The organism is Caballeronia sp. SL1002, from assembly GCF_057814995.1.
Genome location: NZ_JBYMUW010000003.1, coordinates 171500 through 402185 on the forward strand (window position 1 = coordinate 171500; position 230686 = coordinate 402185).

Consider the following 230686-nt stretch of genomic DNA (forward strand, 5'->3'; position numbering starts at 1 on the left):
GCGCTCGGTGTGTTGATTTCGTTCGTCGATCGCACCAGCATATCTTCGACGCTCGCGGACGCTGCTTTCGTCCGGCATTTTGCGCTGACGAACGTAGATCGAGGCTGGATCAATGCGGCCTTCTTCTGGTCGTATGGCGTGTTCCAGGTGCCGATGGGCTGGGTAGCGGACCGCTACGGCGTGAAGTGGCCGTATGCGATCAGCTTTGCGCTGTGGTGCATCGCTACAGCGCTCATGGGAGCGGTGACGGCGCTGGCGAGTCTGGTTGTGTTGCGTCTCGTGATCGGCATCGCTGAAGCCATCGTGATTCCGGCGAGTTACCGGTGGATCCGCAACAACTTCGACGAAAGCCAGAACGGTCTTGCTGTCGGCATTCTGGCGATGGGCAACAAGTTCGGTCCCGCGCTCGGTGCGCCGGTCGCAGCGTGGTTCATCGTCAACTATTCGTGGCAGGTCATGTTCACCGTCACTGGTCTGACGGGCCTCCTCTGGCTGCTACCGTGGTTGCTGCTGGTCCGCAGCGATCTGCCGAGCCGCACGGAACTCGCGGCAGTCAACCGCAGCGCACGCACGGTCGGGCTGGGCAGCATTCTTTCCAGCCCCGTCGTCTGGGGAGGAATGATCACCAACTTCTGCTACGGCTACTTCACGTTCTTCTGCATGACATGGATGCCGGCCTATCTGGTCGAGCAGCGCGGCCTGTCGATTTCGCGATCTGGACTTTTTACTTTCTTCAGCTTCGCCGGAATTGCAATAGTCGCGGCGGTCGCGGGCTGGGCAGCGGACAGGATCATCGCGCGAGGCGGCAACCCGATTCTGGTACGCAAGGCTTTCACCATTGCGGGATTCGCGGGCGGCTGCACGGTTTTGCTGGGCGCTTACGCCAGTACCCTCGAAATGGCCTTGTTCTGGAACGTACTTTCACTGTCGCTGCTCGGCCTGGCTACGGCCAATAACCTGGTGCTGTCCCGGTTGACGCTGATTCCCAAACAGGTCATTGGCCTTGTCACCGGCGTGCAGCAGGTCGCCACGAGTCTCGCGGGCGGTGTGGCGGCGAGCCTGTCGGGCTGGCTGCTCCACGTCAGCGGCAACTTCAACCTGCCGATGCTCGTGATCCTCGTTTTCCTGGTGATCGGCGCAGTGACCACGATGATCATGTTCCGCCCCGAATGGGCCCCGAAGGTCGCTGAAACCCAGGGTTCGCTGCGGCGAGCCTAGAAATTACGACGAGCAGGCTAAGTCGCTTTGTCGAACACGTTAATTTACTGAGAAACAAGAAATGGCAAAGATCGTATTCGGGATGGCCGTGCCGCATAGCGGGATGCTCGGTCAAGCGCCGGAGGACTGGCTGAAGAACGGCGAGCGTGATCGCAACAATCCGGAATTGTGGTTTCGCAACCGGACGTGGACTTACCCCGAGCTCGAAGCGCATCGCGAAGCCGCCTTCGAGCAATTCCTGACCATTGAAGAACGTACCGCGCGCGCCGCGCGCTGCCGTACGGCGCTCGATCAAATGGCCGCCGCCTACCGCGAAGCCAACGTCGATGTCGCGATCATTCTGGGCAAGGACCAGAAGGAGATCTTCACCGACTTCTCGCCGTCGATCGCCATCTATAGCGGTGAGGAAGTCCACAACGGCCCGCCCCAGCGTCCCGTCTATGCACCGGACCACCACGTTACTCACCGGTGCCATCCGAAGCTCGCGAAGTACCTCATCGAGCACTTCCAGCGCGAGAATTTCGACCTGACCGATCTGTTCGCATGGCCCGACAACGTCTGGATGAAACCGTTGCCGGATTATCCGGTCGTGCCGCACGCCTATAGCTTTGTGTATCACCAGATCATGGGCGACAACCCGCCCCCGCATGTGCCGGTCATCATGAACTGCTTCTATCCACCGACCCAGCCGTCCATGTCGCGTTGTATCGAGTTCGGCCGTGTCTTGCGCGATGCGATCAATGCATGGCCTGACGACGTGCGCGTCGGCATCTTTGCGTCGGGTGGTCTGTCCCACTTCGTCAACGACGAGGAATTCGACCAAAGCATCATGAAAATGTTGTCCGCGTACGACTACGACGGCCTCGCAGCGGTGGACGACCGGTCATATCAGTCGGGGACTTCCGAAATCAAACTCTACGTCAGCGTGATGAAGGCCGTGCAGGAAACGGGCGCCGAAATGACGCTGGTGGACTACGTTCCCTGCTGGCGGACAGCCGCCGGGACCGGCGAAGGCATGGGCTTCATGTACTGGAAAGCGGCCGACTGACCCGGCCTTGCACATCCGATCGACGAGAGAGAAAGACTATGAGCGATACCCGCCTCAACAGCATCATCCGCGCGTTTGAATCCGGCAAGACCGCTTACACCGCGTTCTCCAAACTGGACAAGCAGAACGCCATCGAGATGAGCGACGCGCCGTACGACGGCATCGTGTTCGAAATGGAACACAACCCTTACGACGTCTCGGCGCTTGGCGATGCACTGCAATACATGCTGAGCCGCAAGCAGATCGCCGACGCGGGCTCCGTTGCACCCCGGGTAACTCCGATCGCACGTATCCCCGCTAACGGCGCGGAGATGAACCAGGCGTTCGCCAAGCAGGTGCTCGATCGCGGGGCGTACGGCGTGGTGTGGCCTCACGTGGCGACCGTGGAGCAGGCGTACAACGCGGTGGCGTCGTGTCGTTACGCGCGCCCCAGGAACGCGCCGCTGTACGAGCCGAAGGGCGCGCGGGGCGACGGACCCGCGACCGCCGCGCGCTACTGGGGCTTGAGCATGGCCGACTACTACAAAAAGGCGGATGTGTGGCCGCTCGCACCGGATGGCGAAATTCTGGTCGGCCTGATGTGCGAGAGCACGGAGGCGATCGAGAATCTCGACGACATCCTGTCGAATGTCCCCGGCGTCGGTTTGATCTTGATTGGCGAAGGCGACTTGAGCCAGCAACTCGGCCTGCCGCGCCAGTACGACCATCCCGAGGTGCTCGACGCGATGCGCCAGATCGTCGAGACGTGTCACAAGCACAACGTGGTCGTCGGCAATCCGCACACCACGGCGAAAAACCACGATCGACTGGTGAAGGAAGGTTATCGCTTTCTGATGTCCGCGCCGCAGCGCAGCTACGGCGTGGTCGGTGCGGCACGCGAGATGGCGGGGTATTAAATGAACGGCGCGGAAAGCCTGGTTCAGACGCTCACGGAGCAGGGCGTCGATATTTGTTTCGCGAATCCTGGCACTTCGGAGATGCACTTCCTGAAGGCGCTGGAAAATCCGAAGATGCGTAGCGTGCTGTGCCTTTTCGAAGGCGTATGCACCGGCGCGGCCGACGGCTATTACCGGATGAAGGGCACGCCCGCGTCCACGCTGCTGCACCTCGGGCCGGGACTCGCGAACGGGCTGGCCAATATCCACAATGCGAAGCGCGCATCGTCGGGCATGGTCAATATCGTCGGCGAGCATTCGGCCGCGCATCTGAAATACGATCCGCCGCTCACGTCCGATATCGAGGGACTCGCACGGCCTTTGAGTCATTGGGTGCGGCGTGTCGAGTCATCGCGCGCGGTGGCGTGGGACGTGGCGACGGCAATCGAAAAAGCCAGCGAGCACGTCGGCCAGATTGCGACGTTGATCCTGCCGGGTGATGCGTCGTGGCAGGAAGCGGGTGCAGCCGTCGTGCCGCCGCGTGCGGCGAACACGCCCAAAGCGCCGAGCGGCGCGCGCGTGGAACATATCGCGAAGGTGTTGAAGTCAGGCGAGCCGACGCTCATCGTGCTCGCGGGCCACTCGACACGTGGGCGCGCCATCGAACTGGCAGGCAAGCTCAAGGTGGCAACCGGCTGCCGCATCGCGACGCAGTTTTTCAGCGCGCGGATCGAACGCGGCGCGGGCCGGGTCACGCTTGAGCGCATTCCGTATGCGGTTGACCAGGCCATCGAGTATCTGAAGGAATTCAAACACATCGTGACGGTGGAGACCACCGAGCCTATCGCTTTCTTCAGCTATCCGGACAAGCCGAGCCTTCTCAAGTCACCCGGCACGAGCGTGCATGAGTTGGTGGAACTCGGCGAGGACGGCGAGGCCGGGCTCGAAATGCTGCTCGAAGCGGTGGGTGCAACGGGCACGTCCGCAGTCCTGCAGGCGAGGGGGGATGCAACGCCGCCCACTGGCGCGCTGAATCCTGCGAGCATTGCCCAGGCGCTGGCTGCCGCGTTGCCGGAAAACTGCATTCTCGTCGACGAATCGCTCACTACCGGCCGCGAGACGATGGGGCTGACGGTGGGCGCCGCGCCCCACGATCTGATCAACAACATGGGTGGATCGATCGGCTATGGCACGCCGGTCGCAACGGGTGCAGCGCTCGCGTGCCCTGAGCGGCGCGTTTTCTGTATGGTCGGCGACGGCAGCGCCATGTACACGATCCAGTCGCTGTGGACGCAGGCCCGCGAGAACCTGAACGTCACGACGATCATCTTCGCCAACAACAGCTACGCGATCCTGAAGGCCGAATACGCGAACATGGGCGCGGGCGCACCAGGCGAGCGAGCGCTTGCGATGATCGATATCGACCGGCCGCGAATCGACTGGCTGGCGATGGCGAAAGGCATGGGCGTGCCCGCTGTGGCAGTCGATACCGCGCAGGGTTTTTACAAGGCCATGGCCGACTCGGTAAAGGAGTCGGGGCCGAGTCTCATCGAGGTGAGGCTGTAACTCAATTCAGGCATACAGGAAGAACACAATGACCACGACCCTCACCGGTGCGCCGACGCTGCGCACCAACCTGGCCGATTACGCGGTCACAAAAGCGATGAAGGACGGACGCGTGACGTCGGACATCGTCAAACTCGACTTTTGCGGCCCGACGCCCGCACACAATGGCTTCAAGGCGATGGTGCGCGAGAACAGATTCGACGCGGGCGAACTCGCGATCGTTACGTTCTTGCAGGCAAAAGCATACGGCAAGCCCTACGTATTGCTGCCCACGCCGATCTCGGGACGTTTTCAGCATCACTGCGCGGGCTACAACATCGACTTCGGTCATCTCGACCCGAAAGATATCGAGGGAAAAAAGGTCGGCGTTCGGACCTACACGCAGACCACGGCGCTATGGATTCGCGGGATTTTGCGCCACGAATACGGCGTCGATCTGGACCAAGTGCAGTGGATGACGCTGGGCGACGGTCACCTGGCCGAATACAAGGACCCGAAAAACTGCGAGCGGCTGCCGGCCGGTTCGTCGATTCCGCAGATGATGCTCGACGGGGAACTGGCTGCGGCGCTGCTCGGTGAAGATATGCCGAAAGACGAGCGCGTGCGCACGCTGGTGCCTGACGCGCAGGCCGCGGCAAAGGACTGGTTCGCGCGCGAGAACGTGGTGCCGATCAATCACATGTTCGTGGTGCACGAGGATATTTCGAAGCAGCGTCCGGACGTGGTGCGTGAGTTGTACCGGATGATCTTGCAAAGCCGTGAAATGGCCGAAGGGGTACCGGCGGTGTTTCCGCCGATCGGCGTCGAAGCGAATCGCAAAGGCTTGCAGTTGGCAATCGACTGGGCGCTCGACCAGAAGATCATTCCGCATCGTCTGTCGGTCGATGAGCTCTTCGATGACGTTACCGGGGCGTTGGGCTAAGCGGAAAGGGACGTGCTGATACGCAGCGGTCGCCGCGATGGAAATTCGCGGCAACCCTGGATGAGAGTTGCGCCGCAGTAAGCACTTGATCGAGGCTGAACCGCTTGAGCAAGCATAATAAACGGAGGCATTTCGCTGTGCATTTCACATCGTTTTCAAGGAAGTTCCTGGCTTATTCGGTCGTAGGGAGCACCTGGATTTTTATATCATCCGGGACGCACGCGGCGACGGAAGGAACTGCGCTGCTCAATCGCGTTGGCCCGGTGACTTCCGAACTGTACGTGGCGAACGCGGACGGGACGGGCGAGCACAAGTTGCTGCCCACGCCGGGTTTCGATTATCACGCGTCGTTCTCGAAAGACGGCAGGTGGATCGTCTTCACTTCGGAGCGTGACGGACTCGGTGAATCGAATCTTTATCGAGTCAAAGTGGACGGCACGGATCTGAAGAAGCTGACGACGCACATCGCCGTCGATGATGCCGCTGTTTTTTCACCGACCGACCCTGATCTCATTGCTTTCGTCTCTTCACGCCGCGGCGCGAGTGAATTCGGCACGACCAATATCTGGACGCTCAACATCGCGACGGGCGCGTTGAAGAACGTCACCGGCGATCTCAAATTCGACGCCGACAAACCGCACAGCTACTTTCGGCCGTCATGGTCGCCGGACGGGAAGTGGCTGGCCGTGTCTTCGGACAGCGGCTCGGAATGGCGCGGTCACAATCTGCCGGTCGGCTGGGAGCGCACCCAGGAAAGCAGCATCTATATCGTCAAGCCGGACGGGTCAGGTTGGAAGAAAGTCGCCAGCAATGCGGGCTTCGACGAAGGTTCTCCCTCGTGGTCGCCGGACGGAAAGCGGGTGGTCTTTTACGAAACGCCCGTGGAGTCGACCTGGGGCGCGCACCGTCCCGAAGGGATCAATAGCGTCAGCTCGCAACTCGTATCGGTGGATCTCTCCGATCTTTCCAGAACCGCCTTGACGTCGACGCCCGGTTTCAAAGTGTTCCCCCAGTATCTGTCGGACAGCAACGTGGCCTATCACGTGAAGGGCGGACAGACCGAAGGTCTCTACACGACGGCGGGCGCTTTCCGCGCAACTGCGAATACGGGTATCCGCTCGCCCCGTTATTCATGGGACGGCACCCAGATGGTCTATGAGAAGATCACGATGCGCCCCGCCCACACGAACGGCACGCCGCTCTTCAGCTTCGATCCCAACTGGAATTACCGGTACATCGATGTGTTTGCGCAACTCTCGGCGGATCGCAAGCAGTTGGTGTACACGGAAAAAGCGGTCAACTCTTCCATTGCGCTTATCAACCCGGACTTTTCGGGCTACAGGCGCATCTACGATCCGATCAATAGCGGCCTGGATCCAGACATGATCAAGAAGGGCCTGGCCGGTGCATTCCAGCCCACGTGGTCGCCGGATCGCCAGTGGGTAGCGTTTGGCGTCGGCGATTGGTTCTTTACTCGCGGCGCCGGTCCCGGCCGGATTGCGCGCATCAAGACTGACGGCAGTATGGACAACAAGGCGGAATTCCTGACCGACGGATCGATCAACGCGGGTTTTCCGAGCTACTCGCCGGACGGCAAGAAGATCGTGTATCGCGTATGGAGCCCGAAGGTGCAGGGCTTGCGAATTCTGGATGTCGATACGCATCAGACAACGGTCCTGACGACCGAGCCGGACAACCTTCCCGGCTGGTCGCCAGACGGCAGCAAGATCGTGTTCACGCGCAAGGAAGTCAACCCAACCGATCCGAACAAATTTCACTACGACGTCTACACGATCAAACCGGACGGCACGAACGTGACGCGCCTGACGACCCCCGGCGCCAACCAGGGACATGCCGTATGGACTTATGATGGCCGCATCGCGTACAGCTCAGGCGTGTATGGTTTCAGGGACGAACTCGCGCTGTACGACAACAGCTTCCAGCCTGACGGTCAGAACTGGGTAATGAATGCCGACGGCAGCGAGCAGCACGCGATCACGGATACGCTGTGGGAGGAAGCCATGCCGTTGTACGTTCCGAATCCTTAGCCTTCGCTCCGAGAAATTCACGGAGCGAACGAGAACAGCCGCGCATAGACCGGCTGTTCTCTTCTTCGTTGCAATGACGGTGCGTTACGCGCACGACGGCTGTTCCCGATCGTGCGAACCTATACGTTGACTTTCGGCGCCCATTTGCGCTGAAGCAGAACGAGCGTGCTCGCCGCACCGATCAACAGGAAAACGAAGATGGCCATCATCGGCCACTCGTAACTTCCGCCGACGTGGAGCAGCCAGCCGGAGAGACTGGACTATACCCCGCCCGCTAGACTGGCCGCCACCTGCTGCAGTCCGGTGTTCAATCCGACCGCCTGTTTGGGGATCAGGGTCAGTTTGCAAAGCGCCAATGTGTTTGCAGTGACAAGTCCGAGCAGCGAGAGCGATAGAACATTCCAGAATAGAGCCATTTGAAGCGAAGGCGCGTAAGCACCAAGCAGGACGGTCGTGCCACCCATGAAACCAGCAACAATGAAGCACTTGCGCACCACAACAGCATCGTTGCCGCGAGCGATAATCCGGTCCGCGCCCCAACCGGCGAGCACCGCAATCAACGCGATGCCGACGAAGCTGAAGAACGTATAGAGTCCAGACTTCTCAAGAGACAGGCCACGCTGTTCGACCAGATAAGCTGGCATCCATGTCATGCAATAAAAAGCGAAATAGCTGTAGCAGAAATTGTTGATCAGGCCGCCCCATACCACCGGGCTAACGAGAAGATTTTTCAGTGGCACTGAGGAGGCGCGGTGGACCGCAGTTGCCAGTTCCCCTTTTGACGGATAGTCGTTCTTGACCATCGTCAACCAGGGCACCAGCCAGATCAGGCCGATCAGGCCCGTCGCGATGAACATCGCTTTCCATGAGTAGTTGACGATCATCCAGGCCGCGACCGGTGCGCCGAGTGCGGGTCCCATCTTGCCGCCAATCGAGAAGATGCCGAGCGCAGTCCCTTTTTGCGTCTCCTTGAAGTTGTTCGCGAGGTAGCGGTAGGTCGCCGGAACCGCGACCGATTCGGCCACCCCAATCAAGAGACGCATGATGACGAGCGCCGGCAGCGTCGTCACCATTCCGGTCGCGGCCGCTGCCAGACACCAGAGCACAAAGCAGATCGTGTAAGGCCATTTCACGCCATAGCGATCCACTAACCAGCCCATCGGCATTTGAACCAGGCCATAGGACCAGAAGACCGCTGAGTTGAGCCAGCCGCGCTCGATAGTCGTTAGGGAAAATTCGTGAACGAAATGCTTGTCGGCTAGTGCCGACGACAGGCTCGTGCGGTCGACAAAGGAAATCAGCAGCCCGACCGCGAGAAGCACCAGAATGCTCCAGGGGTTCTCGCCGCCTGACCTGATCGGTCGATTGGATGTCATTGAATCCTCTCAAGATGGGACGATTTGCTGGCGATATCCGACGTTCCCGACAAGCGAGTCCGGGATGTCGAGGCAGCGACGCGGGGTGTTTGGAAGTGCAGCGAGGCGAAGGAGAATTGCACCGTGTCGTTGATAGAAGTCACGGCAACATCAGGGGATACACGATTGAGGAGGACATGACCACCTATCTGCGTCGCGCGAATCGGCTGGCTGCAATGCTCATGGCAATCCGAGGAGTTGCCATGAGACGAGTTGCAGCGTCAGTGAGATCGATCAGAAATGGATCTCGGCTACCACCATGGGTACTGACGTTATCGTTCCGACCGCCGCATGGGTCGGCGTACCGTACATGTGATACCAGTACTCGTAACCCAAGCCGGCATACACGGTCCGCGGATGATTGATGAACGAACCAAGGTCGGCTAGTAGCGACGCGCGGGCAAGGAATTCCGTTGTCGTATCGACGCCGAATCCGTCTTTGCCTTTCGGCCCGGTCACGCTAGCGAACCCACGGAATACCAGCGGAAGCGGGCCTACCCGGAACGGAAAGAGCCACGAGCTTTCGAAGTGCCACGCGGTATGAAAATGCACATCCACACCGGAAATGCCGTTATGGTTGCTCTCGGTGCGAAGGCCGGCCGTGAGGTTCCAGAACCCTCGCGGCAACGCGAACTCGATCGTCGGACCGAGCACCAGCATCCGGGCGCGTTCGGCATACGCATCATTCTTGACCCCGAATTCGTAGCCGCCGGTCAAGCCGAAATCGCGAATGAAGCCGATGCCGACCTGATGCCCGAGAATCTTTTCGGCGCTCAGTTCGACCCGGCCGACGCTATAGACCTCTTGCGCGCCACCGGACGACGGGCCGCCCGCTTCGGGATTGGCCGAGTTCGAGACGAGGTAATCGACGTTGAACGCGTAGGTGCCCCACTTGAAACCCCCGATCGTCGTGAGATAGCCAATGTTCTGCGCGACCTTATCGGGGATACCCGGGTAGTGAAAGTCGCTGCCGTAGCGATAGCCGATATAAGTGTCGTTCCACGAAACGGGCTGCGCACCAATCTGTTCCCCTGACTTCAAGTCCGGCGCCGTGAGAGGCGCGATTTTGTTCGAAGGTGTCGCCGGCGCCTGCTGGAGTTGCTTGCTGGGCGGGCTTGGCTGATTCTGAGTTTGCTGCGCAACGGAGGTGCTCGGGTCGGTCAGCGCATCTGCGCAAGCAAACTCGCTCAGGCAGCAAATCAGGCCTACTCCGAGAAGGGGCGCACGCAGGGCCTTAAAAAATTTTCTCATGTCTCCATCCATATAGATTTCTGTAGTTATGCCTGCAGGAACTAAAAGCGCGGGAAAGTCTGACTTTGGGACAGTGGCCTCTTGGTCTGTGCTTCGTTTTTCTTGGTCTTCGATGCCGCTTCATCGGCGGACGATCGATGCGCGCCTTCCAGCCCAGCGCAACGCGTCGGCGCTATATCGTGCTGGTTGGGAAATCCTATTGGATGCCCGCGAATCTGCCTTTACACAAAAGTTAGATTCGCCGGGATTTTTTGCGTCGATTGACTCGATTGACTCGATTGACGCGACGGCTGGTATCTCAACATTGTGCTGGCGAGTACGGAAGCAGACGCGCTTCTTCACCGTGCCTATAGCCGCTACTCACGACATGATCGAGGGTACGAAACAGTGGCTAGAAACATGGATGACGGCACCATCGCATCCTCTTTTCCTTAAGCTCGTTTCGCCACATGCGAATGCGCCGGAGAACTGCTCTCCCGCGCACCGCTAGCGGGAACGCCCCTCGTATACCCGATGAAACAGCGCGTAAAAAAATGCCATCCAATGTAAGTTTTTTGCATGGACCCATCGTTCCTTGAACGATTAACCTTTCCAAATGATGTCGATAATGCATTCGGCGCCATCTGAGAAAACCGGTTCATCTGGGAGTCGGGAGGGACTCTTGCAGCATCGGCCGGATCGTTCGCTTCACAACACAACCGAGTAATTAGTTATACCAAGTTAGTAAATATCTATAAGAGCACCGGAAGTCCGATGCCAATAAAAATGGAGATCCCGAATGAAAAGGTTTTTCACCGTCGCGTCCGGCGCAGTCTTGTCGTGCGCGTCCGCTGCTCCAGTGTTCGCGCAGTCGTCGGTGACACTCTATGGCGTGCTCGACAATGGCTTGGTGTATCAGAGCTCGGGCGGCAACAATTCGTCGGCGGTCCGCGCGGTACCCGGCGGACTCTTCGCGACACGCTACGGCTTCAAGGGCAGCGAGGATATCGGCGGCGGCTTGCACGTCAATTTCCAGTTGGAGCAAGCCTTCTCCGGCCAGACGGGGGCAGCGACAGACCCAACCAAAGCTTTTAATCGACTAGCGTACGTCGGTATGTCCGGTGGTTTCGGCGAAGTACGCTTCGGCTTGCAAAATTCGCCGCAATACGACGTGCTCCAGGCAGCAATGGACCCGTCCTGGGTTAAGAGCATTGCTTCGCCGATGAATAATTTCAACGGCCTGATCATCCGTGAAAGCAATGGGATTTCCTACTACACGCCGACGTTTGGAGGCCTGAATGCCAAATTCATGATTGCATTGCGCGATCCGGCGACGTCTGGCAATGGCATCGGGTTCTACAATGCGGTCGTCCAGTACATCAATGGTCCGCTGAATGTGGCGGCAGGCTACGAGCGAGGGGACGAGCCGGCCGCCGGAGCGGGCGGGAGCTACGCGTTAGCGGGCGGTGCTTCGGCAGGCCCAGGCGCGATATTCACTGTGTTCAACGCGGGCGCTTCGTATGCGATCGGGGCCAATCGCGTCTGGCTGGCCTATCACACGGAAAGACTGACGAACTCGCCGAATTATATGCAGCACGACGTCTATCAGATATCCGATTCGTACCAGTTCGGGCCGGCTGCTTTGCTCTCGCTGATGTACGGTTATCTACACGACCGTACGGGCAAGGGCAACAATGCGCAGCAACTGGGCGTCCTGTTTGAGTACTCTCTGTCCAAGACGACTGAGCTCTATACGGCTGCTGGTTTTATCCAGAACCGGAGCCAGGCGAAATACACGCTCTCCGGCACCGCTTATTCGGGCCTTGCAGTCAATCCCGGCGTCGATACGCGTGGCATCGGAGTTGGCCTGGTGCACAAGTTTTGAGGTCGCGGCACGACCTCGGACCGAGCTCGTCAAGCAGCGTCTATCGGGTGTAGATAATGTCCTTCAGCGCGAAAGGACTAAAAGCGTAAAGGGTGAAATCTTCAGCCGCGTGACCGGGCCGCGAATCGCCGGATGCCGGATTCGGAACCGGCTTTGAACGCGGGTTTTCAAAAAGTCGCCGTCTGGCACGAACGTACGCATCGGCCGCCTGGCATCGATGGATGCCCGAACTTCTGGTTGAAGTGTGCGCGACGCTCGATTGAACCGTCTGCGGACGTGGAAACGGGGCTTCGCGATGTGGACGAAAAGCGGCGAGCCGCGATCGTCAACGCGATGCAACAATAACGACGGATCGCCACGTTCTGGCAGCGTTGGCTGGTTTCTGAACGACCACGCGGTCGCGAGCGCTCCGTAGCGCCGCTAATGGCATCGGTGCTTCAAGCCGCCGAATATCGGGATTTTTGATGACGCAGCTCGTTGCTCGTCAGCGCTCACAGCCAAGTCGGGTCGACATGCGTCCGACGCAATCGGCATTGTGCGGGCAACGAAGACTCGTTCGTCGTGACTGCCACTTAGACACTCGCGCGACGTTCTGCTCGTCAACGGTCCTTCGAATACCGATGACGTACACCGTCGCTGGTTGACACTAGAGATGTTAAGGCGTCGCTTGGTGGGACGATTTTTCAGGTTGCTTCCGCATCGTCGTGAACGAGATTTTCAAATCAACGTGTCGATGAACACCCGCACACACAGCCGAAGGACGTCCCCACTCATCGCGTCGATCCGACCAACGGCACGTTGCATACGCATCGTGTACCAATCCATTACGGCGTTGGTGAGCAACGCCAGCGATAACACGCCGATCAAATTGTTCTGGGATGGTCTCAGAGCGAACTGATCTACCATCTGCGGTTCGCTACGCGCAAGCAAGCCAAAACTCGCCATCATCGAATACATCGAAATGTTTTACAGCCAGCAGCGCACTCAGTTTTAATCTCGCTATCTGCCATTCGCCGCATTTATGCCGCGCTTCTCCAAGGATCGGTCTGCGGCTTAACGCGTTGGCCTCCACCGATCCCGACCGACCTCAGTTTCGGCGGACGTCCAACCGTGAGATGGTACTCGCAAGGCGCGTGCGACCGATGGTCGTCCTTTGCGATGTCGCGCGGGTTTCCCCGGGGCTGCTACCGGTTGACGGCGGCCTGCCGCTGCTCTAACTTCACGCGGTGACCCGCCGATCCCGTTTCCATGTTACCGGTAGCATGACGGCGGGAGCGAAGCGAGGTTAATTAGGATGCAGCGTTTCCTGCCGTGGCATATTCAATGAGAGAGAGGGTTATCCGTGAACGATATCGAAGCTCGCACGATCAGGAAGGTAATGACGCGTCTGGTGCCGTTTCTCATGCTTTGCTATTTCGTCGCGTATCTGGACCGCGTCAATGTCGGTTTCGCGAAACTGCAGATGAATACCGCGCTGGGACTAAGCGATACCGTCTATGCGTTCGGCGCTGGCCTCTTTTTCATCGCTTATTTCTTTCTCGAAGTACCGTCAAATCTCGCCCTTCACCGATTCGGCGCGAGGCTGTGGATCGCACGGATTATGCTTTCGTGGGGCGTTATCTCGCTGCTGTTCGCGTTCATTCAGCCGATCTCGAGCGCCATCGGCGTCTCCAATCTGACGACTTTCTACACGCTTCGTTTCTTGCTCGGTGCATGCGAGGCAGGCTTTTATCCGGGCGTCATCTTTTATCTGACGCTGTGGTTTCCTGCGGTGTATCGAGCGCGGGTGGTATCTCTCTTCATGCTGGCGATTCCGTTTTCGTCGGTGGTCGGAGCGCCTGTCTCCGGCGCGTTGCTTAACGTTTCCGCGGCGGGTCTGCACGGCTGGCAGTGGCTGTTCATCCTAGAGGCGTTGCCTTCGATTTTGCTTGCGCTGGTCGTCGTGTTTTATCTGACGGACCGTCCCGCACAAGCCACCTGGCTCAAGAAGGATGAGACGGCTTGGCTCGAGAACCGCATCGCGCAGGAGAATCAAAGCAAGCTCTCGGCAGGGCACGGGCACATGGGAATCAGACAGTTCATCAGCGATCCGCGGATGCTCATTTGCTCGTTCGTCTACTTCTGCCTGAACGCGGCCAATTACGGTGTGGCGTTCTTTCTACCGACGATCGTGAAGGGTTTCGGCGCGAGCAACTTCCAGACCGGTGTGCTGGCCGCCGTGCCGTTCGTGTTCGGGGCGACGGGCATGGTGCTGCTCTGCCGCAACTCCGACCGCACGCTCAAGCGCCGCGAGCATGTTGCGTTCGCGCTGCTGCTTGCCGGACTCGGCGTCGGTGGTGCCGGGCTCGTCAGTGCGCCGGTTTTGGTGCTTGCGCTGTTGTGCCTGGGGCAGATCGGCTGCTCGGCCATGCCGCCTCTGCTCTGGCCGATTCCCACGGCTTTTCTAACTGGCGCATCGGCGGCGGGCGGTATCGCTGCGATCAATTCGGTCGGCAATCTCTCGGGCTTCGTTGGGCCTTACGTGATGGGCTATCTTAAGGACATGACCGGGAACTTCACTGCCGGGCTGCTGGTGCTCGGAGGCTGCGCGCTCGTCGGTGCGGTCGTCACGTTGTCAATAAGGCAGGCGCCAGCGGTTGAATCGACGGAGCCGGCGCAGCCTGAATCGAGTCGCTGAGGAGTTTGGTCGGTAGCGTGGGTTATCGCTGCTCTGAACAAGCAGCCATGGCTTGCGGTATTCGTAGGCACTGCCGCCGCGTTCAGCCGGCCGAGCCCCCTTCGGCACGATCAAGACCTGGATGGGAGCGACTCAATTTCACGCTTCCTTTCTCGAAAGCGCCCGAAGCCGCTTTTCCTGGTGGTGCTGGTGGCGCTAGATTTCAGTCGAGGTTGCGCAGTTCAAGATTCGTGACGGCTTCCCCGTTGCACTGCGGTTGGAGCGAGCGGTGCCGTCCATACTCGATACCGATTACCGGTGTGTTCTGCATCAACTGGTAACCCAAGGCGTCGAACCGGCGCAGCGGACAGTTCTCACCCGTCATCGGCATGTGCATCCGAACATCGCGTCGGAGTGGATTTGTAGAGCGCTGGTGGACAGGTCGAGATGAAGGACGACTCTTGGACCGCCTGTCATGCAGCGCTCTTATTGCGATGGATATCGGGAATTCTGACAACATTCAGCTAGAAGATCAGGGCGCCTTGAAGAGTGCTCGGGCGTGCTGTGCGACGTCGCCGCAGGTCGATGAGCGTTGTAGTGTTCATTGAATTTTTGTATCCGCAAACAATTGAGGTCGTCACTGTCAACGGAAGAGCAGCGGGCGCGATTTGTGTATGGCGTTCAGCCCGGTTCGAATGGACCCGCTTTTCGTCGGCGGGTTGAACCGGCTCATTGGCCAGATGCTCAAGTCTAAGTCGAAACGATCGGGGCTCTGAGCCCGAGCGGCCGCTACGCGGTGAGGCGCCTCTACCTTCGCGCATCTCGTTCGCGCTACGGGGAGGTTGGCGAAAATCCCGCCCCGTATGTCGGACGTGAGGCATCCGGTTTGCTAAGGAACTTAAAAGACCATCGACATCGAACCATGAAATCAACAATTTGGGGTCATACTGTACTTCCCGAAGGTCATGAGGAGGTTCATCGCTTCGCATTCGAACTGCATGATGGAAGCGTATCGCCCTCAGTGCGGGAATCTGTTTCTTTGCGTACTGCAAGAGTTGTGGTGGCCCATCTGCAAGATGGCAACGCATTAATTCAGATGTTCAGAGCGATAGTCAACTGCGATCCGAAGCGTTACGACGAGTTGATCGGCCAAAGCTTCGAGGACGACTTCGTCGAGAATGGGCCGAGCGATCGCGTCAGTGACTCGCCGAGCTGGCTGAACGCCGAGCATTGACTGTCTGAGTTTGGGGGTGACACGGTTGTCGGCTCGCAGCGACGCGGAGCGACTGCACGCGACGCAGATCCCCGGCCGGTGTGCCTTGCGCCATCGATTGCAGAGGTCAGCCGCGCTGTTACATGTTGTGGCAGAACGAAGCGCTTCGAAGGCGTTGCTCGACGAATGTTGCATTTACGTCAGGCAAAAATGGTCCACCGTCGCACGGAGAAAGCGATCGGGGAGACTCCATGCCGGCCCGTGAGGTCGTGATGGGAGTCGACGGGACAGCGTCCGGCGCAGGCAACTGGCTGTCGCGGGTCCCGTTTGTATTCGCCTAACCGCCAGGCCATGTTCACGGTGCAATCCCACGGGCAATCGAACCAGCGCCTCCGCGCGCCCGACGTCGCCGCGGCGCTGCAAAATTTACTCGAACTACCCGCTTGCTCAGGGTCAGGCATCGTCATTTGCCGGTATCTAAGCTCCTGCGCGCGACCTTGGCGTGAGCAATTTCACAACAGCCTCCAGCCATCGCCTGGCCGGCGCACCAAACCTAGCCCGCCGCCGGTGTCCACAGCACATCGGTGGTCCACGTAATCTCGACATGCGGCTGTGTATTCGGGATGGCGGAGGTGTCACGAAGCCCTCCCCGGCAGCGCGTCGCCAAAGGCGACGAACTTGGCTTCTTTCGGTATGGCGGCTCGACGTGCTGTCTGATTCGAGTCGGACGCGATCGGAGGCTTCATTCCCACGACACCGTTCGACGATAACGGTGCTCCGGTGAAAGTGAACGCGCAGATCGCCCGGGCGCGATAACCGCTCGCTCTGCGCCGCACCTCGGATCTCAACGAATGGCCCCATTCAACAGATTCAAGGTACGCGGATTGCACGGGGATGATCGTATGCGCTGAAATTCGGACCTGAACGGCGGTCCGATGGACTTTCCTTGGAGGTTTTATGCGAGCACTTCGTTGGCACGGCAAGCACGACATTCGGTGCGACACAGTTGCGGATCCCGAAATCGAGGATGGTCGCGACGCGATTATCAAAGTCAGTTCATGTGCGATTTGCGGATCCGACCTCCATCTCTTCGACGGCTTCATGCCGACCATGAAAAGCGGCGACATCATGGGCCATGAGTTTATGGGCGAAGTCGTCGAAGTGGGCAAGGACAACAAAGCGCTGAAAGTGGGCGACCGCGTGGTTGTTCCTTTCACGATCTTCTGTGGCGAGTGCGATCAATGCAAGCGGGGCAATTTTTCCGTCTGCGAGCGGAGCAATAGAAACAAGGAAGAAGCCGACAAGATGTTCGGCCACGCGACAGCCGGTCTTTTCGGTTACTCGCATCTGACAGGCGGCTATGCGGGCGGGCAGGCCGAATACGTGCGCGTGCCTTTTGCGGATACCACGCATGTGAAAATTCCCTCCGGGCTGACCGATGAGCAGGTTCTTTTTCTCGGCGATATCTTTCCGACGGGTTGGCAGGCGGCGGTGAATTGCGAAATCGAGCCCACCGACACAGTCGCGATCTGGGGCGCGGGACCCGTCGGGCAGATGGCGATTCGCAGTGCCGTGCTGCTCGGCGCGAAACAGGTCGTGGTGATCGACCGGGTTCCAGAGCGGCTTGCGATGGCCCGCGAAGGCGGCGCGATCACAATCAACTTCGACGAAGAGAGCGTGCTCGACCGGCTGCAAGAATTGACGAACGGGAAGGGCCCGGAAAAATGTATCGATGCAGTAGGGATGGAGTCGCACGCGACGCGTTCGTTTGACGCCATCTACGATCGCGTGAAACAGGCGGTCATGCTCGAATCCGACCGGCCGCATGTGCTTCGCGAAATGATCTACGTCTGCCGACCCGCTGGAATCCTCTCGGTGCCAGGCGTCTATGGTGGCCTGATCGACAAGTTGCCCTTCGGGATCTCAATGAATAAAGGTCTGACGTGGAAGATGGGTCAAACGCACGTGAATCGATGGACCGACGATCTGCTCAACCGCATTCAGGAAGGGCAGATCGACCCTTCATTCGTCATCACGCATACGGTCGGACTCGAAGAGGGTCCGGGCATGTACAAGACGTTCCGTGACAAGGAAGACGGCTGCATCAAGGTCGTCTTGAAGCCCTGACATGCGATTGAGTTGACGGGGTGGGGCATTAACTCGTTAAGCATTTTTGACATGCTTCAGGATATGGAGGGTTGACGAATGTAAGATTCCAAACGTCAAGTGATCGCAGCAAACTTAAAGTTCGATCTTTTGAGGGCGCGCACAAGGCGCTTTCTGGCTATTCGGCGGTACATAACGCAAGTCGCTTGCCTGCAGCGGTGCGGTTTCGTGCCGACTGTAATTTGTAATGGGCGCTGCCGAACTGTATAGAGCAGCCGCGAAAGGTGTGAATCCTCGTCGGACTTGCAGGCCTTTATCTGTTGCTTCGCGCGTTTTCCCTGCCCGCGAACACGGACTGGCCGATCATCGAAGCTAAGTGTGCGTTGACGCCATGCTGCTCAGCGCGCGATCAGCACTTGTAATGGTTGAAACCGCAGAGAGGGCGCAATGAACAAGGATCAAAAGGACGGAATCAAAGATCAATTGAAAGGATGGGGGAATACGGTGATCGGGACAATCACAGGAAATGAGGACCAGAAGGTGCAGGGCGATGTCCAAATCACGAACGGCGCCAATCAGAAGGACTATGGCGATCAAAAGGACAACATCGAGAAAGGCATCGACGACCCGGGCAATCCTTCCAATGAATGACGGGCCCGGCTCCCCGGGCAAGTTGGGGTACCGGCCCAGCCTGCACTTCCGCCACGTAAAAAGAGCGGAACGCGGCCCTTGTCCTTAGTTAGAACAAGTGCCGCGGCAAGAGCGCCTGTCCGAGAGAGCTCGCCGCGGGTAAAGCTCTCGATCGACTTAGGCCGGCGGATTCGCGTCGCCCATCGGTGGGCGGCGAACGTCAGCGCCCGTTCACGTGTCGTAGGCGCCCACGGCGACTTCCGGGAGTTTCCTGAAACCGGGTTTCGCGAAGAAATACCCCTGCATCAACGTCACACCCTGCGTAGCAAAGAAATCTCGCTCCGCGCGCGTTTCGATGCCTTCGGCGACAACTTTTACCCCAAGGTCGCGGCACATCGAAAGCACGCCGATGACGATTCGCTGCCGCACCCGGTCCTGATCGACGCCGCGAACAAGTTCCATATCCAACTTGATAATGTCAGGCTGGAAGTCTGCGAGCAGCGTCAGGCCGGAATAGCCCGCGCCGAAGTCGTCAATGGCAGTCTGAAACCCAAACTCTTTGTATGCCCGAAAGATACTGACAAGATGGGGCCGATCAATAATGCTCTCGCCCTCGATCGTCTCGAAGATGATCCGATTGAGCGGGAAGTTATAACGTTCTGCCGCCTCAAAGGTGCTGCGGATACACGCCTCTGGCTTGTATACCGCATTCGGCATGAAGTTAATTGAGAGAAAACTCGCGATTCCGAGCTCTGCAGCTTGAGCGATTGCCGTCGTGCGGCAACGCTGATCGAAAAGATAGCGATTTTCATCGTCCACCTGCGCGAGCACAGAGCCGGCTGATTCGCCGCTGGGACCTCGTACGAGAGCTTCGAAGGCAAATGGCTTGCGCGAAACGGTATCGACGATAGGTTGAAAAGCAAATGCGAGATCAACTTGCGGCGCGCCGTCCTGGCGGCACCCTTGGCACCCGTGACCGGGAGCGATGTCGGTTTTAACCTTCAGGCTTGATTTGATACTCATCATGGTCCATCAGTTTGGATTTGCGCTTTGCCGCTACGCCCCGCAGCTAAGCTCTTACGCATACTACCCAGATTACGGCCAAGTATCGCCAAACTTTAACGGCAGTTGTCTTAAAGAAATGCGGGTCGGAAAGCGGGCGCTGTTGGAAACGAGCGCTCCCGACTTCCATCTCCGGCTACAGTGCGGATCCGGGTTGGCTATCACGTTCATGAGCCGGCACCTTCCTTCCATCAAACGTCCTCACTGGGCGCATGGTGGCTGGAGTTGCAATTGTTGAGCTGCGGCGAAAAGCGGTATCCATCGCGAATCAAGGCTAATCCGACATGACCTTTTTCATGTAGCACGCTTCGGAACTCCGCTTGAGTTTCGAGCGGAAGCACTTGCGAGAAGCGGCCGGAATATAGCCGTCGGGACGCATCCCGAGGCTCGAACCGCCCCTTATCCCGATAAGGGTGCGGAAAGCGTTGAGCAAACTAGCAAGTGCGCGGATCCCAGGTCGTAAGAGCATAGACTAGGTCGAGTAAATGATGCAGGGGCTGCCCTTTCTGGCAGTACCCATCGAACTGATGTTGAGTCGCACGTGTCCTTACTTCCCCTTCATCAAATGCGGTAAAAGCAATTATTGCCACGTTCGCGGTAGCATTAAACTGCCGAAGTCGCATAGCAGCTTCGAACCCGTTGCACTCGGGCATTGAAATGTCCATTAGAACAACGTGGGGCACCCACACCGTTCCCATCTCAACCGCCTGCAATCCGTCAAAAACGGCGTGGCAATCAAAACCCTCGAGCGAAAGGTAGGTGGCGAGCGCTTCAGCCGCGACGCAATTGTCGTCGACAATGAGGACGCGAGTCGTTGAGTCGCTGGAGACGACTTTCCTGTCAGTCCATAACCCAGGAATCCGATTGATTAGGAAAGGTGTCATTGGCAAAAAAACTCCGAGATGCAAATTGCCTAGCATTGTCTATTCCTCGGACAGCTACTAGTATCGCCCCGCTCGCTGTATCGTGAACTCGCGTATCGCGTGGACGCGCCACTGGTGGGCTAGTTTGGAACGCTAACGGTGCGCCATCGCGCATTCCAAGTGGAAGGCACCGGGCGCACTAGGGCTACGCGGCGAGCGCACGCGGCAGTTCCCGGTATGGTGCTGGGCTGGCGCCCATGTCTATCGCGAGCAGGCCGCTGAATCATGAGCCCGACGCCTTCACCATTCCACACCTGATGTGAACGAGATTGCCCACCCCGCGATGTGGCGGACTTGATCGCGCGGGATGAGGCCGGAAAAGTAACGCGTTCCAACAGTAGCCAATAAGGCCGTCAATACGGCACTGGCCGCCCTCGGCCGGCGATGCCAGGGGCGATGGTCATCGGCACGAAGACTAGGCCAGCGCGGCTAGTCCTCGTGCCCACACCGTCGAAAGTTAGGCTTTCGACACCTGACCTGCTCCCAGGTCCGCTCCTGTCGTTGGATCGGCCGACGTGTCCGACGCGGTTCGGGCAGCCATCGCGCTAAGGACCTCGATATCGTCGGCCGACACATTCACAATGGCAAGGCCGTCGCCGCCATCGACTGCCGGTTGCGGATCGTCGATATATTGCCAGTCGCCGCCTTCGTTCCACGGACCGCGGACGTCCCCACCCTTCGACATATTGAAGTAGACGCTAGTGAACTCGGGTACGCCAGGCAGCTTGCCTTGAGGGAAGTTCGGCTGGATCGAATGAAGCGCTTTTTCAAAAGACTTCTGATGGGCGATTTCGCGCGTCATGAGGAAACCAAGTGCATCCTTGATTCCCGGATCGTCGGTCACGTTGATCAGACGCTCGTAGACGATCTTGGCGCGCGCTTCCGCAGCGATGTTAGAGCGGAGATCCGCAGTCGGCTCACCGATCGTATCAATGTAGGCAGCGGTCCACGGAACGCCGGCCGAATTCGTCAGCGGCGCACCGCCGCCGTACAGCAACTGCGTCAGATGCGAATCGTTACCTGCACCGGTCAGCGAACGGTAGAGGGCGGCTTCCTTTTCGACACCCTCGGCGAGCTGACCCTTCGCGCCTTTGTTAAGCATCGCAACGATGGAGCCGATGATCTCCAGATGACTCAATTCTTCCGTCGCAATATCGAACAGCAAATCTTTTCGACCCGGATCGTCTTCGGCGACCGCCTGCGTGAAGTAGCGGCAAGCCGCCGCAAGCTCGCCCTGCGGACCGCCAAACTGTTCTAGTAAGAGATTTGCCAAACCCGGATTCGGTTCAGCGACGCGAACCGTGTATTGCAGACGCTTGTTGTGAACGAACATAGCTGCTCTCCTTGTTGTGGGAACTAACGGGCCTTGAATGAGTTCGGCCGCGAGTGAATTAGCAGTGCGTATTCCTGGGAGGGCGCCTCGCGTTTGATTTTTTCAATTGTTGCGATAGCAATTGCCACGCCGTGCGGAAGACAACCTCGCGCTAAGCGAATAGCACTTGGCGATTAGATCGGGCGTGTGCATCGATTTGCGTAACCGTCGGAGAGAGTACGCAAGGCCGGCGGTCGTTAGAAATCGTGAACGAGGTAGCGAGAGGCCGCCGCGGCACATCGGCGGCGGCTTCGATCGGTGCTAGGGCTTATGTTGAGGGTCAGCCTCCGCCGAACGACGATTGCACGAGCAGACCCCGTCATCCTAAGCCTGGTTTATCAAGGTATCGTCCTGCGCGATTTGTGGCTCCGACCCTCACCTCTTTGACGGTGTTACGCCCGTAATGAAGAGCGGTGACGTCATGGGACGCGGATGCGTGGGCGAGGTCGTCGAAGTCGGCAACGAAAACAAGGTGCTCGAGGCAGGCTCGAATTGTGGTTCCTTTTACGATCTTCTGCGGCGACTGTGACAGTGCAAGGGCGGCAATTTTCGGTCTGCGAGCGCAGCAATCGGAACAAGGATGAGGCGGACAAGGTGCTCGGTCATGCCTCGCCGAACTGATCGGCAGCAGCGAAAATGCTCAATCGTGCGGCTTAAAGATTGAGTTTTTCCAAGCCCTCGTAAATCTCGCGCGCCGCGTAGAGCAACCCATATGCCACCCCGATATTGCTCTCGCTTTAACCATCCGCGAATCCTATTGAGGGCGGAACCCGGCGATTGTCGGAGCTTTGCCGTAGCGATCGAACCGAGGGTTGGCACAGCGCATGCTGACCGCGATTTAGACGTGAAGTTGGACCGTTATACTACGACTGCTAACTCAACTAACCGCTCATTCCCGTGTCTGAAGATATCAGTAAAGATTTTGTTCCGGCCTCCACGCTTTGGTCGGCGCGAGACGCGCTAAACGGCGACCCTTCGCAGGAATTTGAGACCCGGGCTCGATACGCGCTCATCGAATTGAATGAGCGATTACTTAGTTTGGAAGATCCAGCGGACCTTTCATTCGCAGCCGCCGAGCTTGCTGCGAAAGCACTGCGTGTCAGCCGTGCCGGATATGGCACTGTCGATACCGTTGCGGAAACGATCACAATCGAACGCGATTGGAACGCGCCAGGCATTCGATCCCTTCGGGGCATACTGCATTTCCGGGACTACGGATCGTATATCGAGGACTTGAAACGGGGTGACACCGTTGTCTTTGCCGATGCAGAACGGGATGCGCGGACAGTGGCGTCCGCCGACGCCCTCAAAAGTATAAGTGCCCAAGCAGTCGTGAACATGCCAGTGTCGGAGCATGGAGGACTAGTCGCACTTTTCTATCTGAACCATGCAGTCGCCCGTGAGTGGACCGAGGACGAACTGCGGTTCATACGCGATGTCGCCGCTCGGACCCGGAGCGCGGTCGAACGGAGAAGGGCCGAACAAGCACTCCGGGAGCTCGCGACCTCCCTCGAATCAAAAGTGGTGGCCCGTACCGCTGAGTTGTACGCGAGCGAAGCGCGAATGCGAGCGGTTTTTGAAACGACCTATCAGGTGCAGGGCCTGCTCGCACCCGATGGCACGGTGCTCGACCTCAATCGTACGGCAATGGCCTACATCGATGGTTCGCCCGACAATCTTATCGGTCGCCCATTTTGGGGTATTCCACTTTTTTCGGCTACGAACGGCATGCCGGAGAAAATCCGAGCGGCGCTCCGATCGGTCTGTAGCGGACAGGATTTTCGCGGAGAAGTCTCACTCAACCTGGCTGCAGGCATCCGCACGTTCGACCTGTCCATCAGGCCCTCAAGAGATCGAGATGGAAAGATTGTTGCACTGGTTCCGGAAGCCGTCGACATCACCGATCGCCGCCTGACCGAGGAGGCGTTGCGCCAGGCCCAGAAAATGGAAGCAGTGGGACAGCTCACAGGTGGCCTCGCGCACGACTTTAATAATCTGCTAACTGGAATCACGGGCAGCCTTGAGCTGTTGTTAATACGGCTGGCACAAGGTCGTGTGGACGATCTCGAGCGGTACGTCACCGCTGCAAAGTCCGCAGCAAAGCGGGCGTCCGCGCTAACGCACCGCCTGCTAGCATTTTCACGCCAACAAACCCTTTCCCCGCGGCAGACCGACGTGAACACACTCGTCTCGGGAATGTCCGAGTTACTTAGACGGACGGTTGGACCTGAGATCATGGTCGAGACAGTCGGGGCGGCAGGGCTGTGGGCGACACTGATCGATCCGCATCAACTAGAAAACGCCTTGCTTAATTTGTGCATAAACGCTCGAGACGCGATGCCTGAGGGCGGGCGCCTCATGATTGAGACGGGGAACAAATGGCTTGATGAGCGCGCTGCCGTCGACCGGGATCTACCGCCAGGGCAATATGTAGCACTTTGTGTGAGTGACACTGGTTCGGGGATGACGCCCGAGGTCGCGCGTCGCGCCTTTGATCCGTTCTTCACGACCAAGCCGATTGGCGAGGGAACAGGCTTGGGCTTATCCATGGTCTATGGCTTCGTGCGACAGTCAGGCGGGCAAGCACGGATCTACAGCGAGCCGGGGCAGGGAACCATGATTTGCCTCTATCTGCCGCGCTATGCGGGTGCCGCCGACCCGGAAGAGGAGATAGCTGGCGAAGAGGTAATGGCCAAAGCGCAACAAGGCGAAACAATCCTCGTCGTCGATGATGAGCCAACGATTCGCATGCTTGCAAGCGAAGTGCTTACGGACTTGGGCTACTTCGTGATTGAGGCCGGTGACGGCGCGGAAGCGATGAAAATCGTGACATCGCCTGCGCGAATAGACCTTCTCATTACGGACGTCGGTTTGCCGGGCGGAATGAACGGGCGTCAAGTTGCAGAGGCAGTCCGGGTAGAAAGACCAGGACTGAAGGTTTTGTTCATCACGGGATATGCGGAAAACGCGGTACTGAGTCACGGCCACCTCGATGTGGGCATGCACGTATTGACCAAACCGTTCGCGTTGCAATCGTTAGCTGATCGCGTGAAAACCTTGATAGATGGCGGCTGAATTCGTTTTCATTAGCGCCGCCACCAAGCTGTTTTTTTAGGCTCGGAAATACCGGGTGGCGGCGCCGCTGCAAGTGCAGATACGGCTGGGTCAATTCGGCATTTAAGCCGCCTGTCATTCCGTTCGCGCACGTATTGCAGTTGACAGCTTGCAAGCAGATCAGATCGAATATGCGCCTCCGAAGAGTTTTGCTGCGTCCAGGCGAAGGGATGCAATGCATCTGTATTCAAAGGGCGCCTCAGCGGTTCTGTCTTGAGTCCGCGATTTCCGGGGCAACGGACCCGTGGTTTATGATTGCGACCAACGAGATCCCGCCGAGCATGTTTCCGAGCAAAGTCGGCACGAAGAACTCAGTGAGATAACTTTTCGCGCTAGCTGCACCAATCATTACGCTATAGCTCGCTTCCGCCGATCCAGCGATCACATGGGACAACTTGCTGATCGCAACCACGTAGGTGACCAGTAGCACGGTCGATAGACGTGCGGATCGCGCACTGGGAAGAATCCAAACCATCAGTGCGATGAGCCAACCGGCGAATAGCGCGCGCACGAGGGTTACGCCAAAACTCCCGGAAAAGGGCTGTTTGGATAGTTCGGCGAACGCTCTGACGACCTCGTCCGAGAATACCCCCGGAATCTGGAGCAGACCTGAAAACAATATCGTGCCGGCGATATTTGCCGCGAGGACAAGGCCCCACAGACGCGCAGTCTTCGCGACAGTTGCTAGATTGCGGCGAGTTAGCACGGGAAGGACTGCAGTCAATGTACTCTCGGTGAAGAGTTGTTGTTTTCCAAGGATAACGATGACGAATCCGACTGTGTAACCGAGGGAGGTTAGAAGCGGGCGCCAAGGAGTGTCGGGCAATGAACTTTGAATTACCGCCTGCACTAAAAAGGAAAACCCCATCGACAAGCCTGCGGCGAACGCGGACATAATGAGCGCGCCCGCCGTTCGCTCCATAGCAACTTCACCTTCCTCCCTGACGACCTCGTGAATTACAAGCGCGCGCGGAGAGGCGTGATTTGCAGCCTGTTCTTGTTCACTCTCGTCGAGGTGAGGGGAGTTCGAGCCAGCATCCGGTCCGGCCATATGCGATCCTTAAACGGTTGCCCTGCATTGAGTTTTCTAATTCGCTTAAGTGGCGCGCCTGCACTTGACTATGGGTCCAACCGTATTGCTTCAACCTGCTTTCGGTCGGGATCCGTAGCGCCCACATTCCACCTTTCGACGGCCACCGGCCCTGTTCCGCATGTCGTACCTTAAGATCGAAGAGTGCGCGACAAATCTGTCTCCAACTTCCTTTGTCGACGGATACGATACGCGTCGGGACCCGTCTGGACGCTCGCGCTGAGAGCGTCAACTTCGCAACTACCGCGTGAGGGTCCGCTAGAAAACGATCACCCTCCACATAATTGCGGTGCTGTAGCGCGGCGAGCGGTATCGACCGCGCGTTCGAGCCGCGACACAATTGTTGATCGTTCCCGCTAACTCGCCCCGCACTGAGGCGGGTTTGCGCCCGTCGATGTCTGCGTTGTCGGGGAGCGGAAGCGCGAATGCGGCTGTCGAATCAGCGCGCCGTCGCGACTTCTGTGAGCCGGGTCTGGAGCGCATCCTTGCGCTCGACGATCGCCTTTCCGAGGGCGGCCAGATCGAGTTGCGTCTTACGAAGTTGAGGGAAGATTTCGCTTTCCTCTTCTTGGACGTGATGGCTGACGCTTTCGGCGAGCACTTTGAAGGTGGCGTCGAAGCCGTCGGCGCCTGCCTTCAATTCCGCGAACTTCTCGATAAGCGTCTTCACCAGGAAATGCTCGACCCGCGCTTCATCGACCTCGTCGTGGCCAACATCACCGAGGACTTCCCTCGCCGCCGGGTATAGAAGTTCCTCTTCGACGATCGCATGAATTGAAAGCAATTCACACGCGCGCTGAACGAGCGTGGACTTCCGTTCAAGGTCGTCTCGATCCGCGCGTTCAAATGCCGCAAACAACTGTTCTACCGCGCGGTGATCCGCTTCAAGCGCAGCGAGCGCGTCGTACTCAGCCATAAAAACTCCCAGCGAAAAAAGGGTGGACATGCAGAGCTACTCTGCAAGCGGTGTGCCCAGTGTTTGCTATTCCGCGTCTGCTCGTCGGGAATGATCCGAGGCGCAAGGAGGTCGCATTGCGTGTGGTACGACGGTCCGAGGGAGGGCAGGGTTTCCAGTGCTCGCCTACGACCGGGAAGCGAGCAGGGCGAGTCTTGCGGATGGCGCGCGTGAGTCGCGGCGCGTCTCCAATAACGTCTCGGGGACAGGGGGGCTTAGCTCAAACGGGTCAAATCATCTACGTGGACAATTCCTTTCTGACTGGTGAACGCAAGTGAGTTTCCTTGGCTTTGGTCCTGCGAGACGCCGGCAATTTCGTGCTCACCGCTGTCATAGGTTCGAACGCTACCCTGCTGTTTGATCAACAGCCGATGCTTTTCGCGAAAGAACGCATAGTGCGCGTCATTTTGCGACCCACTTGACGACGCGTCTCGGAAATCGTCGGGCCACCACTTTTCTCGCGCGGGAATGGTTTTCAACGCTTCAATTCTTTCCATCGGCTTCATTGGTTCCATCTTGTGTCCTCTAGGCAGATCGCAGTCGTTGTCCAAATTAGACGCGGCGCCGCTTCCGGCCCAGCGCATCTGGTCCTTCGGTCGAAGCGCGTCCGCTCATAACCGGTGCAATCGGCGTACCACGAAGCGGAGCGGACGAGCCGACTCAGAACGGCGCTATCTTTAGGGTTCCGCTGCGGCGAGTGGGTGACGGGGACCGCCCGTTTCTGGCTCATTGACTGGCTGCTAGCTGCTACGGACTCTCGCTCATGATTGGATTTCGAGAATCGACCGATATGAAGCGCGCCAGTTTTTCCGCTGGCGTGGAGACCGCGCTCACTTCGAATCCACCCCCTCCACATTGGGTCGATCGCGAGTGGCATACTGTTTGCGTCCGGCCGTTTGCCCTTGTTGGTAGCCCAGACGACCATGAACTCGAATTACGGCAGGAAGCCTAAACTGAAACTGTTTGCGGCGGCACGGAAAGTCATGCCAGCCTCACGTGGCAACACGCGCGACGATTTCGTGATTTACGCGTCGTATCGAATAGGAGCCGGTGGCAGGTACATTGGGACGTTGAAAGTCGTTCGGCGGACCGACAGCCGCTTGTTATTTCCCTTCGAGGGTGCCGAGTTGATCGGACCGTATGAGTCTAAAGAAGCGGCTGTCCGAGCAGCGGAGGAAGTCGGAGCGCGAATCGTCGAGGCAGACCTTCGCACTCCAGAGGGGTAGCATTTGTAAAATTGAAAACGCGTTGGAAGAAGTGCATTATTCGCGCGTTGGTATTAGCGGCACTAGGACACGTCTTGTCGCTGAAGGCAGAGAATGATTAACGTCAGAGCGGAAGACATGATTCGTCGGCGCGCCTAGATGCGGGAGCGGGACGGAAGCCCGGAGGGACGCGCGAAAGACTTCTGGGAACAGCTAAAGGCAAGCTTGGCTCGCGATACCGACGGCGGAGATATCTCCCGACGGGGACGAGCCTCAAGCGCAATCGCCGTACCTGAGCGCCGGCAAGGCGTTGCCGCCTAAGAAGGAGATAGACGTAGCGCTGAGGAGCGTCGAAGTTTGGTCAGGCGCCCGTTAGATAGATCACTCCGAGGATCCACAGACTCCCAGTTTTCTACGTCAGGTGACGAAAACGGCGTTCGGCACGCACTCAATGGTTGAACCTCTTTCACGTTGGACGGCGCCCGCCGCGCCGTCCAACAGCCATGCAAATTTAGCCGACCGTCACCTCGATGCGTCGCGGCCGAGCTTCTTCGCGTCGCGGCACAGTCAATCTGAGCACTCCGTCCTTCAGGTTAGCGTCAATCCTGGTGGTGTCGAAGTCACTGCTCAAAGCGAACGCGCGGGCAAATCGCGGCTGCGAGACCTCCGCATGCTGCAGCCGCATTTCGGCGGAGGTGGGAACAACGGCCTCCGCCTCGATGAAAAGATTGGTGCCTTCAACTCGGACATCAAGCTTGTCCCTCGAGACCCCGGGCAGATCGGCCCAGAGCGTCACACCGTGGCTGTCTTCGACTACGTCCACAGCAGGCAATATCGGCGCGGTTCGCGTTGACTTTGAACCATCCTGCGCGAGCGCGCTGTTGTCACGCCGGGTCAACTGAGTTTTGTCGTTCATGGCTAGCTCCGTGTAATTGTTCGCAAGTGTTAAGGAATGCCTTACTCAATGGCGATCGCACGCGGCTTTGAAGACTCTCGCTTCCCGACACTAATGGTCAAGCAACCATTCGCATAACGCGCTTGCACCTTCTCGGGATCTGCATCGCGGGGCAACTCGATCGCGCGCCGGAAGGAGCCGCTAAATCGCTCCTGTGCGTAGATGCGGGCTTGGTCCGAAGGCTCGCCGCGCGAGATTTGCCGTTCACCGCTGATCATCAGCAGGCCCTTGTCAATCGTCACTTCAAGCTTCGACGGATCAACGCCCGGCGCAAACGCGACGATCTCCACGGACTCGTCCGTAGTGCCCATATTAATCTGGGGAAACGTCCCGATGCGTCCGGCACGGATGCTGGACGGCGAGCCGTTGAAGAAGTTGGCCATTTGCTTTTGCAAGCGATCGAAATCTTCGAAAAGGCTCGTTCCAAAGAAGAGGTCACTCATGGTCAGGTTCTCCTGGTAGGTAGGGCAAGGAGACGACCCGGTAACGCGCTCCGGTTCATCTGCCTCACCAACGACAAATAAGACGAAACACGCAGCGTTGCAAATGCGGCTGCTAAAAACGACGAAACGAAAATTAGGCCTTCGGCGCAGATTTTTCAAGAGGCCGGGTAAAAAAATTTACTCGGGTTTTTTGGATCGCAACGTGCGCGAATTTTGCCCTTGAAAGGCGCGACTGCGACCATATTCTGAGGCCGGAGAATTTCCACAGGAGATCATGATGAGCTTCAATTCAGAATGGGTGACCCTCGGAAAACACCGCACCCGCCTGCGTGCCACGCGCGGCTTTCCTACCTCGACGCTGCGCACGCTGGCAGATCTTGCACGGATCGGGATTGAGAACACGATGAGCGCGCGAGCACGTCTAGTCGAAGTAACGTTTCGGGATGAGGACGCAGCATACGAAGTTAGCGTAGGGACGACGGTCGCGCAGGACAAGGCCTGCGCCGCGCCGCTGGAGTTGGCGCTCTCTACGCTATTGGGGCTGCCGCCCGACCACGTGACAGTGACCGTGGAGGTCATGAACGACTCCGAGGTCGACCTGCGGTTTGGTGTCTACGAGCGGTTGCTTGCTCAAAAAATCGGCGCCGTGATCCCGATTCAATAGCACGTTCTGGACGGGCGCCTAACGCCCCGGTCGCGCCCGAGCCGTGGAACGACGTTTGCGTTAGCCCCACAGAAATCAACTATTGGAGTGGCCATGAAACTTACCAAAATTGTCGCATCAACCATGCTCGTATTCGCAGTCCCCATGACTGCGTTCGCGCAGACGCAGGCAGCGAGCACAACGATGGCGAACAACCTTCCCAGCCCGGACAAAGAGTTCGTCCAGGTCGCCAGCATGTCGAGCTCGACCGAAATAGATGCGAGCAAGCTCGCGTCGAAGCAATCACAAGACAAGGACGTGAAAGCTTTTGCGCACAAGATGATGTTGGATCATACGAAGCTCACGTTAGAGCTGAAGATGGCGGCGCCCCATGGCATCGCTGTTCCGAAGGACAACTCCGATACGGCGGTGCTGGACTCGTTGAAGGGGCTGCAGGGTGCGGAGTTCGACAAGGCGTATATCCAAAAGGTCGGCGTTGAAGGGCACCAGAAAGCGGTCGATGCTTTCCAGAAAGAAGTCGACGCCGGTCAGAACCCTGACTTAAGGAAGGCGGCGACAAAAGCGCTGCCGACCATTCAGGAACACCTGAAGATGGCGCAGGCTCTCGCGGCAAGAAAAGGCGCGCAATAGGCATTAGGAAGAATTTCCGGCGCTGCCAAATCGATTTTTCAAACGGAGGCTAATCATGGCTGTCAAAACTTTGAATGACCTTTTTATTCACGCACTTTCGGATGTCTACAGTGCAGAGAAGCAATTGACGCGCGCGCTTCCAAAACTGGCGCGTGCGGCGAGTAACCCGGACCTCAAAGCGGCGTTCGAAACGCACCTCGAGGAAACTCACGGTCAGATTGAGCGGATCGACAAGGCGGTTGAGTCTGCCGGCATTAAGCTTAAGCGCATTAAGTGCGCGGCAATGGAAGGGCTCGTCGAGGAGGGACAGGAGCAAATCGAAGAGATTGAAAAGGGCCCGGTCTTGGACGCTGCGCTCATTGGCGCCGCGCAAAAGGTAGAGCACTACGAAATCGCCACCTACGGCACGCTTTGCGCACTGGCAAAGAAGCTCGGGTATTCCGATGCTGCCGCCTTATTGCTCGAAACGCTAGAGGAGGAAAAAGCGACCGATCAAAAGCTGACATTGCTCGCTGAGCAGGAAGTGTCGGAGGAGATCGCTGGGACTTGATTGCTTCGGTTTTCGCAGAGAGGAGCGTTGAACGATGCACACGCGAATCCCGCCTCTACGGCGGGATTCGCTTTGTAATGCCGACGTACGGTAGCGGCTTGCCAGTCAGCCTCGTGTTTGCCAGTAATGCGCCGGTTACGGCGAGGAAGTTTCCGTTCTGTGCGGTGGCTAGCGAGCGCGCTCAACCCTTTGGCTACATAAGACGCGACTGCCTTGTGGCAATCCACGCGCTCCGCGCAAAAAACAAACTAGCCCTCGTCGCTAATTTGCCGCTTGGATATTTTGCCGCCGCGTTCGGTAAGTTGGGGCAATCGCCTCTTGTGAAGTCTTGTAAGCCATTTCCAACGGCTTACACCGTCCAGATCACCGGCGTTTCGACGATGAATGGTCATGCGGCCTAGTCGCTTTCCGGCATCTTCGACGAATGATGGCTCGTAATCAGCCATTTATGGCCATTCCATACGTATGTGAAGGTATATCGCGCTTTGACTGAAGAGCCGTCTCCGAACCTGAACGTGTAGATACCCGCATCGATCGCAGTGTTGCATTCGATCAGGATGCTGCGGAAGTCAATAGTGCCGACGGGTTTGTTTTCAAGAAAACGCTTGAAATAGTCTAATTTATCCTCGACCGACAGCCTCGGTTTGTTCGACACAGTCGGCAACAGAATGGAGCGCGGCGCATAATTTGCCACGACCTTCTGAGGATCGCCCGTCTTCAGCGAATCGTTCCATCGATCGAAGAGCGCGGCAATCTGCTTGTCGGAAGCCGGCCGGCATGTTTCGGTCCGCGCGAGCGTGGCGCTGCTGAAGCCGGCGAGCACTACGGCGACTGCGATGCTTTTTGGTAGGTGGTTCAAAATCAAAACCCCCTTTGTCATCGAACGCTGGCGGTATGTCGCACGCCACTGATCCTGCCAAATTGTTTATAGCTGAAAATTCGCCACACACCAACAGAATCGCGTCTGGTTACTTCATCGGACGAAACGACGCCTCGGCGTTGCTCGCCAACCCGACTGTGAACAAGAAACAGACGATGCGCGGCGAGGCGGCCTCATTTGTTCGAACGCGGACGGGACAGTTCACGCTGAAACGACGTCTATCGTTGCCGCAACCGAGCCAGGCGTCGCGGAATGGCTGTTGCAGCGAAACACGCTGGCCTTATCGCTGTAGAGCGCCACCGGCTTGCCGTGCTGTTCGAGATAGCGACGCGTCGCCTCGAAGTAGCTGAAAGTCGACTCAGTCTGCGTGAAGTGCAGTGTCATCAGCCGGCCCGTGGCGTCATCGATGAACACCAGCAGCGTGCAGGCCGGCGCACGATCCTCGAACCAGCGATGGTCGCTGCCATCGATTTGCACCAGTTCGCCCGCCACGCGCGCCGGTTCCTCGGCTGGTGGATCTTGGGTGGAGGTTGTCGGCGCGGCGTCCACAAACCTGCGTCGATCATCAAGCGCCTGACCGTCTCCTTGGCCAGCCTCAGGCCGTGGCATTCGCGTAGTTTCTCGCAGGCGAGCGTCGGGCCAAAATCCGCATACCGCTCCTTGATGATTGCCACGGCTCGCACCGCCAATCCATCATCAATCCGGTGATTACTCGGCTTGGCGCACCGACCCGAAATCAACCCACGCGGTCCTTGCTCACGCAGGCGTGCCGCGAGGCGTCGAACCTGGCGCGTCGTCAACGACAGCCGCTCAGCGGCACGCCACGGCTTCAACAGACCGTCGACGACGGACTGAATCACCTTGAACCGGTCCAACTCGCGCATCGTCATGGTAATGCCATCCGTCGCAGCCATTGCAGCCTCCGGCGCCGAAGGATCGACGCCGGGTAAGCTTAAGCCGCCCGAAAGCGGACATTTGAATCTGGCTCAAAGCGGACATTACAACTTAGCTGCTACAACAAAAACGTTGATAATTTGTGTTATGTAAACCAAATGACAATCGAAAGCTGGCACGCTGATCCAGTCATCCTTGCCAAGACCGTGTGAACGACTCTCGCATCCTTGTCCCAGCTGCCCGTTCATCGCGTGCGATCACCGCGCCGAGCTCGCAAGCGCTCCTCGCATACGGCTCCACGCGTGTACTTTCTCTAGCGGACCCAGGCGCCTCAACCGTGCGGGGTACCCGTGCCGTCGTTGTCGCAGGTCTTTGCAGGTTTTAACAGCTCAGCACAAAGATTTGCACGCCAGAGTTTGATACTTTGAACCGCTCCGTCGGCCACGGTTGCTTGCTCACACGACAACAGCCTGACTGTGCAGAAGACAGAGGCACCCCGCTCGGACAGCAAGAGCTCATTTCAAAGCCATGCCTCCTGAGCATGGGAACCGATCCCGAAAGTCTTTTTCCTTTTCCGAATAAACCACTAGATTGGGGCTTGTGAGTACAGCGGACCGTCGCGGATTAAGGGCTCACAAAGGCAATCGAAGGGTTTGGCTGAACGCCGAGAAGTTAATTCGAATCGCACGCGATCATCGGCATGATCGCGTGAATTGAGTGAGGACATAACATGACCACCGAGACTGTTGTACTTATCACTGGTGCGCTAACCGGCATCGGCCGCGCCACGGCGTTCGCATTCGCTCGCGACAAGGCCACGGTCGTCGTGTCGGGGCGCCGCGCTGAACAAGGCCGCCAATTGGCCGACGAACTACGCGCGACCGGCGCGCAAGCCGAGTTTGTGCTGTCGGACGTGCGTTTCGAAGACGACTTGCGCAACCTGATTGACAGCATCGTCGCGCGCTTCGGTCGGCTCGACATCGCGGTGAACGCTGCCGGGACGGAAGGCGAATCGGGTCCTGTGATGGAACAAACCCCTGAGCGCTATTCCGCCGTATTCGATACCAATGTGCTCGGTACGCTCCTCGCGATGAAACACGAACTGCGGGTCATGTCGGGGCAAGGCAGCGGCAGCATCGTCAATATCTCCTCGACTATGGGTTTGCGTGGTGCGGCGAGCGCGTCGCTATACGTCGCCAGCAAACACGCGGTAGAAGGACTGACCAAGTCGGCGGCGCTTGAAGCTGCACCTTTCGGAGTTCGCGTTAATGCGGTCGCCCCGGGTCCCGTCGAGACCGAGATGCTGAACCGGCTCACGGCGACAGCGGAACGCAAGGCTGGGATGCTATCCACTGTTCCCCTCAAACGCGCGGGCACGCCGGATGAAATCGCTGAAGCTATCGTCTTCGTCGCGTCGGCGCGCTTCATGACGGGCGAAATACTCCGGATCAATGGCGGAAGAACCGCCTCGTAAAATAAGTATTCAGAGGCCTCACATCATTCGAAGGTTTCGCTATAACCCCTTCTATTTAGCTATCCGTTCTATTGGTCGGAGTTTCAATCATGACGACGCTATTCACTCAAACCCGGATCGGACCCTACGAACCGTCCCATCGCCTCGTGCTCGCACCGCTCACCCGTATGCGCGCCGGCCTGAACGACATCCCCGGCGACCTGATGGTCGAGTACTACAGCCAACGCGCAACCGACAGCGGCCTGGTGATTGCCGAGGCGACGCCGGTGTCGATTCGCGGCAACGGATATCAAGGCGCCCCGGGCATCTATGCCGACGAGCAAATTGCCGGCTGGAAACGCGTCACCGACGCGGTGCACGCAAAAAATGGCCGGATCTTCCTTCAGCTTTTTCACTCGGGACGTCAGTCTCATCGCGACCTTCAACCCGGCGGGGATGCCCCGCTCGCCCCATCGGCAGTAGCGTTCGAGGGGATGGCACACACGCGGCAAGGCTGGCTGCCCGCCTCGTCCCCGCGCGAAATGAGCCTCGATGAAATCAGGGTTGCAATCGACGAGTTCCGCCACGGTGCAGAACGTGCGCTAGCGGCGGGATTTGACGGCGTAGAAATCCACGGTGCGAACGGATACCTGGTCGATCAGTTCATTCAGGACGGTTCCAACCACCGCACCGATCTCTACGGCGGCTCGATCGCCAATCGCGTACGCTTCCTGCTCGAAGTGACTGAGGCCGCAGCTTCGGTATTTGGCGCGAATCGCGTGGGCGTTCGTCTGTCACCGTCGGGCTCGTTTGGCGGCATGTCCGATAGCGATCCGGTCGCCACCTTCAGTTACGCCGCCGCACAGTTGAACGCGCTTGGCCTGGCTTATCTGCACGTCATCGAACCGCGGGTCGTCGGCAGCCAGACGGTCGACGAAGGTGCGGCACCCGTTGCATCGCGAATGATGCGCAAGGTCTTTAGCGGCCCCATCATCGCTGCGGGAGGTTTCGATGCCGTCTCGGCGACAGCCGCCATTCAAGATAGCGACGCCGATCTGGTTGCCTTCGGTCGTCACTTTATTGCCAATCCCGACCTGCCGCATCGCGTGCGCCATAACCTGCCGCTCAATGAGTACAACCGCGACACGTTCTACGGCGGCGATCAACGCGGCTATACCGACTATCCCTTCGCGGAGAACGCGGCCACCGCCGTCTGATCGACATCCCTTGCCGGCCTCCGGCGGTGCTGCTTCGAGGCCTCCCGACGCCTGGCAGAAACCTCTGATGTGCTAACCAGCGCGGACTCATCCAAGCCGCCTCGCCACGCTGATGTGCCCACTGTGTACCACCGAGGCAAGGCCGAACCGCGACGTCATGTCCTCGACCGGTCCAACATATAGTCGTCTCGACGCTTCGGGCGAGGAAGGTGCGGCAGCGCTAGCGCTAACAGCTAATGCCTTCGTCGCGCCGAAACCCGGCGACCAGATGCTCGACGACTGCGCGGGCAGCGGCACGCGTCGCCCTTCCCATCGGAAAATAGGCGTGGACAGGGATGTCCGCGAGCTTCCAGTGGGCCAATAAGCGCACGAGCGCGCCGTCCATCAGTTCGCGTCGGCACGCCCACTCGCTCGTCGACGTAATCCCAAGACCGGCCGTCGCGGCGGCCACAGCGCCTTCGTTTTCGGTGGTCGTGAAATGGGCTCCAAGTTCGACGGCAACTTCATGCTGGCCGCCCGTGAAGCGCCACGCGGTTGGAACGACCGAGGCGGGGCCTGCGACGATGCGATGCTGCTTCAAATTCTCAGGACGATCGGGCACGCCATATAAATCGAGGTACGCGGGCGCTGCAACGATAACGCGAGGAACAGTCGCGATAAGCCGGGCCGTCGCGGTGGAATCAACCATCCGGCCGAGCCGGATGGCGACATCCACCGCGTCGCGAACCAGATCTTGCGGCTGATCGCCCAGCATCACCTCGACGCGCAGCTCCGGATGCGTTGCCATAAAAGCTGCGAGTGCCGGAATGACCTTGCGTGTCGCGACACTGCTTGGCATGCTCATCCGCAACATGCCGCGCAAGTCGCTCCCCTCGCGGACGCTCTGCTCCGCTTCGTCCAGAGCGACGAGAATCGGATCGATACGCGACAGGAATTGCGCCCCTGCGTCAGTCGGCACGACGGCGCGGGTCGTACGGTTCAGCAGGCGCGCACCAAGCTCGCTCTCCAGATCCGCGATCACCCGTGACGCCTGCGACTGCGACAGCCCGAATTCCCGCGCCGCTGCGGAAAAACTTCCGAGCCGCGCGACCCGGGTGTACAGGCGGAGGGAAAAAATGTCCTTCACGAAGTGGGCCCAAGGGCAAGTCCGTGGAGGACTCGCTAACCGATCCGCTCTTAGCGTCGCCTCGAACATCGGCGAGCACGTGGTCGAATTCATGAACGAGCGTTTCCTGCGGCGCGACCAATACGCCCTCGTCGCGGAGGGCGATCGGAGTGCCAACAGCGCGTTAGGGCCGGGTGTTCAAAAACAGCAGTGCATGCTGCACGAACAGTTCCGGGTATTGATAAAACGATCCATGATTCGAGTCCGGATACAGGATGAGCTGCGCATCGGGAATGTACTGCTGCATCGTGTAGGAATTGATCGTCGGCGCGATGACATCGTTATGCCCTTGCACGATCAGAGTCGGTTGACGGATGTCCTTAAGGTAATCAAGAACGCCGTCGAACTGCACTCCGTACTTTCCAAGCGCTTCGATCTGAGCCGGGCCGACCTTGTCGTTGACTTCGGGGTCCCGTCCGTCCTGACGCAAATGCTTGCGCTTCAGAAATTCGAGTCCCGCCGCCTGACTGGCCGCGGACGGGGTGAAGTGGACCGCAAGCCAGAGATGTTCAGCCGGCTCATAGCTTGCACTGAAAATTGCCGCTGCCGCCTCGGTCATCGGCGCAATGCCTTCTCCGCCGCGAGGGCCCGTACCAACCAATATCAGGCGGCGCACGAGCCCGGGAGCTTGCAGCGCAATCTCCTGCGCGACCATCCCGCCGATCGAGAAGCCCAATACGTCCACTTTGGTCAGATCGAGCGCCTGGATAAATGCGATGGCGTTAGCGCCCATTTCCTGAATCGTGGTGGGCACTTCGCCGGAACTGCTCGAGACACCCGCATTGTTGAACAGGATCACTTCCCGAGATGCCGCGAGACCGTCGATTACGGCGGGGTCCCAGTAATCCATTGTCCCGGTGTAATGCTGGTTGAAAACGAGAGGAAGGCCGCTGCCGGATTTTCCAAACCGCCGGTAGGCAAATCGGATGCCGTTGGTCTCAACGTACTGAGTGGGAGCGGTGTGGTGGGTATGAGTGGTCACAGTGTTCGTTCCATATTAGGGATGCACTAAGGATCGACGACGCCGGTTCCATACCGTGGCCGTCTTTGCCGCCTGGTAATTCAGAAACCGTTGTCGGGCAATTCAATGTACGCATTCCGGCGCGCGAATCGAAGGCGTGGAACCGCATATGGTTCATTCCAGATCCGAATCAATCCGATGCCTCTCCACCGCGCTGGGGTCCAGCGACTCACCGACGGAGCTGGATAGATGAATCGTCGCTGGTGACATTCTAGGAAGCGCGATGCGCCGGTTCCAGGCCTCTAGACGGTTTCTCAGCTTTTCTCAGGTGGCATCAGATTCGACCAAGGACCGGCTTTGTGGCGATCGCTAATTTAATCGGTACGGTCAATCTCCGCGGCCCGACAAGCGGTCCCATTCCATCTACCGGCGCGATTCCAGGTTGCGAAGTAGCAGCCTGTGCTTTTGGCCGACCTCGAAAAAGGATCTGAAAAATGGACCTGGTTGAGACTCAACTTCAGAGCAACCACCCTCTCCCAATGCCGCGCGCGCGCAGCTTCGGACCGAAGAGGATCGGCCGCTTTCGGTATCCGGGTGAGGACAAGGAATCCCTCGGTGATTTGGCGACAAAATCGCCGTCGACGGTTGCTCGCGCGCGGAACCCGGGCGCTATCCCTAATCTTGAAGACCCGTGGACGAGGATCGTTTCCGGGCTGTTGGCAACCAAAGGGTCCGCATCGGCCGCGAGGCGCGCCAGTGCGCTTACGCAGCGGCCGTGCCGTGCGGCGTCCGGATTGGGATCGGCGGCCCCGGCCGACCGCGATCATGACTTGCCATTGCCTCAGCAAAACGTACGGGTCAGTTTTGTCGAGCGATTTGGAGCCACGACAGTTTCGCTGACGTGGCACGACTCGACGCAGGCATGTTACGGCGAACAACGGTGGATAAGAAAGATCGCCAGATCGTCAGGACGCTGCGCCCTGACCGGCATGGCGGTCAATCGCGGCGACACCGTCTATAGCCCGGCAAGTCGCCCGGCGAATCGTCCCCTGAATTCAACACAGATGATCTTGTCGTCCACGCTCGAAGGCCTGGAGATCGAAAGCGTCGCTTCGTGTCCGGCCGACTTAGGCTGAGGCCCGGGCGTCGGCCATTAACCTGAACTCGCCGCTTCTGCGCTGACCGTCCGGCGATCTTCCTGACAAGCGAAGGCTAAGTCACGCGATCTCGTGATCTTCGACTCCGCACAAACTGCTTGTCTTCCTATGAGCGCAATTGCTGCGGGCCACAGCAGAGCGATTCGTTTCGACTCGCATTAACAATTCACCGAACGCCTTTATTGATCCCCGTTTGGAATGATTTATATCCCGGTTTCATGGCTTCTCGCAGCGACGCGAAATCGATAAATTGCGTTTTAACGAATCGGCATCTGCTGAACGTCTCGACTCTCACTTCACTTGAAAGGATAGATCATGGCTCACTTGTTCACGCCCAAAAAAGTCGGTGCATACACTCTGTCTCACCGCGTGGTCCTGGCACCGATGACGCGCCTGCGGACCATCCAGCCGGGCGACATTCCGAGTCCGATGATGGCCGATTTCTACGGCCAACGCGCCTCAGAAGGCGGTCTGGAGATTGTCGAAGGCGTCAGCATTTCGATCCCGGCACGCTCCTATCTCGGTGCCGCCAGCTTCTATCACGATGACCAGGTGGAAGGGTGGAAAGCGATCGCCGACGCCGCACATGCAAAAGGTGGCCGCATCTTCATGCAGTTGATTCATGGCGGACGTCAAAGCCACGTCGAAATGACGGGCGGCGTCGATCCGATCGCTCCGTCGGTGGTGCCGTTCGAAGGCGTCGCGCTCACGAAAGACGGGTTCGTGCCGGCGTCGCCGCATCGGGCCGTGGATATCGAAGAAATTCCGGGCATTGTCGAGGAGTTCCGGCTCGCCGCACAACGTGCACTGGATGCCGGATTTGACGGCGTCGAGTTGCACGGTGCGAATGGTTACCTCGTGGATCAGTTTATTCAGGACGGCACGAACAAGCGTACAGATGCTTATGGTGGATCGATCGAAAATCGCGTCCGGTTTCTGCGCGAGGCGGTCGAAGCGCTGATCTCGGTCTGGGGTGCGGACCGTGTCGGCGTGCGGATTTCTCCCTCGGGCGAATGGGGCGGTATTTCGGATAGCAACCCCGAAGCCACCTTTAGCTACGTCGCCAAAGTGCTGGACGAATACAAGATCGCATACCTGCACGTGATCGAACCGCGGATCAAGGGCGATGACACCTTGCATGAGGGACATCCGCCCGTTGCCGTCGCGTACCTTCGGCCTCACTTCAGCGGTCCCATCATTGCCGCCGGCGGTTTCGATGGCGCCAGCGCAGAAGCGATCGTCGCGTCGGGCAACGCGGATCTCGTAGCGTTCGGCCGGCACTTTTCGTCGAACCCGGACCTTCCGTACCGCCTGAAGCACGCCCTGCCGCTCACGCCTTACGTGCGCGCCGCGTTTTGGGGCGGCGACGAAAAGAACTACTCCGATTTCCCGGCATGGTCGGAGGTTGCGGAGACGGCGGCTACTGAATGAGTCGAGGGTTGCCGCTCCTCTTGACGCCTGCGTCAATCCCTTCCGGATTGCCGCAGGCGTCGATGCTTTTCTCGCGCACGCCACGACGTTACAACGCATCAAGTACGCCGCCAAAAAGTCTTCGCTCCTTGCGGCCGCAGGCGGACGCGAAGAACCAAACTGCGTGGCGCCGGTCGCACTGCCACCGCTCTCAGCTTTTCTCAGATCGCATCAGTCCCGCTCAAGGAAGTATGAGCCGTCGTTCGATAGTCTGACCTCTCCACATCTGCCCCGAAGACGATCGCCGGTCTGGCCGCTTCGCAAACGCAGCACTTCTTCTGCGTCCGCGAAGGGAATAGCGAATTCGCCACGCGATCCGGCGGTACCGATCAAACATCGACCGAACAACAGAACCGACCGAGGCCTGGGATGAACACTCGTACCACGCGCATGACAAGCGGCGTCATCCTCCTGCTTCTGGCGTGTGGTCTCGGCTGGATGGGCACGGCTCGTCTGAGATACGCCACACCGCTCTCGCCCGCCGAAGCCGCGGTGGAAAAAGCCCCTTCCGTGGAAGTCGATATCGCGACGGTGATCGCGCGGACGATCACCGACTACCAGGACTATTCAGGACGGCTCGCCGCGATCAGCAAGGTCGATATTCGCCCGCTCGTCTCGGGGACCATTGTTGCAGTCACCTTTCATGACGGTGACCTGGTCAAGAAAGGCGATCCTCTTTTTACGATCGACCCCCGTCCCTACGCGGCGGCAGTCGATCAGGCCACCGCACAACTCGCCGTCGCGCAAGCTCACGAGGGCTACACCGCGACAGACGCCGCCCGTGCTACACGTCTGCTGTCCGACAATGCCATCGCGAGGCGCGACTACGACCTTGCGCAGAATGCATCGCGCGAATCCCTCGCGGGCGTAAAGGCTGCACAGGCGGCGCTCGAGACGGCCCGCATCAATCTTTCCTATGCTCATATCGTCGCGCCGGTAAGCGGCCGCGTGTCCCGTGCTGAACTGACTATCGGCAACGTCGTATCGACCGGGGCAAACGCGCCTCTGCTCACGACACTCGTTTCCGTGTCGCCGATCTATGCCGAGTTCGATGCCGACGAACAAACCTATCTCCGCTATCTCGCCCATGACTCGAAAGGGAACGTGCCGGTGTTGCTCGGGCTTGCAAACGATGACGGATTTCCGCGCAAAGGTGTCATCTACTCCATCGACAACCGGCTGGACACGACGACCGGGACAATTCGGGTCCGCGCGCGTTTCGAAAACGACGACGGCGCCCTCGTTCCGGGGCTCTATGCGCGGGTTCAGGTCGGAGGCGGTGCGCCGCATCCGGCGATTCTGATCGACGATGCGGCAATCGGCACGGATCAGGACAAGAAGTTCGTCCTGATAGTCGATGCGAACAGCCGCGTCCATTACCGCGAAGTCGTGCTCGGCGAGCAACACGATGGTCTGCGCGTGATACGCACAGGGCTCGGCCCGGGCGACCGGATCGTGGTGAATGGCCTGCAACGCGTCCATCCCGAGGACGTCGTCAGCCTGAAGGTGGTGCCCATGTCGCAAGCAACACCAACTGCATCTCCTGCGCGAACCGCGTCCTAAGTTGCTCCGTCCCGGGCGTACTCCATGAACCTGTCCAAGTTTTTTATCGATCGCCCGATATTCGCGGGCGTATTGTCCATGCTCATCCTTCTCGGTGGGTTGATTTCGATATTCAAGCTACCCGTATCCGAATACCCCGAAGTCGTGCCGCCGTCGGTTGTAGTGCGCGCTCAGTATCCCGGCGCGAATCCGAAAGTCATCGCGGCCACCGTTGCCTCGCCACTCGAGGAACAGATCAACGGTGTCGAGAACATGCTGTACATGCAGTCGCAAGCAAACAGCGACGGCAACCTGACACTCACGATCACGTTCAAGCTCGGTACGGATGTCAACCTCGCGCAGCAGCTCGTGGAAAACCGCGTGTCGCAGGCGTTACCCCGATTGCCGGAAGAAGTGCAAAGGCTTGGCGTTACGACGATCAAGTCGTCGCCGACGCTCACGATGGTCGTCCATCTCGTATCGCCTAACGCCCGGTACGACATGAAGTATCTGCGCAACTACTCGGTCATCAACGTCAAGGATCGGCTCGAGCGCGTTCCTGGCGTCGGTGAAGTGGTTCTGAAGGGCTCCGGCGATTACTCGATGCGGATCTGGCTCGATCCGCAAAAAGTGGCCCAGCGAAACATGACGGCAACCGACGTCATCAATGCCATCCGCGAACAGAACGTACAGGTATCGGCCGGGCTGGTCGGGTCCTCGCCTTCTCTACCCGACGTTCCGTTGCAGTTAAGCGTGAATGCTCAGGGCCGGCTGCAAACGGTGGAGGAATTCCAGGACATCGTTCTTAAGGCCTCGCCGGATGGCGGCGTCACACACCTGCGCGATGTCGCTCGCGTCGAACTGGACGCAGCGGAGTATGCCGAGCGATCGCTGCTGGATAACAAGCAAGCCGTGGCAATGTGGATCTTCCAGCAGCCGGGCGCCAATTCCCTGCAGATTTCGGAAGCCGTGCGCAAGACGATGGACGAGTTGCGTCCCGACTTCCCTCCGGGTCTCGAAGATCACATCATCTACGATCCGACGCAGTTCGTACGCGCAAGCATTCACGCCGTCATTCATACGCTTCTTGAGGCCATTGCGCTGGTCGTCGTGGTCGTCATCATATTTCTCCAGACATGGCGTGCGTCGATCATTCCGCTCGTGGCCGTTCCTGTCTCGATCGTGGGCACGTTCACGTTTCTTCTCGCATTCGGCTTTTCGATCAACGCACTGTCCCTCTTCGGCATGGTGCTCGCAATCGGTATCGTGGTTGACGACGCGATCGTGGTCGTGGAAAACGTCGAGCGGAATATCGCGAGCGGGCTGTCGTCCAAAGAGGCCACCTATGAGGCGATGCGCGAGGTCAGTGGCCCGATCGTCGCAATCGCGTTGACGCTGGCTGCTGTGTTCGTCCCGCTCGCCTTCATGAGCGGCCTGACCGGTCAGTTCTACAAGCAGTTCGCCGTCACGATCGCGATCTCAACCATCATTTCCGCGTTCAACTCGCTGACCTTGTCTCCCGCGCTGGCCGCGCTCTTGTTGAAAGCGCACGACGACCCGAAAGACTGGCTCACGCGTGCCATGGATCGCGCCTTTGGCGGCTTCTTCAAACGCTTCAATTCGGTGTTTCATCGCGGATCGGTGGGATACAGCACGGGCGTCAAGAAAGTCCTCAAACGCAAGTCGCTCGTGATGGGACTTTACGTCGTGCTGCTGTGCTGCGCGGTCTTGATGATACGTGCCGTCCCAGGGGGATTCGTACCGGCACAGGACAAGGAATATCTGATTACGTTCGCGCAACTGCCCAATGGCGCATCGCTCGACCGGACTGAGCAGGTCATCCGCCAGATGGCGGATATTGCGCTCGCGACGCCGGGTGTCGAGGCTGCGGTTCAACACCCCGGTCTCTCGGTGAACGGTTTCACGAACTCGTCCAGTGCCGGCATCATGTTCCTGACACTAAAGCCTTTCGAAGAACGCGGCAGCAAGAGCCTGTCCGCGCATGAGATCGCAGGCCAGCTGGTTAAGAAATATAGCGCGATAAAAGGGGCCTACATCGGCGTGTTTCCTCCTCCGCCCGTGCTGGGTCTTGGGACGCTGGGCGGCTTCAAGATGCAGCTGGAAGACCGCGGCGCGCTGGGCTATGCAGCACTGGATGCAGCGACACAGGCCTTCATCAAGGCGGCATCGAAGACGCCCGAACTGGGCCCGACCTTTTCCAGCTATCAGATCAACGTGCCGCAACTGAACGTCGCACTCGATCGGGTCAAGGCCAAGCAACTGGGCGTCGCGGTCACCGACGTATTCCAGACCATGCAGATCTATCTTGGCTCGCTGTACGTCAACGATTTCAACCGCTTCGGGCGTGTCTATCAGGTGCGGGTTCAGGCCGATGCCCCTTTCCGCGCGCATGCCGCGGATATTGGTTTGCTGAAGACCCGGAACGCTGCCGGCGAAATGGTTCCGCTTTCATCGCTTGTCACTGTGACGCCCACTTATGGGCCGGACATGGTGGTCCGCTACAACGGTTACACGTCGGCGGACATCAACGGCGGCCCTGCACCGGGTTATTCGACCGACGAGGCGCAAGCCGCCGCCGAACGCATCGCAACGCAGGTCCTTCCGCGCGGTATCAAGTTCGAATGGACCGACATGACCTATCAGCAGATCCTCGCAGGCAACTCCGCTGTGCTGGTCTTTCCGGTTAGCGTCCTGCTCGTGTTTCTCGTGCTGTCCGCTCTGTATGAAAGTTTGGCTCTCCCGCTCGCGGTCATCATGATCGTGCCGATGAGCATTCTCTGCGCGCTGGTGGGCGTCTGGCTCACGGACGGCGACAACAATATCTTTACCCAGATCGGATTAATGGTGCTGGTCGGGCTGTCCGCCAAAAACGCAATTTTGATTGTGGAGTTCGCCCGCGAACTCGAACTGCAGGGATTTACGGTCGTCTGCGCGGCAATCGAAGCTAGCCGCCTGCGGCTGCGGCCGATCCTGATGACCTCTATCGCTTTCATCATGGGCGTGGTGCCTCTCATCACGTCCTTCGGAGCCGGCGCAGAGATGCGGCATGCAATGGGCGTGGCGGTATTTTTCGGCATGCTCGGTGTGACGCTTTTCGGATTGCTGCTGACGCCCGTGTTCTACGTGCTGCTGCGCATGCTGGCCGGCGGTCATCATCTCGTCGACAAGCACGGACACGTGCCCCAGATGCGCGGCGTCGACCGTGCTGCCGATCTGTGAGATTTGCCATGCCCACACGCTTCCCGTACAGGACGAACGTCATCCGGCGATCGCTCGCCTCGGTGTTGCTTTTGACCGCAGTCGTCGCCGTTGCCGGCTGCTCGCTTGCTCCTGCTTATGTGCGCCCCACACTGGACGTGCCGGTTGCGTTTAAGGAAGAGAACACACCGGACAAGACTGGTTCGTGGAAAATCGCGCAGCCCGCCGAACAGGCGCCGCGTGGCGCCTGGTGGAAAGTATTCTCCGACTCGACGCTCGACGATCTCGAACAGCAAGCCGCCGATGCCAATCAGGATCTCAAGTCGGCGGCGGCTCGGGTCCAGGAAGCGCGCGCGCTCAATCTGACAACCCGCTCTCAACGATTTCCGACCCTCGGCGCGGGATTCGGACCGACCTTGCAACGGCAATCACCCGCCTCCCAATTTCTACCCGACGATCGGGACGTTCCGCGACAGACGCTCTGGCGCGCTCAGGCTACCGCATCGTATGAAGTCGATTTGTTTGGTCGGGTTTCCGACTCAGTGCAGGCTTCCAACGCCAATACGGCGCAAAGCGAAGCGCTCTTTTCGTCGATGCGTCTCGCTTTACAAGCCGACGTTGCCGAAAACTACTTCAAACTCCGGGAACTGGACGCGGAGATGTCGGTGTACCAGGACACGGTTCGTTTACGGGAACAGACGCTCGATCTCGTTCAGCACCGTTACGAGGAAGGCGACATCAGTGAACTGGACGTAGCACGGGCAAAATCCGAACTTGCCACTGCCCGCTCGGACGAAATGACAGTCGAACGCCTGCGGGCTTCGTCTGAGCACGCGCTCGCCGTGTTGCTGGGGAAAACGCCCGCCGGGTTTTCGATGCAGGCTAACCCGCTCATACCGCTAACGGTCGATATACCGCCCGGGCTGCCCTCCTCGTTGCTCGAACGCAGGCCGGACGTTGCCGCAGCGGAGTATGCAATGCAGGCGGCCAACGCGCGCATCGGTGTCGCCAAATCCGCCTACTTCCCTTCTCTCCTGCTGACAGGCACGGCCGGATTCGAATCCGCGACGATCGGCGATCTCTTCAACTGGTCGACCCGCGCGTTTCTCCTTGGGCCGCTCGCCGGAACCGCGCTTACGATCCCGCTATTCGATGGAGGACGGCGCGAAGGAAATCTGAACAACGCACGCGCGGCTTACGATGAAAGTGTGTCCACGTACCGGCAGAAAGTATTGACAGCGTTTCGTGAGGTCGAGGACAGCCTCGCCGACCTGCGCATTCTCAAGGGACAAACCGGCACTCAGGCGGACGCCGTTCGCGCCTCGACTCGCGCCGCGCAACTCTCAAGGGTGCAATACTCGGACGGTGCGATCAATTATCTGGACGTGATCGATTCGCAGAGGACAGTCCTGCGCTCGCAGCTATCTCAAACGCAACTCTACGGTGTCCAGATCGTGGCGACCGTGCAGTTGATTCGCGCGTTGGGTGGCGGCTGGGGCGATCCCGCCGCGTTAAGCCAGACGCCGGAGTGATCTGACAAACCTGAAGAGCCAGCGTGCGCTCACGCTGCGCGTTGACGAGAATCGCTTCCGAGCAACTCGGGCGCGAACTCCGGCGCCAGACATTCTTCGACGAAAGCGGCAAAGTGCCTCGCCTTGCTGCTTGCCATGCGACCGGTCGGATACAGCGCGGACAACGCAATCGTCGGCAGCATCCAGTCGTCCATCACGGACACCACTTCGCCCGAGCGCAGTTCCGGCGAGAACGCCCATTCCGACGCCACGGCAAGCCCCATGTGCGAGAACACAGCAGCCCGGAGACCTTCCGTCGCTGAGATCGAAACCCGGCCTTCGAGCTTCACCGACTGCTCGATCGTGTCCTTGCCGAAAGTCCAGTGATCGCCGCCGCCCAGATCGCGCGTATAGATGACGGCGCGATGCGCAAGCAGCTCCGAGGGCGTCGTGGGCGTGCCGTGACGTGCGAAATAGTCCGGCGTAGCGAGCACCCGGCGCCGCGCCTCACCGATACGTCGCGCCGTCATATTCGAGTCCGCGAGATCACCCATGCGCAGTGCCAGGTCGATCCCCTCGCCCACGAGATCGATATTGCGATCGTCGAGAACGAGTTCGAGATCGAGCTCCGGATGTTTGTCGAGGAATTCCGGCAGGCGCGGCACGATGTGCAGGCGCGCGAAACACACAGCCGCCGAAACGCGAAGTTTGCCCGCCAGACCAGCGGCGGTTCCGCGTGCCGCAATGACCGCTTCGTCCGCCTCTTCGACAGCGCGTTTCGCCCGCACGTAAAAACTTTGCCCAGCTTCTGTCGCGGTCAACGAGCGCGTAGAGCGCAGCAAGAGCTTGACGCCCAGCCATTCCTCCAACTGGGCGACCGCTTTAGAGACGGCGGGTTGCCCGATATCGAAATGCCGTGCCGCCGCCGAGAATGAGCCCGTATCGACGACGCGGATGTAGATTTCAATCGCGGCGAGGCGGTCCATCGAGCTTCTCCCGTGAAATGGCGTTTAAACGCTTGACTGTTTCATCACCCTGCAGCACTTGTCCGAGAGAACACGGTGCCTGAGTGGAGATCTCTGGAGGTTACCTTATGCCGCACATGTCTGCATGTGCGGCGTACCTGTAACGTCAATTTCGTCCATGTTCTTTCGCATGGCGTCAAAGATCGCGGCCAAGCCGCCATTTGCCTGAAGAACTCCTTGCTGACCGCTCGCGCGCGGCGGTGCGCGCCTGCAATGCTTTCAACCCGCCCAGCAGGGCTTCGCTATCGAGATGATGCCGGTAGTCGGCATCGATGTGGGCGAGCACGATCACGCCTTCCTGATCGACGAGATAGGTGGCCGGAATCGGGACAAGAAAACTGTCCGGCCTCCGCGTCTTCGGCGGTACGTAGCCCAGTTCCAGATACCGCGGCCTGAGTTCGACGGGCAACTCGAACACGAGGCCGAACGTGCGCGCGACCAACATGTCGCGGTCGACCAGTTCGGGAATCGGCACCGAACCGCCCGGTTGCGGAATTCGGCCAGGCGGTGCAATCGCGAACGCGGACGCGCCAACGGCCACGATGCTCTCATAGGTCGCGGCCAGTTGCGCCAGACTTTCCTCGCCGAACGCGCACCATGCGCCCCGCAAAAAATTGAGTACCACGGGCCCTCTGCCGAGTGCCTGATCGAGCGAGACCGCGTTACCGTGGGTATCGGGCAGTTCGAACACAGGAACACGTTTGCCGGCGCGAAGGGCGTTCGAAACCGCGCTTGCGGCCGCCGTCATCGCCGTATTTGCTGCGCGATCGACGTCGAACTTCGACCCGGAAGATATTGGGCTCATCTCAACTCCCGAAATGTTACGTTGCCAGCGCCGCCATCGATGAAACTGCCGCGCGTTGCGCAATGGATTCAAATGTAGGGTTTTAAGCAACGCTCAGATAGATACCTTCAGGGATAGGGATCATTCCAAAACTGGATCAGTGCATTCGCGCGGTGCTCCGGCTCACGCGTTGCGAGCGCGGGCGGGAGCGGCAGCAGCAAGAAGGAGCTGATCGCGGCGGTCGATATTTCCGCTGATCCACGTCAACGCGAGCGCAAGGAGCACCACGCTCGCGCCGACCCACGGCGTGTGCGTCAGCCCGAGATGGCTGACCACGATTCCACCGGTCCACGCTCCCCCGGCGACGCCGAGATTGAACGCCGCGATGTTCATCCCCGAAGCGACGTTCACTGAGTGCGGAGCGAAGCGCTCAGCCTGCTTCACGACATACACCTGCAGTGCAGGCACATTGCCGAACGCGACGCCGCCCCATGCGAGAACAACGGCAATCACGAGCACCTTGTTCGTCGCGACAAACCCCAGCAACAGCAGCACGACAGCCAGCACGGCAAAGATCAGCTTGAGCGCCGTCACGGGTCCGTGGGTATCGGCGAGCTTTCCTCCGAACATGTTGCCCGCCGCGACCGACGCGCCGTAAAGCAGAAGCACGATGCCGACCGCCGACGGGCTGAAGCCCGCGGTCTGCTCGAGGATCGGGGCAAGATAAGTGAATGCGATCAGCGATCCGCCGTAGCCTACGATCGTCATGGCGAAGACGAGCAAGAGTCGCGGTTGCAGGAATAACTCCGCCTGTTTTTTGATCGATGCAGGCGCGACGTGCTCGATATTGCGAGGCACGAAGAGAAGCGCGCTCGCCATCGCCACGAGTCCAAAGAGCGAGACGACGAGAAAGGTCACCCGCCAACCGAAATGCTGCCCGACAAAGGTCCCCAATGGGACACCGGTGACGAACGCCACCGTGAGTCCGCTGAACATGGTCGCAATCGCCCGACCCGACTTCTCCTTGGGAACGACGCTCGTCGCGATGATCGAACCCACCGAGAAGAACACGCCATGCGCGAATCCGCTCAGGATGCGGGCAAGCACCAGCGTTCCGTATCCCGGCGCCCACCATGCCAGCAGGTTCGCCGCCGTGAAAAGTGCCATCAGCGACACCAACAGTGTCTTGCGCTTCATGCGGCCTGTCGCCGCTGTCAGAACCGGAGCGCCGATAGCCACGCCCAGCGCATAGAAGCTCACGAGCAGGCCAGCAGAGGGCAACGTGACGCCGAGATCGCCGGCGATCGTCGGAAGCAGCCCGACGATCACGAACTCGGTCGTTCCAATGGCGAATGCGCCGATGGTCAATGCGAGAAGAGCAAGTGGCATGATGCGACTCCAAGGAAATGCGGATGAGCGGGCTCGATGCTCAGACGGCGACCCGGCGGCCTGGCTTGAATGCGTGTGCGCGTGCGTACCACGCAGCAAAGAGCGCTGTGAGCAGCAAGGCGAGAAGAACCCAGGCCATCGGGCCGACACCGGTCGTGTCGAGCAGAATGCCGCCCAGAAGGCCACCACCGGCGATGGCCGCGTTCCACACGGTGACGATCATCGACTGCGCGGTGTCGGCGCCGTCGCCGGCAGAATCTGCGGAAGCGGTTTGCAACAACGTCGCGGCACCGCCGAACGTGAGTCCCCAGATCGCCACGGCGAGATACACGACCACGGGCAAAGTGCCGTCGATACCCAGCGCAGCGGCCGCCGCCGCAAACGCTCCAAGGCTGGCAAGAACCAGTGCCCTCAACCACCGGTCGACCAGAACGCCGGTGATCCAGATCCCCGCAATCGCGGTCAGTCCGAACACGAGCAGGACGAGATCGACGTGCTGGGTCAGATGGGCCAGCGCGAGAAACGGTGCGATATAGGTGTAAAGGATGTTGTGCGCCAGCATCCAGGCAAGGATCACAAAGAGCACCGGGCGCACGCCGGGCGTTGCAAAAACCTTACCGATGCCCGGACCTTCGCCTGCCGGCTGACCCGACAGCCGGGGCGCCTTCCAGACGACCCACACCATGAGAACGACCGTCAGCACCGACATCACGATAAAAGCCGCGCGCCAGTTCAGGAGGTCACCGAGCCACGTCCCCGCAGGCACGCCGAGCGCAAGCGCGACAGGCGTGCCGACGAGTGCGATCGCCATCGCCCGGCCTTGCAGATGCGCGGGCGCCATGCGCCGTGCGTATCCGGGTACGAGCCCCCACGTGATTCCGGCTGCCACACCCGCCATGAAGCGCGCGATCAGTGTCAGCCAGAACCACGGAGAGAACGCAGTGATGGTGTTGAACGCGAGAAAGCCGACAATCGCGATGAGCAATACCGAGCGGCGTGGCCAGCTTCGCGTCGCTGCGGTGACCGGAATGGCCGCTGCAACGGAGCCGAGCGCATAGAGCGTGACGAGTTGCCCCGCCCAGGATTCAGGCACCGAGAGACTATGGCTGATTTGCGGCAACAAGCCCGCGGGCAAGGTCTCGGTTACGATGGCTACGAAGCCCGTCATGGCTAACGCAAGCAAGCCGGCTATGGGCAATGTCGCCGCTTGCGCGGACTGTCCGCGAGACACTGGAACGGAAGACAACTGTGTCGACATGTTCGACTCCTCGAAGCGCTAAAGCGCGTTGCGGTATGCAGCGCGCCGCGTCGAGGTGAACTCTATGCGCCGACCTCTCGTCGAAATAGAGGCGAAACTGGATAGGCTTCATTCCAGAGCAGTGGCAAGAAGTTGAGAAGCAGATGAATATTCGTGCATCGATGTATCGCTCAGTCATCCCGGTTCGGAATAAACCCTATCCCGTCTTCGGCATTTACTTCTGGTCGCGCAAACCATAACCTTGGTTGTCAGGCCCGCTCGCACGAAGCAGAGCGCCAACCACGGCCAGAGGATCATCAAATGGACATGTTCAATCTGTCGGGCAAGGTGGCGCTGGTAAGCGGCGCCACCAAAGGCATGGGACTGGCGATCGCCGAAGCGCTCGGTCACGCGGGAGCGACGCTGGTGATATCAGGGAGGTCCGAACAGAAGGTCGCAGAGGCCGAGGCTCGCCTCTCAGGTCTGGGTTTCCGAACCCGTGGCCTGTTGATGGATCTGAATCGTCACGAAAGCGTCGAGACGTTTGCGCGCGCAGCGAAAGACGCATTTGGCGGTATCGATATTCTGGTCCTGAACGCCGCGGCAAACACACCGAATGGCCCGATGATCGGACGTACCGAAAAAGAGTTCGACGACGTCATGGCAACCAATGTGAAGCGCAACCTCACGTTGATCAACGCCTTGACTCAGGACATGATCGACCGGCGGGACGGATCGATTATCTTCATGTCGAGTCGGGTCGCCAAACGCGGAACCGCGCAACTCGGGCTTTACGCCGTCGCGAAGGCCGCGACTGACCAATATGTGCGGAACCTGGCAATCGAGCTCGGGCCGTTCAATGTGAACGTGAACTCGATTTGCCCGGGGCCTGTGAGAACTGAATTTTCACGCGTATTGTGGGAAGACCCCGCCCGCGAGGCTCGAATTGCAGCGGCTACGCCAATGCAACGGATGGCCGAACCCGGAGATGTCGCGGGACTTGCGCTCCTGCTGGCGTCGTCGGCAGGTCGCTTCATCCACGGACAGAACATCAGCGTTGATGGCGGCATGACAGCGTGAAGGGAGAAGTCCCCTGATCAGGCCTTGCCCCGTTCCATCTGCCGGACTAGCGTCCAGCAGCCAATTCCGATCATTCAAGGAGAGCACTATGTCGACAACCACAGCATCCGGCGCGGGCAAAACTGTGAAGATCCCCGGCCCTGACCATCCGATTTCAATCGAGCGAAATGCCAAACGTGTCGTTGTGACGGTGGCCGGCGAAATCATCGCCGATTCCACTGACGCGTTGACCCTTCGGGAAGCCAATTATCCGCCGGTGTCTTACGTTCCGAGAAAAGACGTCGACATGGCGAAGCTCGAGCGAACCACGCACGCCAGCTACTGCCCTTACAAGGGCGACGCCGCGTACTTCTCCGTTTCCGTGGGCGGAGAACGCGCGGTCAATGCAGTGTGGACTTACGAGTCGCCCTATTCAGCGGTCGCTCAAATCAAGGACCATGTGGCGTTTTATACCGACCGCGTCGATTCGATCGAAGAACGTTCCTGATGTTCGCCGCACGGCACCTGCCGTGCGGCAATAAACCTTCGCTCGCTTGACGCGTAGGACGTCATCACAGCGGGAAGCTGTCTCCAAACATCGGCAACCCACTTATGGATTGAGCCTGTGTTACCTCGTCCTGCAAGACATCCCAGTGCTCGGCGAGTTTCCCATCGGCAAAACGCACGATGTCCGCAGCAATCCAGGCCGCCGGACGCCCGCTCCCAGAAAACCGCCCGTGGGCTATCACGTACTCGCCCTCGGCTACGATCAGTTGATTTTCGTATCGCAACGTTTCAGGCAAGGTCCGGATGAGGTCGAAGAGTCCGTCGCGTCCCGGCGCAATATGAGCACTGTGCTGAATGTAGTCTTCAGACCAGAACGTCTCGGCCGCGGCATAGTCGCGGCGATTGAACAGTGTGTCGAATGCTTCGAGTAGAAGCGCCTTGTTTTGCTCAGGGGTTGTCTTCACGATTCGTCTCCTGTGGCTTTCATCAGAACTGGACGTTTAAAGATCGCCTGTCAGGAACTGCGCACGTCCACGGCCGAAACTCCAGTCTTCGTCGTCGTTCGTTGTGAATGTCACGACGACGTCATCGGAGCTTACGCCACATGTCTCCTGTAGCGCCTCGCAGACGTCCCGATAGAACTCGACCTTCGCCTGCTGCGTGCGCGGTCGCGTGATAACGTGAATGAGCAGGACCTTTTCAGATCGACTTATCCCCAGCCCCGTATCTTCGACAACAAAGTGCGACGGATCACGCTCATGGACGATCTGATACCTGTCACGCACCGGCACTTTGAACGTCGACACCACGACGCGATGAATCGCGTCGAGCGTCTGGCGGATCTCGTCGCCCTCTCGGCCTTTGACCATATAAACATGCACTAACGGCACAGGAAACTCCTTAGAATGCCAGCACCGACGAAGGCAGGTTTATCCTTCATCGTTCGCCGGTCCGTGAATCTGCCAGGAGGCTGAATATCGCGAACTCTCCGCCGGTACTTAGCCAATGTTGTTCCACTGCCCATCCCGACGACCGCGCAAGTTCCGCGAAGGAATGCGGGGTGAATTTGTGCGAGCTTTCCGTATGGATGCTTTCTCCGCATTTGAATGCGAACGCGCGGCCGGCTACCGTCACAATCTGGTCGCGGTGACTGACAAGATGCATTTCGATACGGCTTAGCGCCTCGTTCCATACCGCCGCGTGGTCAAATTCCTCGACCACGAAGTCGCCTCGCAACTCGCGGTTGATCCGTACCAGAAGATTTTTGTTGAAGGCTGCGGTCACGCCCTGCGCATCATCGTACGCGGCGATCAACGCATCCCGGCTCTTGATCAGATCGACGCCGATGATGAAGCGCGAAGCCGCGCCCAACAACTCCCTCGCGGTGTTGAGAAATTGAATCGCCTCCGCGCGTGAGAAGTTGCCGATGGTGGACCCGGGGAAAAATCCCACGCGCGTCCCTTGGGCCTGGGCGACCGGCAGTTTGAACCTCGCGGTAAAGTCGGCGACCACGGGCTCCACGCGCAAGCGTGGATAGGCCGTCGATAACTTCGCAACGGCCTCGTCGAGCGCGGAGCGACTGATGTCCACCGGGACGTAGGTGTCGATCTGCTCTGCCGCGTCCAGCAGGTATCTGGTTTTATCGCTTGCGCCGCTGCCAAACTCGACCAGCACGCGGCTATCGTGGATGGTGTCGGCGATCGCGGTTGCGATACGACGAAGCAACTCATTCTCGACACGGGTCACGTAGTACTCTGGAACGCGACAGATTGCCTCGAAGAGTTGCGAGCCGCGCTCGTCGTAGAAGTATTTTGGCGATGTGTTCTTGCGGCTGTTCGACAGCCCATCGATTACAGATTTGCGAAACGCTTCGCTTTGCTGGCCGGTTTTGTGAAGCGATTGTGTGTCGCGAGCCAGTCTGAGGCCTGAGAAAATCCAGCGCTGCGACGGATAGAAAAAGTTTCGATACGACAACCGGGTGTGATGAGCCGCTGTGACCTGCGCTCCGCCTCTCAACACCATTTGACCGACCATGAACTTACCGTTGTATTCGCCAACCGCATCGTCACTGGCGTGGAATCCTGGGTAGGCCGCGTAAGCGGTCTTGGTCCACTGCCAGACTTCTGTGTCTACTTGAGAGAGGAGCCCCGCGCTTGCGGCGATTTCCCACTCGTGCTCGGTAGGCAGGCGCGCTCCCGCCCAGTTAGCAAACGCTGCTGCTTCGTAATAGCTGATGTGCGCGACCGGCTCGTCCGGATCGATCGTTCGTAATCCGGCTAGCGTCATCGAAAACCACGCGTTGTCGTCGGCGGATCGTTGCCAGTACATCGGGGCTTGCCACTGCTGCTGCTGCGCAAGTGCCCACCCCTCTGAGAACCAGAGATTCGGGCGAGAATAACCGCCGTCCTGCATGAATTCGATCCACTCGCCATTGGTCACGAGTTGGTCGCTGATCTCGAAGGGTTCCAGCCACACCTTATGTCGAGGCCCTTCGTTATCGAATGAGAAATGAGGCCCGGTCACGCCGACTTCTCGTAACCCGCCGGGATGGTGGACGAACCGGACGTCCCGACTGTGCTTGAGCCGGCGCCAATCGGAACGAAACGCCGGCTTCAACGGCGATTGTGCGAACAGATGCAAAACGTCAGTTAGCAATAGCTCCTGGTGCTGCTGCTCGTGCGCGATACCCAGCAGTACGATTGGCGCGATAGCATCGATTGCGTCCGTGGCGAACAGCTTTTCCATCTGGAGATCGATGCTCTTGCGGTAAGCATCGATTTCCCGGCTCGTCGGCCTTGTCAAAAGACCACGCCGGGACCGCGGCTGGCGAGGGCCGACCGCTTCGTAGTAGGAGTTGAAAAGATAGGCGAACTGCTCGTCGTACACGCGATAGTTCTTCGCGTGCGGCACCAGCACAAACGTCTCGAAGAACCAGCTCGTGTGCGCGAGATGCCAGTTTACCGGACTCGCGTCGGGCATCGACTGCACGACCCGGTCCTCCGGCTCAAGAGTTCGAACCAGCGCGTCGGTATGAGCCCGAACGCGCGAATAAGCTGCAGCAAGCGTTTCGCTTGCCTGTTCCCCGAATGCTGGCGGGTGCGTCAGCCATTCAAGAACGGGTTCGTCCTTTGCAATGCTTTGGTAGCTCATGAGCAGATTCCGGATGCTGTGTTTGTTCTTGTTCTCTAGCGAAAATCAGGGCCGCGGCGAATCGCACTCGTGCACGGGGCGGGGCCGGCATGCCCCGTCCCGTCCCGTACCGTCGTGGCTTGAGCGCGCTTCAAACCGTCACGACCACCTTGCCGAACTGCCCGTTGTTTTCCAGATAGCGGTGTACGTCGACCATGTCGTCGAACGCGAACGTACGATCGATCACGGGCTTCAACGCGCCGCTCGCCAGACCCGCGGTGACATATTCGACAGCCGCCTTGCGACGCGTAGCGTCGCCGCTGGTCAGCCAGATGTTGTGGCCTTTGATCGTCGGCATCTTCGCGATCATCGCGAGCACCGGCATGGGTGTTTCGCCTTCTGCTAACGCACCGTATATGTACACGGTGCCCTGAAAAGCCAGCGCGTCGATCAGCTTGGGGAAGCCCGGGCCGCCTATCGGGTCGAAAGCGACTCGCGCGCCGTTTCCTTCGGTAATTCGCATGACCTCGGCGACCATGTCCTGTTCATTCGTCGCGATGACATGGACTGCGCCCGCGGCAAGCAGTTGTTCCTTCTTCGCGGACGTACGGGTCAGTGCAATCGGCGTGGCGCCCGCATATCGTGCAATCTGGATTGCAGCCAACCCCACGCTGCTCGACGCAGCCGGGATGAGAACAAAGTCGCCTTTGCTGACTTTGGCGTCTTCGATCAACGCGCCGTAGGCCGTGATAAACATCATCCAGACGGAAGCGGCCTCTTCATACGAGAGTGTCTTCGGGTGCTTTACCACCGCGAAATCCGGAAGGTTGACGACTTCGCCGTAGGTGAAATACTGGTTCATTGAAAACGACGGAATCACGCTCACGTCGTCGCCTGCGGAAATACCCTTCACGTCGGCACCAACCGCATCGACCACACCGGCTGCTTCATAGCCAAGTCCGGCCGGGAACTTCACCGGCTCGATGTAGATGTCGGTTCGCCACATGGACTCCGCGCGGTTGATTCCGATCGCCTTCACTTTGATCCGGACTTCGTTGGGGCCGGGCTGGCTTTCTGCCGCCTCGACGAATTCGAGGACCTCGGGGCCGCCCGCCTTGGCAAACTGGATATTGCGCGTCATCTGATTCTCCGAAAATTAACCAGCAAAAGGTACGTGCAGTTCACGTTCTCAGTGTTCCGTCGTAGTGGGGGAAATCCGTGTAGAGCTTCTCGTTGCCGCCCCAGAAGCCTGCACGTACGTAGGGAGTGAGCGGCAGGCTGTTCTGAAGCCGGTATGGCAGGTCCGGATTCGACGTAAAGTGACGACCAAAGGCCACGAGATCGGCGTCGCCCGATTCGACGATTGCGTGCGCGCTATCGCCGTTAAACCCGCCTGCCGCGATGATCGGACCACGGAAGTGTGGGCGCAGGTAGCGAGTCGCCACCGGCGGATGCCCGTCGTGAAGCGTGTCGTCCCCCTTAACGCGAGGTTCGATCACGTGCAGATATGCGATGCCGTATTCGTCCAGCACACGCGCCACGCGACCGAACGTAGCCTCCGGGTTGCTGTCCGATATGCCGCCCCACTCGCCCGACGGCGAAATCCTCACGCCCACACGATCGCTTCCCCAAACCGAGATCAACGCCTCAACGGACTCCTTCAGGAACCTCATTCGCCCTTCAAGCGACCCGCCATAGGCGTCGGTACGCTTGTTTGTCCCGTCCTGAATGAATTGATCGACCAGGTATCCATTGGCGCCATGCAACTCGACACCGTCGAAGCCGGTATCCATTGCACGCTGGGCCGCAATCCGGAAGTCCTCGACAATCCCGGGTATCTCCGCGAGGTCGAGGGCTCGATGAGGCGACGCCGGCACGAAGCCGTCCTTCGTCAGGGCAACGCCGTCAAATGGCACGACCGATGGCGCGACCGGGTCAACACCGCCGGTCATCTCGATGTGACTCTGACGCCCGCCATGAATCAACTGCATGAACACTCGGCCGCCCTTCGCGTGGACCGCGTCCGCAATGGCCTTCCAGCCTTCGTTCTGCCCGTCGTGGAAGAAGCTGGCGGCACCGAGGTATGACCTCGCGGTAATCGAAATGCTCACACCTTCAACGATCACCAGACCGCCACTCGAAGCCCGTTGCCCGTAGAAGTCCGCCATCATCGGACTCGGAATATCGCAGGGCTGGATCGTGCGCAGGCGCGTCATCGGCGCCAGGACCACTCGATGAGCAAGCGTGTATGGCCCAACCGTAACGGGTGAAAACAGTTTATCCATGATGGTTTCCGATTGTCTGTGGACATGACGTCGCTATCCAGCCATTCCGATCGCACTCTATCCATTCCCTTGAGCCGGGAAAAGTACGAGCGATTGAATGAGGCTTATTCCATAATTGAATAAGTCAAGACCCGGGGAGCGGTTGAAATAAAGCCACGTGCTGTTTCGCAATCTAACGCTTGAGGATCGAGCAATCCTTGATTTCGCCTGATATGAACTGAGAAGTTCTGAAGCCCCGACGGGGCGGCGCAGCGCGGACGGAAGGCGTGAAGTCTTATAATTTGAACAATACTTTCATATCACCAACAAGCGGCTACCCTCTGTTCGTTTTAATAAAAACAAAGTGTCAATCCGGCCGAAGTTTGTCGGGTTGAAGCCTTCGCTTTCAAAAACTATCTATGCCATACTCGGAATAAATGGCGACCCCGCCTGGAGTGCGTTTGTATAGCTCATCTTTCCGACAAATCGACATGGATATGCAAACTGCGCCGCTAGGCGACTTCTCATTTGGAGCGACCAAGGTTGCCCCTGCGCGAAGAGAGCTTTCGCACAAAGGAGAGAAAGTAGAGGTCGGCGATCGCGCCTTCGACCTCCTTCTTTTTCTCGTCAGGTCGCGTGGAGATATTGCCAGCAAAGATGCAATCATCGCGCACGTATGGCCGCGGCGAATCGTGGAGGAAAACACGGTCGAAGGTCAGATATCGGTTTTGCGACGCGCGCTAGGCTGCGACCGAACAGCGATCCGTACCATCTCCGGCCGAGGCTATCAATTTACGGGCGAGCTTGCCGTATGCGCAGCAGCCGGCGCGCCCTCGGAATACGTCGAGAGGATTGGTGCTTCCGTTCCCGCAGATATCACACCCATCCTCGGACGTTCGGACGCGCTTGAGGACATCTGTCATGCAGCGCTGAATCGCCGATTAGTGACCTTGGCGGGCGCTGGAGGCATTGGAAAGACCCGACTTGCATTGGAAGCCTCAAGGCAACTCGCGCCGAATTTTCCGGATGGCGTGTATGTGGCAGAGCTAGCTGCCACTACCGCAGCCGACTTCTTGCCGGGCACCATCGCGGTGGCATTGGGTTTTCCTCCGGGCGACGGCACCCCTTCTCTCGACCGGATGGCGCTCGCTCTCTCGACCAAGCGTCTGTTGCTCATCCTGGACAACTGCGAACATCTCATCGTCGATGCGGCGCGAATCTGCGAACGGCTGCTCTGTATAGCGCCAGGTGCAACGGTGCTGGCAACGAGCCGCGAGCCGCTTCGCATTTGCGGGGAATATATCTATCGCGTCCCTTCCCTTAGCGTTCCGCCAGACGAGAATGTCCCGAATGCGCGTCAATTCGGCGCGATCCAGTTATTCGAAGAACGAGCCGGCGACCAGAGAGCGGCATCTCACGAAAGCGCTAGCTCGGCGTTGGCCGCAACAATCCGCATCTGCAGGCAACTCGACGGTATCCCGCTCGCCATCGAACTCGCTGCGGCGTGCGCCACGTCGATGCCGCTCGAGGACATAGCTGATCGTCTTAGCGACCGATTCCATCTGCTCACACGGGGTTCACGAACCGCGCTGCCGCGACAGCAGACCTTACGTGCAACGCTTGACTGGAGTTACGCTCTGTTGTCCGCGACCCAGCGAGCGATCCTTAACCGAGTTAGCCTGTTCTCCGGCGCATTTTCAATCGAGTCTGCGCAAGCGCTTGCATCTACCCAGGACATTTCTCCGGACGCCGTATTCAGCGCTGTACTCGAACTGGTCGACAAATCTCTGATCTCCGTTGTGCCGGCGCGCGGCAAGGCCCGTTTCAGGCTCTTGGAAACAACACGCGCGTATGCGCGAGAGAAGCTTCACGCGGAAGGCTCATGGTCTGACTGGCGAGGCCGTCACGCGGCCTATGTGCTTGGAATATTTCAGGAGTCGGAAAGGCAGGCAGCGGCGAAGGTGGATATTGACTGGGACACCCGCTATGTACCGCATCTGGAAGATCTCCGTGCTGCAGTGGAGTGGGAGTTTTCCGCTGAAGGCGATCCGAACATGGCGGTCGACCTCACGATCGCGGGAATTCCTCTTTCGATGCAGCTCGCCCTGCTGGATGAATGCCTGGCGCGCGTGGACCGGGCGCTCTTATGGCTGTCCAACGCCTCGGACGTTGCCGGCGAGCGCGAGATGAAACTGTTTGCCGCGCGCGGTGTGTGCCTCTTATGCTATGAGGTGGGCTCCCGAACAAGCGAGGCTTTCGAAAAGGTAATCGGCATCGCGGGAGATATAGAAAACGTTGCCTATCAGCTACTCGGCATTTGGGGTCGCTGGATGTGCTTTTACCTGAACGGACAATACGCGGAAATGCCTCCCTTGGCGCAGACGTTCGAGCGTGTAGCTTCGCGCTCACAATGGGCCTGCGACAAGCTAGCCGCAGACCGGCTTAGCGGAATGTCGAAACTGTTCGTGGGCGAGCTCAATGTTGCGCTAAAAAAGCTCGATCAAGCCGCTAACTCAGTTGTACAGCTTCCGCGCGCGCAACGCATGCGGTTCCTTTACGACGAAAGAATGCTCTCGCATACTTCACTTTCGCATGCGCTCTGGTTCAAGGGTCACGTCGATCAGGCGAGAACGGCCGCCTTGCAAGCGCTCGATGACGCGCGCGAATTCGATCATCCCGTCTCGATTTGTTATGCGCTTAGCGAGGCAATCTGCACGCTCGCCATCCTTATTGGCGATGATTCGATGCTTGCCCAAGCAACTGACGAACTCGCAATGCAGACACGACGACACAGCATTGCAACATGGCGCGCGCGCGCCGAGATGTGGCAAGGGCTGATCGAACTGAGATCGGGCAACTCGTCTGCATATAGCCAGATAATTTATCCCGCTATGTCGCGAATCGGCTCGAAGCGCTTTTACCTGTCCTTAACGCCGTTCGTCACCGCTACTGCCGAGGCGCTCGCCGGTCACGGAAAGCACGCCCAAGCACTGGAGTTGATCAGGCCTTCGGTGGAACGCGCCATGGTCACCAAAGACGAATGCGCCCTTCCCGAACTGATGCGTTCGGAAGCAGAACTGTTGTGGGCGAGAGAAGGGTTTGTCGATAGCCCTGTAGTCGAATCGCTGCTCAAACAGGCGCTGGCCAATGCCGCGAGGCTAGGATTTCTTTCGTGGCAGCTTCGGTGCGCGACCGGCCTCGCATCTTTTTATAAAGCGCGAAACCAGACTTATTGTGCCGACGATCTTGTTGCGCCCTTGTATAAGCGATTCAACGAAGGCTCGGGAAGCAAAGATCTAAGAGCGGCGAACGCTCTGCTCCGCAAATGAGTCACTAAAGGATTCGTTCAAACAAATCGGATACGACCTAAGACAGCTATGATCGAAACGTTTCCGCGTGCCAAGCGCTCCTCCGGCGCATTAGAGAGTAACTACAACCTTGCCGACGTGTTCACCGGCTTCGATGTAACGGTGCGCTTCAGAGATATCCTCGAACGCGAATGTCCGGGCAATCACCGGGCGCAACGTACCGTCAGCGATTCCTGCGCCAACAAAGGCTTTCATCTCGGCGAGTTCCCGGTCGTCGCGCATTCGGGCGGTCAGCGCGAGACCACGCACAGCGACATCGCGGCTGATCAGGTCAAACGGAGGAATAGCTGTTGCGTCGGGTGCAAGAGCGCCGTAAAGCACAAGCATCCCTTCATTCGCAGTTGCCCGGACAAGCTGAGCAAATCCCGGCCCGCCCACCGGATCAAAGACAAGCTCGGCTCCACGGCCATCCGTGAGGCGCGCGACCTCGGACGCCACATCCTGCGACTCCGAAATTATGATCGACCCAACACCAAGCTCGCTAAGACGCTGCACTTTTTTCACGCCGCGCGTGACGGCGATCGGTCGTGCACCGACCCGATTGGCTATCCGAATTGCGGCCAGACCAACACTGCTTGACGCCGCTGAAATCAGTACGACATGTCCTTCCCGCAGTTGCCCGAGCGAAATCAATCCGCACCACGCTGTGCCAAAGGCGGACCAGGTTGCTGCCGCCTGCACGAAATCGAGGTTGTCGGCGATTTTCACGAGCGAACGCGCCGGTGCGACGGACATCTCGCCATAGAGCGGATACTGAGCCGCATCATAAGCGGGCACAAGCGCAACTCTGTCGCCTGTAGCAAAGCCGGTTACGCCAGGCCCCAGCGCGTCGATAACCCCCGCAGCCTCAAAGCCAATGCTGCTAGGCAGTATCGGCTTGGCAAGCGCGCGGCCGGATCGCAGCGTTAGCTCGGTTCGATTGAGCCCGATTGCACGAATGCGCAGGCGAACCTCGCCTGAAACAGGAACGACATCGGGAACCTCTTCAATACGAAGCACCTCTGGGCCACCGAACTCATGGATGCGTACGGAACGGCTCATCGTCTCTCCCGCTTTTTGATTATCTCCGCGATGAGACACACGATAGTGCCTGGAATGCTTGCCCGGTAGACGTCAGATTTGGTTATCTGTTATGTGTGCAATGCATGAATGAAGGAGCACGCGCTCGTTAAAGCCCTCCCGAATCGCGAATTCTGCTTGTCGGTAACGCGTAACGTCCGACGACCGCGCAAAACGCAACACAAGCCGCCACTAGCAACGAATCAAGCTAGCTCGGGTTATAGATAGCTTAAGCGTCGTCCAACGCCACGTCGACTTAGCGGATGCCTCGCGCAACTATCCCTACATGGAATGACGCCTATGCAAACGAGAGCGTTCCACCACCGCTCCACAAGGCCTATATTCCGACTCATCGGTCGTTCAGGGAATCGAAATCCTGAGTGGATCTAATTCGAGCAGCCCTGTGTGCCACGCCAGAGACCAAGCTCGTCTGATCGGCCAGTCCTCACACCTCGACCAACCCATCACTGTGTCGATCAACCAAACTGACTCCAACGATTTATGAAGGATTGAAATGACGCGCGTTATTGAATTTGCATCCACCGGTGGTCCCGAAGTACTCGAGTTCAAGGATGTCGATGTACCGCAGCCCGGTCCAGGCGAACTACGCATTCGCGTCAGGGCCCTGGGATTAAACCGCGCTGAATCGATGTGGCGGAGCGGCGAATATATCGAAGAGGTCAGGCTTCCCGCAAGGCTCGGCTACGAAGCGGCCGGGATTGTCGAAGCGATCGGTCCCGACGTCACGGCGTTTGCTATCGGCGATGCAGTCAATACCGTACCGGCATTTTCTCAAAACGAGTACGGCATGTACGGCGAATCCGTTCTCGCGCCAGTGTCAGCGGTGGTGACGCATCCGCCCGGTCTGTCGTTTGAGGAAGCTGCATCGATCTGGATGATGTTTATCACCGTCTATGGTGCCTTCATCGAGGCAGCGAAGTTACAGCGAGACGACGTAGTGTTGATTCCTGCGGCATCCAGCAGCGTGGGGCTAGCAGCAATCCAGCTCGCCAACATGGTGGGAGCAATCCCGATCGCCCTGACCCGCACGACGGCCAAGTGTCAACAGTTGCTTGACGCGGGCGCGGCCCACGTGATCGTGACAGACGAACAGGATCTGGTCGCCGAGGTCATGCGACTGACCGATGGTGTCGGCGCCCGGGTCGTATTCGATCCAGTCGGTGGCCCCGGCCTTGCCAAACTGCTGAAGGCGATGAAGACAGGCGGAATACTTCTCGCATATGGTGCGCTAAGCGAAGAGCCTGCGCAGTTCTCTTATCTCGACATGCTGATCAAATTGCCAACTCTTGTCGGCTATACGATCTGGAACACCAGCGGTGACCCGGCGCGCCAAAGGGCCGCAGTCGAGTACATTAGCGCCGGATTAGCGGCGGGTCTACTTAAGCCGATGATAGACCGGATCTTTCCTTTCGATGAAATAGTCGATGCTCACCGCTACCTTGAAGCGAACAATCAGTTCGGGAAGATCGTCGTCTCCGTTTAATTCCTGATGCGCGGATCACTAGGTGCTCGCGATTCGTTAAAGCGGGTAACTTGGATACGCTGGAAGACACGACGCATCGGCCGGCCTTATTTCCACAGCGCGCATCGCGTGTTTGATTTTCGACCAAACGCTGCCTCGCCCGGTATTGTCGCGATGATTTTGTAGTAGTCCCATGGCTCCGTCGATTCGGACGGCTTTTTCACCTGCATCAGATACATGTCGTGGATCATGCTTCCGTCACCGCGAATGTATCCCTTAGCGTAAAAATCGTCGATCCGGGTGTTGTGTAGTTGCTCCATTACCTTGTTGGAGTCGGTCGTGCCGGCCGCTTTTACAGCGTTCAGATACGTCGTTACAGCCGAGTAGTCGGCAGCCTGCAAGCTCGACGGCATCTTATGCATCTTGCGGTAGTAGCGTTCCGCCCACGCGCGCGCCGTCGGGTCCTTGTTCCAGTACCAGCTATCCGTGAGCACGAGGCCTTGGGTAGTTTGCAATCCGAGGCTGTCAATGTCGCCGATGAATACCAGCAAGGCGGCAAGCTTCATTGTTTTCGTAATTCCAAACGCGTTCGCTGCTTTTATCGCGTTTACCGTGTCGCCGCCAGCGTTCGCGAGGCCTAGAACCTGCGCTTTCGACGATTGCGCCTGTAGCAGAAACGACGAGAAGTCCGCGGCCGAAAGCGGGTGACGCACTGAGCCCAGCACCTGGCCACCGTTCGACTTCACCACGTCCGATGTGTTCTTTTCGAGTCCCTTACCAAACGCGTAGTCTGCCGTCAGAAAATACCAGGTCTTTCCGCCCCGCTTCGTCACTTCTGCTCCCGTGCCATTTGCGAGCGCGGTTGTGTCGTACGCGTAGTGCACCGTGTACGGCGTGCACTGCTCGTTAGTGAGTGCATCGACCCCCGAACCGACGTTGAAGTACACGAAGTGCTTCTCGGCCGCAACTCGGTTCATCGAAAGAGCGGTCGCAGAATTGGTGCCCCCAAGCAACATGTTCAAGTCCTTCCGATCGGCCCATTCACGCGCTTGCGATGCCGCGATGTCAGCCGCATTCTCGTGATCGGCGTAGAGCAACTGGATCCGCCTTCCGTTCACTTCTCCACCAAAGTCCGAAATGGCCATCCGGATAGCCTCAAGACCACCCGGGCCGTCGTTGCTCGCGTAAAGCCCAGAGAAGTCGGTAACAAAACCAATAGTGATCTTGTCGTCAACTGCTGGCGTCGCACCAATCGATGGGGTGGCCCGAGTGCCTGCCATCAAGTAGATCAAAGAAGCGCACACGAGACTTGCTTTCTTCATGTCTCCCCCAAGGTAACAAGATCAACAACCGTGCGACCATCGCGACACTGCGATCCCTTCGGAAAGATACACCGACCGATTTTCACTCCGCCCAGTGCACATCGTCCTCGTCGGCGTTCATTGATGCGCCGCCGACGGGGACGGGTGATCATAACCTCCTGGAACCGCCAGGGGCGAGGCAACGTTTCGCCGCCTAGAGGTTTTAGTCATGCTCCCGCATTGCTCTCGGCCAGAAGTCGGCGTGGTGGGTTTGGCATTCAATTTCCGAGTCTGGCTGTAGCGACGCACGCGACCGTCAATGCGCCGCCGGCGTGCGAGCGTCTACCGGTGTCGGTCAAGCGGGGCACTGGCACCTCGTCATCGTGGCGCATATCGGTGCTCCGGCTTTTTGTTGATCTTGTGCGCTCCCCGAGTGCTTCATTTCTGACACAGGAAACACGACCGCGGTCGCGTTTCGTGAAAGCATAGACTGACCGATATCCCATAACACGTTCCAGGACGAGTCGATTCTGCAAGTGTTGCAGAATGCCCTGCCGAGGTTTCCCCGGAGCCTCGTGGCTTCGCGTCAAAGGGAAGATGCACGCGCCTGACTGGTTTAGCGTTCTGATCTGGTCATGTGCGAGTCCTTCGTGCGAAAACTTCGGGACCAGTGAGATCGACTTGTCGCGTTCCCTTGAAGTGCATCATGCGCAGCTCCCGTCGAATGGCGCGGACACGTGGGAGCGTTTTATCCTCAAGCGCTCGGCTGCCAAGTATCGTTTAGTGCCCCGGCACCCCGACCGACAAAAGGTTGTGGACCCCCGACACTCCGTCTACGCTTGCTGCGATCGTGCCGGCCAGCCCAACCTGGCTTTCATCTGGGACGGTGCCGGCAAGGCTGACTTTCCCTTCTCGAGCGACGATTCGCACATTTGTACCGTCTACTTTGCCTTTATAAAGAGCCCCTCTAACATTGTGCTCAAGTTTTAAATTGGCTTTTCGAATGGTTGTTTTGCTGGCGGTCGGCGTCGCCGTAGTCTCTTGTGCACAGGCGCTCGAGGAGATCGTCGATACGGCACAAGCCATAACGACCGACAATGCAGCGGAAGTAATCATGGAACTCATATCTACTCCATTATTCGAGGTTGAGTGTTTACAGCTATTGCCCACCGCCTGTTCGGCGGCGATGGCGATATGATTCCGCCGCTCGCGACCAGGCGGATGAACCGGCAGCGGCGAACCGTCATTGGTGCCTTACTTTTTGAAGCTCAACGCTTCGTGAATTCACGACCGCAAATCTATGAATCCGGCACGCCAACCGTGCTTTCCCGCATTGGATCCGGCTACCGTTGGCGATCGACGTATTGGCGTCGGTAGCTACCCACGGACTACCGGCGAAGGGGACATGCGGAAGCGTGCAATGCGTTTCTTACTTTAACGAGACATGAGATGGAGATCCTTTAAGCAGGCTGATGAAACCTGAATAAAACTGCAGTTCGGCTCGCTGTCTCGGCCCCGCGCTTAAGATGCAAACCCGCATCGAAGCCGGCCGCGACGATGTCGACGAACCGACCGTCGGACACGAGATCGAGTTCGACCGCCGGGTGTTTCGAGAGAAACCGCGGAACGACCTCGCATAGAAGAGTATGCGCGGCACTTTTGTTGAGGTTGATGCGCAAAGTCCCCTTGGGTGCGCCGCGGACCGCGGCCACCGTGTCCAGTGCCGGGTCGAGACCCTGCAACAGTGGCCGGATAACTTCCCGCAATTGCGCGCCCGCTTCAGTCAGCGCAACACTGCTCGATAATCCCGCCCGACCGCGACAGCGTTTGGTTCGAGTGTCGCTATGGCGCCGGCAATCGATGCATAGGCTGAGACACCGGCAGGCAGCGTGAGGCGGATCGTGCTTGAACGGACGTTCGACATCAAGGGCGATGCCTGCCCCACCATTGATGCGTAGATCGCGGCGACCGACGGCGCGAAGCCTCCGTTGTGGACTTAACTATCAGAGTAGAACTCCAGGAACCTCGCGGGTCGTGTTCGCCGCGACCACGTGTTCGGTTGTCCCCCGTGTACATGTAGAGGAAGGAAGCGGAGCAGGAATCGATTCGCGGCGCGTCCCATGCCGAACCAATGGCCACGCACGTTAGGATGCCTGTTGGTTCGGCGAAGACCAAGGCGCAGAGCCGCCCGGTGGTGATCCTGACGACAACTTCGGCTACCTCGCAGGTGGCACCACCCACATCGACGTCGGCGCTACGTAATAGCTTCCTTTGCTCGCGCTGTTGAGCATGCCCGTCACCCCGAGGCGCACGCCCGGTGGTGGAGGCGGCCCGACAAGCTGCAAGCGCGTCACGCCGATTCTTCCCTGCGGGTCGTGAGAAGCCCGCTTGTCGATCACGCACAGCGGCGGATTTAACGACAGGCCTGGTCTACTGGACCGCGTGCCATCGCTCAGCGAAACGTTTTCACGCACCGACTCACCATAAATGGTCAAGGTCGCGCCGACAGGAAAACACGCCGCATCGGCCCACGCGCCACTCGCGCCGAAGCAGAGGATTAAAGCGACGATTCGTTTCATCAAAAATTTCCATGGCCGTTGGTCTGGAAAACTGACGCAGGTCGCTTGTTAAACGCTTTGCATATCACACGCCATATGGCGGCCACCTGAACAATTTATATCAGAGCCTTCAAAGGTATCGACATCTTCTCGCTCAGACGGAGCGCGCTCCGTGTCGGCAAAAATTGCGGCATTGAATTCTGCATTCGCCTAAGAAATCCCGCCACGGCGCAACAGTTTTCTGAACGGTTGCCGTAATTAGAGTTGCATCCAGATTATGCAGGGAAGATGAAATGAAAATGAGAGAGTCATTCGCAGATCAGCGCAAACGTTATCTGTCCGGCCTGTCAGTTGCAGCATTGTTGATCGCGTCTCTGCTTGCGGGTTGTGGCGGCAGCGACAGCTCGCCCGTCGCAGCAAGCGAAGCCATGTTTGATGCTCCCGCAAGTTGCCAGGGAACGCCTAGCGTCGCCAGCGTTAGCAACTACCCTCTTTATTCCATCGACGCTCGAAGCGTTGACATGTGTGCTGTCATCGCGCATTACAACGCCGGCTATGCTGTCGTCTCCGATACGCAACTCGATCCGTGGAATCCGCCCGACACCCCGGCCACGTTTGAATCGCTCGACAGCGTGCAGGGCGTCGATGCGGCGACGGATAGCCTCTATATCAATGCTGAGCCCGCGGCTTCCGCTGTGTCATCGACAGGCGCGCCACTAGCAGCACAGCGCTTCGTCATGGCTCGAGCCTCGGACGACAGCAACGCGCCCATCGAATGTGCGCTTGCCGGAAATGCCGAAGATCTGGAAACACAGGTCGACGCGTGCCTCGCGCCCTTGCGCGGTGCCAACGCCGTTGCTGCCACGGCGAAATTTACCGATCCGCGCGTAGTGGCGAAAGACGCGCAGGTGCCTGGCTTCGCATTTCCGGATTCGAACGCGTGGACCCTGATCGGCTCGAACAAGTCGGCCATTCGTGTGCGTGGACGCAAGAACACACGCTTTTTCGACGAGGTCACGGGAGACGTATCGCTCAATATGAACGTGTATCGTCTCAACGCCGCGACCACTGATGATTACTACCTCGTGCGCGCGGAGTGGAGCGCCACGCCCAGTTTCGCCACCTGTGACAAGACACTGTGCTTCTACTTCAACAACAAGCATAACCTTGCGTTCAGTCTTTCGGCGCTTCGCGACGGCAAGAACGTCGACGGGCTGATCGAAGGTTCGATGCCGCAGACCGTCGTGCGAAACAAGAGCATCTCGCAGAAGATCGGCGGCGGCTTGTCGATCGGCGACAAGGGTCCCGGCGCGAGCGTATCGAGCGATGTAACCGCGGGCTATTCGTACACGGCGGTGAATGTCATCAATCGCTCGGCCGACGGCATATTGCGCTTTACCCTGTCGCACGCCACGTCTATCGGGGTCTTGTTCGGCGGCGATCTGTTCGATGAAGATCCGACCACGGTCGGTGGCATCAGCATGACGGCCTGGGGCCTGTTTCGTGTACCGAGCAACGGCAGCGGAGTGGTCGACGACATTCGCGTCACCGTCAACGACCTGTCGGGCGATTTCGGCAGTTACTTCAACCCGGGCCTGATCAACGTCGGTGGGCCCGCGCTGTTCCCCTATGAGAACAAGACGCCCTACACAATCACCGTTTCGCCGCCCGTATTCACGGTCAAGGTGCGCGACGAACGCGGCGAATTGAAAGCCGTAACGGCCGATGACCCCGCGCCGCTCAAACTCAAGCCGGGCCAGTCGACGACCATCGAGGTACATGCGGGCGACGCCACGACGCCCACCCTGCTCGGCTGGCAGTTAGCGGAGACACCGTCATGGCTCACGATCTCGGCGGGCAAGGGACTCAGGTACACAGGCAATCGGACCATCACGGTCACGGCCAACCCAAATGCCGCGATTGGCTCGATGGACTACATCCGTTTCAACACGATGCCCGCCGCGGCCGCGCCGTCCACGCGTCGCGGTCCGCTTGAAATTCCCGTGAGTATCGTTCAGTAACGCATCGAGGCGTCTGTGAATTGCCCACTCTCCTGTCGGGTGGGCTCACGAGATCGTCACTCCAACCCGTAGAACGACGCTTCACTTCGACATACATCATGATCCAACTCACTCTCTCGCGGGTCGTCTGCGCGATGATGGCGGTCGCCATCGCATTGCTCTCCGCTTGCGGCGGCAACGACCATACCGAGCAAACGCGTCAGACCACCGTGCTCGTCTACATGGTCGGGTCCGATCTCGAATCAGGTAAAGGCTTTCACAAGAACTCCGGTGGTGCGGCCACGCTAAACCTCAACGAAATGCTTCAGGCGCAGCTTCCCGCTGACGCCAATGTCGTAATCGAAACCGGAGGCGCAAACCAGTCGTATCGTGTGAGTCCGGTGCCGGACTGGAAAAGCGTTCGACGTTACGAACTGGGCAACGGCAAGCTCAAGGAGATTGCCAACCTCGGTACGGTGAACATGGCGCAACCAGAGACGCTCGCTAATTTCATCGCATGGGCGAAGACCGCCTATCCGGCGCACAATTATCGTCTGATGCTATGGGACCACGGCGGCGGCTGGACCGGGTACGGTCTGGACGAAAACGCTCACGCCATCTTTTCGCTCGCGTCACTCAAGCAAGCGATTCAAAGCGCCGTTTCGCGCACAGGTATCCACTTCGATGTGATCGGTTTCGACGCGTGCTTGATGGCGACGGTCGAAGTCGCCGACGCGCTGTCGCCCTACGCCGACTATCTCCTGGCTTCGCAGGAAACCGAGCCGGGCTCGGGCTGGAACTGGCAAGCGCTCGTTCAGAACGCGACCGTCGCACCGGAAATGTTCGGGCGAGTGGTCATCGATTCATACCTTGCGAAACAGGCTCAATCCGATCCGGCGCAAGACGAGCGGACAACGCTTTCTCTGGTGAACCTGGCGAAGATCGCGTCCGTCGAGACTGCGCTTTCTGCCCTGGTGAAGCCGACGTCGAACGCCGTTTCGACCGCCGAAGGATGGCTAGCCGTCGCGATGGCGCGCAACAGTTCCATGTCGTTCAGCGGTGCCGATGAGGTCGATCTCGAAAGCATCGCAAATAACCTCGCCGAAAATGGCGTTGCGACACCGGCCGCCACCGCGCTCGCTAAAGCGGTACAGGAATCCGTGGTCTATGCACAGAATGGCGCGGCTTATCCTGATGCGAGCGGCCTTAGTGTTTTCTTCCCGCGTACAGCGCTATCTAACGCGCGACTTGCCAGTTACAAGGAGATTGATTTCCCGTCCGACTACATTTCGCTTGTATCGGCATTCACACAAAACGCGGCCTTGTTTCCCGGTATCCTGGCAATCGACACGACAGGCACGACGAGCGCGACACTTACGGTGCAGATCACGAGCACCTTCGCGGTACGATCGCTGGATCGCTCGCTCCTTTCGGCACCCCAGGCAGACGGCACGCTGCAGATGATCGGAACCATGCCCGTTCCGCTCAGTAGCACCTCGCTGACTTCAGGCGCTTACACGACACCCCTGACGGGAACATGGCTCACGCTGAACGGCCATCCCGTCGTCTTCGCAGACCGTGGCAACAATGGTGCCGACGATCCGTCAGAGATGGTCTATTTCTATGACGTGCCGCTTGAAGTCGATGGTCTGGCAGTGGCGATGCGTGTGTCGGTCGACGCCAAGGGCAACTATCTGCCGCTCGGACTGGTAAACGCCGCGGACGACACCGATCGATTCGAGCCTCTCCCCGACTCGAGTCACTTGATCCGCACGCTAGGCTTTCCTTACGATCCCGCGACGAACGTCCTCAGCAGCACGCTTATCCCTACGTCTACGGCATTCCAAGGCGGAAGTTTCGTTCTGGCTCAGACGGCGCTCCCATCGGGCTATCGCGAAGGTTTGTTCGTTACGGATTATCGCGGCAGCTATAAGCTCTCGGCTGTGTTTCCGCGCTCCTGACAGGCATACAACGATGGTCGGCACGTGTTGAGACCATCGACCCTCGATGGGTGTTGATCCGACTAATGTTTTGATTTGAGAAGAACGATGAAAATCGAAAATTCACGCTTTTGGGCAGTTCGTGGCAAGCAGCGTTGGGCGCTCACGCTGATTGTTTTGGTACTCGCCGGAACCCTGAGTCTTTTGGCGCATGCTGCCATGCCCTCGTTCATTGCAGCCGGCCCGCTTTTGGCGGCTTCGATTTTTATCGAGTTCTCTCTCGGGCTTGCGCCAGCGGCGGCCCTGCTGGCATGTGCACTGGCAACCGCAGAGGCTTTTAGCATCCTTCGCGTCGTGTCGACCAACGGAAGTAGTTCGTCCGAAAGCTTTCTTATCGTCGGCGCTGTGCTCGTCAGCTCTTTCGTGATCTTGCTTATGGAGCAGTTGCAGCGCGCAAGGTATCGAGTAAAACTGGTCGCATCGGTGGCGCGATCCCGATATGAAATTCTGCTGCGCCATGACAACGCACGCTTACTGGCATTTCGCAAAAAGCACGAAGCTGATCTTGCAGTTCAATCCGCGTCCGTCCGATCTGGTTTTGAGCTCAGCATGCATCCCGAGACTCCGAATAATAAGCTGAATCGCTTCGCTTCCAGTTTGAACTTCGAGAGATCTTTTGGCGACACGTCACCGGGTTCGGCCCTGGAGGAATGGCGCCAGCGCACCATCCATCTTGACGGCGACACGCACGCGGTTCTGCTGTTGCATGGATTGGCAAGTTCGCCGCTCGAATTGCGACACCTTGCCCGCTTTCTGAACGCGAAGGGGTTCACGGTTCACGTTCCAGTTTTGCCGGGCTATAGCGATGGACATCCCGAAGCAACGATGGAAACGTGGGTCGAAGCGGCAACACGTGAATTTGACAGGCTTGCGCAACGCTACGAGCATGTGTCCATCAGCGGGCTCTCGATGGGTGCGACCTTAGCGCTGCGGGTTGCACAAGATCGTCCAAGCGCTCGCGCGCTGGCATTGCTTTCCGTCTCCCTCGATTACGATGGCTGGGCAATCCCATGGTATCTCGAATGGGTGAAACTTATGTACTTCACGCCGTTTCGAAACAGCTATCGCTATCGCGAATCCGAGCCATTTGGGCTTCGCAACGAGGCGCTGCGCGCAAAAATAGCGCGTGCTGTAGCTCGCGGTGTTTTGACCGAGATCGGACCGCCGTCGATTTCAGTAAATGCGATTCACGAAGCTTGCCGGCTGATGTCTTCGGCACGCGCGAGAATCGGATCGATCTGTTCTGACACACTCGTGGTTCACGCGATCGATGACGAAACTTCGAGCCCTCGTAACGCTCGATTCGTACTTGATCACGTGAACGCAACGACGACGCGATCGGTATGGCTCGACGATTCTTATCACATCGTCACCTCAGATAACGAACGCGAAATCGTAGCGCAGGAGACGGCGCTTTTTTTACGTGACGCTGAGTTCGCGCACACAACCGGTGGTATGCAACGCCCTGTTGCTTCGAAGGCCTTGGCGCGGTGGAACCGTCGCCAGGTCGAAGCAGCATCCAATACGCGACAAGCTGCGTGAGAAGGAAAAGGACACACGGCCGGCTTGCGAGGCGCTTTTCTATGGCCAGAGAGGTTCATGCTGGCGAGAACTGCAGAAGGATTGGCTTGTCATGGGCTCGAGTTGTTGCACGGTTGTCTATAGCAAAGTCGGATCGATCGTGACTTTGAAAATGCCGTGGATCCATCTTCACTAGCTCGAACACCTACTTGTTGCTCTGGAAACGGTCTAGGCTCGAACGTCTATTCAAGGTTGGACAGGTTGCTGATGGTAAGGAGCGCTTTCGATCCGGAGCGGCCATCGGCACCGGCGCCAGTGTTACGTCCACTTTGAAGGTCTATACGTCAATCGAACACGCGTTAGTCGTTAATCATCCGAGTGTCAGCAGACGGCGTGATCACGCGCGGTCGACATTGATATCGAACTCAGGCCAACGCCCCACAACGAAAAAATAGAATCACTGCAATCAACATCTGCCGGAAATGTGCTGACCCCGTGTGTGTGGCTAAACGGCAGACTTAGCTGCAATCAGCCGCCAAAAACTGTTGGCCTTACACCGTTGAGGAGCCATTGCTTGCTTGCAACATACATTCGGATCACGTCTGGATCTTTCTCTAAGGCGAGTTGAGCATCGATGAAGGCAATGGTTTTCTGCCTGTCAGCCGAGAATTGATAAGAAAGCCACATCGCCTGTACAGCCTGATCAGGTCGATGCTCTCGCGCGAGCGTGGCCGCAAGCGGTGCCCAAAGACGATTCACCTATCCGCGAGCGCTGGACCTCGTTTATTTGGTCGTCGAATTTGGTGGGACGGGGTTCTTATCCTGTGTCGATGCCAGTCCGTTCTCGCTGGACGGATGTCGACTTTCGTCAGTCGCGTCTTCTTCTCTCTCTGCCGCACCCGCCGATTCGACACCAACGCCGCGCTAACGGCCCTTCCACGGGACGAGGTGCCGCTCGAGCGCGCGCATCCCAAGGTCGAATATCCAGGCAATAACGCCGATCAGCACGATGCCCATCACGACCACATCGGTGCGCAAGAAGCTCGATGCGTTAAGCACCAATTGTCCGAGGCCCGCTGTCGCCGCCACCATTTCCGCAGCCACGAGCGTTGTCCATCCGAAACCGATAGCGATTCGCAGACCTGTCAATATTTCGGGCAACGCCGCGGGCAACACCACGTGACAGACGACCTGCAGAAAGTCGCCGCCGAGCGCATAGGCCGCGTGAATCTGCTCGACGGTGGCGCTGCGGGCACCGGCTCTCGCGGCCATCGCGATCGGCGCAAAGCACGCGAGATAGATCACGACGATCTTCGCCGTTTCGTCGATACCGAACCAGATCACGACCAGCGGCAAGTACGCGAGGGGCGGCAACGGCCGATAGAACTCCAGAGGTGGATCGAGCAATCCGCGCGCAATGCGGTTGACGCCCATCAGGATGCCGATCGGAACTGCTGTGACCGCCGCAAGAAAGAACGCGCCGAACACGCGCAGCGCGCTCCACGCGAGATGCTCGGAGAGCGGCAAGCCGCCCTGAATCCGCCCAGCGCATGCGTCGACAAACGCGGCCCACACCGCTTCGGGCGTCGGAAGAAACAGCGGCGGCAGCCAGCGAAAATGCGTGGACATCCACCATAAAGCGGCGAGCGCCACCACCGACACCGCGCTCAACGCGGCAGTCGGTCCTTCACCCGGCATGCGCCATGCGCGTGCGGGCCTGCGCATGGCTTTCGGCGCAGCGTGCGCGCTATCGACGACAGGGGCCGAGACGATCGATCCGGAGCGCGTATTCACGAGATAACCTTTAGGGCCGGAGATTGATGCAGACGGCGGACCAGCCTCTCTCGCCACTCGATAAAATCAGGCGCCGACTTGACTGCCCGCGCGTCGCGCGACGCGACAAAACGCCGTCCAAACGCCACCTCGTGACTCTCGATGATGCGCCCCGGACCCGGCGTCATCACGACAATCCGCGTCGCCAGAAAGAGCGCCTCTTCGACGCTGTGCGTGATGAAGAAAATCGTCTTGTGCGTACGCCCCCAGATGTCGAGGACAAGCTCCTGCATCGACTCGCGGGTCATCGCGTCAAGCGCGCCCATCGGTTCGTCCATCAACAGCACGCGTGGGTCGCTCGCGAGCGCCCGGGCAATTCCCACGCGTTGCTGCATGCCACCGGAGAGCGTATGGACGCGCGCCTCGGCGTGTCGTTCGAGACCGACGAGCGCCAGCGTGCGGCGAGCGATTTCTCGCCGCTCGGCTTTTGCAACACGCTGGAAGCGAAGGCCGAGCGCTACGTTGTCGATCACGTTGAGCCACGGCAGTAACGCGTACTTCTGGAACACCACGCCCCGATCCGCTCCTGGCCCGTCGATCGGTATGCCGTCGAGCAAAACCTCGCCGCGCGCAGGTGAGATAAAGCCGGCGATACAGTTGAGCAAGCTCGTTTTGCCGCAGCCCGACGCACCCAGCGCGACGACGAATTCGCCCGGCTCGATATTCAGATTCACGTCCGCGAGCGCCACATTCGGTGGCGCGCCTTTGACGCCCTCGTATTCGACGCGCAAATCCTGGATCTGCAACCCGCTCATATCGACCTCTGCCTTATTTACGCCGACGGTCAATTCGCCGCCGCGCGCTGCACGAACTGGGGATCGACGCCTGCCGAATAATCCGGCAGCACGGTTTGAATCGTTCCCTGCGTTTTCAGGAAAGCGGCCGTCGCGGCGAGCGATTTCGCCGCGCCCGACTGCGCGCCGCCACCGAGCCACGCATTCGATGCCTGTTGCGCGGGCGTCGGAAATGCGTACAGCACGAGACTTGCAGGCACATCGGATGCGTTCGCGCCCGACTCCTTCGCGACCGCTTCCACTTGCGGCGAACCGGCGGCCCACGACGCCGGGTGATCGCGATAGCTCGCGTCGTTGGCAGCGAGCACTTTGACGAATCGCGCGACGAAGTCGGCGTTATCGCGGGCGAATTTGCGATCGACGACAAAACCATCGAAGGTCGCCTTGCCGGTCTCCTTCGCGACCTGGCCGGATGTCGTCAGGACCTTTCCGTTCTTCTTCACCTTCGCGAGCACCGGGTCCCAGATGTAAGTTGCGTCGATATCGCCGCGCTCCCAGGCCGCTGCGATTTCCGGCGGTCTCAGGTTGAGAATCTTGACATCGGATGGATTGACGCCTGCCGCCTGAAGCGCGACGAGCGCATGAAAATGCGAGGTCGAAACAAACGGCACGCCGATCTTCTTGCCCTTGAGTTGCTGAAGGGACGCGACGCCCGAGCCGTCTCGCGCAACGAGCGCTTCGGCATCGTTGATATTGTCAAGGATCCAGAACAGCGACAGGTCGACACCCTGTGACAGACCCGCCGCGATCGGGCTCGATCCTGCTTCGCCGAGTTGCACCGAACCCGATGCGAGCGCGCGAATGACGTCGGCACCGCTGCCGAGCTTGCGATAGGTAACTTTGTAGCCGGTGGCCTTTTCGACCTCGCCCGTGGCCTGTGCGTAACGCCACGGCACAACCATGTCCTGATACGCGATCACGACTTCTTTAGTGTCGGCGAGCGCGGGCGCTGCAAGCACGGCGGACAGCGCGAGCGCTGAAAGTGCGGTAAGCGCGCTGATCGGACGGAATACCCTGTTCATTGAAATCCCCGTTTATCGTCGTGTAAAGGTTTCCGACTATAGAGATTTCGACGACGGCCGGTTCTAACGAATTAGCAATTGCTAATCACGGCGCTTGAACATAGTTAATGACGTTTGCGTGGACTCAACCGGCGCTATCGCTCGCACGCGCGACGATCATGGACGGACGTTTTCACTCGCACGTCCGTCGAACGCGCCGCCCGTCAAAACCTGATCGCGTAACGTAACCGGCCTCTTACCCGGCAAAAGCGGAAACACCAGTTCCGCGAAACGGATCGACTCTTCCAGATGCGGGTAGCCGGACAGCACGAAGCTGTCCGCGCCCGAGTCCACATATTCCTGAAGCCGCGCGGCCACTGTCTGCGCATCGCCTACCAGCGCCGTTCCCGCGCCGCCGCGCACGAGACCTACTCCGGCCCACAGGTTCGGGCTGATCTCCAGCTTGTCGCGCCGTCCGCCATGCAGCTCGGCCATGCGGCGCTGACCGACCGAATCCATGCGCGCGTAGTTTTCCTGAGCGCGCTGGATATCGTCGTCGTCGAGTTTGCTGATGAGACGCTCGGCCTCGGCCCACGCCTCTTCATTCGTTTCACGCACGATGACATGGAGCCGTACGCCAAGGCGCAACTTGCGGCCGTGGGCGGCGGCTCGCCGCTGCACGTCCGCGAATTTCTCCGCGACGGCGGCGGGTGGTTCGCCCCATGTGAGGTATGCATCGACATGCTTCGCCGCAAGCTCGTGCGCCGCCGGCGACGAACCGCCAAAATACAGCGGCGGATAAGGCCGTTGTACGGGTGGATGAAAATTGCGCGCCTGTTCGATGTGAACGTATTTGCCTTTGAAGTTCACTGTCTCGCCGGTCAGCAGTTCTCGCCATGCGCTCAGGAATTCATCGGCCGCCGCGTAGCGTTCATCATGAGGAAGAAAGACGCCGTCGCCGGCCAGCTCGGTCGCGTCGCCGCCCGGTACGACGTTGAGCAGTAAGCGGCCGTGCAGCGCCTGATCGAGTGTCGCCGCCTGACGTGCCGCGGCCGTCGGACCGGTGATCGACGTGCGCAACGCTACCAGCAACTTGATTCGCTTCGTGACGGGTACCAGACTCGCGGCGGTCACCCAAGGGTCCAGGCAACTGCTGCCCGTGGGAATCAGCAAGCCATCGTAGCCCAGATCCTCGGCTGTCACCGCAATCTGACGCATGTATTCGTTTGTGGCTGGCCGGCCGAAATCGGATTTGCCGAGATAGCGCGTGTCGCCCGAGGTCGGCAGAAACCAAAAGATATCCAGACTCATCAATGCTCCTGCAACAAGCGAAGTAAGGTTTAGTCGTTGTGCTGATGCCGTCTGAGCCGTTAGCCGGATTTTTTCGGAAAGTCGCGCCGGATGCGTCATCCCGGACGAACACGGCTGCCCTGAAACCGGCACCTGCATGGCGACGAATCTTCGCGGGTTCACGCAGCGGCCGCGTTGCACGGAATGTGCATGGAACCACTCGATTCAATGATGCGCGATCGCGCACGCGCACTCTCTCAGACACCGTTAAGCCGCTATTTGACCCGTATCCCCTTCGCCGTGCCTACCATCAAATCCGGGATTGCTTATCACGTTGCAACCTTGGTTTTCGATCGGCCCTTTTAGCTGTCAAGTTGCCGCTCTCAACGCGCTGAAGCTGAAAAGCAAAGCACAAAAAACCGTTTGTCAGCGCAAAGCCCAGCGGCTTCTAATACGAGGCTTGCCTTTGCAAACCACGGTGGTCCGGCGATTGGTGCGCAGCATACGGATCGCGACGAAGCGCTCGTCGCCTAGCCGGAATCTCACTGTCTCTCGCGTCGAAAGAAGTCTGCACATTCGTCGTACGCGATCCATTGCTTCAACGCAGAAGCGGATTTCTCTCATGAATCATATGGAACCGGCATGGCTGACATAACCTCTACTCGCAACAGCTATGTCGCTTCCAAAGCGCTGTCTCTTGCAGGCTCTAAAGGCACGCTTTACATGTGGCTGTCCTGGCTGGTCCCGGCACTTGTCGTAGTGCTTTGGGAGGCTTCATCGCGCTTGGGGCTTGTTGCAAGTCAAGTTCTGCCGCCTCCAAGCAGTGTTCTTGAAACCGCTTTGGGCATGGCCAAAAGCGGCGATCTTTTCATTCACCTCGGCGTCTCGCTGCTGCGCGCGCTTGCGGGCTTCGTGATCGGCGGCGCGATCGGCATCGTGCTCGGCGTGCTGGTCGGCTTTTCGCCTTTGGCGCAAGCGCTTCTCGATCGGTCCGTCCAGATGGTCCGCGCGATTCCCTTCCTTGCGATGCTCCCGCTCGTCATCGTCTGGTTCGGCGTTGGTGAAGTCGCCAAGATATTTCTGGTGGCGCTCGCCGTGCTTTTCCCGATCTATATCAACACGATGCTCGGCATCCGCCAGATCGATCCGAAGCTGATGGAACTCAGTAAAGTTATCGGACTGGATCGCCACGCGACCATCAGACGAATCATCCTGCCGGGAGCGATGCCGTCGATCCTCACCGGCGTGCGTTATGCGCTGGCGCATGCATGGCTCGCGCTGGTGATCGCGGAAACGCTCGCGACGACAAGAGGCATCGGATTCCTTGCGATGGACGCGCGCGAATTCCTTCAAACGAACGTCATTCTGCTGACCATCGTCATCTACGCGATCATTGGCGTCGTGGCGGACGCGCTGGTGCGCTTGCTGGAAGCTCGGTATTTGTCGTGGCACGCTAACTATGCCAAAGGAGCACGCAAGTGACCCAAAGTGCAACGCATTCCTTCGCTTCAGACGACCTGGCGGTCGAGCCGAACCCCGCAAGTTCGTCCTCACTGGCGGTTTCGGTACGCGGACTGCGGCGTCGCTACGGCTCGCGCGTGGTGATCGATGCGCTGAACCTCGATATCCACAAGGGCGAATTCGTCGCGCTGCTGGGTGAAAGCGGATGCGGCAAGACCACGCTGCTGCGCGCGCTTGCCGGTCTCGACGATCCCGACGCGGGCGTGATACGCGCACCCGCGCGCCCGTCCGTGGTCTTCCAGGAGCATCGCCTGTTGCCCTGGGCCACATTATCGGAGAACGTCGCGCTCGGTCATGAAACCACGGTCGGAGCAGCCGGCGCGGCCCGCGCGCTGGCCGAGGTCGGACTCGCCGGACGCGAGAGCGACTGGCCGCGCAACCTGTCGGGCGGTCAGGCGCAACGCGTTGCTCTGGCGCGCGCCCTCGTCTGCGATCCCGTGCTCTTGCTGCTCGACGAACCGTTCGCGGCGCTCGACGCGTTGACCAGAATCAAGATGCACGGACTCGTCAAGACGCTCGTCGCTCACCATCAACCCGGCGTGCTGATCGTGACGCATGACGTCGACGAAGCGCTCACGCTCGCCGACAGAATTCTCGTCATGCGCGCCGGACACATCGCGGCGTCGTTTCGACCCAAGGAACATTCACCGCAGGATCTGCGGGCCGACTTGCTTAAAGAATTGGGTATTCCGCTTCAATAATCGCGTTCGCACTATTTCAAGGATCCGACACGCATGAATGATTCTTCGCTGAGCCGGCGCCAATTGCTGCGCGCGGCAGGCGGCTTGCTCGCTGGCGCCGCTGTTGGCAGTTTTCTCCCCGCGCAGGCCGCAGAGCCGCGCAAGCTGACACGCAATACCGATACGGTTCGAGTCGGCTGGGGATACGGCAGCCTTCCGGACATTGCGAAACAGCGCGGTGTATTTGAAAAAACGCTCGCGGCAAAAGGCATCAAGGTGGAATGGGTCGGGCCGTTCCCGAATCATGCGCCTTCACTGCAGGCCGTCGTCGGCGGCAGCGCGGATTTCGGTTTCTGGGGATCGACGACACCCGCGCTCGCCGCGATGCTCGCCGGCTCCCCGCTCGTGTTCAACGCTTTCGATATCTATTCGCCGCGCTCGACGGCGATCATCGTTAAGAAATCGAGCGGCATCAATTCGGTTACCGATCTGGCCGGCCGCAAGGTCGCCGTCAACCGTTCGGGGCTGGGAGAATTCCTGCTGATCGCGGCGCTGGAGAAAAATCATGTCGACCGCAGCAAGGTCGAATTCGTCTATCTGAATCCGCCCGACGCAGCGCCGGCGTTTGCGCAAGGCAAGGTCGACGCGTGGTCGATGTGGTCGCCCGGCGTGGATATTTCGCGTTTTTCGAACGACGCGAAGGACATTTTCGTCGAGGGACGCGACCTCGATTTCCTGATCGACTACAGCTCGCTCGTCTCGCGCCGCAAATTCACCGAGGAGAACTCCGAGTTGATTCGCGCGGTGATCGACGCGTACTACGTCGAAGGCGCGTGGCAGTCGACGCACGCAGCCGAGTCCGAGCAGCTTGTCCAGCGCCAGGCGAAATATCCGGACCAGGTACGCGACTATTTAACGAGCCTCAAACGTGTGAATCAGTTTCACGAGCCCGACGACGACGCTTTCATCGCACAGTTCCAGCGCGCAGCGGACTGGCTGGCTGAACGAAAGATCATCAACTCGCGGATCAAGGTCGCGGACTATAGCGTCAAGGTTTGATGGCCTATTGCGTGCTCGCATGGCACGCTCGATCAAGCACGGCGTGGAAATCCTGCAACCTTTACGTAGAAGTGGGCGACATGTCTGACATTACAAACCTCAAAGTCGGTGCAACGCGACTCGTCTCGCCGCTATCCGCGGCTCTCGGCTTTTCCAAAGCGATCACCGACATGGCATCGACCGCGGCGGAGCGTGAACGGACGCATCGTCTGCCACACGACGAAATCGCAACGCTTAAGGCGCTGGGCTTCGGCGCGCTGCGCCTGCCCGCAAGCGACGGCGGCCACGGCCTTTCGCTGAGCGAGTTACTCCTGGTCGCACGGGACGTGGCGGCGGCGGATTCGAATATCGCCCACGCCTTTCGCAACCATCTGTGGCAGGTCGAGGCGGCGCTCAGGCAGCGCGATCATCCGTTTCATGCGCACGTGCTTCGCTTGACGACCCAAAAGAAGACGATCGGACTCAGCTTCACAGAAACCGACGCCACCGCAGCAGGCGCGCGTCCGACGCGTGTCCTCAGCCGGCTCGAATGGGACGCGGGCCGGGATGTCTACATCGGCTCCGGCGAAAAGGTCTATGCGACCGGCAATCTCTATAACGACGCATTCATCGGTCTTGCGGTAGAGAGCCGCGCGGGCCGGACCGTGCAATACGTTCTCGATCGAGGCGAAGGCGTCGGCGACGAAGACGACTGGCAAGGATTCGGCCAGCGTCTGACGGGCTCGGGTACGGCGAAGTTTCGCGGCGTGACGATCCCTGCCGCCCATGTCTATCCGACAGACCCGCCGCGTCCCGACGATGCGTCGCCGTGGGGTTTCACGTTTCACCAGGTCTATCTGACCAACTGCATTGCGGGCATTGTGCGGCGCGTATCGCTGGATGCCGTCGAGGTACTTCGCGGACGCGGGCGCAATTTCTATCATGGCGAAGCCGCGCATCCCAGTGAAGAGCCCGTGCTGCAAGCACTATTGGGCCGGATCCGCGCTTATGCCGCGAGTGTCGAGGCAACGGCGGACCGCGCTGTCGACGCGCTGCAACTCGCCTTGCACGAATACGGTACGAGCGACGAGTACGACGCCACGCTCGCGGCAACGCTTTCGGCTACGGAGGCCAAGGTCGTGATCGACGATCTTGCGCCGCAGATTGCGAGTTGGCTGATCGATCTTGGGTCAGGCTCGGTTGTGTCTCGCGTCGGCGCTCTCGACCGGCACTGGCGCAACATCAAGGTCATCGCGTCGCACAATCCCCGGCTCTACAAGGAGCGGTTCCTCGGGCAAAACCTGCTGACCGGACAACTGCCGCCCACGGGCGCATTCTTCTGACGACAATGCAAACGGCCCCGATTTCCATCGGGCCGTTTGCATTTTGGCTTTGCACACGTGCCGGAAACTTCTCGCGCGGATCATTCCGTCAGCAAGCGACGAACGCGCGGAATGACTTCTTCCGCAAACCGCTGCATATCGGCTTCGAACGGCTGAAACTGCAACATGAAGAGTTCGATACCGGCCCGGTGAAACTCGGCGATGCGCTTCGCAACCGTGTTGTAGTCGCCGACCAGTTGAGCGGCCGTCCCGCCATTCGACCCAACACGCGGCGACTGCGCAAACGTCTGAATCATCACCACGTTCGGATCGATATTGGCTTTCTGCTGCTCGCGCAGCGGCTTGTCCAGCTCGGCCAATGCGAAGAGGTGCTCAAGATGAGCCTCGGCTTGCGCCTCGGTTTCGCGTGCGATCACGAAAGCCGACAGCCCGAAGCGCAACGCATCCAAACCGCCGGGCCGCACGCGGCGGGAGACGTCCGCAATCAAACTCGCCACATTGTCTAGCGGCTGACCGTTGATGAACCACACGTCGCCATGTGCCGCCACCAGACCGCGCGCCGGTTCCGATTCGCCGCCGACATAAATGCGCGGACGATTGCGAAATGGATCGCCAGGACGCAGACGGTACTGGTCGATATGAAAATTGTCGCCGTGGTGACTCACGGTTTCGCCGCGCAACAGCGCATCGACTACCGCGATCCACTCGCGCCCGTACGCGTACCGTTCATCGTGTTCGGGAAAGCCGATACCCGCACGTTCCAGCTCCGGACGGTTCCATGCATTCACGAGATTGAGCGCGAACCGCCCGCCGCTAATATGCTCGATCTGCTGAGCCATCTTAGCGAGCACGACCGGGTGATAGAGATAAGGCTTGATGGCCGCGATGATTTCGATGCGCGACGTCAGCGCCGCCAACGCTGCCGATGCCGTCCACGCTTCGAGTTGGTCGAGCGCGGGATCGTGCGGATTGACCGTGTGTTGCGCGACGAGCACGGAGTCATAGCCGAGGCGCTCCGCTTCGAGCACGAGCGCTTTGTTGCGCGCCCATGAGGCATCGTAGGGTTCAGCCGGATCCTGAAGCGCTGCACGGCTGCCATGTACGAGCGCCCAGACACCAAAGCGCGGGGATTTTCCAGACATCGGTTCGATTCGCCAGAGACTGCTATTGAAGGATCCTCATGTTAGCGCCGCGCTGTCACGGGGCCTTCCAATTTCTAACGATAAGAAATCGCTAAAAACGCATAACGTGCTCGCTTTATGCGTAAACAGGTCGAACTGCGCCGGCAACGTGCAGTTCAGGAGATCGCTCAGATCGATACCGTTCTTCGCGCGGGTCATTTGTTCATCCGGCACCGGCGGCCCGTGATTGAGATCGACGAGTTCCTGATTGAGAAGCAGATACGGGCGCATGGGAGTCACGTAAGCCGCGAAGTCATTGCCTATATCGTCGCGATTCCGCAGGATTTCCTGCACCGGTACGAACTCGCCGACCAGCCCGAGACTCGTTCCCTGCCCCGAGAACGGCGAAGGGCAATGCGTGGCATCGCCCGGCAGAACGACGCGGCGACGCGGGCATTCGACCACGACGGCAGGCGAACCGCACAACGCGGGCATTCGTGCAGGACTGCCGCAATTAATTTTTTCGTGTGCGAATCCATCTCGGGCATAACGGCTCCTTTCCTGCAAACGGATGTGAATCGCCTTCTTCTTTCCCGCGCCTGTGACCGATGCCTTGCCGCGCTTTTGAAATTCGACGGCGTTGAAGTCGATCGGGTATTGCAGCAGCTTCGGTCCGGTCCGAACGACGAGTGTGATGCGGTCGAGACGGATCCCTTCAATTCCCGCTCTACGATTCGGTCGAGCAGTAGATCGAGGGCTGATTCAAGCGGCGAGTGATATGCGTGCGCCAAGTCGTCTTGCACACACTGGATGACTGTGGAGACCGTATGCGTCGGCTCTGCGGTGAGCACAACACGCTGTCGTGTAACGCGCGGCTCCCGAGTCGATTCTGGATAAATGATGTCTTCGAAGCTGGCTTTATAGACCATGCCGAACCTCGCCGTTGCGCGCCGAATTGATTTTCGACGCACGACCCAGTCTATTGAGCGGCAGAACAAGCCAAGTCAGCAGAGAGGATAGGCGTCGGGGTCGCATTTCGACCCATTCCGGTCAGATGCCCTTCTCCAAACCGGTCAGTCAGCTGAATTCAGTTTTTGCGAACCGGAGTGCCCATAAGCGGCCGTTAACGACTTCACCCAATCGGCCAGTTGCGGTCACTGGCCCCCACCGCCGCGCACGGACACACGAGCGTCCGTTCTACCCCAGCAACGAACCTTGGCAAGTCGAATGTTGAATGCGTCAACGCACGCTTGTTGTGTCCGAAGACTCGCGTAACCCACCGACGGCGTCTTCCAGATAGCTGAGGCCGTTTCGTAACGGGATCAGCCCGGGATAGTTGAAGCTACCGGACTCAAGGTGGGGCTCTCCCTCGATAACCCGGAAATCCCGTCCCTCCATCGGCAGCCATTCGAGCCCGGCGGCCCACTCAAGCAACCGGCTGAGTGTCGGCGTCGCCCTCACGCCAGCTTCCAGAAGCCATTCAGGCACAACCGGAATGTTCGCATCCGTGCTTCTCGCGCCGCCAAAACCCTCAATCACCGCGACTGCACCAACGGTCCAGGTGTCCACAACAATATCGTCTATCCCGAAGGCGTTATGCAATACCACATCCACCGCCCCGGCCACTGCAGCCGCCTTGCGTCGCACCTGCTGAACCTTCTGTCCGCATGCATCCTTCTTCTCTTGAACTTCGCGAGGATCGGCTGGCGGCAGCATCCAGCGCAACTCAAGCACAGCGACGGTCCTGGTTTCCGGTTCGCAGATAAGGATATCGATCTCTTCCTTACCACCGGGCATCGTAAAGGTTCGGTTTGCGACGCAAAGTCGCCATCGTTCGCGCAAAGTGGTAACTAGCGAATCCGTCATTTGCCTCTCGAAGAGACCACTTTGCCGGTTGAACTCCTTTACCGCGACCCTCGCCTGCAGGCTCAACAGGTTGCGCTCAAGGTTGGATGAGAGCCACCCCAATGGACCGACTCCAAGGCCTTGAGCCCCCATCGGAACAAACGGCTGCAGCGCTTGATCCGGAGACCGACTCTGATTGCCGAAAGTCAGCTGATCCACAAAAGCCCCAATCTTCGCATGTTCCAGTGAACTCATCTCTTCAAGGTCGGAAACCCATGTTTCCCGGCTAAGCACCAAACAAAGGTCGTGCTCGGCTCCTCCTTTAAGACCATGTTTGCCTGCCCCGCAATGCACAGCGATCAAGTGGTATAGCAACCGCACACTCAACGAATTGAGCAGGAGCGTTGTCTCTTGACGTCCACCCCACGGAAACGTCCACTCATCCGGAATAAGCAGAGGCTGTTGAGACATGACTCTGGCCAGCGCGTAGGCGAGGACCGGGTCATACTTGTATATGATCCGACGACCCTGCACGCGGGTTGCCCCAGCGATCTGCCAGACGATCCCGGGGCGCGCCTGCTCATCTCGAATCCATACCCAGAACAGGATGGCGAACGATACGACGGGTTGCTTACTGGATTGACGTAGCACCTCAAGCATTCCGTATCGTTTATCAAGATAGTCCTCCACAATCTCGACTCGATAGCGTCCATCCTTTTCGATAACACAGACACTACCATTGTGCGCAGAACTGCAGATCTGAGAAGCAAGCGAGTAATCAACGCCGGCAAAAAGCAAGGTCTGGGTCCGCACGTAAAGTGGTGGGAGTACCCTCTTTGGCAGTGCCGTGGCAGTCCAGTCCCTAACTTCCTTCCGGACGCGCGCCAGACAGCTACGCAAGGAAAACTTGAACCGATCAAGCGTGTACTCGACCTGCCATTGCGGCGCATGCTCATCACGCAACGCCATCATTACCCGCTGGCTATCTTCAGCTACCGTCAACAGATACCAGTTCGAGACATGACCATTCGGGTGGGGCAAAGGGTGCGCACCAAAGGCCGCATCAACTACAGACTCAAACTGCCTTAGAGCGCTCATGGATACATTAACGGGGTTGACGGAAATTGGGACTTCTAGTCTTTGGCTTAACAGCGTCCATCATAGGCACCGGACTAGTCTATGTCTTCAGGCAAAGTGATCTTGCCTAGGCGGGCATTCCGAATCCTGTCCATCCGCGAATCGGATAGACGCTGGCAAACGCCATTGGCCGACTTTCCAAACCACGAACAAAGATTTGGCGGCCAATAGTACTCCAGCGTCTGGCGGCTATGCTCGGAAAGCAGCCAATTCGGTCTTGAGAAGTTGAACGGCGCTTCCGGGTCGGCCTGAGTCCATCCACGCTTCGAACTCATCGCCCCAAAGCGGTCGTCAGTATTTCGCTTCCCGAAAGCGGCCAGTCGTCAACGCGCACTCCCGACCCTGAAGAGACCTCCCATTCACCAAGAAGCGAACATTCACGGTGCCGGTCCCTCAGGTTCGGCGGGTGTATTGCACGACATGGACCCCACGGCGCTGCGGCGTCCCCTGCCAATGAGACGTTGTCGCGACGGTTGTCATGCTCACGCGTCCTCTAGTCGCTTGAACAGCTCTAGATGCTCAGCGTAGATGGCGGCCATCCGTGACCGATTGTCATCTCGCATATTTCGCTTTGTTCCAGCGGCAGGCATACGGGTCGAATACCACAGCGCCCGCTGCCTCTGAACGAGCTTTATCCGGCCGCGTTGTTTCATGGCGCGGATAAGGCGATAGCGGAAGCGCCCGCGTCGGCCATTGGCGAGGCGATCGACAGCCTGAGGCAATGTCTGGGTCAGGACATCCAGTAGGTGTCGACGAGCCTTCGCTGCTTCAGCCGCCGCCTTCCCCCTCCAGTTTGCCGGGTGTTGAATCCGGTAGCACAGAAACTTTCCGTACAGTTCGAATTCCCAGAGCTGCATGTTGGGAATCCCGACATCCTCCCAATCGCGGCGCCCCACGCAAACACTTCCGACTCCCTTGGTCGGGAAGAATTCACGCCTGGTGGCCGCCGACGCTGACCCGTGAGCGAAGATAACGACGTCTGGCTGAAAGTGATCGAACTGCACATCCAGCAGCTTTTTGGAAAGGCGCTTGATCTCGGGAAAGTGTTCCGAGCCGCTGGGGTCACCTCCGCCAGCATCGATGCAAAACAGGTTGGAGTAGATAAGTCCGCCCGGATCAAACCTATCGGCTAGAGCACGCATGAAGTTGAAGAATGTAGTGCCACCGTCCCCACCTTGATCGAGCCATTTGTCGAAGGACGCGCTATGTTTTGCGAGTGCCTTCGTCACGTACGCGTTCACCCCACCGCCCTCGGGATTTATGTGCCAATGCTTTCCGCCGAACTCCCTGCCAATCACCATGATGCGCCGCGCGACAGGATCTTTGGGACCATTCACGAGAAACGGCGTGGAAAGGCCTCGCGTCTTCGCTACAGCGGGATCTAGGAAGGATGGGCATGTCGTCGCCAGAATCTCGGCGTAGCGCGCCTCAAGCGTTTCGTTCATAGGGATCGTCGTGTATTAGGGAATAGCTGATGTGCGCGTTCTCTTGGTTTTTGTAGAACACCGCCGCGTAATCAAGCGCGGCCTTCACCGAACTGACTAGTCGATTGTCTAAGATTCCTTCACCGGTGTCGAATGACTATATGGCCGGGTTGAGGCAGTGCCACCGGTAATTCGCTCGCCGGAAACCGGCCATTGAGCGAGGGCGGACGAGTCCTTAGCTATTCAAATTGGATGGCGACCTCGACCGGCGGTTCCTGGCCGGTTTCCGAAGCTCGCAGTCCAAGCGCCGACCAACGAGCTGCGACCACGAGGCGAATTTGCTACCCGACCCGTTACGGCCAGTCAGAGTCTCCGGGAAGCAGACGTTAATGCCTGATGGCGCGTTGATGGCCCGCGCGGACCGAGTTCCTTGATCGATGACATAATCCAGCAGTTGTCGTCAAACCGATCGTGGAGCGCCCCATGCGGCGGACATACCGTGGTAGTTGTCATTGCCAGTCGGTGAGGTTTGAAGCCCAAATCGATTTCAGCAAGGGCACAGGGAAATGCAACTGTAGCTTCTGCGGCAAGCTGCGGCTCTGGCTCGTCCAGGTGCGCCGCGAAGAATTCCTTTTACTTTCCGGCGAAAGCACACTCACCCAATACGAAGGGAAAAATCCCGTAGCCCATCATCCGTTTTGCAAACAGTGCGGCGTCCACGTATTTGACCGCGTCGATATGCCAAATGGAACGGGCTATCCGTACATCAACGTGAACATTATGTGCATCGACGACTTCGACGTGAGGGAAGCCCTGAATGCACCGACCTCGTACGCCAATGGTCTGGCGAATGACTGGGGCAATCCCCCTCTGGAAACGCGCCATTTGTGACTGTCCTGGTCGCGTAGTCTCAGGGCGCTCTTCCAGCGTGTTGAGGAATTCCAGGTTCGCGGGCGCCTAGCTGATATCGTTCCGAAGTGAGCTGAGCGAAGTCGGCCCGAAACTGCGAGGGCTCATCGAGCAGGCGGCGCAGGCTCGGGCTGTCCGTCAGGTATGTCACTAATTCCCAGCGTTTGAGGTGGACGGTACATGCTTGGCTCGCGCACTGGAGTCCTGGGAGATGCTCCCACTTGAGCAGAAGCGTGAACAATTCCGCGAGGCGCTCTTTAATCTCGCGGCGTTCCCGTCGCACCATGCTCTCGAGTTCCTCTGCGATTTTTCTCGTGGTCGAGCTCCGCGAGCTTGCCCGCGCGCAGCAGCGCGGCCTGTTCGCTGGCCCATTCGAAGGAGTCTTTCTCGTATGTGGTGCTCATTTGCCCTGCCCGCTTTCCGGTGGTTTCTGCACCCTAATGCACCACTCCCGAAATTCCAAGCCTCACTTGTGCTCCGCGGACGCGGAAGCGCTGAGGAGTACTCCCCTCAGGGTCGAACCGACGCAGACAATCGCCGGTTGGGCAGAACACCCGTCGAATTTTCGTGAAGCTCTTAAAACTCAAGATTCGCGGAAACCTAAGACCGGCTTCGTCCCGGAAAAACGGGCAAACGCCCGCGTTCAACCACTTGATCGACGCAACGACCCCGCCGCCAGCACAAGAAAAATCAGCACGCCGATCCCGACCTGCTGCCAGTAGAAATTCCAGCCAATCAGCAGCAGCCCGTTCGCCGCGAAGCTCAGAATCAGCACGCCGAGCAACGTGCCGGGCACGTTCGCGCGCCGCGTCGACGAAAGCGCCGCGCCGATGAACGTGGCTCCGATCGCGTTGAGCAAATAGCCGTTGCCCGCGAGCGGCACATAGGCTTTCACGTTGGACGAAACAATCAGCCCGACGAGTCCCGACACCGCGGCGCTCAGCGCAAACGCAAGAAAAAGCAGCATCGCGACGGGCAATCCCGAGTGCCGGGCGACCCCGGCCTGCACGCCGAGCACCGTGATGCCCCGGCCATGACGCGTACGCGCGAGCAGCAGATGCAGCGCGACGGCAAGCACAACGGTCAGATACAACGGCGCCGCGATCCCGAACAAGCGGCCGTGTCCGAGCGCCGAGAACGCAGCCGGAAGAACCTGATTCAGCAGATAGATCGGCTGCCCGCCATCGGTTGTGAGCTGCTGGATGCTCTGGCCTATGAAGAGCGTGCCGAGCGTCGCGAGAAACGGCTCGACGCCCAGCAGCGCGATCAGCACGCCGTTGAAGAGGCCGACGCCCAGCGCGGCGAGCAGCGCGGCGGCGATGGCGAGCGGGAGATCGACGTGACGCGCGACGAGCGAGACGAACACGAGGCTCGCCAGATCCACCGCCGTTCCCACCGACAAGTCCACCGCGCCGAGCGACGCCACGACCGTCATCGCGAGCGCGACGATGGCGAGCGGCGCGAACGAGTTGAGCAGCACGCTATCCACATTCGATAGCGTGGCAAAGGTGGGCGCCGCCAACGCGAAGGCCGCGATGGCGAGCGCGAAGGTAGTGCCGAGCGCGTAGCGCGTCCAGAGATCGACTGCCCTGCCGTACGCGAAGGGTTTGATGACGCGCTCATGCATGATTGCTTCTTCCAAAACTGCGACGCCGAAGGAGTGCGGTAAGCGACACAACTAGCAGAATCAGCGCGCCCTCGACGCCGCTGACCCAGTAGCTCGACACGCCGTCGAGCTGAAACCCGTTGGCGATCGCGCTCAGAAAGACCACGCTCAACGCAGTGCCGGCGATGGTCGGTACGAGCCGCCTCGAAAAGACCACACCCAGTAACGCGGCTGCGATGACGGCGAGCAGATTGTCCCCTGCGCCCGGCGCGCTGCCGCTCAGCAACGCAGCGGAGCCCAGCGCCGCGATGCCCGCAGCCAGCCCGCACAGCACGTAGCTCGACGCGACGTATGCGTTCACGCGAAATCCCGCCGCACGGGCTGCGAGCGGATGACTGCCAGCCGCATGGAGACGCAGGCCATAGCGTGTGTAGTGCCCGAGCCAGAGAAACACAAGGCCCACCACGACGAACGCGTACGCGAGGCTCGGCACGCCGAACGGGCCATCGGCGAGCAACGCGTCGAGCAGCGGGTTCGTCGCCGGGACCGCTGAATTTCGCGTGACGACGAGTTCGAGTCCGGCAGCGATGTTCATCGTCGTCAGTGTGGCGAGCAAAGGCAGCATGCGAAGGACCACCACCGCGAACGCGTTCAGCACACCGATGGCCGTACCGGCAGCAAGCGTCAGCGCAACCGCGGCAGTCGCGGTCAGCCCGTCGGCAAGCGCCGTCGAAAAGACGGCCGCACAGAAGCCGAGGTTGGCTGCGATCGAGAGGTCGATACCGCCCGTGATGCCCGCTGTCCCGCCAGCGGTCAGCACCAGTGTCAATCCGAACGCGAGCGTTCCCACGACGGCCGATTGCTGCAAAATATTCGCGATGTTGCCGGGCGTGAGGAACAGCGGCGAGGTCGTGGCGAACACGGCCAGCACGACGACGAACCCGATCAGCGCGCCGCTGCGCAGCCACCATCGCGGCATGCCTTGCTCGCGGAACGAGGCGAAAACGCCGATGCGCGGCGATAAGTTACGGACTTCGCTCATAGGGCCACCGCTTCGTCGTTCGGTTGGCTGGACATTGCCGCGGCCGTCGCCCAGCCGAGAATTTCCTGATGCGTCGTCGTCGTGGAGACCAGCTCCTTGACGAGCGCGCCGCGCGCCATCACGAGAATGCGATCCGTGATGCCCAGCAATTCGATGAGGTCGGTGGAGAACAGCAGCACGGCCGCGCCCTGAGCCGCGAGCCCGTCGAGCACGCGGTAGATTTCCGCCTTCGCACCGATATCGACGCCAACGGAGGGCTCGTCGAGCAGATACAGCGAGGCCTCGGTGCTGAGCCATTTCGCGAGCACGACCTTCTGCTGGTTGCCACCGGAAAGATGCCGCGCGGGCGCTTCGGGGCCGGGCGCGCGCACCTGAAGTTCGTCGATGCGTGACTTGACGAGCGCATCCTCCCGCCCCCTGTCGATCACGAGCCGTCGCACGAGCCGACCGAGGCTTGCGAGCGACAGGTTCTCGCGCACCGAGAGATCGAGCGCAATGCCGTGCGCGCGGCGGTCTTCCGGCACGAACGCGACGCCGCGACGCACGGCGTCCTGCGGTTTGCGCGGCAGAAATGGCGCACCGTCCAGCATGATCGTTCCGTGCACACCGTCTTCGAGACCGAAGAGACTTTGCACGACCGCCTTGCCGCCTGATCCGATCAATCCCGTCACACCGACAATTTCTCCACGCCGCACGTTGAAGCTCACATCGTCGAAGCGGCCCGGCGCGCTCAGCTTGGCGACATCGAGGATCGGCGCGCCCGCAGACCGGGTGGACGCGGGCGCAAGCGTCTGCACCGCGCCGCCGATCATCGCTGCAACGAGTTCCTGCGCCGAGGTTGCTTGAATATCGAAGCGGGCGACGTCGCGGCCGTCGCGCAGCACGGTAACGTTGTCGCAAAGCGCCCGGACTTCGTCGAGATAATGCGAGACATAGAGAATGGCGAGACCGCGTGCGCGCAGCCGACGGATCGCCGAGAAGAGACGCTCCGCCTCGTGGCGCGCAAGCGCGGCGGTAGGTTCGTCGAAGACGAGCACGCGCGGCGAACTCATGAGGGCGCGCGTCATCTGCACGACTTGTTGCTCTGCGACGGTCAGCTCGGCAATGAGCCGCCCCGGATCGATATCGATCCCGAAATGCTCGTTCACCGCCGCGTGCGCGACCTGCCGCATTTTTGCACCGTGCAGGACCGGCAGCAGCCCGAAGGTCCGCTCGTTGCCGATCAGCAGCGCTTCGGCCACCGTCAGCGTCGGTGCGAGAAGACGGTCCTGATGGACGATTTCGATGCCGAGACGGCGGGCATCGTTGGGCGTCGCGATCGATACGGCTTCACCGCGCACTTCGATCTCGCCGGAATCGCAGCGATATATGCCTGCGAGAATTTTGATCAGCGTGGATTTACCCGCGCCGTTCTGACCGATCAATCCCGTGACCTTGCCTGCGCCGAGCGCCAGCGACACATCGCGCAACGCGGGCACCCCGTTGAACTGCTTCGAGATGCCGCGCAGCGCAAGGGCGATCTGGTCACTTGCCATCGGTCTGTCCCAGCGTCTTCTGGATGTCGGCGGCGTTTTCCTTGGTGACGAGAATCGACGGCACGTAGGTGGCCGGCGGCAGCGACCGGTCGCCGGCGAGATAGCGTGCGACGTTATCGACGGCGGTCTTGCCGATGAGATACGGCTGCTGCGCGACAACTGCCGCCGCGCTCGACTGCGGATTCTTCACGAGCGCCACGACGTCGGGGCTGCCATCGACTGCATAGGTCTTGATCTCGTTGCGATGCGCCGCGTCCACTGCCTGCGTGGCGCCGATCTGCGGCACGTCCCACGCGGCCCAGATCGCCTGCACGGTACCCTTCGGATACTTGTTCAGAAGCTGGCTGATTTGCGCGTAAGCGTCCTGCACGGTATTCGGTACGACGTCCCGCAATTCGGGCTGAATGACCTTGATCTTCGGATACCACTTCAGCACGGCATGCAGTTGATCGTAGCGCATCGCGACGACGGGCACGCCGTAGAAACCGTTGAACACGAGAATGTTGCCTTCGCCGTGCAGGTCGTTGACGAGCTTGAGCGCGAGCTGCTCGCCGATAAAAAAGTTATCCGACGTGGTCACGTTGATACTGGAAGGGCTCGCTGTATCGACGGTGAAAAGCGGGATGCCCGCCGCGCGGATTTTCTTCAGCCACGGCTCAAGGACGGAGACGGTGCCGAGCTGCTCGATGATCGCATCGGGCTTCTGCGCGATCAGCGTCTGGATCTGTGCGATTTGCTGCGCGTCCTTGCGGCCGCCATCGAGCGCGATCGGCGTGCCGCCGAGCCGCTTGACTTCATCGATCTGGCCTTGATACGCCTTCAGGTCCCAGTAATGCTCCGTGCCCGCGACCGTGATGCCGATCTTCTTGCCCTTCAGGGAAGGAACATCGTCGGCGGCCGGAGCGGCCAGCGCGGCAACGGCGAACACGCTTGCCAGCAGCGCGACGACGCCTCGGTTGATCGCGTGGCGCGTGTCGTGAGGAATGACGGCGCGCCGGTTCGGCATGTTGTTCGGCATAGCGTATGGGTCTGCATAAGTGGTGGGCGGACCCAGAAACTAGCATGTCGTTCGCTAATCGCTAATTCGATTTTCGGCTAAGAATCGAAGGCTCGCTTTGCTAAGAAAAGCGACCACGCGCTCATCTTCAATGCAGGATTTGTTCGCTTGGCGCGAGCCGGATTTGACGTCCACGCTTGTTAACATGGCGGCGGCGTGCCTGTCGAAAGCGGGCTGTCCTCAACTGAAAGCCTGACGGGACCTTCCATGCAGCGGCTCATTTTCAACGCGTTCGTCATGAACTCGCCCGTCCATCTCTCCCCCGGCTCGTGGCGACGCAGCGGCGATACATCGCATCGCCACACGAGCCTCGCGCACTGGACCGAGCTTGCGGCGCTCCTCGAGCTCGGCCGCTTCGACGCGTTGTTCATCGCCGATACCTTCGGCATGTCCGATGTGTACGGCGGCTCACCGGACGCGGCGCTGCGCGGTGGCATTCAGGTGCCGCTGCACGACCCACTGCTCATCGTGAGCGCGATGGCGCAGGCCACGCGGCATCTCTCGTTCGGCGTGACCTGCTCGACGACCTACGAGGCGCCCTTTGCATTGGCCCGGCGCTTTTCCACGCTCGATCATCTTTCGAACGGGCGCATCGGCTGGAATGTCGTGACGTCGGCGTCGGATAGCGCGGCCCGCAATTTTGGACTCGATCGGCAACTCGACCACGCCAGCCGCTACGCACGCGCCGAGGAATTCCTCGATGTCTGCTACAAGCTCTGGGAGCAAAGCTGGGAAGAGGACGCGCTCATGCGCGATGCGCAACGCGGCGTCTTCGTCGATCCGTCGCGGGTTCATCGTATCGCGCATCGCGGCGAATACTTTTCAGTCGATGGGCCGCATCTGGTCGAGCCGTCGCCGCAGCGAACGCCGGTGCTCTATCAGGCCGGCGCGTCGCGGCAAGGCCGCGCGTTTGCCGCGCGGCACGCGGAATGCGTGTTCGTCGGCGCGCCTTCGAAAGCCGCTTTGAAAGAGACGGTGAGTAAGCTCAGGAGCGCATTCGCCGAGGCCGGCCGCGATCCCGCGAGCATTCCGATCGTCGCGGAACATACGGTCATCACCGGGATCACACGGACGGAAGCCTTCGAAAAGCTCGACGAATACCGGTGCTACGCGTCCGGCGAGGGCGCGCTTGCGTTGATGTCGGGTTGGGCCGGCATCGATTTGTCGAAGGCGCCGCTGGACGCGCCTTTCACGCACCGCGAGACCGAGGCGATTCAGTCCGCGATCGACGCGATGACATCCGCCGATCCCGATCGGGTCTGGACCGTGCGTGAAATCGCGCAGTGGACAGCGATCGGCGGCCTCAGTCCCGTTTCGGTGGGCGATCCGGAGGAGATCGCCGACGCGTTGCAAAGCTGGGCGGCGGAGACCGGCGTCGATGGCTTCAATCTCTCGTATGCAGCGATGGACCAGGGCTTCCGCGATTTTGTCGATCTGGTCGTTCCGGTGTTGCAGACACGCGGCGTATACCAGCGCGACTACGCGCCGGGAACGTTTCGCGACAAGTTGTTCGGGCGCGGACCGCGATTGGGCGGCGGGCATCCAGCGGCGGCGTATCGAGGCCAGCCGGCCGATATCGATCGGTAGTGCGCGGCTTCTGTTCAGGCTGGCGTTTAGCGGACCTTCACAGCACGACATTATCGATGGTCGTCTCGAACCGGGCTGGTGCGAGTTTTTCGCATAGCTGGACCGCGCATATGAATGTGCGGATTTATTCGTGGCCGACCCGGACGCCCATCGAGAGAATGGCGCATTCAGTCCTAAGGAGGGCCGTAGCGATGAGTCGAGACTTGCTTCTTTTGCTCGAAGGCGGATTTACCGATCCCGAGCGCCCCGGCGAAGTGTTCATCTGTCCGGATAGCGCGCCTGTCGAAGGGCTGCTTGCAAGCGATCCGTCGCGCGCGGTGCGCCTCGACATCAAGCGTCTGCCGTTTGCCCGTCCGCGCGAGGCGGTCGTGAAATTGCTAGGCGACCAGAACCAGGGACTGCCCGTGCTGATCTTCGGCGACGAATATCCCGTACCGGACGATGCGCACACGGCTGGCGAGAAGCGCTTCGTGACCGATGGCCGACGCATTCTCGACCTGCTCGCCGAGCGCCATGGTTTTCCGAAGGTTCATTGAAAGATTGGGTCGTCGCGGGTTGCGTGCATTGTGTCGACGGATTCACACCGCGCAAACGCGAGTTTCCAAACATAAGCGTAGCTCATATTATTTCGATTCTTAGGGGCAACGAGGAGAATCGACATGAGCGCACGCGTACTGATCTCCGGTGCCGGTGTCGCCGGTCTGGCGGTGGCTTACTCGCTGGACCGCGCGGGATACGCCACTACGCTGGTCGAACGCGCCCCCGAGATGCGCCGGGGCGGACAGGCCGTGGATATTCGCGGCGTCGCGCCGGACGTGGTCGGCGCGATGGGACTGCTCGACGACGCCCGCGAATTGCGCACGCGGCTCACGGGCATGTCGATGCTCGATGCCGACGGACACGAGCATCTGCTCGGCGGTTTGACGGTCAGTCGCAATTTCTGTTGAATCGCCGGCGACTTGGACGGACCATCCGGCCGCCCCACACTGCCTTGCTGATCATCGCCTTCTGACCTTTAGCGGGTATCTCCGTTTGCCTTATTAAGGGTTCGGCGGTCCGTCAGTTGTATCCGTTTTCTTTGGCCGCTTCGGCGTTTTTGCAGGCTTAGCAACGGTATCGCCCGGACTAGCCTTCGATTTCTCGCCGACCGTCGCTTTCGACGACTTGCGCTCGCGCTGACCTTTCGCCCCGACGCCGGTCGCAACCGCCGATTGCTTCTCGTCGGACTTCGAGGTAGGCGTCTTCTTATTCTTTGGCGCCGAGACTTTGACAGGCGCTTTCTTCTTGGCGCGAGATGGGTCGCGCGGCTTTTGCTTTACCGCGTCCTTCGACGCGGCATTTTGCATCAGCTCCTCGCTCTCCTGTTCGAGTTGGCGCACAGCTTGATGCCAAAAATCATCGTCATGACCATGCGGACGGCCGGCCGCCTCCCATAGCAAGTACGCTCGAAAACGAATGTCTTCTGCGGATGGAACATCCTGCATCGTCGCTCCTGTGCCAAAGTTGGAATGAAAGCGACATTAGCAGGTTGCCGAACAGCGCTCAACTCAGCAAATATTTTGTTGGTGCGTCGCTGAGCCGCGCTGCCCTCGCGAGTACTGCATCTTGAATGCGCCTTCGATTGCGATATCAGGCATGCGGGGTTGCACTACCCGCTGATGCGCAAAGTGCTACTGTCGCCGTTAATTTTGATTCTCAACGTCGTCCGGAGGTGCGGTTGGCACGCTGGCAATGGATATTGCTCCATTTTTTTCGCAAGTTGTGGGTCAGGGCAGCCTTCATCGGCCCGATGACAGCGCCGAGAACGATGTACGCAGCCGCGGCACCGATGCTCATCCTTTGCATCACGATCACTCGCTCAAAAAGCCATATACCGACTTAGCTCCAATCCTTGGCCTATAGGAACGGAAAAGCTGGACATACCGGGAATTACGCGGATTGCTTGGCAGTAGTTTGCGGCGTGCTCACGGTCAGGCGTTATGTTGTCAGCCACGACAATTGCCCCCGCTTCCAGCTTAGGAGCGAACCTCTCTAGACAAGGAACGTACAATTCCTTCCACAGATCAAGGAGTACAAAGTCGATACTCCTATCTAGCTCCTCCAGGATTTGCAGCGCGTTGCCGACCCGAAAATCGACGAATTGGGCGAGCTCGGCTTTTTCAGCCATTCGCTGCGCAAACGCCGATTTGTAGTCGGCGATCTCCATTGTGATGACCTTGCCTCCACTCGAGCGAGCCGCATCCGCAAGCCACATGGTCGAATACCCGTACGACGTTCCGATCTCGACGATCGTAGGGTTATGAAGGCTCCCGGCAAGAAGATTGATCAGTCGACCGGTTTGCGGGCCGACCGCAAGGATCCGTTCGTCTCGCTCGCCTCGTCTCACCATCAGTTCGCCGCTCTCGCGCTTCCTTCGCTCCTCTGCGAGCAACACATCATATTCTTCAAAAACGTCCGCTAATAGTTGGTCCATCCGTACCCCCAAAGTCTTGAGTGGTTATGCAATTCTCCAGTTTCTCTTCGCACGTTGGGTGCAATCGAGTCACCTTCATCAGCAATCGCAGCCTGATGTTTAAGTGACATCTGGCATGCCCGCGCGTTCCATCGCGTCTCCCGCTTCACCATTACTGACGCTTACGCCGTGTTGGATGGCACATGCCGTCTATGCAGGGATGTAGTCCTCTAGCGATCGATGATGCGCGAAGCGCGCGGCCGCCTTGAGCAATGCGAAGCCATCTGAATTCAATGCTTCACGTATCGTTCGGCCAAGCCTGCTCGATCGCGTGTAACGCGCCGATCACGATCGAGCGATTCAACGCTGCGGCCAACATGCTATCGCGCTCCACATAGGCTTCGCACAATCGCTGATGATCCGAGCAGGATCGCTGCAGGCGTCCTGGCAGCGACGTGCTGAGCCGGCGAAGCCGATTGATGCGCAGCCGCATCGAATCGAGTACTTCCTTGAAAATACCATTGCCGCACACGTGCAGTTCCTCGTCTCGAAACGCGACGTTAGCCCAAAAGTAGGCATCAACGTCACCTCGCACTGCGGCCTCCGCCAGGCGGCGATGGGCGTCCCATAAACGTGCGATCTCCTGCGCGGTAGCCCGCTCGACGATCGTGCAAGCGATTTGCGCGTAGAGAATCGCGCGCAGTTGATAAAGCTCGCGCACATCCTCGAGCCTGATTTCGGACACCCTCGGCCGCTTACGAGGCGACCAATCGACCAGTCCCTCCCTACTCAGGACGAACAGCGCCTCCCGTACCGGTGTGCGGCTCACATCGAAGCGCCTGGCAAGCTCGACCGAGTTCAAGTCGCTACCCGGCGCCAGCCGGCCTTCGATGATGCCGCGTGCCACCCAGTCGATGATTTCCTCGACCCGAGACGACTCATCTGCACGCCCGGCAGCGCTTGTGTCGACACTTTTGCTATTCATGAACGTTGAAATGCATGGTATGGTTTATAAAGCAGCGCAAAGCAAGTACTTTAGTCTTGGCTTCGCCCAAAAAGCAATCCAACTGTCGACAGTTGGCATTCAGGAGACGTCTTCATGCCCACGCATCCATTTCGCCGGCGGCGCCGGCTTTTGCAATCGGCAGGCGCGCTCGCCGCGCTGTCACTGAGTGGCACGGGCGTCGCATGGAGCGCTGGCGGACCCGCTAGCGAGACCGACGCCCATGACACCGACGCTCACATCACCGCGCGCCTTGCACACTACATGGTTCAGGCACGCACAATGACCTTGCCCGCTCCCGTCGTGCTCGCCTGCAAGCATCGCATCCTCGACACCTTCGGGGCAATGGTATCGGGCTCGCGCATGCGCCCCGGCATGCTCGCCGCGAAGTACGTCCGTGAACTCGGTGGCGCACCGCAGGCAAGTGTCATCGGCACACGCATCCGGACGAATATCGTCAATGCCGCGCTCGCTAATGCGATGTGCGCCCATTCCGACGAAACCGACGACTTCGAGCCGGTCACCAAGGCGCATCCCGGCAGTTCGGTCGTGCCGTCTGCCTGGGCCATGGCAGAACATCATTCACTAAGCGGTGCCGCAATAATTCGCGCAGTCGCGCTCGGCTACGACCTTGCGTGCCGTTTGCTGATGGCGCTCGGTCCGGACCTAGTGCGCGGTTCACATCGTAGCGCCGAAGGCACGGCATCGACCTTCGGCGCGCTGGGTGCGGCAGCGGCTCTCGCAGGCCTCGATGAGAGCGGCATGCGATACGCGATCTCCTATGCCGCGCAGCAGGTGTCGGGCTTGTGGACTTGGGTGAAGGACAAGGATCACATTGAGAAGGCGTTCGACTTTGCCGGCATGGGCGCGCGCAACGGCCTCATGGCGGTGAGCATGGTGGAATCGGGAATGACCGGCGTTCGCGACGTGCTCGACGGAACGCACAATCTGTTCATCGCACTCTCGACGAAGCCGTCACCGGAAGCGATGCTGGACGAACTCGGCACGCGTTTCTATGTGACCGAGACGGCAATCAAAACTTTCTCGGTCGGCTATCCGATCCAGTCACCACTGGACGCAATGCTCGCGTTGCGCCGGCAGTACGGACTCAAGCCTGAAAACGTGCGCAGCATCACCGTGCGCATTCCGCCGGATGCGGAGGGCATTGTCGGGGATAGCGCCATGCCCGACGTGAACTGCCAACACCTCGTGGCGCTCGCGCTCGTCAAAGGCGCTGTCTCCTTTCGTGATAGCCACGACGTTGCACTGATGCACGATCCGGCCATTCTCCGTGAACGAGCGAAGGTCACCGTGCAGCCCGACCCGGCTCTGCACGATCCCGAAGCGCCGCGCGGCGCGAAGGTCGAAGTCACGCTGACCGATGGCCGCACCGTCGACCATCTCACGCGCTTTCCACCCGGCACGAAAGAGAATCCTCTGTCGAGCGAAGCGGTTGCCGCGAAAGCCCGCGATTTGATGTCGCCGGTGCTAGGCGCCGCCCGGACCCGCGCGCTCATCGAAAAGATCGAAAGGCTGGAAACGCTTGCCGACGTACGCGAGCTTCGGCCGCTCATCACCGCGTGACACCCATTTAAAAACCGGAGGAGACGAACACATGACTGCAATCGACCGGCGCAATTTTCTCAAGACAGGCGCAGTGGGCGCGCTCGCATCGGCGACCACGGGAACCGGTGCGTTTGCGCAAGTCAACGGTACGTCAGCAGCGTCGTCTGCGGCGTCCGCGCCTGCGGCGTCCGCGCCTGCGGGCAAAGCCGACGCGCGTCCGCCGAAAGTCACGCGCATCCTTGCCGAATTCATCCAGAAGACGAGTTATAAGGATTTGCCTGCGAACGTACGGCGGGAAGGCGTGCGTACGCTCATGAACTGGGTGGGCGTCGCGGTCGGCGGCTCGCACGATGAAACGGTGAATCGCGCGGTAAGCGCGCTGACGCCGTTCTCGGGCCCGCCACAGGCGAATCTGCTGGGTCGGACCGAGCGCTTCGACATCATGAACGCGGCGTTCATCAACGGCGTCAGCAGTCACATCTTCGATTACGACGATACCCATCTGAAGACGATCATTCACCCGGCCGGACCGGTCGTTTCCGCCATCCTCGCGTACTCACAGTATCGCCCGGTCTCGGGCGCCGACTTCCTCAATGCGCTGGTGCTCGGCGTCGAGACGGAACTGCGCATCGGCAATGCCGTGTACCCGAACCATTACGACGTCGGTTGGCACATCACGGGGACATGCGGCGTATTCGGCTCGGCGGCCGCCATGGCCAAGCTCATGCATCTGAGCGTGCAGCAAACGGTCTGGGCGCTCGGGCTGGCGGCATCGCAGCCGGTGGGTTTGCGCGAGTCGTTTGGCTCGATGAACAAAAGTTTCAATCCGGGACGGGCGGCCGCGAACGGCATGTTCGCCGCGATCCTCGCGAATCAGGACTACACGAGTTCAGACGGAATGATCGAAGCGAAGCGCGGATGGGCCAACACCATCAGCACGAAACAGGACTACCGTGAGATTACCGATGGTCTCGGCACGCGGTGGGAATCGACGCTCAACACGTACAAGCCCTTCGCATGCGGCATTGTGATTCATCCGGCGCTCGATGCGGCCATCCAACTGCGCGACCAGAACCACCTGAGCGCCGATCAGATCGAACGCATCGATCTGCGCGTGCATCCGCTCGTCATAGAACTGACGGGCAAGAAGACGCCGCAGATCGGACTCGAAGGCAAGTTCAGCATCTATCATGCGGTCGCCATCGCGATCATCGACGGCGCGGCGGGAGAAAAACAGTTCAGCGACGCCAAGGTGCGCGATCCGCAAACGATCGCGTTACGCGAAAAGGTCAACACGATCGTCGATCCGTCGATCAAGCCGGAGCAGGTCGATATGACGATCACGCTCAAAGACGGACGCAAGCTGCACAAGTTCATCCAGCATGCAATTGGCAGCACCGAAGTGCCAATGAGCGATGCGCAATTGGAAAAGAAATTCTCCGATCTCGCCGAAGGCATTCTCCCGCAGAGCCAGACACGCGCGCTAATGGACGAATGCTGGCACGTCGAGCATCTGGACAACGCGGCGGATATCGCTACAGCGGCGGTTCGAGTCTAGTCCTGCTGAGTGAAAGTCTTGGCTGAAGACGAGTCGTCGTCCACAACTCAATCAAAGGACAAGCTTGAACCCTGCGCCATAAACCGACTGGACTATTTCTTCGTCCGTTGAAATGGCGTCCAGTTTGCGTCTGGTCTTGCGCACGTGACTGACGAAGAACCGAAAACGCGCGCCGTCGACTGAACGTCGAGCGGCGGCGCGCCGGATCGATCTCCCTGCCGTATGCGTCGTGAAGGGATCGTGAGCAAACGCCCGGATGCATCGTGCACACACACGGCAAGCCCTACGCGGCATCAGTTCGGCGTGCCCACGCGGTTGCAGGAACCGCTGTCGTACTGATACACCATGCGGTAACCTGCGGTCGCCGTCGCGTCGGAATGCTTTGAGGCAAACGTGTACACATTCGACGAAGGCGTACCGATCTGCTCGATGACATAGTCGCGCAGAGCGGGATCGGCCTTCGCGGCTTCCGCACCGATGACGCGCCGAACGTTCGACAGGCTCTGCTGATACCAGCCGATGAACGGCCGGTAGGCGGGTCCGGCGTAATGGCTGTCGATGATCATCCAAGGGTCGTTCCCAGGCGTGCCGGGGTTGGCGGACCCGGCCGGAAAGTACGAATAGAAGTCGCCGCCAAGCCGCGAATCCGGCTGACCGATACGGTCGAGGTCGTAGCGTGCGCCGTCCGGTCCCGCCTGCAACTCGCTGAGATGCTTGCCGGTCCAGGTGACCACGTGAGACAAACCGAAGCTCGGTTCGCTCGAAGTCGAATTTGCGCTCGCTGTATCCGCGAGGATGTAGAGCAAATCGCCGGGCCGCAACAGATTCGCCATCGCGCTCCAGTTGCTCGCGTTGATGTCGAGCAGCACGCCCGGCTGAATCACGTCCTGCGTCCCTTCCTTGAGGATCGAACACGCCTGCGTGCCGATCGCGCTCTGTATGTGGTTCGCCGCGATGCCGGAGAAGTTGTACACCCACGAAGTGAAATCCGAGCAATCCACGCCGTGCCAGTTCACATCGGCATCCGCGAACGGCCCGGTCTTGCGGGTCGCCTGCGCGCCGTTTGCATTACGCATCGCGGTGCACGTCATGCCATTGGTCTTGCCGCCGGAGGTGCTGCCCGACGACGCGTTGCGGTATTTCTCGGGCGGCAACCAGCCCGGTACGTGGTGGTGGCAGTAGTTCACGTTCTGGTCCACCCAGTAGTTCTCCGCCGCCATCACGAATTCGCGCTGGAAGGTTTCTGTGTCCGTGCACGACGACGGCACGTCGATCGCACCATACGCCGTTGGATGCGGACCCCATGACCCCTTCGTTGCGATATTGGCCCAGTTGGTGCGCGTGACGCCGTTGCCGAGCGCGGCCTGAACCGCGTCCTGGCGGCCCGCAAACAACGCGCGATTCTGTTCGAGCAACGCGATACGATCGGGACAGGCCGCCGCGCTTGCCGTGGCCGTTTGAGTCTCGCCTTGCGTGTACGGCTCGATCATCGCGAGCGAGACGATGCCCGAGCGGTTGAGCGTGTTCTTCGCATAGCTTTTCGCGCCCGCCGTGATTGCGCAGTTCGACACGGGCGCGGCGAGCGTTCCGTCGTCGGCAATCTTGCCGCCGCCCACGTTGCACGTGCCGAGCGTGTCGCCGTTGGCCGCCTGCGCGACGATGTTGGCCGTGCTCGCCTGTACGTCGATATTGCTCACGGTGCGGCTTGCCGACTCGGCGCCGAGTCCGAACGCCATCTTCGCACCGTCGGTCACGGCGCCGGTCGCGCCCGCGCTGACGAACGCGGGGACGGTCTGCTGCGGGTCGATATCGCCGAGAAACGCGGAGACCCGCGCAATCGCGTCGTTCACATTGCTTGCGGTGAGGCCGCCTGCCGCTTTCGCATCTGTCACGACCGCGTTCGAGTACGGCGACACGATCATTTGCGAGGGCGCTGACAAATAGATGGCGTCGAGCGCGTCGAGTTTGGCGGCCGCGCCGTTCGCCTCTTCCGAGTAGACGCCGTGGATCACGTGCACCAGCACGGGAAAATGCTCGATGCGCGGCAGCGTGAACGTGCCGTCGCTCGATGTCGTGGCCGTCGCGCGCGCGGCCGTGGAAATCGTGCCGTCGGCGGAAACATCGTACACGGCGACCGACGCGTTCGCGACCGGTCCCATGTACACCGCGCCTGACTGACTCTTCGACGAAGATCCGCCGCACGCGGCGAGAAAAAAGCACAAGGCCGCGCTGAGCGCGCCGGCCGACCGTTTCTTATTCACATCCCTTCCTTGTTCACCGTGGGCGCGCGACTCGGGGCCGCAGCGCAATAACAGCCACCAGCATAAGGAACGAGCGCTTCGGACGAATGGTCGAAAACCGCGTCTTTTATAAGGCTTTTCGAGGCTTTCAGACGCTCAAGTTCGCCGGGCCGGTGCCGTGCGCCCGGCGCTTTACGAGGCGGCGCGCGCTCGGAACCTGTCGACCTGCCCGATCACGATGCGCTCGCCGCGCTGCGCGCTTGGTACGCGGGCGTGCCGACGCGCGAGACCGTGGTGTGTTATCTCCCGAATTCCCTCACCGGAGGCGGCTCCGCGCGACGGGTGATCGGCGAAATTCGTTGCCAGCTCGTCCGGTGCGCGCGCCCGTCACCGTAATGAACTCGCAGCGCCTTTTAGCCACCCTGCCGCGGAACGGGCAAAGCAGGCACGAGCGATCACGCAAGCGATCGAGACGCTCCGCAGCGCCACGGTCGCGACACCCGCAAAATCAATGACCAGGCAGGAGATGTGTCACATCGATTTGAGGGGTTCCTTTGAACTGGACCGGTGAATTCCTGACTCGCTTTACGTCGTGGATAGGGCAACCGCCTGCATACCCCACGCGTTGTCGCTAAAACATCGGCATTTGCCGGCACGGCTGTTCAAGTATCGAAGCGTTACCGAGCTTTCTAAGAAAAATCGAACTTCATTGATTCAGTTGTTGCTAATGTGGTCCACGATCTCGGAAAGGGACTCTGTTTCGACAGGTTCGATGATGGCAAAGAGACTGGTATCTGATCGTGCATGGCGTTCAAATAAGGCTAGAAGTTCAGGGCGCAATCCATCGCCCCGTTGAGTTGCGAGCGCGTGAAGCGAGAGAAACGGCAACATGGTGAACTCCTTTCAATGAGAAAAATCGACCCGCGCCGATGACGGAATCGGCGGCCCGCGCGCCCGTAAAGATGCCCGCGGCTCGGGCGCATCGCCCTTCGCGCCGCTTCCGTTTACTGTGCGATCTCATCGACAGGTTATGGCTGCAAGTTGATTTAAGCACCCCGGTTCTTGCTGTCTATTTCAAATCGCCGCGTGTACCGACGGCGGTGTTTGCGAACGACGGAACGGGTCACGAGGATCGGCTGACGCGGCGAGAACGTTTCCAACGTTGCGCATCCCAATGCGCCTCGCCTGCACGCTCCCAACGCCCTCCGCAACCACATCGTCATGCGCCCGCAAATGCACGTTCGCGGTCCCGCCTCGCACCGATAGCGCGCAGTCCTTGCCCCAAAGCTGCGTGCGCCCCGCTTCGACGCGCCGGATCATGGCAACCTCGCGTTGGCCGTTTTTTCCGCTTTAAACCAATCCGGCCACCTACCCCAACAGATCCCGCCAATTACGGCATCGACTCAGACAGTGGCATGAATGCGGCCCGGAAGTCGCTAAAGAACGTCCACCTTCGGTTGGCCCGGCGCGAAAGCCATCGCGGCCCGGCGCTCCCGACGACAGCTCAGGACACCCTTCATGCGACTCGGAAAAATACCCGTCACGGTCATCACCGGTTTTCTCGGCGCGGGCAAAACCACGCTCGTCAATCACATCCTGGACGCGACGCGGCCGATGCAGATCGGCATCATCGTGAACGAATTCGGTGAAGTGGGCATCGACGGTCAGTTGATCGTCGCCGACGAAGAAGCCGTGATCGAAATCAATAATGGTTGCGTGTGCTGCACGGTGCGCACCGATCTGGTGGCTGGCGTGCGCGATCTGCTGACGCGCTACGGCGACCGCCTTGAGCGGCTGATTGTGGAGACCTCGGGCCTCGCCGACCCCGCGCCCGTGCTACAGACTTTCCTCGCCGACCCAGACGTGCGCGATCGCGTCGAGCTTGAGGCCGTGGTGGCCGTGGTGGACGCGTGTCACGTGCATACGCAACTGCACGACGACATCGCGCGCGAGCAGATCGTGTTCGCCGATCGCATCGTGATCAACAAGACCGACGCCGCGACGCCTGTCCAACGCGAGACGCTGGCAGCCACGATCGCCGCGCTCAATCCAACGGCGAAGCTCGAATTCACGCATCACTCGGCCATCGACGTGAACGCCCTCCTCGGCGTGCGCAGTTTCTCCCTCGACAACCTCCTTTCGATCGAGCCGGACTTCCTGGATGACGGCGCACACGACCACGAGCATGACAACTCCATCGCATCGTGCGCATTCGTCATGCCGGGCGAAGTGGACGCCAGCCGGTTCAACCGCTGGATCAATCAGCTCGTGCAAACGCACGGACAACAACTCCTGCGCGTGAAGGGCGTGCTCAACATGCGCGGCGAAGGACGCCGGTTGTACTTCCACAGCGTACACATGCTGATGGACACGCGCTTCGGCCGGGCCTGGGCGCGCGACGAAACACGCGAAAGCCGCTTCGTCATGATCGGCCGCGGCATCGATGCAGCCGCCATGCACGAAGGCCTGCTCGCTTGCATCGACGAAGCCGTGCACAACTAAGCCTCACCTTGACTCATGCGTTTCCCTCAATTTCTTTACCCAGGAGCACGTCGATGAAAAAGCCGGAAGCATACACATTGAGCATCGGAGTCTTGGCGGTGGCCGACACCTGGCTCACGGGGACCATTTTCCCCGTGCCGGTGTGGGTCACGTTCATCGCGTGGGCTTCGTTTTTCGTGCTGGGCGGCGGGACGGCCGGATTCGTCAAGAGCGTGGCGTCGAATCTGACCGGCCTCGTAATCAGTTCGCTCACGCTCCTCGGCATCGCCACGACGACCAGCACGCCGTTCGGTGCGGCGGTGGCGGTGGGTATAGGCAGCGCGCTCATGGTGCAGGCCTCGAAGGTCAAGATACTCGACGTGCTGCCGGCCATCGTGTGGGGCTTTGCTTCCACCGTCGGCACGACCGTCGCGACCGGCCATCCGATCACCACGAGCGGCCTCGGTAATCCGGCGCTCATCGCCGCCGCGGCGCTCGTTACGGGTGCGCTGTTCGGCTTCGTGTCGGAGCGCCTCGGCGACGCACTGTCGTTCAAGCGCGCCCATCAGTTGAGCTGAAACCTTTCGTTCATCGTTTTACGGAGTGCATTGTGAAACTACAACACCACCTTGGCGGCATCGAAAATCTCGGGCCCGTCAGTACGGAAACGCGTGTGTTCGTCGAACTGTGGGAGAAGCGCATCTTCGGCATTCACACGGTGATGATGGCCGAAAGCGCGCACCTGTCGGATGCCCTTCACGCGTATCCCGTGAAAGACTTGCCCACCTCGTTCAAGGACGACTGGACCTGGGCGTCGCTGCGAACGGGGGCCGAGGACATGCAGCCGTTCGAGTACTTCAAGTACCGCTATTACGAAAAATGGCTGGGCGGCATCTCGCAGTTCTTCGTGGATCGCGGCTACATCAGCGCGGACGAGCTTGCTGAGAAAACCGCTTATTTTCAGGCCAATCCGGATGCAGCCCTGCCTGAAAAACCGAGCGAGGCGATCAGCGCACAGATCGACGCGTACCTCGAAAAAGGCGATTCCGGCGCGCATGCGCTCGACACCCAAGCGCGCTTCAAGGCGGGCGATACCGTGCGTATCGCCGATCCGGACGCGGTCGATCACACGCGCCTGCCCGGCTATTTGCGCAACAGGACCGGCGTGATCGATCTGGTGTATCCGGGTGCGTTCTCGTATTTCGTATCGACCGGGCCCGATGGTATCGGCGCGCCGATGCCGGTGTATCGCGTGGCTTTCGACGCCGCCGGCATCTGGGGCGCGGGCAAGAGCGAAGCGCAAACCACGATCTACGCCGACCTCTATGAAGCCTACGTCCTGCCTTCGAACTGAAGCGCGCACTTCGTCACCTGTCAGCACAACTAGAGAGAAAGTCATGACCAACCTGTTCCAGTTTTCCGAAGATCGGGAAGCGTCGAGCGCCGCCAAGGTGCGCGCGCTCGAAGCGCTGCTGATCGAAAAAGGCGTGCTCGCGAGCGACTCCGTCGACGCGGTTCTTCAACACTTCGAGACGATGGCCGGGCCGTTCAACGGCGCGAAGATCGTCGCGCGCGCCTGGGTCGATCCCGAGTTCAAGAAGCGCCTCGTCGCCGATGCGCCCGCGGCGATCGCCGAACTCGACTTGCCGAAGGGCATGACCGGTGCGGAAGGCGAGCACATGGCGGCCGTCGCCAACGACGGAGCGGTGCACAACCTCATCATCTGTACGCTGTGTTCGTGTTATCCGTGGCCGGTGCTCGGACTTCCGCCGTACTGGTACAAGGACCCGGTGTTTCGCGCGCGCGGCGTGCGCGAGCCGCGTGCGGTGCTGAAGGAATTCGGCGTCGACGTGCCTGCGGGCAAGGACGTGAAGGTGTGGGACAGCAGCGCGCAGATCCGCTGGTTCGTGGTGCCGGAGCGCCCGGCGAACACCGATCAGTTGAGCGAAGCCGAACTCGCGGCGCTCGTCACGCCGGAGTCGATGATGGGTGTCGCGCTGGTCGCCTCGCCCGCGGCCGCTTGAAAGGAGCACGCGATGTTCACACGCTTCGAGGAATACGCCGCGGCTTCCATGCTCGGCGCCACTGATTCGCCGCCCCGGCTCGACGGCAAGCTGCTTTTCACCAACCGCTGGGAACGCGATGTCTTCGGTCTCGCGTTGTCGCTTTCAAAAGCGGGCTGCTTCGAGTGGGAGGATTTTCGACAGAGCCTGATCGCGGCCATCGCGCGCTGGGAAAACGCGCCCGCCGACTGCGAGAACCCGCCGCACTGGGACTACTACGAGCGTTTTCTCGAAGCTCTGCTCCACGTGGTCGAAGCGAGCGGCGTGCTGTCCCGTGCCGAGCTCACGGCCATCATGATCGCGCGCCGCCCTGTTGCGCTCGCTTGACCTGCGAGTCTGCGTTGAACTATTCAACCGTCTGCCCTACCCGACACTTACAACGAAGGATGCCTGCCATGAACGAAGCCGTTCTCCAACCCGCTGCCGAACTCACTCCGATCCCGCTACGCGACCTCCTGCCGTGGGCGCTGTTCGGCGGTCTTTTGATGCTGCTTGCGCTCTACTTCGTGGGCGCCGAGGAAGGCGCCACGTCGCTTGTTCCCGGCATGGTCGTGCATGAGTTCGTGCACGACGGCCGCCATTTGCTCGGCTTTCCCTGCCACTAATCGCGAGGTCGTCATGGTCAGACAATTATTGGTGCGCGGAATGCTGGCGGGTGTCGTCGCCGGACTCGTGACGTTCGGTTTTGCGAAGATCGCCGGCGAGCCGCGCGTGGATCAGGCCATTTCTTTCGAAGAGCACGCGGCGGCCCAGCGCGGGGAAGCGCCGGAGCCGGAACTCGTCAGCCGCGAAACGCAGGCGGGGCTCGGCCTCCTGACGGGCGTGGTGACCTACGGCGCGGCGTTCGGCGGCCTGTTCGCGCTGACCTTCGCCTATGCTTACGGACGCGCCGGAAAGAGTGGCGCGCGCACGCTGTCGGCGGTCATTGCGGTGGCCGCGTTCATCACGCTCTCCGTCGCGCCGGGCCTGATATATCCGGCGAACCCCCCATCGGTCGGCGACCCCGACACGATCGGGCTACGCACCGGGCTGTACTTCCTGATGATCGCGGTGTCTATTGCCGCGTTCGTGATGTCGCTACAGGTGCGGCGTTTCCTGCTCGCGCGGCTCGGTGCGTGGAATGCGTCGATCGCGGCGGGTGCGGTGTTCGTCGCGGTGGTCGCGGCCGTGGAGTGCGCGTTGCCGGTCATCAACGAAGTGCCTTCGACATTTCCAGCCACGCTGCTCTGGCAATTCCGCATCGCGGCGCTGGGCATGCAGGCCATCATGTGGACCGTCATCGGCCTGCTGTTCGGAGCGCTGGCCGAACGCTGCCTGCCGCTTGCGCGCGGTGAGGCGCAGCATGCGCAAGCGGCCGCCTTTATGGCCGATGGCCGGCTGTGACGATTCTGGATAGACTGAGTTCACGCACGGCCTCGCCCGGCGACGCGGTGCGCGAAAATCCACGGCATGCCCGGCGGGCTGCCTGCGGCTCGCGCATTCCCAAGCTGTCCGTCCTGACGGAGATGGGACCATGAATGGAGCCACGAACGGCGCCGTGAAGCGCATCAAAGTCGGCATGGTGGTGTTTCCGGGCTTCCAGTTGCTGGACATTGCCGGCCCGAAAGACGCCTTCGCCGAGGTCAAGATCTTGAGCCAGGGCGCATGCGAGTATGAAATGCTGACGGTCGGCACCACGCGCGGCAGTCTGCAGTCGTCGAGCGGACTAACCACGGTGCCTGACCGCACTATTTTCGATATCTGCCCCGAATTCGACACGATCATCGTGCCGGGCGGTCTCGGCATCTTCGAAGCATTCGACGATCCCGCGCTCAGCGGCTGGCTCAAGGATCAATACAAGCGTTGCCGGCGGATGTCGGCCATTTGCAATGGGCTGTTCGCGCTCGGCTCGGCGGGGCTGCTCGACAATCGGGTTGTCACGACACACTGGATGGACGTGCCGCGCCTCGCCGCCACCTTTCCGAAGGCGCGCATCGAACCGGACCACATCTACGTGCAGGACGGCAGCATCTTCACGACAGCGGGCGTCACCGCCGGCATCGACCTTTCGCTCGCCATGATCGAAGACGACTTCGGCCGGCAGATGGCGCTCGATGTCGCCAAGTATCTGGTGGTCTACCTTCGCCGCGCGGGCGGGCAGTCGCAGTTCAGTCCGCTACTGGAAGTGCAGGCGTCGCCTTCGTCGCAGACCGTCTCGTTGCAGCAGTACATGCTCGATCACCTGCACGTGGACCATACGGTGAGCTCGCTCGCCGAGCGCGCACACATGAGCGCGCGCAATCTGTCGCGCACCTTCATAAAGGAATGCGGCGTGACGCCCATGACCTTCCTGAACCACGCGCGTATCGACGCCGCGCGTCACTATCTCGAAGCCACCGCCCTGCCGCTGCGCGACATTGCGCGCCGCTGCGGCTTCGACAATACCGAAGGTTTCCGGCGCATCTTCCAGCGACGCCTGCAGATCAATCCCGCCGACTATCGCGAGCGCTTCCGCTCGAGCAACGGATCGCCGGACGCAGGCGCGAGTCAAAAGTTGGTTGCTCTGCGCCAGGAAACAGACCGGGCGGACGGAAGTGAAAGTGCGCTTCACGATGGCGCCGCCGCCCGGACGCAAGATGTCGCGACCGTAGGCGACCCGCACCCCATGCCGACGTCGAACCCGATCCACCGCAATTTCGGCGGAAGCCGATAAGGGCATCCGCGTCCCGCTAAGTCCGTGTGATCCGCCATTGTCGCGGACGTTAGCGGTCGAACTCCTTCGTCTGTTCCGCCTCTTCGAACATCTTGCCAAAGCCGGTGGGAACGAGGTGGGAAGCTGAGGCTTTTCTGCGCCGGGCGGAGAATTAAGAGTCATCGTTGCTCGGCGGGCGGCGCTTCTGCATTCGAGCTGCTCGATTGCGGATTAGAGGGCCCGTCGTTCACCGCGGGCGCGAACGATGGGAACGCCAGCGGGACGAATGGCGCTCTGATGTTGCGGACACCCGCTTTCGCGAGCTTATCTCTTTCCCGCCACGTCCATTCATGCAGCGCAACGATTGAATTAGCCCACTCGGCAGCAATATCATCACTGGCGTGATGGATCGGAACGCAAAGGGGTATCCTAATTCCTCGGCTTCCGAGTTTAGCCTAGTCAGCCCCCGCGATGCGCTGCAGATGGCCAACCGTTCGGGGTTCAAGGTATCCGATATAGCGCTCGAGCGTTTGCGCTACCCCTTCCCTGATATCCTCGGTCCACTTCTTATCATCATTGATGAACGAGTATCTTAGCGCGTCGTGGAGAAGGTGCCGCCACCCGTAGAGACTGGCAAGGCGTGGGTCGCAGTTCTTTACCATCGAAAGCATCGGCCTCATCATCGCCGTTTTGGACAGGACGCAGACGTGGTAGTAGATGGCTGTGCGGATCGGCAAGTTGAGCCGTTCCTGGCGCCGACGAAGGATAACGTCGAACCCGAAAACGGTGACAGCCGAACCGAGGAATCCCGCTAGCAAATTCGGGCCGAGAGCGTAGAGATACCCCTGTGGATCGGTCCATTTCAACGCAAAGCTCGCGAGAGACAACGCGAAAAGGATTCCGCCGAGGATTGTGTACTCGCGGTTGTCGTTCTTTCCCTAAAAATATCCGAATTCAAGGTCAATCCCTCTCCATGTATCGCGGCTCAACAAATTTTTGAGGATGCCCATGGTGGGAGACCTGTAAAGGCGAATAGAGACGTGAACTCGTCGCTGTCGGCGGTCTGCGTGTATGAAAACGAGTGCGCGAGACTTGAACCGCCCCGGGAATCGTGGAGGCTGGTTGGTTTAAGTTGATGCCGGCACAGCGATGGTATTGCTCAATTGCTGGTAGTAGTGTGCCTCCGCTTCTGCGGGCGGTATATAGCCGAGCGGTTCCATCAGCCGATGGTGATTGAACCAGGCCACCCATTCCAGCGTTGCCAACTCGACGGAATCGCGTGTTTTCCAGGTGCGGCGATGAATCAGTTCAGCCTTGTACAAGCCGTTGGTCGTTCCGGCGAGGGCATTATCGTAGTTGTCGCCCCGACTGCCGACCGACGGGTCGATGCCTGCTTCGGCGAGCCGCTCGCTATAGCGAATGCTGACGTATTGGGCACTATCGGCACACGAAACTGTGTCGGCATCGCAATTGTTAACGTGAGCTCCTACTGAACCTGGGCGCCGGTGGTCCCAACTACTTGCCGTCAAGCCACGCCGCGCTATCTGCGCCATTGCTGATCGAGCTTATTTCGGAGGCCGCGACCATGCCGGAAAGCGGCGTGCCGTTGCCAGGAGATTCGAGGAGAGGATCGCAAATGCTACAACTCACTTCCGCCGAGAAGCAATCGATTGATTTGCATTGCGCGGTGTCATCCAGGGTGACTCGGCCGTGCCCCTCTCTGCGGAATTTCGTTCGCATCGGGAAACGACCCCCGACTCCGTCCAGCCTTGCGGCGCTCAGTTGTCGGACGCGTCGCCCCTCGCGCACTTTTGGCTAACGCACCATTACATCGCTCAGTAATTTAATAACGCCACGTCAAATTCACACTACCGTTCAGCGGCGCCCCATAGGTCCCGTAGCTGTATTCCATAGTGGACCAGTATTTCTTGTTGAAGGCGTTGTTCAACGTTCCAGTGACGGTGAAGTGTCGGTTCACATCGTAGCGGGCCATGAAGTCGACGACCGTGTACGCGCCCTGAGTCGCCGTACCCACGCCGTCCTCGACGTAGCTCGTTGCGCTCTGCCAGCGAAGGCTGCTGCCCACAGTCAGCTTGTGGTCAAGATAAGGAAGGCGGTAAGTCGTGGTCAAATGCGCGGATTTCCGTGGGACAAAGAGCTGTGTCGACTGTCCATTGTCATCGATCACGCGCAGAATCGTCGCGCCCGCGCTAATGTTCCAGTCGTTCGCGATTTGCCCCGAAACCTCGGCTTCGACACCTTGCGAGGTGGCGTCACCCCCGGAGTAAAAGTAGTTTCCCGTGCTCGCGTTGAATCCCGCCGATGCGGCGATATTCGACTGATGCACGCGATACACCGTGAGCGAGGTGTTCAGGCGGTTATCGAAAAATGCACCCTTGATCCCTGCTTCGGAGCTGTGTCCACGCGCGGGTCCGAGCAACTGGTTGTCGATGTTGAGTTGGTACTGCGGATTGAAGATTTTGGTAAAGCTCGCGTACGCAGTGATCTGGTTGGTCAGATCGTACGTGAGCCCGACGTATGGCGCCGATCCAGACGATTGCTGATCGTATGGACTTCCATCGGCGCTTCCACTGCTCGCCGCTTGCGTGTAATTGATGCCCAGAAGCAGATGCGCGCGGTCCGTCAAACTCCACCGCGACGAGGCATAGAGCGAGCGCCTGACATCGAGATAATTGATGTGGGAAGTGGCATCCCCAAACGCCGGTTCCGGGTAGCTACCCGCCAGCAAATCGGCATAGCTGACGGGCGTTCCGTCGCCATCGCCTTCGACAGACGGATTCGAAAACTGCGAACGCGAAAAATTGGCGCCGAAAGCAAGGTCATGCGTGCGGCCAAACAGATCGATCTTGCCGGTCACGCTCGAGTCGAGCACTACCTGATGGTTCGACGAGACATACGACGATGTATACGAATTGACCCCCGACCCATCTGCGTTCAGCGAACCGTAGGGGTAGAAAAACTTCGCGTCGTTGTAGATGTCGTTGTAGTTGACCGACGTTTTCCACGACCACCGCTGGCCTAGCTGCTGCGTCAGTTCCGCAAAAGCGCGCTGCTCCTGGGTGTTGAAGTAGGCCCATTTCGGCGCCATGCTTGCGCCTACGCTGTAACCGAGCTGGTTGCCCGATGCGTCGAGGAAGGGCAAGCCGCCCCAACTCGCGCCTTTTAGCTTGTTGTACTCGTAGCTGAAACCCAGGGTTGCCAGTGTGGTCGGGGTCACGTTAATGTCCACCACACCGTAGACGAGATCCTTGCTGGGCTGCAGACGGTCGGTATAGGAATCGCCCTCCTGGTGAACAGCGACCAAGCGCCCCGCCACAGTTCCCGCCCTGTTCAGCGGTCCGGAGATATCGACATCGATCCGTTTCGTGTCCCACGACCCGTACGAAATGTTGGCGGACGCCTGAAACTGATAGGTCGGACGCTTACGGATGAAATTCACTGTAGCCGATGGGTTGCCTGTCTCGGCATTCAGTCCGTCGGCGCCGCGTAGCACCTCCACTCGGTCGAACAGCGCCATGTCGAGGTCGCCATATTGGGCTGTATAAATCAGCGGAATGCCGACCCCATCGAACTGGAGGTTGGTAATGTGAAATCCACGGGACGTGTAATCGGTGGCGTAGGAATCGTACGATTCGACGGTCACGCCCGTCACCTGCCTCAGCGCGTCGTTGATGCTGTTCAGCTGAAAATCATCCATCTGTTGTCGCGTGAGCACTGAAACAGATTGCGGCGTTTCTTTGGGCGACAGCGCGATCTTGCTGCCTGCCGTGGTCGACTGAATGGTGTACGCGTGCGTCATCTCTGTCGGAGCCTGTTCACTTTCGCCGCTCGCCTGAATTTTGACGACTGGCAACTGCGCATCTTCAGTCGTTTCCGCCACTGTCCTCGCATTTGTACCGGGTGCGGGTACGGTCTCGTTCGTCAAAGCGCCGGTGCGGACGCTGCTGCCCGTGGCGGTCACCTCCGGACTCGTCTGAGCCCGGACGATTATTGGCGTCATGCCTGCGATTGCCAGCATGAGCGCGGCAGGCCGAAAAGCGCCGCGCTTTGGCCGGCTGCCAAGAGTTGCCGTGGACGCGCGCGGCTGACGTCGCGCTAAGGAAAGACCAACCATAGAATGATTCCTAAAAATGGCCTCATTCTAAATGAGACGGATTCGCATTCGCAACTAAGGAAAGCGCAATTTACGGCCGGGGTCCTGCAAAGACCTCTCGTGGAAACCCGCGTCGGGTTCCGCCCCGACCATTTATCCATTACATTTCCCGCTAACCAACGCCTCGGAACGCGTATGCAAAAAGCTCGATCGATTCGCGGCCCTCTATCGATACCGCTTCTGGTTGGCGGCCTACTTGCGTTTCCGTCCGCGGCGTATGCACAAGAATTTTCAGTTCTCGCCGGTCCGCTCGTGAGCGACAGCGCGAATTCCTATTCATGGGATGCGACTTACCGCGAAGGTCTCGGGCGCTACGCGGTGTGGAGCTTTTCGTGGATAAACGAGGGGCATATACCTGACCACCATCGCGACGGCCCGGCCCTCCAAGTCTGGGCAAGACTGCCGGCGTTGAACGATCGGCTGGAGCTTTCGGCCGGAGTCGGTCCTTATCGATATTTCGACACGACTGCGGCAGGTGCCGGTCGAGACTATTCGAATACTCACGGTTGGGGCGCGTTGTGGAGCGCGCGTGCAGCGTGGTACTTCGACAGACGCTGGATTGCCCAGATTCAACTGAATCACGCCCAGGTCTTTGGCGGGCTCGATACGACTGCGTTGCTGTTCGGCGTAGGCTACGAACTGGAAGGAAACGACGAGCCGGGTCCACGAGAGCGCCCCATCTCGCGCACAACGAGCGCCACCAAAAACGAAATCACTGCGATGATTGGCGCGACGATCCTAAACGGCAATGGTTCTGAATCGGCCCTAGCCGGCGGCCTGGAATACAGGCGGGGCATATGGCGGTACGTCGATGCAACCGCTTCGTATATTCACGAGGGCGGCCATGTTCAGTCGCGCCGCGACGGTGTCGCAGCGCAACTGTGGGCCACGCGCGCCTTCTTCGATGACCGTTTAGCCCTGTCTGCCGGCATCGGGCCTTACGTCGCGATCACGCAAAACGACGACCTACCCGAAAACCGGACCGGCGATGGCCGCATCTCGGGGCTCCTCTCGGTATCGGCCAGCTACCGGCTTGGCCAACGATGGTTGACGCGTTTGACCTGGAACCGCGTCGTTACACGTTACGATCGCGATACCGATGTGATTGAAGCCGGAATTGGCATGCGTTTTTGAGAGAGATTTTTTGGCGGTTAGATGATGCGGATATGATCGCCTTCGAAACACAGCGATGAGCGATTTTGTCCAAGTTGCCCGAATTCGCATCTTCGTCAACTTCCCGCGGTGCACGGAGGATGCACCGGTCTCAGTGGCCGAGGTGACCCCATTCATAGCAAAGCACTGTCAAATCCTCGACAAACCGATGAATTGACCCGGCGCCAAGTAAAACACCCGATTTCGCCCGCCTATGAAGATTTTTCCCCAAATAACGGGTCTTACAGAAAAAACTATCGTCTATCCACGGTACTGCAACCAAAAGCTCGGGCTTCTGTTAGCTCAGGTCACTTGTCTACGTCAAAGATGCGGAGGATAATCCACATGAAATTCAACATGGATAATGCACATGGGAAAGGCACTTGAAGTTCGACCGCGCAAGTCTACAAATGTCACGCTGCCGCCTGAAATTTTGGAACGCGCCAAGGCTTTGGGGATCAATCTGTCGCGTGCAAGCGAGCGCGGCGTGCGTGAGGAGATTCAAGAAGCGGAGGCTCGCCGTTGGGCCGACGATAACGCCGAATTGGTAACCGCGTACACCGCAATGGTTGACCGAGACGGGCTGCCGCTTGCCAAACATCGGACCTTCTAAGTGGCGCGTTTTGATCTGTACGCGAACCCCGATGAGGAAATGCAACGACTGGCGCCTTATCTACTGGATATTCAAAGCACCCACGTCGGTGTTTTACCCACGCGTATCGTTATCCCGTTGCGACCCGTTGCGCACCTCGCATTTTCAGGCAGGCCATCTGATTTACTACCTGTCTTCGAGATAAACGGCGAGCGATGTTTCCTTGATACACCCGGCATGAGCGCTGTCCCATTGAACGCGTTAGGCAGACGGATCGGCTCTCTTTCAAATGAGCGCGAAGCCATCCTAGCCGCCCTTGATCGAATTTTCGGTGCCTACTGATCGGGGAAAGCTAACTTGGCGACGGGGTGCTCGTGGCGCGGCAACGCATCGGTGGCCACGGTGATTCTGTGTAATGCCGCGCCTTTCCGTGCGTGATCGCGAGCGTGCGTTTTTGTACGGCACGCTCGCCTACGTGAACTATTAAACTTCGTAATGCAGGCGCCAGCGTTTCGCGATCGCGAAACGATGCGGAAGGCGCTTCTCCGGGCTTTCGAAGCGCTTGTCGTATTGCGCAGCATGCTCCGCAAGAGTCAGCGACCGGCTGACCTGACGTCGGAGCGGACAGCACCTTCAGTCGCGGAACGTCTCTCCTAGCGCCACCACACTCGTCGTCTCTTGCGCCCAGTAACTCGGCAGCGCCTTATTGTTCTGCGTTCGGCGCGGCAGACGCCTGCATCGCCTGACGATCGGCAAACTTGTTTATGCTGCCTACGAAGCGGACTATGCGTCCCCTCGATTACCCGACCGGGCCGCTCAATATGGTGTGCCCTATCTCCTATATTTCGGTCATTTGAGCGACGAGCGTCATGGCGTCGGGTTGCTGATTGTATTTCAGGCCCCGACACCATTTCGCTATCGGAGTCTAAAGAGCGACTCCGCATCGTCGTTCAATATTGCGCCGACCCATTTAAAGGCTCTCGGAAAATGTGCCGTGCAGGAAACCTGTCATGCCTCAGGTTGTTCGAGCACCTTACCCTTCGTCTCGATCCCAAGAAAGTGCACGGCGATCGCCGCGATCATCGGCACAACGGCGAGCGCATAGAAGGCGATGTCTAAATGGCCGCCAACGAGCGTGTTGCCAACCAGCGCTGGCGCAAAGATCGCCGCGACCTTCAGCCACGCGCCGCCGAGACCGCAACCGAACGCCCGAATGCTGGTCGGATAGAGCTCCGGTGTGTATACGTACGCCGTAATGAACCCACACGCCATTAGACCGAGCGCAACTGAGCAGAGCGTTGCCACCACATATACCGACTGCGCGTGAAACAGACCGGCCAGCGCTAGCGACACCGCACACAATGCGAACGACAAGTTGATGACCGGCTTTCGGCCAACTTTGTCGACTACCAGCGCGCAGGTGAGCGAGCCAAGGACGCCCAGCACGGAAGCCGCCACCGCGAGATTGAGCGCGAGTTGCAGCGGTGCGTGATAGACGGTCTTGTAGATCGTCGGCAACCACGTCGAAAGGCCATACTGGATCACGCCGCACGTCATCCACAGCAGAGCGACAGCAATCGTGCGCTTGATGTACGCCGGCCCGATCAGGTCCAGCCGCCGACGCTTCGGATGACGGTTTGCCATCGTTTCGTATTCAGCCAGGTTGGCGATGGCGGGTACCGGGCCCTTCACGCTGGTCTCGAAAGCGTTCAACGCGCGATCCGCCTCCGCCATGCGCTCTCGTTCACTGAGCCAGCGCGGCGATTCCGGCACAAGGCGGCGCAGCAGGTCGATTCTACGACCATGTTTTTCATTTTCCGGCACTTCGAGCGCATGCACTATGCACACGACTTTGGGGCGTCCTCGACGCCGCGCCCATCACCGTTTTGCACGAACCATTGCTGCCGCCGAAAGGCCGAGCGCGAGAGCGCCGTAGATCCAGCCGAAGCGGCTTCGCGGAATGTGAGCTTCAAAACCCGGAGTCACTCGCTGCGGCACGACATGGTAGTCCACTACGTAAGCGACGCCGGCAGTCAGTACCGCGGCGTTGACAATCCGGGCGGGGTCTTCTTCCGCGCCGCGCAGCGCCTCGAAGAGAACTCCCCAAAAGATGCTGCTTCCCCAATGAACCCCTGCGCCAGTTGCCGTGTACCGCACGCTCGGACGTTGCTCGAAGAAGGCAGTCCGCGGCCAGAGACAATGCGTAACGGCATTGAGCGGCGCATATATCGAAGCACCTTCGGAACGCGCAAGGCGCGCCGCGACCAAAGCTGACGAAAACGCGGCGGCACTTCCGGTTAAGGTCGCCCGATGGAGGATCTTCCATAACTTCATGATCGTGTCCGGTCGGTTCTAAAATACGGGAATGGGGTGATCGCCACGCTTCCCGATTTGCCCGCGCACTTGGCGGAACGTCACGGTGTGCCCGAACTTGGCTAAGGCTTCTTGCCCGACCATGCACGCTGATCGACGAGGTCGATCAGCATACCATCACCGTCAAAAATTGCTGCTGTCGTCATATTTTTCACTCCATTTCTACATGCCACTTGAGCGCAGTATGTTTTATGCACGTCCACGCATCGGCGCTAGCTGACCTTTGCCGTAACGGATCTGCTCCCGTCCCGGGTTGCTCCGTTGCTCCCTAGCAAACGAGTGCATCGTCGTCGCTCGTGAAGCGCCTCTCGACGAATTCGGAAGGTCTCGTTTTCCAGACGCCCCCTCGATTTGCCATTCCTTCTATCTCTAGCGGAGCTGACGTAATACGCCGCGCGTGGTGTGGCGACCACCTCACCGGCGCATCAGCCCGAAACTCCATCAAGCACGATTTCGACCGTATTCGCCCGATGAAAGAATCTGCGGCAATCGCACTCGCGCGAAAATTGCCCTCGAGCAATTCTTGCCAAGTGGCTATTGCTCGAACCACCTCCTCTCTCGTGCGAGAGTACGGGTTGGCAATCCTCGCTCTGGATCATCTCTCCTTACGCATACGAGTTTACAAAGCGACTTCAATTAGGCACAATTCGGCGCATCGTAAATGCGAATCAGTCGCATTTCTATGAAATACGTACGAAGAGTCCGAATATGAAACATGCAGCAAACGGGGTGTGCAAGGGGAAATGGCGAGTGCGGCCGCCGCATGTGGGCGTGCTCCTGTTATTCGCGGCGAGCCACGCCGCGATGGGCCAACAGAACGCCGAATCGGTCACCGGCTCGGCCACGACGCAGACCGACGACACAACGTTGCCGGCGGTTTCGGTCTCCGCATCGAACGACAAACTCCAGCATCTGCAACAGGACGTGAGCAGCGGCGCGCTCGGCGCACGTTCGCAACTAGACACGCCCTACTCCACCACCGTCGTCACGAGCGAGGAACTCACGGATCGCCAGGTCAACAAGCTCGGCGATGTGTTTGCGCACGACGCGTCGGTATCGGACAACAGCAATCCGTATAACGCGTGGGCGAGCTACGTCACCGTGCGCGGCATGCAGCTCGACTGGCAGAACGGCTACAAGATCGACGGTCAACCGTTCAATGCTTACGGGATCACAATGCCGTACGAGCAACTGAAGCGTGTCGAACTACTGAAAGGATTGTCCGGCTTCATGTACGGCTTCGGCTCGCCCGGCGGTGTCGTCAACTACGTGACCAAAGCGCCGCCCGTCACCGACAAGCCGATTCGCAGTGTCGACATCGGGTACCGGTCGACGTCGATCTGGACCGAGCATCTCGACGTCGGCGGACGCGCCGGCCCAAGCGACATGTTCGGCTACCGCTTCAACGCGACGCACGAAGAAGGTAAGACGTACAACGACGGCAACGTCCGTCGCGATTCGTTTTCCCTCGCGGCCGACGCCCGCCTGACCCGCGACCTGACCGCGACCTTCGGCGCGCTGTATCAGGAACGCCATTCTTCCGGCATCACGACGGCGCTCTCCACCGCACAATACACGGGCGCGACGCTGCCGCAGCGCATCAGTGGCGGAAGCAGCAATCTGTCGACGCCGGACCAGCATCTGAACACTAATCTGCAGTTGTACACAGCGGGCCTGCACTACAACCTGAATCAGGACTGGACGCTCACCGCGACGTACAGCTTCAGCAAGAGCACGCGCTACCGCAACGAGAGCACGTACTTTCTGCAAACCGAAGCCGGCGACTACAGCGATACACGCTTCGAAGGCAAGGAAGGGCATCAACTGAACGCGTGGCAGGTGATGGCCGAAGGCAATGTGAAGACCGGCCCGCTCGCGCATCAGTTGGTGTTCGGCGCGGCCTATCAGAAACAGACCAACGACTACGGCGCGAACAACTTCTACGATCAGATCGGCGTCGGCAACATCTATCAGCCGAACACGAATCGCTACGACAGCAGCGGCTTCTATACCTATCGCGACAGCGACATCACGCAGAAGTCCCTCTTCGCCAGCGACACGATCGCGTTGACCCAGCGCTGGTCGGTTCTCGGCGGCGTGCGCTACACCAACTACGAACAGCACGGCTACCTCCTGAGCGGCGCGACCAGTTCGACCTATGCGCAGAACGGCGTGGTGACGCCATCCGTCGCCGTGATGTACAAGCTCGCGCGCAATACGACGCTCTACGCGAGCTATGTCGAATCGCTGGAAGCGGGCACTGTCGTCGGCGATACGTACGCCAACGCGGGCGAGCTTCTCAAGCCGCTGCGCAGCAAGCAGTACGAGGTCGGCGTGAAGACGGAGCGGGAGCGCTGGAGCGCGACCGCTGCGCTCTTTCGCATCGAGCGCGGCGCGCAGTACGCGAACAGCGATCAGGTCTACGTGCAGGACGGCGAGTCGGTGTTCCAGGGCGTCGAAGCCGGCGGCGATGTGCGCCTCGGCACGAACTGGACCGTCGGCGGCGACCTGATGTGGATCGCGACGCAGTACAAGAAGGGCTCGGACTACGACGGCAACCGCGTCGCCGGCGCACCCGGCTTCGTCGCGACGGCCCATGCGAACTACGCCGTTCCCTACGTACCGGGATTGAGGGTCGGCGCCAACGCCAAGTTCACAGGCAATACCACGGTGCGCCCTGCCGGCGACCTCAAGGCACCTGGCTACATGCTCGTAGATCTCGGGGCGACCTACGCAACCCGCATCGCGGGCCACAACGTCGCGTTTCGTGCAGCGATCGACAACCTGACGAATCGCCGCTACTGGGAATTCCAGTACGCCGACTACATCGCGCCGGGCGAACCGCGAACGCTGTCGCTGAACGCGCGGTTCGATTTCTGATTGCTCCGGGAAGCCGCCGCCGCGCGGCCAATCGCGGGGCGTGCGCGCTTCGCTGATGCGGCCAGGCAATGACGCCACTCGACGCGCCGAAACTTACGGGTAGAACGTCCGCTCGATGAGGCAAAGTGGTAGCGGGCTATCTCGGACCGACAATCGTTACGCTGGTCACGCCGGGCGCCGAAGCGATGGCGCGCGCCGGGAATGGAAGCCGAGTTCGTGCCTTGCGTTCCTATGACCTCGGACGCGCCGTAACTGAAAGGAAGCAGAGACCTACGTCAACGCGCGCTCGACAAAGAGTACTTTTCGTCGCGCGTCTACGGCAGTCGGTACGCGAAAGGCACTTTCTGCGTCCCCGCGTCCAACTACCTTCAGCTATTTATAGAAAGAATCGCACGGGTGCATTGTGCCGAAGTCCCCAGCACGGCGATTCGGATCAACGATGGGTGACGGAATGCCCAAGAAAGCATGTTGCCTGCTTTCATCCGCGATGCCACGCTGGGCAATTCAGGCTGTGCCGCCGCTGCCCAGCCTGAGCGCGGATAACGCCCAGGCACTCAGTACCGTCCGACTATGGGCCATTCTGAAACGTTTTTTTAAGACCCCGCCGATCTCATTGAGTCCGACAACTAATAAGCGAACGCTCGGTGTGACGAATGCGCCCATAAAATGTCGAATACGATCCGACGGGGCGCCGAACTGCGTGTTGGCGCGCTTGTCGCAAACCGCTTCGTCGCCTCGTCAAAGGTAACGGCGCGAACCCTCGCGTGCACCGCGCCAATCGTGCAAAACGCAAGCGAGACAGCGAGTTGCAGCGCGTTGCTATCACGCGAGCAGACACGCGGCAGCGTCATCGTTCGCGAGCCTGCGCAACTCAGGCACCTGAGTTTTGCACCGCGCTTCCGCCACCGGACATCGCGTATGGAACACACACCCCGAAGGCGGGTTGATCGGGCTCGGGATATCGTTCGACAGAATCTGCACGACCTTCGCGCGCTCGATAACCGGATCCGGCACCGGCACTGCCGAAAGCAGCGCCCGCGTGTACGGATGGCGCGGGTTCGCATAAAGCGCCTGCTTATCGGCCAGTTCCATCACGTGACCAAGGTACATCACCATCACCCGATCCGAGATGTGCTTGACGACCGCCAAATCATGCGCCACAAAGATCAGCGCGAGCTTCATTTCCGCCTGCAACGACTTCAGCAAGTTCACGATCTGGGCCTGAATCGACACATCGAGCGCGGACACCGGCTCGTCACACACCACAAGCTTCGGCTCGACGATCAACGCCCGCGCAATACCGATCCGCTGACATTGCCCGCCAGAGAATTCGTGTGCGTAACGATTGATCATCTGCTCGCGCAAGCCGACCTTGGCCATCATCGCGCGAACGCGCTGCATGATGTCGTCCTTCGGCATGCCCGGCCGATGTTCACGCAACGGCTCCGCGATAATCTGCGCGACCGTCATGCGCGGATCGAGCGATGCGAGCGGATCCTGAAAAATCATCTGCACGTCGCGGCGCACGGCGTGCCACTCTTTGGCCGAAGCACCTGCGAGGCTGGTCCCCATCCACACGATCTCGCCCTGCGTCGGTGGGATGAGATTCAGAATCGCGCGCGACAGCGTGGACTTTCCGCAGCCCGATTCGCCGACGACACCCAGCGTCTCGCCCGCCTTGAGATCGAAGCTCACGCCATCGACCGCTTTCAACGTGCGCGGCGCCGACCACGGCAGGCGGCTCTTGCCTTTCACCTTGAAGTGCACGCGCATGTCGCGCACCGAGAGAATCGTCTGCTCAGACATGGCTCACCTCGTGCCGCGTTGTCACTTGCTCGACCGGCCGATAACACGCACGCAACCATTCGCGGTTCGCGCCGAACGATTCGAGCTGCGGCGGCGCCTCACCACAACCGGGGCTTGCATCGATACACCGCTCCTGAAATGGACAGCCCGTCGGCGGATGCGCCATGTTCGGCGGATTGCCGGGAATGCCGGTCAGCGCCGCATCGTCGCGATCGAGACGCGGCAACGCGCGAAGCAGGCCGATCGTGTATGGATGCGAGGGCCGCGCGAACAGATCGCTCGCGGCGCACTGCTCCATCGTCCGGCCGCCGTACATCACCATGACCTGTTCGCAGAGTCCGGCGACCACGCCGAGATCGTGCGTGATTAAAACAATGGCAGTGCCGAAATCGTGCTGCAAATTGCGCAGCAATTGCAGAATCTGCGCCTGCACGGTCACATCGAGCGCGGTGGTCGGTTCATCGGCGAACAGCACTTGCGGCTCGCACAGCAGCGCCATCGCGATCATTACGCGCTGCCGCATACCACCGGACAGCTCGTGCGGATACTGATCGATACGATGCGCAGCCTCGGGAATACGCACCGCTTCGAGCATGCCGATCGCGCGCGTCTTCGCCGCGCGCCGCGTCAGGTTCTTGTGCAGTTCGAGCACTTCGGTCATCTGCCGCTCAATGGTCAGATACGGATTGAGCGATGTCATCGGATCCTGAAAGATCATCGAGAGACGATTGCCGCGGATCCTGTTCAACTTCTTAGCGGGCATCGTGAGCAGGTTTTCTCCCTGATACAGGGCGCTCCCGCTCGCGCGGCCGTTGCGCGCAAGCAGTCCAAGCATCGCGAGCACGCTCTGGCTTTTGCCCGAACCCGACTCACCGACGATCCCGAGCGTGCTGCCCTCTTCCAGCGCAAAACTCACGCCGTTGACCGCGCGCACGGTGGCGTCGGGCGTCTCGAACGCGACTTCCAGATTGTTCACTTCAAGCAAGGCCATGGCGTTCACCGATCCTTCGGGTCGAGCGCATCGCGCAGCCCGTCGCCGATAAAGTTGATGCAATAGAGCGTGATCGAAAGGAGCGCTGCGGGGAACAGCAGGATCCACGGCGACGTCTCCATGACGCCGACGCCATCCTGAATCAGCACGCCCCAACTGGTCATCGGTTCCTGCACGCCGAGACCGAGGAACGACAGCACGGACTCGGTCAGGATCACGCCCGGCACGGTCACCGTCGTGTAGATCGCAACGATGCCGAGCAGGTTCGGCACGACGTGACGCAACACGATGCCGCTGGTGGACACGCCAATCGCGCGGGCGGCTTCGACGTACTCCTTCGAGCGGATCGCAAGCGTCTGGCCGCGCACGACGCGCGCCATGTCCATCCACGAGAACACGGTGATGGTGAGCACAACCAGATAGAACTCGCGGCCGAGCAGCGTGACCATCAGGATAGCGATGAGGAGATACGGAATCGCGTACATCATGTCCACGAAGCGCATCATCGCGTTATCGACGCGGCCGCCGACGAAGCCCGCGATCGCGCCCCATACGATGCCGAGCGTGACCGACGTGAGCGTGGCGAGCGCGCCGATCATCAGCGAGACGCGTCCGCCCACCATGCAGCGGACCAGCAGGTCGCGGCCGGTTTCGTCGGTGCCGAACAGATGCCAGTTCGCGAACGTCGGCTTCACGCTCATCGCGTTCCAGTCGGCGGAATCGAAGGTATTCGGCGAGAGCCAGGGACCTACGATGCAGGCGAGCGCGATCAGCGCAAGCACGACGAGGCTCGCCACCGCCGCCTTGTTGCGCGCAAACCGCAGACGCGCATCGAGCCACGGACTGCGGCCTTCGGTCGGCAGCGACGACGCAGCGCGTTCGAGTGCGGGTGTCAAAGAACCTTGTTTCATGGTCAGTAGCGGATCTTGGGATCGAGCCATGCGTACGCAAGATCGACCAGCAGGTTGAGCAGCACGGCCACTACCGTCACCAGCACGACGAGGCCGAGCACGAGGGTGTAGTCGCGATTCGCCGCACCGTTCACGATCAGCTTGCCGATGCCCGGCAGCGAGAACACGGACTCGGTGACGACAGCAGCCGTGATCGACGAGATCGCGAGCGGGCCGATCACTGAGACGACCGGAATCAGCGTCGGGCGCAACGCGTGGCGCATGACGATCGTGCGGCGCGAAAGTCCCTTTGCATAAGCGGTACGAATGTAGTTCGTGTTCATCACTTCGATCAAACTCGCGCGCGTCACGCGGCCGAGCGTCGCGACGTTGATCATGGTGAGCAGGACGATCGGCAGCACCATGTAGCGCACGTGGAAGTTGTCCCAGCCGCCGGCGGGCAGCACTTTCAGCCCGATCGCGAACACGAGGATCAGCACCGGCCCGATCACGAACGAAGGGAATGCACTGCCCGCGTTGCCGATCAGCATCAGCAGGTAATCGGCGGGACTGTTGCGATAAAGCGCCGCGACGATGCCGAGCGCGACGCCGATCACGATGGACAGAATCATCGAGACGCCGCCGATGGTGAGCGACACCGGCAACGCGCGCAGCACGAGTTCGTTCACGCTCCAGTCGGCGTAGCGGAACGACGCACCGAGATCGCCGTGCAGCAGGCTATTCAAATACAGCAAATACTGCTTCCACAAGGGCTCGCCGAGATGGTATTTCGCCTGCAGATTGGCGAGCACTTCAGCGGACACCTTGCGCTCGCCGTCGAACGGACCACCCGGCGTCGCGTGCAACAGCAGATAGCACACGGTGATGACGAGCAAAAGCGTCGGCAGCGTGAGCAGCACGCGCCTTAACGTATAGGACCACATGGAACGTTTCTCCTGACGCTACCCGGCACCCGCGTGACGGGTAGCGTCATCGATACACATTGCCGGTTGAACCGGGCCGGACGAAACCGCGCGTCAGTGCTTGATGATGTACAGGTCGCGACTCCGGTAGTGATCCATCGGGTTCGCAAGCGAATAACCGCCCACGTAGCTCTTCACGAGCCGCACCAGTGTGTATTGCAGCAACGGCAGCATCGGATAGTCTTCCATCGCGAGCTTACCCGCTTCCGTCTGTAATTTCTGGCGGGTCGCCGGATCGTTGGATTCGGATGCCTGATGCATCAACGCATCGGCCTTTTGGTTGCAGGCCTGATTGTCGTTCTGCTCCGAGTTGCACTCGACGAGCGTCAGGAATGTGCTGGCGTCGTTGTAGTCCGCGACCCAGCCGTTGCGCGCGATCTGATAGTCGCCTGCATGGCGCTTCTTGAGCAGCACCTTGAACTCCATTGCCTCGATCTCGGTGTCGAGTCCGAGTTTGGTCTTCCATTCCGAGGCCGCGAAAATAGCCATTTTCTTGTGATATTCGCTTGTGTTCATCGCGAAGTGAAGTTTCGTACCCGGCTGCACGCCGGCTTGCGCGAGCAGCTTCTTCGCCTCTTCCACGCGCTTGGCCATCGGCCAGCTCGCCCAGTCGTAGCTCGACACATCCGCGCCCTTCACGCCCTTGACGATGACACCATAGGCCGGAATCTGCCCGTCGGCGGTCACGCGTTGCGCGAGGATGTCACGATCGATCACCATCGAAAGCGCCTTGCGCACGCGTACGTCCTTGAGCAGCGGGTCCTTGTTGTTGAACGAGTAATAACGCAGGCCGAGCATCGGCGCGCTCCGGATCTCGTTCGGATACTGCTGCTTGAATTTCGGATAGGTGCCCGAGGGCAGCTGATTGACCCAGTCGTCGTCGCCGGACTGGTACATCTTCACGTCGGTGTTTTCGTCCTCGACGGGCAGGTAGGTCACCTTCGTCAACTGCACGTTCGCCGCATCCCAGTACTGCGGATTCTTCGCGAGCACCAGCTTGTTGTTGACCTGCCAGTCCTTCAGCACGAACGCGCCGTTGTTCACGAGATTGCCCGGCTTCGTCCACTCCTTGCCGTACTTGTCGACGGCCGCCTTGTTGACCGGACCAAGGTTCGGGTTCGCCATCAGATCGGGCAGGAACGGGACCGGATACGGCGTCTTGATCTCGACCGTCAGCGGATCGATCGCCTTCACGCCGAGCGAGGACACTGGCGCCTTCCCCGCCACGATCTCCGTGCCGTGCAGCAGAAACATGCCGTACGTGTTCGCATAGGGCGAGGCGGTCTTAGGATCGACCAGACGCTGGCAGCCATACACGAAGTCGTTCGCGGTGACCGCCTCGCCGTTGGACCACTTTGCGTTCTTGCGCAGATGAAACACCCAGGTCGTCGGGTCCTTCTGTTCCCACTTCTCCGCTACGCCCGGCACGACCTTGCCTTCTGCGTTGGTGGCAGTGAGCCCTTCGAAGAGATCGCGCGTTACGTTGTTCGCGGGCACTGACTCCGCGAGATTCGGATCGAGCGTTTCGACTTCCGATGAGTTGTTGCGCACCAGTTCCTGCTTCGCGGCGAGCTGCACGCCGGCCGGGACATCGGCCGCGTTCGCGGCGTTCGGGGTCAATGCGCCGGTCAGCGTGAAGGCGAGCGAAAAGGCAAACGCTGCGGCAGCCGCCGGGCCGTTCAAGCGCAGCGGACTTTTGGAACGAAACATCGGGTAATTCTCCTGTTATGCAGCACGTAGTCGCACGAGCAAGCGCTCGCCGACACGGCGGATGGCCGGTGCATTGGGGTGTCCGGGCGACGCGGATAAGCGTCGCCCGCACGTCGCGCGCGGCGTGAGTCGCACGCGTTACTCGTCGTCGCTGCTCGCGGTCGTCTTGAACGAGAAGATAACCTCACCCACATATGGCTCGGCGTTTTTCTCGCACTTGTAAGATTTCGCGGCGGTCACGACGGCATCGTTGAACACCGAGGTCGGTGGCGTCGAACGCACGATCTTCACGTCGCCGACACTGCCGTCCGCGTTGATCGCCAGGTGCGCGACGACCTCCGCAGAGATGCCCTGCTCCAGCGCCCGGCGCGGGATCTGCGGCTGCACCGACTGGCAATGCCCGCGACCATCGACCACGCCGTGCAGCGCGGGCGGCGCCTTCGGTGCAACGCCTGCCGCGGCGACCGCCGGAGCCGGTGCGCTGTTCGCGGGCGCCGTCGCGAGAGCAGGCGCGTCGGGCGCCGGATTGGCCGCGGCGGGAATCTCAGCCGCCTTCGGCGTCGGCGCGGGCTTGGCCGGCGGCGGCTTGGGCGACGGGGCCGGCCTCGGCACTTCGGGCTTCGGCACCGCCTTCTGCGGTACCGGTGCGGGCGGCGGCTCCAGCTTCTTGACTACGGGCGGAGGCGGCGGTGGAGGCGGAGGCGGCGCGATCGACACGCGCATCTCCTTCGGCGGCGGCGGTGGCTCCGGCTTGAAGTTCACATGCGAGAGCCCGACGACCAACAGCGCCTCGACCACGAGCGCCGCGCCGATCGCGAGCTTCATCGACATGCGGCCATGTTGCGGCTGCCCGGTCGATGCCCACAGCGCGCCGCCGAGGCGTCTTTGCGGATCGTTCATGTTGTCGGCCAGAGCGCTCATGTCGTCGGATTGGTCGCGAGTGCGACAGAGCTGATGCCGGCCGCGCGCACCAGGTCCATCACGTGGACGATATTCTTGTAGCTCGTGCCCTCATCGCCTGCAATGGCGACGTCAACCTTCTTCGAATCCTGCACCAGACCCTTCAGGCGCGCGGAAAGATCCGCTGCGCTGATCGGCTTGGCGTCGAGATACAGTTCGTCGGTCTTGGTCACGCCGATCGATACCTTGATGGTCTGCTGCAACTGCTCGGCCGTGCTCGACTGCGGCAGGTCCAGCTTGATGCCCGCGCCCTGAATCATCTTGAGCGTGGCGAGCATGAAGAAGACGAGCAGGAACATCATGATGTCGATCATCGGGATGATCTCGATGCGTGCCTTCTCTTCCGCGCCCAGATAGTGACTGCGATGGTTTCTCATTTCTTGCCTCTCTCGTTCAATGTCTGCGCAGAAACGCGCGCGCTCAGGAACTCAGCACGGCGAAGCGCGAGACGAGCATCGACTTGATGAGGTCGAACTGATTCACTGTCATGCGAATACGCTTGTTGAAGTAGTTGAGGAAGATCACGCAGATAATCGCGATCGTCAGGCCGCAGGCCGTCGCGGTCAGCGCGTGGCCGATACCGCCCGTCACGCCATTCGGATTCGCGGTGCCGCTCGTACCCAGGACGTTGAAGGACTCCACCATGCCGATGATCGTGCCGAGCAGCCCGAGCAGCGGCCCGAGCGTCACGGCGGTGTCGAGCACCCACAGATTACGGTCGAGGCGCGGCATCTGGAACATGATCGTTTCTTCGATCTCCCGCTCAACGACCGCCTCGTTTTTGCCGTTCACCTTGAGCGCCGACTTGACCAGTTCCGCCTGCACGGTCGATTCGTAGTGCGCGACCACTTTGGCCGCCGCGTCCGGGCTGTTGGCTTCGAGCAGCTTGAGGTCGTGTTCGATCATGCTGCCGGCCCGCACGGCGCGAGCGAAGAACACATAGCGTTCGATGATGATCGTGAGGCCAAGCAGGAAGATGAACGCGAGAAGCGGAATCAGGCCCATCGATTGGACCGAATAGTTGATGAGGGTATTCAGCACTGCAGACTCCGGTTAGGACAAGTTCGTCAGATCGTGGAAGAACGGGTGTTCTCTCACAGCAGGGCACCGGGTAGGTCGCCCGCCGAAAAGCGCGAGCAACAAAGCATCGACCATGCCAACGTCATTTTTAAGCCACTTTTTTGATGAATATTTCACCCGTTAACACTCTGATCTTACTAAGTATTTCGAATTAGACACGGGTAAACACTTAATAGCGGCGAGCGCCCGACTACGTCTTCGATATCCGTAGGTTAATCACCGCGATACACACGGCGACAGTTTTCGTACTGGGGTTCAAATCGGCATTGGTGCAAAACGGGATTAACTTGGTGCGACGAAAGGATTTAGTAATACAGCATCGAAACTAAACAGCAGACGTAAATCGACTAAAACCGCACGTTCGTGCGGCGGTCGTGCGCGCAGACCCAGATGCCTATTAGCCAAGGCGTTGAGAGGGATCGTGATAAACACACAAGCCCCACGCGTGGAAATTGCACCTCACCGGTGATTTATCGGAACAATTGTTTTCATTTTGTAATGCACCCGTTTTGTCATGCATTGCTCGCAATCGGTGCGGGGTATGCACCAATTCTAATTAGACCTGATTCTCTAATCGTCATTTAGACGACAGACCGTCAAAAATCCTCGTGTTATTCAAAAATAATCCTTTCGATTTTGAAAGAATAAATTTTGGGCTTTTTAAATTTTTATTAAATCGCATTATTTCAATTTGTTATCGCCGAAATAATTTTGGGAATTACCGTCTATTTCGATCTTGGACTGAGCCACTGGCACAGCTTTCGCTCTTGCTGCCGTCGCTTCGACGACTGGCGCTACCGACAATCTCGGAAACGCCCGAGTGACGATGCCCGGCAGTGCTCCGACGGCTTGCGATGCAAGCGATGCGACGCGGTCGTGCAGCAGGCAGGCGCCGACCGCGCAGGCCCGCTTAGTTCGTTCAACAAAATATGAGCTCACTGACAAGAGGGAGAGCACGTGAAACAGAAGCGATTGGTAACGGCGATCAAGAAGATCATTGGCGCCGAGATCGTGTTGACCGCCGCGTTCATTCCGCTGGCGCATGCACAGGTCGATACGACCGGCGCGGCAAGCGCGGCAGCGCCGACCGCGTCAGCGAGTGCGGCGGCGAGTGCGGCAGCAAGCGCGGCAGCAAGCACGGCACCCGTGGCCAAGCTGGAGAAAGTGGAAGTGACGGGGTCGCTCATCCGCACTTCCGACAAGGTCGGCACGTCCGAAATCCAGACCGTGACCGCGAAGGAGATCGAGCAAAGCGGCTACACCACGGTCGCCGACTTCCTGCGCGGCACGTCGGCAAACTCAGGCAGCAGCTGGTCGCAATCGACGACCAACAGCGCCGCGCCCGGTGGCGCCGGCATCGCGCTGCGCGGCTTGTCGGAGAAGTACACGCTGGTGCTGGTCGACGGACAGCGGGTAGCGAACTACGCGATGGCGGTGAACTTCACCGACACCTTCTTCGACATCAACACGATCCCGCTCGACATGATCGATCGCATCGAGATCGTGAAAACGGGCGCGGTATCGCAGTACGGTTCGGACGCTATCGCGGGCGTCGTGAACATCATCACGAAGAAGAATTTTCAGGGCTTGCAGATCGACGGCCAGCTCGGCAAGGCGCAGCATCCCGGCGACGCGCAAGGCAGCTTCAGTGTGCTCGGCGGTATCGGCGATCTGAACTCGGACCGCTTCAACGTGACGGCCGCGTTGAGTTGGTATCGCGACACGGGCTCGTCGCTCGCCGATCGCGACATGACCGCGAGCCAGGACTTCAGCGCCTTCCCGGGCGGCTCCAATGCGCCGGGCGGCCCGAACCAGCAAGCCTACTGGACCCTTCCCGACGGCAGCACGACCCCCGTCTCGCCGTGCCCGCCCGGCAGCAGCACGGCTCGCGCCGGCGGCGCCGCGTGCGTGTACAACACCGCACAAAACCTGTCGCTCGTGCCGTCCACGACGCGCCTGAACGCCAAGGTGCGCGCCACCTTCAAGCTCACCGACGACATCCAGGCTTACGGCGACTTCTGGGCGAGCCGCAACGAGACGATTCAGTACAACGGCATCGCCGCGGCAAGCAGCCTGTCGAATGTCTACGACCCGAACACCAACAGCGTGAGCCCGCTCAACCGCACGGTGCCGGCGTCGAATCCGTTCAACCCGTTCGGCGTCGCCACGCCGATCACCTATGCGTTTCCGAGCGCGACGACCGGTTCCGACACGGTATCGACGTTCTGGAAGCTGTCCACGGGTGTGAAGGGTTCGTTCTCGGTGCCGAAGTACGGCGACTGGGACTGGAACGTCAACGCGGGGCACTCGCAGAGCACGGTCACCAACACCTACTACAACTCACTGAACGTGGGCGGAATCGAGAACGCGCTGCAAAACGGCACGCTCAATTTCAGCAACCCGTCCGCCACGCCGAACGCTCTCAACGGCCTGTTCACCGACGACAACCAGATCGCCATCTCCAAGCTCGACAGCGTGACGGCGACAACCTCGACCGGTAACCTTTTTACGCTGCCGACAGGCAATGTCGGACTCGGCTTCGGTACGGAATTCCGTCACGAAAGCGAGTCGCTGAATCCGCGTACGCTCTCTTCGCAAGGCATCGTCTCGCCGGGTCAGGTGCAGACAGTGGACGGTTCTCGCAACGTCGCGGCCGTGTACTACCAGGTGGACATTCCGCTCCTGCGCAACCTGACTTTCACGCAGGCGGGCCGCTACGACCACTACAGCGACTTCGGCGGCGCGTTCTCGCCGAGCTTTGCGCTGCGCTTCCAGCCCGTAGACGCACTGACGACCTACGCGTCCTACAGCCGCGGCTTCCGTGCACCGACGCTCGTCGAAAACTCGCAAGCGTCGTACATTTCGCACCAAAACCTGGTCGATCCGTACGATCCGCGCGGTCCGACCAAGAGCTTCACGACCGAGCAGACCAACGGCAACCCGGCGCTCCAGCCTGAGCACACGAAGAACTACAACATCGGCTTCCAGTTGTCGCTCAACTCGACCACGGATATCGGCGCTGCGTTCTACAAGGTGCATATCGACGGCGTGATCGGCACCGACGATCCCAACGCGATTCTGCAGGCCAACGACCCGAGCCGCGTGATCCGCAACGCCGACGGCACGGTGCGCTACATCAACCAGCAATTCGTGAATCTCGGCTCGCTCGATACCGACGGCTTCGACTTCAACTGGCGCAAGTCGGTTGGCACGCCGGCAGGCACGTTCACGCTGTCGGGCGACTGGGCTTATGTGTGGCACTTCAAGCTGAAGGGCACGGACGGCTCGTACCAGGACTTCGCGGGCAACAATCTGGCGCTGCTGCAGCCGTTCGGTGCGAGCAATCCGCGCTGGAAGGGCAACACGGACCTGACGTGGGCATATCACAACTTCACGACCACGCTGACCTGGCAGTACACGGGTCCGTACACCAATGCAGTGGCCGCGGAGTTCGGCGATCCGGGCACGCAGCAGGTGGCGTCCTATAGCCAGTTCAACCTGTTCGCAACGTATCGCGGCATCAAGAACTGGACGCTGTATGCGGGGATCAACAACCTGTTCGACCGCAAGCCGCCGTTCGATATCGAATGGACTTCGTATCCCGATCTGACGGGCTACGACCAGTCGCTTTATACGAACGTCGGCCGTTTCTTCCAGATCGGCGCGACCTACCGCTTCAAGTAATCGTCCGTCCGGGTGCGGCTCTCCGCTGTTGCATCGCGGAGAGCCGTATAGGGATGCCAAGCAAGCGGCGATAAAAACTAGACAGCGAAAAAATCCAAACGCGAGAACATTGCACCGATTCGCGGTATCGCAATCAGAACACCCAGCCTTTCGCTACGGTGACGTGCAGCATAACCGTTCGAATTCGCGTCGCGAACCTGAACGCCTCAAATCTCCACTTGTGCACCCAATTCAATGACGCGATTCGGTGGAATTTTGAAGTAATCCGCGGCGTCACGCGCATTTCGCGCCATTCCCGCAAATAACACCTCCCGCCAAAGCGCCATGCCCGCCTTGGGAGTCGCGAGGACTGTTTGGCGGGCAATAAAGAAAGAAGTCTGCATTGAGTCAATGTGCAAGCCCGCCTGACTACATCGTTCCAAAGCACGGGGGATGTCACGCTCGTCCGAGAAGCCGTAGTACACGTTGAGCTGATAGCAATTTTGGCCGAGCTGCACGACTTTGACCCGTTCCTCCTCAGGAATTCGAGGGATATCGGCCGCATGCACCGTCAGGAAAATGGTGCGTTCATGCAGGACCTTGTTATGCAACAAGTTATGCAACAGCGCGTGAGGCACTCCTTCACCTTCCGCGCGAAAAAATATGGCCGTGCCTGCAACTCGCACCGGCGGATCGGTGAACAACGATTGAAGGAAGTCTTCGACGGGAATCAAATGCCGCTGGACGCTCTGTCTCACCAGCTCTCGTCCCGTCCTCCACGTCATCATGACGGTCACCATGAACGCACTGATACTCAGGGTGAACCAACCGCCGCTCACGATTTTCAAACTTGTCGACGAAAACAGCGCCACGTCAAAGGTCAAAAAGACGCCCGTCGCCGCCACGGAAAGCAACGCCGAATATTTCCAGCCGAAACGAACGACAAAGAAAGTCAGAAGCGTTGTTATTAGCATCGTGGCGGTAGCCGCAATCCCGTATGCCGAAGCCAGATTCGACGAGGAGCCGAAGCCGACTACGGCTAGTACGACCGCGGCGAGTTGCAGCCAATTGATGAACGGAATGTAGATTTGCCCCTTCTCGCTCTCGGATGTTTGCCGGATCCGCATACGAGGCAGAAAGCCCAGCGAAATCGCTTGTTGAGTAACCGAGAAAGCGCCCGAGATCGTTGCCTGCGACGCTATGACGGTCGCCACTGTCGACAGCACAACGAGTGGATAAACGCTCCAGGGTCCCAATTGCTGAAAGAACGGATTGGAGACTGCTGCCGGGTTCGATAACAACAAGGCGCCCTGCCCAAGGTAATTAAGCGCGAGCGCGGGAAACACAATAGAGAACCAGGCCAGCCGGACCGGCTTTTTGCCAAAATGGCCCATGTCCGCATACAGCGCTTCCGCGCCAGTTAGCGCGAGGACGACCGCGCCGAGCGCAACGAACGCCAGCCAGCCGTTGCGAACCAAAAAGCCCAGGGCGTGTAGCGGGTTAAATGCAAACAGGACCACCGGGTTGCGAGAGATGTTCACACCCCCCATCACTGCGAGGGTAATGAACCAAACCAATACGACCGGCCCGAAACATTTTCCGATGCCGGCAGTGCCCCGGCGTTGCGCCACATAAAGCGCGACCAGGACGGCCAATGTAGCGGGAATCACGTAAGGCCGCAGAGCGGGCGTGGCCTGCTCCAGCCCCTCGACAGCCGATAAGACCGAGATAGCGGGTGTAATGACGCCGTCCCCGAAAAACAGACCCGCTCCGGCCACGCCTAGCAGCATTACCGGAAAATACCAGCGCGATTTCGCTGTCACGGAAGACAGAGCCAGCGCGGTCATCGCCATGATGCCGCCTTCGCCGTGGTTGTCTGCGCGCAAGACGAGGGTCACGTATTTAAGTGAAATGACGATAATCAACCCCCATAAAATCAGCGAGACAACGCCCAGCACATTCGCGTGGCTCGGTGCGATGTGGTGATGTTTGGCGAACACCTCCTTCATCGTATAGAGCGGACTGGTCCCAATGTCGCCATAGACGATTCCAATGGCGCCTAGTGTTAGCGCCGCCGCGCTACTTTTTGCCACGCCATTAGTCAAGTCGGCACCTCCCGATTCATGCCGTGCGCGGAAAAGCTGCTACCGATGCCGAACTGGAAGTTCGCTGCCCGTGAACGCGGGACATGCACCACTGGGCGACGAACAAGCTTGACCAACCGCGGGTCAGGCGTGCAGAACCAGCTTCTGCACGCGCCAGTTCAGCAGTTCGGCGACGAACAGTACGTTCTCCGATGGGCACGCCATCTGATGAATCCAGCCGAATTGCTTCGGCTGCTTGCCTGCTTTTCCGAGCACGCCGAGCACCTTGCCGTCGAGCGTCATCTTGTAGATACGGCCTGGAAATGCGTCGGCGCTATAGAGCACCTGATTCGGTCCGGGCGAAATGCAGATGGCCCACGGCGAGCCTGGCGCAAACGTGCCGGCCGCGATTGCCGCTTCGTCCGGCATGTTGCCGATCGCCGGACGTGCATCAGGCGGCACCGGAACGTCGATCGTGAATTGCCGCTGGAAATTGCCTTCGGTGTCGAACACCTGAATGCGCCGGTTGCTGCGGTCTGCGACATAGACGTTGTCGTGCCTGTCGAGCGCGATGCTATGGGGCGTATGAAACTGCCCCGGGCCAGTACCGCGGTCGCCCCAGGACTTGATCCAGTTGCCGTCGCGATCCACTTTTGCGACGCGCGAGTTGATATAGCCGTCGCTGATGTACGTGTTGCCCGCCACGTCCCACGCGACGTCTGTCACCTGGCGGAAGCGGCCAGGCTCGGCGGGCAGCGGCGGGTTTGGGTGCTTTAGCGGGGCGGTTTCTTCGTCGGCGGCTTCCTGCTTGCGGCCGAACACCATTGCGACGCGTCCGTCCGGCGTGAATTTGATCACCATGTCGGAGCCTTTGTCCGTCACCCAGATGTTGTCCTGCCGGTCTATCTTGACCGTATGCGCGAACGACCATGCATACAGGTTGCGTCCTATCTCGCGGATGAAGCGCCCGTCGGGTGAGAACTCCAGAAGTTGCGCCGCGGCCGCGCCATAGGCTGGCCCAGTCGAGTTGCCGCGTGACAGCACGAAGATGTGTCCCTGCGAGTTGAGCGCGACACCGGAGCATTCGCCGAGGTAGGTGTCTTTAGGCAAATGCACGGGATCGGCGATCGAGTCGTAAGCAATCGACGGCACCGGTTGTGCGTCGGCGAAAGCTGGCGGCATCACGAGCCCGGCTGCGCTGCCGGCGACAAGGCTCATGAAAGTACGGCGACTCATTGCCCGATGCTCCGCATTGCCACAGCACGGGCAAAACGACCCATATTGCTCGCTCATCCGATGTCTCCTGTGTGGTATGTCACGTCCTGTCCGGTACTCGCGTACTCAACGTATCTGACATACAGAGACAATCGTAGTGCACAAAACGCTTAATCGCTAAGTCGCCTTTCGGTGCATGCCCACCAGTTTCCTTACCGGCGATGCGGGGCTCCGGTATTCGATGGCTCAGTGGTACGCTGATTTGACCTGTCTCGAAGGAGCCAACAACGCGTCAATCACTGCGCTATCTCGTGCAGCTTTGCGATCACCGAATTCGAGATCTGCTGCGCATTTTTCCTGACCGTCTGTTTCTCGTCTCCGCGTCCGCCACATCGATCACGACGCGTCTGAGGTATCGATCGGATCGCCGTAGCGAGCGAGACGCGTGCGCAACGCGTCGATCTGATCGAGCAGATCCAGCGCGAGCGCGACTCCGGGTGCGTTCAACGCCAGGTCGGTGGTCAGCCGCTGGGCCGTGATCACTCGACGCAGACACGTGCCGCTGAATCGCCATTCCTCGATGCGCGAGCCCTGCGGTTCGAATGCGCCTTCCTCCACCCAGCGTGCGAGATCGTCGCTGGACGCGCCCGTGATCCGGCAAAGTTCGATGAGCGTGAACTCGACGTGTTCCTCGACGACATCGCCCTGCAGATAGACAGCCTCGTTTTTGATCATGATGGGTCACCCATAAAAATGCGCGCGCGGATCGAAGTCCAGCGCCTCGTGCATCGCTTTGTAGGCGGCTTTCTTCGCGTCGGTGTCGGCGGGAGGCAGCACGATGGCGAGCATGACGTAGAAATCCCCGGGTTGCTTGCCGGGAATGCCGCGTCCCCTGAGTCTCAGTCGTCGTCCGGCTGCGGACCCGGCCGGCACGTTCACGGTGACCTCGCCCGACGGCGTCGGCACGACGACCTCGGCGCCGAGCGCGGCTTCCCACGGGGCGAGCGGAAGCTCGATTGTCACGTCGCGCCCTTCGACGCGATAGCGCCTGTGTTCTTCGAGGGCGATTTCGAGGTACAGGTCGCCGCGCGGCGCCTGACCCATGCCGGCGCCGCCCTGACCCGCGAGTCTGAGCCGCTGACCGTCGAGAATGCCTTTCGGTATCGAGACGTCGAGCGTGCGTGTTTCGTAGCTCACGTGCCCGTCTTCGTCGATGAGGGGCATTTGCAGCGTGAGCGTTCGCTGCGCGCCGTTATAGGTGTCTTCGAGGCTAATTGCGGCCCGTGCGTGATGATCTTCGCCGGGCCATTCCGGCGCGCGCGGCCGGGTCGCGTGTCGCGCTCGGGAACCGAAGAGGTCGTTGAAGAAATCTTCAGCATCTTGCGAGTCGCTGCCACGAAATTCGAAGCCGTCGCCGACGTCAGGACGTGGCCGGATCTCATCGCCATCCTTGAGACCGGTGCCGAGCGCGTCGAATGCAGCGCGCTTTTCCGGGTCCTTGAGAACCTGATAAGCCTCGCCAACTTCCTTGAAGCGGGCCTCGGCGTCGGCTTCCTTGTTCAGGTCAGGATGGAACTTGCGCGCGAGCTTGCGATGAGCGGTCTTGATCTCTGCCTCGGTTGCAGTGCGCGCAACGCCCATGACGGCGTAATAGTCCTTGTATTTCATGTCTTCCCGTTTCGTCCGATCAATCGACCCGTAGCGACGCACAGGTCGACCGGCGCGCCGTTTGTCTCATCAATATACAAGGATGCGGGGATCATCGGGCAGGCGCAGGTGCGGATAAACGCGTGTTTCGCATTCTCCGCTCTTGCCAAAATTTCCAGCGACGCGTGCATACGACGTCGCGAACGCGGGTTGCGGATCGCCGAGGCGAAGAATTCAAGGAGGCGGATACCCGATGCTCGGCGCAGCGACAACTAGCGCAGGTGCAATGGTGCCATCGGGCGAGACGGCAGGCTCGCAAACGATCGCGCCACCACCACTTAAAAGTTAGACTCTTCGATCTGCGCATTGTCCGGGACCGAACCCGTCAACGTGACCGCGCCGCTGCGCGCACGCACGAAAATGTTCATCACCGTAATATCGCGGGTCATGCTCAGCGCGCGGCGCACGTCGGAGCCAAGCTTCCGATCGGCTTTCCACGTGCTCTTCTAGCTTGCTTTCGCAGACGCGGCCGAATCGGCGGTCGCTGTCGCCGTCGATGCGCTCGATTGTGACCGGGCATAGGTGCTCGACACCATCGCGAGACACAACCCGAAGCCCAGCGCCTGCAACATCCGTACTGCTTTCATAACGTCTCCTTTCCCCATCAGATTAGAGGATCGTCGTCGTCGTCGAGAGATTGACAGCGACTGTGAACGGCGCGGCACTCATCGACTGCCACTGCGCCGCCTGGCGGAATACGCGTCGAATCAGCCATTCGCCTGCAAGATAGGGTTGACTGGACGGTCAATGGATGTGGGGCCGAGGAATGGCATTGTTCGAAGGCGTCACGGCAGTCGCCGCCCCGTCCAACGCACCGACCTTCGTATCACTGCGGTCGAGCATTGCACGGGCCCGGTCCATATCGAGCGCCCCTTCCCACCGGGCCACCACGATGGTCGCTACACCGTTGCCAATCAGGTTCGTGACTGCACGCGCCTCATTCAGGAAACGATCGACACCCAGCAACAGCACCAGTCCGGACACTGGGATTTTGTGCATGGTCGCCAGTGTGGCGGCCAACGCCACGAATCCCGCTCCGGCTACGCCTGCAGATCCCTTCGACGTCAACAACATCACACCGAGCAGCAGCAACTGGTCCCAGATCGTCAGATGGATATTCATCGCTTGAGCGATGAATAGCGCGGCCATCGTCAGGTAAATCGCGGTTCCATCGGCATTGAAGGTGTAGCCGGTCGGCAATACCATGCCGACGACAGGTCGTGAGCATCCAAGCTTCTCCATCTTGATGAGCATTTGCGGAAGCACCGCTTCAGTTGAAGCTGTACCGAGAGTAATGAATATTTCATCCTTGATGTAGCGGAGAAACTTCCATAGCGACAGCCCGCACATTCGCATCACGATGCCAAGCACAAGGACGACGAAGATGAAACAGGTCAGATAGAGGCAACCCATCAATTGACCGAACGATGCCAGCGTGCCAAGCCCATACTTGGCGATGGTAAAGGCCATGCCGCCAAAGGCGCCGATCGGTGCGACATACATGACGATCCGTACCACGCCAAACATGCCTTGAAGGAACATGTCGAGCATGTCGACGAACGGCGCAGTGCGAGGACCCAGCTTGGCGAGCGCGACCGCGAGCAGCAGCGAGAAGAAGATGATTGGCAGAATATCTCCATTCGCGAATGCCCCGACGATGCTGTTCGGAACGATGCTCATGAAGAACTCAAGCATCCCATGCTGCTGGGCCGCATGAGTGTAGGTCGCGATCGACGAACTGTCGATGTGCGTGGGATCGATGTTCATCCCACTCCCGGGCCTGACGATGTTCACGACCACGAGACCAACCAGCAACGCAATGGTCGATGCGACTTCGAAATAAAGCACGGCTTTGACGCCCACCCGACCCGCCTCGTGGAGGTCATTCATCCGGGCAATCCCGACAACAACCGACGCGAAAATGATCGGGGCGAGCAGCATCCGGATCAGCTTGATGAACAAGTCACCGAGTGGTTTAAGTTGAGAACCGATCTCAGGATAGAAGTGGCCGACCAGGACACCGGCAATAATGCCGATCAGAACCTGGACGTAGAGCTTGGAGAGGGATTTTCCGATCTTCGAAAGCCGCATGACTGTCTCCTATGCGTGGCTTCTTTTAATGAAAGTCGAGTCGAGCCACCGCCGCGGTATTCACCGCTGCGGCGAGCACGGACTGATTTCGCCCGCGTTCCTTTTTTCTGTTTTTATGAACGCTACGCCGACGCTTTTGTCGGCGAGCCTGGCCATTTGACGGCTTATGCGGACAGCTTTTGCATCTCCGCAAAGAGATCGGCTTTTCCCTCGAAGCCGATGCCGGGCAGATCGGGCATCGTGATGTAGCCGTGTTCCACCTTGACGCCGTCGGGGAATCCGCCGAACGGCTGGAACAGGTCCGGATAGGATTCGTTGCCGCCGAGGCCGAGGCCGGCCGCGATGTTCAGCGACATCTGGTGACCGCCGTGCGGAATGCAACGCTTCGGCGACCAGCCGTGCTCGCGAAGCATGTCGAGCGTGCGCAGATATTCGACAAGACCGTAACTCAGCGCGCAATCGAACTGCAGCCAGTCGCGATCCGCACGCATGCCGCCGTAGCGGATCAGGTTGCGCGCGTCCTGCATCGAAAAAAGGTCTTCGCCGGTCGCCATCGGCTTGTCGTAGTAGTTGCGTAACGTGGCCTGCAATTCATAGTCGAGCGGGTCGCCCGGCTCCTCGTACCAGAAGAGGTCGTACTGGGATAACGCCTTCGCGTACTGGATGGCTGTGTCGAGGTCGAAGCGGCCGTTGGCATCGACGGCGAGTTTCTGTCCGTCGCCCAATACGCTCAGGATGGAGTCGATGCGGCGCAGATCTTCATCGAGCGAAGCGCCGCCGATCTTCTTCTTCACGACCGTATAGCCACGGTCGATATAGCTGCGCATTTCGTCCTTGAGCTTATCGTGATCCTGGCCCGGATAGTAGTAACCGCCCGCTGCGTACACGAAAATTTTGCGGTCAGGCGCACCGTTGCCATAGCGATCCGCAAGCAGTTGAAACAGCGGCTTGCCTTCGATCTTAGCCACGGCGTCCCACACGGCCATGTCGATGGTGCCAATCGCCACCGAACGCTCGCCGTGACCGCCTGGCTTCTCGTTCGTGAACATCGTGGACCAGATCTTGTGCGGATCGAGGTTGTCGCCCGCGTCGTTGACGAGCGTGGCCGGGTCGGCTTCGAGCAGACGCGGAATGAAACGCTCGCGCATCAGCTTGCCCTGACCGTAGCGGCCGTTGGAATTGAAGCCGTAACCCACCACCGGTTTTCCGTTCCGGATGACATCCGTCACCACGGCGACCAGGCTCAGCGTCATTTTGCTGAAGTCGATGTAGGCATTCCGGATCGGAGAGCTGATCGGAATGGTTTTTTCGCGGATTTCAACGATTCTCATGGCATTTGTCTCCTGGGTTTTCTGGACATTATTGCGATCCTTCGGGAGCAATATGAGACGAAGCTTAACTGTGAAAAACGCTGCTACACTGCACTTCTGTTCATTACATTTTTCACATCCGGTGAATACTGAAACTCAGACCGCCACCGATTTCGAGTTTTTCATTCTTCTCGCGAAACTTCAGAGTTTGTCCGGCGCCGCACGTGCGCTTGATTTGTCGCCGCCGGCTGCAACGAAGCGGCTCGGCGTGATCGAGCAGCGACTCGGCGTACGTCTGGTCAACCGCACCACTCGAAGCGTGAGTCTGACTCCCGAGGGCGAGACCTATCTGCAATATGCCATCCAGATAGTTGGGCAAGTCCGCGAAATGGAAGAGGCAATTTCCGGATCAAGACGTGACCCGCAAGGGCTTCTGCGCATCAATGCGACGCTTGGATTCGGCCGGACGACCATCGCACCGCTCGTGTCCGAGTTCGCAAAGCGGTTTCCTAGCGTCGAGGTACAGTTTGAAGTGACGGATCGGCCGGTCGATTTGGTCGAGGGCGCCTTCGACATGGCGATCCGATTCGGTGAACTTCCCGACAGTCGCCTGAGCGCACGACGCATCATGAGCAATCGACGCTTTCTCTGCGCGTCCCCGAAATACCTCGAAAAGTACGGCACACCCGAGCGCGTCGAAGACCTGGCTGTACACCGCTGCATCATTCATCGGCAGAACGACGACGCGTACGGGGTATGGCGTTACATCGTGAACGACCATACCGAGGCAATCAAAGTGAAGGGCGCTTTATCGAGCAACGACGGCGATATCGTGCTGCGTTGGGCCTTGGAAGGACATGGCATACTGATTCGATCGGAATGGGATCTCGCGAAGTACGTGCAGAGCGGTCGGCTCAATCTCGTATTGCCGAACACGGTCCTTCCTTCCGCCGACCTGTTCGTCTACTATCCGCGGCAAAAGAATCAGACGGCTCGCGCGCGTGCCTTTATCGATTTTCTGGTTAGCCGATTCCAGGCACCCTTCATCCCGGTCGATACGGGTACGGAGCCGCGTGAACGGAAGAAGCGAAGTCCGCGCGGGTGAGTTGTGACGATGTCTTATGTTGGCCGGTAACTGGCGTGCATCGAACGAGCGACCCGTTGGTTCTTCGCGATCAATTTGTCCCCTTCTCGCGGGCGTAGATTGCGAGATTCAATAGAGCGCTTTCCAATTGCGAAGGGTCGACCTTAGACAACCAAAGGCCGACCGCGCCGACCACCTCGACATGCACGCACGGACCGAGGAATCTGTTTATAAAATCCTGCATGCCGGGGACGAGACGATTCACATCCGTCGGTTTTCGATCTAACGTCTGCCGTCGCGAGAATGCTAGAAGTCGACGAGTGCGCGCTGCCGCGCGCTCGGAAGGTAGTCGGCAAGTCCGTTACCGCGCAAGTATTGTTTCGTCGAAGCACGCGAGTAATGTGGCCGGTCCCGCGTAGACACTACTACACCCGGCCTTCCGAAGTTCCGCCTCGGGAAACCCGCCGCACAGCACTCCGAGCGTGCGCATACCGGCCTTGTTCGCGGCATCGGCGTCGTAAGGCGTGTCACCGATCGCCACCGCCTCGTGCGCATTGACCTGCAGCTTTTGCAAGGCGACATCGAAAATATCTGGTGCCGGCTTCGATTTTTCGACGTCCTCGGAGGACGTCGTCTGATCGACCAGATCCGCAACGCCGGCAATTTCTAGATACACCTGAAGTTCGGAACGCTTTGCAGACGACGCGATGGCAACTTTGAGGCCAGCGTCGCGCGTGCGTCGAAGCAAATCCGGCACCGCGGAGAACGGACGGACCAGGGAAAGATACCGCGTCTTAAACCGCTCGCCCCGCCAAGCCTCCATCTCCTCACCGTGATCCTTTTGCTCGGCGTCCGACAGGAATACGGGGATGAGCTGATCTCCGCCCTTTCCTATCTGGCCGCGCACCTGCTTGAACGTTACGGTATGTCCGAATTTCGCGAGTGCTTCTTGCCATGCCCACGCGTGTAGATCGACGGAATCGACAAGGGTACCGTCAACATCGAAGATCACGGCTGTCGTCATTTCATTTTCCTTTTCACAAACTGAAGTTGAAGTTGAAGCCAACTTTTTCCATTAGGAGGCCGGAGCCGACCACTGTCGGCGGTCGGATATCGTGCGATCGTCGGAACCTGCGAGCAAACCTGTTCTGTATTTCTTCCCTTAGGCTCGGTGAATTGCAGAGAAAGCCTTGTCGTTCGCACTCATGGACGGCTACAGCGCGGGCCGACGTCTCGCTGACGATTTATTCCGTTCCATTTGCGGGTTGAAAGATGAGTGCATCATCGTTCGCCGTCGATCGCAACGTCTGCCCTGTCTGCATCAATGTTCCCCCGAAACACCCGCGCGCGCGGAAAGCCGGCCGCGCGCTGGTCACCGCTTTCGGCGTAGACATCCACGCAATACGCGCACCCGAGCGTTCAAAGCTGGCGACGAGCGCGACGTCTTCATCGAGCGCGACGGGCTCGAACCCGCCGCGTTTCACGTATGCGTGTGCGGACACGGCAAGATTGGCACTGTGTACGTGGCGATGCCCGCCTACCGGACGGTAGTTCCGGTAGAAACCGCATCGACGTGGTGCATGAGCCGACAAAACAGCCTATCTGGCGGCCCCGGGGTGTCCGCATCAGTAAAAGCTGGCTGTCGTGCGCGCGCCTGATTGCAGGGTCCGCGCCGACGTCACGGACCATGCCGACGTTGCGCGCACTAACGCCATCCGAACCACGTTCGCGCGAGCGGGCGCAACCTGTGCCGTGTCGTCGGTGCCGTAGTCCATCCCGAGAACGATTTCGACCGCTTGCCGCCAAGCTCAGGATGGCGGTCGCCGACAAAGTGAACCGATTAGAAGATTGGGGCGAATGTCCGCAAGCGAATTTTATTTTACATTCTGCGCTCTCTGCACATTTTATTTTGCTATTTTTAACGATGACGCATTAATAATCGAATCTCTGTCGGCAGAGAAGAATTTTTCCACCCGGTAGATACAACGGCTTGGTGTGAACGACGTCGCACCTAATTTCACCACGCGCCTCACGCAGCCATCTCCGAATTCCAATTTTGGATCGGCGGCCAGCGGGTAATCTTTTCCTCGCGCTCGGAGACTTTTATACCGGTCTGCACGACGGAACTGAGCTATGGCAAGGACACATTGTCTTGGGATATGAAACGACCCGACGAGGACGAACCTGCGGTCCGTCGCTTATCAGCGGGCCGCTCGAATATTGCTCATCCGTGACCGGTTCCATCCAGTCCACGTTCTTACCGTCAAGAGATTCGACAATAGCAAGATGGGACATTGCAGTCGTCAATGCCGCCCCATGCCAGTGACGCTTTCCGCAGGAACACGACACGATGGCGCCAGCGCGAATTTCGGTCCGCGAACCGCCCTCGCATTGCGTCCACCCTGTGCCGTTCAGCACGACGAGGATTTGGCCGAGCTGCGGCTGATCTGAGTCTCCTACAGGTGACCTGCGGCTAAAATGTAGAACCGGGCTGTGCAACCCTCGATTACAGCATCGAATCCACGCACGCTTCGGTCCGCGGCTACTCGCAGTCTCTGGCGTCTTTACCTTGATCGGGCCTCATGGACCTCAAGCAAATCCAGTATTTCATCGCCCTCTTCGAGGATGGCTCCGTCACACGCGCAGCCAAGCGCCTCAACATCGTGCAGCCCGCGCTCAGCATGCAGATTTCGAAGCTCGAAGCCGAACTGCGACAGACACTCTTCGAACGCGGGCCGCACGGCATGGCGCCGACCGAGGCGGCGCGCCTCATGTATCGCCTGTACACGCCGATCATCCGTGACATCGACCACGCGCGCGAGCAGTTGAGCCGGCGCGACGTCATCGTCACGGGTCGGGTGTCGCTGGGAATGGTGGCGTCGGAGGCGGAAAGCGTGCTGCCGGAGTCGCTCGCGAGGTTTGACGCGCTCTTTCCGCAAGTGGAGGTATCGGTGGCCGACGGCTTCAGCGCGCAACTCATCGATGCAGTCGAGGCAGGCCGGCTCGATGCCGCGATCATCAACAAGCCGCGCGGCCGCCTCACGCTCGATGTCGTGCCGTTGCTGGTCGAGGAAATGGTGCTCGTGACCAGTGCTGCCCACGGCGTCGACTTGCCGCAGGAAATCGATCTCGCGAACATGCCCGGGGTGGAACTCGTGCTGCCAACGCGTCGGAACGGTCTGCGCGGCGCACTCGACGCTGCGCTGATGGCCGCCGATATCGTCATCAAGCCCAAGTTCGAAATCGATCTGCTCAGCGCGATCGTGCAATTCGTCGAACAGGGCACTATCGCGACGATCCTGCCGCGCGTCGTCGTGCAGCGCAAAGTGGATGAAGGCGTGCTGCGCGCCCACACGATCGCATCGCCGCCGATCGTGCGGCACATCATCCAGGTCACTCACCCAAAGCGGCCGATCGGTCCCGCCGCACAGACGCTCATCGCGATCATCACCGACGAGATTAAGCGGGTGACGACCGGTCTATCGGGCGACCGCACGCCTTAGCGGCCGCGCTCAAACGGCTCGCGCGCACTGCTCGGCCGATCGCTGCGTGTGCCGAACAGCGTGTCGCAGATCGGGAACGTGAGGTTGAAGTTCTGTGTCGCCATCACTTCGGGATCGTGGTGCGTGGCATGCAGACGCCGCACGGTGTTGACGAGCGGAACACGGTCGAGGAACGGGCTGTCGGTGAAGTGTGAGAGCGTATGCAGGCCCTCGTACATCAGGAAGTACGCCGCCATCGTGAACAACGCGATGTAGCCGGCGTTGCGCGAGAATAAAAACCCGATCACGAGTGCGAACGGCACGGCCGCCAGCACGAACGCAACCGGCGCGAACGGCGGAAACAGCAGTGCGCGCCAGTGACGGTGGCCCTTGTATTCGAGCGTGACATGCGTGAAAAAGCGGTGATGGACCGCGCAGTGGCGCTTGTAGATCATGCTGAAATACTTGGTCGGACGATGCAGCACGTAGCGGTGTGCCGCCCATTCGGCCCAGTTGCCAAACAGAAAGAGCGGAATGACCGCGAGCCATTCGACGAGCGTCGGCGCATGAAGCTGCATCAGGCAATACGCTATCACGCCACCGGTAAAGAGCAATGTGAAGCCGAGGTGCATTTCGCCGCGATACCACCACGGCGTGGCGTCCACATACTCGTCGCGAAACTTGTAGGAACGCGCGCGAACATCTTGTTCGTATCTCATCGATGTCTCCGGCTGTTGTGTAAGTCGAGCGCCCGTTGGCGTCCGCGATCATGCTCAGTCAATCAGGAAGGAGTGCGGGCGGGGCCGCCTTCCAGCTTGCCGAGTGTCTCCGGGACGACGAACGCACCTATCAGAAAGATCACGCTGATCGCGCCGACGAAGATCGCGAGCGTCAGCGGCAACTGACTCGCGTCCTTCGCCACGAGCGACACGGCGGTCGGCATCATCCCGCCGATTGCGAAACCGATGTTCCAGGAAAGACCTGTACCGGTCGCGCGGATCGAGGTCGGGAAGCGTTCGTTCAGAAATATGAGGATCGGCGCGTAACCGGCACTGCCGAGCGCGCTGAGAAGCACCGCATACACGCCGACCATCGTGATGCTGTCCGCGGTAGGCAGCAGCAGGAACAGCGCGGGCAACGCGACGAGCCGGATCAGCCCGAGCCACACGAACGTGCTCTTTCGGCCGATGAACGTGCTCAGGTGCCCTGCCGCGATCGACGCGACCACCACCGCGATGCTGCAGATCATCAGGATCGCCGCGGCCGCACCGTTGGGTGCGTGGCTAACTACCTTGAGGAACGTCGGCAGGTAGCCCGATGTCAGGTAGTACCCGCTGCCGCCGCCAATCGTGAGGAGCAGGTTGACGAAGAGGATCTTGCGATACTCGCGCGAGAACAAGGTCTTCAATGGCGAGCGCACAACTTCGACGGGCGCGCCGTTGACTTGCGCGGCCATCTTCGCGGCCTTTTCGGCGGCGAGCTTCCTCCACAACGGCGACTCTTCGAGGCTGTTGAACACGAAGAGGCCCAGCACCGAACTGATGATGCCGGTGAAGAACATGCAGCGCCAGCCCCATACGTCAAACGCCTCGCCGGGGAAAAGCGCCGACATCGCGAGGAACGTAACTGACGCGAGCAGCGCGCCGAGCCCAGCCCCGCCACCGCCGATCAGTCCCGACACCGCCCCGCGATACTTCGGCGCGACGGATTCCGTTCCGATGGTGTGCGTGGAAGCAACCACGCCGCCGACGAACACGCCCTGGATGAGGCGCAGCAAGAGGAAGAGAATCGGCGCGAGCAGGCCGACCTGAGCGACGGTCGGCAGCAGGCCGAAGGCGGCCGTCGACAAGCCGACGCCGACCACCGCCACGATCATCGCGCCTTTACGGCCACGTCGATCGGCGTAAGAGCCGAAGAGCGCGGAGCCGAGCGGGCGCATCAGCAGTGTCACGGCGAACGATGCATAGACGGCGGCGAGGGAAAGCATCGCATGCTCGGAGGGGAAGAACAGACGCCCCACCACTGGCGCTACATATAACAGCACGAACAGATCGAACAAATCCAGTGCCCAGCCGAGACACGAAGCTGCCACTGCGCCCATGACCTGTCGCTGATCGACAGCGGGTGCGGCGACGCCATTTTGCGCTGCTACGGACATTTCCATCTCCTTGAATGTCACCGGGCCATCTCTCGATCGACCCCGTGTTTGCGGCACGTAGTTCTGGCGTGCTCTTATTGCCGTTAAAGAAACTCGTCAGTGCGCGGCGGCGAGCGGCGTCGTCGTCGATGCGCTGCCTGTGCGTTTTGTGACCATCGCGTCGGCGATCTTCTCGGCAATCATGATGGTCGGGATATTGGTATTCGCCGAAGGCAGCCGGGGCATCAGCGATGCATCGACGACTCGCAAGCCTCGCGTTCCATGCACGCGGCCCTCGGTATCGGTCACGGCGCTACGGTCGCGGGCGTCGCCCATGCGGCATGTGCCGCTCGCATGCCATACGCCGAAGACGTTCGCCCGGATGAAGTCCGCGAGCGCGCGTTCATCGGCGAGCAGCGCGGACATCCTGAGACCGCGCGTGAAGAAGCGTTCGATCAGCACGCGGCGGATCGGCGCGGGCGTATCGAGCAGCACGCCGAGCATCGAAGTCAGCAGCGCGTTGCCCTTGCCAACCCGGCTCATCGCCTTCACACGCGCTGAAAAAGCCGCGGGAAAGAAATCGCGCTGATCGTGACCGAGGCCCGATGCAGCGACGACTTTCGCGAGCAGCCGTACGCCCATCGCGAGCCGGTCGAGGTCGCGCGGGTCGTCGAGCAGATTGAGCTCGACGCGCGGTGCGACCGCTGCATCGGATGAAACGAGTTGCACGCGGCCGCGCGAATACGGCCGGTTGCACCAGAGAAAGAAGAGGCCCAGCCGATTGCCCAGCGAATGCCATGCGGCACGCGTCGCGCTCGACAAATACAAGTCCGACGATTCACCGCCAGCGACGCCCGACGTGAAGCGCGCCGCCGTCATGCTTGCCCGGCGCCGAGCAAGCGGCATACGAAAGCGCGGCTCGAGAAAATGGCAGAACGTGAGCGACGGATGATCCTGCAGATTGCGTCCGACGCCCGGCAGATCGACGAGGCATCCAATGCCGAACTCGTCGAGCTCATGCTTCGAGCCGATGCCCGCGCGCATCAGCAAGGCGGGCGACTGGAGCGCGCCCGCGCATATAACGACCTCATCGGCGTCCAGATGCACGCGCTCGCCGTTCGCGGCCACGGCGACCACGCCCTGAGCAGCGGTCCCTTCCATCACGATTCGCTCGACACGCAGGTTTGGATACACGGTGAGATTGGGCCGCTTACGTGTCGTCTCGTCGAGATACGCGGCAGCGGTCGACACGCGCTTATCGTCGACATTCGAGAACGCGCCCGGGAACAAACCGTCGCCGAATTCGGCATTCTGGTCCTGCAACGTGGCGAAGCCGTTCGCGCGCAGCCCATCGGCGAACGCGTGGCAGAACGGGGGCCAGTCCTCGGGCATGATGCGGCGGATGGGCACCGGACCATCGCTGCCATGCAGCTCGCCAGCGGGGAAATTCACATCGCGCTCAAGCTTGCGGAAATACGGCAGAACGTCGTCCCACGCCCAACCTGGCGCGCCGTTGGCGGCCCACTCGTCGTAATCGCGCGGCAGGCCGCGATTCGCCGACTGCACGTTGATGCTCGACCCGCCGCCCATCACACGGCCCTGCTCATACACGCGCGGCGCCGATGTCTTCGTCGCCTTCGCTTTCAGATCCGGCCAGATGTAGGTATCGCCGCAAAAGACGGGCATCGGATAGCTGTCGAGGATAGGCGCGGGCACCGCACCCGGTGGCGTATCGGCGCCCGCCTCGATCAACGCGACGCGCAGCGACGGCACCGCCGACAGCCGATGCGCGAGCACGCATCCCGCCGATCCGCCACCGACGATCACGTAATCGAAACGTTCCATGTGCCTGTCTCCTCGTCTCTTGCTGGCTTCTCAGGAACCGCGAAACGCGGGCTTGCGCTTGCCATGAAACGCTTCGACGCCTTCGCGGAAATCGTCCGACGTGCGCAGCCGGCTGTAGCAATGCCCTTCGAGTTCGATCGCGATCGAGAGCGGCGTATCTTCGGAATCGTTGAGCAGCTTCTTCGCCGTGCGTTGCGCGAGCGGCGAGAATGTGCGCAACTCGTCGACCAGTGCATCGGTGACGGCTTCCAGTTCGGCATCCGGCACGCACTCGACCGCGATGCCCCATTCGTACGCCTGCTTGCCCGGAATGCGGCGCGAGCGCATTACGATGTCCTTGGTCCTGCCGATGCCGACCATCTGCTGCAGTCGCGCCGATCCGCCCGAGCCGGGAATCTGCCCGAGCTTCTGCTCGGGCAGCGCATAGAACGTGGTCTCGGTCGCGATGCGGAAGTCGCAAGCGAGTGACAACTCGAAGCCCACGCCGAAGCAGAAGCCGCGATTGGCCGCGATCACCGGTTTCGAACAGCGCGCGGGCGCGGCGATATTCCAGGCGAGCTTCGACACATGCTCCGGCGATGCTTCGAGAAAGCCCTTGATGTCGCCACCGCTCGAAAAGTGTTCGCCCTTCGCGCGCACGACGATCACGCGCACGCGTTCATCTTCGTCTAGCGCTTCGAACGCGGCGCGCAACTGGTCGCGTGCGTGCATCGAGATCACGTTGAAGGGCGGGCGATGCAGGATGATGTCGGCGCGCTCGCGCTCGGCGTCGATCTCGATAGAGAAGCCGTCGAGATCCTGAAGCAGGGCCTGCCCGCGATGGGTCAAGTCGGTCATGTTGAATTACTCCTTCGTGGTTTCGGTGCGGTGTGCAGCGGATGCGGACGGACCGTCATCGCGTTGATATTCGCCTGTGGAAAGCTTGCGTCGCAGGATCTTGCCGACCGGCGACTTCGGGATGGCGTCGACGAATACGTAATCGCGCGGCCGCTTGAAATTGACGAGGTCCGACTCGCGGCACCATGCGTCGAGCGCGGCTGAATCGACATGATCGCGGCGCTTGATGAACGCGACGACGCGCTGGCCCCAGCGCTCATCCTTCACGCCCGCGACGGCCACTTCATCGACCGATGGATGCAGCGAGAGCACCGATTCGATATCGACCGGCGAGATGTTCTCGCCGCCGCTGATGATCATGTCGTCCACCCGGCCGGAGACGTACAGGTCGCCGTCGTCGTCGAAGAAGCCGGTGTCGCCGGTGAAGTACCAGCCTTCGCGCAGCGATTTCGCGTTGGCGTCAGGGCGGTTCCAGTAGCCTTCGAACGCTTCGTCGCCTAACAGGTCCGCGATGATCTGGCCTTCCTCGTTCGCCGCCGCAAGATCGTCGGGCGACCTCGCGTCGAGCTTCACGACGCGCAGGCGCGTGTTGATGCCCGCGCGTCCCGCGCTGCCCGGCTTTTTCGTCGCGTCCTGGTCGATGCTGAACGTGTAGACCTCGGACGAGCCGTAGTGATTGACGAACAGTTCCGGCTCGAACGCGGACGAGAGGCGTTTGAGCAGGCCATCGTTCATCGACGCGCCTGCGAAGCCGAGCTTCGTCACCGATGACGTATCGATGCTCGCGAAGTCGGAATTGCCGAGCAGGTCGTGATACAGCGTCGGCACGAGATACAGGCACGTGAGCCTGTGCTTCGCGATGGAGTCGAGTGCGGCCCGCGCATTCCAGCGCCGCATACAGACGAAGAGACCATCGACGAGCGCCATCGAGAGCAGCGAGCGCACGCCCATCGTGTGATAGAGCGGCATCACCCCGAGCGTGCGTTCGCCTTGCCGGTACAGGTTCTGCGCGACGTGTGCGAGCGCGCCCGCACGTTCGTGCCGGTGACGGCGCGGCACGCCCTTCGCCTTGCCCGTCGTGCCCGAGGTGTAGAGCATGAGCGAGACGTCGTCGGCGTTCGCGTGGGCCGTTTCGCCTGCGTGCGCGCGTTCGACGAGCAGCGCATCGAAGGACGTTGTACGGCCCTGTGCATCGTCGAGTCCGATACGCGGTACATTCTGCGCCGCGCTGCTTTGCACGACGGCATCCGCGCAAACCGGCTCGTAGACGATTGCCTTCACGCCTGCGTCGGTCACGCAATAGCCGAGTTCGTCGGGCTTGGCGCGCCAGTTGAGCGGCACGACGACGATACCCGCCATCTGGCAGGCCCAGTGCAGCGTCGCCATTTCCCAGCGGTTCTGCAGCACGACGAGTAGTCGGTCGCCAGGCGCGAGACCCAGTTCGCGCAAGCCATCGGCAACGTCCAGAACGACGCGATGCCACTGTGCGTAGGTAAGCTGCAAGTCGCCGTCGACGAGTGCAAGCGCATGCGGGCTACGCTCGACGCTTTGCAGGAAGGTGCGGCCGAGATCAAGCATGCTCGACCTCCGCGCCTTGTTCGCTGGAAGTGCGACCGCTGCGGCGCGCGGCCACGTCGAGCACCGCCTTGACGATGGGCGTATAGCCCGTACATCGGCAGATGTGCCCCGAGAGCATCTCGCGCACCTGGTCCTCGTTCGGATCGGGCACGCGTTGCAGATAGTCCGCGCACGACATCAGAATCCCCGCCGTGCAGAAGCCGCACTGCAGCGCGTGATGCCGCTGGAACGCCTGCTGCAAGTCGCCGAGCGTCTGATCGGGTGCGAGACCCTCGACCGTATCGACACGCGTCCCATGCACCTGCACGGCGAGCATCAGACACGAGCGCGCCGCGACGCCCTCGATATGGACCGTGCATGCGCCGCATACGCCGTGTTCGCAGCCGACATGCGTGCCGGTCGCCCCGAGTTCGTGCCGGATGAAATCCGACAGCAGTTCGCGCGGTTCGCAATGGCCGCTCCGCTCGCGGCCGTTGAGCGTCAGCGTAATACGCTGCGTTTCGCCTCGCCGCATGATGTTCATCGATGTCTTGCTCACTTCGCCTCCTCGATCACGCGCCATCCGAGTTGCCGAACCAGATGGCGGCGGTACTTCGCGCTAATGTGGGCGTCGTCCTGCGCACCCAGCTTCCAGCTCAAATCGTTCAGTGCGCCGCGCAGGTCGTCGCCCGACAGGCGCGGCCAGCGTTCGACCGTTGGCCGGTCCGCGACGCCGCCTACCGCGATGCGGATCGCGTCGTCCGTCACGATCGCCGCGCACGCGACCATCGCAAAGTCGCCGTGACGCGCGGAGAATTCGGTGAACGCGTAGCGCTCGCCCGGCTTCCTTAGCGGGAAGCTCACGGACTCGACGAGTTCATCCGGTTCGCGCGCCGTCATCAACATGCCCTGAAAAAAGTCCTGCGCAGCGAGCACGCGCTTTTTCTTCCGTGAACGCAAGGTAACGTCGCCGCCGAGCGCGGCGAGCACGAGCGGCAGTTCTGCGCTCGGGTCCGCATGCGCGATCGAACCGCACACCGTCCCGCGATTGCGGATCTGGAAATGCGAGATATGCGGAAACGCCATCGCGAGCAACGGGACTTCGTCGCGCAGCGTCTTGCGCCATTCGACGCTGCCCTGCGTCGCCGCCGCGCTCACGATCAGTCGTCCCGCCTTGTCGTCGACGTGAACCGCGTTCAGTTCTTGCGTTCGCGAAACATCGACAAGCACGCGCGGTTGCGCGAGCCGCATGTTGAGCACCGCCATCAGCGACTGACCGCCCGCGAGCACGCGCGCGTCCTCGCCGAACTCAGTGAGCGCATCGAGTGCATCGTGCGTCGTCATGGCGCGCAGATAGTCGAACGGCGCGGGCTTCATGCGCGGCTCCTGAAGCGCGCGATGAAGCGCGATAGCCATGAACCGCCTGCGTGCACGGGCTTGCCGGCCGCCTGTCGTCCGAGCGATTCGAAGAGCTGCCTGAGCACCACTTTCGCCGCGCCTTCGAGCATGCGTCCGCCGACCGCCGCGACCTTGCCCGACACCTGCGCTTCGTAGTCGTACGAAAGCCGCGTGCCGTGGTCTGTCGGCGTGAGTTCGACGAGTCCGTTGCCGCGCGCGCTGCCGAGCGGCGAAATGCCCGCGCCCGCAAGCCGCAGCCGATGCGGCGCGTCGATCTCCGACAAGCCGATACGCGCCTCGAAGCGCGCCTTGATCATGCCGACGCCGACCGTCACATCTGCGCGATACTCGTTCGGCGCAGTCTCTTCGAGCGCGTGGCAGCCGGGGATGACCTTCGCGAGCGCTTGCGGGTCCAGCAAGACGGCGAAGACCGCTTCGGGCGTCGCGGGCAAATCGACCGTGCCCTGTGCCGTCAGCGCCTTGCCGCCCGGCGTAGCGGCTTTCTTTGCGGGCGCGTCGCGCAGTTCGGGCCGCGACGGCTCCGGATCGTCGATGCCGATCAGCGCCATCACTTTCGACGGCGTGAGCGGCAGGCGAATATCGTCGACGCCGAGCGCATCGGCGACCGCATTCGCGATGCATGGCGGCGTGCTCATGTTGTTGCCCTCGCCAAGACCCTTCGCGCCCAGCGGCGTGAACGGCGACGGCGTCTCCAGATGCACGATCAGCGGATCGGGCACTTCGCAGGTGGTCGGCATCAGGTAGTCGGCGAGCGTGCCGGACTGGAAGCTGCCGTCCGCGCCATAGCGGAACTCTTCCATCAGCGCCGCGCCGAGTCCCTGCGCGAACGCACCGCGAATCTGGCCGTCGGCGAGCGCGGGGTTCAGCAACGTGCCTGCATCGTGCGCGGTCACATAGCGGTCGATGCGCACGCGACCCGTCGCGCGATCCACTTCGACGCCGCACATATCGAACGCGAATCCATACGCCGCCGATGTGTTGATGCGATCGTTCTCGTCGGGCGCGTCCATGTTCGGCGGCGTCCAGAATACGGTCTCGCGCAAGCCCGGCTCCTCGCCTTCGGGCAGGAGCGCGGGCGCCCAATGCGGTGCATTGCTCGCGACGCGCGGAAACGTCACCGCGCGATCGTCGGCGCCCTTCGGATAGATGCGCCCCGCATCGAAGCAGACGTCTTCCGGCGCGCAGCCGAACTGCTTCGCTGCGATGCGCGAGAGCTTGTCGCGCACCCGCATCGCGGCGAGATGCACGGTGCCGGCGACCGCGCCCGCGAAACGGCTCGAATAATTTCCCGCCGCGACGGACCACGCGTCCTTGTGCGTATCGAATTCGACGTTCACGACGATGTCTTTCGGATCGAGCCCGAGCACATCCGCGACGACTTGCGCGCATACCGTCATGTGTCCCTGCCCCGCCGGCGTCGATGCCACCGTAACGACCACGCCGCCGAGCAGATCGACGCTCACGGTCGCGCTTGCGATCGCGCCGCTCTTCGGCCCGGCCTTCTTGCGCGCGTCGGCGGGCATCACGGTCGTGATGTAGCCCATGTTCGACACGGAAGGCTCGACAATCGCAGCAAAGCCGATGCCGTAAAGCCGCCCTTCGTTGCGTGCCGCCTCCCGCCGCGCGACGAGTTCGTCGTAGCCGCCGTCCGCGAGCGAGCGGCGCAAACCTTCCTGATAGTTGCCCGAGTCGAGCAACGCGCCCGCTGCCGCGCGATAGGGAAACGCATTGGCGGGCACGAAGTTGCGGCGATACACCTCCAGCACATCGAGCTTCAGTTCGATCGCGATACGCTGCATCAGCCGTTCGAGCGCGAAGTACACCTGCGGGCCGCCGAAGCCACGCACCAGCCCGGTCGGCGTCTTGCTGGTCAGCACGACGCGGTTGCGCACGACCAGGTTCGGGATCGCATACGCGCCCGTCAGGCAGCCGTGCATCCGGTAGAACGTCGCGGGTTCCGGCGCGCGCACATAACCGCCGACGTCTTCGACCTGATCGTATGAAAGCGCGGTGATGCGCCCGTCGTTTTCGACAGCGGCTTCGATCGTGGAAAAACGCGCGGTCGCCGAAGTCGCCGCACTGAGGTGTTCGAGCCGGTCCTCGACCCACTTCACCGGCGCGTTCGCCTTGCGCGACGCAAGGCACATCAGCACGACATACGGAAAGACCGCCTGCTTCACGCCGAAGCTGCCGCCCGAGTCGCGCGGCGCCTTGTGACGCAAACGATTCGCCGGCACGTTGAGCGCCAGCGCCATCACGGCGTGCAGCGAGAACGGCCCCATGAAATTCGACGTAACGTCGTAGCCTTCGTCGCCCGACAGATACTCCGCGATCACCACGCCGCATTCGATGGGCGCACACGTATTGCGCGGGTAATGCGCAACGAACTTCACGCGATGCGCCGCCTTTTCAAACGCCGCCTCGGGTTCGCCGTAGCGGAAATGCCGGTCGCTGATCACGTTTGTGCCGACGCGTTCATGCAGCACCGGCGCATCGTCCTTCAGCGATTCTTCGATCGACGTAATCGGATCGAGCATCGTGTATTCGACCTTGATGAGATCGAGCGCATCTTCGGCCAGCGCGCGCGATTCGGCCATCACCACGGCCACCGGCTCGCCGACATAGCGCACGCGGTCCATCGCGAGCGACCATTGCTCCATCGGCGACTTCACGCCGACGACGAACGGCCGCGACCACGCGCGCAAATCGTCGCGCGTGAGGACAGCGCGCACGCCCGGCAGCTCCGACGCCGCTTGCGCATCGATCGAGACAAGTTCCGCATGCGCGTGCGGCGAGCGCAGCACGGCGGCATGCAGCGTGCCGGGCTTCACCGCGATGTCGTCGCCGTAACGTCCGCGTCCAGTCAGGATCGCGGGATCTTCGAGGCGCTGCATCGAGCGGCCGACGTGGCGCACGGCCTGCGGTTCCCGCGCCGCGCGAGCGTCGATATCGGCGATAGCGGTCTCGCGCTGGTTCATCGCGTGGCTCCTTCGTCGCGGCTCGCGAACTCGTCGGCGAGACCGCTCCAGCGGCGCGCGATCTCCGCGTGCTCGATGCCGAACAAATCCAGAATGCGGCCGACCGTGTGATCGACCACGTCGTCGATCGTCTTCGGATGCGCATAGAACGCGGGCACCGGCGGCATCACGATCGCGCCCATCTCGGTGGCGAGCGTCATGTTGCGCAGATGCGCGAGGTTCAGCGGTGTTTCGCGCGCGACCAGCACGAGGCGGCGGCGCTCCTTGAGCATGACGTCGGCGGCGCGCGTGAGCAGGTTGTCGGCGAAACCGTTGGCGACGGCGGCGAGCGTCTTCATCGAACATGGCGCGATCACCATGCCGTCGGTCAGGAACGAGCCGCTTGCCACCGCCGCGCCGATGTCGCGCACGTTATGGACGACGTCCGCGAGCGCATCGAGGTCGCCGCGCCCGACGCCCAGTTCCTGCGCTGCCGTGACCGCGCCCGACGCCGACACGATCAGATGCGTCTCGTGCGTGCCGAGCCGGCGCAGCGCGGCGAGCAGGCGCACGCCGATCGCGGCGCCGCTCGCGCCCGAGATGCCGACGACGATGCGCGACTTATTGCGCTCAGCCATGATCGCGGCTCAGGTAGGCGTCGAACGCGGCGTTGTCCGCGGCGACGAGTGCGGCGAGATCGACCGTATCCTGGCCGGGAATGCGCACGCGTGTGAAAACATGCTCCGGGTAGACCACCGGACGCGTCGCGTCGAGCCCCATCTTCGCGCTTACGCCTTGCAGATGCGGCGGCGCGTCCGCCGGCTGACCGACGGTCGTCGATGGATCGAGCGGCGAACCTTGCGCGCCTTCGATCACGACGAGATCGCGATCCGCCTGAAAGCGCGTCGCGATCGCCCATTCGATTTCGGCGGGATCGTGAACGTCCACATCGGTATCGACCACGACGACCTGCTTGATGTCGTAATGCGCGCCGAACGCGCACAGGATCACATTTTTCGCTTCGCCTTCGCGCTTCTTTTCGAACTGCACCCAGAGGTGATAGCGGCACACGCCGCCGACCGAAAGATGCACGTCCGTGACGCCGGGATGGCTGCGTTGCAGATGCGCGAGCAGCGTCGCTTCGCGGGGAATCGCGCCGAGCAGCAGGTGTTCCATCTCGGCGGGCACGATCGTATGAAAGACCGGATCGCGGCGATGCGTGAGCGCCGTCACTTCGATCACCTCACGCGCTTCCTTCGCACTGTAGTACTTCGGGAACTCACCGAACGGACCCTCCGGCTCGCGCACGTTCGGCAGAATGCGCCCTTCGATGACGATCTCCGCGAACGCCGGCACATGCACATTGCTCGTCACGCATTTCACGACCGGCAGCGGCGCGCCATGCAGCGCGCCCGCGATTTCCAGCTCGTCGTGATCGATCGGCGTGATCGCCTGCGAAGCGAGCATCGTCAGCGGATCGACGCCGATGGCGACCGCAACGTCGAGCGCATCGCCCGCTTCCTCGGCGGCTTTCTGGAACGCGTGCAGATGGCGCGGCAGCAGCAGGATCGCCATGCGGTCGGGGCCATGCACCTGGATGCGGTTGATCGACACGTTCTGCACGCCCGTGCGCGGATTGCGCGCGATAACGAGACCTGCTGTGATGTACGGACCGTTGTCATGCTCGCTGTGCGTGGGAATCGGCAGCAGCGCGTGCAGGTCGACGCCATCCGTCTGAACGATCTGCTGACACGGCGCGTCCGCTTGATCGACCACCCTTGATGCGATCGGGTGGGCAGCCGCCGCCGAAAAACATGCGAGCACGCCTGATTCCTCGACGCCCATCGCTTCCGCAATCCAGCCGCGCTTCGACATGAAGCCGGAGACCACCGGTACGCTTTTGCCGCCGGGCTGCGTGAAGAAAGCGGCCTGCGTGCCGTCGAGCCGCTTGGCGATCGCGGCGAGTTCGTGTTCGAGCGCAACAGGCCGGTCGATGGTCGCCAGCCGGCTCGTCTTAGCGAGATGCGCGAGCCAGTCGCGCAGCGTGAGCGCTTCCGTCTCTGAACGATTCGAAACCCACGGAAGAGGCCGGGTCGGAAAGGTGCCGTGGGGCGCGGCATCGCGAGTTTTCATCTGCGTCTCCATCGAATCTCCTGCGTTTCCCGGCTAAAGCGCCGCAGCAAGAGGTTGAAATGAAGCGTAGCGAGATCGCGTTATAAGTTCTAATACTGTTTTTTGATGCTTCGAATCATTAGTGCTGATATGAGTACTAGCCCTAATGACATCCGCCTTACAGATCGTTATCAATAGATAGATCGCATTTCCCCGCACAACAAGCGCGGCTCGCATCGGCCTCAAAAGCGCAACACGGCCGGAAAATTGATAATGTAATCGTCTCCAATCAGACTCTCTGATACCTGATTCGACCGAAAATGGACCTTAAACAAATCCAGTATTTCATCGCGCTCTTCGAAGACGGCTCTGTCACGCGCGCGGCCAAGCGACTCAATATCGTGCAACCCGCGCTTAGCATGCAGATCGGGAAGCTGGAGGATGAGTTGCATCAGCAATTGTTCGAGCGCGGTGCGCACGGGATGGCGCCGACTGCCGCCGGACGCCTGATGTACCGCCTTTTCCTGCCGATCATGCGCGACCTCGCGCACGCGCGGCAGCAGCTTCAACAGCGCGACGAAGTGGTGACGGGGCACGTGAGCATCGGGCTCATCGCATCGGTGACGGAGAGTGTGCTCGCCGATTCGCTTTCGCGCTTTCATGCGCGTTATCCGCATGTCGAAGTGACCGTGGCAGACGGCTTCAGTGCGACCTTCATTGACTGGGTCGCGGGCGGCCAACTCGACGCGGCGCTCATCAACAAGCCCCGCTCGCGCCTGTCTCTGGATACGCAGACCTTGCTCGACGAAGAAATGGTGCTGGCGACGAGCGTTGAGCACGGCCCTGACCTGCCGCACACGATCGAGCTCGCGCAGTTGCCCGAACTCGAACTCGTACTGCCGACCAAGCGACACGGCTTGCGGGGCGTGCTCGATACCGCTGCGCAGCACGAAGACGTGCTGCTGGCGCCGCGCTTTGAAATCGACGTGCTCAGCACGATCGTGAAGCTTGTGGAGAGCACCCGCTTTGCGACGATATTGCCGCGCATCGCCGTCGGGCGCGCCGTGCAGCGCGGGACGCTGCGGGCCCATCCGATTCTCGCGCCGCGCATCGTGCGGCATATCGTGCGCGTGAGTCATCCGCGCAGGCCGCTGTCCGCTGCGGCCGAGGCGCTGATCGAAATCATCGCCGACGAACTGCACCGTGTGTCGAACGCATCCGGCACAAACGCCATTCTTGTCCCCAAGGAAACTGCATGAACGCACAACACTGGATAGCCGGCGCATGGGTCGGCGTACCATCCATCGACAGCATCGACCCCGCTACCGGTGAAAGCATCGGTCAATTCGCCGACGGCGGCGCACCGGAAGCCGACGCGGCCATCGCCGCAGCACGGCACGTGTTCGATCGCACTACATGGGCGCAGGACGCGCGCCTGCGTCAGGACGTGCTACTCGCATGGGCCGCCGCACTCGATGCGCAACGCGAGCCGCTTGCAACCCTCCTCACGCGCGAAAACGGCAAGGCGATCGCGCAATCGCGCGGCGAAATCGCTGGCGCGATTTCCGAGGTGCGCTATTACGCGGGACTCGCTCGGCACGTCGCGGGCCACGTACTGGAATCCGAACCGGGAACGATCTCGACGATGCTGCGTGAAGCCGCCGGCGTCGCCGCCATCTTCGTGCCCTGGAATGCGCCCGCGGTGTTGCTCGTGCGCTCGCTCGCGCCGGCGCTCGCCGCCGGCTGCACCGCAATCGTCAAGGCGGCCGCGCAGACCCCGCTGGTCATCGCGGCCATGCTGCGCTGTTTCGAGCAGACCACGCTGCCGAAGGGCGCAGTGAACCTCGTCAACGAGGTCGGTTATGCGGCGGGCGAACGGCTGGTCGAGTCGCATGACGTCGACGTGGTGAGTTTCACCGGATCGACCGCGACGGGCAAAAAAATTATGGCCGCCGCCGCCGAAAGCATGAAGAAGCTCTCGCTGGAACTCGGCGGCAAGTCGTGCTGTGTCGTCTTCGAGGATGCGGACGTCGCCGCGATCGCGCCGCGTATCGCCCGCGCCGCGACGATCATCTCGGGTCAGCAATGCACTGCTGCGCGCCGCGTGCTCGTGCATGCCCGCCGTGCGGCCGAGATGCGCGAGCATCTGACGCGCGCGCTCGACGCGCTGAAAGTGGGCGAAGGCATCAACGAGGCAACGGATATCGGCCCGTTAATCGACGCGCCCACACGCGACGCGGTGGATCAAACCATTGCCCGCGCCTGCAACGAAGCCGATCGCGTATTGCTGCGCGGCAAGCGTTCCGGGCATGCGTTCCTGTCGCCGACGCTCGTCGAACACAGCGACCCGAAAGCGTTTTTCTGCCAGGAGGAAATCTTCGGACCGTTCGTCACGCTGGAGACATTCGACACAGAAGCGCAGGCGATCGAGAAAGCCAATGACACCGTATTCGGCCTTTCCGCGAGCGTGTGGACGCATGACGGCGCGCGCGCCTTCCGGATCGCGCGCGCGTTGCGAAACGGCACGGTGTGGATCAACGATCACAACAAGCTCTTTGCCGAAGCGGAAACGGGCGGTTACCGGCAAAGCGGTCTCGGCCGGCTGCATGGCTACGACGCGCTCGCCGACTTCACGGAAATCAAGCATATCTGCATGCCGGCAGGCGTCACCGATGGCGTAACACCGCTACGTTGAGTACGTTCCGAGCGCGCGGGATTCCGGGTCGGATTCGCGGAAACGATAACGCGACCCCGCATCTTCGCGAAGTTCATGTGAATCGCGATTGTTGCGGAAGTCAGCGGTCAAACTCCTTCGTCTGTTCCGCCTCTTCGAACATCTTGCCAAACCCTGTTGGAACGAGGATGAGAGACCTGTCGGCCGGGTCGTTTTTCTCAACCAGCGCGAACGCCTCCGAGATGATTGTTTGCACGTCTTGCCGCAACATGGTTATGTCGAACGGAAGGTACGCCGCGAAAGGGTCCCAATCGAAGCAGCCGACCACCGTCGTCTTCCATGCGTCGTGCGGCAAGGTCGCCATGAACTGAACCAATCCTTCCATGGCGGTAATCGAGTTCATCAGCAGGCCGGATGGAAGGCGGCCCAGCTTCTCACTCCGAAGGGCCAGCGCGCGGTTGGCGGCGGCCGCGTTGTATCCGCAGCACTCGATGGCGTTGTCGGCAGGCTCGATACCGCGAGCCTTAAAAGCATCGCGGAATCCCGCGATCCGCATCTCGGTCGCATATTCGTTCGCCACGCCGCCCAGCAGGACCAACTCCTCGGGAGGATTGCCGCGCGCCAGCAATTTCTCGATCAGCACATCGGTAATCGCAGCGGAACCCTTGCGGTTGTCCGTGACCACCGACGGTGCTCCGTCGCCGGGCAAGTCGAGGTTAATGCAGGGCACATTCGCTGCCGCGCACAGCGCGTTGAGCGGCGACGGATTGCGCGCGCCGGCGATGAAGAGCAACTCGACGCGCTGCGACAGAAGTGTTTCCGTGACGCTCACCTCGACCTCGGGGTCGCGCTGGGTACTAACGACGATCGGACAAAGGCCTCGCGTTCGCGCCCGGTCTTCGAAGGTTTGAGCGAGTCCCGAGAAAAAGCGGTTCCGATAGTGCGGAAGAACCATCCCCGCGAGCCCCGAGCGCGACAGCCGCAGCCCTCGCGCTTTCATATTGACGTTGTATCCAAGCTCCCGCGCGCATTCGAGAATTCGATTCGCCGTCTCCTCCTTGATGCGATAACGAGCCCAATTACCGTTCAACACCATGCTCACTGTCGAAGTCGAAGAACCGGCCTTCTCGGCGATGTCGTAAATCGTGGACTTGCGTCCGGGGTTGCTGCTTGCCATCAACGTGACTCCGAGGGCATTTCCGCCGTTCATGTTGTTCCAAGGTAACCGTTTCGCAAAACCAGCCGTACTAGGGTAATTCCGGGGTCGACCTGGTTGCTGAATAGATTCAGCATACACCCACCCGAATTGCTGAATGGATTCAGCAAAAGTTTAACAAAGTTTAAAAGCGGGTTTTCCTAACACTAATCGGGCGTCTGCCGGGTAGGTCGGGCGTCCAACGGAGGAGACATGTTCAAGAACATCGTCCGTACTTTGGGCGCCAGCGCAGCCGCGCTCGCCTTGACCACGACGCTGGCATCGGCCTCGCCCGACAAGCCTGTTATCGGCGTGGTCGTGAAGATCGGCGGGATTCCCTGGTTCAACGCGATGGAAGCGGGCATTAAAAAGCGCGCTGAACAGCTCGGCGTCAAGGCGTTCATGGTCGGACCGACGAGTGCAGACCCTGCGCTGCAAGTGCGTGCCATCGAGGACCTGATCGCGCAGCACGTCGATGTCATTGGCGTCGTACCGAACGACGCGCAGGTGCTTGAACCCGTTCTTCAGCGCGCCCGGGCAGCGGGTATCAAAGTCATCACGCACGAGTCGCCCAAGCAGCAGAACGCCGATTGGGACTTCGAACTGGCCTCGGTCAAAGGCTTCGGCGATGCTTACGGAAAACGCCTCGGCGAGGCGCTTGGCGGCAAAGGCGAATATGCGGTATTCGTCGGCTCGCTGACCGTACCGCTGCATAACGCCTGGGCGGACGCGGCAAATGCCTATATCAAGGCGAACTATCCGGGGATGACCCTAGTCGGCGACCGCTACGGCGTCGCAGAAGACGTGGACGCGTCGCGCAAGACCGCGCTCGACCTGATGCGTGCCCATCCGAACTTGAAGGGCATCCTCGCGTTCGGCAGCCAGGGCCCGATTGGCGCCGCGCGCGCGGTTGCCGAGCAGCAGGCGAAAGGAAAAGTTCTGGTTCTCGGGCCGTTCTCGCCCGGGCAAGGCCGGAAGCTTGTCCACGACGGCGTGCTGAGCGGCGGATACATGTGGAATCCGGAAGTCGCCGGCGAAGTGTTCGTGACGCTGGGCGTGATGGTCGCCAAGGGACAGCCGATTAAAGACGGCACGAATATCCCCGGTCTGGGCGTGGTTCACCCCGACGGCCACAACCTGATTGTCGATAACCTCGTGGACCTCAACGCAAAAACCGTCGACGACCTCGCCAAGCTGGGCCTCTGACGGCAATCCTTGGACCGAACGGGTGAGTGCCGCTGTAGCGCAGTTGTAGCGCTGCTCACCCGGAAGTTACCGCGACGACGACTCATCCGGTCGCCAGCCGGTTACGTGCAAGTACCATCGGAGCGTTTCCATGAGTCATCCAGCTTCTACCACCGACCTTGATTCTCAGGCAGGGGTTGCGAACGCGGCGTCGGCCACGCTCGATGCAAACCGCACGCCCCTGCTCAAGCTCGAGAACATCTCCAAGATCTTCGGCGGCGTGAAAGCGCTTCGGGCGGTGAAATTCGACGTCATGCCCGGCGAAGTGCTCTGCCTCGCAGGCGAGAATGGCTGCGGCAAGAGCACCATCATCAAGATCATCAGTGGGGTGTATACGCCGGAACCGGGCGCGGTGATGCTCATGGACGGTCAGTCGATCGAAGGCCTCGACCCGGCGAGAGCCCGTGACCTTGGCATTCAGGTTATCTGGCAAGACCTGGCGCTCTTTCCCGAAATGACCGTCGCGGAAAATATCGCGTTCGAGCAGAATCTCGGGTCTCGTCCGCGTCTTGTCAGCTACGGGAAGATGAAGGAAGCGGCTCGCCGGATTCTCGAACGGCTCGGCGTCTCTATCGACCTCAACCGCTCCGTTCGCTCACTCTCTATTGCACAGCGGCAAGTCGTGGCAATCGCCCGAGCGCTCGTCCGCGACGCGCGGCTCGTCTTCATGGACGAGCCGACGGCCTCACTGAGCCATGCCGAGACCGAAGCGCTCTTGAAGATCGTGCGCCGGCTTTCCGCGGATGGCATCGCAGTCGTATTCGTCAGTCATCGGCTCGCCGAAGTGCTGGATGTCTGCACCCGCGTGACGGTTTTCCGCGACGGACAGTATGTCGGCACCTTCCCCACTGAAGGGATGACGCAGACCCGGCTCACCGAACTCATGACGGGCCGCACCTTCGACTACGAAGTACGGTCGTCCGACTTGTCGAAGGCGCCGGTCGTGCTTGAGGTGCAGGGATTGTCGCGCGGCCGCCAATACCACGACGTGTCCTTCAAAGTGCGACGGGGCGAGATTCTTGGCGTGACCGGCCGCCTCGGTGCAGGACGAACGGAAGTCGCATTGTCGCTCTTCGGGATGACACGTCCCAATGCCGGTTCCATCCTGCTCGACGGGAAAGCCCTTTCGGTACGCACAAATCGCGATGCCATCCGCGCAGGTATCGCATACGTTTCAGAAGACCGGCTTCAGCTTGGCCTTGTCCAGCCGCAATCGATCGGCGACAACACGGTGGCGGCGGTGCTGGACGATCTTCTGGACAGTACCCATCTCATCGCCGCCAGGAAAAGAAATGCGCTGATTCAAGACTGGATTGAACAGCTCGCCGTGAAAATCGGCAAGCCCGACGACGCGGTATCGACATTGTCGGGTGGCAACCAGCAGCGCATCGTGCTCGCCAAGTGGCTGGCAACCAACCCCAAGCTCTTGATTCTGGATTCGCCGACTGTAGGCGTCGATGTGGGCGCACGCGCCGGCATCTTCGCCATCATCCACAAGCTCGCGTCCGAGGGAATGGCGATCCTGCTTATCTCGGACGAGATTCCAGAGGTCTATTTCAACTCCGACCGGATTCTGCACATGCGCGACGGACGCATCGTCAAAGAGTACGTGCCGGGAACGATAACGATGGAACAAATCGAGCGAGACGTTCATGCCTGATTTTCGCAAACTCGGAATCGGTTCGATCGAGGCTCTGCTGATTCTCGTGATCGCCATCATGGTGATCGGCCTCAGCCTTTCAACCTCGACATTCCTCACGGCGCCGAACCTGTTCGACCTGCTCAACCAGAGTTCCGTCAACATCATTTTTGCCGTCGGACTGCTGGTCGTGCTGATTGCCGGTGGCATCGATATTTCATTTGCCGTCGGCGCATCGGTGGTTCAGTACCTCACGGCATTGACCGTGATGCGACTCGGCGGCGGCAACTGGGCGCTTGGCTTCATCGTGTCCGCATTCTTCGGATTTCTGCTTGGCTCCATCAACGCTACGATCATCTACAGATTTCGCATTGTCTCGATTGTGGTGACGATCGCCACGTTCAACGTGTTCTTCGGTGGCTTGATGTTCCTCACGGGCGGCGTTTCCATCTACGACCTGCCTGACTGGTGGACCGACCGGGTCTCCCTGATCCACTTCAACACCGCGAGTGGCAATGCGAATCTCGCACTGCCCGTGGCCGTGATGGTCGTGATGGTCGTCGCGACCTGGTTTCTGTTGCGACGCACGACAACCGGCCGGCAGCTCTACGCGATGGGCGACAACCCCGAAGCGGCGCGACGCGTGGGCGTCAACATCGGTGCGATGCATTACATCGCTTTCGGCTGGCTCGGCATGATGGCGGGCATCGCTGGACTGATGCAGGCCCACTACGTACAGGAAGTCGTTCCGAACGCGTTTTACGGACGTGAACTCGATGTGCTCGCGGCTGTGGTGCTCGGCGGTGCGAGGTTGGGCGGTGGACGCGGCACGATTCTCGGCGCCATCCTCGGCATCCTGCTGACCGCCATCACCGCGAACGGCCTGAACCTGCTGGGCATTTCGCCGTACGCGTTCAAGATGATTATCGGCGCGATCATTCTCATCGCCATTACTTTGTCGAGCGGCGGCTTCGCCAGGCTCGTCGGTGCGCGATTCTCGTCACAAAGCGTAAAGGCCTCGTCATGAACACGTCCACGTCTCATCGTTCGGCCACGCCGCTCGTGCCGGCGGATGTCGCCGGATTGCTTGGATTTCTCGCACTGGTCATCGCGGTCCTGAGTTTCGCATCGGACCGATTCTTCTCGGCGAGCACGTTCGTGTCGGTGGCGTTCCAGTTGCCGGAGCTCGGCTTTTTTACGCTGGCCATGCTGATGCCGCTGATTTCCGGCGGCTTCAATCTCTCCGTGACCTTTACCGCGAACATTTCCGGGCTGGCGATGGCGTGGGTGCTGCGGACATACGGTGGAGCGGATGCGGGCGCGATGGCCATCATCCTCGGCATCGCTGCCGCGTTGGCCACGGGCGCCGCCGCCGGTTGGGTGATGGGCGCTGTCATCGCTCGAACAGGCGCAAGCCCGATCCTCGTTTCTTTGTCGATGATGATTTTCTTGCGCGGACTGGGCGAATTCCTGACCCGTGGAGGCGACATCTCGGGGTTCCCGCCTTTCGTGCGCGAAATGGGTAACGGCGTCTTCCTGGGCATCCCCATTCCCTTGCTGATCTTTCTGGGCTGCGCCTTGCTGTGGCACGTCGTGATGACACGGTCGAGGCTGGGTTTCGCCACACGCATGATCGGGTCCAACCTCGAGGCGACGCGCTACTCGGGCATCCAGACGACGCGTGCGGTCACGCGAATCTACATGCTGTCGGGATTGATGTGCGGCGTTGCGGGCGTGGTGATGGCGGCCCAGTTCAATTCGGTTCGCGTGGGGCACGGCGAAGCATTTCTCCTGATCTCCGTGCTGGCCTGTTTCCTCGGACGCGTCGATCCGTTCGGTGGCTTCGGCCGCGTGGTGCCGGTTGTGATCGCGCTCGTGATTCTCCAGGTCATTGCTTCCGGGCTCAACCTGCTCGGCGCCAATCAGCATCTGGCGACTGCGTTGTGGGGTGTCTTCCTGCTTGCCGTGATGCTCTTCCGTTGGGCGTGGGCGAACGGCATTTCGAAAACTTTGGTCCGCAAGCGCGTGACCGCAACTGAAGGAGTTACACAATGAACAAGCTCGGCGTACACGCACTGGTTTGGGCTGGCGACCTCACGCCGGAGTCGACGCGCAAGGTCCTGAGTTCGACAAAGGAGGCCGGCTTCGACCTCGCGGAACTGTCGCTGCATGGTCCGAAAGTGATGGACCTCGCACTGACTCGGGACCTGCTGCAAGAGTTCGGGCTTGAAGTCGGCTGCTCTCGCGGTCTGACGTTCGAAGCAGACGTATCGAGTGAAGATGCCGCGACGGTCGCCCGCGGGGTGGCGATGCTCGAAGAAGCCATCACTATTACGTCCGGAATCGGCGGCAAATATTTTGGCGGTATCTTGTACGGCGCGATGGCGAAATACAGCGCGCCGGTCACGAAGAAAGGCCGTCAGAATGCAATCGACTCCATCAAGCACATTGCAGACTTTGCGCTCAAGAAGGACGTGACGCTGGGACTCGAAGTCGTCAATCGCTACGAAAGCAACCTGCTCAACACAGCATCTCAGGCGTTGGCTTTGATCGACGAAGTCGGCGCGCCGAACGTCGGCGTTCACCTCGATACGTATCACATGAACATCGAGGAATCCGACTTCATGCAGCCGGTTCTCCTGTGCGGCGACCGCCTCGCTTACGTTCATATCGGCGAGAGCAACCGCGGCTATCTCGGCTCGGGTACTATCGACTTCGCGCAGTTCTTTCACGCGCTTGCCATGGTCGACTACAAGGGTGTCGTCACGTTCGAGAGCTTCTCGTCGACGGTCGTGAACGAGCAGCTGTCGAATGCGCTGGCGATCTGGCGCAATCTGTGGGACGACGGCATGGACCTGGCAAAGCATGCGCGCGAGTTCATGGCGGGCGGAATCAACGCCGCGGCAAAGGCGAAGGCGCATCACTGAACGCGGCTTGCATGCGGCTCGCATGCGGCTAGCACGCGGCTAGCACGCGGCGCGGCATCGGGCCTGCCCGGATTCCGACGCACGGGCCGCAAGGTGGCGTCGGCGAGTGCGAGGCAAGCGCTCCCGACGCTTGAAAATATATCCGGATGATGTCCATGATTGAAGAGCGTTATTTGAGCCGGCTCCGGCAGCTGATCACTGGCGGACGTCGCCGGATTCTCGGGCTGGTCGGCGCGCCGGGAGCGGGCAAATCGACGCTATCCCAGGCGATTCTCGATGCATTCCCTGGGAAAGCCGTGATCGTCCCGATGGACGGATTTCATCTGGCGAACGAGGAGCTTGCGCGCCTCGGCCGGGCGTCCCGCAAAGGTGCCGAAGACACGTTCGACAGTGCGGGCTATGTCGCGTTGTTGCGTCGGCTGCGCGAGCAGCGTGATGACGAAACCGTCTACGCACCCACTTTCCGTCGCGAAATAGAGGAACCCATCGCCAACTCAATTCCGGTCGCGCCCGATACGCCGCTCGTGATTACCGAAGGCAACTACCTTCTGTTCGAACGCGGGCACTGGAAAGGTGTCCGGCCCCTGCTCGATGAAGTCTGGTATGTGAACGTCGACTCGGCTTTGCGTCGGCAACGGCTCGTCAGCCGTCACATGAGCTTCGGTCGCGACGAAGACGCAGCGAAACAATGGGTCGAGCACACCGACGAGGTGAACGCGCGGTTGATCGATGCCACGCGGGAACGGGCGGATGTCCAGTTCAGCTGGTCGTCGTAGGGTAACCAATTTGGCCTGACCGCCGCGGAAGTCATCGCGCTGCGTGGCAGGTTGACATGCGGTTTGTCTGGCGAAACCGAGCAATCGACACGATGGACGAAATCGAACGCTGGAAGCTCAAGTGGGAACACGGCGAGGCGGATGTCCAGTCGCTGGGTGGAATGCTCGCGCCCGTGCGTTTTGACATTGGCGAGGGACGCGCGGTCTCGCCCATGCAGGTCGCGCCCTGGACCGATGACGGCCGCCAGCACGGACTTATGCGTGCGCTGCGTGGTGAATGGCCCTGTCTGCCATTCGGGATGGTCGAGGCGCCCGCAGGTCTTCCCGCTGAATGGGGTCGTCGCGAGGCGAGTGACGGGTGGGTTCACGGGTACGGTGCAAATCACATGTGGACGCGGGTACAACGGACCGCTCACATGCTCATGATTCAAATCGCGTATCCAGCCGATAGCGCAATCGAAAAGCTCGAACGTACGGTCGAGGCCGACCCGAATGCGCCCTCGTTGCTGGTTTCGCTTACGGTGCACGCGCGGCGAGACGTCGTGATGCCATTCGCTTTGCATCCAACCTTTGCCATCCCCGACGGAGGCGTGGAGATTATTGGCTGTTCCAGCCAGTCCATCTACAGCTATCCGGTCCCGCAGGAACCCGGCATCTCGCAGATTCTGCCGAATCGTGCGTTTGCTTCCCTGACGGAAATCCCCACGACAGATGGTTCGATGAACGCCTCACGGCTGCCGTTGGCGAGACGCACCGAAGAGCTGATGCAGATTTCCGGCTGCGAGCCCCCTTTTATCTTGCGGTATCCAGCGGAGGGTGCGGATGTCAGCCTCGACTGGAACGCCGCCGAGCTACCCGATGCGTTGATGTGGATCAGCAACGGCGGGCGTACTCGCGAGCCCTGGTCGGGACGACATTTCGCGGTGGGCGTCGAACCCACCAACAGTTTTTTCGACCTTGGCCGAGTGGCGATTCCTCCCGCCAGCCATCCGCTCTCCGATCGTACCGGCTTGGCTTTCGAAGCAGGCACGCCGCGGACGATCACGTACCGTTTGTCAGCGCGGGCACTTTGAGACCAGAGGCGCACCCGCATTTGGGGATCGCGCCCTGAGTTTCCAGCCTTTTTAAACGCACGCCCGAGGTCTGGACGGCCCTAAGAGCGTGAGTTTATCGGTCGAGAAGGCGTGGCGCACGTCGCGGGAATTTCGGCGGCCTCTAGCCGAGCATACGGCGAGGCCCCAGAAATGATCGTCTTGTCGTCGTTTGTCCTGAGAACGATGAGCCCTGCTCGTCCCGCCGTTCACCCTTAAGCCACCGCTTCCACACGACGCGTGCTCGGCAGCATCCGGTCGAACTCGCGCTTGACGATCCCGTAGCACTCGCAAGCACGCGCTTCGAGCGCCGCGCGATCGAGCACCTTGATGCATCCACGGCTGTGATGGATCAGGCCGGCATCGTGCAACTTGCCGGCCGCTTCCGTCACGCCTTCGCGACGCACGCCGAGCATGTCCGCGATCATCTGCTGGGTCACCCGGAATTGTTCCGACGACGTACGATCTGCCTGGATCAGCAGCCAGCGGCACAGTTGCTTGCTCAGCGTGTGATGGCGATTGCACGCCGCCGTTTGCGCCACTTGCGTGAGCAGCGCTTGCATGTACAGCAGCATGATCCGGCGCAGGAAATCCGAGCGGCCAAAGTGTTCACGCAAGGCGCTCGCGCTCATCCGATACGCGAAGCCCTCGCGCTGAACCTGAACGCGCGTCGGCATCGTGTCGCCGCCGGTCAAGACGGGCACGCCCGTCATGCCTTCACGCCCGACCGCCGCGACTTCGGCGGTGCCGCCATCTTCCATCGTGTGAAGCAGCGACACGATGGCCGTCGTCGGGAAATAGACGTGATGAATGCGTTGGCCGGAGTCGCACAGCAGTTGCTCGGTGCGTAACTGGACGAGTTCGAGATGCGGTGCGAGCGCCTGCCATTCTTGCGCGGGAAGCGCGCCCAATAAATGATTGCCGTGCAGGTCGGACTGAAGGGTCAACATGATTTTTGCTTCTCTTGGTCTCGCGCGATGTGCGCTGTATTTTTATCTGGCGCGCTGCGGATTTCGTGTTCGCATCTGATGGCGTTCATCGAAAATCCGCAGCGACCAGCCCCGGAGCACATCTATCGCCGTTTGTATGAAACCCCTCACGGCTGTTTTGTGTGCTTTGTCAGACATAAGCGAGAGTCGTGCCAGGAACGACGAATCCGCTACCAGTAAGCAGGCTCACGATATGTCCCGCGCCGCACGCTGCGCTCGCGCGCGGATTTGATTCAGTTTTGAATAGACGAAATGAAGACGCCTGCTTAAAGGACGTCTCGGAAGAGTGAAGTCGAAAATCGGGCTATCGTTTGCGCGTTCCCGTGGATAAGGAACGACTCGCCGCGCGCCGCCAAGAACGTGCGTCCGGGGGCGTGCTTAAGAAGTGTTGCAAGTCTGAGGTTCATTCAGCGAAGCGTGCCGATTATCGGACACGCCAGTAAAACGACCGCGCCTGCGAAAGCCCCGCCCACTCTGCGTTCGGCGCTTGCACACGATTCTCGGTATTCATACACAGCGCCGAGATGAAAGGCGGACGAAAACCGTTGCGTTTTCGAAACGTCGACAGGCGTTCGTGTTTCCACAAGGAGTCTGCTACACCGCACCCACGCCATTCTCAACATAGATCGACGGGCTCTGTGAGCGAAGGCTGCTGCCTGAATAGCAGCATTTACCGACGGCCGGTCTCCTTTCGGACACGGCACGTATCCGCTGGCGTAATCGTCATGCGCTTCATTTCCAAGCGCCATAAAATTCTTTCAAGCGCGCCGTAATCAAATAGATAGGAAAATTTCAAAGCAACGCCGCGCGCCGGACATCGCACCGACGCAGCTTCGCCGGGCTTCCTCTTGCGACTGCGAAAGAGCTACACGCCTTTGCATCGTCTAACGTCACGCTCACGAGAGAGACTTAGTCATTTGGGGAATGCCATCCCAGCAAGCCCGGCGTCAGTTGCGCAGGTACCGACCCTGCGCGCATCTGTTGGCGGCGGGCCGCCTTTCTCGCGTCGCACCGTTTCGTAAAGGCGATCGAGATCGCCCAGGCTCGCGATGTCGCCCTGAACTGCGGTTCACGTTCGAACCGAGGACCGCCTTTGCCTTGGCGAGTTCTGCCTGACGCCGCTCCGTGATAAAGACATATGCGCCCTCCGCGACGAAAGCCGAGGCAAAAGAATGGAGTCGACGCGAATAGATGCACAGAGCGCGCGGGCCTAGCACCTATGCGGTGGACGCATGGTCGATTCGGTATTCGCTTCGTGCTGGCGAAATGTGCGGAACGACAAAAGTGCGGAATGTTTTGCCGACCACGTAACGGCAACTTTGAGCCTGACGTTGCGCATGCGGCGCACACGCGCGCATCGAGAACGCTAACTCGCTGTGTGGTCTGGACCACATGCAAACGTTTGCGCCGTCGTCATTTAAAAGTTAGACTTTTCGTACTACCTTTACGTGTGCCGAATATGAGCCAGACTTGCCGTGACGCTATCGATATCCAGGCCGAAGTCGACGCATTGGCGACCGAGCGTTTGCCGCCAACGCTGCTGCGCCATCGACTTCTCGAACTTCGTGACGAACTTCATGTGGCGATCGTCGCTGCGGACATCAACCGTGCCGCGGTCGGACACTATCTTCGGCTGTTGGGCGAGATCGAGGAATGTTTCGAACTCTCGCGAGCGTCGCAGTCGATGGACGCGTACCGGGTTACCCGACCGTCTATCGTTCGATGCTAGACGAGCGTCCCGCTCGGTCTGCGACCGTTCCGCCCGTACGCCTCAGAACCGCATCACAAGGGCGACCCCGGCCACCATCAGCAACGTACCGAGCATTCGCAGCCCGGTGACCGGATGCCCGGCGACCCCGATCAAACCGAAATGATCGATCGCCACCGACGCGACGAGGTTCGCACAGATCGTCAGCCCATTGAGCGTGCCGACGCCCACCTTCTGCACCAGCGTCAGTCCCGCAAAAACCGCCACCGCCCCGACAATGCCGCCGAGCGGCGCCCACCATTTCATGCTGCGCAGGTCGTCTAGTGTCGGCAGCGGGGTGGGCTGGATGCAGAACAGCGCAATGGCCAAGAACGAGACCAGCAGGAACGATACGCCGGAAGCCAGCCATGGATTGATGAGCGCCGTCTTCAACTCGCCGTTGATCGGCGCGCCGGCCGCCTGAAGGATGCCACCCATGATGATGAACGGGTAAATCCACGCGTGGGTCATGGTTCTTCTCCGGATGTTTCAGTTCAATGTGCCGCTAGAAGCCGCGCGCCGAGCGCCATGACAAGCGCGGGCGGCATGACGATCACGCCGACCCTGAAAAACTGCATGAAGTCCACGTTTTCGCCCTCGCGCCGGATCGAAGAGAGCCACAGAATCGTCGCGAGCGAGCCGGTGATCGAGAGGTTGGGACCCAGGTCCACTCCGATCAGCAAGGCGTCGATCACGCGCTCGGGGCTGTGCGCTTGCAGCACGGTTGCGCTTGCAATGAGGCCCGCCGGAAGATTGTTGATGGCGTTGCTGCTCACCGCGATGATCGCGCCCGAGGCAGCCGCCGTGAGAACCTGATTCTGTTGTGTTACGAGCGCGAGCCAGTGCGAAAGCGCAGTGACGACACCCGTATGCGCAAGCATCTCCACCAGCACGAAAAGACCCGCGACGAGCGGCAACACGCTCCACGATATCTCGCTCACGAGTTCGACCGGAGACTGACCTTTCTTGATCAACACAACCAGTGCCGTCAGAACACCAAGGATCGCAGTCGGCAAGCCGAGTTGCATATCGAACGCGGAGACGGTGAGCAACGCAATCGCCGTGATCCCGATGCCTGTCAGCGTCACCTTGCCGTTCATGCTGAGTGGTTCGACTTTCAAATCGCGCGCGCATTCGCCAGCGAGTTCGTCGCGTTGCGTCCAGCGAAGCATGAAAAAAGTCGCGACGATCGACAACACCGAAGGCCACGCGAAGCGCGCGATCCACGCACCCAGGGCCGGCGTGTGATTCGCATAGAGCACGAGATTGGCGGGGTTCGAGATCGGCAGCACGAAGCTCGCTGCGTTGGCGATAAACGCGCAGACGTACAGAAGCGGCAACGGCTTCGTATTGGCCTTCTTCGCCGCCGCGAACACGGCAGGCGTGAGCACGACGGCGGCGGCATCGTTCGAAAGAAACGTGGTCACCACGACGCCGACCAGATACACGAGCAGAAAGAGCTTTCGCGGCGAGCCTTTCGCGTGGTTCACGGCAAGCACCGCGATCCAGTCGAACAGGCCCTCGCGCCTGCCAAGTTCGGAAAGCAGCATCATGCCGATGAGGAAAAGATAAACATCGGTACCTTTGCCGACCGCCTGCCACGCAAGGTTCAACGGAAGCAGCCCGAGGGCGACGAGCAACAGCGCGCCCGCGACGGCCCAGATTGCCTCGGGCCATTTGAAGGGACGCAGGATGACGCCGGCAGTCGCGGCAAGTCCGATGCCCCAGGAGAGAAAAATCGGATTCATGTGGCGAGCGTGGGTTCGTTGGCGGAGTCGCGGTGAATGCCGCAGGCTCTTTTGAGCGCGGCGCCGAAGAAAATCCATAGGACGAGCGAGCCAATCGACACGCCCCCGAGCACGAGAAACGCGACCTCATAACCGAAGTGCTGCGCGATCATGCCGCCGAGAGCGGGGCTGAGCGCCGCGCCGAGTCCCTGCACCGTCATCACGACGCCCTGCCCTACGTTCACACGGCCGGTGCCCTGCAAGAGGCGAACGACGAGCGCGGGCACGGCCACGCTCTGCAGGCCCGCGCCGATGCCGTCGAGCGCCTGCACGGGCCACACGCCCCAGGCACTGATGAACATCATCGCGACGAGACCGCGCAACGGCAGCGCGAGGAAGGTAATGAGGATCACGCTCCAGTAGCCGATCCGCTGAATGATCCGGTTGGCAAAGAACGCTGCGGCGACCATCACGAGTTGCGCGATGACGATGGTTTGCGCGGTAAAGGCGCTCGGATCGCCCTTGTGCGCGGCGACCACCGCGAGGCCGTACAACGGGAGCATGGCCGCGTTGCCGAGGTGAAACAGGGCGAGCGTCGCGGCGAGCAGCAACAGCGGCCTGCAGGTGAGCAACATGCGAAAACCGCTCGCCTGCTCGTGTTTCGTTGAAGATGGCGTCGATGAAGAAGCGCCGAGGCCGCGCGCCCTTTCATGGTCGATGGAATCGCGGGCGATCAGCAGCGTCGAGATGACGGTCATCGTGCCGAACACGCCCGCGAGCGCGAACACCGCGCCGAAACCGAAACGCCAGCCAAGCCAGCCGGAAAGCGCCGCGCCGACGACATTGCCTGCATGATTGGCTACCTGATTGCGGCCGAACTGCCGGTCGAAGCCGCGCTCGCCGACCATGCCGAGCGTCACGCCCGCGACCGCCGGCCCGAGCGCCGCACCCGTCACAGCGGTGAGGATCTGCGACGCGGCGACCATCATGTAACCGTGCGATACCCACAACGCCAGCGAAGCAAGCGTCGTCATCGCGCCGGCCGCGACGATGAGGCCACGCTTGTGACGGGTCGCATCGACGAGTGCGCCGGCCGGCGAGGTGGCAAGCATTCCTGCGATACCGCCGAGCGTCATCACGGTTCCAATCGCGTCCGGATGCCAGCCCTGCGCCTGCAAATAGACGCCGAGAAACGGTCCGATACCGGCTTGCACGTCGGCCATGAAGAAGTTGAGTCCTTCGAGCGCGAAGAAGGGATTCATGAGTGGATCACCGGTAATGTCCGTTCTTATTGGTGCTTTTATTGGCGCTCTTCTGCCTTGTGTCGGCTGCGCGTTCAGTCGACGAGTGACGCGTCGATCAGTTCCGCGATCTCGTCCACTTCGATCGTCCGCCCGTAGCGATTCTTCACGCCCTGCCCCCACGCCTGCACATGCGCGCCGGGCGCTAGATACGCGGCCAGTTCGGCGGCGGCATGGGGCGGCATACGCAGCGACGTGCCGTCATCGAGCAACGCGCCGCGCAATTCGCCTTTCGGACCGTAGAGCGACATCACCACTTGTCCGCTCGCGTCAGTCGGCTTGCGCTCGACATGCGGTTTTTGATGCGGCTCGCCGTGGTGATGCGGGCCGTCGTCGAGAATGACCTTGCCCGTCTTCGTCACGAGCGAAATCGCCGCAATCATGTCCGCGCCGCGCGGCTTCACGCCACGCACGCGAACATCGTCGCCGATGGCGACTTGACGCGTGATCTGGCGCGACAGATGAGGCGGAAAATGAACCTGTCTGGCGTGTCGGGCGCCGAGCAGCAATCCATCCACTTCGCAATGCGGATTCAGCAGAAAGCCCGTCACGATGCCGCGCGTTTCGGGAAGGCTGTCAGGGTCGATCCAATGCATTTTTTGCTCCTCGTTGCAGGTTGATTGAAACTGGAGGCGCGGCTCAAACCGGCGCGCTCACGGGTTCGCCGGAGCGCGGTCGTACAGACGCGTCAGGTTGCCCGGCGAGCCGAACGCGGTCGCCTGAAGCGCGGTGCCGTACTGATTGCGCGTGCCATAGCCTTGCGCGGATACCTTCGCGCCCGTCTGGACGAGTCGTGGAAACTGCTGCGCGACAGGCGGCGTCAGCTTGATGACGGTCCCATCCGCGAGAATCACGCCGTCGGGCTCGCCGCGCGGGGCCGTCGTGATGTGCTCGACCTGTCCCTGCACGCTCAACTGGGCGAGGCCCGCGCCGCGCAGTTCGCGAGGCAGCGGTTGCGTGCCCGGCAGAGGCGGCGTATCGACGAGTTGCTGGCCGCTTCTCGCATCCGTGATGCGTTGCGCCTTGAGGTTGCCGCCGGCATCGCGCCAGCCGTCGATCTGCACGTTGTCGCCCGGGCGCAGCGTCGAAGTGAGTTGCGCGCTCAGATGCGGCGGAAAGCGCACGAGCGCGCCGTCGCTCATCAGAAAGCCGTCGACGTCGCCGTCGGGATTGGTCAGAAAGCGCGACACGGTGCCTTTCGCGCTCACCGCTGTCCGCTCCTCGGCGAGTGCGGCCGGTGCGGGACCGGTCGGCGGCGCTGGCATCGCCATCGGCGCATGGCCCGGTGGCGTGAGCGGGGCGGGCGCTGCCGCGTCGATCGGCGGCGGGGCGACAGGCGCTACCGCGGGTTGAGTCTGCGCGACGCAACCGGTGCTTATCGAGAGCAGCGAGGTGAGCAGCGTGGCGCAAGCGGTCGCACTGAAAAGGCGGACCGCGCCGACATGGGCGAGAGACTTCGAAATAGACGTCATGGCATCACTCCTTCTTTAGACTCGGAGTGAATTGCAAGGCCTATGCCATGACGAGGAATCCTTTGTGGCCGGGCTATCGACGCTGTAAAAGACGGCGGCAGTGTCAAGCAACCGGACGGGCGGTGTCCGATTGCTTGACACTCGCGGCGTCAGTCGGCGTCAGTCGGCGGAATCGACGTTCGAATCCGACAAACCGAGGCTCGCGATACGCGTATAGAGCGACTGGCGGCTAATGCCGAGCCTGCGCGCCGCTTCCGCGCGATTGCCGGCGGTCAGCGCAAGCGCGCGGGCGATCAACGCGCGTTCCAGTTGCGCGAGCGCGTCGCTGAGCGTCAGTTCGGCGACGCTCGCGGGAATGACATCGCTGGCGTTCGCGGCTGCATCGAAGAGAAAGGCGAAGTCCTCGCGTGTGAGCAAGGCGCCGGGCGCCAGCGCACTCGCGCGTTCCATGGCGTTGGCAAGCTCCCGCACGTTGCCGCGCCAGGCGAAGGTGACGAGCAGACGCTGCGCATCGGCCGACAAATGCTTGCGCCGCTCGGGCGATGCCGCCAGCGCCGAAAGGAAATGCTCCGCGAGCGGCAGGATGTCCGCCACGCGTTCGCGCAGGGGCGGCATGTGCAGCGGGATCACATCGAGGCGGTACAGCAAGTCCTGCCGGAACGTGCCCGCCGCGACCATGGCCGACAAATCGCGGTGGGTTGCCGCCACGACGCGCACATCGACCACGACAGTCCGGTTCGCGCCGAGCGGCGTGACCTGCCGCTCCTGAAGCACGCGCAGCAGCTTCGCCTGCATGGGAAGCGGCATGTCGCCGACTTCATCGAGAAAGAGCGTGCCGCCGTGCGCCTCCTCGAAGCGCCCTCGCCGTTCCGCGTGCGCCCCGGTAAAGGCGCCCTTGATGTGCCCGAACAGTTCGCTTTCCAGCAAGTCCGCGGGAATCGCCGCACAGTTCACGGCGACGAACTGTCCGCCCGAGCGCGCCGATGCCAGGTGCAGCACGTGCGCCGCGACCTCCTTGCCCGTGCCGGTTTCGCCCGTGATGAGCACGGTCGAACTCGTGCTCGCCGCGCGCCCCAGACGCTTTTGCACCTCGCGCATGGCCTCGCTGATGCCGAGCAGCCGCGGTTCGCGCGCGCGCGTTTCGTCCGCGAAGGCGGGCGGCGCGGTGGTGACGGGCGCATCGGCGTGCGCGGCCAGCATGCGTTCGAGGAGCGCGGCGATCTCGTCGCGGCCCACGGGTTTGGTCAGATGCTCGAACGCGCCGAGCCGCATGGCGCCGATGGTGTTGTCGCTGGTTGCGTGCGCGGTGAGCATGGCGACGGGCACGCGACGCAGATCGGCCGTTTCGCGCAGCGATTCGAGCACGGCGAGGCCGTCCGCGCCGGGCAGCCGAAAGTCGAGAAAGATGCAGTCGGGCGTGCCGTGCTCGTGCAGACGCGCGAACGCTGCTTCGCCGGAACGCGCTTCGAGCGGCGTGTGTCCGAGGTCCTGCACGGTCTCGGCGAGGCCTTCGCGAAAGGCGTCGTCGTCGTCGATGATCAGTATGGTCGCCATGGCAAATCGATCACAAAGCGCGTCACGTTCGAATCCTCCGCAAGATAGGCGCGCCCGCCATGCGCCGATGCAATCTCGCGCACCACGGCAAGCCCGAGACCCGAGCCGTCCGGGCGGCCGGTCACGAACGGTTCGAAAATGCGTTCGCGCTCAGCGGCCTTCACGCCCGGACCGTCGTCGATGACTTCGAGCCGGAACCGCTCGCCGTCCGCGCATTGTGCGCTCTCGGCGCGCACCGTCACGTGACCGCCCGCCGGTGCGTGCCGCAGCGCATTGACGATCAGGTTGTCGAGCGCGCGCGCCAGTTGCGCGGGATCGAAGATGGGCTCCGTTGCGCCCGTCTGTACATCTCCGCTCAACGCCACATCGCGAGACTGCGCGCGCGCCTGATTCGCCTGCACGATCCCGTCTATCCAGACGCGCAGATCGACCGCGCGAACCTCGATGGTGATCGGCTGGGTCAGCGCGAGCAGGCTCGTCACCTGCGACTCGATGCGCCCCACCTGCTCGATGATCGTCTTCAGCGCGGCTTCGCGGCGCGCCGCATCGCCCGCCAGCGCGTTCTCGGCCTTCAGGCGCATGGCGCCGGCGGGGTTGCGGATTTCATGCGCGATCTGCGCCGCCATCTTGCCCAGCATGCTGAAGCGTTCCGCCTGCGCGAGCTTCCCGCTCAGTTCGTTCGCCTCGCGTTGCAGACGCTCGGCGCGTTCGGCATAACGATTGAGCGCTTCGACGATCTGATCCAGATCGCGCTCGCCCAGGCGCGCGAGAGGCTTGCCCTGTTCCAACGCGCCCGATGGCCCGAGCGCCGATTCCAGTTGCATCAGTTTGCGCTTCCAGCGCCTCAGCATCACAGCCAAAAATAACGCCAGCGCAACGATGATCGCGAGCATGCTCGCCAGGATGGTGGCGGCGCGCTCGCCGTATGGTCCGAGCGGCGGCCGCGCGCGTGTCAGCATCCAGGCGAACAGTCCCGTCTTGTTCGGCACGGGACAGGCGACGGCGACCACGGCATCGGTACCGCTCGCGACGACATCGACCCGCATCTGGCCGGTAATCGCCGCATTTTTAAGTGTGCGCAGAATGAGAGGCGTCTCGGCTTCCGGGATGTCGCGTTTTACGCCGCTGCCCTCGTAGGTCGGGAACGCGTACGCAAGAAAGCCGTTCGATGCAGCCGATGCAGGCGCGCCGCGCCAGAAGCCGCCTTCGATGCCATCGGTGCGGATCAGTACGAGGTCGAGAACGGCGTGCATCAGATCGACGTTCGCCTCGCCCGGACGCTGCATCGACAGATCGTAACGCGACGCGACCGCCGTACACGCCGCGACGGCCTCCTGCTTTGTCGCGCTGACGCGTTCGCCGAGCGCTGACGAAAGCATGAGCCAGACGACGGCGGTGAGCAGGCCGCACAAGCCGGCGACGAGAAGCCAGAGTGCGAAGAGCTGCGTTGAGAACGACGGTCGCGGCATGAAACGCCTTTATGCTGATCGAGTTGGCAGGTCCTTAAGCAAGACTCTCGCCACCTTCCCTCCGTCAGTCTGCGGGCGTGCAGCATTACAAGACTCAAGCAATCCGGCCGTCGCTGCTGATACGCACTAAGTATCGCTGAAGGCCACGGTGTCCGATGATCTCCTCAGCGAATCGACGACGGGTGACGGGCAAGCGGCGTGACCTGCATCGTCATATACGGGAACAAAGGCAACGCGGACAAGATGCCATGAAGCTCGTCGTGCGAATCCACGTCGAAGACGCTGTAGTTAGCGTACTCGCCGACAACGCGATGCAGTTGCTGCCACTTCCCGGCTCGCTGCAGTTCTTGCGAGTAAGCTTTCTCTCGGGCTTTAATTTCGTCCGACTGCGACGCTGGCATGTCTGGCGGCAGATGTACGTCCATTCTTACGAGATACAGCATATTTCCTCCTGGAGGGACTGAGTTCTTTGCGCGAGATCGAGTTTGTTTGGAAGGTGTTTAGGCGCCCTTGTCGCGTCGGTAAAACGCGAGCTTTTCTTCGTCGAGGTGCAATCCAAGACCCGGACCTTCTGGAAGATGCAGGTCGAAGTCGCTGTATCGCGGACGGGCCGTGACGATGTCGTCCTTGAGCAGCAGCGGCCCGAAAAGCTCCGTGCCCCACGCCAGTTGCGGAAGCGCGCTGAAGCCATGCGCGGAAGCGATAGAGCCAATGCTGCCTTCCAGCATCGTGCCGCCATAGAGCGACACGCCGCCAGCGTCGGCGATAGCGGCGGTGCGCATCATGCCGTAGATACCGCCGGACTTTGCTATCTTCAGCGCAAACACATCGGCACACGCCTCGCGCACGAGTTCGAGCGCATCTTCCGGACCTGTGACGCTCTCATCGGCCATGATGGGTACGATAAACCGTGCTGCGAGCCGTGCCAGCGCCCCGCGGTGCTCGCGCGGCGTCGGCTGCTCGATGAGGTCGATACCCGCAGCCTCCAGCGCTTCGATGCCCAAAGCCGCGTCGACTTCGTTCCAGGCCTGGTTGACGTCGACCGTGACCTTCGCCCGGTCGCCCAGCGCGGCCTTGATTCTGGACACATGCGCCACGTCGTCGCGCACGCTGCGACGGCCGATTTTTAGCTTGAACACATTGTGGCGGCGTTCGGCGAGAAGCATCTCGGCTTCTTCGATGTCGCGGTTGGTATCGCCGCTGGCGAGCGTCCAGAGCACCGGGAGAGTCTTGCGTACCGCGCCGCCGAGCAATGTGGACACCGGAACGCCCAGCCGCTTGCCCTGCGCATCCAGCAAGGCCGTCTCGATTCCCGATTTCGCGAACCGGTTGCCGCGAGCGACCTTGTTGAGCTTGAGCATGGCTGCGTTGATGTTGGTCGCGTCCTGCCCGACCAGCGCTGGCGCCAGGTACGTGTCGATCGTCAGCTTGATGCCTTCGGGGCTTTCCTCGCCGTAGGACAGACCACCGATGGTCGTGGCTTCGCCAATGCCCTCGATATCGTCGCTCGACCGCAGCCGGATAATGACCATGGTTTGCTGCTGCATGGTCGCCATCGAAAGCTGATGGGCGCGAATGGTCGGGAGGTCGACCAGAATGGTCTCGACAGATGTGATTTGGGCGTTCATACCAAGCGTGCCTGAGAGGTTGAGTTGCCCCAAGTATTGCCTGCCGAATAATCCCCTGTCCAAGACCATTAACGTCTGGTCCGATACCCGTGTGGTATGGCGAGCTTTAGCGCCCTCGGTCCGTACGGGGCAGGTAGGGTATTCTCTCCTCGTCATACAGGCGGTAGATGAGTTCGAGGATTTCGCGAATATCGCGTGATTCGTCGAGCGCGCGCATGCTCATGATGATGGGAGAAACCAGCGTTGGGTCGTCCAGTTCCTTATAGCTCACGTCGTCGCGCTTTAAGCCGTAGACGCTGCTCGGAACCACCGACACCCCTTCGCCCGCCGCGACCAAACCCAGCGCTATCTGCAATTCACGGACTTCATAGATTCGACGCGGTTCGAGCGCACGGTCCTTGAAAGCCGCAAGCACCTGGTCGGCGTAACTGGGACGCGGCGCCTTGGGGAAAATAATCAGCGTCTCATTGAGCAAATCGCGCAGGGCCAAAATAGGCTTGGCGCGAGATAGCGCATGCCCCTCGGGAAGCGCGACAATCATTTTTTCTTCGCGAAGAATCACGCGGCGAATGTTCGCGTCTTCGTTCCGGATTCGACCGAACCCGACGTCGATGCGTCCGTCTTTGAGCGCCCTGAGCTGGTCCATGGTCGACATTTCATGGAGACTCAATTCCACCGTCGGATTTTCATCGCGGAACCGGCGGATTATCTTCGGCAACATCCCGTACAACGTCGAACCCACGTAACCCACCGACAGGCTGCGTTCGATATTGCCGACCCGCCTTGTCATCGATTCCAGTTCAGACGTCTGAGCTATCAGCTGAGCCGCATGCAGATAGAAGAACTTCCCGGTCTCGGTCAGCTTCAACGGACGCGAGTTGCGCTCTAGCAACTGCACGCCAAGCGTTTCCTCCAGTTGCTGGATAGAACGGCTCAGAGGCGGCTGCGCGATATTCAACCGGGCGGCCGCTCGCGTGAAATTGCGCTCCTCGGCTACCGCGACGAAATATCGAAGATGCCGAAGCTCCATCTCCATACCTCCCTGATATAGACCGATACTAAAACGGTGTTGGACGGGGCTACAAGCTGCGGACTATTCTGCATTCACGCCTTGTTATTTCACCGATTATACCTTCTACACATAGAAGCACAGGTGAGAAATCAAGGGTTAACCCCGGCAAATACAAGAGATATTGGAGCAGACATGAGCGTCAAAGTGTTCGACTCAAGAGAAGTCCAGGACCTGCTGAAAGCCGCTGCGAACCTTGGCAGCGAAGACGGTAACGCGCGCGCAAAACAGATTACGCATCGTCTGCTGAGCGACCTTTTCAAAGCCATCGACGACCTCGCTATGACGCCCGACGAGATTTGGGCGGGCGTAACCTACTTCAACAAGCTCGGACGCGATGGTGAGGCTGCCTTGCTAGCCGCTGGACTCGGTCTTGAAAAATTTCTCGACATCCGGATGGATGCGGAAGACCGTGAAGCCGACATTCATGGCGGGACACCCCGTACCATCGAAGGGCCGTTGTATGTCGCCGGCGCGCCGGTGCGAGACGGCTTATCCAAAATCGACCTCAATGCAGACGAGGACGCAGGTCCGCTTGTTATCCGCGGCACGGTCACCAGTTCGGATGGCAAGCCCGTAGCGGACGCGGTGGTCGAATGCTGGCACGCTAACTCGAAGGGCTTCTACTCGCATTTCGACCCGACGGGCGCGCAAGACGACTTCAACTTGCGCGGTGCGGTCAAGACCGAAGCCGACGGCAAGTACGAATTCCGCACCCTCATGCCGGTGGGTTACGGCTGCCCGCCGCACGGCGCGACGCAGCAACTGCTGAACGTCCTTGCACGTCACGGCAACCGTCCCGCTCATGTGCACTTCTTCGCCACGAGCGAAAACCTCCGGAAGCTCACGACGCAAATCAACATCGAGGGCGACCCCTTGATTTGGGACGATTTCGCCTACGCGACTCGCGAGGACCTGATTCCCCAAGTCGTCGAGAAAACCGGCGGCACCGCGATGGGCCTCAAGACCGATGCTTACAAGGAAATCGAGTTCAACATCGAGTTGACTCCGCTGGTTCAAGGCAAGGACAACCAGCTTGTCCAACGGCCGCGCGTGTCGGCTACGGCCTAAGCGGTTCATTCGGCGACCGACGACCGCCACCGGTCGCCCGATTCTTCATCCTTCAATTCGTTACCAACGCGAGGCCCATTTTTTGGGCCGCGTAGGAGGAGCACGCATGTCCGCCATGATGGAAAGAGCCCGACAGCTCGATGACCTGCTGAGCAACGCCGTGCAGGAAGACAAGGAAAACGGCGTTTTCCGCTGCCGCCGCGACATCTTCACTAACGCCGACTTGTACGAGCTCGAGATGAAACACATCTTCGAGAGCAATTGGGTTTATCTGGCGCACGAAAGCCAGATCCCTGACAACAACGATTACTACACGACCTGGATTGGCCGGCAGCCTATCGTTGTCACGCGTGACAAGACCGGTGAACTGCATGCGGTTCTCAACGCGTGCGCGCACAAGGGCGCGATGCTGTGTCGCCGCAAACATGGCAACAAAGGCAGCTTCACTTGCCCGTTTCACGGCTGGACGTTTTCGAATGCCGGCAAACTGCTCAAGGTGAAAGACGAGAAGACCACCGAGTATCCGGTGCAATTCAACAAGCAAGGTTCGCACGACCTGCGCAAAGTGGCGCGCTTCCAGAGCTATCAGGGTTTTCTGTTCGGAAGCTTGAATCCAGACGTGTTACCTCTCGAAGAGTATCTCGGTGAGACCAAGGTCATCATCGATCAAATTGTTGCGCAAGCGCCGAACGGCATCGAGGTGCTGCGCGGTAACTCCTCGTACATCTACGACGGCAACTGGAAGATGCAGATGGAAAACGGCTGCGACGGTTACCACGTCAGCACCGTGCACTGGAACTACGCCGCGACGATGGGGCGACGCAAGGAAGACGGCACCAAGGCAGTGGATGCTAACGGCTGGAGCAAATCGGTGGCCGGCGTCTACGGATTCGAACACGGGCACATCCTGCTGTGGACCAATTCGATGAACCCGGAAGTGCGCCCGGTCTATGAACACCGCGGCGAAATTGCAGCGCGAGTCGGCGAGGACAAGGCGAAGTTCATCATCAATCAGACGCGGAATCTGTGCCTTTATCCCAACGTGTTTCTGATGGACCAGTTCAGCACCCAGATTCGAGTGGTGCGCCCGATCGGTGTCGATAAAACTGAAGTGAGCATCTTCTGCTTCGCTCCGAAGGGCGAAAGCGCCGAAAGCCGTGCAACACGCATTCGACAATATGAAGATTTCTTCAATGTGTCGGGCATGGGAACCAGCGACGACCTCGAAGAGTTCCGCGCCTGCCAGTCCGGCTATGCCGGTTCGACGACGATGTGGAACGACCTGTCGCGCGGGGCGCCGCTTTGGGTTCACGGCCCGGACGAGAATGCCAGGAGCATGGGCCTGAATCCGCTCATCTCGGGCGAGCGCAGCGAGGACGAAGGCCTCTTCGTCGTCCAGCATGAATATTGGGTGCAAGTGATGCGCGAGGCTCTCCAGAAGGAACAGGCGGAGGCGACGGCATGAGCTTCGACTATCAAAAGATCTGCAACGCGCTCTACCAGGAAGCGCGCCTTCTGGATGACCGTCAGTGGGACGAGTGGCTGGCCTGTTACACCACGGACGTCGACTATTGGATGCCGGCCTGGGACGACGACGACAAGCTTACGGACGACCCGCAGAGTCAAATCTCGCTGATGTATTACCCCGACCGGGGTGGACTGGAAGACCGCGTTTTTCGCATCAAGACCGAGCGAAGCGGCGCATCGCTGCCTGAACCGCGTACCAGCCATAACGTGACGAATGTCGAGGTGATGGCCGAACGCGAAAATGAAGTCGACGTGCGCTACAACTTCAATACGCAAAGCCACCGCTACAAGATGACCGATTATTTCTTCGGCACCATGTTCGTGACCTTCCGCAAAGTCGATGGCCGCCTTTTGATTTCCAGCAAGAAAATTGCGCTGAAGAACGACTATATCCGCCAGGTGCTCGACGTCTATCACGTCTGACGTCACCGGTGGGACCGAGACAGCAAGCAGGAGGCAACATGTCTAGCTACAACATCGCACTGAACTTCGAAGACGGCGTGACTCGCTTTGTCGAATGCAAGGCCGGCGAGAAGGTCCTCGATGCCGCATTTCGAGCCAGAATCAACTTGCCGATGGACTGCTCCGACGGCGTATGCGGCACTTGCAAATGCCGCGCCGAGAGCGGCATCTACGACCTCGGCGACGACTACATCGAAGACGCGCTAAGCGACGACGAAAAAGAAACCGGTCTCGTACTCACGTGCCAGATGGTGCCGCAGAGCGACTGCGTCATAGCGGTACCGGCATCGTCGGCGGTATGTAAGACCGAGCAGAGCAAGTTTGCCGTGACCGTGACAAAAGTCGAACCGCACAATGACGCGGCCGTCGTGCTCCAACTGGATGTAGAGGCTGCCGCGCCTGTGTTCCTGGCTGGCCAATACGTCAACATCGACATCCCGGGCAGCGGCCAGCATCGCTCCTATTCGTTCTCATCGGCGCCGGGCGAAAGCAAGGTCAGCTTCCTCATTAAAAAAATTCCGGGCGGCGTGATGAGCACCTGGCTCGAGTCCGCACAACCGGGCGATAAGACTCAATTGACTGGTCCACTTGGAAGCTTCTATCTGCGTCCCGTCGAGCGGCCGTTGCTGCTTATCGCCGGCGGCACCGGTTTAGCGCCCTTTTTGTCCATGCTGGAAGTTTTGCGACGGACCAACGCGCAGCAGAAGGTCCATCTCATCTACGGGGTCACGCGAGACCTCGACCTCGTGCAAGTCGATGCAATCGAAGCGTATGCAACGACGCTGCCGAATTTCACGTACAGCACGGTGGTGGCCGAAGCGGACTCGAATCACCCGCGCAAAGGTTGGGTCACGCAGCACATGCCTGCGGAATCGTTGAACGACGGCGATGTCGATGTGTATCTCTGCGGCCCGCCCCCGATGGTCGACGCCGTGCGCAAGTACTTCAGCGACACGGGCGTGAAGCCCAACAGTTTCCACTACGAGAAATTCACACCCAACGCTGAACCGGAGACCGCATGAACGCCAACCGGTTCGCAGGCAAAGTCATGGTCGTCACGGGCGCTGCGCAGGGTATCGGACGCGGCGTCGCTCTGCGTGCGGCCGCGGAGGGCGCAAAGGTTCTGTTTGTCGACCGCGCGGGCTTCGTCGTCGAGGTCGCGGCCGAAGCGACTGGCGCCGGCACTGCCGGCTTCGTCGCCGACCTCGAGACCTATGAGGGCGCGGCCTCGACGATGGCTTTCGCTGTGGAAAAGTTCGGTCGCATCGACATTCTCATCAACGGCGTGGGCGGCGCTATCCGCATGCGGCCTTACGCTGAGTTCGAGCCTGCCCATATCGATGCCGAAATCCGTCGCTCTCTCATGCCCACTCTTTATGCGTGCCACGCCGCGCTTCCTTACATGCTCGCGCAAGGCGGCGGAACCATCGTCAACGTGTCCTCGAATGCGACGCGCGGTATCCGGCGCGTACCCTACTCTGCAGCCAAGGGCGGTGTGAACGCGATGACCCAGTCGCTTGCCATGGAGTATGGCGAGCAGAACATTCGAGTCGTCGCCGCAGCGCCTGGCGGAACAGAGGCGCCACCGCGGCGTGTGCCGCGAAACGCCGCGGGAGACAGCGATCAAGAGAAGACCTGGATGGGCGAGGCGGTGAAACAGGTCAGCGAATCGACCTTCTTCAAACGCTATGGAACGCTCAATGAGCAAATCGCGCCGATTCTCTTTCTTGCTTCTGACGAAGCCGGCTACATCACGGGCACGGTGCTGCCCGTTGCTGGTGGCGACAACGGCTGAGGTTGTGATAGCAAAAGAGCACGGAGGTGGCACTGCAGCGTGGGATCGAGCGTCGCACGCCTCCTCTTCACTTCTTGAGGGAACGCGGCGGAGTATCCATCTGAATACATCGGTCAACTGCAGACGATCAAGACCGCGCTCGATCCAAAGTACCTTCTGAATCCGGCTAAGGTCCTTTGACGGGTCCGCTCGCGCAACGCGGCTCTCTTTCAACCAATGTGCGGCCCGATCCGATACTCTGGATGAATGGGAACAACGCATCCGCGCTTGTGTGTTCGAGGCAAACGCAGCAACCCCGGACTTCCGCGCAGAAGGCCTAGGCGAGTATATTCAGCACAAAACCACCATTGTTCTTTAATGATGTCGGGGCTAAACGAGCAACGCGCAGATTATGAGAATAGTGATATCCGGTGCAAGCGGCATGGTCGGCCTCAACTTGCCGAGTGCGAGGTGGCACGAGCGCAGGTGTCTTTGCGCAACTTCCAAAGCTTCTTGCGTGGGGTTACTGCTTGGCGAATGCATGGATTTCAAAATGGCCGGGGCGCCTGTATCGGATTCACCGCTGGCTAAATGAACGCTCCGATGCTCCGCTAGTGCATATCGCATCAAACGCGTCGCGCGACATGACAAGCGCAGTCCCGCCAATCGACAGCGCTCATTTCCTAAGCCTCTAACCAGGAATGTATCTATGTTTACTCCATGTCCTACCGAACGCAGCCGGGACCTCGCGGATCGTGTCGAGGCGTTCGTCCGTGAAGTCGTCATGCCCTACGAGCGCGACCCGCGTAACGGATCGCACGGACCGTCGGCCGACCTGGTTGCCGAATTGCGCGCGCTGGCGCGCGCGGCCAACGTGATGACGCCTCATGTTCTCGCCGATGGCGAGCACCTGACACAACTCGAAACAGCCGCCGTGCTCAAGCGCTCGGGCCTCTCCCCGCTCGGTCCGGTCGCGGTGAACACCATGGCGCCCGACGAAGGCAATATTTTTCTCTTGGGCAAGGTCGCCACTGCCGAGCAGAAGCAACGCTTTCTCCCAAAGCTGCTGTCCGGCCATGCACGTTCAGCGTTTTTCATGACGGAACCCGCCGAAGACGAAGGAGCCGGATCCGATCCGTCGATGCTCAAGACGACAGCGCGTCTCGACGGCGACGACTGGGTCATCGACGGCACGAAGACCTTCATCACCGGCGCGGATGGTGCGGAGGTCGGCATCGTGATGGCGCGTACCGACGGCGGCGGCCCGGTCCGCGCGAGCATGTTTCTCGTGAGCCTCCCGCATCCCGCCATCAAGATCGTGAAGGTGCTGGATACCATCGACAGTTCGATGCCCGGCGGACACTCGCGGATCGCGATTGAAGGCCTGCGCCTACCGGCAAACGCCGTGCTCGGCGAAGTGCACAAAGGATTCGAATACGCGCAAATCCGGCTTTCGCCCGCGCGCCTGTCGCATTGCATGCGCTGGCTGGGAACGGCCACACGCGCACACGAGATCGCGGTGGCGTATGCGGCGCGCCGGCATGCTTTCGGCAAACCGCTTATCGACCATGAAGGGGTTGGCTTCATGCTGGCCGACAACCTGATCGATTTGCAGCAGTCGGCGCTGATGATCGACTGGTGTGCAGGCATTCTCGATTCCGGAAGCCTGGGCACGACCGAAAGCTCGATGACGAAGGTTGCCGTATCCGACGCGCTCTTCCGCGTGGCCGACCGATGCGTCCAAACCATGGGCGGCTCGGGCGTAGCGCGCGATTCGATCGTCGAGCAGGTGTTCCGCGAAGTACGGGCTTTTCGTATCTACGACGGCCCCACTGAAGTTCACAAATGGTCGCTCGCCAAGAAGATCAAACGCATGGCGCTAGAAGGCGACTATCGGGCCGGGCGCTGAACGATTTTTGAAGCCGGCTTCGATCGAGGAAAGCGCCGCGCGTCGCTGGCTTCTAAAGCAAGGACCCGGACCTTTTGCGCGAACCGGGCGCGGGCGCTATGGTTGCTTCAGCGCGAAAATCTGATCGGCTTGAATGAAGCCGCGAAGCCGTGAAGCCGTGAAGCCGCGCGTCGTGGAGCCTCGCGACATTGCCGAGAACCCGCATCACTACAAATCCAAGAGAATCGATCTGCCCTCGATGCCCCGCGTGCTCGATTCGATAGACGTTGCAATGGGCTACGCCGCTCAGTTCGATACAGGGAAAGTGCCGCGCAGCGAAGGTATTCTGTTTCCACAAGCGCCGCGCACCTTCGCCTCGCAGCTCGTGGCCGGAACGAAGTATCTTAACGATCCGCAAATCGTGAAGCTCAAGCAGGCCTTCGCCGATCCGCGCGTCGCCCAGTACCTGCTCTCCACCGACGACCCGCTCGTGCGTGGCGTCCCGACGTCCGTCTCTACTCGCTGACGCCGTTCGCCCGTGCAGCGGATAGCGGCCTCGCGGCCCGGCCGTTTCGACTCGGCGTCATTCGTCGAGGGGTAACAGCGCCAATAGCAAGCGCCGCAACTCGCGGGTTTCCGCCGCTGTCAGCTTCGCGGTGAGAATGCGTTCGACTTTTTCAACGCGCGTTCGCAGTGTCGAAAGCTGCTTCTTCCCGGCGGAAGTGAGAAACAGCACATAGCTGCGCTTGTCGACCGGATCGTCCGTGCGTTCGATCAACTCGTTGCGCACCAGTCGCGCGACGAGATCGGCAATGGTCGATCGGTCGACATCGAGGTCATCGCCCAGTTGGCGCTGATTGACGCCCGGCTTGCGCTGAAGAATTTCGAGCGCCGCGTATTGCACGCTCGTAACCTCGGTGGACACCTCACTCTGCCAGACCGCCAGATGCCGCTGTTGAGCGCGGCGAACCAGGCTGCCGGTGAATTTGTAAAGCGCGTTCGGAGAATCGTTGTTGGCAGGCACGGTCGGGCGTTCTGTCAGTCGCTGGTTCGAGTTCGGAAAATGGGACGCAGGAACGCATTCAGTTCGTCGAAGGCGTCGAGCGGAAGCACATGCGCCACGTATTGATCGGGACGCACAATCACCAGCGCCCCCCGCGCGCGGTCAATGCCGCGTTCGTCGAAGATATCAGTCGATGCGTCGCTCGTAAATGCTTTCTCGTAGTCGACCAGTCCGTAACGCCCCTTGCGCGGCAGCAACGACCCATGAAGTTCTTCGAGCCGCACGTCATAGTGCGGGGTCTGCAGAACGGCGCGCAGATCGATGACGCTATCTGCATCGGCATCGCGCGACGTTGCACGGCGCATGACGGATTCCGGCGAAGTGGCGAGATGATCGCAAAGCGCGTCGAGTGCTTTGCCGCTTGCGTCGGCGAACGCGTAAATGCGCCAGCGGCCATCGGCGCGCGCGACGTGCCCGAGATGCATCGGTCTCGCATCGGCGATACGCATGACCGGCGACGAATGAAAGCGCGTGCCGATCACGAAGCCGCCAGCAAGCGCCTGATGCGTCGCCTCACCGGTCAGCGGTCCCGGCCGATAACGCGTCGCCACACCTGCTGTGTAGCGTCCCGCGCTCACAAAATACGCCTGAAGTTCAGCCGGATCGACTCCGCCCGCCTCCGGATGCGCCGGGTCTTTGGGCCGCGCAGCCATCATCGCCGACCATTCCTTGTCGAAGTCGATGAGTTCCTGCGCGACCGGCTGCCGTTCGTCCGAATACGTACGCAGCAGGCTCGCATCGCTGCGTCCCTCCAGCACCGCTCCGAGTTTCCAGCCGAGGTTGAAACCGTCCTGCATCGATACATTCATGCCTTGCCCGGCCTTCGCGCTATGCGTGTGACAGGCATCGCCGGCGATGAACACATGCGGCTCGCGCGATGAACCATCGGTGGCGATGGCATCGTCGAAACGTTCGGTCAGACGCTGGCCCACTTCGTAGACCGAGAACCACGCGACCTCTTTCACATCGAGCGTATACGGATGCAAGATTCGCCGCGCTGTTTCGATGATCCGCTCGACCTTCGTCTGTTTGATGCTGTCGCGATTCTCGGGCGTCACCTCGCCCAGATCGACGTAGAAGCGAACGAGATAGCCGCCTTCGCGCGGAATCAGCAACAGATTGCCCTTGCCCGCCGACTGGATAGCGGTCTTGAGGCGAATGTCGGGAAAGTCGGTCACGGCGAGCGCATCCATGACGCCCCACGCGTGATTCGCGGCGTCCCCGTTCAGCGTCTGACCGATCGCCGTGCGCACGCGGCTTCGCGCACCGTCGCAGCCCACGACGTAACGCGCCCGCACCTTGACGTGCTCACCGGCACGCGCGCCTTCCGTTCTACTCAGTGTGACGTTCACCGGATAGTCGTCACTGTCGTCGCGCGTTACATCGACCACTTCGAGCGCGTAGTCCGGTTCGAGCCGGTGCGCGGAGCGGCGCATCAGATCGAGCAGATATTCCTGTATGCGTGCCTGATTGACGATCACGTGCGGAAACTCGGATAGACCGGTCTCGGTATCCTGAACGCGACCTGTACGGCGAATTGCGCCGGGATCATCGGCATCCGGTCTCCAGAACACCGTCTCGTTGACCCAATATGCTTCGCGTAGCAGACGCTCGGCCAGCCCGAACGCATTGAACATTTCGACCGTCCGGCAAGCTACGCCGTCCGCTTGACCCATGAGCAACGGCCCGGCTCGACGCTCGACGATACGCACCGTAATTGCCGGAAATTGCGACAACTGCGCCGCGAGCACGAGTCCCGCCGGCCCACTACCGACGATGAGCACATCCACCACCTCGGGAATGTCAATGCGCGGCGCGCCTTCGGCCACGGGCTCGATCATGGGATCGTCTGTACGAAACCCGTTGAGATGAAATTGCATGATGTCGTCCTCCAAGTTGTCTTACCTGCCTTGGATCGAAATATACTCCGTACGCCAACCATATCAAGGAATTAATCCGTGTCCTGCTGTTTACCCTGACGTCGAAGATCGACGCTCGACGGATACGCCGCGCTATTCTCCGCATCGCCGATCGCCGCGAGGATCGGCTCCATGCTGCCAAACAATTCCAGATCTCCTCTCAGCGGACACCAAGCCCGCTAAGCCGCAGTGGCCCCGCAATCCATCGATGCTCGTGCCGCATAAGTCTTAGCCGAATTCGACGGCTACCGATCCGCAAGCGAAACTCCGGCATTAGCGCTGTGGCGGGGCATCAGATGCCGGGCCGTGATAGGGATCATGCTTCGGGCGTGGGTTCCGGTTTCTCGACAGGCTTGCAACCGAAGCCTGCGTTAAGAACGAGCCACGCTTTGTATCTGGAGATTGATGATGACCACAACAGTCCTCGTAACCGGCGCGTAACACTTGGCGCTTCTCGGCATCGTTTCGCGAGCTGCAGGACAACCGGCGCGGCGCCTCTGAACTACCTCGCCGATGGCGCATGCGCCTCGCGGAACGGGCCTTTCGAGAAGGACAAATCCAGTTGCTTTCATCGAGCAGTCAATCAGGTACGCATCCTAAAGCGCGTTCAGCAACGCCTCTAAAGGAATGCCGGCCACTCACCCAAGCACTATCGAAACACGGCCTTACATTCAGGCACTTTGTTTTTGGGCGGCGAAACGTAAGATAGGATGCCTTCATCGAACCATCACCGGTATCGATGGAACAGCTCGATTCAAAGTCTGCGATGCGCTACCCTCGTGCCATAGCTCACTCCGTCTGAACATGAAGATCCGCAAAAACCTGCTTGTCGAACTCGGCGTTAATTTCCTCCTGCCCTGGGTCGCCTACCGGCTGGCTTTACCGCACTGGGGCTCGCTCGGTGCGCTCTACGCTTCGGCCGCACCGCCAATCATCTGGAGTTTCTTCGAATTCGCCCGAACGCGGCGAGTCGATGCGCTGAGCGTACTTGTCGTGCTGGGTATCGCGTTGTCGATCGGCGCGATGGCGCTGGGCGGCAGCCCCCGGCTTTTGCTCGTCCGCGAATCGCTGATATCCGGTGCGATCGGCGCCGCGTTTATTGTGTCGCTGCTATTTCCACGACCGCTGATCTTCTACCTGGCTCGCGCGACGGTGGGCCGCGAAAGCGAGGGCGGCGGCGAGCGGTTTGAAGCCGCCTGGAATGAGCGGCCCACGCTCCGCCGCTCGATTCGGCTGATGACATTCATCTGGGGCTTGGGCCTTGTGGTAGAAAATCTGATTCGCTGCTGGATGGCGTGGACCTGGTCGATCGAGCGCTATCTATTGGTCGCACCGATTATTGGCTATGGCATTTACGGCGGGCTCACGGTCTACACCTTCCTCTACCGAAAACGGCTCAAAGCCCGAACGATAGAAGAAGCCGCGGCCGAAAAACACACTACCCGCTCGGTGTAACAGCAGAAACAACTCCGGTTGCGAAACGTCGCCTTGCTGTTGAATAGCTTGAGCCAAAACGTTGCATGCCTCATCGCTTTCGGATTGCATCGACACCCTGCCTCGAAAGATCCTCGCCTACCGGGGAATCCGCCCGTGGGCATGTTGTGGCGCGCTGAAACGCATCACCCATCTTCGAACCAGGACGACGATTCACGAACGGTCATAAATTTGATCGTTCATGGTTTGCTCGCATAACGACAAAGGTCTAGCCCGCGACTATCAAAACGAGAGCTATTCATTCGACCGAGCAACTCATAACGATGTGAGCAATAAGCGTTTGGGCGCATGTCGCCGGTCCGCGAGAATAGGGATTCCGAGTGGCCAGAAAGATGCCCGTCCATATCGCCTGCCAACGCCTTGCCGATGTCATCGCCAATGCTGCGAGCGCGCGGTCATTGTTCACGGCGACGTCCGGTTCTCGATGATCGCAGGGACGAATCGGCGAGACCGTCACTCGGCGTGCGCGTTGTGTCAGCCTGTACCGCGTGGTACAGCGGCGCATGGTCAATGCATTTATTCGCGATATCCGTCAAATCCACCCCATTGTTCTCTCGTTCAGCGAGCACACATGATTCGACCTACCCGACAGTTCGCGCTCGGCGCATTCCTGATGCAGACCGGTCACCATATCGCCGGCTGGCGGCATCCCGATGCCGATGCCGACGCCGGCAGCAATTTCCGCCATTACGTCGAGCTGGCGCGGCTCGCCGAAGCAGCCAAGTTCGATACGATCTTCCTCGCGGATTCTTCCGGCGTGCGCTCAACGCACCTGCCTTCGCTCGCACGCACGGCCCGCAGCGATTTCTTCGATCCCGTCACCTTGCTTGCCGCGCTCGCCGCGGTGACCGAACGTATCGGGCTCATCGCAACGGTGTCCACATCGTTTCACGAGCCGTATAACGTGGCGCGCCGCTTCGCCACGCTTGACCAGATTTCCGGTGGACGCGCCGGATGGAATCTCGTGACGTCGAGCAGTTCGACCGAAGCGCAGAACTTCAACCGCGATGCGCTGCCCGATCATGCCGAACGATACGAGCGCGCCGCGGAATTTCACGACGTCGTGCTCGGCCTTTGGGATTCGTGGGAGGACGACAGCTTCGTCCGCGACAAGGAAAGCGGCATCTATCTCGATACTGAAAAGCTGCACGTGCTGAATCATCGCGGCAAGCACTTTCAAGTGCGTGGCCCGCTCAACGTCAACCGTTCGCCGCAAGGGCGGCCCGTAGTCGTGCAGGCTGGCGCGTCGGAAGACGGACGTGCGCTCGCGGCGCGTACTGCCGAGGTCATCTTCGTCGCGCACCAGACCTTCGACGAAGCAAAAGCCTTTTACGCCGACATCAAGAGCCGCCTGCCTGCGTATGGTCGCGAACCGGACGACGTGAAGATCATGCCTGGCATCTTTCCGGTGGTGGGCCGGAGTCAGGCGGAAGCCGAAGAGAAATTCGAAGCGCTGCAATCACGCATCGACCCGGCCGTTGGCGTGGCGCTGCTGTCGACGGTGATCGGCGGGGTCGATCTGTCCCGCTACGACGTAGACGGACCAATTCCCGAATTGCCGGAAACGAACGGTCCGAAGAGCCGTCAGCATCTCGTAGTCGAACTTGCCCGACGCGACAAGCTGACCATCCGCCAACTGTATCTGCGCATTGCCGGAGCGCGTGGCCATCAGCAAGTGGTAGGCACGCCCGCGAGCATTGCGGACCAGCTGCAGCACTGGTTTGAAGAGGGCGGCGCGGACGGTTTCAACATCATGGCGCCGTGGTTCCCTGGCGGACTCGCTGAATTCATCGATCTGGTGCTACCCGAACTGCGGCGACGCGGCCTCTTCCGCAACGAGTACGCCGGCCGCACGCTGCGCGACCACCTCGGCCTCAAGCGTCCTGCGCACGCGAGCGCGGTGCCTGCTTGAGCTTTCTTTATTTTGATCGAAGGATACGACTATCGACGACACGAAGTTCGATACCACCGGCTCGCTGTTCGCGGACTGAATAGCGGTCGCAGCCCAGGACGGCGACGAAACCGTCTTCCTTCAAGTGCCGCGTCGAGCGTCGGGCGAATCATGGCAACCGGGCAGCGTCGAAGCGACAACTTATACTGCATCTCGCGCAAGAAGACCGGGCGACCTATACTAACGTCGCCGTCCGGTTACTCGCGCGTCCGTCTCCCGATCGATCGTTCAGCGCATCGCATGCGCATCGATAAAGACCCTGCAGGATGGCGTTCCAAAGATTTTCGAACCCCCAAGCCAGGAGCCGTCAATCATGGACTCGTTAGCACCCGCCGTTCCTGCATCGTTCAAGGCCGTCCAGGTCGATACCTTCGGCGGCATCGACGCAATGCACTATCGAGACGTTCCTCTTGCGCACCCGGGACCGGGCCAAGTGTTGGTGCGCGTCGCCGCAGCCGGGGTCGGGCCATGGGATGCGTGGATCCGCTCCGGCAACAGCGTCTTACCTCAACCACTGCCCCTGACATTAGGCTCGGACATTGCCGGAACGATCGTACTGACAGGCGAAGGTGTAAGCGATCTCGCCCCGGGTGACGACGTTTTCGGCGTGACCAACCCGAGATTCACGGACGCCTATGCGGAGTACGCGATTGCGGAGGCGTGTATGCTCGCGCGCAAGCCCGCCGCGCTGAGCTTCGCGGAAGCGGCGTCCGTGCCGGTCATAGCCGTCACGGCGTGGCAAATGCTTTTCGAGCAGGCTCATGTGAAGAAAGGCGATCGAGTTCTGGTGCTAGGCGGCGCCGGTAACGTCGGCGCTTACGCCGTTCAACTCGCCCACCGCGAGGGCGCCTTCGTGCTTGCCACTGCGTCCAGCCTGGATGAAGCGTTCGTCACGGCGCTCGGCGCGGATCAGGTGTTCGACGCTCGCGAACAGCCATTCGACGAGTTTCGACATTCGGTAGATACGGTGATCGACCTCGTGGGCGGGGACACGCTTGACCGCTCCTTCGACGCGGTCAAGCCTGGAGGAAAAGTAGTTTCCGCGGTTGCCGAACCGAACGCCGAGCGCGCCGCGGCTACCGGGGTAAGCGCAAATTTCATGTTGGTTGCAGTCAATACGTCAACGCTTGTTGCGCTCGCCGAGTTGCTTGAGACTGGAGAACTCCGAACACGTGTCGGAGAAATCTTGCCGTTATCGCAAGCACGCGTTGCCCACGAGATGCTTGAGGGCAGCAAGCACGCGCCGGGAAAGATCGTGCTCAGACCATGAGGTCAATGATTTGCGTTCGCCTTCGGTTCGGATCGGCCGGAAACTGTCGGATCGAGGTGACTTTTTTTTGGCGACGGCTACGATGATCAATCGCGAGCAAGCAGAAAAACGCAGATGATCCTCACTGGATAAGCCCTTCTGAAATAGCCGTGCCGATTTTCTTTGCCGCGCTTTGCGTAGGATTGCGAATTCGCGGTTGGCGGGATTTGTCGGCTGTACTTCGAGCTTCACGCCAGAAGCACACGCGCAAGCAAGGCGCCGAGCGAACACCAGAGCACCAGCGAGAGCCGCACGCCGCCAGGCGGAAGACCGCCCCAAGCAGGACGGCGAGCCGATGCGAGCGGTTCGCCAAGCGTCGTGAAGGACGCAGCAGAACCGATCGTCATGGCCCAGCTTTTCGGGTTGAGCCACAAAGCAGCATACCGTCGATCAGCGTGTGATCCGCACCGGGCCGCTCGTCTGGGTGACCGGTCGCGGTAGCATCGCATCGCAGAAGCGACCATTGCCGCTGTCGATGATAGACGAGCGATGTGGATTTCGCCCGGTCGTGCGGACTGCGCTAGCGGACCAGGGTATTGCCTGGCGCACCGGGTTCGAGGCCGGCAATATCGAAGCTATCGCCGTCGCGCGATCAATCCGCGTCTTTCGGCGTGATGGTGTACCTCAACATGCGTTCACGCGATGCCGCGAGCAGGCGCGTCATTGCGGCGGACGCTGCGTCCGGCTGGCGCGTGACAATGTGGTGACGCACGGCGTCGTGCAGTTCGATATGTTCGCCCGGCGTGGCGGCCTGCCGGTGCAACATTTCCGATGAAACCCGCAACGCCGCCTTGATCCCGTTGCCGATCGTAATGAACATGCCGTTCTGCGACATCGCGATGATCGCCAAGTGAAATTCCAGTTCCGCTTCGGCCACCGCGCGTACATCCGACAGCGCGGAAGGCGACGCATACGCACTGGCAAGCTCGCGGTAGCGCCGCTCGATCAGTTGCAAGCCTTCGTCGCTGCCATGACGTGCGGCGAGAAAGCTCGCGCGCGGCTCGAAGCATAGCCGCATCTCGAAGATGTCTTCGACGATCTTCGAGTCGAACTGCGCATTGAGCCTCCACGCGAGCACATCGCGGTCGAGCAGGTTCCAGTCCGAAAAGGGCAACACGCGTGTGCCGATTTTCGTCGACACTTCCAGCAGTCTTTTAGCCGCCAGTTGCTTGATCGCCTCGCGCACGGTGGTGCGACTCACGCGATAGGCACTGCACAGATCGCCTTCGACGGGCAACAGATCGCCCGGGCTGAATTCGCCCGAGACGATCCGCATCCCGATGATCCTGGCGACCTGCGCGGTCATGGTGCCAACGACAGGCTCACGCTCGTACATCCCGCCTCCCTTTGTTTCCCGCTCGCCTGTCCGGCATAGAACCGCGCTCTAGGCTCGCTTGGCCGCCGTCGTAACAATCACATTCCACGACCCCGGCTTCAGCCGCGCGCTGATCTTTTCGCCGTCCACCTGCACGCGCGAGTTGTTAGCGGGCGCCACTGTCAGCGGCGCTTCACGCGTATTGACTGCTTTCATATTGGTGTGGTGCAGTTCGAGCGCGTGATCGAGCGTGCGGTCCGTGCCCAGTCCGCGCAGTTCGATGTTCAACTCCATTTCGTCGGTCAGATGGCGGTTGAGTGCGAAGATCGTCGTGGTGCCACTCGCGCGATCGTCCACCACGGCCGCGCACAGATACGGTATTTCAGGAAATGTTTCGGCCTCGTAAAATGGCGAGTCGATCACGGTCTTCAGCACGCGGCCATGGCCGAACTTCGATGCCTGCGAGAAAGGATAGAAAATGGTTTGACGCCATGCCGCGCCGCCCGGCTCCGTCATGATGGGGCCGATCACGTTGACCAGTTGCGCGAGGCAGGCCGTCTTGACGCGGTCCGCGTTGTTCATCATCGTGATCAATGCGCCGCCCACCACCAGGGCGTCCTCGGCGTTATAAACCTCTTCGATCAAACGCGGCGCGCTCGGCCAGCCGGGTTTGCGCAGGTCTTCGATGGAACGCGCCTTGTACCAGACGTTCCACTCGTCGAACGACAGCATGATCCGCTTGTTCGAATGCTTGCGCGCCGCCACGCTATCGGCCACCGCGACAATTTCCTTGATGAACAGATCCATCACTTCAATATTGCCGAAGAACTCCGCAGTCGAATCGCGGCGATTCTCGAAGTACGTGTGCAGCGAAATGAAGTCCACCTGATCGAAGCAATGTTCGAGCACGCGGTCTTCCCACGCGCCGTAAGTCGCCATTTCATGTGTGGACGAACCGCAAGCCGCGAGCTGGATGGTCGGGTCGACCGAGCGCATCACCTTGGCAGTTTCGAGCGCGGCGCGGCCATATTCGTCGGCAGTCTTGCGGCAGATCTGCCACGGACCATCCATCTCGTTGCCGAGGCACCAGAACTTGATGTCGTGGGGTTTCTCGTAGCCATGCTCGCGGCGCAGATCCGACAATGCGGTGCCACCCGGATGGTTGCAATACTCGATGAAGTGGCGCGCCTCGTCCGGTCCGCGCGTGCCGAGATTCACGCCGTACATGGGTTCGATATCAAGCTCCCGGCACCATTCGATAAATTCGTTGGTGCCGAACTGATTGGTCTCGACGGAATACCAGGCGAGGTCGAGCCGCCTGGGTCGTTTGTCTTTCGGACCGACGCCGTCTTCCCAGTTATAGCCCGACAAAAAATTGCCGCCCGGATAACGCACGATGGTCGGGCCGAGTTCGCGCGTCAAATCCATCACGTCCTTCCGGTAGCCGCGTTCATCGGCTTCCGGGTGGTCCGGCTCGAAGATGCCGGTATAGACGCAGCGGCCCATATGTTCGACAAAGGTGCCGAATACGCGTCGATCAAGATCCGCAACCACAAAGTCACGGTCGACAACGAGGCGGGTGGTAATCATCTGCAGTGTCCTATCAGTGTCCTGTCCATGAAAGCCCTGGACGTCCAGGGCGCAAAATCACGAGTCATTTCGAGAGCAGCTTGTTGACGCGGTCCTGCGCCTGTTGCTCGACGTCCGGAATCGATTTACCCGACGACAGCATGTTGCTCACTTCGTCGCCCACCATTTCCTGGATCGCGAATTGACGCGGCACGGTGTTCGGCAACGAGTAACCAATCGACGAAATTTCCTTGATCGCCGGACGATGCGGCAACGCGTTGAACTCCGCGCTATCGATCACCGATTGCCGCGCCGGCAAGTGACCGGTACGCGCCCAATCCGCATCGTGGTCGTAGAGGAACTTGAGGAATACGAACGCGGCGTGCCGCGTCTTGTCGTCCTTCGCGCCGCCCTTGAGCATGACCCACGAGTGACCGTCGGCCCACACGGCTTTCTTCTGGAACAGATTCGGAAACGGCACGACTTCATAGCCGTTGTTGGCGAGCACCGAGTCCGGCTTCTTCGACAAGTTGGTCAGATCTTCGATCATCCATGTACCGCAGATCAGCACACCGGCACGGCCGTTCATGAATGCCTGATTCGCCGCGCCGTAGTCGAGGTTTGGCGTGATGTCGCCCGCTTTCATCAGGCTATCGAGCAGTTGCAGCGCGTTCGTGACAGGCTTGCTGTGCAGATCGATCTTCGTCGGACCGCTGGGGAACAGCGTCCCGTTCTGCTGATAGACCATCGTGTCGAGCGTGCGCATCTGGCCGGCGCTTTCGTTGGCGATCGGCATGGTCAGATAGGGCAAGCCCGTCTTGTCCTTGAACTGCTTGGCCTGCTTGAGGAGTTCGTCCGGCGTGGTCGGCAGGATCGGCTTGCCGCTTGAGTCGACGAGTCCTGCTTTCTTGAAGAGATTGATATTGATGTGCCACAGCCAGGAATGGGTATCGAACGGCAGCGCGTAGGTCTTGTCCGCGAATGTCACGCCACGGTGTGCGTGAGCCGTGAAGTCTTTCGTATCCACGCCGACCGACTTGAAACCGGCGTCGAGCGGTTCGACCAGATTGCGCTTGACGTAGTCGCCGAGCACGGCCTCGTGCATGACCGAAATCGTCGGCACGTCATGACTCAGAATTCGCGCGTCGAGTTGCGTGTAATACGGATTCCATTCAATGATCTGCGGTTTGACGACAATGTCTTCCTTGTTTGTTGCATTGAACTGGTTGACCAGCGTCGTGATGATTCCGCATTCACCGGAAGCCTTCCCGACTTCGTTCACCTTGCCGTACTCCGCGTCGCAGGCGCCGAAAAAACGCGACAACGTGATTTCGGTTTTGGCCTGAACGGGCGCCATGAAACCTGTTGCAGTGATCAGCAAGGCGAGCGAAAGCGCACCGCGCGCGAGCGATTTCTTCATGTGTGTCTCCATTCCCATGAAAGTTAGTTGCTGTTTTATGCTTGATGCGCCGCCTGCTTTGCCGTCACGTTTGAGCGGCTTCTGCGGGTTTTATAATTCGGACATTGAATCGATTGCTGCTGGAAAGGCTCATCGCACAGTCGTACCCGCTACAGCCGCGACGATGTACTTCTGAAAAAACAGATACAGCACGAAGATCGGCAAGCCCGCGAACACCGCTTGCGCCATCAGATATCCAATGCCTTCAGACTGCGCGAAATTGCCCTGCGTGGAGGCGAGGCCAATCGTCAACGTGTACATCTCTGGCTTCGATGCGGAAACAAGCGGCCACAGGTAGTCGTTCCACGCGCTCAGGAAAGTAAAAATTGCGAGCGTGGCCTGCGCCGGGACCGACAACGGCAGTACGATGCGCCAGAAAATCTTGAAACGCGATGCATTGTCGAGCAACGCAGCTTCTTCTATCTCCACCGGCACTGCCTTGAAGTACTGCGTCATCAGAAACACGCCGAATGGCGATGCGAGCCGTGGCATGATCAGCGCGCCATACGTGTTGTGCCAGTCGAGCGTGGCGAAGATGCTGTGCAGCGGGATCACGAGCGCCTGCTCGGGCACGGCGAGTCCCGCAAGACACGCGACGTACAGATAGCGCTTGCCGGGAAACTCCGTGCGCGCAAAGCCGTAACCCGCAAGCGAGGCGATCACCAGCGTGAGGAAGGTCTGACCCAGCGCGACGATCACGCTGTTGATCAACCATCCGCCCACTGCGGAGGTGCCGATGATGCTCGCGTAGTTTTGCAGCGTGAATGGCGGAGAAAACAGAACGTCGGTGTGTTGCGCCAGGAACGCATTCGGTTTGAACGACAAAGCAAAGACCCACACGAGCGGCGCGATCCACACCAGCGCGAGCAGGACGACCGCGGCCAGCATCAAGCGATCGCCTACCCGGCCGGCAAGCGAGCCACGCGGACGCTCTTCCAGAACAGGTGTCGGAGCGGTAGGTTTGAGGGCGGCCGTGCTCATGCGGAATCCTTTTTGCGGACAATCCAGGCCTGTACCGCGATGCCGATCAACATCAGCACGAACAGCACTTGCGCGGCGGCGGCCGAATAACCGAACAGCCATTGACGGAAGCCGGTTTCGTATATGAACTGCACGAGCGGTCGCGAGGCGTTGTTCGGACCGCCGTCGGTGAGCAGTTGCGCCTGCCCGAACAACTGGAACTGAAACACCGCCTCGATCACCGCGACAAGCGCGAGCGTGCGCTTGATCGAAGGCAGCGTGATGGACGCAAAGGTGCGCCAGCGCGTCGCATTGTCGAGTGCGGCCGCTTCATACAACTCCTGCGGGATCTGTTGAAGCGCGGCGAGGAACAGCATCATCGGCAATCCAACGATCCACCATACGGTGACGATTGCCACCATCGGCAAGGCAGTCGCTTCATGCACGAGCGGCACGAATTCAGGCGCATGCAGCGAGTGGCTGACATCGGCGAGCAGTCCGTGGCCCGGCATCAGAACCAGTTTCCAAACCAGCGTGACGATCGTGACGGACAGCACCGACGAGCCAAAGAAAATCGCCCTTAGCGCGGCGCAAAAACGCCCTGGCCGGTTGAGCACGAGCGCAAGCGCGAGGCCCAGCGCCACGAACATGGGGACGGTCATGAAAACAAAATAGAACGTGTTGCGTACGGCGCCTCGAAAGATCGGATCCAGCGCGAGATCCACGTAATTCTTGATGCCGATGAACTCGCTCGTGCCGCCTAGCAGATCGACGTTTTGCAGGCTCAGCCACCAGCCATAGACGAGCGGCACGACCAGCAGCAACACATAGACGACCACGAACGGCAGCACGAACAGCGCATTCTTCCAGGGCGCGCGGAAGTCCTTGATACGGCGCTGCCGCGCCTTCGGGATGTCCACCGCGAGCGTCCGGTCAGTCGCCATGGTGAGCTTTCCCGGTTTCGTCGAAAAGATGCAGATGGGCGGCGTCGATGCTCATGCGCACGACGTCCCCTGCCTGCATGTCGTAATCGCGCGGAAGTTCGATCACCATCAACTGATTGTTCGCAAGGCTTAGATGCGCAAGCGAACGGTCGCCGAGACGTTCGATAAATTCCGCGCGACCGGAGAGCGGCCCTGACTGATCGATCACGACATGTTCGGCGCGAATGCCCAGCGTCAGCTTGCCGGCGGGCAGCGTGTTGCTCGCGAGCGTGGTGGGAAGGACCACGTTATCGACGGGCAGACGCACGAGTAAGCGGCCGTTGTTTTCGCCGGCCGGCTCGACGTCGATGAAGTTCATTGCCGGTGCGCCGATAAAGCCCGCCACAAAGCGTGTGGCCGGGCGCCGATAAATTTCCAGCGGCTCACCGATCTGCTCGATGCGACCGCGATTCATCACGACGATACGCGTAGCCAGCGTCATCGCTTCGATCTGATCGTGCGTGACGAATACCATCGTCGCGTTCAGGCGCCGGTGGATGCGCGCCAACTCCACGCGTGTACGCGTACGCAGCGATGCATCGAGATTCGACAACGGTTCATCGAATAGAAATGCTTCCGGTTCCTTGACGACCGCACGTCCGATCGCGACGCGCTGCCGTTGTCCGCCCGACAATTGCGCGGGACGGCGCTTGAGCAGCGGATCGAGTTCGAGCATACGGGCAGCTTCGACAATCCGCCGGTCGATCTCATCGGCGGCGACGTGCGAATTGCGCAAGCCAAACGCCATGTTGTCGTAGACCGTCATGTGGGGATAAAGCGCGTAGTGCTGAAACACCATCGCGACATCGCGCTTGGCCGGCGGAAGATTGGTGACCGCGCGGCCGCCGATGCTGATGTCCCCGCCGCTGACGCCTTCGAGTCCGGCGATCATCCGCAGCAGCGTCGACTTGCCGCAACCGGACGGGCCGAGGAAAACAAGAAACTCGCCTTCGTGGATATTGAGGTCGAGGCCGGTAATCACTTCCGTCTCGCCATAACGTTTTGTCACGCCGCTGAGCTGAATGCCCTTCACGGTGCCTCCTTTTGTTATGTCTCGGGACTGCTGTTTTTACATGCTTTGATATTATGAAAAAATAGTAGAGGCGTTATGTTTGAACGTCCAATCTCTGTTTTGGTATCGACGTATTGTTTTTTTGATATCAGGCATCGGCTCGTCGCCCCAGACCTCAAGCTGCGCAAGGGTTGCGCCGCTGAACGGCAGGGCGCCACGAACGTCTTGCGCCAAGGGTTTGTCCCGATCTCGAACGAATTCGAAATCCCAAATCGTGGTGGCGACTTAGTCGAAATTAATTCAGATGACTAGTGACGATTGATGCGCGATTTCGGCGACTGGAGAGTTCAGAAAATGACTGGACGTCTGCGAGCCGTAACATCCGCTCGTTGGCATAAACGACCATATGCGTTTCGAACACTGCAACTAAGCAGCGAGCCTATGCTCGTAGTACGGCCTGTCTCTATCGTCAAGAATCGCGTACATGGCCGTCAAATCCGGTGCACTTGGATTCAGCCACGCATCGATGTTCTCAGGCTTGATTGGGATGATGCACCGGTCATGCCCTGCGGCTGCAACCTCTGGCGGAGGTTCATCGGTAATTGCCGCAAATGAAAGCAAATCTGGCTCGCCGGGCGCGGTCCATCGAGACCACAAACACGCTACCAGCATCAGCTGACCGTTACTCGGACGAAACTCCAAGACGACGTTTTCGTCGCGCTCGTGAGTCTCAAGTAGCGTCCCTTCCATTTTTGCTTTGCTGACATTTTCGTAGAACACATCGACAAGCATCAGGCCATGCGAGTGGCCGAATAACGGCTTCCAGAATCCTTCGAGATTATCGCGCCGGGCGTTATACGTCCCGGGATATTTGAAGTCATAGTTCGCCGGCTTGCCCGCAATGCGGCATTGATAACGCATCGGCTTGATGACGTACCCACCATTCTCGACAATGAGGACGGGCGCGTAGTTGCCCGGGAAGATACGCGAGTCGCGCGGCTTAAGGTCGACCCGATCAAGGTCTTCGAGCCGTCGCAGCGAGGACTCGATTTTATCGGTCGCGATGCGCTTGCTCTCGGCAGCGGCCTTCGTTGTTTTAGTCTGCAATGTACGCTCGGCATCGGCAAGACGGGTTCGTTGTTTGAAGAGCTCTTGCTCGAGCTTCGTCGTCTGGTCGGCGTTGAAGCGGTCGATGAATTCTTTTACTTGTCTTTCGTCATCCGACTGCGGTTCGCGGAACGCATCGTCCATCGCTTTCGGGATTTTGGCTTTGCTTCCCTCGGCTCGCTCCCAATAAAGCCGGGCGAACTCCCGGATGTCCATATGGGCGCCGAACATCTTCACGTACTTGCGGTAGTCCGCTTCAATTTGAGCCGAGTAACACATGCGTCACTCCCGTCAATCTTGATGTGAGGTCAGCAGCACCGCTGTTCACAGTGCCGACTTGCATAGCACCATCATTTTCTGCACGACGGTACTTGAATGATTCAGCCCCATGTCGCCCGTGAAGAGCGCCTGCACGTCCGACTGACGCACCGCGATGCCTGCGCTCTTCAGGTCACGCCGGGCAATTTTGAGGGCGAGCTGGCCCATTTGCACCCGTTCGAGCCAATCCATTCGCACAAGATTGCGCGTCAGCCAAACGCGACAACACTCGACGAGATGGTCGATGCGCCACTCGCGCGTCAGCGAGTGCGAAGCAGCAACCGTCGCGACCAAATAACAGAGCAGATGTTCACGCGCTCCCGACAGATCATCGATTTCTGGTTTGTCCATATCCTGTTCCGCTCGTTCAGTTTCAAGCCCGTTGGACTTCAGGTGCGGACGGCAAAGCGAGATTCAACGGTCTGGCGCTTTTCCGGTCATCCACGCTGGCTGCAGCGCGTGGCCGTCCGACGCCGGACCCGTCGCATCCCTTGCAATAGGGGCGGTCGCGCACGCTTGCATCCACGGTCCATCGGTGAAGCCGCCATTCGGCTTCGTTCCAACCGTTCGACCATTCTCGGTCGCAAAAAATCTCGGCTCACCTGCTTTTACCGCACGAGACCGCGTGCTCAATGGCCGCATCACCAAAAGTCGCGCGCATTTGGCGACAAAATCGGCAATTTCCGGCCTTGGGTGCGGCGCTTTAGCAAGTTTTTTTCCATTCACGTTTTTCATGCTCATCAATAAAAGGGGCAATTCACGAACCAGGATTTACGATGTAAAGTACTGTACATCCATACAGTTTTCTACACCAATGTCAGCCCTTCCGAAAGATGTCGAGTCCATTCACCCCGCCTTGTGGCGGGGGTCTCAGCTCGCCCAGGCGCACGGCAAGACAGTGGATTCAGGCTATGCGGCGCTGTCGGCTGAGTTGCCTGGTGGGGGTTGGCCGCTCGGCGCATTGACCGAACTGCTGGTGCAGCAAGCGGGAGTCGGCGAGCTTCGGCTCTTACGTCCAGCACTGAAGTCGGTGAGCACGCGACCGATTGCGCTGGTGCAACCGCCGCTCGTACCCAACGGCCTCGCCTTCGCGTATCTCGGGCTGCCGCTGGACAAGCTGTTGCTCCTGCGGCCGACGCGCAGCGCCGATGCGCTGTGGTCCACGGAGCAGGCTTTGCGAACAGGAAGCTGCGGCGCAGTGATTCTTTGGATGCAGCACGTACGCGCCGAATCCCTGAGACGACTGCATCTCGCGGCGCAGTCCTCAGAGACGCTTTTCGTGATGGTGCGGCCGCTAGCGAGTGCGGCGGACGCGTCTCCCGCAACGCTGAGACTGGGGGTTCGCGCAGCGGGTGGCGGCATCGTCATCGATGTCGTCAAGCGAAGAGGCCCCATACGCGCCGAGCAACTATCCATCACCCTTCAACCCTCTCCTGTTTTACTGAGCCCTCATGGCCGTCTTCGTCGCCATCCATCTGTCCCGGCTTTCGCTGGAAGTGTTTCGCCCGCGCTGGTCGTCTAAGGCAGAACACGGATGTGTGGTGCTTGAAAAGGACAAGGTCATTGTTGCAGACGCGACAGCGCGCGATGCGGGTGTGCTGCTCGGCATGAAGCGTGGCGGCGTGCTCACGCTCGCGGCCGACGCAACGATTTATGAGCGTGATGAAGTGCGCGAAACCGATGCGCAGCGGGAGGTGGCATTCAGCTTGATGCGTTTCTCGCCGATGGTCGCCGTGTGCGAAGAAGAAACGATTGTCGTGGACGTGAGCGCGAGTCTGCGCCTCTTTGGCGGCATCGTCCGGATATGTCATCTGATGCGGAATGTCGTTGCCGCCATTGGTGTCACGGCGAGTATCAGCGTGTCACCGACCGGCCAGGGTGCATGGCTGCTTGCAAAGCGTGGCAGCAATAAAAAGCGCCGCGTGCTGAAAATGGCATCGCTGGAGCGCGCGCTCGACGGCCTTCCCTTCCTCGCCGTTCGCGAAGTCCGACGCTTTGCCGAGTGGTTTCAGGGTTTGGGTTGTCAGGCATTAAACGATATTCGGCGGCTTCCACGCGCCGGGCTTAAAAAGAGGTGCGGTGTGGATTTGCTGGATTCGCTGGACCGCGCTTACGGTCTGTCGCCTGAGCTTTACGGTTGGCTTGAAGTGCCGCCCACTTTCAGCGCACGCGTCGAGTTGCCGGACCGTGTCGAGCATGCGGAAGCCATCTTGTTCTCCGCGCGGCGGCTCATCGTCCAGCTTTGTGGCTGGCTCAGCGCCCAACAGCTTGCACTGACCCACGCCACGGTCCTGCTCGAACACGAGCGCGGCCGTGAGGCCATCGCGCCGACGCAAATCGATATTGCGCTCGCGGAGCCGACCTGGCACGAAGAACACCTGACGCGTTTGCTCAAAGAAAGGCTGGGGCGCGTCGAGCTTGAGGCTGCGGTCCTCGCTATCCGACTGACGGCATCCAAGGTTGAGGCCGCAGAACCGCCAACCGACACGCTCTTCCCGGAACCTGGCGGCACCGCCGAAGACCACAACCGCCTGCTCGAATTGCTCGTGGCACGCCTCGGTTCAGAAAATGTTCTGCGTGCAGCACCGACATCGGACCATCGGCCCGAGCAGGCCAACCGCTGGGTCCCGATACATGACACCGCCAAAAACGAGGCGCCTCCAGCCGACCTCCCGCGTCCGACGTGGCTGCTGGACGTGCCCGTGCAGTTGATGATACGGAATCACCGCCCGTTTTACGGTTCGCCTTTGAAGCTTGTGTCGACTGGGGAACGCATCGAAAGCGGTTGGTTCGACGGCGGCCTGACGAGCCGGGATTATTTCGTCGCGGAAGCGAACGACAAGACGTGCTACTGGATTTATCGCGAACGTCCGACCAGCGCCAATGCTGAAGAGGTGCGCTGGTTTCTCCATGGCCTATTTGGATGATGCGCCGTGGATCGTACGTTTTCCATGCTGCCCGCCTACGCGGAGCTTTTCGCCTTCTCCAACTTTTCGTTCCTGCACGGGGCATCGCGCGGGGAGGAACTGGTGACGCGCGCGTCACAACTCGGATACTCGGGCCTTGCTATCACGGATGAGTGTTCGCTCGCAGGCGTAGTGCGTGCACATGTGCAAGCAAAGGAAGACAAGCTCCCGCTCATCATCGGGTCGTACTTCAGGCTCGTTCATGCGGACAAATCGCCAGCGTTCGGTCTCATCCTGCTGGCGCAAAATCGCGAGGGCTACGGCAACCTTTCCGAGCTCATCACACTGGGCCGCATGCGAGCGCAAAAAGGCAGCTACCTGCTCACGCCTCAAGATATTGCAAGGCCCGAGAAGGCATACAAACATCTGCGCGGCATGCCCGACTGCCTCGCTATCCTGGTTCCAGATTTCCCGGCGAAAGAAGAAGTGCTGGCGTCGCAATTGGAATGGATGAAGTCCACCTTCCCGACTCGCGCGTGGGTTGGACTTACACTCCACCAGCGGGCTCTCGACGACATACATCGGGGCGTCGTCGAACACGTCGCATCCAAGCATCTTGTTCCGGTTGTTGCGACCGGCCATGTCGTCATGCACGTGCGCTCAAGAAAGCCGCTGCAAGACACGATGACCGCAATCCGCATCGGCAAGCCCGTCGCGGAATGCGGCTACGAGTTGGCGCCGAATGCCGAGCAACACCTTCGCTCGCGGCTTCGTCTTGCCAACCTCTATCCGGAACACGCACTTGCCGAGACATTGAATGTCCTCGAACGGTGCGACTTCTCGCTTGACGAGCTGCGATACGAATATCCCGATGAACTCGTTCCTGCGGGTTTTACGCACGAAGCGTATCTGCGGCAGGAGACATACATCGGAGCGCATCGACGATTTCCGGCGGGCATCCCGCATTCGGTCCAAGCTCAGATCGAGCACGAGTTGCAGCTCATCCGGGAGCTCGAATACGAAGCTTATTTCCTGACGGTGTACGACATCGTCCGCTTTGCGCGGAGCCAACATATTCTCTGCCAAGGCCGAGGTTCCGCGGCCAATTCGGCCGTGTGCTATTGCCTCGGCGTGACCGAAGTCGACCCCGCGCGCGGCAGCATGCTGTTCGAGCGCTTCATCAGCAAGGAGCGAGGCGAGCCGCCCGACATCGACGTCGACTTCGAGCATCAACGCCGCGAAGAGGTTATCCAGTACATCTATAACAAGTATGGCCGCGACCGTGCGGCCATCGCTGCGGCTGTGTCGACATATCGCCCGCGCGGCGCATTACGGGAGACGGGCAAGGCGCTTGGTGTGGACCCGCAGATTGTTGACCGAGTCGCGAAGTCGCATCAGTGGTTCGATAATTCCGAGGACCTGCTCCTGCGATTCGCAGAGTCAGGGCTCGACCCCGAGAATCAGTTGATTGCCGCGTGGGCATCGCTTGCCGGGCAAATCCTGAATTTTCCGCGACACCTTTCGCAGCATTCGGGCGGCTTCGTCATTAGCAGAGGAAAGCTCACACGCTTAGTCCCTGTGGAAAACGCGGCGATGGCGGACCGCAGCGCTATTCAATGGGACAAGGACGACCTCGAAGCGCTCGGCCTCTTGAAGATCGACGTGCTCGCGCTCGGCATGTTGTCCGCGATTCGCCGCACACTCGATATCGTCTCCGAGCAGCGCGGCGAACGATTCGAAATGCAAGACATCAAGCCGGAAGATGCCGAGACCTACGAGATGATTTGCCAGGCCGATACGGTCGGCGTCTTTCAAATCGAATCACGCGCGCAGATGAGCATGCTGCCGCGCCTGCAGCCACGAACGTTTTATGACCTCGTGATCGAAGTGGCCATCGTGCGGCCCGGACCGATTCAAGGTGGCGCCGTGCATCCCTATTTGCGCCGACGTCAGGGCTTCGAGCCAGTCACCTATCCCAGCGATGCTTTGAAAGTCGCGCTCGGACGCACGCTCGGCATACCCATTTTCCAGGAGCAGGTGATGCAAGTTGCGATTCTTGCGGCTGGTTTTACACCCGGTGAAGCAGACCAACTTCGAAGGGCTATGGCGGCCTGGAAACGCAAAGGTGGATTGCAGAAGTACTATGACCGTATCGTCAACGGCATGACCGAACGCGGCTATGAAAAGGCGTTTGCCGAGGCGATTTTTGAGCAGATAAAAGGGTTCGGGGAATACGGTTTCCCGGAGAGTCACGCGGCAAGCTTCGCGCTGCTCGTCTACACGAGCAGTTGGCTGAAGTGTCACGAGCCGGAAGCCTTCTTGGCCGCCATGCTCAATTCGCAACCGATGGGTTTTTACTCCCCATCACAACTGGTGCAAGACGCAAAACGCCATGGCGTTCACGTCCTGCCGGCCGACGTGACCGTCAGCGGTTGGGATTCCGTGCTCGAACGTCGTGTCGGAAGAGAGAAGCCCGCCGTGCGATTGGGGCTATCGTTGCTCAAAGGAATGCGTGACGGTGCGGCCGAACGTATCGAGACGGCGCGCGTCGTGCGCCAATTCGCGAGCGTCAATGATTTGGCCCGGCGTGCGCAACTGGACCGTCACGACCTTCAGGTGCTGGCTGCGGCAAACGCGCTCAGCTCACTCGCAGGCAATCGCCGGGAAGCGCTCTGGCAGTCCGTTGCCGCGGTCCCCGACAAGGATATGCTCATGGAGGCGAGCGTCGAGGACATCACGCCGCTTTTAGGCGCACCTTCGGAGGCGGAAGACATCGTCGGCGATTATCAGGCGACCGGTCTGACGCTGGGTCGTCACCCGCTTGAGTTGTTGCGGCCGCAGCTACTCGAGGCGCGTCTCATGCCCGCGGCCACCTTGCGCACTTACCGGAACGGCAAGCTCGCGCGCGGCTGTGGTCTGGTCACTGTTCGCCAGAGGCCCGGGACTGCGAAGGGTGTGATGTTCGTGACGCTGGAGGACGAGACCGGTAACGTCAACGTCATCGTGTGGCCTTCGCTGTTGGAGAAGCAACGTCGTGAAGCATTGGGCGCTTCTTTGCTGGCCGTCTACGGCACCTGGCAATGCGAAGGCGAGGTTCGGCACCTGGTGGCGCAGTATCTCGTAGATATGTCACATCTACTCGGTGGTTTGCAATCGGTGAGCCGGGATTTTCATTAGCAGGTGATACACAAACCCTGCGATTCAGCAGTCGTAGCCGACGTGCGTCAAGTATCTGGAGCGGCGATACGTTAAAGCCGGCAGTTCCACGGGAACGCCATACGCGCGCCATCGATGCTGTCAACCACGGTACTTTGAAAGGGTAATCTTGAGTATGCCGTCTTCACCGACCACCGCAAGCAAGCTATCTACATGCCACTAAACTTCCTTCGAGGACTGACTTCTCCTCTGCGGACAGAAGCCACAAACCGTCAACTCGGCTGCGCGCTCGCGTTTGTTGCTGGCGCGGCCAACGCCGGTGGCTTTCTTGCAGTCGGCCAATATACATCGCACATGTCTGGGCTCGTATCCTCAGTCGCCGATAATGTGGTGCTTGGTGAGGGCAAACTGGTACTTGCCGCTATTGCGGCCGTATTCTCTTTTGCAGTCGGAGCTGTCACGTCGACCATCCTCATAAACTGGGGCCGTCTACGATATTCGCAAAGCATGTACGCGGTTCCGCTGCTCGTGGAGGCGATACTTCTGCTGCTGTTCGGTGGCCTTGGAACCAGCCTCGTCCATCATCAGTTCGGATTTATACCGGTCACGGTTGCGCTGCTCTGCTTTGTCATGGGCTTGCAGAACGCGATGATCACGAAAATCTCCAATTCCGAAATTCGAACGACTCACGTAACAGGTCTCGTCACCGATATCGGTATCGAGTTAGGCAGGGCCCTCTATTGGAACCGAGGCATTCAACCAGGAGACGCGCGATTCGTTCGCGCAAGTCACTCGCGACTTGTGCTTTTATCCTCGCTTCTGACCATGTTTGTGATCGGCGGCTTCTTCGGCGCGATTACCTTTAAACATCTGGGATACGTGGCGACGGTTCCAATCGCCTCGTTGTTGTTCGTGTTCGCCCTCGTGCCGATCGCGGACGACATCTCGGCCGCCCGTCGACGCCGGGGACGGAAATAAACGTCTCGGCGTTCGATGGAAATGATTGCCGGATCGCTGTACGCTCAATGTCATCCTGCAATCGGTTGCCTCGCGACCATCAAGCCGGTTTTCTTCGGTTGAAAGGTAGCTCGGGGCGTTCCAATACTGCTCAAAGCTGCGGGAATGTCATCCACTTGGCGCGGCGATACGCTCGCATCTTTTGAGTCGTACAAAAATGCATTCATCCCACAGACAAATAAGGGATAACCAGTGTACGTCCGCGATTCTCGCGGGCGGCGCAAGTTCGCACTGCGGCCAGCAAGACGCGCGCTTGAGTCGTGAGGGTTTCGCGATTTTGTTGATCACGTCACCGCTGTTTGCAAATCCGTGTGACGTATAGCGTTTTGCATCGCACCTCACAATTCAGCGTCTGCAACGCAGGCTGCCACCGGCAAGGCTAATTAGTTCGGGGTAACTTGTTAGATTGCGGACGATTCGACGACGCAAATTTTCCACCCAGTCTCATGACGAACAAGTTGGAGAGAGCATGACAAGCCGCCAATTTGAGCCGGCAGTAAATGCGTACGGCATCTGGAGTCCGAAGCGATTGCCAATCACCCGCAACCTCCGCCGCGTCGTGGTCGCTCATCCCGACAGGTCGGTCGGTGAGTCCTTTGTGCTCCTGTTTGGCGTCAAAGGCCTCGCTGCAATGTACGGGTGCGACATGCCTACAACGGCCACTATCATTCGAGCGTGGGAACCGCAGGTCGTTTTATTTGACACCCGGTTGGAGCGAGCAGATCCCCCACCTTTCATCAAGAGCCTCCACGACGCCCCGGAGAACCGGTCAAGACTGTTGATCGCGATGTGCGGGGCCGCGCACGAGGAGAGCGTCGGGAGTCTGCAACACCGTGGGTTTGATGGATACTGCCGCCGACCCTGCGCGTTGTGGCACCTCGCCGAAGTGCTTTCGGTTTTCTATTCGCCGCCGCCCGAGGTTTAGCCCTCCGGCGAGGCATCGTGACGGCGCGCCGAGTCCAAATGCATGGTCCCACGCGACGGCCCCTCCGGGAGGGCGCCTTGAGCGTTACGCGGCCACCGTGTTTGACGCACAGGTAGTTGGGGGGCGACGTGTAATGGCGCGTGCTTTGCTCAACCGATGCGCCGCCACGGCCCGGCATAGACTGGCTGCTCGCGACCTGAGACCTTCCCGTTTCGAGATTTTCGGAGAAAGCACAATGGACCGCGATGAATTCGACGATGCGGTGGGTCAACTGACCGCAGCGGCTGAGCTGCTCGCACGCGGCGGCCCTGCGGAAACCCGGATGGACGGGTTCCAGCGATTGGCCTTCTTCCGCTTGCAAGCGAGCAGCGCCCGGCTTGTCAGCACGGTCCATACGTCGAACGACGAGCTTTTCAAGAGCACGGCGCAAGCTGCCCTACTGATGGCAGGAAGAAAAGAGTTTTTGGCGGCCGCCGCGCTTCTCGACCAAGCGTACACGTTGCTCACCTCCTAGCCGCTCCCTATCGAACATTCCCTCGATCGCGATTTGGCCGACGCGAAGGATGGTCGCTTGCTCCATTTGCACGATACGGTCGACGTCGTAGCGTCGATCCGTATTCGGCGAGCCGGAATCCGCAGACGTGCAGCCGGTCTCCGCCAAAAGGCGAAACGCGGACTATCCAGGTAGTTTTCGCTTTTCACGAAACAGGGCCCGCGACGCCATGCCCACCGGGCAACCGATGAATCTTTAGGCTTTCGCGCTCGAATCTACGGCTCGAACAAAGCGTGGCTTTCCGTTCATCTCGCTCGATTGCGCCGACGCACTCGACGCTAAACTGGTTTCCGTGGTGCAGAAGAACGCGCCTGGAGGAGCGAACCGAGACTCACTGAGCAACCCGGCTTACCTAACCCTTTTACCGGATGCAGTGAGTCTCGAAGTAGCCTAGCAGCACCTGCATTAGATGTATCCAGTTTCTCGTTGGGAACGGAAATTGTTCGATCGATGTAAGCAGTGCCGTAATCCAGTACTAGCAGTAAAGCAGTGCCGTAGAGTCGTAGATGTATCGTATTTTCCTTTCGATGTTGCCAGCAGTAGACGAAGACCTTACGCCCCGCTCCGGATCATTCCGGGCGGGGCTTTTTTCTGTTGGTCTAGCGCTGAAGCTTCGGCTCGATTTTTCGCGCCTCTCCGATCTTTTGATCTCGCGAGCAATGCGCACGATGTATCGCCGAATCCTCTTCGACCCGCCAACGCAGGCTTGGACGAGTCTCTTCAACGCGCATGCTCGCGCACACATAGACCTATCCACCGTGGGGTTTCCATGAAAGGTAATTGTTCCCTGGACGACGAAAAAACCTCCGGCAAACAACACTAAAAACGGTAATTAGTTTTCTACATACCATAAGGCATCAGAAAATATTGCTTACTTTTAACATTTCGTTACGCTTCTGTAAGCCGGTAGAAAGTATCTGGATATACTCGATTCATCGTGTAAAAACAGTACTAACTACCCATGAATGTAAGCAAACGTTTTCTTATCAAGCATTTTGTACCGAAACCCAACCGGAATTCGGAAAATGAAACAGCGCCGCGTCGCCATTTTCTTGGCGCACTGGTTGCCGGCGTCGGTTCTGTCGCGCTCGGCGCGTGCGGCGGCGGGTCCGATCCGGACGCGAGCGGCAGCGCACTATCCGCGACCGCGAAAGCAACCGCCCGCGCGTCCGATGACGGCAGCGCGATTCCGCCCGCGGCGTTCTTGATCGATTCGGCGGGCGGCCGCTGGACCGTGGTAAGCGGCGTCATTTACCTTGACGCGGTCAAAGCCGGCAACACGCACAGCGTGACGCTGCTGCTGTGGCTGGGCGGCAATATCTATCACGCCGGCACGAACAGCCAGTTCTATCGTTGGGATTCGGGCGTCTGGACAAAATGCGCCGATCCGCGCAAGACGATTCAAGCGAAGCCGACGCAAAAGCTTTTCTATGGCTTGAACGGCCACATGGCGTACAACAGCGGCATCTACAAGACAACGCCCGTCGCCACGCAGCTCGCATTGCTCAAGGATCTTGGCGTGACGAACTATCGCTGCGATGTCGCCGGCGCGGGCATGTCGCAGGTGCTCGCGGACGCACTCCGCGGAGAGTTCAAAAACAGCGGCGTCGCGATCATGCCGGTTCTCAACCCGCGCTCGGCGCACTGGGAACCGACGAGCTCCGAAGCCGAGGCTTATGCGCTCGGATACAACCTGGGCGCAAGCTGCGCCGCCGTGTTGAAGGGTCTCGTGACGCACATCGAATGCGGCAACGAACTCGATTCGGTCGGCCTCAAGATCGCCGGTAACGGCAGTCTCGGCACCGACTGGAGCCCGGCGCTGTGGCCGTCTTATCGCGGCGTGCAGCGCGGGATGATCGATGGCGTCAAGGCCGTGGATCCGACCATCCAGTGCGGCGTCAATATAGGCATTCCGCTTGCGTATCGCGCACTGCAGATGTTGTGGGACGGGGTCACGCCGGACGGCACGCTGACTGGCAAATCGGGCGCGGCGTCGCTGCGCTGGGACTTCACGTCGTGCCATTGGTACAAGAGTTACTACAACATTCAGGCAGCGGGTCCAAAAGCGAACATCGACGTCCTGCAGATTTTGCAGGACTCGTTCGGCAAGCCCATCTGGATCACGGAATTCGGCTGGTCCGGCGCGGCGGATACACCGGAATCGGCGGCGCTTTATCTGACCCGCGCGTTGACGCAGTACACGTCGATCAAGGATCGCTACAACATTGAGTCGATCCAGATGTACTGCATCATCGACAAGGCCTATGGGCTGATTCAGGCCGACGGCGTTACCAAGCTGCCGGCTTATGCAGCGTACAAAAAGTACATTGCCGAAAATCCTATCTGATCAGAAACCCGGGTACCCAAAGATCGAACGGTTCTACAATCGCGTTTGCAAGCCAACGCTTCAGATAACCGCGATGAAGATGAGCGCGGTGCGATAACCCGTCCCGCGCTCACTGACATCATCCGTGCTGTCAGCGCGCCACTCGATCTAAAGATGGCAACAACCGACTTCTCTTACTTCAAGCGGCCCTGGTGGGGCGTGATGGCGCTGACACTTTCGGCGTTCGTCTTCAATACGACCGAGTTCGTTCCGGTCGGCCTGCTCACCGCAATCGGCGATAGCCTCGACATGGAGCCGACTAACGTCGGCTTGATGCTGACCATCTATGCGTGGACCGTCGCTCTCGCTTCCATGCCGTTGATGCTGCTCGTACGCAACGTCGAGAGGCGCAAGCTGCTGATGCAAGTCCTCGCGATCTTCATCGTCAGTCACGTCATCACGGGCGTCGCGCCGAACTTCACGATACTGATGCTGGGACGGATCGGCATCGCGTTTGCACACGCGATCTTCTGGTCCGTTTCTGTCGCAATGGTCGTGCGTCTCGTTCCCCCTGGCGACAAAAGCCGCGCGCTGGGTTTCCTCTCAATCGGAACATCGATTGCAATGGTGGCGGGCATCCCGATTGGCCGGGTGATCGGCGAAGCATTGGGATGGCGCACGACGTTTCAGATCATCGCGTGCGCGGCTTTAGTCGTAATGGCCGCCTTGTGGGTGACGCTTCCCGTTCTGCCGAGCGAGCGTGCGGGGTCGTTGCGAAGTCTGCCGAAGCTGTTGAAAACGCCGATGCTGATGGTTCTCTATGCGGTGACGGTGCTTACCGTGACGGCTCATTTTTCCGTCTACACGTACCTCGAACCCTTTGCGCATCTCGTGAACCACGCGAGCAACGGCCGTATCACTTATCTGCTGGTGCTGTTCGGTGTGGCCGGCATGCCAGCAGCGATCTGTTTCGGCCGCTTTTACCCACCGCAACCGCGCCGATTTCTGCTCATTACGGTTGCATCGCTGGCAGCCTGCCTCCTGCTGCTTTTTCCCTTCGCGTTGACCATAGGCACGTTGTCGCTTCACATTCTGGTGTGGGGTGGGCTCATCATCTCGTTCGGTCTGGCCATGCAGGCTCAGGTACTGGAGCTCGCGCCCGATGCAACCGATCTTGCCGTCGCGCTCTTTTCTGGACTTTATAACGTCGGCATTGGAGCGGGCGCGCTCCTCGGCAATCACATCGCGCACGACTTCGGACTTCCGTGGATCGGATCTTTTGGTGGCGTCGTCGGTGCTATTAGCGCGGCGGTATGCTGGATGTCCCTCGCCATCGCGCGTCGTTCAGGGAAAAGAACGACTTCGTAAGCAGCGAGGACGGAGAGTTCCCAGATCAGCAACAGGCGACGTATCCATGTTTCGCACATGCCGAAAACGGCCGCGAACTACCCGCTCGAAATAGTTCGACCGTGCGGATTGCTGACTGAATCTCGTTGGAAATGGTGACGGCTCGTGAGCGCATTACTGCGATCAACGACGCAAGATGAACCGAGACGGGAACGGTCATTGCTCACGGTATAGAGCGGCTCCGCGCCGCAATCGCGCATCGCACTTTCACTACCGGAGGCAATCGTGAGCAACAATCCGCAGCAACCGAATAGCCAGCCAGTCAATCCTAAGCAAGGCAGCAACCAGCAAGGTCAGCAGCAACAGAATCAACAGCCGCCGCAGCATCAGGGCGGACAGCGCCAACCCTGATCGTCCGCAACCGATGGCACCGAGCGACGCTCGCCCGGTGCCATCGCGTCCATCGTTTCCCTTGAATTGACGTCCCCGCATCGGCGCTGCAATACCCGTGCGCAGGCGGCGTCAATATGCTGGAAATACGCGCTACCAGTCGCCCTCCCTCTGTTAACCCAGCACCGCTTCCTTGGTCGCGATCTTGCGTGGAATCAGCTTCAGTTCGAAGAAGGTATCCGCGATGCGTTGCTGCTCGGCGAGCACGCCGGCATCGATCGGCTTGTAGACATGTTCGTAATGCTGCAGCCCGGCCTGAATGGTGGCGGCGTCGAGACTTTGGATCGGCGAAAGTTGCGCGGCGGCCGCGCCGACGTTCTGCCGCACCCATTGCCCTTGCTTGCCGAGTTCTTCCATCGTGATGCCGATGACATCCGCGCGCTTTTTTGCGAATTCACGCTGGCTGAGAAAGAACTGATGGTGGCTCGCGACGCCTTGCGCGTCCGCCAGCAAACGCGCATTGCCCTGCGATTGCGCCGCCGACAGGAACGGGTCCCAGATCGCCCACGCATCGATCGCCTGACGTTCGAGCGCGGCGCGCGCATCGGCGGGGGCGAGGAAAGTCGGCTGAATGTCGCCGTAGTCGAGACCATGCTTGCGCAACAGTGCCACGATAAACCAGTGTACGTCCGAGCCCTTGTTGAACGCGACCTTCTTGCCCTTCAGGTCCGCTACCGTTTTGATCGGCGAATCCTTCGCGACCACTACGCCTTCGGCGCGCGGCGTCGGCACTTCATACGCGGTGTAGACGAAGTCCGCTCCGGCTGCCTGCGCGAACACCGGCGGCGCTTCACCAACATAACCGAAGTCGATCGCGCCGACATTCAGACCTTCAAGCAACTGCGGTCCGGCGGGAAACTCGGTCCATGTGACCTTCAGACCGAGCGGCGCGAGCCGTTTATCGAGCGTTCCGTTTGCCTTGAGCAGCACAAGGGTGCTGGCCGCTTTCTGATAGCCGATGCGAAACTGCCCATCCTCGTATTTCGCCCACGACGGCAGCGCGAAGCCGGCCAGCGCGGCAGGAATAGCGGCGAGCAAAGTCCGACGGCGTCTCGACGTCGTGTGATTCATGGTGATATCCGAGGTAAGTGTTTTGAAGAGTGCGCGTGTGCGGGCGTTTGCCCGACGGCCCGGGCGAACCATGCTATCCCATCGCGCGAGTTTGGCTAAATGACGTCTTGCGCTAAGCAAAGCAGCGGAATTGCGAACGACTGCATGTTCGATCCTGCAGCGTTGCAGATTCGAAAATGTTTCTGTTCCCGTTAAAAGCAAACGCTCCGTAAATACGGGACCACCAATATCCATTCGACCGGACTATTCATAACGATGTGAGCAATAAGCTTTTGAGCGCATGCCGCCGGACCGTGAAAATAGAGAACTCGCGTTCCCGGAGAGATGGGATACGCGCACCCGCCAGAGACTGCTTTTAAATTTTTCACCGAAAGATAGGACTACCTTGACTCAAGCAATCATTGCGCCGACAGCCGATGCGCGAAGCATCGACCATCCACTTGCGGCATGGGGCGCGCCGCCTACCGAACGATATGAGGAACTGGCCGCCAGGTTTCGTCCGATATTCGAGCGTATTCGTGCCAGCGCCGTTGAACGCGATCTTGAGCATCGTCTGCCGCATGAGGAAATCGCGTGGCTTCGGGAAGCCGGTTTTACGCGTCTGCGTCTGCACGCGACCACGGCGGAGCGGGCGCGACCTTGACGGAGTTGTTCGGATTGTTGATCGAACTAGGCGCCGCCGATACCAACGTGGTGAACGCGATACGCGCGCATCTGGGTTTCGTCGAGGACGTTCTGACCGCGCATGAGAAGGAATGGCAGACGTATTGGCTCGGCTTGCTCGCGGACGGCGCGTTGATTGGAGCGGGACTTTCGGAGGCCGGCCCGGCCAAGGTCGGCACCTTCGCCACGGAACTCACCCGCACGCCGCAAGGCTTAAGGCTCAACGGCAGGAAGTTCTATACCACCGGCTCGCTGTTCGCGGACTGGATAGCGGTTGCCGCCCAGGACGGCGACGAGACCGTCTTCCTCCAAGTGCCGCGTCACGCGCCGGGCGTGGACGTCGTAGACGACTGGGACGGTTTCGGTCAGGCGCTCACCGCAAGCGGCACGGCGGTGTTCGAAAACGCAGCGGTCGAACCCGAATGGGTTCGGCCCACGGCCGCGCGCTTTCCCTATGCGGTGCCCTTCTATCAGCTTGTTCATCTGGCGTCGCTGGCGGGCATCGGCCGCGCGCTCGCCGACGATGTCGCGCGCCGCGTTCAGCAGCGCGATCGCGTCTATAGCCACGGCAACGCTGCGCGCGTCGCCGATGATCCGCAGATTCTGCAGGTGGTCGGACGCGTGCATGGCGCGGCATACGCGGCGCGCGCAATTGCGCTACAAGCGGCAAAAGCCCTTCAACAAAGCTACGAAACGCATCTCGATACCCGGACGAGCGACGCGCAACGCGACCAAGCTAACGCGCTCGCGCATGTCGAAGTGGATCAGTCGGTCTCGGTCATCACGCGGCTGGTGCTGGATGCGAGCACCGATCTGTTCGATGCACTCGGTGCATCGGCGACGCTGCGCACGGCCGGACTCGACCGCTACTGGCGAAACGCGCGCACCATCTCGTCACACAACCCGCGTGTGTATCGGGAACGGCAAGTGGGCGCATACGTGGTGAACGGCTCGGTGCCGCCGGCGTCGTATCGGGTGGGCAAAGGCTGAGCTTACCCACGACCTGTTCTATAAATCCTGCAGCAGGCGCCTCAATCCGACGACCCATCGACCGGCGCTTGAAACACTTCCACGGGATAGCCCATGCTGAAGTAACCCGCCTGGGCGTATAGCGCGATGTGTTTCAGCGTCTCAGACCGAGTCGCCCTGGTCTTGCTGGAATCGGCGCTGGCTCTCGCCTCGCATGAGCAGGCGCCCATCGCACGCTTCGCGGCGAGCAGAAAACGGCGTTCGCGTGCGCGCGCAATGTGGTCGAAGAAACCGTGCCAATGTTGGGTCAGGGTAGAGAGCATGACGCATTCCCTTTAGCGGATGGATCGATGTATGGAGACAATCTAGGCCGCTCCTGACCTCGACACAAACAAGCTTTTCTGCGATCCATTCGCTTTCCGCTGCTACGCGTTGTAGCGTGTCCCGCGCCCGGCATAGCAAATCCACGCTCGCAGGGAAACCGGTCACGCCGATACCCACGGCTATAATCGTTGCGTTTTTGCATTCAGCGCGCGGTCGCGCTGCCCTACCTCGCCTGTTCATTTTCATGACGACACGTCGCCCGACCGTCTCCGCCGATTCGCACATTCCGCTTTACACGCAGATCAAGGACACTCTTCGCGCAGGAATTCTCGATGGCCGCTATCCGCCGCATAGCCGCATGCCGTCGGAAAGCGAATTCCAGACGATGTTCGACGTAAGCCGCATCACCATCCGTCAGGCGCTCAACGATCTTCAGAAGGAAGGGTTGATCTTCAAGGTGCATGGCAAGGGCTCGTTCGTCTCTCAACCCAAAGCCTTTCAGAATGTCACTTCCTTACAGGGCTTCGCGGAGGCGATGTCACGCAGCGGACATGAAATCATCAACCGCGTCGCGCAGTTCCGCTTCATCCCCGCGCCCACCGATGTCTCTACGCGCCTTGCGTTGCCGGCGCGGGCGCCTGTCGCCGAAATTCAGCGCGTGCGCCTTCTCAACCGTTCGCCTGTTTCGTATGAAGTGACCTATTTGCCCGAGTCGCTCGGACGCCAGATCGAGCGTGCAGATCTGGTCACACGAGAGATCTTTTTGATTCTCGAAAACGACTGCGCCCTGCCGCTCGGCAGCGCCGATCTCGCCATCGACGCAGTCGCCGCCCCGCCTCGCATCGCGCGCGCATTGGGCATCGAGAGCGGTGCGCCGCTGCTGCGTATCGAGCGCCTTACGCACGACGCGGACGGCCAGCCGATCGACTTCGAATATCTGTACTTTCGCGGCGATACATTCCAGTACCGCTTGCGGATCGACCGCGCACACGCCCCGGGCAACGCTCGCCGCCGCGCCTGAATCCGCTTCGCACGCACTTGTGCGCCCATATTCGCCAGGCGCACAAGCAAAGCACAAACGATTGATTCACGTCGCGTCCGCCCGCTTCTACAATCTGGTCCTAACTTGTTATAACAAGCTGCGTCGACGGAACAAGTTGATTGTCCCGAGCGACGTTGCGACCCCACGTCCATGCAAACACACGAACTCGAATACGACATCGTCGTGGTCGGCGGCGGCACCGCCGGCCCGATGGCGGCGATCAAGGCGAAGCAGCGCGACGCGAGCCTGCGGGTGCTGCTGATCGACAAGGCGCACGTCAAACGCAGCGGCGCCATCTCCATGGGCATGGACGGTCTGAACAACGCGATCATTCCCGGCCACGCGACGCCTGAGCAATACGTGAAGGAGATCACCGTGGCGAACGACGGCATCGTCAATCAGGCCACCGTCTACGCGTATGCGAAACACAGCTTCAAGACGATCGAGGAGCTTGACCGCTGGGGTGTGAAGTTCGAAAAGGATCCCACCGGCGACTACGCGGTCCGCAAAGTGCATCACATGGGCGCGTATGTCCTGCCGATGCCCGAAGGTCACGATGTGAAAAAAGTGCTGTATCGCCAATTGAAGCGCACGCGCGTCGAGATCACCAACCGCGTCGTCGCGACGCGGCTCCTGACGGGCGCGAATGGTGAGATCGCCGGGGTGATGGGCTTCGATTGCCGCACGGCCGATTTCTACGTGATCCGCGCTAAAGCAGTCATTCTCTGCTGCGGCGCGGCCGGCCGTCTGGGCCTGCCTGCATCGGGTTACCTGATGGGCACCTACGAAAACCCGACCAACGCCGGCGATGGCTACGCGATGGCGTATCACGCCGGGGCGGAACTCGCGAACCTCGAATGCTTTCAGATCAATCCGCTCATCAAGGACTACAACGGTCCGGCTTGCGCGTACGTGACCGGCCCTCTCGGCGGCTATACGGCCAACGGTAAGGGCGAGCGCTTTATCGAATGCGATTACTGGAGCGGCCAGATGATGTGGGAGTTCTATCAGGAACTCCAGAGCGGCAACGGTCCCGTGTTCCTCAAGCTCGATCACCTGGCGGAAGAAACCATTCAGACGATCGAAACCATTCTGCATACGAACGAGCGGCCGAGTCGCGGACGCTTTCACGCACGGCGCGGCAACGACTACCGCACGCGCATGATCGAGATGCACATCTCCGAAATCGGCCTATGCAGCGGACATAGCGCATCCGGCGTCTGGGTGGACGAACGCGCGCGCACGTCGGTGTCGGGACTGTACGCGGCAGGCGACATGGCCGCCGTGCCGCACAACTATATGCTCGGCGCGTTCACCTACGGCTGGTTCGCGGGTGAGGATGCCGCGTCCCATGTCGCGGGCCGCGACATGCCCGCGCTCGATGCCGCTCAAGTCGAAAGTGAACGCCAACGGATCTTCGCACCCTTCGCGCGCGAACGCGGCCTGCCGCCCGCTCAGGTCGAATACAAGCTGCGCCGCTTCGTCAATGATTATCTGCAGCCGCCTAAAGTCACGCGCCGCATGGAAATTGGCCTGCAACGCTTTGAGGAGATTCGCGAGGACATCGGTCAACTCCGCGCCGCCGATCCGCACGAACTCATGCGCGCCGCCGAAGTCGCGGCCATTCTCGACTGCGCGGAAATGGCCGCACGTGCGTCGCTGTATCGCACGGAGAGCCGCTGGGGTCTGTATCACCATCGCGTTGATTTTCCCGAGCGCAACGACGAGGAATGGTTCTGCCATACGCATCTGAAAAAGGATGCATCGGGCCGCATGACTTCGTCGAAGAAAGCTGTCGAGCCCTACGTGGTTCCCGTCGATGAAACCGAGCGCGGCGCGTATTCCCGGCTGCGCCTTGCCCGCACCGCTCAGCCGGTCGCCGTATAGGAGACGTACAACATGGCCCTCGTTCCCCGCGAAGCGCATCTGCGCACGAGTCTTCCCGTCATGATCGACGAGGACAAATGCATCGCCGATAAAGGCTGCACGGTCTGCATCGACGTATGCCCGATGGATCTGCTCGCCATCGATCCGGAAACCGGCAAGGCCTTCATGAAGTTCGATGAATGCTGGTATTGCATGCCGTGCGAACGCGACTGCCCGACCAATGCCGTACACGTCGATATTCCCTATCTTCTTCGCTGACGAGGACTCGCCTCATGAAACGCAAGTTGCTCATCGGGCTCGTGGCCGTGCTCACCACCGCCACCTCCATCGCGCATGCCGAAACCATCCGCGTGGCGATCGGCACGCAGGACACGACGATCAATACCGCAGCGGGCGGCGCGCTGATCCGCGAACTGCATCTGCTCGACAAGTATCTGCCGCACGACGGCAAGTACAAGAGCGTTCAATACGACATCGAGTGGAAGAACTTCACGAGCGGCGCGCCGATCACCAATGAGATGGTCGCGGGCAAACTCGACTTCGGCTCGATGGCCGATTTTCCCGGCGTACTCAATGGCGTCGCCAATCAGAAGGCACACAAGGGCAGCGTTTTCATCAACGTGCTCTCGGGCAGCGTGCGAGGCAGCGGCAACGGGATCGTTGTGCCGAACGACTCGCCAGCGCAGTCCATCGCCGATCTGAAAGGCAAGACCATTTCCGTGCCGTTCGCCTCGACGGCGCATGGCATGCTGTTGCGCGCCGTTGCCGCGCAAGGCTGGGATCCGGAGCGGGATGTCAACATCGTCACGCAGGCGCCCGAGGTCGCCGGCCCCGCTTTGCAGACGCAAAAAATCGACGCGCACGCGGACTTCGTGCCCTTCGCGGAACTGTTCCCGTATCGCGGTTTCGCGCGCAAGATCTACGACGGATCGCAAGCAGACACGCCGACGTTCCATGGCACGCTGGTCGAGAAGGACTACGCGCAGAAGTATCCGGAAGTGGTCATCGCCTATTTGCGCGCGGTGATCGAAGCCAACCGGCTGCTCGCCGCGGAACCGGAAAAGTACAGCGAGCTGATCGCGAAGGTCACGGGTATCGAGCCTGAAGTGGACTATCTGTTCCATGGCCCACTCGGTCTGCAGACGCGCGATCTCACCTGGAAGCCCGAGTACCGCCGAGCGGTGGCAACATCGTTCGACACGCTCAAGCTGCTCAAAAAAGTCGAAGGCGATCTGAACGCCAATGCATTCATCGACGATAGCTATCTTCGCGCCGCCTTCAAGGCCGAACACCTCGATTACGACGCGGCCTTGCGCAACTACGCGCAGACGCCGCTCGTCGCGAAGGATGCGCTCACGGGCAAGCCGATCGAAAAAGATGCGCACGTTGCACAGATCTGGGTGCGCGGCGAGCCGACCGTGCGCAGCTATGCGACGCCCGAAGAGGCCGTGCAACAGATCGGCGCGATCGAGCGAGAAGGCAAGCAGGTACGCGCTTTCTATGCGCAGGATCGCGAGAGCGGCATCAAGCTGCTCGGCAATCAGGCGTGGTTCGCGAAAAGCGGCGACGGACAATTGAACGCCTTCCTTTTGAAGGACCGCGCGCAAGCGTGGGCGAATCAACACGGCGGACGGGTGCTCGACTTTGCCGCCGCGCGCCAGCCCACGGCGCTTGCCAATCGTTGAGGCCGTAATGGCGACGCTCGCTAACTCCATTCCCCGGCTACGCGTGCGCGGCTCGCGCGCAGTAGTCCAATGGGCCTCGCTCGCGGTCTGCCTGCTGCTATGGCAACTCGCGACCACGCAACGCTGGAATCTCAGCTTCATCACATTTGAAAACGTACCGACGCCCGCCGATACGCTCGCGGCCATCGTCGATCTGACGCACTCGCCGAAATTGTTCGCGGACCTGTCGAGCAGCGTGCGGCGTATCGCGGCGGGCTATGTCGTCGCGGCGGTGAGCGGCATCTTGCTCGGCGTCGTCATCGGACGATCGACCCTCGCGCGGCTCTCGCTGCTTACGCCGCTCGAAGTGCTTCGTCCGATTCCCGCCGTTGCGTGGATCCCGCTCGCCATTCTGATGTTCCCCTCCTCCGAGATGTCGATGATCTTCATCACGTTCACCGGCGCGTTCTTTCCGATCCTGCTCGGCACGATTCACGGCGTCGAAGGCGTCGAGCCGCGCTTGGTATCGTCGGCGAAGAGCCTGGGCGCGAGCCGGCTCGTCGTGCTTCGCGAAGTGATCGTGCCGGGTGCCGCGCCTTCCATCGTCACCGGGCTTGCCATCGGCATGGGCACGTCGTGGTTCTGTCTCGTCACCGCGGAGATGATCTCGGGGCAGTTCGGCATCGGCTACTACACCTGGCAGTCGTACACGGTGCAGCGCTATCCCGAAGTGGTGGTCGGCATGTTGCTGATCGGCCTGCTCGGCATGGGGAGCAGCGCGCTCGTGCGTCTTGCCGGACGGCGCCTGACGCCGTGGCTCATCACCGGGAGCCGCCGATGAACCCGCACGACCATACGACCAGCACGGGCCGTGTGCGCCTCGACA

General features: G+C 60.2%; 193 protein-coding genes and 9 pseudogenes (2 of these 202 cut by a window edge). 91 read left to right on the forward strand and 111 right to left on the reverse strand.

The genetic code is table 11. The features are described 5' to 3' along the window. The 6 genes from AC3D25_RS18245 to AC3D25_RS18270 all read left to right on the forward strand — a co-directional run. Positions 1 to 1218 carry the 3' portion of an MFS transporter gene (locus AC3D25_RS18245; protein ID WP_488889874.1) on the forward strand. It extends 63 nt beyond the left edge of the window, so only the last 1218 of its 1281 coding nucleotides appear in the window; its start codon lies beyond the left edge, outside the window; it ends in the stop codon at positions 1216 to 1218. Between the two features lie 61 nt (positions 1219 to 1279). Beyond that, on the forward strand, positions 1280 to 2266 hold the full coding sequence (locus AC3D25_RS18250) for a DODA-type extradiol aromatic ring-opening family dioxygenase (protein WP_488889875.1): 987 nt from the start codon (positions 1280 to 1282) through the stop codon (positions 2264 to 2266). Positions 2267 to 2304: 38 nt separating this feature from the next. Continuing rightward, positions 2305 to 3162, forward strand: coding sequence for an HpcH/HpaI aldolase family protein (locus AC3D25_RS18255; protein WP_488889876.1), 858 nt, complete (start codon positions 2305 to 2307; stop codon positions 3160 to 3162). Then, complete coding sequence (locus tag AC3D25_RS18260; RefSeq protein ID WP_488889877.1) at positions 3163 to 4707, forward strand: acetolactate synthase large subunit; 1545 nt, start codon at positions 3163 to 3165, stop codon at positions 4705 to 4707. A 28-nt stretch (positions 4708 to 4735) separates the two neighbouring features. Next, positions 4736 to 5629 carry a substrate-binding domain-containing protein gene (locus AC3D25_RS18265; RefSeq protein WP_488889878.1) on the forward strand — a complete coding sequence of 298 codons (894 nt, stop codon included), beginning with the start codon at positions 4736 to 4738 and terminating at the stop codon, positions 5627 to 5629. 263 nt (positions 5630 to 5892) lie between these two features. Continuing rightward, the gene (locus tag AC3D25_RS18270; protein WP_488889879.1) at positions 5893 to 7677 is read left to right on the forward strand and encodes a hypothetical protein; all 1785 of its coding nucleotides are present in this window, start codon (positions 5893 to 5895) and stop codon (positions 7675 to 7677) included. A 260-nt stretch (positions 7678 to 7937) separates the two neighbouring features. On the opposite strand, the gene AC3D25_RS18275 is transcribed toward AC3D25_RS18270, so the two are convergent. Together AC3D25_RS18275 and AC3D25_RS18280 are read right to left on the reverse strand one after the other, a co-directional pair. Further along, positions 7938 to 9053, reverse strand: coding sequence for an MFS transporter (locus AC3D25_RS18275; RefSeq protein ID WP_488889880.1), 1116 nt, complete (start codon positions 9051 to 9053; stop codon positions 7938 to 7940). Between the two features lie 273 nt (positions 9054 to 9326). Continuing rightward, positions 9327 to 10343: a hypothetical protein gene (locus tag AC3D25_RS18280; RefSeq protein ID WP_488889881.1), complete on the reverse strand. Its 1017-nt coding sequence runs from the start codon at positions 10341 to 10343 to the stop codon at positions 9327 to 9329. A gap of 778 nt (positions 10344 to 11121) precedes the next feature. On the opposite strand from AC3D25_RS18280, the gene AC3D25_RS18285 reads away from it, so the two are divergent. After that, positions 11122 to 12207 (forward strand): porin, encoded by a 1086-nt coding sequence (locus AC3D25_RS18285; protein WP_488889882.1) that lies wholly within the window; start codon positions 11122 to 11124, stop codon positions 12205 to 12207. A gap of 717 nt (positions 12208 to 12924) precedes the next feature. On the opposite strand, the gene AC3D25_RS18290 is transcribed toward AC3D25_RS18285, so the two are convergent. After that, positions 12925 to 13164: a hypothetical protein gene (locus AC3D25_RS18290; RefSeq protein ID WP_488889883.1), complete on the reverse strand. Its 240-nt coding sequence runs from the start codon at positions 13162 to 13164 to the stop codon at positions 12925 to 12927. Positions 13165 to 13585: 421 nt separating this feature from the next. Here AC3D25_RS18290 and AC3D25_RS18295 point away from each other — a divergent pair, with 421 nt between their 5' ends. Next, positions 13586 to 14884 carry an MFS transporter gene (locus AC3D25_RS18295; RefSeq protein WP_488890455.1) on the forward strand — a complete coding sequence of 433 codons (1299 nt, stop codon included), beginning with the start codon at positions 13586 to 13588 and terminating at the stop codon, positions 14882 to 14884. A 202-nt stretch (positions 14885 to 15086) separates the two neighbouring features. Here AC3D25_RS18295 and AC3D25_RS18300 read toward each other — a convergent pair whose 3' ends face one another. After that, on the reverse strand, positions 15087 to 15260 hold the full coding sequence (locus AC3D25_RS18300) for a hypothetical protein (protein ID WP_488889884.1): 174 nt from the start codon (positions 15258 to 15260) through the stop codon (positions 15087 to 15089). A 525-nt stretch (positions 15261 to 15785) separates the two neighbouring features. On the opposite strand from AC3D25_RS18300, the gene AC3D25_RS18305 reads away from it, so the two are divergent. The 3 genes from AC3D25_RS18305 (at position 15786) to AC3D25_RS18315 (ending at position 18833) form a co-directional block, all read left to right on the forward strand. After that, entirely contained in the window at positions 15786 to 16097 is a 312-nt protein-coding gene (locus tag AC3D25_RS18305; protein WP_488889885.1) for a nuclear transport factor 2 family protein, read from the forward strand. A 936-nt stretch (positions 16098 to 17033) separates the two neighbouring features. Further along, a complete protein-coding gene (locus tag AC3D25_RS18310) occupies positions 17034 to 18203 on the forward strand; it encodes a zinc-dependent alcohol dehydrogenase (RefSeq protein WP_488889886.1) in 1170 nt (389 codons plus the stop codon). Between the two features lie 426 nt (positions 18204 to 18629). Beyond that, complete coding sequence (locus tag AC3D25_RS18315; RefSeq protein WP_488889887.1) at positions 18630 to 18833, forward strand: CsbD family protein; 204 nt, start codon at positions 18630 to 18632, stop codon at positions 18831 to 18833. Between the two features lie 210 nt (positions 18834 to 19043). Here the strand turns inward: AC3D25_RS18315 and AC3D25_RS18320 are convergent, their stop codons facing one another. From AC3D25_RS18320 to AC3D25_RS18330, 3 genes are all read right to left on the reverse strand, one after another. Then, a complete protein-coding gene (locus tag AC3D25_RS18320) occupies positions 19044 to 19835 on the reverse strand; it encodes an EAL domain-containing protein (RefSeq protein WP_488890456.1) in 792 nt (263 codons plus the stop codon). Positions 19836 to 20308: 473 nt separating this feature from the next. Continuing rightward, positions 20309 to 20794, reverse strand: coding sequence for a response regulator (locus AC3D25_RS18325; RefSeq protein ID WP_488889888.1), 486 nt, complete (start codon positions 20792 to 20794; stop codon positions 20309 to 20311). A gap of 460 nt (positions 20795 to 21254) precedes the next feature. Further along, entirely contained in the window at positions 21255 to 22130 is an 876-nt protein-coding gene (locus AC3D25_RS18330) for a manganese catalase family protein (protein WP_488889889.1), read from the reverse strand. 376 nt (positions 22131 to 22506) lie between these two features. On the opposite strand from AC3D25_RS18330, the pseudogene AC3D25_RS18335 reads away from it, so the two are divergent. Both AC3D25_RS18335 and AC3D25_RS18340 read left to right on the forward strand, forming a co-directional pair. Further along, positions 22507 to 22781 (forward strand): annotated as a pseudogene (locus AC3D25_RS18335) (alcohol dehydrogenase catalytic domain-containing protein); the annotation flags it as partial. Positions 22782 to 23066: 285 nt separating this feature from the next. Then, positions 23067 to 25244, forward strand: a complete 2178-nt coding sequence (locus AC3D25_RS18340) for an ATP-binding protein (protein WP_488889890.1) — start codon at positions 23067 to 23069, stop codon at positions 25242 to 25244. Between the two features lie 238 nt (positions 25245 to 25482). Here the strand turns inward: AC3D25_RS18340 and AC3D25_RS18345 are convergent, their stop codons facing one another. From AC3D25_RS18345 to AC3D25_RS18355, 3 genes are all read right to left on the reverse strand, one after another. After that, positions 25483 to 26334: a formate/nitrite transporter family protein gene (locus AC3D25_RS18345; protein WP_488889891.1), complete on the reverse strand. Its 852-nt coding sequence runs from the start codon at positions 26332 to 26334 to the stop codon at positions 25483 to 25485. A gap of 478 nt (positions 26335 to 26812) precedes the next feature. Further along, positions 26813 to 27289: a hemerythrin domain-containing protein gene (locus AC3D25_RS18350; protein ID WP_488889892.1), complete on the reverse strand. Its 477-nt coding sequence runs from the start codon at positions 27287 to 27289 to the stop codon at positions 26813 to 26815. Between the two features lie 254 nt (positions 27290 to 27543). After that, entirely contained in the window at positions 27544 to 27843 is a 300-nt protein-coding gene (locus AC3D25_RS18355; RefSeq protein ID WP_488889893.1) for a hypothetical protein, read from the reverse strand. A gap of 468 nt (positions 27844 to 28311) precedes the next feature. On the opposite strand from AC3D25_RS18355, the gene AC3D25_RS18360 reads away from it, so the two are divergent. Next, on the forward strand, positions 28312 to 28554 hold the full coding sequence (locus tag AC3D25_RS18360) for a DUF6723 family protein (protein WP_488890457.1): 243 nt from the start codon (positions 28312 to 28314) through the stop codon (positions 28552 to 28554). A 490-nt stretch (positions 28555 to 29044) separates the two neighbouring features. On the opposite strand, the gene AC3D25_RS18365 is transcribed toward AC3D25_RS18360, so the two are convergent. Then, the gene (locus AC3D25_RS18365; RefSeq protein ID WP_488889894.1) at positions 29045 to 29449 is read right to left on the reverse strand and encodes an Hsp20/alpha crystallin family protein; all 405 of its coding nucleotides are present in this window, start codon (positions 29447 to 29449) and stop codon (positions 29045 to 29047) included. A 41-nt stretch (positions 29450 to 29490) separates the two neighbouring features. Further along, complete coding sequence (locus AC3D25_RS18370; RefSeq protein WP_488889895.1) at positions 29491 to 29931, reverse strand: Hsp20/alpha crystallin family protein; 441 nt, start codon at positions 29929 to 29931, stop codon at positions 29491 to 29493. Positions 29932 to 30208: 277 nt separating this feature from the next. Here AC3D25_RS18370 and AC3D25_RS18375 point away from each other — a divergent pair, with 277 nt between their 5' ends. From AC3D25_RS18375 to AC3D25_RS18385, 3 genes are all read left to right on the forward strand, one after another. Next, on the forward strand, positions 30209 to 30595 hold the full coding sequence (locus AC3D25_RS18375) for a hypothetical protein (protein WP_488890458.1): 387 nt from the start codon (positions 30209 to 30211) through the stop codon (positions 30593 to 30595). A gap of 93 nt (positions 30596 to 30688) precedes the next feature. Then, positions 30689 to 31225, forward strand: coding sequence for a DUF4142 domain-containing protein (locus AC3D25_RS18380; protein ID WP_488889896.1), 537 nt, complete (start codon positions 30689 to 30691; stop codon positions 31223 to 31225). 55 nt (positions 31226 to 31280) lie between these two features. After that, on the forward strand, positions 31281 to 31775 hold the full coding sequence (locus tag AC3D25_RS18385; protein ID WP_488889897.1) for a YciE/YciF ferroxidase family protein: 495 nt from the start codon (positions 31281 to 31283) through the stop codon (positions 31773 to 31775). 397 nt (positions 31776 to 32172) lie between these two features. Here AC3D25_RS18385 and AC3D25_RS18390 read toward each other — a convergent pair whose 3' ends face one another. Further along, positions 32173 to 32655, reverse strand: a complete 483-nt coding sequence (locus tag AC3D25_RS18390) for an SgcJ/EcaC family oxidoreductase (RefSeq protein ID WP_488889898.1) — start codon at positions 32653 to 32655, stop codon at positions 32173 to 32175. Positions 32656 to 32919: 264 nt separating this feature from the next. Then, positions 32920 to 33569 (reverse strand): annotated as a pseudogene (locus tag AC3D25_RS18395) (ISNCY family transposase); the annotation flags it as partial. A gap of 710 nt (positions 33570 to 34279) precedes the next feature. On the opposite strand from AC3D25_RS18395, the gene AC3D25_RS18400 reads away from it, so the two are divergent. Both AC3D25_RS18400 and AC3D25_RS18405 read left to right on the forward strand, forming a co-directional pair. Continuing rightward, positions 34280 to 35023 carry an SDR family NAD(P)-dependent oxidoreductase gene (locus AC3D25_RS18400; protein ID WP_488889899.1) on the forward strand — a complete coding sequence of 248 codons (744 nt, stop codon included), beginning with the start codon at positions 34280 to 34282 and terminating at the stop codon, positions 35021 to 35023. Between the two features lie 89 nt (positions 35024 to 35112). Continuing rightward, positions 35113 to 36219, forward strand: a complete 1107-nt coding sequence (locus AC3D25_RS18405) for an alkene reductase (RefSeq protein ID WP_488889900.1) — start codon at positions 35113 to 35115, stop codon at positions 36217 to 36219. A gap of 226 nt (positions 36220 to 36445) precedes the next feature. On the opposite strand, the gene AC3D25_RS18410 is transcribed toward AC3D25_RS18405, so the two are convergent. Together AC3D25_RS18410 and AC3D25_RS18415 are read right to left on the reverse strand one after the other, a co-directional pair. Then, positions 36446 to 37438, reverse strand: a complete 993-nt coding sequence (locus tag AC3D25_RS18410; RefSeq protein WP_488889901.1) for a LysR family transcriptional regulator — start codon at positions 37436 to 37438, stop codon at positions 36446 to 36448. Positions 37439 to 37508: 70 nt separating this feature from the next. After that, positions 37509 to 38366, reverse strand: a complete 858-nt coding sequence (locus AC3D25_RS18415; RefSeq protein WP_488889902.1) for an alpha/beta fold hydrolase — start codon at positions 38364 to 38366, stop codon at positions 37509 to 37511. Between the two features lie 473 nt (positions 38367 to 38839). Here AC3D25_RS18415 and AC3D25_RS18420 point away from each other — a divergent pair, with 473 nt between their 5' ends. The 5 genes from AC3D25_RS18420 to AC3D25_RS18440 all read left to right on the forward strand — a co-directional run bounded on the left by AC3D25_RS18420 (position 38840) and on the right by AC3D25_RS18440 (position 47265). Beyond that, positions 38840 to 39481: a DUF3331 domain-containing protein gene (locus tag AC3D25_RS18420; RefSeq protein ID WP_488889903.1), complete on the forward strand. Its 642-nt coding sequence runs from the start codon at positions 38840 to 38842 to the stop codon at positions 39479 to 39481. 336 nt (positions 39482 to 39817) lie between these two features. Beyond that, positions 39818 to 40933 (forward strand): alkene reductase, encoded by a 1116-nt coding sequence (locus AC3D25_RS18425; protein ID WP_488889904.1) that lies wholly within the window; start codon positions 39818 to 39820, stop codon positions 40931 to 40933. 408 nt (positions 40934 to 41341) lie between these two features. Then, positions 41342 to 42535, forward strand: coding sequence for an efflux RND transporter periplasmic adaptor subunit (locus AC3D25_RS18430; RefSeq protein ID WP_488889905.1), 1194 nt, complete (start codon positions 41342 to 41344; stop codon positions 42533 to 42535). Positions 42536 to 42559: 24 nt separating this feature from the next. After that, positions 42560 to 45754 carry an efflux RND transporter permease subunit gene (locus AC3D25_RS18435; RefSeq protein WP_488889906.1) on the forward strand — a complete coding sequence of 1065 codons (3195 nt, stop codon included), beginning with the start codon at positions 42560 to 42562 and terminating at the stop codon, positions 45752 to 45754. A gap of 8 nt (positions 45755 to 45762) precedes the next feature. Further along, complete coding sequence (locus AC3D25_RS18440) at positions 45763 to 47265, forward strand: efflux transporter outer membrane subunit (protein ID WP_488889907.1); 1503 nt, start codon at positions 45763 to 45765, stop codon at positions 47263 to 47265. A gap of 29 nt (positions 47266 to 47294) precedes the next feature. Here AC3D25_RS18440 and AC3D25_RS18445 read toward each other — a convergent pair whose 3' ends face one another. The 4 genes from AC3D25_RS18445 to AC3D25_RS18460 all read right to left on the reverse strand — a co-directional run bounded on the left by AC3D25_RS18445 (position 47295) and on the right by AC3D25_RS18460 (position 51700). After that, positions 47295 to 48230 (reverse strand): LysR family transcriptional regulator, encoded by a 936-nt coding sequence (locus AC3D25_RS18445; protein WP_488889908.1) that lies wholly within the window; start codon positions 48228 to 48230, stop codon positions 47295 to 47297. Between the two features lie 175 nt (positions 48231 to 48405). Next, positions 48406 to 49074, reverse strand: coding sequence for a peroxiredoxin-like family protein (locus tag AC3D25_RS18450; protein ID WP_488889909.1), 669 nt, complete (start codon positions 49072 to 49074; stop codon positions 48406 to 48408). 162 nt (positions 49075 to 49236) lie between these two features. Then, positions 49237 to 50442 (reverse strand): MFS transporter, encoded by a 1206-nt coding sequence (locus tag AC3D25_RS18455; protein WP_488889910.1) that lies wholly within the window; start codon positions 50440 to 50442, stop codon positions 49237 to 49239. A gap of 40 nt (positions 50443 to 50482) precedes the next feature. Beyond that, positions 50483 to 51700 (reverse strand): MFS transporter, encoded by a 1218-nt coding sequence (locus tag AC3D25_RS18460; RefSeq protein ID WP_488889911.1) that lies wholly within the window; start codon positions 51698 to 51700, stop codon positions 50483 to 50485. Between the two features lie 300 nt (positions 51701 to 52000). Here AC3D25_RS18460 and AC3D25_RS18465 point away from each other — a divergent pair, with 300 nt between their 5' ends. Further along, positions 52001 to 52759 (forward strand): SDR family NAD(P)-dependent oxidoreductase, encoded by a 759-nt coding sequence (locus tag AC3D25_RS18465; RefSeq protein ID WP_488889912.1) that lies wholly within the window; start codon positions 52001 to 52003, stop codon positions 52757 to 52759. An 88-nt stretch (positions 52760 to 52847) separates the two neighbouring features. Further along, positions 52848 to 53246 carry a DUF427 domain-containing protein gene (locus AC3D25_RS18470; RefSeq protein WP_488889913.1) on the forward strand — a complete coding sequence of 133 codons (399 nt, stop codon included), beginning with the start codon at positions 52848 to 52850 and terminating at the stop codon, positions 53244 to 53246. A gap of 64 nt (positions 53247 to 53310) precedes the next feature. Here the strand turns inward: AC3D25_RS18470 and AC3D25_RS18475 are convergent, their stop codons facing one another. From AC3D25_RS18475 to AC3D25_RS18500, 6 genes and pseudogenes are all read right to left on the reverse strand, one after another. Continuing rightward, the gene (locus AC3D25_RS18475; protein WP_488889914.1) at positions 53311 to 53709 is read right to left on the reverse strand and encodes a nuclear transport factor 2 family protein; all 399 of its coding nucleotides are present in this window, start codon (positions 53707 to 53709) and stop codon (positions 53311 to 53313) included. Positions 53710 to 53745: 36 nt separating this feature from the next. Further along, complete coding sequence (locus AC3D25_RS18480; protein ID WP_488889915.1) at positions 53746 to 54135, reverse strand: tautomerase family protein; 390 nt, start codon at positions 54133 to 54135, stop codon at positions 53746 to 53748. A 46-nt stretch (positions 54136 to 54181) separates the two neighbouring features. Further along, positions 54182 to 55162, reverse strand: a complete 981-nt coding sequence (gene egtD / locus AC3D25_RS18485; RefSeq protein WP_488890459.1) for an L-histidine N(alpha)-methyltransferase — start codon at positions 55160 to 55162, stop codon at positions 54182 to 54184. Continuing rightward, positions 55151 to 56350 (reverse strand): annotated as a pseudogene (egtB, locus tag AC3D25_RS18490) (ergothioneine biosynthesis protein EgtB); the annotation flags it as partial. The gene egtD and the pseudogene egtB, both read right to left, overlap by 12 nt. A 175-nt stretch (positions 56351 to 56525) precedes the next feature. Continuing rightward, positions 56526 to 57515, reverse strand: a complete 990-nt coding sequence (locus AC3D25_RS18495; RefSeq protein WP_488889916.1) for a zinc-dependent alcohol dehydrogenase family protein — start codon at positions 57513 to 57515, stop codon at positions 56526 to 56528. A 40-nt stretch (positions 57516 to 57555) separates the two neighbouring features. Then, positions 57556 to 58659, reverse strand: a complete 1104-nt coding sequence (locus AC3D25_RS18500; protein WP_488889917.1) for an alkene reductase — start codon at positions 58657 to 58659, stop codon at positions 57556 to 57558. Between the two features lie 470 nt (positions 58660 to 59129). Between AC3D25_RS18500 and AC3D25_RS18505 the strand changes: the two genes are divergently transcribed. Further along, positions 59130 to 61967, forward strand: coding sequence for an ATP-binding protein (locus AC3D25_RS18505; RefSeq protein WP_488889918.1), 2838 nt, complete (start codon positions 59130 to 59132; stop codon positions 61965 to 61967). Between the two features lie 90 nt (positions 61968 to 62057). Here AC3D25_RS18505 and AC3D25_RS18510 read toward each other — a convergent pair whose 3' ends face one another. Next, positions 62058 to 63047: a zinc-dependent alcohol dehydrogenase family protein gene (locus AC3D25_RS18510; RefSeq protein ID WP_488889919.1), complete on the reverse strand. Its 990-nt coding sequence runs from the start codon at positions 63045 to 63047 to the stop codon at positions 62058 to 62060. A 532-nt stretch (positions 63048 to 63579) separates the two neighbouring features. On the opposite strand from AC3D25_RS18510, the gene AC3D25_RS18515 reads away from it, so the two are divergent. Continuing rightward, positions 63580 to 64569, forward strand: a complete 990-nt coding sequence (locus AC3D25_RS18515; RefSeq protein ID WP_488889920.1) for a zinc-dependent alcohol dehydrogenase family protein — start codon at positions 63580 to 63582, stop codon at positions 64567 to 64569. Between the two features lie 86 nt (positions 64570 to 64655). Here AC3D25_RS18515 and AC3D25_RS18520 read toward each other — a convergent pair whose 3' ends face one another. The 4 genes from AC3D25_RS18520 to AC3D25_RS18535 all read right to left on the reverse strand — a co-directional run bounded on the left by AC3D25_RS18520 (position 64656) and on the right by AC3D25_RS18535 (position 68428). Beyond that, the gene (locus AC3D25_RS18520) at positions 64656 to 65828 is read right to left on the reverse strand and encodes an ABC transporter substrate-binding protein (protein ID WP_488890460.1); all 1173 of its coding nucleotides are present in this window, start codon (positions 65826 to 65828) and stop codon (positions 64656 to 64658) included. An 801-nt stretch (positions 65829 to 66629) separates the two neighbouring features. Then, a complete protein-coding gene (locus AC3D25_RS18525; RefSeq protein ID WP_488889921.1) occupies positions 66630 to 66974 on the reverse strand; it encodes a BON domain-containing protein in 345 nt (114 codons plus the stop codon). A gap of 335 nt (positions 66975 to 67309) precedes the next feature. Then, positions 67310 to 67615, reverse strand: a complete 306-nt coding sequence (locus AC3D25_RS18530) for a LysR substrate-binding domain-containing protein (RefSeq protein ID WP_488889922.1) — start codon at positions 67613 to 67615, stop codon at positions 67310 to 67312. 450 nt (positions 67616 to 68065) lie between these two features. Then, positions 68066 to 68428, reverse strand: coding sequence for a hypothetical protein (locus AC3D25_RS18535; RefSeq protein WP_488889923.1), 363 nt, complete (start codon positions 68426 to 68428; stop codon positions 68066 to 68068). Positions 68429 to 68928: 500 nt separating this feature from the next. Here AC3D25_RS18535 and AC3D25_RS18540 point away from each other — a divergent pair, with 500 nt between their 5' ends. The 3 genes from AC3D25_RS18540 (at position 68929) to AC3D25_RS18550 (ending at position 73949) form a co-directional block, all read left to right on the forward strand. Further along, on the forward strand, positions 68929 to 70428 hold the full coding sequence (locus tag AC3D25_RS18540; RefSeq protein ID WP_488889924.1) for a hypothetical protein: 1500 nt from the start codon (positions 68929 to 68931) through the stop codon (positions 70426 to 70428). 134 nt (positions 70429 to 70562) lie between these two features. Beyond that, complete coding sequence (locus AC3D25_RS18545) at positions 70563 to 72368, forward strand: clostripain-related cysteine peptidase (protein ID WP_488889925.1); 1806 nt, start codon at positions 70563 to 70565, stop codon at positions 72366 to 72368. Between the two features lie 87 nt (positions 72369 to 72455). Continuing rightward, positions 72456 to 73949: an alpha/beta hydrolase gene (locus AC3D25_RS18550; RefSeq protein ID WP_488889926.1), complete on the forward strand. Its 1494-nt coding sequence runs from the start codon at positions 72456 to 72458 to the stop codon at positions 73947 to 73949. 507 nt (positions 73950 to 74456) lie between these two features. On the opposite strand, the gene AC3D25_RS18555 is transcribed toward AC3D25_RS18550, so the two are convergent. The 5 genes from AC3D25_RS18555 to ssuD all read right to left on the reverse strand — a co-directional run bounded on the left by AC3D25_RS18555 (position 74457) and on the right by ssuD (position 78867). Then, positions 74457 to 74687: a hypothetical protein gene (locus tag AC3D25_RS18555; RefSeq protein ID WP_488889927.1), complete on the reverse strand. Its 231-nt coding sequence runs from the start codon at positions 74685 to 74687 to the stop codon at positions 74457 to 74459. Positions 74688 to 74852: 165 nt separating this feature from the next. After that, positions 74853 to 75653 carry an ABC transporter permease subunit gene (locus AC3D25_RS18560; protein WP_488890461.1) on the reverse strand — a complete coding sequence of 267 codons (801 nt, stop codon included), beginning with the start codon at positions 75651 to 75653 and terminating at the stop codon, positions 74853 to 74855. Positions 75654 to 75718: 65 nt separating this feature from the next. Next, entirely contained in the window at positions 75719 to 76516 is a 798-nt protein-coding gene (locus tag AC3D25_RS18565; RefSeq protein ID WP_488889928.1) for a taurine ABC transporter ATP-binding protein, read from the reverse strand. A gap of 29 nt (positions 76517 to 76545) precedes the next feature. After that, positions 76546 to 77577 carry a taurine ABC transporter substrate-binding protein gene (gene tauA, locus AC3D25_RS18570; protein ID WP_488889929.1) on the reverse strand — a complete coding sequence of 344 codons (1032 nt, stop codon included), beginning with the start codon at positions 77575 to 77577 and terminating at the stop codon, positions 76546 to 76548. A gap of 156 nt (positions 77578 to 77733) precedes the next feature. Further along, positions 77734 to 78867 carry an FMNH2-dependent alkanesulfonate monooxygenase gene (ssuD, locus tag AC3D25_RS18575; RefSeq protein ID WP_488889930.1) on the reverse strand — a complete coding sequence of 378 codons (1134 nt, stop codon included), beginning with the start codon at positions 78865 to 78867 and terminating at the stop codon, positions 77734 to 77736. 621 nt (positions 78868 to 79488) lie between these two features. Between ssuD and AC3D25_RS18580 the strand changes: the two genes are divergently transcribed. From AC3D25_RS18580 to AC3D25_RS18595, 4 genes are all read left to right on the forward strand, one after another. Further along, positions 79489 to 80328 carry an ABC transporter permease subunit gene (locus AC3D25_RS18580; protein WP_488889931.1) on the forward strand — a complete coding sequence of 280 codons (840 nt, stop codon included), beginning with the start codon at positions 79489 to 79491 and terminating at the stop codon, positions 80326 to 80328. Between the two features lie 35 nt (positions 80329 to 80363). After that, positions 80364 to 81068, forward strand: coding sequence for an ABC transporter ATP-binding protein (locus AC3D25_RS18585; protein ID WP_488890462.1), 705 nt, complete (start codon positions 80364 to 80366; stop codon positions 81066 to 81068). Positions 81069 to 81101: 33 nt separating this feature from the next. Then, positions 81102 to 82106 carry an NrtA/SsuA/CpmA family ABC transporter substrate-binding protein gene (locus AC3D25_RS18590; protein WP_488889932.1) on the forward strand — a complete coding sequence of 335 codons (1005 nt, stop codon included), beginning with the start codon at positions 81102 to 81104 and terminating at the stop codon, positions 82104 to 82106. Positions 82107 to 82186: 80 nt separating this feature from the next. Beyond that, complete coding sequence (locus tag AC3D25_RS18595) at positions 82187 to 83428, forward strand: acyl-CoA dehydrogenase family protein (protein ID WP_488889933.1); 1242 nt, start codon at positions 82187 to 82189, stop codon at positions 83426 to 83428. Positions 83429 to 83508: 80 nt separating this feature from the next. On the opposite strand, the gene AC3D25_RS18600 is transcribed toward AC3D25_RS18595, so the two are convergent. Continuing rightward, entirely contained in the window at positions 83509 to 84570 is a 1062-nt protein-coding gene (locus AC3D25_RS18600; protein WP_488889934.1) for an LLM class flavin-dependent oxidoreductase, read from the reverse strand. Positions 84571 to 84687: 117 nt separating this feature from the next. On the opposite strand from AC3D25_RS18600, the gene AC3D25_RS18605 reads away from it, so the two are divergent. Then, positions 84688 to 85326, forward strand: coding sequence for a hypothetical protein (locus AC3D25_RS18605; protein WP_488889935.1), 639 nt, complete (start codon positions 84688 to 84690; stop codon positions 85324 to 85326). 462 nt (positions 85327 to 85788) lie between these two features. On the opposite strand, the gene AC3D25_RS18610 is transcribed toward AC3D25_RS18605, so the two are convergent. Beyond that, positions 85789 to 87492, reverse strand: coding sequence for a hypothetical protein (locus AC3D25_RS18610; protein WP_488889936.1), 1704 nt, complete (start codon positions 87490 to 87492; stop codon positions 85789 to 85791). A gap of 521 nt (positions 87493 to 88013) precedes the next feature. Continuing rightward, positions 88014 to 88976, reverse strand: coding sequence for a hypothetical protein (locus tag AC3D25_RS18615; protein ID WP_488889937.1), 963 nt, complete (start codon positions 88974 to 88976; stop codon positions 88014 to 88016). A gap of 462 nt (positions 88977 to 89438) precedes the next feature. Between AC3D25_RS18615 and AC3D25_RS18620 the strand changes: the two genes are divergently transcribed. Beyond that, positions 89439 to 89846 (forward strand): GFA family protein, encoded by a 408-nt coding sequence (locus AC3D25_RS18620; RefSeq protein ID WP_488889938.1) that lies wholly within the window; start codon positions 89439 to 89441, stop codon positions 89844 to 89846. A gap of 19 nt (positions 89847 to 89865) precedes the next feature. Here the strand turns inward: AC3D25_RS18620 and AC3D25_RS18625 are convergent, their stop codons facing one another. The 6 genes from AC3D25_RS18625 to AC3D25_RS18650 all read right to left on the reverse strand — a co-directional run bounded on the left by AC3D25_RS18625 (position 89866) and on the right by AC3D25_RS18650 (position 95065). Further along, a complete protein-coding gene (locus AC3D25_RS18625) occupies positions 89866 to 90150 on the reverse strand; it encodes a DUF29 family protein (protein ID WP_488889939.1) in 285 nt (94 codons plus the stop codon). Continuing rightward, positions 90122 to 90268, reverse strand: a complete 147-nt coding sequence (locus tag AC3D25_RS18630; protein ID WP_488890508.1) for a DUF29 family protein — start codon at positions 90266 to 90268, stop codon at positions 90122 to 90124. Before AC3D25_RS18630 ends, AC3D25_RS18625 begins: the two co-directional genes overlap by 29 nt. Before the next feature lie 239 nt (positions 90269 to 90507). Further along, positions 90508 to 91491 (reverse strand): ABC transporter permease, encoded by a 984-nt coding sequence (locus AC3D25_RS18635; RefSeq protein WP_488889940.1) that lies wholly within the window; start codon positions 91489 to 91491, stop codon positions 90508 to 90510. Then, on the reverse strand, positions 91484 to 92512 hold the full coding sequence (locus AC3D25_RS18640) for an ABC transporter permease (protein WP_488889941.1): 1029 nt from the start codon (positions 92510 to 92512) through the stop codon (positions 91484 to 91486). Before AC3D25_RS18640 ends, AC3D25_RS18635 begins: the two co-directional genes overlap by 8 nt. After that, a complete protein-coding gene (locus AC3D25_RS18645) occupies positions 92509 to 94047 on the reverse strand; it encodes a sugar ABC transporter ATP-binding protein (protein WP_488889942.1) in 1539 nt (512 codons plus the stop codon). Before AC3D25_RS18645 ends, AC3D25_RS18640 begins: the two co-directional genes overlap by 4 nt. Then, positions 94037 to 95065, reverse strand: coding sequence for a sugar ABC transporter substrate-binding protein (locus AC3D25_RS18650; RefSeq protein WP_488889943.1), 1029 nt, complete (start codon positions 95063 to 95065; stop codon positions 94037 to 94039). The genes AC3D25_RS18645 and AC3D25_RS18650 overlap by 11 nt, the downstream gene beginning before the upstream one ends. Before the next feature lie 246 nt (positions 95066 to 95311). On the opposite strand from AC3D25_RS18650, the gene AC3D25_RS18655 reads away from it, so the two are divergent. The 3 genes from AC3D25_RS18655 to AC3D25_RS18665 all read left to right on the forward strand — a co-directional run bounded on the left by AC3D25_RS18655 (position 95312) and on the right by AC3D25_RS18665 (position 97638). Then, the gene (locus AC3D25_RS18655; RefSeq protein WP_488889944.1) at positions 95312 to 96691 is read left to right on the forward strand and encodes an LLM class flavin-dependent oxidoreductase; all 1380 of its coding nucleotides are present in this window, start codon (positions 95312 to 95314) and stop codon (positions 96689 to 96691) included. Positions 96692 to 96882: 191 nt separating this feature from the next. Continuing rightward, positions 96883 to 97227 (forward strand): DUF3088 domain-containing protein, encoded by a 345-nt coding sequence (locus AC3D25_RS18660; protein WP_488889945.1) that lies wholly within the window; start codon positions 96883 to 96885, stop codon positions 97225 to 97227. A gap of 123 nt (positions 97228 to 97350) precedes the next feature. Further along, the gene (locus tag AC3D25_RS18665) at positions 97351 to 97638 is read left to right on the forward strand and encodes an FAD-dependent oxidoreductase (protein ID WP_488889946.1); all 288 of its coding nucleotides are present in this window, start codon (positions 97351 to 97353) and stop codon (positions 97636 to 97638) included. A 93-nt stretch (positions 97639 to 97731) separates the two neighbouring features. Here AC3D25_RS18665 and AC3D25_RS18670 read toward each other — a convergent pair whose 3' ends face one another. The 3 genes from AC3D25_RS18670 to AC3D25_RS18680 form a co-directional block, all read right to left on the reverse strand. Continuing rightward, a complete protein-coding gene (locus tag AC3D25_RS18670; RefSeq protein WP_488889947.1) occupies positions 97732 to 98175 on the reverse strand; it encodes a DUF2934 domain-containing protein in 444 nt (147 codons plus the stop codon). A gap of 374 nt (positions 98176 to 98549) precedes the next feature. Continuing rightward, positions 98550 to 99164 (reverse strand): O-methyltransferase, encoded by a 615-nt coding sequence (locus AC3D25_RS18675; RefSeq protein WP_488889948.1) that lies wholly within the window; start codon positions 99162 to 99164, stop codon positions 98550 to 98552. Positions 99165 to 99441: 277 nt separating this feature from the next. Continuing rightward, the gene (locus AC3D25_RS18680; RefSeq protein WP_488889949.1) at positions 99442 to 100128 is read right to left on the reverse strand and encodes a GntR family transcriptional regulator; all 687 of its coding nucleotides are present in this window, start codon (positions 100126 to 100128) and stop codon (positions 99442 to 99444) included. A gap of 114 nt (positions 100129 to 100242) precedes the next feature. Between AC3D25_RS18680 and AC3D25_RS18685 the strand changes: the two genes are divergently transcribed. Together AC3D25_RS18685 and AC3D25_RS18690 are read left to right on the forward strand one after the other, a co-directional pair. Next, positions 100243 to 101730, forward strand: a complete 1488-nt coding sequence (locus tag AC3D25_RS18685) for an MmgE/PrpD family protein (protein ID WP_488889950.1) — start codon at positions 100243 to 100245, stop codon at positions 101728 to 101730. 31 nt (positions 101731 to 101761) lie between these two features. Beyond that, a complete protein-coding gene (locus AC3D25_RS18690; RefSeq protein ID WP_488889951.1) occupies positions 101762 to 103270 on the forward strand; it encodes an MmgE/PrpD family protein in 1509 nt (502 codons plus the stop codon). A gap of 293 nt (positions 103271 to 103563) precedes the next feature. On the opposite strand, the gene AC3D25_RS18695 is transcribed toward AC3D25_RS18690, so the two are convergent. Together AC3D25_RS18695 and AC3D25_RS18700 are read right to left on the reverse strand one after the other, a co-directional pair. Further along, positions 103564 to 105429 (reverse strand): hypothetical protein, encoded by a 1866-nt coding sequence (locus tag AC3D25_RS18695; protein WP_488890463.1) that lies wholly within the window; start codon positions 105427 to 105429, stop codon positions 103564 to 103566. A gap of 795 nt (positions 105430 to 106224) precedes the next feature. Next, a complete protein-coding gene (locus tag AC3D25_RS18700; RefSeq protein ID WP_488889952.1) occupies positions 106225 to 106401 on the reverse strand; it encodes a hypothetical protein in 177 nt (58 codons plus the stop codon). A gap of 627 nt (positions 106402 to 107028) precedes the next feature. Here AC3D25_RS18700 and AC3D25_RS18705 point away from each other — a divergent pair. The 8 genes from AC3D25_RS18705 (at position 107029) to AC3D25_RS18740 (ending at position 112746) form a co-directional block, all read left to right on the forward strand. Continuing rightward, a complete protein-coding gene (locus tag AC3D25_RS18705; RefSeq protein WP_488889953.1) occupies positions 107029 to 108012 on the forward strand; it encodes a CobW family GTP-binding protein in 984 nt (327 codons plus the stop codon). A 53-nt stretch (positions 108013 to 108065) separates the two neighbouring features. Next, entirely contained in the window at positions 108066 to 108569 is a 504-nt protein-coding gene (locus AC3D25_RS18710) for a DUF1097 domain-containing protein (RefSeq protein WP_488889954.1), read from the forward strand. Positions 108570 to 108601: 32 nt separating this feature from the next. Continuing rightward, complete coding sequence (nthB, locus tag AC3D25_RS18715; protein ID WP_488889955.1) at positions 108602 to 109345, forward strand: nitrile hydratase subunit beta; 744 nt, start codon at positions 108602 to 108604, stop codon at positions 109343 to 109345. A 43-nt stretch (positions 109346 to 109388) separates the two neighbouring features. Continuing rightward, positions 109389 to 110015 carry a nitrile hydratase subunit alpha gene (nthA, locus tag AC3D25_RS18720; RefSeq protein WP_488889956.1) on the forward strand — a complete coding sequence of 209 codons (627 nt, stop codon included), beginning with the start codon at positions 109389 to 109391 and terminating at the stop codon, positions 110013 to 110015. Positions 110016 to 110027: 12 nt separating this feature from the next. Beyond that, positions 110028 to 110381 carry a nitrile hydratase accessory protein gene (locus AC3D25_RS18725; protein WP_488889957.1) on the forward strand — a complete coding sequence of 118 codons (354 nt, stop codon included), beginning with the start codon at positions 110028 to 110030 and terminating at the stop codon, positions 110379 to 110381. Between the two features lie 68 nt (positions 110382 to 110449). Beyond that, entirely contained in the window at positions 110450 to 110659 is a 210-nt protein-coding gene (locus AC3D25_RS18730) for a CbtB domain-containing protein (protein ID WP_488889958.1), read from the forward strand. 13 nt (positions 110660 to 110672) lie between these two features. Then, entirely contained in the window at positions 110673 to 111437 is a 765-nt protein-coding gene (locus tag AC3D25_RS18735) for a CbtA family protein (RefSeq protein ID WP_488889959.1), read from the forward strand. Between the two features lie 130 nt (positions 111438 to 111567). Then, complete coding sequence (locus AC3D25_RS18740) at positions 111568 to 112746, forward strand: GlxA family transcriptional regulator (RefSeq protein WP_488889960.1); 1179 nt, start codon at positions 111568 to 111570, stop codon at positions 112744 to 112746. Between the two features lie 434 nt (positions 112747 to 113180). On the opposite strand, the gene AC3D25_RS18745 is transcribed toward AC3D25_RS18740, so the two are convergent. The 3 genes and pseudogenes from AC3D25_RS18745 to AC3D25_RS18755 form a co-directional block, all read right to left on the reverse strand. Beyond that, positions 113181 to 113591 (reverse strand): hypothetical protein, encoded by a 411-nt coding sequence (locus AC3D25_RS18745; RefSeq protein ID WP_488889961.1) that lies wholly within the window; start codon positions 113589 to 113591, stop codon positions 113181 to 113183. A 261-nt stretch (positions 113592 to 113852) separates the two neighbouring features. Continuing rightward, positions 113853 to 114161 (reverse strand): annotated as a pseudogene (locus AC3D25_RS18750) (integrase core domain-containing protein); the annotation flags it as partial. A 407-nt stretch (positions 114162 to 114568) separates the two neighbouring features. After that, on the reverse strand, positions 114569 to 116860 hold the full coding sequence (locus AC3D25_RS18755) for a TonB-dependent siderophore receptor (protein WP_488889962.1): 2292 nt from the start codon (positions 116858 to 116860) through the stop codon (positions 114569 to 114571). A 174-nt stretch (positions 116861 to 117034) separates the two neighbouring features. Between AC3D25_RS18755 and AC3D25_RS18760 the strand changes: the two genes are divergently transcribed. The 3 genes from AC3D25_RS18760 to AC3D25_RS18770 all read left to right on the forward strand — a co-directional run bounded on the left by AC3D25_RS18760 (position 117035) and on the right by AC3D25_RS18770 (position 118985). Further along, the gene (locus AC3D25_RS18760) at positions 117035 to 118033 is read left to right on the forward strand and encodes a hypothetical protein (RefSeq protein ID WP_488889963.1); all 999 of its coding nucleotides are present in this window, start codon (positions 117035 to 117037) and stop codon (positions 118031 to 118033) included. Between the two features lie 388 nt (positions 118034 to 118421). After that, positions 118422 to 118664 (forward strand): type II toxin-antitoxin system CcdA family antitoxin, encoded by a 243-nt coding sequence (locus tag AC3D25_RS18765; RefSeq protein WP_488889964.1) that lies wholly within the window; start codon positions 118422 to 118424, stop codon positions 118662 to 118664. Beyond that, positions 118665 to 118985, forward strand: a complete 321-nt coding sequence (locus tag AC3D25_RS18770; RefSeq protein WP_488889965.1) for a CcdB family protein — start codon at positions 118665 to 118667, stop codon at positions 118983 to 118985. It begins immediately after the preceding gene. 666 nt (positions 118986 to 119651) lie between these two features. Here the strand turns inward: AC3D25_RS18770 and AC3D25_RS18775 are convergent. Further along, positions 119652 to 120431 (reverse strand): annotated as a pseudogene (locus tag AC3D25_RS18775) (MFS transporter); the annotation flags it as partial. Between the two features lie 90 nt (positions 120432 to 120521). Further along, positions 120522 to 120977 (reverse strand): hypothetical protein, encoded by a 456-nt coding sequence (locus AC3D25_RS18780; RefSeq protein WP_488889966.1) that lies wholly within the window; start codon positions 120975 to 120977, stop codon positions 120522 to 120524. 843 nt (positions 120978 to 121820) lie between these two features. Between AC3D25_RS18780 and AC3D25_RS18785 the strand changes: the two genes are divergently transcribed. Then, positions 121821 to 123896: a TonB-dependent siderophore receptor gene (locus AC3D25_RS18785; RefSeq protein WP_488890464.1), complete on the forward strand. Its 2076-nt coding sequence runs from the start codon at positions 121821 to 121823 to the stop codon at positions 123894 to 123896. Positions 123897 to 124718: 822 nt separating this feature from the next. Here the strand turns inward: AC3D25_RS18785 and oppF are convergent. The 8 genes from oppF to AC3D25_RS18825 form a co-directional block, all read right to left on the reverse strand. Continuing rightward, entirely contained in the window at positions 124719 to 125702 is a 984-nt protein-coding gene (oppF, locus tag AC3D25_RS18790) for a murein tripeptide/oligopeptide ABC transporter ATP binding protein OppF (RefSeq protein WP_488889967.1), read from the reverse strand. After that, complete coding sequence (locus AC3D25_RS18795; protein WP_488889968.1) at positions 125695 to 126693, reverse strand: oligopeptide/dipeptide ABC transporter ATP-binding protein; 999 nt, start codon at positions 126691 to 126693, stop codon at positions 125695 to 125697. Before AC3D25_RS18795 ends, oppF begins: the two co-directional genes overlap by 8 nt. Before the next feature lie 5 nt (positions 126694 to 126698). Then, on the reverse strand, positions 126699 to 127604 hold the full coding sequence (locus AC3D25_RS18800; RefSeq protein WP_488889969.1) for an ABC transporter permease subunit: 906 nt from the start codon (positions 127602 to 127604) through the stop codon (positions 126699 to 126701). A gap of 2 nt (positions 127605 to 127606) precedes the next feature. Beyond that, a complete protein-coding gene (locus AC3D25_RS18805; RefSeq protein WP_488889970.1) occupies positions 127607 to 128527 on the reverse strand; it encodes an ABC transporter permease subunit in 921 nt (306 codons plus the stop codon). 93 nt (positions 128528 to 128620) lie between these two features. After that, entirely contained in the window at positions 128621 to 130276 is a 1656-nt protein-coding gene (locus tag AC3D25_RS18810) for a peptide ABC transporter substrate-binding protein (protein WP_488889971.1), read from the reverse strand. 138 nt (positions 130277 to 130414) lie between these two features. Next, positions 130415 to 131197: an energy transducer TonB gene (locus AC3D25_RS18815; protein WP_488889972.1), complete on the reverse strand. Its 783-nt coding sequence runs from the start codon at positions 131195 to 131197 to the stop codon at positions 130415 to 130417. Then, positions 131194 to 131613: an ExbD/TolR family protein gene (locus AC3D25_RS18820; RefSeq protein WP_488889973.1), complete on the reverse strand. Its 420-nt coding sequence runs from the start codon at positions 131611 to 131613 to the stop codon at positions 131194 to 131196. The genes AC3D25_RS18815 and AC3D25_RS18820 overlap by 4 nt, the downstream gene beginning before the upstream one ends. 43 nt (positions 131614 to 131656) lie before the next feature. Next, a complete protein-coding gene (locus AC3D25_RS18825; RefSeq protein WP_488889974.1) occupies positions 131657 to 132277 on the reverse strand; it encodes a MotA/TolQ/ExbB proton channel family protein in 621 nt (206 codons plus the stop codon). 996 nt (positions 132278 to 133273) lie between these two features. Here AC3D25_RS18825 and AC3D25_RS18830 point away from each other — a divergent pair. Continuing rightward, positions 133274 to 136000, forward strand: coding sequence for a TonB-dependent receptor plug domain-containing protein (locus AC3D25_RS18830; protein ID WP_488889975.1), 2727 nt, complete (start codon positions 133274 to 133276; stop codon positions 135998 to 136000). 206 nt (positions 136001 to 136206) lie between these two features. On the opposite strand, the gene AC3D25_RS18835 is transcribed toward AC3D25_RS18830, so the two are convergent. From AC3D25_RS18835 to AC3D25_RS18865, 7 genes are all read right to left on the reverse strand, one after another. Beyond that, complete coding sequence (locus AC3D25_RS18835; protein ID WP_488889976.1) at positions 136207 to 138084, reverse strand: potassium transporter Kup; 1878 nt, start codon at positions 138082 to 138084, stop codon at positions 136207 to 136209. A gap of 123 nt (positions 138085 to 138207) precedes the next feature. Beyond that, on the reverse strand, positions 138208 to 139356 hold the full coding sequence (locus AC3D25_RS18840) for a peptidyl-alpha-hydroxyglycine alpha-amidating lyase family protein (RefSeq protein WP_488889977.1): 1149 nt from the start codon (positions 139354 to 139356) through the stop codon (positions 138208 to 138210). Between the two features lie 318 nt (positions 139357 to 139674). Beyond that, positions 139675 to 140013: a chaperone modulator CbpM gene (locus tag AC3D25_RS18845; protein WP_488889978.1), complete on the reverse strand. Its 339-nt coding sequence runs from the start codon at positions 140011 to 140013 to the stop codon at positions 139675 to 139677. A 6-nt stretch (positions 140014 to 140019) separates the two neighbouring features. Continuing rightward, on the reverse strand, positions 140020 to 140946 hold the full coding sequence (locus AC3D25_RS18850; protein WP_488889979.1) for a DnaJ C-terminal domain-containing protein: 927 nt from the start codon (positions 140944 to 140946) through the stop codon (positions 140020 to 140022). A 485-nt stretch (positions 140947 to 141431) separates the two neighbouring features. Next, positions 141432 to 141572, reverse strand: coding sequence for a hypothetical protein (locus AC3D25_RS18855; protein ID WP_488889980.1), 141 nt, complete (start codon positions 141570 to 141572; stop codon positions 141432 to 141434). Positions 141573 to 141729: 157 nt separating this feature from the next. Next, a complete protein-coding gene (gene dctA / locus AC3D25_RS18860; RefSeq protein ID WP_488889981.1) occupies positions 141730 to 143076 on the reverse strand; it encodes a C4-dicarboxylate transporter DctA in 1347 nt (448 codons plus the stop codon). A gap of 164 nt (positions 143077 to 143240) precedes the next feature. After that, complete coding sequence (locus AC3D25_RS18865; protein ID WP_488889982.1) at positions 143241 to 144407, reverse strand: mandelate racemase/muconate lactonizing enzyme family protein; 1167 nt, start codon at positions 144405 to 144407, stop codon at positions 143241 to 143243. A gap of 121 nt (positions 144408 to 144528) precedes the next feature. On the opposite strand from AC3D25_RS18865, the gene AC3D25_RS18870 reads away from it, so the two are divergent. Next, entirely contained in the window at positions 144529 to 145491 is a 963-nt protein-coding gene (locus AC3D25_RS18870; RefSeq protein WP_488890465.1) for a LysR family transcriptional regulator, read from the forward strand. 85 nt (positions 145492 to 145576) lie between these two features. Here the strand turns inward: AC3D25_RS18870 and AC3D25_RS18875 are convergent. The 3 genes and pseudogenes from AC3D25_RS18875 to AC3D25_RS18885 form a co-directional block, all read right to left on the reverse strand. Beyond that, positions 145577 to 145807: pseudogene (locus AC3D25_RS18875) on the reverse strand (hypothetical protein); the annotation flags it as partial. 24 nt (positions 145808 to 145831) lie between these two features. After that, on the reverse strand, positions 145832 to 146494 hold the full coding sequence (locus AC3D25_RS18880) for an HAD family hydrolase (RefSeq protein ID WP_488889983.1): 663 nt from the start codon (positions 146492 to 146494) through the stop codon (positions 145832 to 145834). A gap of 1172 nt (positions 146495 to 147666) precedes the next feature. Continuing rightward, positions 147667 to 147906: pseudogene (locus AC3D25_RS18885) on the reverse strand (cupin domain-containing protein); the annotation flags it as partial. 146 nt (positions 147907 to 148052) lie between these two features. Here AC3D25_RS18885 and AC3D25_RS18890 point away from each other — a divergent pair. Further along, a complete protein-coding gene (locus tag AC3D25_RS18890) occupies positions 148053 to 148973 on the forward strand; it encodes a LysR family transcriptional regulator (protein WP_488889984.1) in 921 nt (306 codons plus the stop codon). Here the strand turns inward: AC3D25_RS18890 and AC3D25_RS18895 are convergent. The 10 genes from AC3D25_RS18895 to AC3D25_RS18940 all read right to left on the reverse strand — a co-directional run bounded on the left by AC3D25_RS18895 (position 148970) and on the right by AC3D25_RS18940 (position 161837). Beyond that, positions 148970 to 149671: a sterol desaturase family protein gene (locus AC3D25_RS18895; protein WP_488889985.1), complete on the reverse strand. Its 702-nt coding sequence runs from the start codon at positions 149669 to 149671 to the stop codon at positions 148970 to 148972. The two genes, AC3D25_RS18890 and AC3D25_RS18895, sit on opposite strands and share 4 nt — an antisense overlap. 62 nt (positions 149672 to 149733) lie before the next feature. Next, complete coding sequence (locus AC3D25_RS18900) at positions 149734 to 151110, reverse strand: MFS transporter (protein WP_488889986.1); 1377 nt, start codon at positions 151108 to 151110, stop codon at positions 149734 to 149736. A 96-nt stretch (positions 151111 to 151206) separates the two neighbouring features. Further along, entirely contained in the window at positions 151207 to 152934 is a 1728-nt protein-coding gene (locus AC3D25_RS18905; protein ID WP_488889987.1) for a GMC family oxidoreductase, read from the reverse strand. Positions 152935 to 152964: 30 nt separating this feature from the next. Further along, positions 152965 to 153771 carry an enoyl-CoA hydratase/isomerase family protein gene (locus tag AC3D25_RS18910; protein ID WP_488889988.1) on the reverse strand — a complete coding sequence of 269 codons (807 nt, stop codon included), beginning with the start codon at positions 153769 to 153771 and terminating at the stop codon, positions 152965 to 152967. 6 nt (positions 153772 to 153777) lie between these two features. Then, positions 153778 to 155349, reverse strand: coding sequence for an AMP-binding protein (locus tag AC3D25_RS18915; RefSeq protein WP_488889989.1), 1572 nt, complete (start codon positions 155347 to 155349; stop codon positions 153778 to 153780). Continuing rightward, a complete protein-coding gene (locus AC3D25_RS18920; RefSeq protein WP_488889990.1) occupies positions 155342 to 155887 on the reverse strand; it encodes a (2Fe-2S)-binding protein in 546 nt (181 codons plus the stop codon). Before AC3D25_RS18920 ends, AC3D25_RS18915 begins: the two co-directional genes overlap by 8 nt. Beyond that, positions 155884 to 156705, reverse strand: coding sequence for an FAD binding domain-containing protein (locus tag AC3D25_RS18925; RefSeq protein ID WP_488890466.1), 822 nt, complete (start codon positions 156703 to 156705; stop codon positions 155884 to 155886). Before AC3D25_RS18925 ends, AC3D25_RS18920 begins: the two co-directional genes overlap by 4 nt. Next, positions 156702 to 159725 (reverse strand): xanthine dehydrogenase family protein molybdopterin-binding subunit, encoded by a 3024-nt coding sequence (locus AC3D25_RS18930; RefSeq protein ID WP_488889991.1) that lies wholly within the window; start codon positions 159723 to 159725, stop codon positions 156702 to 156704. Before AC3D25_RS18930 ends, AC3D25_RS18925 begins: the two co-directional genes overlap by 4 nt. Beyond that, a complete protein-coding gene (locus AC3D25_RS18935) occupies positions 159722 to 160342 on the reverse strand; it encodes a UbiX family flavin prenyltransferase (protein ID WP_488889992.1) in 621 nt (206 codons plus the stop codon). The genes AC3D25_RS18930 and AC3D25_RS18935 overlap by 4 nt, the downstream gene beginning before the upstream one ends. Next, positions 160335 to 161837, reverse strand: coding sequence for a UbiD family decarboxylase (locus tag AC3D25_RS18940; RefSeq protein ID WP_488889993.1), 1503 nt, complete (start codon positions 161835 to 161837; stop codon positions 160335 to 160337). The genes AC3D25_RS18935 and AC3D25_RS18940 overlap by 8 nt, the downstream gene beginning before the upstream one ends. A 299-nt stretch (positions 161838 to 162136) precedes the next feature. On the opposite strand from AC3D25_RS18940, the gene AC3D25_RS18945 reads away from it, so the two are divergent. After that, the gene (locus AC3D25_RS18945) at positions 162137 to 163075 is read left to right on the forward strand and encodes a LysR family transcriptional regulator (protein ID WP_488889994.1); all 939 of its coding nucleotides are present in this window, start codon (positions 162137 to 162139) and stop codon (positions 163073 to 163075) included. After that, a complete protein-coding gene (locus tag AC3D25_RS18950) occupies positions 163072 to 164511 on the forward strand; it encodes an aldehyde dehydrogenase family protein (RefSeq protein ID WP_488889995.1) in 1440 nt (479 codons plus the stop codon). The genes AC3D25_RS18945 and AC3D25_RS18950 overlap by 4 nt, the downstream gene beginning before the upstream one ends. 100 nt (positions 164512 to 164611) lie before the next feature. Here the strand turns inward: AC3D25_RS18950 and AC3D25_RS18955 are convergent, their stop codons facing one another. Beyond that, a complete protein-coding gene (locus tag AC3D25_RS18955; protein ID WP_488889996.1) occupies positions 164612 to 165667 on the reverse strand; it encodes a LacI family DNA-binding transcriptional regulator in 1056 nt (351 codons plus the stop codon). Positions 165668 to 165898: 231 nt separating this feature from the next. Here AC3D25_RS18955 and AC3D25_RS18960 point away from each other — a divergent pair, with 231 nt between their 5' ends. The 7 genes from AC3D25_RS18960 to AC3D25_RS18990 all read left to right on the forward strand — a co-directional run bounded on the left by AC3D25_RS18960 (position 165899) and on the right by AC3D25_RS18990 (position 173345). Continuing rightward, complete coding sequence (locus tag AC3D25_RS18960) at positions 165899 to 166891, forward strand: substrate-binding domain-containing protein (RefSeq protein ID WP_488889997.1); 993 nt, start codon at positions 165899 to 165901, stop codon at positions 166889 to 166891. A 130-nt stretch (positions 166892 to 167021) separates the two neighbouring features. Further along, a complete protein-coding gene (locus AC3D25_RS18965) occupies positions 167022 to 168590 on the forward strand; it encodes a sugar ABC transporter ATP-binding protein (RefSeq protein WP_488889998.1) in 1569 nt (522 codons plus the stop codon). Beyond that, positions 168583 to 169596: an ABC transporter permease gene (locus tag AC3D25_RS18970; protein WP_488889999.1), complete on the forward strand. Its 1014-nt coding sequence runs from the start codon at positions 168583 to 168585 to the stop codon at positions 169594 to 169596. Before AC3D25_RS18965 ends, AC3D25_RS18970 begins: the two co-directional genes overlap by 8 nt. 131 nt (positions 169597 to 169727) lie before the next feature. Further along, a complete protein-coding gene (locus AC3D25_RS18975) occupies positions 169728 to 170624 on the forward strand; it encodes an ABC transporter permease (RefSeq protein WP_488890000.1) in 897 nt (298 codons plus the stop codon). Beyond that, entirely contained in the window at positions 170621 to 171496 is an 876-nt protein-coding gene (locus AC3D25_RS18980) for a sugar phosphate isomerase/epimerase family protein (RefSeq protein WP_488890001.1), read from the forward strand. The genes AC3D25_RS18975 and AC3D25_RS18980 overlap by 4 nt, the downstream gene beginning before the upstream one ends. A gap of 155 nt (positions 171497 to 171651) precedes the next feature. Next, positions 171652 to 172272 (forward strand): nucleoside/nucleotide kinase family protein, encoded by a 621-nt coding sequence (locus tag AC3D25_RS18985; RefSeq protein WP_488890002.1) that lies wholly within the window; start codon positions 171652 to 171654, stop codon positions 172270 to 172272. Positions 172273 to 172364: 92 nt separating this feature from the next. Next, positions 172365 to 173345 carry a hypothetical protein gene (locus AC3D25_RS18990; RefSeq protein WP_488890003.1) on the forward strand — a complete coding sequence of 327 codons (981 nt, stop codon included), beginning with the start codon at positions 172365 to 172367 and terminating at the stop codon, positions 173343 to 173345. A 233-nt stretch (positions 173346 to 173578) separates the two neighbouring features. Here AC3D25_RS18990 and AC3D25_RS18995 read toward each other — a convergent pair whose 3' ends face one another. The 13 genes and pseudogenes from AC3D25_RS18995 to AC3D25_RS19055 all read right to left on the reverse strand — a co-directional run bounded on the left by AC3D25_RS18995 (position 173579) and on the right by AC3D25_RS19055 (position 186280). Next, positions 173579 to 174313 carry a Crp/Fnr family transcriptional regulator gene (locus AC3D25_RS18995; protein WP_488890004.1) on the reverse strand — a complete coding sequence of 245 codons (735 nt, stop codon included), beginning with the start codon at positions 174311 to 174313 and terminating at the stop codon, positions 173579 to 173581. 1033 nt (positions 174314 to 175346) lie between these two features. Further along, positions 175347 to 175518: pseudogene (locus AC3D25_RS19000) on the reverse strand (oxidoreductase); the annotation flags it as partial. A 278-nt stretch (positions 175519 to 175796) separates the two neighbouring features. After that, positions 175797 to 175976, reverse strand: a complete 180-nt coding sequence (locus AC3D25_RS19005) for a hypothetical protein (RefSeq protein WP_488890005.1) — start codon at positions 175974 to 175976, stop codon at positions 175797 to 175799. 147 nt (positions 175977 to 176123) lie between these two features. After that, complete coding sequence (locus AC3D25_RS19010) at positions 176124 to 176570, reverse strand: DMT family transporter (protein WP_488890006.1); 447 nt, start codon at positions 176568 to 176570, stop codon at positions 176124 to 176126. Positions 176571 to 176593: 23 nt separating this feature from the next. After that, positions 176594 to 177847: an arsenic transporter gene (locus AC3D25_RS19015; RefSeq protein WP_488890007.1), complete on the reverse strand. Its 1254-nt coding sequence runs from the start codon at positions 177845 to 177847 to the stop codon at positions 176594 to 176596. Continuing rightward, positions 177844 to 179088 carry an MFS transporter gene (locus tag AC3D25_RS19020; protein ID WP_488890008.1) on the reverse strand — a complete coding sequence of 415 codons (1245 nt, stop codon included), beginning with the start codon at positions 179086 to 179088 and terminating at the stop codon, positions 177844 to 177846. Before AC3D25_RS19020 ends, AC3D25_RS19015 begins: the two co-directional genes overlap by 4 nt. Before the next feature lie 74 nt (positions 179089 to 179162). Next, positions 179163 to 179723, reverse strand: a complete 561-nt coding sequence (locus AC3D25_RS19025) for a hypothetical protein (protein WP_488890009.1) — start codon at positions 179721 to 179723, stop codon at positions 179163 to 179165. A gap of 57 nt (positions 179724 to 179780) precedes the next feature. After that, complete coding sequence (locus AC3D25_RS19030; protein WP_488890010.1) at positions 179781 to 180599, reverse strand: hypothetical protein; 819 nt, start codon at positions 180597 to 180599, stop codon at positions 179781 to 179783. 159 nt (positions 180600 to 180758) lie between these two features. After that, a complete protein-coding gene (locus AC3D25_RS19035; protein WP_488890011.1) occupies positions 180759 to 182153 on the reverse strand; it encodes a sigma-54-dependent transcriptional regulator in 1395 nt (464 codons plus the stop codon). Further along, positions 182138 to 183622, reverse strand: a complete 1485-nt coding sequence (locus tag AC3D25_RS19040; protein ID WP_488890012.1) for an ATP-binding protein — start codon at positions 183620 to 183622, stop codon at positions 182138 to 182140. Before AC3D25_RS19040 ends, AC3D25_RS19035 begins: the two co-directional genes overlap by 16 nt. A gap of 164 nt (positions 183623 to 183786) precedes the next feature. Continuing rightward, positions 183787 to 184065 (reverse strand): muconolactone Delta-isomerase, encoded by a 279-nt coding sequence (catC, locus tag AC3D25_RS19045; protein ID WP_488890013.1) that lies wholly within the window; start codon positions 184063 to 184065, stop codon positions 183787 to 183789. Between the two features lie 57 nt (positions 184066 to 184122). Further along, complete coding sequence (locus tag AC3D25_RS19050; protein WP_488890467.1) at positions 184123 to 185250, reverse strand: muconate/chloromuconate family cycloisomerase; 1128 nt, start codon at positions 185248 to 185250, stop codon at positions 184123 to 184125. A gap of 106 nt (positions 185251 to 185356) precedes the next feature. Then, on the reverse strand, positions 185357 to 186280 hold the full coding sequence (locus AC3D25_RS19055) for a LysR family transcriptional regulator (protein WP_488890014.1): 924 nt from the start codon (positions 186278 to 186280) through the stop codon (positions 185357 to 185359). A 174-nt stretch (positions 186281 to 186454) separates the two neighbouring features. Between AC3D25_RS19055 and catA the strand changes: the two genes are divergently transcribed. The 7 genes from catA to AC3D25_RS19090 all read left to right on the forward strand — a co-directional run bounded on the left by catA (position 186455) and on the right by AC3D25_RS19090 (position 193567). Further along, positions 186455 to 187390, forward strand: a complete 936-nt coding sequence (gene catA, locus AC3D25_RS19060; protein WP_488890468.1) for a catechol 1,2-dioxygenase — start codon at positions 186455 to 186457, stop codon at positions 187388 to 187390. 106 nt (positions 187391 to 187496) lie between these two features. Beyond that, positions 187497 to 188855 (forward strand): Rieske 2Fe-2S domain-containing protein, encoded by a 1359-nt coding sequence (locus tag AC3D25_RS19065; RefSeq protein WP_488890015.1) that lies wholly within the window; start codon positions 187497 to 187499, stop codon positions 188853 to 188855. Then, positions 188852 to 189340 carry a benzoate 1,2-dioxygenase small subunit gene (gene benB / locus AC3D25_RS19070; protein WP_488890016.1) on the forward strand — a complete coding sequence of 163 codons (489 nt, stop codon included), beginning with the start codon at positions 188852 to 188854 and terminating at the stop codon, positions 189338 to 189340. Before AC3D25_RS19065 ends, benB begins: the two co-directional genes overlap by 4 nt. 38 nt (positions 189341 to 189378) lie before the next feature. After that, positions 189379 to 190401, forward strand: coding sequence for a benzoate 1,2-dioxygenase electron transfer component BenC (benC, locus tag AC3D25_RS19075; protein WP_488890017.1), 1023 nt, complete (start codon positions 189379 to 189381; stop codon positions 190399 to 190401). Next, positions 190398 to 191174 (forward strand): benzoate diol dehydrogenase BenD, encoded by a 777-nt coding sequence (gene benD / locus AC3D25_RS19080; RefSeq protein ID WP_488890018.1) that lies wholly within the window; start codon positions 190398 to 190400, stop codon positions 191172 to 191174. Before benC ends, benD begins: the two co-directional genes overlap by 4 nt. Before the next feature lie 688 nt (positions 191175 to 191862). After that, the gene (locus AC3D25_RS19085) at positions 191863 to 193062 is read left to right on the forward strand and encodes an acyl-CoA dehydrogenase family protein (protein WP_488890019.1); all 1200 of its coding nucleotides are present in this window, start codon (positions 191863 to 191865) and stop codon (positions 193060 to 193062) included. A 157-nt stretch (positions 193063 to 193219) separates the two neighbouring features. After that, complete coding sequence (locus tag AC3D25_RS19090) at positions 193220 to 193567, forward strand: MetQ/NlpA family ABC transporter substrate-binding protein (RefSeq protein ID WP_488890020.1); 348 nt, start codon at positions 193220 to 193222, stop codon at positions 193565 to 193567. 57 nt (positions 193568 to 193624) lie between these two features. Here AC3D25_RS19090 and AC3D25_RS19095 read toward each other — a convergent pair whose 3' ends face one another. Beyond that, positions 193625 to 194065, reverse strand: coding sequence for a MarR family winged helix-turn-helix transcriptional regulator (locus AC3D25_RS19095; RefSeq protein ID WP_488890021.1), 441 nt, complete (start codon positions 194063 to 194065; stop codon positions 193625 to 193627). Between the two features lie 14 nt (positions 194066 to 194079). Next, on the reverse strand, positions 194080 to 195984 hold the full coding sequence (locus tag AC3D25_RS19100) for an FAD-binding monooxygenase (protein WP_488890022.1): 1905 nt from the start codon (positions 195982 to 195984) through the stop codon (positions 194080 to 194082). 843 nt (positions 195985 to 196827) lie between these two features. On the opposite strand from AC3D25_RS19100, the gene AC3D25_RS19105 reads away from it, so the two are divergent. From AC3D25_RS19105 to AC3D25_RS19115, 3 genes are all read left to right on the forward strand, one after another. Further along, positions 196828 to 197478, forward strand: a complete 651-nt coding sequence (locus tag AC3D25_RS19105; protein ID WP_488890023.1) for a VC0807 family protein — start codon at positions 196828 to 196830, stop codon at positions 197476 to 197478. A 610-nt stretch (positions 197479 to 198088) separates the two neighbouring features. Further along, positions 198089 to 199429: an LLM class flavin-dependent oxidoreductase gene (locus AC3D25_RS19110; protein WP_488890024.1), complete on the forward strand. Its 1341-nt coding sequence runs from the start codon at positions 198089 to 198091 to the stop codon at positions 199427 to 199429. A gap of 352 nt (positions 199430 to 199781) precedes the next feature. Beyond that, on the forward strand, positions 199782 to 200738 hold the full coding sequence (locus tag AC3D25_RS19115) for an NADP-dependent oxidoreductase (protein ID WP_488890025.1): 957 nt from the start codon (positions 199782 to 199784) through the stop codon (positions 200736 to 200738). A gap of 227 nt (positions 200739 to 200965) precedes the next feature. On the opposite strand, the gene AC3D25_RS19120 is transcribed toward AC3D25_RS19115, so the two are convergent. From AC3D25_RS19120 to AC3D25_RS19165, 10 genes are all read right to left on the reverse strand, one after another. After that, on the reverse strand, positions 200966 to 201124 hold the full coding sequence (locus AC3D25_RS19120) for a hypothetical protein (protein ID WP_488890026.1): 159 nt from the start codon (positions 201122 to 201124) through the stop codon (positions 200966 to 200968). 245 nt (positions 201125 to 201369) lie between these two features. Continuing rightward, positions 201370 to 202113 carry a FadR/GntR family transcriptional regulator gene (locus AC3D25_RS19125; RefSeq protein ID WP_488890027.1) on the reverse strand — a complete coding sequence of 248 codons (744 nt, stop codon included), beginning with the start codon at positions 202111 to 202113 and terminating at the stop codon, positions 201370 to 201372. Between the two features lie 48 nt (positions 202114 to 202161). After that, the gene (gene arfA / locus AC3D25_RS19130; RefSeq protein WP_488890028.1) at positions 202162 to 203682 is read right to left on the reverse strand and encodes an arabinosylfuranosidase ArfA; all 1521 of its coding nucleotides are present in this window, start codon (positions 203680 to 203682) and stop codon (positions 202162 to 202164) included. 64 nt (positions 203683 to 203746) lie between these two features. Next, entirely contained in the window at positions 203747 to 205081 is a 1335-nt protein-coding gene (locus tag AC3D25_RS19135) for an extracellular solute-binding protein (RefSeq protein ID WP_488890029.1), read from the reverse strand. Positions 205082 to 205210: 129 nt separating this feature from the next. Further along, positions 205211 to 206101, reverse strand: a complete 891-nt coding sequence (locus AC3D25_RS19140) for a carbohydrate ABC transporter permease (protein ID WP_488890030.1) — start codon at positions 206099 to 206101, stop codon at positions 205211 to 205213. After that, complete coding sequence (locus AC3D25_RS19145) at positions 206098 to 207024, reverse strand: carbohydrate ABC transporter permease (protein WP_488890031.1); 927 nt, start codon at positions 207022 to 207024, stop codon at positions 206098 to 206100. The genes AC3D25_RS19140 and AC3D25_RS19145 overlap by 4 nt, the downstream gene beginning before the upstream one ends. Then, positions 207014 to 208096 carry an ABC transporter ATP-binding protein gene (locus AC3D25_RS19150; RefSeq protein WP_488890032.1) on the reverse strand — a complete coding sequence of 361 codons (1083 nt, stop codon included), beginning with the start codon at positions 208094 to 208096 and terminating at the stop codon, positions 207014 to 207016. The genes AC3D25_RS19145 and AC3D25_RS19150 overlap by 11 nt, the downstream gene beginning before the upstream one ends. 51 nt (positions 208097 to 208147) lie before the next feature. Beyond that, positions 208148 to 208309 (reverse strand): hypothetical protein, encoded by a 162-nt coding sequence (locus AC3D25_RS19155; protein WP_488890033.1) that lies wholly within the window; start codon positions 208307 to 208309, stop codon positions 208148 to 208150. 192 nt (positions 208310 to 208501) lie between these two features. After that, complete coding sequence (locus AC3D25_RS19160) at positions 208502 to 209461, reverse strand: SOS response-associated peptidase family protein (RefSeq protein ID WP_488890034.1); 960 nt, start codon at positions 209459 to 209461, stop codon at positions 208502 to 208504. A 45-nt stretch (positions 209462 to 209506) separates the two neighbouring features. Then, entirely contained in the window at positions 209507 to 209851 is a 345-nt protein-coding gene (locus AC3D25_RS19165) for a hypothetical protein (RefSeq protein ID WP_488890035.1), read from the reverse strand. 463 nt (positions 209852 to 210314) lie between these two features. Between AC3D25_RS19165 and imuA the strand changes: the two genes are divergently transcribed. From imuA to AC3D25_RS19205, 8 genes are all read left to right on the forward strand, one after another. After that, the gene (imuA, locus tag AC3D25_RS19170) at positions 210315 to 211022 is read left to right on the forward strand and encodes a translesion DNA synthesis-associated protein ImuA (protein WP_488890469.1); all 708 of its coding nucleotides are present in this window, start codon (positions 210315 to 210317) and stop codon (positions 211020 to 211022) included. Next, a complete protein-coding gene (locus tag AC3D25_RS19175; protein WP_488890036.1) occupies positions 210952 to 212427 on the forward strand; it encodes a Y-family DNA polymerase in 1476 nt (491 codons plus the stop codon). Before imuA ends, AC3D25_RS19175 begins: the two co-directional genes overlap by 71 nt. 6 nt (positions 212428 to 212433) lie before the next feature. Then, positions 212434 to 215583: an error-prone DNA polymerase gene (locus AC3D25_RS19180; protein WP_488890037.1), complete on the forward strand. Its 3150-nt coding sequence runs from the start codon at positions 212434 to 212436 to the stop codon at positions 215581 to 215583. 192 nt (positions 215584 to 215775) lie between these two features. Continuing rightward, positions 215776 to 216540: a YoaK family protein gene (locus AC3D25_RS19185; RefSeq protein WP_488890038.1), complete on the forward strand. Its 765-nt coding sequence runs from the start codon at positions 215776 to 215778 to the stop codon at positions 216538 to 216540. Positions 216541 to 217739: 1199 nt separating this feature from the next. Next, the gene (locus AC3D25_RS19190) at positions 217740 to 218018 is read left to right on the forward strand and encodes a hypothetical protein (RefSeq protein WP_488890039.1); all 279 of its coding nucleotides are present in this window, start codon (positions 217740 to 217742) and stop codon (positions 218016 to 218018) included. Between the two features lie 1000 nt (positions 218019 to 219018). Next, the gene (locus tag AC3D25_RS19195) at positions 219019 to 220404 is read left to right on the forward strand and encodes a glycosyl hydrolase (RefSeq protein WP_488890040.1); all 1386 of its coding nucleotides are present in this window, start codon (positions 219019 to 219021) and stop codon (positions 220402 to 220404) included. A 153-nt stretch (positions 220405 to 220557) separates the two neighbouring features. Beyond that, positions 220558 to 221751, forward strand: a complete 1194-nt coding sequence (locus AC3D25_RS19200) for a sugar transporter (protein WP_488890470.1) — start codon at positions 220558 to 220560, stop codon at positions 221749 to 221751. A 264-nt stretch (positions 221752 to 222015) separates the two neighbouring features. Continuing rightward, positions 222016 to 222141 carry a hypothetical protein gene (locus tag AC3D25_RS19205; RefSeq protein WP_488890041.1) on the forward strand — a complete coding sequence of 42 codons (126 nt, stop codon included), beginning with the start codon at positions 222016 to 222018 and terminating at the stop codon, positions 222139 to 222141. A 153-nt stretch (positions 222142 to 222294) separates the two neighbouring features. Here the strand turns inward: AC3D25_RS19205 and AC3D25_RS19210 are convergent, their stop codons facing one another. Next, positions 222295 to 223251, reverse strand: a complete 957-nt coding sequence (locus AC3D25_RS19210) for a sulfonate ABC transporter substrate-binding protein (RefSeq protein ID WP_488890042.1) — start codon at positions 223249 to 223251, stop codon at positions 222295 to 222297. A gap of 427 nt (positions 223252 to 223678) precedes the next feature. Between AC3D25_RS19210 and AC3D25_RS19215 the strand changes: the two are divergent. Further along, a pseudogene (locus AC3D25_RS19215) lies at positions 223679 to 224904 on the forward strand (acyl-CoA dehydrogenase family protein). 41 nt (positions 224905 to 224945) lie between these two features. Here AC3D25_RS19215 and AC3D25_RS19220 read toward each other — a convergent pair. Further along, a complete protein-coding gene (locus tag AC3D25_RS19220; protein ID WP_488890043.1) occupies positions 224946 to 225206 on the reverse strand; it encodes a hypothetical protein in 261 nt (86 codons plus the stop codon). 245 nt (positions 225207 to 225451) lie between these two features. Here AC3D25_RS19220 and AC3D25_RS19225 point away from each other — a divergent pair, with 245 nt between their 5' ends. The 6 genes from AC3D25_RS19225 to AC3D25_RS19250 form a co-directional block, all read left to right on the forward strand. After that, entirely contained in the window at positions 225452 to 226228 is a 777-nt protein-coding gene (locus tag AC3D25_RS19225; protein WP_488890044.1) for a GntR family transcriptional regulator, read from the forward strand. Between the two features lie 171 nt (positions 226229 to 226399). After that, positions 226400 to 228136 carry a fumarate reductase/succinate dehydrogenase flavoprotein subunit gene (locus AC3D25_RS19230; RefSeq protein ID WP_488890045.1) on the forward strand — a complete coding sequence of 579 codons (1737 nt, stop codon included), beginning with the start codon at positions 226400 to 226402 and terminating at the stop codon, positions 228134 to 228136. A gap of 12 nt (positions 228137 to 228148) precedes the next feature. Next, positions 228149 to 228394, forward strand: a complete 246-nt coding sequence (locus AC3D25_RS19235) for a 4Fe-4S dicluster domain-containing protein (RefSeq protein ID WP_488890046.1) — start codon at positions 228149 to 228151, stop codon at positions 228392 to 228394. 14 nt (positions 228395 to 228408) lie between these two features. Next, positions 228409 to 229821 carry an ABC transporter substrate-binding protein gene (locus AC3D25_RS19240; RefSeq protein ID WP_488890047.1) on the forward strand — a complete coding sequence of 471 codons (1413 nt, stop codon included), beginning with the start codon at positions 228409 to 228411 and terminating at the stop codon, positions 229819 to 229821. A 7-nt stretch (positions 229822 to 229828) separates the two neighbouring features. Next, on the forward strand, positions 229829 to 230641 hold the full coding sequence (locus tag AC3D25_RS19245) for an ABC transporter permease (RefSeq protein ID WP_488890048.1): 813 nt from the start codon (positions 229829 to 229831) through the stop codon (positions 230639 to 230641). Then, on the forward strand, positions 230638 to 230686 hold the 5' portion of the coding sequence (locus AC3D25_RS19250; RefSeq protein ID WP_488890049.1) for an ABC transporter ATP-binding protein. It continues 821 nt past the right edge of the window; only the first 49 of its 870 coding nucleotides appear in the window; it begins with the start codon at positions 230638 to 230640; the stop codon falls past the right edge of the window. The genes AC3D25_RS19245 and AC3D25_RS19250 overlap by 4 nt, the downstream gene beginning before the upstream one ends.

Excerpts from the sequence above, each read along its gene's own strand:
- AC3D25_RS19105 (WP_488890023.1), top strand. The coding sequence starts at position 196,828 with ATGAAGATCCGCAAAAACCTGCTTGTCGAACTCGGCGTTAATTTCCTC.
- AC3D25_RS18515 (WP_488889920.1), top strand. The coding sequence starts at position 63,580 with ATGACGCGCGTTATTGAATTTGCATCCACCGGTGGTCCCGAAGTACTC.
- AC3D25_RS18625 (WP_488889939.1), bottom strand. The coding sequence starts at position 90,150 with ATGGTGCGACGGGAACGCCGCGAGATTAAAGAGCGCCTCGCGGAATTG.
- AC3D25_RS18955 (WP_488889996.1), bottom strand. The coding sequence starts at position 165,667 with ATGGCAAGCAGCAACCCCGGACGCAAGTCCACGATTTACGACATCGCC.
- AC3D25_RS18845 (WP_488889978.1), bottom strand. The coding sequence starts at position 140,013 with ATGATCAAAAACGAGGCTGTCTATCTGCAGGGCGATGTCGTCGAGGAA.
- AC3D25_RS19030 (WP_488890010.1), bottom strand. The coding sequence starts at position 180,599 with ATGACGTCTATTTCGAAGTCTCTCGCCCATGTCGGCGCGGTCCGCCTT.
- AC3D25_RS18560 (WP_488890461.1), bottom strand. The coding sequence starts at position 75,653 with ATGCGCAGGCCCGCACGCGCATGGCGCATGCCGGGTGAAGGACCGACT.
- AC3D25_RS18290 (WP_488889883.1), bottom strand. The coding sequence starts at position 13,164 with ATGTATTCGATGATGGCGAGTTTTGGCTTGCTTGCGCGTAGCGAACCG.
- AC3D25_RS19125 (WP_488890027.1), bottom strand. The coding sequence starts at position 202,113 with ATGTACGAGCGTGAGCCTGTCGTTGGCACCATGACCGCGCAGGTCGCC.
- nthA (WP_488889956.1), top strand. The coding sequence starts at position 109,389 with ATGACCAACCTGTTCCAGTTTTCCGAAGATCGGGAAGCGTCGAGCGCC.
- AC3D25_RS18365 (WP_488889894.1), bottom strand. The coding sequence starts at position 29,449 with ATGAACGACAAAACTCAGTTGACCCGGCGTGACAACAGCGCGCTCGCG.
- AC3D25_RS18990 (WP_488890003.1), top strand. The coding sequence starts at position 172,365 with ATGGACGAAATCGAACGCTGGAAGCTCAAGTGGGAACACGGCGAGGCG.
- AC3D25_RS18350 (WP_488889892.1), bottom strand. The coding sequence starts at position 27,289 with ATGGCTGAGTACGACGCGCTCGCTGCGCTTGAAGCGGATCACCGCGCG.
- AC3D25_RS18995 (WP_488890004.1), bottom strand. The coding sequence starts at position 174,313 with ATGTTGACCCTTCAGTCCGACCTGCACGGCAATCATTTATTGGGCGCG.
- AC3D25_RS18980 (WP_488890001.1), top strand. The coding sequence starts at position 170,621 with ATGAACAAGCTCGGCGTACACGCACTGGTTTGGGCTGGCGACCTCACG.
- AC3D25_RS18760 (WP_488889963.1), top strand. The coding sequence starts at position 117,035 with ATGCAAAAAGCTCGATCGATTCGCGGCCCTCTATCGATACCGCTTCTG.
- catA (WP_488890468.1), top strand. The coding sequence starts at position 186,455 with ATGAGCGTCAAAGTGTTCGACTCAAGAGAAGTCCAGGACCTGCTGAAA.
- AC3D25_RS18680 (WP_488889949.1), bottom strand. The coding sequence starts at position 100,128 with ATGAATAGCAAAAGTGTCGACACAAGCGCTGCCGGGCGTGCAGATGAG.
- AC3D25_RS18805 (WP_488889970.1), bottom strand. The coding sequence starts at position 128,527 with ATGTGGTCCTATACGTTAAGGCGCGTGCTGCTCACGCTGCCGACGCTT.
- AC3D25_RS19145 (WP_488890031.1), bottom strand. The coding sequence starts at position 207,024 with ATGGCGACTGACCGGACGCTCGCGGTGGACATCCCGAAGGCGCGGCAG.
- AC3D25_RS18950 (WP_488889995.1), top strand. The coding sequence starts at position 163,072 with ATGAACGCACAACACTGGATAGCCGGCGCATGGGTCGGCGTACCATCC.
- AC3D25_RS19225 (WP_488890044.1), top strand. The coding sequence starts at position 225,452 with ATGACGACACGTCGCCCGACCGTCTCCGCCGATTCGCACATTCCGCTT.
- AC3D25_RS18725 (WP_488889957.1), top strand. The coding sequence starts at position 110,028 with ATGTTCACACGCTTCGAGGAATACGCCGCGGCTTCCATGCTCGGCGCC.
- AC3D25_RS19200 (WP_488890470.1), top strand. The coding sequence starts at position 220,558 with ATGGCAACAACCGACTTCTCTTACTTCAAGCGGCCCTGGTGGGGCGTG.
- AC3D25_RS19085 (WP_488890019.1), top strand. The coding sequence starts at position 191,863 with ATGTTTACTCCATGTCCTACCGAACGCAGCCGGGACCTCGCGGATCGT.
- AC3D25_RS18345 (WP_488889891.1), bottom strand. The coding sequence starts at position 26,334 with ATGGCCGGACCGGATGCTGGCTCGAACTCCCCTCACCTCGACGAGAGT.
- AC3D25_RS18355 (WP_488889893.1), bottom strand. The coding sequence starts at position 27,843 with ATGGAACCAATGAAGCCGATGGAAAGAATTGAAGCGTTGAAAACCATT.
- AC3D25_RS18595 (WP_488889933.1), top strand. The coding sequence starts at position 82,187 with ATGTCTGACATTACAAACCTCAAAGTCGGTGCAACGCGACTCGTCTCG.
- AC3D25_RS18810 (WP_488889971.1), bottom strand. The coding sequence starts at position 130,276 with ATGTTTCGTTCCAAAAGTCCGCTGCGCTTGAACGGCCCGGCGGCTGCC.
- AC3D25_RS18505 (WP_488889918.1), top strand. The coding sequence starts at position 59,130 with ATGGATATGCAAACTGCGCCGCTAGGCGACTTCTCATTTGGAGCGACC.
- AC3D25_RS18385 (WP_488889897.1), top strand. The coding sequence starts at position 31,281 with ATGGCTGTCAAAACTTTGAATGACCTTTTTATTCACGCACTTTCGGAT.
- AC3D25_RS18820 (WP_488889973.1), bottom strand. The coding sequence starts at position 131,613 with ATGAGAAACCATCGCAGTCACTATCTGGGCGCGGAAGAGAAGGCACGC.
- AC3D25_RS18635 (WP_488889940.1), bottom strand. The coding sequence starts at position 91,491 with ATGCATGAGCGCGTCATCAAACCCTTCGCGTACGGCAGGGCAGTCGAT.
- AC3D25_RS18945 (WP_488889994.1), top strand. The coding sequence starts at position 162,137 with ATGGACCTTAAACAAATCCAGTATTTCATCGCGCTCTTCGAAGACGGC.
- AC3D25_RS18895 (WP_488889985.1), bottom strand. The coding sequence starts at position 149,671 with ATGAGATACGAACAAGATGTTCGCGCGCGTTCCTACAAGTTTCGCGAC.
- AC3D25_RS18800 (WP_488889969.1), bottom strand. The coding sequence starts at position 127,604 with ATGAAACAAGGTTCTTTGACACCCGCACTCGAACGCGCTGCGTCGTCG.
- AC3D25_RS18470 (WP_488889913.1), top strand. The coding sequence starts at position 52,848 with ATGTCGACAACCACAGCATCCGGCGCGGGCAAAACTGTGAAGATCCCC.
- AC3D25_RS18250 (WP_488889875.1), top strand. The coding sequence starts at position 1,280 with ATGGCAAAGATCGTATTCGGGATGGCCGTGCCGCATAGCGGGATGCTC.
- AC3D25_RS19210 (WP_488890042.1), bottom strand. The coding sequence starts at position 223,251 with ATGAATCACACGACGTCGAGACGCCGTCGGACTTTGCTCGCCGCTATT.
- AC3D25_RS18630 (WP_488890508.1), bottom strand. The coding sequence starts at position 90,268 with ATGAGCACCACATACGAGAAAGACTCCTTCGAATGGGCCAGCGAACAG.
- AC3D25_RS19240 (WP_488890047.1), top strand. The coding sequence starts at position 228,409 with ATGAAACGCAAGTTGCTCATCGGGCTCGTGGCCGTGCTCACCACCGCC.
- AC3D25_RS18320 (WP_488890456.1), bottom strand. The coding sequence starts at position 19,835 with ATGAGTATCAAATCAAGCCTGAAGGTTAAAACCGACATCGCTCCCGGT.
- AC3D25_RS18705 (WP_488889953.1), top strand. The coding sequence starts at position 107,029 with ATGCGACTCGGAAAAATACCCGTCACGGTCATCACCGGTTTTCTCGGC.
- AC3D25_RS19160 (WP_488890034.1), bottom strand. The coding sequence starts at position 209,461 with ATGTGTTACTCGGCTCAAATTGAAGCGGACTACCGCAAGTACGTGAAG.
- AC3D25_RS18265 (WP_488889878.1), top strand. The coding sequence starts at position 4,736 with ATGACCACGACCCTCACCGGTGCGCCGACGCTGCGCACCAACCTGGCC.
- AC3D25_RS18495 (WP_488889916.1), bottom strand. The coding sequence starts at position 57,515 with ATGACGCGCAATATCCAGTTTGCCAAGGCGGGCGGCCCCGAGGTCCTC.
- AC3D25_RS18890 (WP_488889984.1), top strand. The coding sequence starts at position 148,053 with ATGGACCTCAAGCAAATCCAGTATTTCATCGCCCTCTTCGAGGATGGC.
- ssuD (WP_488889930.1), bottom strand. The coding sequence starts at position 78,867 with ATGAGTCTGGATATCTTTTGGTTTCTGCCGACCTCGGGCGACACGCGC.
- dctA (WP_488889981.1), bottom strand. The coding sequence starts at position 143,076 with ATGCGGCTTTCGAAGATCGGAAAATCCCTCTCCAAGCTCTACGTCCAG.
- AC3D25_RS19115 (WP_488890025.1), top strand. The coding sequence starts at position 199,782 with ATGGACTCGTTAGCACCCGCCGTTCCTGCATCGTTCAAGGCCGTCCAG.
- AC3D25_RS18445 (WP_488889908.1), bottom strand. The coding sequence starts at position 48,230 with ATGGACCGCCTCGCCGCGATTGAAATCTACATCCGCGTCGTCGATACG.
- AC3D25_RS19230 (WP_488890045.1), top strand. The coding sequence starts at position 226,400 with ATGCAAACACACGAACTCGAATACGACATCGTCGTGGTCGGCGGCGGC.
- AC3D25_RS18620 (WP_488889938.1), top strand. The coding sequence starts at position 89,439 with ATGCGGCGGACATACCGTGGTAGTTGTCATTGCCAGTCGGTGAGGTTT.
- AC3D25_RS18450 (WP_488889909.1), bottom strand. The coding sequence starts at position 49,074 with ATGAGCCCAATATCTTCCGGGTCGAAGTTCGACGTCGATCGCGCAGCA.
- AC3D25_RS18545 (WP_488889925.1), top strand. The coding sequence starts at position 70,563 with ATGATGGCGGTCGCCATCGCATTGCTCTCCGCTTGCGGCGGCAACGAC.
- AC3D25_RS19235 (WP_488890046.1), top strand. The coding sequence starts at position 228,149 with ATGGCCCTCGTTCCCCGCGAAGCGCATCTGCGCACGAGTCTTCCCGTC.
- AC3D25_RS19175 (WP_488890036.1), top strand. The coding sequence starts at position 210,952 with ATGGCCGTCTTCGTCGCCATCCATCTGTCCCGGCTTTCGCTGGAAGTG.
- AC3D25_RS18730 (WP_488889958.1), top strand. The coding sequence starts at position 110,450 with ATGAACGAAGCCGTTCTCCAACCCGCTGCCGAACTCACTCCGATCCCG.
- AC3D25_RS18685 (WP_488889950.1), top strand. The coding sequence starts at position 100,243 with ATGCCCACGCATCCATTTCGCCGGCGGCGCCGGCTTTTGCAATCGGCA.
- AC3D25_RS18390 (WP_488889898.1), bottom strand. The coding sequence starts at position 32,655 with ATGACAAAGGGGGTTTTGATTTTGAACCACCTACCAAAAAGCATCGCA.
- AC3D25_RS18600 (WP_488889934.1), bottom strand. The coding sequence starts at position 84,570 with ATGTCTGGAAAATCCCCGCGCTTTGGTGTCTGGGCGCTCGTACATGGC.
- AC3D25_RS18360 (WP_488890457.1), top strand. The coding sequence starts at position 28,312 with ATGCCAGCCTCACGTGGCAACACGCGCGACGATTTCGTGATTTACGCG.
- AC3D25_RS18700 (WP_488889952.1), bottom strand. The coding sequence starts at position 106,401 with ATGTTGCCGTTTCTCTCGCTTCACGCGCTCGCAACTCAACGGGGCGAT.
- AC3D25_RS18430 (WP_488889905.1), top strand. The coding sequence starts at position 41,342 with ATGAACACTCGTACCACGCGCATGACAAGCGGCGTCATCCTCCTGCTT.
- AC3D25_RS18260 (WP_488889877.1), top strand. The coding sequence starts at position 3,163 with ATGAACGGCGCGGAAAGCCTGGTTCAGACGCTCACGGAGCAGGGCGTC.
- AC3D25_RS18405 (WP_488889900.1), top strand. The coding sequence starts at position 35,113 with ATGACGACGCTATTCACTCAAACCCGGATCGGACCCTACGAACCGTCC.
- AC3D25_RS18970 (WP_488889999.1), top strand. The coding sequence starts at position 168,583 with ATGCCTGATTTTCGCAAACTCGGAATCGGTTCGATCGAGGCTCTGCTG.
- AC3D25_RS18580 (WP_488889931.1), top strand. The coding sequence starts at position 79,489 with ATGGCTGACATAACCTCTACTCGCAACAGCTATGTCGCTTCCAAAGCG.
- AC3D25_RS18665 (WP_488889946.1), top strand. The coding sequence starts at position 97,351 with ATGAGCGCACGCGTACTGATCTCCGGTGCCGGTGTCGCCGGTCTGGCG.
- AC3D25_RS19040 (WP_488890012.1), bottom strand. The coding sequence starts at position 183,622 with ATGCCGCGACCGTCGTTCTCAACGCAGCTCTTCGCACTCTGGCTTCTC.
- AC3D25_RS18960 (WP_488889997.1), top strand. The coding sequence starts at position 165,899 with ATGTTCAAGAACATCGTCCGTACTTTGGGCGCCAGCGCAGCCGCGCTC.
- AC3D25_RS18525 (WP_488889921.1), bottom strand. The coding sequence starts at position 66,974 with ATGAGTTCCATGATTACTTCCGCTGCATTGTCGGTCGTTATGGCTTGT.
- AC3D25_RS18520 (WP_488890460.1), bottom strand. The coding sequence starts at position 65,828 with ATGGCAGGCACTCGGGCCACCCCATCGATTGGTGCGACGCCAGCAGTT.
- AC3D25_RS19055 (WP_488890014.1), bottom strand. The coding sequence starts at position 186,280 with ATGGAGCTTCGGCATCTTCGATATTTCGTCGCGGTAGCCGAGGAGCGC.
- AC3D25_RS18765 (WP_488889964.1), top strand. The coding sequence starts at position 118,422 with ATGGGAAAGGCACTTGAAGTTCGACCGCGCAAGTCTACAAATGTCACG.
- AC3D25_RS18740 (WP_488889960.1), top strand. The coding sequence starts at position 111,568 with ATGAATGGAGCCACGAACGGCGCCGTGAAGCGCATCAAAGTCGGCATG.
- AC3D25_RS18780 (WP_488889966.1), bottom strand. The coding sequence starts at position 120,977 with ATGAAGTTATGGAAGATCCTCCATCGGGCGACCTTAACCGGAAGTGCC.
- AC3D25_RS18435 (WP_488889906.1), top strand. The coding sequence starts at position 42,560 with ATGAACCTGTCCAAGTTTTTTATCGATCGCCCGATATTCGCGGGCGTA.
- AC3D25_RS19185 (WP_488890038.1), top strand. The coding sequence starts at position 215,776 with ATGCCACTAAACTTCCTTCGAGGACTGACTTCTCCTCTGCGGACAGAA.
- AC3D25_RS18905 (WP_488889987.1), bottom strand. The coding sequence starts at position 152,934 with ATGGAACGTTTCGATTACGTGATCGTCGGTGGCGGATCGGCGGGATGC.
- AC3D25_RS18650 (WP_488889943.1), bottom strand. The coding sequence starts at position 95,065 with ATGCCGAACAACATGCCGAACCGGCGCGCCGTCATTCCTCACGACACG.
- AC3D25_RS18325 (WP_488889888.1), bottom strand. The coding sequence starts at position 20,794 with ATGCTAGGCAATTTGCATCTCGGAGTTTTTTTGCCAATGACACCTTTC.
- AC3D25_RS19195 (WP_488890040.1), top strand. The coding sequence starts at position 219,019 with ATGAATGTAAGCAAACGTTTTCTTATCAAGCATTTTGTACCGAAACCC.
- benD (WP_488890018.1), top strand. The coding sequence starts at position 190,398 with ATGAACGCCAACCGGTTCGCAGGCAAAGTCATGGTCGTCACGGGCGCT.
- AC3D25_RS18865 (WP_488889982.1), bottom strand. The coding sequence starts at position 144,407 with ATGAGAATCGTTGAAATCCGCGAAAAAACCATTCCGATCAGCTCTCCG.
- AC3D25_RS18710 (WP_488889954.1), top strand. The coding sequence starts at position 108,066 with ATGAAAAAGCCGGAAGCATACACATTGAGCATCGGAGTCTTGGCGGTG.
- AC3D25_RS18280 (WP_488889881.1), bottom strand. The coding sequence starts at position 10,343 with ATGAGAAAATTTTTTAAGGCCCTGCGTGCGCCCCTTCTCGGAGTAGGC.
- AC3D25_RS18660 (WP_488889945.1), top strand. The coding sequence starts at position 96,883 with ATGAGTCGAGACTTGCTTCTTTTGCTCGAAGGCGGATTTACCGATCCC.
- AC3D25_RS19110 (WP_488890024.1), top strand. The coding sequence starts at position 198,089 with ATGATTCGACCTACCCGACAGTTCGCGCTCGGCGCATTCCTGATGCAG.
- AC3D25_RS18420 (WP_488889903.1), top strand. The coding sequence starts at position 38,840 with ATGGACCTGGTTGAGACTCAACTTCAGAGCAACCACCCTCTCCCAATG.
- AC3D25_RS19100 (WP_488890022.1), bottom strand. The coding sequence starts at position 195,984 with ATGCAATTTCATCTCAACGGGTTTCGTACAGACGATCCCATGATCGAG.
- AC3D25_RS18815 (WP_488889972.1), bottom strand. The coding sequence starts at position 131,197 with ATGAGCGCTCTGGCCGACAACATGAACGATCCGCAAAGACGCCTCGGC.
- AC3D25_RS18755 (WP_488889962.1), bottom strand. The coding sequence starts at position 116,860 with ATGGTTGGTCTTTCCTTAGCGCGACGTCAGCCGCGCGCGTCCACGGCA.
- AC3D25_RS18695 (WP_488890463.1), bottom strand. The coding sequence starts at position 105,429 with ATGGGACCGGTCGCGAACGCGTCGGTCGCCGTGTACGATGTTTCCGCC.
- AC3D25_RS19190 (WP_488890039.1), top strand. The coding sequence starts at position 217,740 with ATGGACCGCGATGAATTCGACGATGCGGTGGGTCAACTGACCGCAGCG.
- AC3D25_RS19135 (WP_488890029.1), bottom strand. The coding sequence starts at position 205,081 with ATGAAGAAATCGCTCGCGCGCGGTGCGCTTTCGCTCGCCTTGCTGATC.
- AC3D25_RS18855 (WP_488889980.1), bottom strand. The coding sequence starts at position 141,572 with ATGAAAGCAGTACGGATGTTGCAGGCGCTGGGCTTCGGGTTGTGTCTC.
- AC3D25_RS18425 (WP_488889904.1), top strand. The coding sequence starts at position 39,818 with ATGGCTCACTTGTTCACGCCCAAAAAAGTCGGTGCATACACTCTGTCT.
- AC3D25_RS18640 (WP_488889941.1), bottom strand. The coding sequence starts at position 92,512 with ATGAGCGAAGTCCGTAACTTATCGCCGCGCATCGGCGTTTTCGCCTCG.
- AC3D25_RS18690 (WP_488889951.1), top strand. The coding sequence starts at position 101,762 with ATGACTGCAATCGACCGGCGCAATTTTCTCAAGACAGGCGCAGTGGGC.
- AC3D25_RS18300 (WP_488889884.1), bottom strand. The coding sequence starts at position 15,260 with ATGCACATGCCGATGACGGGTGAGAACTGTCCGCTGCGCCGGTTCGAC.
- AC3D25_RS18965 (WP_488889998.1), top strand. The coding sequence starts at position 167,022 with ATGAGTCATCCAGCTTCTACCACCGACCTTGATTCTCAGGCAGGGGTT.
- imuA (WP_488890469.1), top strand. The coding sequence starts at position 210,315 with ATGTCAGCCCTTCCGAAAGATGTCGAGTCCATTCACCCCGCCTTGTGG.
- AC3D25_RS18285 (WP_488889882.1), top strand. The coding sequence starts at position 11,122 with ATGAAAAGGTTTTTCACCGTCGCGTCCGGCGCAGTCTTGTCGTGCGCG.
- AC3D25_RS18565 (WP_488889928.1), bottom strand. The coding sequence starts at position 76,516 with ATGAGCGGGTTGCAGATCCAGGATTTGCGCGTCGAATACGAGGGCGTC.
- AC3D25_RS19245 (WP_488890048.1), top strand. The coding sequence starts at position 229,829 with ATGGCGACGCTCGCTAACTCCATTCCCCGGCTACGCGTGCGCGGCTCG.
- AC3D25_RS18910 (WP_488889988.1), bottom strand. The coding sequence starts at position 153,771 with ATGACCGACTTGACCCATCGCGGGCAGGCCCTGCTTCAGGATCTCGAC.
- AC3D25_RS18610 (WP_488889936.1), bottom strand. The coding sequence starts at position 87,492 with ATGAGCGCTCTAAGGCAGTTTGAGTCTGTAGTTGATGCGGCCTTTGGT.
- AC3D25_RS18255 (WP_488889876.1), top strand. The coding sequence starts at position 2,305 with ATGAGCGATACCCGCCTCAACAGCATCATCCGCGCGTTTGAATCCGGC.
- AC3D25_RS18410 (WP_488889901.1), bottom strand. The coding sequence starts at position 37,438 with ATGAATTCGACCACGTGCTCGCCGATGTTCGAGGCGACGCTAAGAGCG.
- AC3D25_RS18785 (WP_488890464.1), top strand. The coding sequence starts at position 121,821 with ATGGGCCAACAGAACGCCGAATCGGTCACCGGCTCGGCCACGACGCAG.
- AC3D25_RS18675 (WP_488889948.1), bottom strand. The coding sequence starts at position 99,164 with ATGGACCAACTATTAGCGGACGTTTTTGAAGAATATGATGTGTTGCTC.
- AC3D25_RS18670 (WP_488889947.1), bottom strand. The coding sequence starts at position 98,175 with ATGCAGGATGTTCCATCCGCAGAAGACATTCGTTTTCGAGCGTACTTG.
- AC3D25_RS18925 (WP_488890466.1), bottom strand. The coding sequence starts at position 156,705 with ATGAAGCCCGCGCCGTTCGACTATCTGCGCGCCATGACGACGCACGAT.
- AC3D25_RS18935 (WP_488889992.1), bottom strand. The coding sequence starts at position 160,342 with ATGGCTGAGCGCAATAAGTCGCGCATCGTCGTCGGCATCTCGGGCGCG.
- AC3D25_RS18840 (WP_488889977.1), bottom strand. The coding sequence starts at position 139,356 with ATGAGCGAGCAATATGGGTCGTTTTGCCCGTGCTGTGGCAATGCGGAG.
- AC3D25_RS18655 (WP_488889944.1), top strand. The coding sequence starts at position 95,312 with ATGCAGCGGCTCATTTTCAACGCGTTCGTCATGAACTCGCCCGTCCAT.
- AC3D25_RS18460 (WP_488889911.1), bottom strand. The coding sequence starts at position 51,700 with ATGTCGACACAGTTGTCTTCCGTTCCAGTGTCTCGCGGACAGTCCGCG.
- AC3D25_RS18500 (WP_488889917.1), bottom strand. The coding sequence starts at position 58,659 with ATGGATAAACTGTTTTCACCCGTTACGGTTGGGCCATACACGCTTGCT.
- AC3D25_RS18795 (WP_488889968.1), bottom strand. The coding sequence starts at position 126,693 with ATGGCCTTGCTTGAAGTGAACAATCTGGAAGTCGCGTTCGAGACGCCC.
- AC3D25_RS18305 (WP_488889885.1), top strand. The coding sequence starts at position 15,786 with ATGAAATCAACAATTTGGGGTCATACTGTACTTCCCGAAGGTCATGAG.
- AC3D25_RS19015 (WP_488890007.1), bottom strand. The coding sequence starts at position 177,847 with ATGAATCCGATTTTTCTCTCCTGGGGCATCGGACTTGCCGCGACTGCC.
- tauA (WP_488889929.1), bottom strand. The coding sequence starts at position 77,577 with ATGAACAGGGTATTCCGTCCGATCAGCGCGCTTACCGCACTTTCAGCG.
- AC3D25_RS18380 (WP_488889896.1), top strand. The coding sequence starts at position 30,689 with ATGAAACTTACCAAAATTGTCGCATCAACCATGCTCGTATTCGCAGTC.
- AC3D25_RS18535 (WP_488889923.1), bottom strand. The coding sequence starts at position 68,428 with ATGAAACGAATCGTCGCTTTAATCCTCTGCTTCGGCGCGAGTGGCGCG.
- AC3D25_RS18310 (WP_488889886.1), top strand. The coding sequence starts at position 17,034 with ATGCGAGCACTTCGTTGGCACGGCAAGCACGACATTCGGTGCGACACA.
- AC3D25_RS18540 (WP_488889924.1), top strand. The coding sequence starts at position 68,929 with ATGTGTGCTGTCATCGCGCATTACAACGCCGGCTATGCTGTCGTCTCC.
- AC3D25_RS19010 (WP_488890006.1), bottom strand. The coding sequence starts at position 176,570 with ATGACCCACGCGTGGATTTACCCGTTCATCATCATGGGTGGCATCCTT.
- AC3D25_RS18510 (WP_488889919.1), bottom strand. The coding sequence starts at position 63,047 with ATGAGCCGTTCCGTACGCATCCATGAGTTCGGTGGCCCAGAGGTGCTT.
- AC3D25_RS18880 (WP_488889983.1), bottom strand. The coding sequence starts at position 146,494 with ATGACGACAGCCGTGATCTTCGATGTTGACGGTACCCTTGTCGATTCC.
- AC3D25_RS18375 (WP_488890458.1), top strand. The coding sequence starts at position 30,209 with ATGAGCTTCAATTCAGAATGGGTGACCCTCGGAAAACACCGCACCCGC.
- AC3D25_RS18590 (WP_488889932.1), top strand. The coding sequence starts at position 81,102 with ATGAATGATTCTTCGCTGAGCCGGCGCCAATTGCTGCGCGCGGCAGGC.
- AC3D25_RS18645 (WP_488889942.1), bottom strand. The coding sequence starts at position 94,047 with ATGGCAAGTGACCAGATCGCCCTTGCGCTGCGCGGCATCTCGAAGCAG.
- AC3D25_RS19140 (WP_488890030.1), bottom strand. The coding sequence starts at position 206,101 with ATGAGCACGGCCGCCCTCAAACCTACCGCTCCGACACCTGTTCTGGAA.
- AC3D25_RS18370 (WP_488889895.1), bottom strand. The coding sequence starts at position 29,931 with ATGAGTGACCTCTTCTTTGGAACGAGCCTTTTCGAAGATTTCGATCGC.
- AC3D25_RS18455 (WP_488889910.1), bottom strand. The coding sequence starts at position 50,442 with ATGCCACTTGCTCTTCTCGCATTGACCATCGGCGCATTCGCCATTGGA.
- AC3D25_RS18900 (WP_488889986.1), bottom strand. The coding sequence starts at position 151,110 with ATGTCCGTAGCAGCGCAAAATGGCGTCGCCGCACCCGCTGTCGATCAG.
- AC3D25_RS18400 (WP_488889899.1), top strand. The coding sequence starts at position 34,280 with ATGACCACCGAGACTGTTGTACTTATCACTGGTGCGCTAACCGGCATC.
- AC3D25_RS18940 (WP_488889993.1), bottom strand. The coding sequence starts at position 161,837 with ATGAAAACTCGCGATGCCGCGCCCCACGGCACCTTTCCGACCCGGCCT.
- AC3D25_RS19035 (WP_488890011.1), bottom strand. The coding sequence starts at position 182,153 with ATGGCGACCATACTGATCATCGACGACGACGACGCCTTTCGCGAAGGC.
- AC3D25_RS18850 (WP_488889979.1), bottom strand. The coding sequence starts at position 140,946 with ATGAAATACAAGGACTATTACGCCGTCATGGGCGTTGCGCGCACTGCA.
- AC3D25_RS18735 (WP_488889959.1), top strand. The coding sequence starts at position 110,673 with ATGGTCAGACAATTATTGGTGCGCGGAATGCTGGCGGGTGTCGTCGCC.
- AC3D25_RS18275 (WP_488889880.1), bottom strand. The coding sequence starts at position 9,053 with ATGACATCCAATCGACCGATCAGGTCAGGCGGCGAGAACCCCTGGAGC.
- AC3D25_RS18605 (WP_488889935.1), top strand. The coding sequence starts at position 84,688 with ATGCGTAAACAGGTCGAACTGCGCCGGCAACGTGCAGTTCAGGAGATC.
- AC3D25_RS18295 (WP_488890455.1), top strand. The coding sequence starts at position 13,586 with ATGACGCGTCTGGTGCCGTTTCTCATGCTTTGCTATTTCGTCGCGTAT.
- AC3D25_RS18330 (WP_488889889.1), bottom strand. The coding sequence starts at position 22,130 with ATGTTCGTTCACAACAAGCGTCTGCAATACACGGTTCGCGTCGCTGAA.
- benC (WP_488890017.1), top strand. The coding sequence starts at position 189,379 with ATGTCTAGCTACAACATCGCACTGAACTTCGAAGACGGCGTGACTCGC.
- catC (WP_488890013.1), bottom strand. The coding sequence starts at position 184,065 with ATGCTGTATCTCGTAAGAATGGACGTACATCTGCCGCCAGACATGCCA.
- AC3D25_RS18440 (WP_488889907.1), top strand. The coding sequence starts at position 45,763 with ATGCCCACACGCTTCCCGTACAGGACGAACGTCATCCGGCGATCGCTC.
- AC3D25_RS19050 (WP_488890467.1), bottom strand. The coding sequence starts at position 185,250 with ATGAACGCCCAAATCACATCTGTCGAGACCATTCTGGTCGACCTCCCG.
- AC3D25_RS18465 (WP_488889912.1), top strand. The coding sequence starts at position 52,001 with ATGGACATGTTCAATCTGTCGGGCAAGGTGGCGCTGGTAAGCGGCGCC.
- AC3D25_RS18615 (WP_488889937.1), bottom strand. The coding sequence starts at position 88,976 with ATGAACGAAACGCTTGAGGCGCGCTACGCCGAGATTCTGGCGACGACA.
- arfA (WP_488890028.1), bottom strand. The coding sequence starts at position 203,682 with ATGATTACCACCCGCCTCGTTGTCGACCGTGACTTTGTGGTTGCGGAT.
- AC3D25_RS19065 (WP_488890015.1), top strand. The coding sequence starts at position 187,497 with ATGTCCGCCATGATGGAAAGAGCCCGACAGCTCGATGACCTGCTGAGC.
- AC3D25_RS19020 (WP_488890008.1), bottom strand. The coding sequence starts at position 179,088 with ATGAATCCCTTCTTCGCGCTCGAAGGACTCAACTTCTTCATGGCCGAC.
- AC3D25_RS18550 (WP_488889926.1), top strand. The coding sequence starts at position 72,456 with ATGAAAATCGAAAATTCACGCTTTTGGGCAGTTCGTGGCAAGCAGCGT.
- AC3D25_RS19120 (WP_488890026.1), bottom strand. The coding sequence starts at position 201,124 with ATGACGATCGGTTCTGCTGCGTCCTTCACGACGCTTGGCGAACCGCTC.
- benB (WP_488890016.1), top strand. The coding sequence starts at position 188,852 with ATGAGCTTCGACTATCAAAAGATCTGCAACGCGCTCTACCAGGAAGCG.
- AC3D25_RS19220 (WP_488890043.1), bottom strand. The coding sequence starts at position 225,206 with ATGCTCTCTACCCTGACCCAACATTGGCACGGTTTCTTCGACCACATT.
- oppF (WP_488889967.1), bottom strand. The coding sequence starts at position 125,702 with ATGTCTGAGCAGACGATTCTCTCGGTGCGCGACATGCGCGTGCACTTC.
- AC3D25_RS18930 (WP_488889991.1), bottom strand. The coding sequence starts at position 159,725 with ATGAACCAGCGCGAGACCGCTATCGCCGATATCGACGCTCGCGCGGCG.
- AC3D25_RS18985 (WP_488890002.1), top strand. The coding sequence starts at position 171,652 with ATGATTGAAGAGCGTTATTTGAGCCGGCTCCGGCAGCTGATCACTGGC.
- AC3D25_RS19025 (WP_488890009.1), bottom strand. The coding sequence starts at position 179,723 with ATGCATTGGATCGACCCTGACAGCCTTCCCGAAACGCGCGGCATCGTG.
- AC3D25_RS18315 (WP_488889887.1), top strand. The coding sequence starts at position 18,630 with ATGAACAAGGATCAAAAGGACGGAATCAAAGATCAATTGAAAGGATGG.
- AC3D25_RS19165 (WP_488890035.1), bottom strand. The coding sequence starts at position 209,851 with ATGGACAAACCAGAAATCGATGATCTGTCGGGAGCGCGTGAACATCTG.
- AC3D25_RS18915 (WP_488889989.1), bottom strand. The coding sequence starts at position 155,349 with ATGCTTGATCTCGGCCGCACCTTCCTGCAAAGCGTCGAGCGTAGCCCG.